This is a genomic window from Arthrobacter pasteuri (assembly GCF_054510955.1).
In genome coordinates this window covers 1-230,686 of the sequence record NZ_JBTNDO010000003.1, presented here as the reverse complement: position 1 = coordinate 230,686, position 230,686 = coordinate 1, and the positions used below count along the sequence as shown (strand labels likewise).

Sequence of the window (230,686 nt, the reverse complement as noted above, 5' to 3'; positions counted from 1 at the left end):
TCGAGGCCTACGGGAACCGGGAGGACGTCGAGCTCGTCGGGGTGGCCGGCATGGAGCCCGTACTCCTCGCCGAGCTCCGCGACGAGTACGGCATTCCGCATGCGGTCGCGCGGTGGGAGGACCTCATCGCGCTCGAAGGGCTCGACGCCGTCAGCGTCGCCGTCCCCACGTTCCTCCACGCACCGATTACGATCGCCGCGCTCGACCGCGGCCTCCATGTACTCAGCGAGAAGCCGCTCGCGCGCAACGGTGACGAGGGCTGGCTCATGGTCGACGCGGCACGCAGGGCCGGTCGCGTGCTCGACGTCGCGTTCAACCACCGCCGGCGGGGCGGCATCACTGCCCTCAAGCGCATCATCGACGACGGCGGACTCGGCCGTCCCTACTATGCCAGGGCGTCCTGGCTCCGCCGCTCCGGCATCCCGTCGCTGGGGAGCTGGTTCACCAATCGGGAGATGGCAGGCGGCGGGCCCCTCGCGGACATCGGCGTCCACGTGCTCGACTACGCGCTGTACCTGCTGGGCGAGCCGACGGTCCTCTCCGTCTCGGCGTCGACCTACGCGGAACTGGGACCCCGGGGCCGGGGCGGGGGAACCTACGGTGCACAGGCAGCAGGCTCGGCGTTCGAGGTGGAGGATTTCGCCTCGGCCTTTCTCCGGCTCGACGGCGGCGCGACCCTCCTCGTCGAGGCCGGCTGGGCCGCCTATCGCGATGCGGACGACCTCATGGATTTCCGGGTCTACGGGACCGACGGCGGCGCCGAGATGACCAGGATTGGTGCGCCGAGCGACGCCGTGGAAACCCTTCACGTGTTCACCGAGGACGGCGACTACGATCCGGAGATCGGTCCGCCCCTGGGCCACCGGGGTGTGGTCGACGACTTCCTCGCCGCCATCCGTGCGGGCGAGTCCGAGTGGGGCAGGCACGACGGCTCACTCGCGCTCGCCCGGGCCCGCATCATCGACGCCTGCTACGCATCCGCAGCCCAGCACCGGGAGGTCCAGCTCTGATGGCACACGAAGAGGCACACGACATGGGGAACGGCAGGGAGAACGGCAGGGAGAACGGCAGGGAGAACGACAGGGAGAACGACAGGACGTTCGACAGCAAGCCCGCCATCATCGTGTGGAACGAGGGCGTCCACGAGGCCCGCAACGAGCCCGCGACCATCGGCGCCATGTACCCGCGGGGCATCCATGGAGCCATCGCCGATTCCCTCGCCCGCTACTTCCCGGGCTCGGACATCACGACGGCGACCCTGGCGGACCCGGAACACGGACTCACCGAGGAGCGGCTCGCGGGCACCGATGTGCTGCTTTGGTGGGGGCACATCGCCCACGGCGAGGTGTCGGACGACGTCGTCGACCGCGTGCACCGGCACGTCCTCGGCGGCATGGGCCTCGTGGTGCTGCATTCCGGCCACTTCTCGAAGATCCTCACGCGGCTCCTCGGCACCACGTGCTCGCTGAAGTGGCGGAACGACGGTGAGCGCGAGCTCGTGTGGACCGTCAAGCCGTCCCACCCCATCGCCGCGGGTATCGAGAGTCCGATCGTCATCCCGGAGCAGGAGATGTACGGTGAGCTCTTCGACATCCCGGAACCCGACGACCTGATCTTCATCAGCTCCTTCGAGGGCGGAGAGGTGTTCCGGTCCGGCGTGACCTTCTCGCGGGGCAAGGGCCGGATCTTCTACTTCAGCCCGGGCGACCAGGAGTACCCCGTCTACCACCATCCCCAGGTCCAGCGCGTGATCGCCAACGGCGTCGACTGGGTGGCACAGCCCGGCGGCGACCGCGCCGTACCCGGCGTCGGGAATCCTGCGCGCGGCTGGTTCCTGGAGGGCTAGGGGGTTTCTCCTAGTGGTTGGAGCCAGAGAGTGCGATGGCTCTGAGGACGGCTGCGCCGCGGTAGGTGAGGGCGAGCTTGTCGTAGCGGGTAGCAAGTCCACGCCATTACTTGCCGAGGTTGAAGGAACGTTCTACGACGTTGCGTCTCTTGTAGTCCTCGACGTCGTAGCCCACAGGCCTGCCGCCGTTGCTGCCGCGGCGTTTGTGGTGTCCTTGCTGGTCAGAGGGCTCCGGAATGACCGCGATGATCCCGCGGGAGCGCAGATGCTGCCGAATCGCGCGGAACGAGTAGGCTTTGTCACCACGGACGCTCCGGTCGGGAGCGTGGCGTCCATGGCTCGGCCGGGCGACGCGGAGGTGGTCCATCAGGATCTTCGAACATCGGCGCGTCGCCAGCCTGGCCCGGTTTGATGAGGACCACCAGGGGCAGTCCTCGCCGGTCGACGAGGTGATGGATCTTCGTGCTCAGCCCGCCCCTCGACCGGCCGATGCCGTAATCAGCGGGTTCTTCCCGGAGTTTCTTGTAACTCGACAGGGCCCCCTGGGTCACCTGCAACCCGGGGCAGGTTCGTTGCGTGCTGATGAGCGCGGTTGACCGTGGAATTTACGCTCACGCTCCAGTCGATCTGCCCGGTCGCCTCCGCGTCGGCCAGCAGCTCGGCGTGCAGTCGGTCCCAGGTGACACCACCGCAAGTAGCGGCGGTGTCGTTTCCACAACGTCTGCCACGACCCGAGGTCCCTTACTGGTCTCGGCGGGTCAGTTTGTTCCACCGGGCGCTGAGCCCCCACCGCGTGACGCTGGCGATCGCCTCGAACACGATGTTGCCGCTCATCTTCGACGCTCCGAGCTCCCGCTCCACGAACGTGATGGGGACCTCCACGATGGTGAGGCCGAGACGGGCGACGCGGAACGTCATGTCCACCTGGAAGCCGTAGCCGACGGAGTCCACGGCCGAGAGGTCGAGTGCTTCGAGGGTGGAGCGGCGGAACGCCCGGTAACCGGCGGTGATGTCCCGGACCCGCAGCCCGAGCATCAGGCGCGAATAGGTGCTGCCCCCGCGCGAGAGGAGCTTGCGGTGGGCAGGCCAGTTCACCACGCTGCCGCCGGGAACCCAGCGACTGCCGATCACCAGGTCCGCGCGGTCCACCGCGTCGAGCAGGCCCTGCAGCTGTTCGGGCTTGTGCGACCCGTCGGCGTCCATCTCCACGAGCACGTCGTAGTCGCGCGCCAGCGCCCAGCGGAAGCCGGCGATGTAGGCGGCCCCGAGGCCTTCCTTGCCGGTCCGGTGCAGCACGTGGACCTGGTCGTCAGCCGCCGCAGCCCGGTCAGCGAGATCCCCGGTACCGTCCGGGCTGTTGTCGTCCACGATGAGGACGTCCGAGTCCGGCACTGCCGCGCGCAGGCGGGCGAGGGTCAGCGGAAGTGACTCAATCTCGTTGTAGGTGGGAATGATCGTGACGACTCGCACGCAGGTAGGCCTTTCCATCGGGGGTGCGCATAGCGCAGGGACCGGCCCCGGACGGGGAGCCGATCTGCAAGCATAGGTTATTCTGCTGGCGCCAAAATTTTCTCAGCGCGGACTGCTGAGAAAGTAGCAGCAAAAATAATCTGCACCTGAGGGCACTGCCGGACGTGCAGCACATCGCTGCTTACGTGCACACCGGCTAATCCGTTGTCATCATTCCTGAAAGAAGCCACCCGAACCACAGTCGAATGGCCCACTGTCGAGATCATTGGCCCCAGAACGAGGATGCGCGTGCCTCTGGTTCCTTAGTAGCTATTCGCCAAGCATTAAAACTGTGAAGACATCAAGGTGTCTGGTCTGTTTCTAGCACCGGCCCCGCTCGCTCAGGACTGTCACGAGATGAACGCCAGGAACCGCCCCGGCAGGGTCTGCTCTCGCATCGTCAGGGCCATGACCGACTACTCGGGAAAAACCTCATCAAGCGAGTAGTTCGCGGCAGATATTAGGTACCGAATACTCGTGTTTAAGCCATGGGGCTTTACTACGGTCAAAGCATGGGTCGCATGTCCGAGGTCCAATAATCCTCGTTGACTACCGATCGGGCCGTCATGAAGCACCACTCTCGTGGGTGCATGGACGTGTACCGACTCTCAGCGCTGATCGCCCGCAACTTCGAGTCGTGGTCATCGCGTCCTTCCTTTTACTCGTGAGCTACGCCCACGAGTAAAAGGCATGTGGTCACGCCTATGTCAGTGAACGTGGATAAGGACAGGGCGTTCAGATCCACCAGCTATAGGGGAGTCTCATTGGCCTTGGTCAACAATGAAGGAACGGTTCGGTCGGCCGTCACGGCGGAAGAACAAGCCGAAACCGACGGTGTCATCAACCCGAGTCAGTCGAGCTTCGCGTGGCTGATGCCGCCCGGTGACGAGGAAAAATACTCCTACCTGCGCACGCCGCAGCACCGCTGGGTGTTCTGGGTCTCCGCCCTGGCCATGGCCGGGGTGGTTGTCAGCTTCGTGGGCCTGGCTACGCAGTCCTACTGGACCCTGATCTTCCTTCTGCCCCTGATCCTGCTTGTCACCGAACAGGTCCTGAGCCTGTGGACCTCGACCTTCCGTCGACGCGTGTCGATGACCGACCACGCGGCCACCGTCGAGCTGTGGAACCCCGACCGGGTGCCGAGCGTCGACGTCTTCATCCCTACCTACGGCGAGGACCTGGAGGTGCTGGCGAACACAGCTCACCACGTCCAGAATCTGATGTGGCCGGGCGACCTGACGGTCCATGTGCTCGATGACGCCGGGCGCGCCGAGGTCCGCGATCTCGCTGCTCGCAGCGGCTTCGAGTACCTGGCCCGCGATGGCAGCGCCTACAAGAAGGCAGGGAATCTCCAGCACGCCTACGAGCACACGTCCGGCGACCACGTCGTGATCTTCGATGCGGACTTCGTGCCCCGGCCCGATTTCCTGGTGGAGCTCGTGCCGTACATGGACGATCCCACGGTCGGCATCGTGCAGAGCCCGCAGCACTTCTACACCGACCGTTCCATGTCCTGGTTGGAGCGGTGCGCCGGCGCCACCCAGGAACTGTTCTACCGGTTCATCCAGCCCTCGCGTGATGCGGTGGGCGGGGCGATCTGCGTCGGCACGTCGGCCGTTTACCGTCGTGAGGCGCTGGACGCGATCGGCGGCTTCCCGCTGATCGGTCACAGCGAGGACGTCTATACCGGCCTGCACATGCAGGAGCAGGGCTACCAGCTCAAGTACGTGCCGACGCTGGTCTCCCGGGGTCAGTCTCCGACAGACGTTGATTCCTTCATCGCCCAGCAGTACCGGTGGTGCGAGGGCTCGATGTCGCTCGTAGCAGCGAACTCATTCCACGACACCCCCGCGCTGACCCTGCGCCAGCGGGTGAGCTTCTGGTCGGGATTCCTGTACTACATGAGCACCGCGATGATCGCGCTGCTCGCGCCCATTCCCTTGCTGGTCATGGTGTTCCTGTTCGCGCAGAACGTCACCCCGCTCAACTCCCTGCCCCTGTTGGGCGCGGTAGCCCTGTGGCTAATCGTGCTGCCGTCCGTCTCCCTGGGCCGCTGGCGGCTGGACGTGCTGCGGGTGCAGACCATCTACGGCTTCGCCCACCTTTTCTGCATCGCCGACATGTTCCGGGGCCTCGTTGCGGAGTGGGTGCCGACCGGCAGCACATCGATGCAGGTACCCATCGGTCAGCGCGTGCGCTCCTTCATGGGGCCGTACATACTCATCACCCAGGCGCTGACCCTCGTCGGCCTCGGTCTGGGCGTTTACCGGTTCGGCATCGACCAGTTCTGGGCCAGCATCGTCCTCTTCGCGCTCTCGGCCTACGTGTTCATCCCGGTCGGGACACTCGCGATGGGCTGGGGCCGCACCACCGCCGCTGACACGGCCACTGAGACGACCGCGACGACGATGGAGGAGGCACGATGAGCACGGCCATCGACACTCGTTCGACGTGGCGGGCAGCGGCAGAGTCCTTCTTGCCGCCGGACAAACGGGCCGGAGCAGGCCGGTACATCCGCCAGATTCCGATCGCCCTGATCCTGCTGGTGCAAGCGATCTCGGCATTGCGACTGAGCAATACGGCGTTCCAGGACGAGGCCCTCTACCTCTACACCGGTGACTGGATCATGCAGTCCTGGGCAAACCCAACCGTCGAGGTGTACACCGACCCCGAGACGTTCTTCTCCGGCGCACCAATGCTCTACCCGGTGCTGGGGGCGTTCCTGGACCAGCTCGGCGGCTTGACCCTCGCCCGGCTGTTCTCCACGGCCTGCATGCTCAGCGCAACGGTGGCGGTCTACTGGGCCGCAAACGTTCTCTTCGAGCACCATGCCCGGCCGCGCACGGCGGGCATTTTCTCCGCATTCGTCTTCGCCCTGTCCGCGCCGGTCATCTTCCTGTCCAACTTCGCCACCTTCGACGCCCCCAGCTTCGCCCTCATCGCCTGGGCAGCGGCTCTGAGCATCTGGTCGAGCAAGCGCAACCGCTCGGTCCTGTGGGGCGTGGCGATCGGGGCCCTGTGCTCCCTGGCCGTACTGCTGAAGTACTCCTCGGCCGTGGACGTCCCCTTCGTCCTGCTGCTGACGCTGGTCGTCGGCTGGGCGGTGCGTGCCACCCGGAAGCGGGCGGTGGCGCGCGGAGTAGTCGCCGGCCTCACCACACTGGCGCTACTGATCGGCTCCGTGCTGACCTGGGCTTCGGAGCTTGTGGTCGGCCTCCAAATGACCACAACGGACCGGACCGCAATGAGCGAGACACCCGTCTGGGATCTAGTCAGCGACGTCGGGGTCTGGGCCGGAGTCACCTTCGTCCTGATGATCAGCGGTGGAATCTACCTCATGCGCCGCCAACCGATCCTCGCGGTAGTGCTGCTGGCAGGCACGGTGGCGGCCCCCGGCTACCAGATCTTCACAGGCGAGGCAGTATCCCTGCACAAGCACCTGGTGCTGGGCATGATCTTCGGCGCACCACTGGCCGGAGTTCTGCTCTCAGCCTTGGTGCGGGCCGCCCGGCGGATCACCGTCCTGCTCGTCGTGGGAATTTGCTACGCCGCGCTCATGACCGGGCTCATCCAGTCCGAGAAGCTCTACAGCGCCTGGCCGGACACCACCCCCCTCCATGACACTGTCGAGTACGCGGTGGACTCCATGCCGTGGATCCGTGCGATGACCGAGGTCCCCGAGCCCTTGACCTACTCACTGGGAGACAAGACCGACCCGTGGCAGTGGACGGCGACCTACCAAAACTCGTTCTCCTACGACGATCCCGACGAGAACGGCCAGGAGTTTCAAGGATTGGAGGCCTACCAGCACGCACTGGAGGACAACTACTTCCAACTCGTCGTCCTGGACGGCAGCACGGAAACGGGGCAGCAGCTGCAGCCGGAAACGTTCGGGTTCGCCCTGACCGACACGGTCACTGACCCCGACACTGACCACACCTGGCGGATCTACCAGAGGTTTGACGGTATCCAGCAGTAAATTCGCGCTGACGCCGAAGGGCTCGCTCCAACTGGAGCGGGCCCTTTCCACTGCCGCGGAAGGGGAAGCAGTTCAGGCACACCACGGAGGACATCCCGCTTCGATGCAGCACTTCCTGCCGGCTATAAGCGGGCCTTATCGATCAGTTCCTGGGCGCGTTCCGGGAAGAACGCACCGGCGGGAGGACCTCCGTTGCAGGTGCCGTCCGACTCGCCGGGAGTCTTGATCCAAAGGAGAGCATCGACGTTCGGGATTCCGGGGTTGAGGGTCGGTAATTTCCCGAGTCCCTGCCCGGTCGGGTTGCACCATGTGGTGGCTGTAGCGACACCGTTCCGGCTCGTATCCACGATCATCTTCCACGGGAGCTTGGAAGCCGCGATGACCCTGTTTCCGTAGTCGATGATGGAGGCGTTCGAGTTGTGAGCGGCGACGTTCACGCTGACGCCGTCGACGGTGCCACCAGCCGGGATGATCGTCTTGATGCGCCGCTGCATTTCGGTGGGGTCGATCCAGTTGGAAGCGTCAACGTAGACCTTCGCGTTCGGGTTCTCCTTAAGCTTCTGCACGGCGTACTTCATGGCGTCGGATCGTTCAACCTGGCGGGCGGCCGTCAGGTCGCTGTAAAGCGCGAGGGCATCCGGCTCCAGAGAAATAATGACCGGCGCGGTGCCGAGTCCCGCCGCGAGCTTGTCGACCCACAGCTTGTAGGCCGCGACGCTACTGGCCCCACCAGCCGAAAAGTTGTTACCGTCGCGCCCGGGAATGTTGTAAACGACCAGCGGGATTGTCTTCCCTCCTGCGTCCTTGCGAAGCTGCGCGGCGCGAGCCTGAATGTCAGCCTCCCAGTCGCCTACCCATATACCCGTCGGCGTGGTTTTCAGCACGTCGAATCCGGCAAACTGGTCGACCTGCCCTGGACCGTCGTACAGGACCCCCGTGGTCGTGGAAGCCGGGGCTGTTGCAGCAGGGACAGTGAGGTTCTGTTCCACCGACTTAAGAAGCACGGCCCCCCAGGTGTAGGAACCCGCGGGAGGTCCATCGAACACCATCAATCGAAGTTCGTAGACGCCCGCAGGGAGTGCCGGGAGGCTGAGGTTCTGGGTCGTCGTCCCGGTGAGGTCCCGGCCCTCCACGAACACGTCCGCTTTCCGGACGTTGTTCTGCCACGCTTCGACGTAGACGACCTTGTTTCCCTGGGTTCCCGACGGGGAGGTGATGGTCACGGCGAGAGGCGTCGGCTTCCCGGCAGCCGCAGATCCGTAGCGGATCGACCCGTCCCAGGTGGCGGCGGCCGTGGTGGGTGATGGAGCGGGGGTGGGGCTGGTGCTGGGGGCGGGCGCGTCCGTGTCGTTTGCCTCGATCCACGCTTCGACGGCCGTGAGCCGCTGGGCCAGGCAGGCCGTTTCTGCCGTGGTACAGGGGGCGGTGAAGTCGGTGGCCGCCGCAGCACTCGAGGCAGCGATCATCATCCCGATTACTGCCAGAGCAAGAACCTTCATGGGTCTGAGACGCATCGTGCTTCCTTACGTGAGCCGCGGGTTCGACGCTCGAGGTTGCTTCGAACCCAGCAGAATCCGGGCCTGAGCCAGCCGGATGAATTCCCAGAAAGACTACCTATCTGTGACTCCTGTTACAGATGATTTAGGTGTGAAAGCGGAATCTTGGGCAAAACCTGCGGCTGTCTGATGAACCACCTTCACGTTGCCCGGCCAGGCCAGGACGCCCACGTTCCCGCCCGGACCGAGTCCCCGGCGACAAGACCTACTCGTTTAGGGTGATCCGGCAGCACCTGCGCTCACACGGGATTGTCGCGGTCATTCTGGAGCCCTCGGACCAGCAAGGGCGGCGGACCGGCGGGATATGACGTAGAGGACTATAAGGGGCGCAACGTTGTCAGGCGTTCCTCCAACCTCGGCAACCAATGGAGCGGACTTGCTACCCGCTGCGACAAGCTCGCGCTGCAGCCGTCCTCAGAGCCACCACACTTTGCTTCAAGCATTAGGAGGCACGCCCTAGCCGATCTGCCAGCCCGAGACGTCGAGGACACGGTCGGCAGCGCCCCTGGTGGCCTCGACGACGCCGGCATTTGGTTCGTCCACGCGCCGGACCCATTCCTCGGCGTCCCCCGGTGACTTTCCAAAGCGGACATGCCGGTCGATCAGCCGGCGGCGGCGGACGTCCGCGTCGAGGTCCACGAACCACACCTCGTCGAGCTGCCGGCGCGCCTCGCGCCAGCCCGGGCGGTCCAGCAGCAGGTAGTTCCCCTCCGTCACTACGAGCGAGACCGAGGGAGCCACCGCGAGTGCATTGGCCAGGGGTTGCTCGAGGGTGCGCTCGAAGGCCGGCGCATAGACCGGGTGGTCCGGGCGGCTCCGCAGCCTCGCGAGCAGGGCGGCGTAGCCGTGGGCGTCGAAGGTCTCCGGGGCACCCTTGCGGTCCAGCAGCCCCTGCCGTGCGAGTTCGGCATCCGCCAGGTGGAAGCCATCCATGGGGACCTGCGCCCGGGCTCGCGGGTCGAGCGCGGCGAGGGCGCCCGCCACCGTCGACTTCCCTGCCCCCGGCGGACCGACGATCCCGATCAGCACACGCCTGCCGTCCGTCGGGACAGGGGCGAGCGGCACGAGGTCCTGCGGTCCGGTGACGACGAGGGCTGGACCCACGTGTCCTCCTCTCGGATCGGTCCCGACGCCGAAGGTACCGGCGGAGGGCTTCTACTCCATCTTGCCCTCCTCGGCCACCGCGGCAAGCGGTGGTGGCCGCGGCGCGCTGGAGCGACGATGGAGGGACCGACCAACCAGGAGGCCGCATGGGACACGTGGTGCTGCTAGGAGATTCCATCTTCGACAACGGGCGGTACGTCGATGGCGGGCCTGACGTCGTCGAGCAGGTGCGCGACGCCCTGCCGCAGGACTGGACGGCGACGCTCCTGGCGGTCGACGGGGACGTCACCTCGGGCGTCGCACGCCAGCTGCGCGCACTGCCGCCCGACGCCACGCACCTCGTGGTCAGCGTCGGCGGGAACGATGCGCTGAGTTACCAGCACCTGCTGCAGCGGCCCGTGCGCGGCGTCGCCGACGCGCTGCTCGCCTTCTCCTCCGCCCAGCGGGACTTCGCGCGGGACTACGACACCATGGTCGACGCCGTCACTGCGGTGGGGCTGCCCACGGCGGTCTGCACGATCTACGACACACCATCCTCCGAACCGGGCTATGCCGTGATCCGCACGGCGCTCGCGTTCTTCAACGACTGCATCACGCGGGCGGCGTTCTCACGCGGCGTGTCCGTCGTCGACCTCCGCCTGGTGTGCGACGACGACGGCGACTACGCGAATCCCATCGAGCCCTCGGTGCAGGGCGGCAGGAAGATCGCCGCAGCCATTTCCGCATTCCTCCTGCCGGCGGCACGGCATTCGATAGTGATCGCCCGTTGACCGTTCAGTTCCGGGCGGGATCGCGGGGCGGAATCGCCGGCAGAACAGGCGGCAGAACGGCTAACCGGCCGGCCGCAGCGACGTGATCATCGCCCTGATGTCCTGGTACTCCTCCGTCTCCATGTAGGCCTGCGGGGTGTCGATGTGCTCGGGCTTTCCCGGGTAGATCTCGAAGGGGTCATAGGTCCCGCCGAAGGCGGCCCCCGACGGCGGCCACGTGAAGAAGTGGGCGATGGGGCACGCCGTCGGCCCCGTCGGCTCGGGCCCGGAGGTGATCCCGTACGCGAGCGTGGTAGCGGCCACCGGGTCGGCCACGGAGGGGTCCGTCCGTCCCTCGAACACGAAGCGCGGCGTTCCGGAGCCCTGGGTGAGGGCGGGAAGCACCTCCGAATCGAGGAGCGAGTAGGGGAGTTCCTCCGGGCAGACGGCGCCGGTCACGAGGTTCGTGCGCAGGGTTGCAAGTCGTCGCCCGGTGCCATCGTCGACGACGACCAGCACCCCCTCGGGGGGAGCTTCCGGCGCGTCGGAGACGTCCCAGTCCGCGGGGTGGTCGAAGGACAGGCTCCCGTCCGACGTCGTGTAGGTAGCCCAGTCACCGTCCACGGCGGGGTCCGACGCCTGGCCTGAGGGCTGGTCGGAGGGCTGCCCGGACGGTTCCCCGGACTGCACCGGTTCCGCGGGTGACGGTGTCGGTTCTCCGGACCCGGTCGGCTGCCCGGTCGGCTGGCCGGACGGCGTCGGTTCCCCGGAGGAGGTGGCCGTTGCGGGTTGGGCTTCGTCCGAGGCCTCGGGAGTGCCGGCGCCGGCCTCCGGGGAGCCGCAGGCGGAGAGGATCAAAACGAGGCACAGTGCCCCCGATGACAGCAGTGCTGGTGTTGCTGGGCGACCCATGGTTACTCCTTCGTAGCGCGGGTGGATCGCTCCATGGTGAGCCCGGATGGGTGCAGGCGACAGAGCCGCAATGGAATTGTTGCCGGCGTCGTCGAACCGTTGTGTGTTCGTTGATGGTTCGTGATGCTGTGCCGGTCGTGCCTGCTGCCGGTCGGGTCCTCCAGCCGCTCAAGTGCACGGGGGCGAGGAGTGGGCGGAACCCGCGCGAGCATCGAAGAGTCTCCTGCTCCTCCGCTCAGGGGTGGTCTTCTTCACGGTTGGGGCGCGTGTGCAATATGTCACTTCGAGGGACTGACGGTCGCCGACCTCTCCCCGGCCTACGCCGACGCCTGCGCGGCCACGGCACACACGCTCCTGAGCACCGACGCGCAGCGCGGAACCACCAACGCCGCGCCGGCCCGGTTCGACGGCATCTTCCTCGACGACGCGTCGATGTCCCCCTCGCACGGCCAGGACATGGTCGACGTCGGGCAGTGGGGCCCGTGGCCCGATGACGACGCCTACGGCCGCGCCCTGATCGCCGCCGTCCAGCGCTTCGACACGACGCTCACGCGCACCATGGGCCGGGACGTACCCGTCGCCGTGAACCTCGGCGTCTACCCGGCGTGGAGCAACCAGGTGAACCTCGCCAGGACGCTGGCAGCCACGCGCTCCGTCGATTTCGCGCTCCGCGAGCACGTCGTCGCGACCGGCACGGGCCGACCGCTGCCGGCGATCGACCTGGACCAGGCGAGCGCGGCGTACCAGGCCATCACCGCGGCGGGGATGCCCGTGGTGGAGCACGACTACTCGGTGCCGCTGCGCGAACTGCCGACGACCTCCTACCGCCAGGGGAACGACATCGGGACCTCAGCGCCGTGCCTGCGCGACGGGTTCGGCACGCGGGCGTCCGTCGTGGCGGCGGCGAAGACCCGACGTACCCTCGACCACCGCATGACGCTGGGCCATCTGCTGCAGACGCGCACGAGCAGCGCCCTCCGGATGACGGCGACCCTCTCGCAGGCGGAGCCCACCTGCCAGGACAACGCCTGGGACGACGACGCGAACTTCGAGACGGTTACCACGCCGTCGGTCGACGTCGGCGATGCCCAGGTCACCGCGCTCACGAGGGCGGTGACGTCGGGCGCCTACGCCACGGCGGCGCCGCTCAGGTTCGCCGGGGTCAACGTGGTGCGGCTGTCGAACGGGAGTGTCGTGGCGGTCAACACCACGACCATCACGCGCTCCGTCACTGCGTACGGCAGGACACTCAGCGTCCCGGCGCGGTCGGCGACGATCGGCTGAGACTTCCCGCGGCGTCCGAAGCCTCCGGCCGGAGATGGGTGGGCAGGATGCTTCCGGGCGCCCGGCTGCGGATGAGCAGCAGGTCGCGCGCGTGCTCGTGGAGGCGCCGGTCCTCGTCCGAGCGCGGCACCCAGGGCGGGACCGGGACAGCCGTGCCCTCGTCGTCGCGCGCGACCATGACCGTGAGGCAGGTGGTGGTCAGTGCCATCTCCCGGGACCGCGGGCTGCCGGAGCGGACGTGGACCGCGACGTGCATGCCTTTGTGCCCGGTGTATACCAGGCGAGCTTCCACCTCGACGACATCGCCGATATGCAGCGGCTTCAGGAACCGCACGCCGCCCGAGAAGACCGCGACGGTGTCCAGCCCGCAGTAGCGCGTGGAGCAGACGTAGGCGGCCTCGTCTATCCAGTCCATGACCGTGCCGCCATGGACCTTGCCACCCCAGTTGACGTCGGTCGGCGCGGCGAGGAACCGGAGGACGGTGCGTTCGGCGGTGCCGGCGTCGGTGTATTCCTGGCGGCTCATTTCCTCCACGATCTCCCTGCGGACGCCGATGCGTGCCACGGCGTGGTCGCTGTCCAGGCGCTCGGCGTCGGTCCGGGGCTCGAAGGCGGGGACGGGTACGGGTTTGCCATCGGGCCCCACCGCCACGAAGATCACGAGGCATTCGCTGCGCCGCCCGCCATCGTTACCCGAGACGGACCCGGACGAGACGACGGTCCGGATATGCATCGAGGACGTACCGGTGTGGACGATCGTGGCCTCGACCTCGACGAGGTCGCCCACCACCACGGGGTCCGCGAAGTGGATGTTGCCCACGTAGGCGGTGACGCAGTAGGTCTTCGCCCAGCCGACGGCGGCGGCGTAGGCGGCCTTGTCCACCCACTCGAGCACCGTGCCGGCGTCGACCGATCCGCTGTGTCCCAGGTCGGTGGGGGAGGCGAGGAACCTCAGGGTGACGGAGTGCGCTGCCTCCGCGGTTGGCGAGAAAGCATTCATGCCCCAGTATCACCACCCGGGAGACGCAAGCGGTAATGCAGTCTCCGCGCGGGTGTCACAACCGGAGGTCGATGACGGTGACCCCGCCCGCCGACCGGTCGCCCGCCATGGCCACCAGGGCGTCCGGCACGTCCGCGAGGGAGATGGTCCGTTCGATGAGGTCCTGCGGGCGCAGGCGGTCCGCCGCCACCAGGTCGAGCAGCCCGGGATAGTCCCGCGCCGGCATGCCGTGGCTGCCGAGGATGGAGAGCTCCTTGCCGATGACCGCGCCCATGGGGAGAACCGGGTCCGAGGGGAAGAGGCCGATCTGCACGTGGCGGCCGCGCGGCCGCAGCGAGAGGATCCCGACGGCGGCCGTCTCCTCGCGTCCGAGGGCGTCCACGGAGACGTCGAAGCCCGACGGCGCCGTCGCGCGCACGGCCTCGAGCACGGCGTCGCGTGACAGGCCGGAGGAATCGACGGTCCCGGCGGCACCGAACCTCCTGGCCCGCTCCAGCGCGGCGGCGTCGATATCGACGGCGACCACCTCCGCGCCCAGGGCCGCGCCGATCATCACGGCGCTCAGGCCCACACCGCCGCAGCCGATAACCACGAGGGTCTCGCCGGCTTCGAGGCGCGCCTGGTGCACGAGGCCGCGGTACGACGTCGCGAACCGGCAGCCGAGCAGCGCGGCGGCGCCGCTGTCGAGGGAACCGGGCACGGCGATCAGGTTGGTGTCGGCGTCATGCAGGGCCACGAGGTCGGCGAAGGAGCCCCAGTGCGTGAAACCCGGCTGCGTCTGGTTGCGGCACACCTGCCCGTTCCCGGACAGGCACTCCGGGCAGCGCCCGCAGGCGCAGACGAACGGCGTGGTGACGCGGTCGCCCACGGCGAAGAGCCGGACGTCGTCGCCGACCGCGGTGATGGTGCCCACGAGCTCGTGGCCGGGGACGTGCGGGAGGGTGATGCCGTCATCGTGTCCTAGCCACCCGTGCACGTCGCTGCGGCACAGGCCCGTGGCCTCGACGCGGACGACGACGCCCCTCGGCGACGGGACAGGCTCGGGGACGTCCCGGAGGACAGGGCGGGCGGAGAACCCGTCGAAGCAGACAGCGCGCATCGCACTATTCTGCCCCGCGGATTCCCCGCCCCGCGCAATCGCCCCCCGGGGACGTCAGGGCTTCGCCGGGGGAACCTTCCGGACGGCACGGGATCCGGCACGCGATCCGGTGCGCAGGCCGATCTGCAGTCCGGTGCGCGATCGGGTGCCTGATCCCGTGCGCAGTCCGGTCTGCAGCCCGGTGCGCGATCCGGTACGCCGTGCCCCGGTGATGAGCGGATCCTTCGAGAGATCCATCATGAGCGCCACGCACAGTCCAATCATCACGAGCAGGAACGGGGCCGCGGCGATGATGGTCAGCGTCTGCAACGCTTCGAGGCTTCCCACCGAGAGCAGGACGGCGGCCACTCCGCCCGTCAGGGTTCCCCACAGGATGGTGAGCCACTTGCGCGGAACCGCAGCGCCGAAGGAGGACAGCGAGCCCAGCACGATCGAGGACGCATCCGCGCCCGAGATGAAGAAGACCGCGACGAGGACGACCACCAGGATCGAGGTGACGGACGCCAGCGGGTACTCGGACAGGAGGGCGAACATCGCCGATTCCTGGCTCTCCGCGTTCGCGGCCGCGATGTCGACCCCGTTGTTCTGCAGGGTGAGGGCCGACCCGCCCCAGACACTGAACCAGATGAGGCTGATGACGCTGGGCACGGCCACGACGCCGAGGACGAACTCGCGGATGGTGCGTCCGCGGGAGATCTTCGCGAGGAACGAACCCACGAAGGGCGTCCAGGAGACCCACCAGGCCCAGTAGAAGATGGTCCACGCCGCGAGCCATTCGTGGCCGCCGAAGGCGCCCGTGCGGGACGCCATCTGCGGGAGGCCGATGAGGTAGCTGCCGGCCGAGGCCGGGATGAGCTCGAGGATGAAGACCGTGGGTCCCACCACGAACAGGAAGAACAGCAGGGCGAGGGCGAGGATCATGTTGCCGTTGGAGAGCCACTTGATACCGCGGCTGACGCCGCTGACCGCCGACAGGACGAAGCAGACGGTGAGGACGGCGATCAGCGTGATCTGCAGCCCCAGGCTGCTGCCCACGCCGAAGACCTTCGAGAGTCCGCCGTTGATCTGCAGGACGCCGAGGCCGAGGGACGTGGCGGAGCCGAAGAGGGTCGCGAAGATCGCGAAGACGTCGATGGCGCGCAGGGCCTTCGGCGCGGGACGGCCGCGGAACAGGGCCGTGAAGGCACCGCTGAAGCCGGCACCACGGCCCTTGCGGAAGGCCGAATAGGCGAGCGCCAGGCCGACGACGGCGTAGATGGCCCAGGGGTGGATGGCCCAGTGGAACAGCGTGTAGTTCATGGCCTGGCGGGCCGCTTCCGGCGTCGCAGGCGAGATCCCGTCGAGGGGCGGGGTGAGGTAGTGGGAGATGGGTTCGGTGACGCCGTAGAACATGAGCCCGATGCCCATGCCGGCGCTGAACATCATGGCGATCCAGGAAACCCTCGAGTACTCGGGCTTCTCGCCGTCCTTGCCAAGGGGGATGCGGCCGTACTTGCTGAAGGCGAGGAAGAGGGCGAAGACCACGAATCCGGTGGCCGTGGCGACGAAGGCCCAGCCGAAGGTGGCCACGAGGCCCGTCAGCATCGACGAGGTCACGTCCGAGAACGCCCCGGGGAAGAGGACCGCCGCCAGCATCAGGAGGATGACGATGGAGAGCGAGACGAAGAGGACCGGCCGGTCCAGCACGGCCTTCGCGGGGGCCTTCCCGGGAGGGGCCTCGAAGGGCGTCTCCTCGCCGGGCGGTGATCCTTGAATGGGCTCGGTGGAATTAGACATAGGGCTTAGGCTACGCTCGGCCCGGCACCTGGTCCGGGCGGACTCCTACCCGAAATCCCGCTTGCCCGGGCCTTCCTCGACGGGACCGGCCCCTTGTCGCGGGATCACGGCCGGGGCCGCCGGCGGCTACCCCTGATCCGCCTGCTTCCCCGCAACGGCGGCGATTCCAGGGCGCCGCGGCCAGTTCCGACGCCGAGGCCGGTGACGCTCCCCGACGCCGGAGGTGCGGTGCCCGCTCGTCCCTCCGGTGCCGGCGCCCGGATGTGACGAAGTTCCCATCGGAGCAGGGCGAACGGCGTGCTGGATCCGCATGCGGGGCGGCCCGCGGCGGGTCAACCGGTGCGGAGGCGGTGCCGCTCCCTGCGGTCCTTGGCGGTGTCGGTGGCGAGGCTGAGCGAGAGGCCGGCGGCGACGAGCAGGATCATGACGAACGGGAGGACCTCGAGGCCGATGCCGTCCAGCAGCAGTCCGCCGAGGAGGGCGCCCCCGCCGATGCCGACGTTGAACGCCGTCGTCTGCAGGGCCGCGGAGAGGTCGCGTGTCCGGAAGGACGCCGTCCGGAGCATGCGGGTCTGCAGCAGGGCGGGGATGCCGCCGAACGCGGCGCCCCAGACGATGACGGCGATGAGGACCACCACGGTGTTGGCGGTGGCCAGCGCGAGGGTAAGGACCGCCGCCATGACCACCAGGACGACGCCCGCGAACGCCTTGCGGGGGAAGCGGTCCGCCGCGTACCCGGCTCCCACGAGACCGATGATGCCTGCGCCGCCGTAGAGGAACAGGACGAGGGCGACCGACCCCGGCTCGAAGGTGGAGACATCCGTCAGCCAGGGGGCGATGTACGTGTAGAAGGTGTTCTGCCCGGTCAGCAGGATCAGGATGACGGTGCACAGCAGGATCACGGCCCTGAAGCTGGGATCCCGGCGCAGCGGGACGCGCTCCTCGCCGGCCTTCCGCTCTCCGTGGTGGTTCACCGGGGGCAGGAACTTCACGATGACCAGGGCCAGGGCGGCGACGGCCACTCCGATGAGGGTGAAGGCCGTACGCCAGCCGAGAGCGTTGCCGATCGCGGTCCCGACCGGGACGCCGAGGACGAATGCCGCCGTTCCACCGCCGGCGGTGATGGCGATGGCCTTGCCGAGCTGGTGGGCCGGGACGAGGTGCGCTGCGTAGGCGGCGACGACGGCCCAGAAGAGCCCGTGCGCCAGCCCGCCGAGGATACGCGCAGCGACCAGGACGCCGTAGGTCGGGGCGATCGCCGCGATGATATTCGCCACGGCGATCACGAGGAGCACGACGACGATCAGCGACTTGCGTGAGTACCTCTGGGTCAGGGCGGCCAGGGGCGTGGTGGCGACGACGACGGTCCCCGCGAAGATCGTCACGAGGTAGCCGGCCGTCGAGAGGCCCACGTTCAGGTCGCGGGCCATCTCCGGCAGGAGTCCGGTGGGCAGGAACTCGCTGGTCACGGAGACGAAGATCGCCCCCGCCAGGGACAGCAACCCGATGTAGGGGAAGGGCACGGCGGTCTTCACCGGCACGGAGGAAACAGACAAGGGACACCAATCAGAGGTCTTACGGCGGTCAGAGCCCCGGCTGCTCCGTTGAAAACCGAAGGGCATACTCCAGTCAAGCCGAGAGACGGCCTTGACTCATGCAACAACACCGCAGGAACGCAGGGCATTCCTGCTGCCTCGGACGAAAACCCGACGGCCCCTGTCCTACGCGCCGCCCGTCCCGCCACGTGCGGGGTCCCGCTCAGCGGCGAGGACCCTCGTCGCGCGCCCGGCGCCGTCGCGCTCCCTGTCGTCCTGCCCGTCGTCCTGCCTGTCGTCCTGCCTGTCGTCCTGCCTGTCGTCCTGCCTGTCGTCCTGCCCGTCGTCCTGCCCGTCGTCCTGCCCGTCGTCCTGCCGGGGCACGAGCGTCAGGCGCGGCCCCGCGTCGCGGTCGTCGAGCTCATCGGTGATCTCGTCCTTGCGGGACGCCGTCTCGGGATCGACTTCGCCGTCCTCCGCCCACTCGTGCTCGATCTCCCGGTGGACCTTGCTGTTCAGGACCTCGACCTCCTGGTCCCGCAGCCTGCCGAGGTCGGCGGGGAACGGGTCGTCCGGGGAGATCCTGCTGCTCATGCCTGTCCAATCTGCTGGCCGTGGGTGCACGGCGACCGGAGAAAGAGTAGATGGCGTCGGCGACCGCGACAAGCAGGCCCCTTAGTTCTTTCTCCCCTGTCACCGGGGGAACCGGGGCGACCACTCAGGCGAGGAGTGCGGCGACGACGATGAGCGCGGGGATCGCGAGCACGGAGGACAGCAGCACCGTGTCGCGGGCCAGCGGGATGCCGCGGCCGTACCGGCTGGCGAACATGAAGACGTTCTGTGCGGTGGGCAACGCCGACACGACGACGGCGGCGAGCAGCTTGTGGCCGTCGAGCCCGAAGAGGTGGTGCGCGGTCAGGTAGGCGGCCACCGGCATGAGGGCGCTCTTGAGGGCCGTGGCCGTGAGGACCTGCAGGCGGTCCGGGCTGCGCCGAAGTGGCCGGCTTCCCGGCAGGGACATCCCGAAGGACAGGAGGACCATGGGCACGGCGGCGCCGCCGAGGAGCACCAGGGAATCCCACACCGGGTCCGGCGGGCGGAATCCCGTGGCGGCCACCGCGACGCCCAGCAGGGACGCGATGATCATCGGATTCCGGAAGGGCTGGGTCAGGAAGGCCCGGAACGAGGGTTTGCGGCTCGAGGTGAGGTCGAGGACCGTCAGGTAGAGGGGAGCGAGCAGCAGGAGCTGCACGAGCAGCACGGGGGCGACCGGCGTGACGTCGCCGAGGGCGTAGAGCGCGATGGGGATGCCGATGTTGTTGGCATTGACGTAGGAACTCGCCATCGCGCCGATCGCCGTCTCGGCCGCCGGCCTGCGGAAGAGGAACCTGCTGATGAGGACGTAAAGGACGGCGATGGCCAGGGAGGAGATCAGTGCGATCGGCATGTACTCGGAGAACACCGACGCGAGGTCCGCGTCGGCCAGGACGGTGAAGAGCAGCGCCGGATTGGTCACGAAGAACGCCATCTGGTTCAGTGCGAAACCGGCCTGTGGTCCGCCGATGACCAGGCGCCCAGCGATGTAGCCAATGACGATCACCGCGCCGACGACGGCGAATCCCCCCAGTACTCCCAGCATGTTCTCTCCCTACGCGTCGGGCGGTCCCGCCCGGGTGCCCCCTTACGAACCTAGTGCGTCCTCCGGCGGGCGGGGGACGCACCAGGTCCTGCGGGTCGGAGGATTACCGCGTGCGACGCGCACGGGATCCGGGGCGTACTCGGCGAGGGCCGGCAGCGCTCGGCCGTCGAAGTCGAACATCGCCTGGTTCTCCCAGGCATTGCCGCTCGCGGGGTTGGCGGGATCCCAGCCGTTGCCCCCGACGGCCGTCCAGGCCGGTTCCCAGCTCACGACGCCGATGCCACGCCCGCTGGGAGCGGATACGGCGACGTCCTGCACTGCGCGGAAGTTCGCGGCCTGGCCTTCGGGTGTGGCCGGGTAGCCCGGCACCAGCTCGGTACTGTTCGATGGCCGCCGTGGGGCGCGGATGCTCCTGCCATGACGAACGCCCGGGTCGGGCCGCCGCGCCGGGTGCCCGGACCCGTTGGTTCTCCCCGCCGGGTCCGGCCCTCCGCCGCGGGTCTGCCGCAACCGAGCCTCCCGCGACGGACGCCCGCGTGCCAGACTGGGAGCATGCTCGTAGCCTTCAGTGTCGCCCCGTCCGGATCCTCCGACCTCTCCCGCGAGAACCCCGACGGGTCGGTGCACGACGCCATCGCCGCCGCGGTCGCGATCGTGCGTGAATCCGGCCTGCCGAACTCCACCGACTCCATGTTCACCACGATCGAGGGGGAGTGGGACGAGGTGATGGCCGTGATCAAGAATGCCACCGAGGCCGTGGGCCGCTACGGCAGCCGCGTCTCCCTCGTGCTCAAGGCCGACATCCGGCCCGGGCGGACCGGTGAGCTGAGCGGCAAGGTGGAGCGGCTGGAGGCGGCGCTCGCGGAGCAGCAGCAGTTCGAGGGCCATTCCTGACCTCCGGATCGCCCGCCACTCGGTAGCCCCGGGACACTAAACTGGAGCGGTGACACAGCCCCTGCTGACGCTGCCCTACCTGATCCGTCCGGCCACCGTCGACGACGCCGAGGCGTACGCCCGCACCCACGTCGCCGGGCTCCACGAGACGTACGAGCACATCATGCCGCCGGAGTACCACGAGTTCTACGACGCCGAGCTGCCGGGGATGATCGAGCGCCGGCGGGTGGCGTTCGAGGAAGCGGAACGGACGCCCGGAAGCGCGCGGAGCTGGCTGGCGTTCGACGAGGACGGCGAGCCGGTGGCGGTCGCGACATCGGGGCCGGGACGCGACGAGGACCGGCCGGACTTCGAACTGCACCACATCTACACGCTGAGTTCGACGCACGGCACGGGCCTCGGGCAGCAACTGCTCGACACCGCCATCGGCTCACGCGCGGCCTACCTCTGGATCCTGAACGGCAACCCGCGGGCCGAGCGGTTCTACGTCCGGAACGGCTTCGCGCCGGACGGCACATCCCTGCTCTGCGGACCGACCTGGCACTACAAGCCCATGTTCCGCATGCACCGGCCCGACCAGCCGGCTCCCGCACGCGGCTAGCATGGAACCCATGCCTTCCGCCCGTCCCGCCCAGCCCGATCACCCGCCGGCGGCCCGGTCCTGATGGCGAAGACCGCGGGCCCGCGGCCGGAGATCGGGGAGTTCCCCATCGACACCGGGACGTGCGAACTCGAACCCGATCCGTACAACCCGAACGGCTGGGTGCTGCGCATCAACGACGTCCCCAGTTCGCACATCGACCTGGCCGATCCGCTGCAGCTCGACTTCGAATACATGCGGTGGATCGCCTCGCTCGTCGATTCCCGGTGGGCGGCGTCGGACCGGCTCCGCGCGCTCCACCTCGGTGGAGGAGCGTGCTCGCTCGCCCGCCGCTTCGCCGCGTCCCACCCGCAGGCACGCCAGGTCGTCGTCGAACTCGACGGGCGGCTGGCCGGCCTGGTGCGGGAGTGGTTCGACCTCCCGCGGGCACCGCTCGTGCGTATCCGCGTCGGTGAGGCGCGCGCCGTGACGGAGTCCCTGAGCGAGGGCAGCCGCGACCTCATCATCCGTGACGTCTTCGCCGGAGCCGTGACGCCGGTCCCGCTCACGACCCGGGAGTTCACGCGCGCCGCGAAGCGCGTGCTCGGGGCCGACGGCGTCTATGTGGTCAACTGCGGCGACAGCCCGAACCTGGCGATGGCCAAGCGGGAAGCCGCGACCATCGGAGCGGAGTTCGCCTACACCGCGATCATCGCCGACCCGGCGATGCTGAAGGGCAGACGCTACGGCAACGTGATCATCGCAGGCAGCGACACCCCCCTCGGCGAGGACCCGGGGCTGGCCCGCGAACTGCTGGGCGGGGGAGTGCCCGCGCAGATCTGGCAGGACGCGAGGGTACGGGCGTTCGCCGCGGGCGCGCAGGTCCTCGAGGACTGACAGCGAGGACACTAGCGCCCTGGCGGTCCCCCGGAAAGGGCTGCGCCCCTAGCCGCGCGGAGCCACGGGATGGTCGACGACCACTAGGCTTGCACGGTGGAACTGGGACTGCTGGGCATCATCGGGATCGCCGTCCTCGTGGCGGTCGCCGTCCTGTCGAAGCGCATCGGCGTGGCGGCCCCGCTCATCCTCGTCGTCGTCGGCATCGTCCTCTCCTTCGTCCCGGGGGTGCCGAGCTTCCGCATCCCGGACGAGTGGATCCTGGCCGGCGTCCTGCCGCCCCTGCTCTATGCCGCGGCGATCAAGACGCCCGTCACGGATTTCCGCCGCAACCTCACGCCGATCGCGAGCCTGTCCGTGGCGCTCGTCGTCGTCTCGGCCTTCGCCACGGGGCTGCTCCTCCACGCCCTGCTGCCCGGCCTCGGCCTCGCTGCGGCGATCGCACTCGGTGCCGTCATCAGCCCGCCCGACGCCGTCGCCGCCACGTCGATCGGGAGGCGGCTCGGACTGCCGCCCCGCCTGTTGACTGTGCTGGAGGGCGAAGGGCTGGTCAACGACGCCACGGCGCTCGTCCTCCTGCGCAGCGCCATCGCCGCCTCGGTAGGAGCCCTGACGGGCTTCGGTTCCGCGGTGGGCGACTTCGCCTTCGCCGTCACCGTGGCAGCCGTGGCGGACCTCGAACTCGAACGGCGCGAAGGGTTCGGGTGGAAGGGCGCCACGGTGCTCGGCTGGTCGGGCATGCGCGGGGTGGTGACGCTCGCCGCGGCGCAGTCCCTGCCGTCGTCGTTCGCCTACCGCGAGCAGCTCGTGCTGATCGCATTCATCGTCGCCGTCACTACGCTCCTGGTGCAGGGCAGCACGCTGCCGGCGCTCATCCGGGTGCTCAGGATCGAGGGCATCGACGTCGACGCCGACCGCGAGGAGGCGGCCACGCTGTTCGACGAGCTGCGCACCGAGGGGCTGCGCGTGCTGGAGGACCCGCAGGCCGTCGTGGGGGAGGACGTCCCTGTGGACGACGACGTGCTGGACCGCGTGCGGACGGACACGGGCATGCGCAGCGAGTTCGAGTGGGAGAAGGCCCGGCTGCCGGAGCAGAAGCTCGTGCGCTCGCCGCACCGCCAGTACCGGGATCTCCGGCTCGCCGTGCTCGCGGCAGAACGGGAGGCACTTCTCGCGGCGCGGTCCCGCGGGACTTATTCGTCACGGGTGCTGGCGAAGGCCCAGGGCATCCTGGACGTCGAGGAGACGCGCCTCCGCCCCCGGGGCGGTTCGTCCTAGCCGTCCGCGCGGTACGCGTCAGGTGACAGATGTCAGTGGTGCGGCTGTCCGGTGGGACCGGACCGGCCCAGGAGCTGCGGTTCCAGCGCCCGGGTCCCCTCCTGCAGCGCCCCGACAACGGCGGCGACCGCGGGTTGGCGCAGCGAGTCGGGCCGGACGACGAGCCAGTAGTCCAGCTGCTCGGCGACCAGGTCCGGGAGGATGCGCACGAGGTCCGGATGGCGGTTCGCCATGAAGCACGGGAGGAGGCCGAGCCCCGCGCCGGCCCGCGTGGCCTCGACGTGGACGAACACGTTCGTGGAGCTCAGGGCATCGCGCATGGAGGGCAGCAGGCGGCGTGGTGCGTCCAGGCTGTCGACCTGCAGCATCGAGTCGATGAAGTAGACGAGCGGGTGGGTCACCACCTCGGCCAGGTCGGACGGCGAGCCATGCGCCTCGAGGTAGTCCCGTGACGCGTAGAGGCCGAGCACGTAGGCGCCGAGCCGCGTCGCCTCGGCACGGTGCACCTGCGGTTCCCCGACCACCACCTCGAAGTCGAGTCCCGTGCGCGTCTGGGAGGCCCTGCGCGTGGCGGCGACGATCTCGATGCTGAGCCGCGGATTGGCGGCCCGCAGGCGTGCGAAGGCCGGGGCGGCGATGAAGGCGCTGAAACCGTCCGTGGCACTCATGCGGACGACGCCGGTGAGCGCCCCGGCGTCGTCGTCCGCCAGTTGGGCGACCGCCGCCGCCACACCTGCCGCCGCGTCGACGGCACGACGGCCGAGGTCCGTCAGCTCCCATCCGCCGGCGCTGCGGGCGAGGACATGCCCGCCCAGTGCCTTCTCGAGGGCCGCGATCCTGCGGGAGACGGTGGTGTGGTTCAGGCCCAAGGTGTCCGCCGCGGTGGTGAACCGTCCGTTCTGGGCGACGGCGCGCAGAACGAGGAGGTCCTGGGCGTTGGGGGCAGCCATTTGTGCAGTATCGCAGACGAGGGGTGCCGAAGTGGTCATTGGTCCGGTCCCGCCCTGCAGGAATACTCAGGAGGAGTGCGGGGAGCTGCCCCGCCACCCATCTACGGGAAGGAAAGCCATGAGCCTCGATGAAGCGGCTGCGGCGCGCCCCGGTCCTGCAGCGCACAACCGTTCCGAGTCCCTCCAGCAGCAGGCGGGCAGCCTTGCCGGCCGGCGGGCGGTGATCACCGGAGGGGCGAGCGGCATCGGCGCGGCCTGCGCGCGGGCCCTCGCTGCCCGCGGGGCCCATGTGGTCGTCGCCGATCGCGATGGGCGGGGCGCTTCGGCCCTCGCGGAGGAGCTGGAGGGGGAGTCCTGGGCGGTCGACCTGCTCGACACGGCAGCCCTCGAGGACCTCACGCTCGATGCGGACATCCTCGTGAACAACGCCGGCATCCAGACGGTCAGTCCCATCCAGGACTTTCGCCGGATCCAGAAGCTCATGGTCGAGGTGCCGTTCCTGCTGATCCGCGCCGCGCTGCCGGGGATGTACGCGCAGGGCTTCGGGCGGATCATCAACATCTCCTCCGTCCACGGACTGCGTGCCTCGCCCTTTAAGTCGGCCTACGTCACGGCGAAGCACGCACTCGAAGGGCTCTCGAAGGTCACCGCCCTCGAGGGCGGGGAGCACGGCGTCACGAGCAACTGCGTGAACCCGGGCTACGTGCGCACGCCCCTGGTCGAGAACCAGCTCGCGGACCAGGCGCGCCTGCACGGCATCAGCGAGGACGAGGTGCTGTCGAAGATTCTGCTCACCGAGTCCGCCATCAAACGCCTCGTGGAGCCCGAGGAGGTCGCCTCCCTGGTCTTGTGGCTCGCGGGCGACGACGCCGGCATGGTCACGGGCTCGTCCTATGTCATGGACGGCGGCTGGTCGGCCCGCTGACCATCAGCCGGCGACGACGGCGGTCCCCCATCCGCCGTCGTCGCTTCTGCCACGGCGCAGCGATCAGATCCCGAGGAGCTCCTCGATGGGTCCGATGCCGAAGAAGACCACGAAGGCCGCGGCCACGGCCCACATCAGCGGGTGCACCTCGCGCGCGCGGCCCTGGATCGCGCGGATCAGGACGAAGGCAATGAAGCCGGCGCCGAGGCCGTTCGCGATCGAGTAGGTGAACGGCATGAGCGTGAAGGTGAGGAAGGCCGGAAGGGCGACGCCCCAGTCCTCGAAGTCGATGCGGCTGACCTGCGACACCATCATGAACCCGACAACCACGAGGGCGGGCGCCACGGCCTCGAACGGCACGAGGCTGATGAGCGGGGTGAAGAACATCGCGAGGAGGAACAGCAGGCCGGTCACCACATTGGCGAGGCCCGTACGGGCACCCTCCCCGATGCCGGCACCGGACTCGACGTAGATCTGGTTGGACGACACCGAACCGGCACCACCGGCGACCGCGCCCAGCGCATCGACCACGAGGACCCGGTTGACGCCCGGGATGTTCCCCTTGGCGTCGACGAGCTTCGCCTCGTTGGCGAGACCGACCATCGTGCCCATTGCGTCGAAGAAGATGCTGAGGAGGATCGTGAAGGTCAGCAGGACCGCGGCGGTCCCGCCGAGGTGCCCGAAGGCGCCGAAGGGGCTCACGTTGCCGAGCAGGCTCAGGTCCGGCACGCCGACCCATGAACCGGTGGGAAGCTCGGGAACCACGAGGGACCAGCCCGCGGGGTTGGGCTCCTGGCCCGGCGCGACGCTCGGGCCGACGTTGACGACGGCTTCGATGACGACGGCGAGTACCGTTGCGGCCAGCACGCCGATGAGGATCGCTCCGCGCACCTTGCGGACCACGAGCGCAATGGTCAGGATGAGGCCGAAGACGAAGACCAGGGTCGGCCAGCCGATGAGGACCCCACCGAAGCCGAGGCCCACGGGGACGGTGGTGTTGGCGACGTCGGGCACGCGGCGCACGAAGCCGGCGTTGACCAGGCCGATCAGGGCGATAAACAGGCCGATACCCACGACGATCGCCGTCTTGAGGCTCTCGGGGACGGCATTGAAGACCGCCGTGCGGAACCCGGTCAGCACCAGGACGAGCATGGTGACGCCCGCGAGCATGACGAGGCCCATGATGTCGGGCCAGGTGAGACCCGGGTTCGTCGCGACCGTGATCGCCACGAACGCGTTGACGCCGAGTCCCGTGGCGAGCGCGAACGGGTACCTGGCCCACGCGCCCATGACGATGGTCAGGATGCCGGCCACCAGCGCGGTCACGGCGGCGACGCGTTCGAACCCGAGTTCGGCCCCTGAGGAGTCCGCGCCGGCGAGGATGAGCGGGTTGAGCACCACGATGTAACTCATGGCGAAGAAGGTGGCGAGGCCGCCGCGGATCTCGCGGGAGAACGTCGACCCCCGCTGCGTGATGTCGAAGTAGCGATCCAGCACGGAACCAGTTTTGAGCATGGGGGATCCTAGGGCGGAAGGGGCGAGGAGCAGTCGCGACAGATTCTATCCCGGGAGGGCGGCGGTGAACCGGCCTATGACGGGCGTCCCACCCCGTCCGCCCGACGACGAAGGGTCCAGCGGCCCATCAGGGTCTCCGCGTAGGGTGGGGTTCATGGCTGCCTTTCCTCTCCCGCCCGTCCAGCATCCGGTGACCGCACACGGTGGACGCGGTCGTCCCGCCGTCTCGGCAGTCACCCTCGTCTCGGCCGTCCTGTTGGCTCTCGTCCTCCTCCTCGGAGCGGGCGGCGTGGCGAACGCGCATGACGAACTGGCCGGGAGCAATCCGGCATCGGGTGCCACCATCGAGGTGCTGCCGCCCAGCCTGGAGCTCAGCTTCACGAATGTGCCGTCGGGGATCGGCGCCCAGGTGCAGGTCCTCGACGCGTCCGGTACGGACTGGGCCGACGGCCCCGTGCAGATCGTCGACCGGACGGCCACCCAGCCCCTGCGCCCGGGCGCGCAGGCCGGTGAGTACACCGTCAACTGGCGCGTCGTGTCCTCGGATTCGCACCCCATCGAGGGCACCTTCGTCTTCACCACCCAGCAGGGCTCGACGACGGTTCCCGACGCCGCGACCACCCAGGGCCCGCTGGATGCGGAGGACGCCCCGGCCGCCGAGACGCAGACGGCCGGAGTGAGCGACTTTTCCTGGAGCATCCTGCTGATGATCGCGGCACTGGTCGCGATCACCGTGGCGCTCGCCGTGACGGCCCGGAAGCGGCTCGCCGCCGGCAAGTAGGGCCCGGCAAGGCCCGGCACGGCCCGGAAAGTAGGACCGGAAAGCAGGAGCGGTGGGTCAGGCTCCGAGCGGCGAGAGGGCCGCCCGCGGCGGGGCGATGCGGTTGAGGGCGGCCGGCCCCTGCTCGACGATCGCGTCGCTCACGAGCTTGGCCTGCCGCACGATCTCCCGGGTGGTGGGCGTCAGCAGTTCGCCGACACCGACGAGGTGCAGGCCGATCGCGTGGAGGGCCGTCTTGAAGTCCCGGCCGATCGCGATGCCCATGGAGCGCAGGAACTTCCGCAACTCGTTCTGCGGGTATTTGGTGAGCACGACGTGGTCGGCGAGGAGGACGCCGTCGGCCGTCTGTACCGCCCACATCTTGCGGCCCACAGGGCCGGTGATCAGCTTCGGGTGCCCGATGATGCTGAGGTGTTCCGCGACCGTGGTCTGCCGGACATCGAGATGGTGGGCGGCGGCATAGCCGCGGAGGAGCCGCATGAGTTCCGTGCGCTCCGAGAGGGAGACGGAATCCGTCATGACCGTACGCATCGCCCCGGAGTCGAAGCACTCGAGGCTTTCCACGACGATCGAGTCGATGCCACGGCGGCTGAGCTCGCTCGCGACGGCGAGCCCGGACAGCCCCGAACCGATGACGACCGTGCTCGTATGCTCCGTGGCCGCGGACATCGCGGACGCAGAGCGGACAGGGTCGAGCGGCAAGGAATCCACCGAGTTACCTCCACACGAAGCAGAATCCCGTACGGCCCGGCGCCTCTTCCGGGCCGTACGGACTCTTGGCTGCGAACGGGTCAGTCAAGAGCACTACGCGCAGGGGTGTCCCGGCTCTTGAGGGCCGGCCCCCGCTACGGGTCACTGAAGCCTATATAACTTTTCAAACCGTGGATAGACCGGCGAACCCCAGTGCGCTACAAATGGGGGACCGGCCGCTTGGGGCGGCCGGAACACGCGACCGAGGGAGGCCCGCCGTGGGCAGAGGGCACGCAGACGAATCGTCGCAGGGGCTGGCGCAGCACGGGATCGTGGTCGGCGTGGACGGCTCCGACCAGAGCACCTGCGCCCTGCTCTGGGCCGCACGCGAGGCCGAGAGGCGCAAGGCTCCGCTCTACGTCGTGACCGCCTACACCGTGCCGGTGTTCGCGGCGTCGAGCATGGATGCGGGCTACGCGACGGTGGACGACGAGGTCATCCGTGAGAGCGCGCAGACCGTGCTGAACGAAGCGGTCAGCCACCTCGAGGGCATCACCGTGGACGTACACCCGCGGATCGAGACCGGTGACGCCGCCGGGGTGCTGCTGGACCTCTCCGAGGAAGCCGAACTGATGGTCGTGGGCTCCCGCGGCCGCGGCGGTTTCGTGGGCCGCCTGCTGGGTTCCGTCAGCAGCGCCCTGCCCGCGCACGCCAAGTGCCCGACGGCGGTCATCCCGGTGTGCACGGGAGCACGCCTGGGGCATCCGGAGCTCGGCCGGAAACCGGGGAAGGACAAGCCGCCCGCCGCCGTGGAACCGATCGTGGTGGTGGGCGTGGACGGTTCGGAGCAGGCCCGCATGGCATCGCTCGCCGCCGCGGAGGAGGCGCGGTCGAGGGACCTGTCCCTGCGCGTGATCTGCTCGGTCGCACCCTTCAACGGGTCGCTCGCCTGGGTGCCCGCGCCCGTGGACCGGGAGGCGCTCCATGCGGACCTTGCCGTGCAGCTCGCAGCCGGCCGCGACTGGCTCAAGAGCCACTACCCCGACGTGGACATCCGAGTGGACCTGATGGACGGGCCACCCGCGGAGGTGCTCATCGAGGCATCGGCTACCTCGGAGCTGCTGGTGGTGGGCACGCGGGGCCGCGGCGGCTTCGCGGGCATGCTCATGGGGTCGACGAGCCAGGGAGTGCTGCATCACGCGCGTGGACCCGTGCTGGTGGTTCCGGACAGGCCGGACCCGCGGCTCGAGGACCGGAGCTCGTTCGGTCCGATGATCGCACCGGTCCGCTGATCGGGCCCGCCGGGCAGCCCAGCTGGATGACGCCCGGCCGCCCGTGCTGAGGAGCGTGCCGGGTCAGCTCCACCCCAGCTCGTGGAGCCGGTCGTCGTCGATGCCGAAGTGGTGGGCGACCTCGTGCACCACGGTCACGAGGATCTCCTCCACCAGTTCCTCGCGCGTCGAACACAGCCGCATGAGGGGCCCGCGGAAGATGCTGATGCGGTCCGGCAGCGACCCCGCGTCCCACCACGAGTCCCGCTCCGTGAGGGGCGTCCCTTCGTACAGTCCCAGCAGTTCCGTGTCGGCGGGCTCGTCCGGCCCGGGCTCGTACTCCTCGACGACGAAGATGGCCACGTTGTCCATCGCACGCGCGAGGTCGTCGGGGATCCTGTCGATGGCGTCATCGACGGCGTCGTCAAACTCTTCCCGCGGGATCTCGAATGGCACGAGAAGATCGTACAGACCGCTCGGCCGGCCGGCCTGCGGCAGGAGGCTCCCGTCGACCACGGGACCGCGTCCCACGCGCCTGTTCCCGCCGATTTTGTGGAATCGAGAATCTGCCCCTATAGTTTTATAGGTCCACGACAGGGAATGATCCGCCGGAAATGCTTGCTCTCCGGAAGGTCGCAGGAACCCGAACTGTGGTCCAGGCCCCCATCGTCTAGCGGCCTAGGACACCGCCCTTTCACGGCGGCGGCACGGGTTCGAATCCCGTTGGGGGTACGCAGGAGACGCCTTCACGGGCGGTCAACCGGAACGAAAAGTGCTGGTAGGCTGGAACTCTTGCAAAACAGCAAGGAAGTTAGCAAGGCCCTGTAGCGCAGTTGGTTAGCGCGCCGCCCTGTCACGGCGGAGGTCGCGGGTTCAAGTCCCGTCAGGGTCGCTCAGGCGGCTGGATCCCCTCGGGGAGTCCGGCCGGGCTGGATACGGTGATCATCGGAAGATGGTCGCAAGGCTCTGTAGCTCAGTTGGTAGAGCGTTCGACTGAAAATCGAAAGGTCACCGGATCGACGCCGGTCGGAGCCACTGCTGAAAACCCCGCAGTTCCCCACGGAACGCGGGGTTTTTTCGTGCGCCCGCTCCCAGCGAATGCCGGGGTTGGGGTCGTAGCATCGCGCGGACGGGTCGTAGTGGCGCGGAGGGCCGGGCCGGCGGCGCCCGGCGCCGCGCGGGATAGTAGTCGGGGTTCCGCGCGTTGAACCTCCGGCCCCGCACCGAGACGAAAGGGCATTCGTGAGACTCCTGCACACCGCTGCCTGCCTGGGCGCTCTCGCCCTCGCCCTCGCCGGGTGCAGCCAGGGTGCGCCGGTGCCGGCCCAGACGATGCTCACCATGCCCGCCAGCCCGTCCCCGGAGCCGAACGGTCTCTCCGAGCCGCCGCAGGAGTCCGCGCCCGCCCGGCCGGGGGAGGGCGCGGCGACAGGTGGGGAGACAGGGGCAGCGCTCGGCCCGGATCCCTCCGACTCCTGTGTTCTCGTGGCGGGCGGAGTCACCACAGCCATGCTCGCCCCCCTGAGTCTCCGCTCCACATCGGATCCGGAGGAACTCCTCGCCCTCCAGCAGCAGATCCTCGACCTGCGGGACAAGGTGCCGGCCGAGCTGCACGACGATTTCACCACTCTCGCCCACTCGGTGGAGGCGCCGCCCAAGGGGTCCGGCACGTTCGACGAGAAGGCTTTCCGCCATGCCATGGTGCCCGTGCAGGACTGGCTCGCCCGGCACTGTACCCGCTCCTGACCACCCGGTGGTCGGCAGGAGCGCCGCTCCGCGCTGCCACGTCCGGGCCCGGTGCCGTGGCTTAGGCTGGGCACAAGCGAAAGGGGCCTTCTTCGATGATCGAGCAACCCACGGGGCGTCCGTTGCCTGTCCTGCAGGACACGGCTGTCGGAAGGACCGTCATCGGCGACCAGGCCGCGGTCAAGATCGCCGCCATCGCGGCGCGGGCGGTGCCAGGTGTCCATTCGCTCGGGCTCGGAGCCGGTCGCGCGCTCGGCGCCATCCGTGATGCCGTCGGTGCCAACGACCTCTCGCAGGGGGTGAAGGTCGAAGTCGGCCAGACACAGCTCGCCGTCGACGTCAGCCTCATCGCGGAGTACGGCTATGCACTCCATGCTCTTGCCGATGCCGTCCGTGCTGCCGTGTACGACGCCCTCACGCAACTGGTCGGGCTCGAGGTCATCGAGGTCAACGTGGAGGTCCTCGACGTGCATCTTCCGCCCCCCGCAGAACCCAGGACGGTCGAACGCGTCCGTCCGACGGGCTCCTCCCAGGTCCAGCACCGAGCCGAGTGAGGTATTCATGACTCCCACCACCATCGGTATGGCAGCAGGAGCGGTGCTCGCCTTCGCAGCCCTGATCTTCGGATTCTGGGGCTTCGTGCTGACCCTCGTCCTGGTGCTCTTCGGAGCGCTCGTGGGGCGCACACTCGAGGGCAAGCTCGACCTGCGCGGCGTCGTCGACGCCCTGTCCGGCCGACGCTCGTCCTCGTGACCGCCGAGTCCCTCCCTCCTGCCCGCGCATGACGGCCGTCCACCTGCCCCCGAGCGCCATGTCCGGGCACAACCGCATCACCACCCAGGCCCTCACCAGCACGGCGCAGGCTGCCGCCGCGGAAGTGCTCGGGGTGCAGCCTGCCCAGATCCGGGCGTCGTTCTCCGACGACCGGGGGCTCCTTGCACTCCTGCTCGCCCTGCCGCTGCCCGTGCCTCCGCTCACCCGCGTCCTCGACGATGCCGGCATCGTCGATTCGTTCGGAGGGCCGCTCTGGGCGCGCGCCGATGCCGCCCGGGCGCCGATCCTCGAGCGCGTCCAGGAGCTCACGGGAGCGCGCCTGAGCCGGGTGGACATCCGCATCGTCGGCAGCACCGTCGCCAAGGGGGTGAGGGTGCAGTGAGTCCCGATCCGCTCGACCGGTCGACGCCGGCATCCACAGCCCGTCTCGTGCGCCGGGAACTGTATTCGTCGCGGGCCGTCGCGTCGGTGGTGACGGGTGCCCTCCTGATCGTGGCCTGCCTGGTCCTGCTGTTCGAGGCCATCCTCAAGGGCGTGGGGGACAAGCCGTTCCTGCTCGACGTCGAAGCCGCGGCCGCCCGGATCGGCGCCCTGCCCGGCGCGGTGCCCGCCTCCCTCCTCGGAACCGGATCCGTTCTCCTGCTCGTCCTCGGCGCCCTGCTTCTCCTCCTCGCGGTCCTGCCCGGCAGGCGGGCCCGCTACACCATTCCGGACGCTCGGGCCGCCGTCGTCGTGGATGCCGAGGTCGTGGCGTCGTCGCTGGCGCGCAGGGCGCGGGTTGCGGCAGGAGTGGCACCGGAACAGGTCCTGGTGACGATCAGCCGCGCCTCGGTGCAGGTACAGGTCCGGCCGACGTCGGGCGTCCCCGTCGACGCCGATGCCGTTCGCACCGCCGTCGCGGACGATCTGCGGCTCTCGAGCATCGAGCCGGCACCGAGGATCACTGTCGTCGTGGCGGAATCGGGGGTGATCGGGCAGTGAACACGACGCCGCGGTTGCTCAACCGACTCGTCCTCGCCGTCGTCGGCCTCCTGCTGCTTGCCGCAGGGGCCGCAGGCCTCGCCGTCCTCACGCTGCCTGCCGTCGCCTCGTGGTGGGGGTCCACCGCCCCCCGCGTGGGCGGATGGATCGACCGGCTCCGGCGGGGGACAACGCTCGAGGGCCAGTCGGACACGTGGCTGTGGCTCGCGCTCGCGGCCGCACTCCTGCTCCTGATCGTGCTGCTCGCGCTGTGGATCGCTGCGCAGGGGAGAGGCCGGACAGGACTCTTCGCGTCCGTCGACGGGCGCACGGGCGGTTCTTCCGGCGGTCCGGATACTCGCGGTCGGGATAAACGCGGTCGGGATACTCGCGGTCGGGATACCGGAGGCGGCGACACGGGCGACGGCGGGACGGCGGGATCGGTCGTCATCACGGCCGCGGCCGTGGAGCAGGCCCTGAAGGCCGCGCTGCTCGAGCGCACCGACCTCGCAGGCGCCTCCGTCAGCACGTGGGAGGTCCGAGGTGTCCCGGGACTACGCGTGCGGGTCTTCCCGAGGAAGGGCGTACCGCCCTACGTGACCGCCGCCGAGGTCTCCCGGCTCGTCGAGGCGCTGGATGAGGTCACGGGGTACCGCACGCCGGTCCTCATCAGCATTCGATCCGGTGCACGGGTGCGCTTCACGAGGGCCGAGCGCGTCACCTGACACCGGCGTCGTGTCACGTTTCGGTATCGAATGCCGGAAGGAGGATGGAGACGTTGTGAGAGTACATGTAAGCGCTTACTGTTGCGGTACCCATACAGTGAGGCGGCACAATCCTGGTTCGCGGCGACGTCCGCCGTGCATTCGAAGCATTGGGGGCCGCTGGACAAAGGAGTCTTTTCAATGGTGAAAACTCGCTCACGGAAGTTGGTGCTGCCCGCTGCAGCCCTCAGTGTTTCCCTCCTCGCGCTCGCCGGGTGCGGATCCGGCGGCTCGGACAGTGCGGGCGGATCGGGGGATGCGGACTGCGCCGCCTACGAGTCGTACGGGACCTTCGAGGACGCCGAGGTCAGCGTCTATTCCACCATCGTGGACATCGAGGCCGAGAACCTCGAGACGACCTGGGCGGACTTCTCCGAGTGCACCGGCATCGAGGTCGCGTACGAGGGGTCGAAAGAGTTCGAGACGCAGATCGGCGTCCGTGCACAGGGCGGCACCGCACCGGATCTCGCCATCTTCCCGCAGCCGGGTCTCCTGGCAGCCCAGGCAGGCAACCTGAAGCCCGCCCCGCAGGCGGTCTCGGACCTCGTGGACGAGGGCTGGTCCCCGGACTGGAAGAAGTACGGCACGGTCGACGGCACCTTCTATGCGGCACCGATGCTCGCGAACATCAAGGGCTACGTCTGGTACGTCCCGGCCACCTTCGAGGAGAAGGGCTGGGAAGTGCCCACCACCTGGGACGAGATGACCGAGCTGACGGAGAAGATCGCCAGCGAGGAAGAAGACATCAAGCCCTGGTGCGCCGGTTTCGAGTCCGGCGAGGCGACCGGTTGGCCCGGCACCGACTGGGTCGAGGATGCGGTGCTCCGCGACCACGGCCCCGAGGTGTACGACCAGTGGGTGGCCCACGAGATCCCCTTCGATGATCCCCGGATCGTCGAGTCGTTCGACCGCGTCGGCGAGATCCTCAAGAACGACGACTACGTCAACGGCGGCTTCGGGGACTCCCGCTCCATCCTGTCGACGGCCTTCTCAGAAGCCGGCCAGCCCGTCCTCGACGGCCAGTGTGCCATGCACCACCAGGCATCCTTCCAGGCGGCCAACTGGCCCGAGGGGACCGATGTCGCCGAAGACGGTGACGTCTGGGCCTTCATGACCCCTCCTGTCGATCCTGCTGCCGGCCCTGCTGTCACCGGCGGCGGCGAGTTCGTCGGTGCCTACACGGACCGTCCAGAGGTCCAGGCCCTCCAGGCCTTCATGGCAAGTGCTGATTTCGCCAACATCCGCGTTGCTCTGGGTGGAAACATCAGCGCCAACAAGGGACTCGACCCCGAGGTGGCGACATCGGACCTCGACCGCCAGTCGATCGAGCTGCTGCAGGACCCGGAGACGGTCTTCCGCTTCGATGGCTCCGACCTGATGCCAGGCGCCGTCGGTGCCAACTCCTTCTGGAGCGGCATCGTGAACTGGATCAACGGTTCCTCCACGGAGGAAGTCACGCAGACGGTCGAGGACAGCTGGCCCGCATCCTGATGAACTGACGGCTGGTGCCATCGCCCGGACGGGTGGTGGCACCAGCCGTTGTCGGTACTGCAGGCCGCACCCCTTCGAGGCCGTGCAGTTCCGCGCTTCCCCGAGATCACTTTCATCACGCGCACCAAGGAGGCTGGGCTGTGGAAGATTTTGCTGACAAAGGTTTACAGGTGGTGGTGGGGCTCGCCATCTTTGCGGCCATCATCGGCCTCATCATGCTGGTCGTGGATCGGGCGCCGAAATCCGGACGCGAGAAGGTCCAGGTCGCAGCCTTCCTGGCGCCGGCCCTGATCCTGCTGCTGGCCGGGCTCGTGTTCCCGGCGCTCCAGACGTCGTACCTCTCCCTGACCAACTCCAAGGGGGAGTTCGTCGGCCTGGACAACTTCGTCTGGATGTTTACGCAGCCGGAGGCGCTGGTGACCCTGAGGAACACCCTGATCTGGGTGGTCCTCGTTCCCCTGCTCGCGTCCTCGATCGGACTCGCCTACGCCGTGTTCATCGACCGCGCCCGCGGTGAGAAGGCGCTGAAGGCGCTGGTCTTCATGCCCATGGCCATCTCGTTCGTCGGCGCCGGCGTGATCTGGCGCTTCGTCTACGCCTACAAGGGCGCCGAGCAGGAGCAGATCGGGCTCCTCAACCAGATCCTGGTCTGGGCGGGCCAGGAGCCCAAGCAGTTCCTGCTCGATGCCCCGGAGAACACCTTCTTCCTCATCGCCGTCATGATCTGGATCCAGACAGGTTTCGCCATGGTGGTGCTGTCGGCGGCGATCAAGGGCATTCCCACGGAGATCGTCGAGGCCGCACGGCTCGATGGCGCCAGCGCCTGGCAGCAGTTCCGGAACGTCACCATCCCCACGATCCGCGGTTCACTGATCGTCGTCATCACGACCATCACGATCGGGACCCTCAAGGTCTTCGACATCGTCCGGACCATGACCGCGGGCCAGTACGAGACGTCGGTGGTCGCCAACGAGATGTACACCCAGGCGTTTCGGGCGGGTGAGCCCGGCAGGGGCGCCGCGCTGGCACTGGTCCTGTTCCTGATGGTGCTGCCCGTGGTCGTCTACAACGCCCGGCTGCTCCGCAAGCAGAAGGAGATCCGATGAGCACTGTGCCGCTGGACAACACGAACGAGCTCCTGCCGGACGTCAAGGATGACGCCACCCAGGGGCGACCGGCCATGCAGAAACGGGTCAAGCAGCGGCTGACGTCACGGAGGGCCACCACCGCCGCGATCCTCATCGCCGTGATCTGGACCGTCCCGACGTTCGGGCTGCTGATCTCGTCCTTCCGCCCCGAGGACAACATCAAGGGCAACGGCTGGTGGAACGTCCTCATCGACCGCCAGTTCACGCTCGAGAACTACGCCGACGTCCTCAGCCCCGGAGGAAGCCAGTCGCCCAACCTGCTCTCCTACTTCGTGAACTCGCTGGCGATCGTCATTCCCGGGACCGTCTTCACACTGGTCCTCGGCGCCATGGCGGCGTACATGTTCGCGTGGGGCAGGTTCAGGGGGAAGGACGGCCTGTTCATCTTCGTCTTCGCCCTGCAGATCGTCCCCCTCCAGATGGCCCTGATCCCGCTCCTCCAACTGTTCACGAAGGTGCTCAAGTTCGGCGACTTCCAGGTACTGCCGAGCGGTACCTATGCGCAGCTCTGGGTCGCGCACACGATCTTCGGACTGCCGCTGGCCATCTTCCTCCTGCACAACTTCATCGCGGAGATCCCGGGCGAGGTCATCGAGGCAGCCCGCGTGGACGGGGCCGGACACAGCACCATCTTCTGGCGCATCATCATCCCGCTCGCCACACCCGCACTGGCTTCGTTCGGGATCTTCCAGTTCCTCTGGCTGTGGAACGACCTCCTCGTGGCGCTCGTGTTCTCCGGCGGCGGGGCCGACGTCGCGCCGATCACGCAGCGCCTGGCCGAGATCCAGGGCTCCCGCGGCGGAGAATGGCAGCGGCTGACCGCGGGGGCCTTCGTGTCCATTCTCGTTCCGCTGGCCGTGTTCTTCGGGCTGCAGCGGTACTTCGTGCGGGGTCTGCTGGCCGGCGGCCTGAAGGGCTGAGAGCATGACCAGCATCGACGACGTCGCTGCGTACCTCGGCGTCTCGACGGCCACGGTGTCCCGCGCCCTGCGCGGGCTGCCGGGGGTGGCCGAGGACACGCGCGCGCGGGTCAACGCGACCGCGAAGGAGCTGGGGTACGTGCCGTCGTCGTCCGCCTCCGGGCTCGCCTCCGGGCGCACCCTGGCGATGGGCGTCCTCGTCCCGGTGATCGACCGCTGGTACTTCTCCGCCGTCCTCGAGGGCGTCGACCGCCAGCTGCGTGCCGCCGGGTACGACCTGATCCTGTTCAGCCTCGGCGGCGACGGCGTGAACCGGGACCGGGTGTTCCACCGCTCCATCCTCCGCAAGCGCATCGACGCCCTGCTGGTGATGTCCATGCACCTGACGGAGGAGGAGCGGAGGGCCGTCCAGCAGCTCGAGTACCCCAACATCGTGGTCGGCGGCGCTGTGGAGGGTGTCCGGCACGTGGGCATCGACGACGCGAAGGCGGCCCGCGACGCCGTGGAGCACCTGATCGGTCTCGGCCACACGAGGATCGCGCACATGCGGGGCGGCGGATCCGCCGACATCGACTTCCAGGTGCCGAGGATCCGGCAGCAGGCCTTCCACCAGGTGATGGCGGACCACGGACTCCCGGTGCGCGAGGACTGGTCGGCCTTCGGCGACTTCCGGTTCGCCACGTCGCGGGTGTCCGCGCTCGCGCTGCTCGCCGACCCGGCGGACCGGCCGACGGCGGTGTTCTGCTCGTCCGACGAGATGGCGTTCGGTGTGCTGAAGGCCGCGGCGGAGCTCGGCATCGACGTTCCCGGTGACCTGTCGGTCATCGGCATCGACGACCACGAATTCTCCGAGCCCATGGGCCTGACCACCATCCGGCAGGACCCCGAGGACCAGGGAGCGTACGCGGCCGACCTCCTGCTCGGTGAACTGCTGCGCAACGAGCCCGCCGACTACCCGCCCCCGCGGCCGCACCTGCTCGTCGAGCGGCACTCGACGGGACCGGCCAGGAGCTGACCGGCCCGGTTCAAGCGATCCGGTACGCCTGCTCAGGAGGAGGGGCCTCGTGCCTCAGGAGGCGCGCGCGAGCTGGCGGATCGGGATCCACCGTGACGCGAGGCGGCGGTAGGACGCCGCCGCGCCCATCATGTCCGCTTCGGCGAGGCTCTCGATGCCCAGCCGGACGTCCATCGGCGAATCGTCCGGGAAGACCCTGTCCGCTACCGGGCCGTAGTCCACCTCCACTACGGCGTCGCGTCGGAAGACCTCCAGCCACTCGACGATCTCCGTGAGCTCATCGAGCAGGTCCATCTCCGGTGCGCCGATGGCGAGCTGGGCGACCGAGCGCCGCCCGCGGTCGATGCAGTCGCCGATCCTCGCCGTGATCCGCACGGTGGTGACCCGGCCGTCGTCCTCGACGACCTCCGTGAGGTCGTCCTCGTGGATCAGCGCGAACCAGGCGAACGGCACACCCCAGGTCGCAGAACGCGTGTGCAGCTTCGCGACGGAATCGGCGAACGTATCGGGGTCCAGCCTCGCCTGGTGGGCCTCGCGGGCCACATCGGGAACGAGGACGTCGATCAGGGGTCCGCGCAGGCTCTGGTCGAGGGACTCGGCGGCGAGGGTGGTGCGGACGGCGAGCTGGTTGGGGCAGTAGTACGGCGCCGTCGTGCCGTTCAGGCTGGGGAAGTGCGTCACCCGGACGAGCTCCGGTTCATGGTGCGGGAACGGATCCGACACCGTGCGCAGGATGCGTCGCAGGGACTGCTCGTGCTCGATCGCCTCGGTCAGTTCGCGCTCCCGCCCGCGCTGCTCCAGGATGGCGAGCTGCTGCGAGTCGGAGAAGGCGTCGAGGGGCTCGTAGACGCGGAGATAGGAGACGTAGGGAAACGGCCGGGCTGCACCGCCCATCCGGCTCACGGCTCGCTGAGTTCCACGACGACGGGGGCGTGGTCCGAGGCACCCTTGCCCTTGCGCTCCTCGCGATCCACGAAGGCGTTGACGGCACGGGCGGCCAAGGCGGGCGAACCGAGGACGAAGTCGATCCGCATACCCTCCTTCTTGGGGAACCGCAGCTGCTTGTAGTCCCAGTAGGTGTAGGAGCCGGGCCCCGGCGTGAACGGACGCGCGAGGTCGGCGAACCCGGAATCGAGGAAGGCCTGGAACGCGGCGCGCTCGGGCGGGCTGACATGGGTGTAACCGCCGTCGACAAAAAGGTCGATGTCCCAGACGTCCTCGTCCTGCGGGGCGATGTTCCAGTCGCCCATCAAGGCGATCTGCGCCTGGGGGTCCTCGGTGATCCACTGCCGGGCGTGGCCCCGGAGCGTGTCGAGCCACTCGATCTTGTACGGCATGTGCGGGTCGTCGAGGGCACGTCCGTTGGGGACGTACAGGCTCCAGACGCGGACACCCCCGCAGGTGGCGGCGATGGCCCGTGCTTCCTGCACCGCCTCGGTACCGGGCTTGCCGAAGGTGGGCTGGTCGGGAAAGGTGCGCTCGACGTCATCGAGCCCCACACGGGAGGCGATCGCGACGCCGTTCCACTGGCTGAGGCCGAAGTGCGCCACCTCGAAGCCGCTGTTCTCGAACAACTCCCAGGGGAAGTTGTCGTCCTTGCACTTCGTCTCCTGGATGGCCAGGACATCGACGTCGGACCTGTTCAGCCAGGCTTCGACACGGTCGGCACGGGCGCGGAGGGAATTGACGTTCCAGGTGGCGATCTTCACGGACCCTACGTTACCAACGGCGGTGTTTACTCCCGCCACCACGAATCGAACAGGGTCACCGGCACGGTCCGCTTGTGCCGTGTGATCCAGTAGCGGTGTTCGATCGACTTCGCGGCGTCGGGATCGACCTCGCGCCCCTCGAGGTAGTCGTCGATCTGCTCGTAGGTGAGCCCGAGCTCGTGCTCGTCGGCCCGGCCGGGGAGGTCGTCCAGGAGGTCCGCCGTCGGGATCTTGTTGTAGAGGGCCGGCGGCGCTCCCAGTTCCTGGAGCAGGGCACGGTTCTGGCGCTTGTTGAGTCCGAAGAGGGGCAGGATGTCGGCTCCGCCGTCACCGAACTTCGTGAAGAAGCCCGTGACGGACTCGGCGCCGTGGTCCGTCCCGATCACGAGGAGGTTGTGCTGCCCCGCGACGGCGTACTGCGCCACCATGCGGGCGCGGGCCTTCGTGTTGCCCTTGGTGAAGTCCGAGATGGGCTCACCGGTGGTGTCCGCGTACTCCTGCTGGATCCCGTCGACGGCGGGTGCCACGTTGAACACCTTCGACGTGCGGGGCTGGATGAAGGCGAGGGCGGCCTGTGCGTCCTCCTCGTCCTTCTGGATGTTGTAGGGGAGGCGCATCGCGATGAAGTCGGCGTCCATGCCCTCGGACCGCAGTTCGTCGACCGCGAGTTGGGCGAGCTTGCCGGCCAGGGTGGAGTCCAGTCCGCCGCTGATGCCGAGGACGAACCCGCGGGTACCCGAGGACCGGACATAGTCCTTCAGGAATCCGACCCTGCGGCGGATCTCCGCAGCAGGGTCGATGGTGGGCTGGACGCCCATTTCCGCAATGATCTGTGCCTGGAGTTCACGCATCCACCTAGGCTACTCCGGTCGCGTTTCGGCGGGGTTACGTCGGGGAGCCCCGGCCGCCGCGCCGGGTGTTCCCGGAACCGGGCCTCAGGCCTGCACGGCAATGGCTGCATCGCTCGGGTAGCGCAGGCCGATCTGGCGGCGTGCCTCGTCGAGTACCTCCATCATCCGCACGGACTCGGCGGGCGTCATGAACGGGCTCTCGGTCAGGTCCGACTGCAGGCAGCGCGTCACCTCGCGCAGTTCGTGGCTGAAGCCGTTGCCGAAGACCTCGAAGCGCTCCGTCCGGAGCGTGCCCCGGCGGGGCTGGACGACGAGCTCTCCCGGGTTGAACAGGGGAGCCGATGAGCGCAGCCAGCCTTCGGTCCCGCTGATCGTGACGACGCTCGGGCACTCGGCCCCGATCGACGTGGTCAGCTGGGCGTGCGCACCCTCGTCGTACGTCAGGGTCAGCGCATTCTGCAGGTCCACGCCCTGTGGAGTGAAGGTGCCGCGGGCGGTGACGTCAGCGGGTTCCCCCAGTACGCCGAGTGCCCAGGTGAGCGGATACACGGCGAGGTCGAGCAGGGCACCCCCACCGGCGGCCGGGTCCTGGAGCCGGGACGTCGAATCGACCGGTGCGGGGAAGCCGAGGTCCGCCTGGACCCAGCGCACCATGCCGATCTCGCCGGACCGCACGATCTGCAGGGCGCGACGGAAGCTGGGCAGGAACCGGGTCCAGACCGCCTCCATGAGGAACAGGCCGCGCTCCCGCGCGAAGCCGGCCAGTTCGCGTGCCTGCGGCGCGTCCATGGCGATCGGCTTCTCGCACAGCACGTGCTTGCCGGCGCGGAGCGCGGCCAGCGCGACGGCGTGGTGCTGGGCGTGCGGTGTGGCGATGTAGACGACATCGACGGCCGGATCCGCGAGGAGCCGATCGTAGCCGGCGGTGCCGTCGACGTCCCAGTAGGAGGTGGTGAAGCCGAAGCGGAGTGCGAAGGCCCGGGCGGAGGCCTCGCTGCGGGAACTCACGGCCTGCAGGACGGCGTCGTCGAGCAGGGCGAGGTCCTGCACCACGCGGGCAGCGATGGAACCGGTGGCGACGACGCCCCAACGGATCGGGCGGCCGGTCGCGGTGGACGGAGCGACGGAACTGACGGGAGCTGGGAGCATCAGGAAGGCCTTTCGGGGACAGGGCGACGGCATGCGGGAGGGCGAACGGACGCGGGGGTGAGCCGCGCGGGCGGGACGGGACACGACCGTCCGGGAGGAGGGGTCAGACGGACTCGCGGAGAACGAGCGAGGTGGGCATCCTCGTCACGCGCTCCGTCGGTTTCCCCTCGATGAGGTTCACCAGGGTCTCGGCCATCTTCTTGCCGAGTTCGATGATCGGGTGGTGCACGGTGGTCAGCGCCGGCGTCACCGAGGTGGCGAAGGAGTCGTCGTCGAACCCGACGACGGCGATGTCCTCCGGGATCCTCAGTCCCCGGCCCTGGATGGCCGTGTAGGCGCCGGCCGCCATCTGGTCGTTGCCGACGAAGACGGCGTCGATGGGCGAGCCGCGGTCCAGGAGGCGGTGCATGGCGCGGGCCCCGGAGGCGAGGGTGAAGTCTCCCACCTCCACGAGCCCCTCGGGCAGGCCCGCCTCCCGGACCGCCATCCGCCATCCTGCCAGGCGGTCGATGCCCGGGGGCATGTCCTGCGGTCCGGCGATCGTGGCCACGTGCTGCCGTCCGCTGTCGGTCAGCTGCCGTGTGGCACTGTAGGCCGCCTGCTCGTTGTCGACCTCGACGTAGTAGCTGTCCCTGCCGCCCACCAGGGGACGGCCTGCGAAGACCATGGGCAGCGAACCGGAGAGGTGCGTCCAGGAGTGGTCCCCGCTGTGGTGCGAGACCACGAGGACGCCGTCCACGTTCCCGCCGAGGAGGAAGCTGCGCGTCTTCTCCGGCTTCGACTCCGAGGAGATCACCATGTTGAGCGTGTACTCCGTGTCCGTGAGATACACCGCGATGCCCTGCACCACGGAGGCGAAGAAGGGATCCGCGAAGACCTTCGACGTCGACTCCGGGACGATCAGCGTGACGGCGTTAGCTCGGCGCTTGGCCAGTGAACGTGCCGCGCGGTTCGGCGTGTAGTCGAGCGCGAGGATGGCCTTCTTCACGGACTGCGCGAGCTCCGGATCGACGCTCGGCGAATCATTGACGACGCGGGACACCGTCGCCCGCGACACCCCGGCCAGGGCAGCCACCATCTCCAGGGTGGGGACCGGCCGTGGCCCACCAGTGTCCTGCGTCATCGTCATCTCCGAAGCCTCGAAAGTATGGCTGAAGCCTACTTCAGGCGCTCGCCGGAGCGAGGGCGGACTCGTTCGCGGCAGCGATGACCCGTGCATACGCGAGGCCGCTGTCCTTGACGGTCCGCTCGAACGAGTCGTAGTCCACCCGGACGATACCGAAGCGCTTGCCGTAGCCCCACGACCACTCGAAGTTGTCGAGGAGGGACCAGACGAAGTAGCCGCGCACGTCCGCCCCCTGGTCGATGGCCTGCCCCACCGACGCGATGTGGTCGAGGATGAACTTCGTGCGTTCCGCGTCGGGCACCGCGCCGTCCGGATCCACGACGTCGTCGTACGCCGCGCCGTTCTCCGTGATGTACAGCGGGGGCAGCGTCGCGTACTCCTCTCCGAGGCGCACCAGGAGCTTCCGCAGGCCGTCCGGGTTGACCTCCCAGTTCATGGCGGTGCGCGGCAGGCCGCGGCTCGGGAAGGCGATGTCCTCGGAGCCGATCCAGCACGACGACGTCGGGCGGGTGGCGCCACCCGAGTGGCCGTCGCCGCCCTCGGCGTCCCGGTGTCCACTGATGAGGTCGTCGTGGTAGTGGTTCACGCCGAGGAAGTCGATCGGGGCACCGATGATCTCGAGGTCCCCGGCGTGGATGACGTCCCGGATGCCGAACTGCTCGAGGTCGGCGAGCGTGTCCTCGGGGTACGCCCCGCGGAGGATCGGATCGAGGAAGACCCGGTTCTGCAGTGAGTCGAACCGGCGCGCGGCGTCGAGGTCGATCGGATCGGCCGGGTCCCGCGGAATCGAATTGCTGAGGTTGAGCGTGATCCCGAGGTGCTGGGCACCTCGGGCGCGGAGTTCGCCGACCACCAGCCCGTGGGCGAGATGCTGGTGGTGGATCGCGGCGACGGCCGCCGTCGGGTCCTGCCGGCCGGGGGCGTGGACGCCCGCGGCGTAGCCCAGCAGCGACGAGCAGAACGGCTCGTTGAACGTCGTCCAGTGCTCCACGCGGTCTCCGAGGGCGGAGTAGACGTCGTCGGCGTAGTCCACGAAGCGGTAGGCGGTGTCGCGGTTCGCCCAGCCGCCCTTCTCCTCGAGTGCCTGCGGCAGGTCCCAGTGGTAGAGCGTCAGCCAGGGCAGGATCCCGGCTTCGAGGAGTTCGTCCACGAGGCGGGAGTAGAAGTCCAGGCCCTCCGCATTGGGGCCGCGGTCGCCGGGCCGGACCCGGGACCAGCTCGTCGAGAAACGGTAGGAGCCGAGGCCGAGCTCCTTCATGATCCGGACGTCCTCGGGCATGCGGTGGTAGTGCTGCACCGCGTCCTCGAGCGTGTCGCCGTGGGCGATGGCGCCGGGGATGCGCGCGAAGGCATCCCAGACGGAGTCCTCCTTGCCGCCCTCGTGGGCGGCGCCCTCGACCTGAGCCGCCGCGGTGGCGGAGCCCCAGAGGAAGCCCTGGGGCCAGGTCCTGGTGGCGGCAGGACCGGAGGACGGGTGGGATGGGGTTGTTGCGTCGAGTGGCATTAGCCCTTCACTGCTCCTTGCATGATTCCGGAAATGAGTTGACGTCCCGCGACGACGAAGAGCACCAGCAGCGGGAGGGTGGCCAGGACGGCACCGGCGAGGACGATCGAGTAGTCCACGTAGCGGGCCGACTGCAGTTGGCTCAGGGCCGTCTGCAGGGTGGGATTGCCGGCATCGAGCACCAGCAGCGGCCAGAGGAAATCGGTCCACGCGGTCATGAACGTGAACAGGCCCAGGATCGCCATCGCCGGCCGGGCGGCTGGAAGTGCCACGTGCCAGAAGGTGGAGATCATGGACGCCCCGTCCATGCGTGCGGATTCGATGAGTTCGTCGGGGATGACGTCCACCAGGTACTGGCGCATGAAGAAGACACCGAAGGCGGTAACGAGCGTGGGGATGACCACGGCGCCGATCTCACCGGTCCACCCGAACGTACGCATGAGCATGAACAGCGGGATGATGCCGAGCTGTGTCGGGATGGCCATTGTCGCGATCACGGAGACCATGAGGCCGTTGCGGCCGCGGAAGCGGAGCTTGGCGAACGAGTACCCGGCGAGGGTGGAGAAGCCCACCACGGACACCGTGATGATGCCCGAGATGAGCACGCTGTTGCCGAGGGCGAGCCAGAACGGGATGGTGTCGAAGACCTCGCCGACGTTGGTCCAGAAGTTGCCACCGGGAAACAGGGGCGGCCAGGTCTGGCCGAGTGCCTCGTTGGAGCGGCTGCCGATGATCACCGACCACCAGAGGGGATAGGCGGAGGCGAGGAAGAAGGCGAAGAGCAGTCCGTAGGTCAGGAAGCCGGGTCGCCGGCCGTTGCCGAGGAGGCTCCTGCGCAGGTTGCGGCTCCGGACGCCGGGAGCGGGTGCCTGCGGGGGCCTCGTGTCGATGGCGGTCATTGCCCACTCCTCGGTGTCGTATCTGCTGGGGTGCCTGCCCGTCCCGCGGCCAGGTCGGGTGCCGGCTCGGCAGCGGGCGCCGGCGGCTGCGGTCCCACTGCAGGGAGCACGACGGCGGGGGCCGTCGAGCGCTTGCGTCGGCGGTTGCCGGCACCCCTGCCCGGTCCACGCCCGTCACCGGTGGTGGCGATCCGGCGTGAGATCAGGTAGTTCACGAGGCCGAACAGGATGATGATGAGGAACAGCAGCCAGGCGATGGTGGAAGCTTTGCCGAAGTTCTGCCGCTGGAAGGCCATGTCCCACAGGTAGAGCACGGTGGTCTGGAACTGCCGGGCGGTTCCGCCGGCCGTCCTCGGATCGAAGAGCTTCGGTTCGGTGAAGATCTGCAGCCCGCCGATGGTGGCGGTGATCACGACGAAGATCATGGTGGGCCGGATGCTCGGCAACGTGATGCTGAAGAAGCGGCGGAAGGCTCCGGCTCCGTCGATCGCGGCGGATTCGTAGATGTCGCGGGGCACCGCCTGCATCGCTGCGAGCAGGATCAGGGCGTTGTAGCCCGTCCAGCGCCAGTTCACCATGGTGGCGATCGCGATGTGGCTCGGCAGCGTCTCGTTCGTCCACAGGATCCGGTCGATCCCGAAGCTCTCCAGGATGTTGTTGATCAGCCCGTACTGCTCGCCGAACATGTTCGCGAAGATCAGGGCGACCGCGACCGGGGTCACGATGTAGGGGAGCAGGATGCTCATGCGCCAGAAGGTCTTGGCGCGGAGGTTCTGGTCCAGTACGGCCGCGATGGCAGTGGCGACGACCAGCTGCGGGATGCTCGAGAGCAGGAAGATGCTCATCGTGTTGAACAGGGAGTTCCAGAAGAAGCGGTCCTGGAGGACCTCCTGGAAGTTCCGCAGGCCCACGAACTCGCCCTGTCCCTTGAGCAGGTGCCAGTCGAACAGCGAGACGAAGAAGGTGTAGCCGAGGGGGAACAGGCCCACCAGGGCGAAGAGGACGAAGAACGGGGCGATGTAGAGGTAGGGCGAGGCCTTCATATCGAAGACGTTCAGGCGCTGGCGGAACGTAGGGGCGGGTTTGGAGGCGGCGGACTTGCTGGCTGCCGGGCGGTTCAGTGTCGTGGTCATGACGGTTCCAGACTCCATGAGGGGGCCTCCGGTGGTGCCGGAGGCCCCACGGCCGGTGCTGCTAGTTGTTCACGACGAGGTCGTTGAGGAGGGTGACGGCTTCATCCCAGGCCTCATCGGCCGTGCCCGTGCCGTTGTCGAGGATCTTCAGCGCCGGTGCGAAGACGTTCTCCTGGATCACCGAGTCCTGCGGGCCCTTGAACTGGGCCACGACCCCTTCGGCGCGCGATGCGAAGATGGCGCCGTACGGAGCGTCATTGAACAGCTCGTTCGGGACGGCTGCCTCGACGATCTCCGCCTGCGCATCCAGGGTGCTGGGGAAGTTGTTCGCGGCAGCGGACTGCTTGACCATCTGCTCGGGGTCCGTCAGCCATGCGGCCAGCTCAGCAGCCTCGGCGGGGTGTTCGGAGCTCTCGGGGACGGAGAGGAAGGCGCCGCCCCAGTTGGAGGCACCGCCCGGGAAGACGTCTGCGACGTCCCACCCGGTCTCCGGTCCGCCACCGGCGGACTCCAGCTGTTCCTTGATGGTGCCGAGCATCCAGGCGGGGCACACGTGGACGGCGAAGGAGCCGTCGACGAAGGCCTTGCCCTTGCCCCAGTCGAACTGCTTCTGGTTGGCGGACAGGCCGTCGGCGGTCCCAGCGGCGAGGAGGTCGAACTGGGCGCGCATCTTCTCGTTGCCCTCGATGTTCAGCTCGCCGTCCGCCGTGTAGTACCCCTCGTCCATCTGGTTCACCATCGAGTTCCAGACGAACGCGGACTGGTCGTACCAGGCCTTGCCGGTGGCCTCTTTGTACTGGCGTCCCAGGTCGAAGTAGGTCTCCCAGGTGGCGTCGTCGCCGCCGAAGAGTGCGGCGACCTCCTCGCGGTCGGTGGGCAGCCCCGCTGCCTCGAAGAGCTCCTGGTTGAAGCACAGTGCCTGGGGCCCGATATCCGTGCCGTACCCGATGACACGACCCTCCGGGTCCGTGCCCTGCTCGAACTTCCAGTCCACCCAGTTGTCCTTGATGTCCTCGGCGCCGTACTCGTTGAGGTCCACGAACTGGTCGGACACCTCCATGATCGAGCCGAGCCAACCCTCTTCGACGGCTACGACGTCGCTCAGGCCCGAACCGGCCGCGAGTTTGGTGAACGCGTCGGTGCGGGCGTTGGCGCTGCCGTCGATGTTGGTCGCCTCGATCGTCACGCCGGGGTTCTGCTCTTCGTACTCGGCGTACAGGTCGTCGTAGCCGAACTGTCCGAAGGTGGTGACGGTCAAGGTGATGGGGTTGTCTGCACTGGCCGGCTCGTCACTCCCGCCTCCGCTGCAGCCTGAGGCCACCATGGCCAGGGAGGCGACGCCGGCGAGGGCTGTGATTTTCCTGAGTCGCGAGAATTCCACGATCACTCCTTTGTGTGTGTGCGAGCGACGGACGCCGACGGGCGAGAGAGCGCTCTCTGGGATGTGGAACCACTGTATGTGCGGGATGTCACATCGTCAAGAGAGCGCTCTCTCGCGTCTCACGCCCTGAGACTTACCGAGGATGACAAGGTTTCCGGGGTGCGGCGCCCGCCCGGAACGACTCTGCCCACCCCGGTATGCATCGGGGTGGGCAGAGGTGGGGGAACTGCGGCTGAGGGCGAAGGGCCCCTACTGGCTGAAGGCGGCGTCGAAGGAGGTCTCCGACGGGGCGAAGTCGAAGCGTTTGAGGAAGGCGAGGGCCTCGGGGGCTCCCTGCAGGCGGTCCATGCCGGCGTCCTCCCATTCCACCGAGATGGGCCCGGTGTAGCCGATGGCCGTCAGCGCCCGGAAGCTGTCTTCCCAGGGCACGTCGCCGCGGCCGGTCGAGACGAAGTCCCAGCCACGCCGCGGATCGCCCCAGGGCAGGTGCGAGGAGAGGATGCCGTTGCGGCCTCCGCCCATGCGCATCTTCGTGTCCTTGCAGTCCACGTGGTAGATCCGGTCCTTGAAGTCCGAGATGAACGCGACGGGGTCGATCTGCTGCCACAGAAAATGGCTCGGGTCCCAGTTCAGGCCGAAGGCGGGGCGGTGCCCGATGGCCTCGAGTGTGCGCTGGGTGGACCAGTAGTCGTAGGCGATCTCGGAGGGGTGGACCTCGTGGGCGAAGCGGACGCCGCACTCGTCGAAGACGTCGAGGATCGGGTTCCACCGATCCGCGAAGTCCTGGTAGCCGGCCTCGACCACGTCCGCGGACACCGGTGGGAACATGGCCACGTACTGCCAGATCGAGGATCCGGTGAAGCCGATGACCGTGTCGACGCCGAGCTTCTGCGCGAGGCGCGCGGTCAGCTTCATCTCCTCCGCGGCCCGCTGGCGCACGCCTTCGGGGTCGCCGTCGCCCCAGACCTTCGCACCGACGATCCCCTTGTGGCGGAAGTCGATCGGGTCGTCGCAGACGGCTTGGCCCTTCAGGTGGTTGGAGATGGCCCAGACCTTGAGCCCGTTGCGCTCCAGGATGTCCAGCCGGTCCTGGATGTAGGCGTCGTCGTCCCAGCGCCAGGCGTCGAGGTGGTCGCCGGAGACCGCGATCTCCAGGCCGTCGTAGCCCCACTGGCCGGCCAGCTCGGCGACCTTCTCGAAGGGCAGATCGGCCCACTGGCCGGTGAACAGGGTGAAGTTGCGTGCCATGGAATGTCTCCTTGTAGGGAAGGGGCGGGAGGCTCCGCTGTCTGGTCGCCGTCGCCGGGGAGCGGCTTCGGCTCGGTTCGCACCCCGTTCTAGACGGTCTTGGTCCAGACGCTCTCGGCGCCCGCGCTGTGCTCCACGCCGTCGAGTACCTTCTGCACCTGCAGGCCATCGGCGAACGACGGTTCTGGCTGGCGGCCTTCGGCGATCGCTTCGACGAAGTCCTTCGCCTGGTGGGCGAAGCCATGCTCGTAGCCCAGGAGATGTCCTGTGGGCCACCACGCGGACATGTAGGGGTGGGCGGGTTCGGTCACCATGATGTTGGTGAATCCCTGTCGCGTGTCAGGGGCCGTCGCATCGTAGAAGCCGAGGGAGTTCATGTTCTCCAGGTCGAAGGAGATGGCGCCGGTGGAGCCGGCAACCTCCATGCGGAGCGCGTTCTTGCGACCCGTGGACATCCGGGTGGCCTCGAACGAACCGATCGCGCCACCGTCGAAACGGCCGGTGAACAGTGCAAGATCGTCCACGGTGACGCTCCCGCGCTCGGCTGCGGCGGTACCTGCGAGCCCTGATGCCTCACTGAGCAGCGGGCGTTCGTGGACGAAGGTGTTCAGGATCCCGCTGACACCGGTGATTCTCTGGCCGGTGATGAACTGTGCCAGGTCGACGGCGTGCGCACCAAGATCCCCTAGTGCGCCGGAACCGGCGTGATCCTTCTGGAGGCGCCATGTCAGGGGTGCTTCGGGGTCGACCAGCCAATCCTGCAGGTAGTTGGCGCGCACCTGGCGGACTTCGCCGATTGCCCCGGACCGGACGAGGTCCCTTGCGAAGGTTGCTGCGGGAACACGGCGATAGGTGAAGCCGACCATCGCGAAGACATCCTTGCCGGCGCGGTCCGCGGCGGCGGCCATCGCTTCGGCTTCTGCGAGGGTATTCGCAAGCGGCTTTTCGCACAGGACGTGTTTGCCCGCCTCGAGCGCAGCAATGGCGATCTCGGCATGCGAGCCACCGGGAGTGACGATGTCGACGACGTCGATGTCGTCACGGGCGATGGCAGACCGCCAATCGGTAGCGGTCTCACTCCAACCCCACTTGGACGCGGCTGCTTCCACGCCGCGCGCGTTCCGGCCGACGAGTAGTGTCATTTCCGGCTGGGCCGGCAGGTCGTAGAAGCGGGGGGTGACCCGCCATCCCTGCGAGTGGGCGGCTCCCATGAAGCCGTGTCCGATCAGGGCGACCCTCAGGGGTGCTGCGTCGTTGTGCATGTTTCCTCTTATCCGGCGGCAGTTGTCCAAGCTGATGACCCGAGGCGGGGGTCCCTGTCAGCAACAGGGACCCCCGCCCGTCACTGTCCTACGACTCGAAGGCCGTCGGCAGGTACTGCTCGACGTTCTCGCTGGTGACGACCGGTGCGTTCAGGACGACGCGCTTCGGGACTTCGACTTCCACGAGGTCGCTCATCGCCTTGCCCTGGGCGATCAGGCGAGCCATACGGACGCCGTCCGCTGCCTGGGTGGAGGGGTAGATGACGGTGGCCTGCAGGACGCTCTCGCCGGACTGGATCTCGCGCATGGCGTTGGCCGAACCGGCGCCGCCGACCATGAAGAACTCGTCACGGCCTGCGTTGTCGATGGCGGCCAGGACGCCTACGCCCTGATCGTCGTCGTGGTTCCAGATGGCGTCGATCTTCGGGGCTGCTGACAGGAGTTGCGACGTCGTTGCTTCGCCACCCTGGACGGTGAAGTCGGCGGCGACGCGGTTGTCGACGTCGAGCCCGCAGGAGTCCAGGGCGTCCTTGAAGCCCCGGCTGCGGTCCTGGGTGAGGGGCAGGGAGTCGATGCCTGCGATCTCGGCGACGATCGCATCATCCTTGCCCTCGAGCTGCTCGCAGATGTAGGTGCCGGCGCTGACGCCCATTCCGTAGTTGTCGCCCAGGACGGTGGCGCGAGCCGCGAACGGGCTCGAGAATTCCCGGTCGACATTGATGACGGGAATCCCGGCCTCCATGGCCTGGATGGCAACCGGGGTCAGCGCAGCACCGTCGGTGGGCAGCAGGACGATCGCATCGACGCGGTCGTTGATGAACTGCTCCACCTGGCTGATCTGCAGGTTCGCGTCGTTCGTTCCTTCGGCGACGCGCAGATCGATGTCCGGGAACTCCTCAGCGGCTGCGGTGGCGGCGCTGTTGATGGCACCCAGCCAGCCGTGGTCCGCAGCTGGTCCGGAGAAGCCGATGACCACGGTGTCCCCCTCGGCCTGGTTGCCTTCGACGGAGGCGTTGGTGGGCTGCGTGTTGGTGTCTTCCGACCCCGCAGTGCACCCGGTGACCAGGGTGCCCACTGCAAGAAAGGCACCGGTGGTGACGAGCATCTTCCGACCCGTACGAACTGCAAGCATGTGTCTCTCCTCTTTGAGTAAGTGGTCCTCGCCCAAGCTGCAATCCCGGAACGAACAGTGCAACCCGCGTGACTACGATCACAATAACAGAAGTTACACAGAAATCGACGCCTTTCTACCGAGGATCGACGTATTGTGTTAGGTTCGTCGCATGTTCGATGAAGATCAGCCCCGGCCGTTGCTCGAAGTCCGCGGAATCACCAAGCAGTTTGCTGGTGTGCAGGCGCTCAAGGGAGTGGATTTGCAGGTGCTTCCAGGGGAAGTGCACTGCGTCATGGGGCAGAACGGGGCGGGGAAATCCACCCTCATCAAGACTCTGTCCGGGGTCCATCAGCCCGACAGTGGCGAGATCTACTGGGAGGGAGAGGAAGTCTTTCTCCCTCGCCCGACCGCGGCACTCGATCTCGGCATCGCCACCATGTACCAGGAACTCGACGTCGTCGACGGCCTGTCCGTCGCCGAGAACATCTTCCTCGGACACGAGATGGCACGGGGCGGCGTGCTTCAGGTGAGGAAGGTCAATGCCCTCACGCGTACGCTGCTCAGCCGACTCGGCCACGGCAGTCTGTCGCCCTCCACAGAAGTGGGGACCCTGTCAGCGGCCAACAAACAGATCGTCAGCATGGCTCGGGCGCTGTCCCGCGACACCAAGCTGATCATCATGGACGAGCCGAGCGCCATCCTGGACTCGGGTGAAGTCGCCAATCTCTTCCGCGTGGTCCGTGAGCTCACCGGCCAGGGGATCGCGGTGGTCTACATCTCCCACAGGCTCGAGGAGATCCGGCAGATCGGGGACCGGATCTCGGTCATCAAGGACGGCCGGAGCACGGCGAACGGATTGAGTGTCGCGGACACCCCGAGGGCTGAACTGATCCGGCTCATGACCGGCAGGGACGTCGAGAACGTCTTCCCGGCCCGCAAGCCCCTTCCCGCCGATGCGCCGGTGGTCCTCGAGGTGAAGGACCTCGAACTCGACGGCCACTTCGAGAAGGTGAGCCTCTCCGTCCGTGCGGGGGAGGTCCTCGGCTTCGCCGGACTCGTAGGCTCCAAGAGGTCCGAGATCCTCGAGACCATCTATGGGGCGCGGAAGGCATCCTCGGGAACGGTCTCGGTCAAGGGTAGGACCCTCAGGGCCAATTCCGTCAGGTCTGCCGTGGATGCCGGGATCGGTCTCTCCCCGGAGGAGCGGAAAAGCCAGGGGCTCATCCTTGATGAACCGTTGTTCAAGAACGTGACGCTCTCGACCTTCGAACGGTTCGCCCGTGCCGGCTACCTGAACGAGGGCGCGGAGCGGCAGGCGGCACGCGAACAGATCGCAGCGCTCGAGTTGCGCCCGGCCGATCCCGACCGGCCTGCGCGAACGCTGTCCGGCGGGAATCAGCAGAAGATCCTCCTCGGCCGCTGGCTCGTCCACGGAACGTCAGTACTCCTGCTCGATGAACCTACCCGCGGCGTCGACGTCGGAGCCCGGGCCGAGATCTATGCCCTCATCCGCGCACTAGCCGAAGCCGGAACGGCAATCATCGTCATCTCGAGCGAGATCGAGGAAGTCCTGGGACTCTCGGACAAGGTCCTCGTCATCGACGACGGCAGAGTCCTCACCCACACCAATGCCAGCGACCTGGACGAGCACGGCGTGCTCGACCTCATCATGAAGGGAAGTGCCGCGTGAGCGAGCAGAACACCAAGGTGCCCGAATCACGCCTCAGCGCACGAGACGATCACGGCACACCGCGGGGCAACCCGTTGCAGAACCTACTGAAGGGCTCAGCAGGACGCAGCCTCGGGCTGGTCATCGCCCTCGCACTGCTCTTCGTGGTGGGAGCAGCCACCAGTGGGGACAGATTCCTCAACCTCGAGAACATGCTCACGATCCTGCGCTATGCCTCGATCATCGGGGTGGTGAGCATCGGGGTCACCTTCGTCATCACCGCAGGCGGTATCGACCTGTCGGTAGGGTCGGTCATCGGCCTGGCGACAGTGGTCGCCAGTCTCAGCGCCGTACAACTTGCGGCGACCCAGTCGTCCTGGATCCTCATGGTGCTCGTAGCACTGGGGGTCGGCGCCGGTGCAGGTCTCATCAATGGACTGTTGATCGCCTATGGGAAGGTGGTCGCCTTCATCGCGACGCTGGCGATGCTCGTCGGTGCGCGTGGTCTCGCGGAACTCATCTCCGGCCGCAGGACCCAGGTCGTCAGCAACCGGGACTTCCTGCAGGTCATGCGCGCTGACCTGCTCGGCGTTCCCATTCTCATCTGGATCTTCGCCGTCGTCGCTGCTGCCGGATGGTTCCTGCTCAACCGCACCACGTTCGGACGTCGGACCATCGCCATCGGCGGCAACCTCGAAGCATCGAGGCTGGCCGGTATCAAGGTCAAGCGCCACCTGGTCTACCTCTACGTCCTTGCCGGCCTCACAGCGGGCATCGGCGGTGTCATGTTCCTGGGCCGCACCACGGCCGGCACGTCCACCCATGGTCTGCTCCTCGAACTCGACGTCATCGCCGCCGTCGTCGTCGGCGGAACACTACTCGTCGGTGGGCGCGGCACGATCATGGGCACGGTTCTCGGTGTGCTCATCTTCAGCACGCTCACCAATGTCTTCACGCAAAACAACCTCGACACCTCCATCCAGGCTCTGGCCCGAGCCCTCATCCTCGTGGGCGCAGTTCTCCTGCAGCAGCGGTTCGCATCACAGGGACCACGCAAGCGGATGGTCAATGCGGTGAGGACCGACGCAGCTCAGACCAGCTGATTCAGGCCGTCCTCCGGGTGGGTGGCTTGTATGCACCCACCCGGAGGTCCGGCGCACCACGGCATGCATGGCACGAGCTACTCGGAGCCAGGAGGCTCGGCGAGTGAGGCGATGGACGGGCAACTCCCGGCATCGCCCAGCGGTGGTTGCCGGACATGGGAAGGGTCCCCCGCGGGTTGCGGGGGACCCTTGTCGGATCCCGGCACGGGGACTGCAGTTGAAAAGGCTCGGCCCGACCGGCGGTTCAGCAGGGAGCCGCCGGTCGGGCCGTCGTTCGTTCTAGGTGGTGCCGGTCTCAGTAGGCGTAGCAGGTGAGGAACTCGAAGCTGTCACGGGCGAATTCGGCCGTGGCCGGGGCGTTGTCCCGCTCGATGACGTAGTACTTCACCTTGCCCTGGGCGGCATCGAGGATGGGTCCCCAGTCGATATCTCCCTCGCCCACATCGGTCAGCAGGGGGAAGCTCGCGAAGCCGATCGTGTCGGCGGGAAGTGCGCCGTCCTTGATGTGGAGCAGCTCGATGCGGTCGCCGTGCCGGTTGAGCAGATCGACGACGTCGACTCCCGCGTCCGATGCCCAGTAGACGTCGAGCTGGAAGGCGACGTAGCGGGGGTCCGTGTTCGCCAGGAGTACCTCGTAGGCGGTCGTCCGCTGGCCGGTCCGGGGGTCGGTGACGAGCGTCGTGAACTCCCACCAGTGGTTGTGGCCGAAGTGCTTCCCCGTCCCGGCCTTCACGGAACGTTCGCCCAGCTCGTTCATCGCCTCGGCGGTGGCCACGATGTCGTCATAGGTGCTGGTTGCGTCCCTGTTCACGCCGGGCGCCGCCCAACCGCCTGATCCGGTGTACTTCTGCCCGATCGTCTTGGCGTAGGCGAGGGTCTGGTCGAATGTCGCTTCTGCGGTGCTGCCGTGCGAGGTCGGGGCTTTGAGCTTGTACTCCTTGAGCAGTGCGTCGAATTCCTCGGCGCTGCGTCCCTCGTAGGAGCCGCCGAACGGCTCCACGTTCCTGTACCCGATCTCCGCCAGCTCGGCGAGGATCCCCTCCGTACCGATGTCCCTCTGCCAACCGGCGTAGCTGTACAGCTGGAAGGAGATCTTGCTGGCGGGCACACTCCTGCCGGCACATTCGGACCCCGTACCTGCCTTCGGGGCGGCTACGGCAGGACTGGCCAGAACAGTCGTCGCTGCGATCGCGAGCGCGGCTGCTGCCGCCACTCGACGGGCTGCTCCTCGGCGCGGGCGGTGAACGGTGGTGTAGTCGTTCTTCATCAAAGCTTCCTCCTTGAAGTGGTGATGCAGGTGAATCCCGTCGACCGGATGAGTCGGCCTAAGCCTGGTTCTGTGACGGAAGTCTCAGCGAACCTAACACGGCTAATGGCGAGAAACAACGAATGTTGCGTGTTCGTCGATGTATTTAAGGAGGTCCGCCTACTTCTAAAGTCGATGGCGGGCAGTACTAAGGGCGACCGATTGGCCCAAAGTGCCGGTGCAGGCGCTGCTTTCCCCCGGGCCATCACCGCCGGGCTTCCCTGCCCTCATGTTTCGTCGGTTTCTATGCTGTAATGAGTCGATGCGTGACATAAGTAGCTTCAACGGACTCGGCTCCTCTGGAGCCAGCGAACTCTTCCAGATCCTTCGGGACGGGCGTCCCCGCACGCGGTCGGAACTGGCCGAGCAGATGGGTCTGGCCCGGTCCACCGTCACCCTGCGGATCGAATCACTGATGGAACTGGGGCTGGTTGGCTTCGTCGACGACGCTGTCTCGACCGGGGGGCGGCCGTCCTCGCGCGTCGCGCTGAAAGCGGGGAGCAAGGTCGTCCTGGGAGTGGACATCGGGGCGTCGCATCTCCGCGTGGCGCTGACGGACCTGACAGGTCATCAGCTCGATGAAGCGGCACGCACCATCGAGGTGGCAGCGGGCCCCACCTCCGTGCTCCAGGCGGTCGTCGAGTTGTCCGGCGAGCTCCTCGCGACATCGGGCCGTGAGCTCTCGGACCTGCTGGCCATCGGGGTCGGTGTCCCCGGGCCGGTCGAACACAGCACCGGCATGCCCATCAACCCGCCGATCATGCCCGGCTGGAACCGCTTCGACGTTCCCGGCTACCTGCAGAACCACTTCCACGTCCCGGTCCTCGTGGACAACGACGTGAACATCATGGCCGTGGGTGAGCGGAACGCCGCCTGGTCCGATGTGGATGACCTGATCTACGTGAAGGTGGCCACCGGCATCGGTTCCGGCATCGTCTCGAGCGGCATGCTCCAACGCGGCGCGAATGGCGTCGCCGGGGACATCGGCCATATCCGCGTGCAGAACGGCGGTGGCGTCCCCTGCCACTGTGGGAACCAGGACTGCCTCGAAGCCGTCGCATCAGGGCCGGCCGTCGCAGCGAAGCTGAGAGCCCTCGGGCTGGAAGCCCACAACAGTGAGGACGTCGTCCGCCTCGTGGGGAGCGGGAACAAGGAGGCCGTGCACGCGGTGCGCCAGGCCGGTCGGGACGTAGGAGAAGTGCTCTCGGCCTGCGTCAGTCTGATGAATCCGTCGGTGATCGTCATCGGCGGGTCGATGGCGCTCACCGGCGAACACTTCATCGCGGGCATCCGCGAAGTCGTCTACTCGCGCACGATCCCGCTCGCCACCCACCACCTCCAGATCGTCCAGTCCTCCTCCGGCCTGGACGCGGGTGTTCTCGGTGCGAGCATGCTCGCCATCCATGACGCGATGTCACCCCAGCGAATCGACGACATGGTCCTCGGCCTCAACGACACGATCGCCGGCTGACCAGCCACGTCGAACGGGGCTGCCCCGTCGTCGGGCACCGCCGCAGAGCATCGATGCGATGGTGCCCGGTCTCGCCGTGGCGCCGACCGGCCGCGGGCCGGTGACGGTGCGTCCCGTGCCTCTCGATAGACTGGCCGCATGACCGCCGAGACCTCCGCGCAGACCACCGACCGTACCCGGCTCCTCGAGCTCATCAAGGAACTCGCCGTGGTGCATGAGCGCGTCACGCTCTCCAGCGGTGTCGAGGCCGACTACTACATCGACCTGCGCCGCATCACCCTGCACCACGAGGCATCCGTCCTCGTGGGCCGCGTGATGCTCCAGCTGCTCGACGACGCCGGCATCGCCTTCGAGGCCGCCGGTGGCCTCACGATGGGCGCCGATCCCGTCGGAACCGCCGTGATGCACGCAGCAGCACAGGCGGGCCGGCCGATCGACGCGTTCGTGGTGCGCAAGACCCAGAAGACACACGGCATGGGCCGGCAGGTCGAGGGACCGGACGTGTCCGGACGCCCCGTCGTCGTGCTCGAGGACACCTCGACCACGGGCGGCTCCGCGCTCACCGCCGTCGAGGGCGTGCGCCGGGCCGGTGGTGACGTGCAGGCCGTCGCCGTCATCGTGGACCGGAGCACGGGCTCCAAGGAACGCATCGAATCCGAGGCCGGGGTGCCCTACCTCTTCGCTTTCGGCAAGGACGAGCTGGGCCTCGCCTGACGGTCGCTCCCGGCGGGCTGCGGGAGGGAGGCGCGTGAGGCACGACGACGCCCGGGCCCTGCAGGGCGCCCGCGAGTTCCGTGAGTCCTCCCGCCGGTCCTTCCTGATCGGCTCGGCAGCAGCCGCGGTACTGACCGCGGACCTCGCGTTCACCCGCGTCATCCAGTCCCAGCGCGACCAGAACCGCATTCTGCCGCTCGACGACGACCGCGCGGCCGCCCGGTTTCCGAACGACCGGTGGGTCCTCTTCCCGGGGTACAAGACCAGCTGGGAGGAGGGGCTCTGGATCCTCAACTCACTGCGGCCGGTCCTGTCCCGGCGGGCGCAGATGGCGGTCCTCGGGTACTCCAACCGGGGGCTGGACATCAACAACATCGTGGCCACGATGAACCGCTACGTGGACAACTTCCGCCTCGAGAGGCTCTACTTCTACGGCCACAGTTTCGGAGGGATGGTGGCGGTCGAAGTGGCTGCGCGTCTGCGTGACCGCGGCATCCCGGTGGAGCTGGTCCTGCTCGACTCCTCGCCGTCCAGCCGCTTCGACGTCCAGGACCAGCGCATGTTCGACGGCGTGGTCCTGCTCTACGAAGCCGGGGTGCGCGTGCCGATCAGCGTGCGGGGGACGTACGAGCTCGGTGAGCGGATCGTCCACAAGAACGAGCGCACGTGGAGCCAGATCGTGGACCAGACCCTCGAGCAGCTCTCGCCCCTGGCGCCCAGCAGCGAGCTGATCCAGTCCGAGTCCTCGTACATCTACCACTTCGACGCCACACGGTTCAGGCTCTCCCTCGGCGACACGAAGGTGGTGTTCGCCGGGAACCCGGGCGACGGCGTCGTCGATTATGCGAGGGCCCGCACGAGTTGGGCACGCGATCTGCCCGACAACGTGATGTCCGCGGACTACGTCACGAACGGTGCGCTGCCCGCGCACGCCAGCCCGCAGTGGAACCCCGGCGTGTACCAGGGCATCGTGTCCGCGGTGCAGCGGGAGTACGTCCCGATGCCGCGCGGCGGCGGCTGGAAGAGCGCCTTCTGAAGCCTGGGCTGCCGATCAGACCTGGTCGATCAGGTCCGCCACCGAGTCGCAGATCTGCGCCGGGCGGAACGGGTAGGCGTTGATGTCCTCCGGCTGCGTGATGCCGCTGAGCACCAGGACGGTGTGCAGGCCCGCTTCCATGCCCGCGATGATGTCGGTGTCCATGCGGTCGCCGATCATCGCCGTCGTCTCGGAATGGGCGTCGATCTGGTTCATGGCCGAGCGGAACATCATCGGGTTCGGCTTGCCCACGATGTACGGGTCGCGGCTCGTCGCAGCCGTGATCATGGCCGCTATGGCGCCGGTCGCAGGGAGGGGGCCCTCCTTCGAGGGGCCGGTGACGTCAGGATTCGTCGCGATGAAACGGGCCCCGTCGAGGATCAGGCGCACGGCGGTGGTGATCGCCTCGAACGAGTACGTGCGCGTCTCGCCGAGCACCACGTAGTCGGGGTTGGTGTCGGTGAGGACGAAACCGGCCTCGTGCAGCGCCGTCGTCAGCCCGGCCTCGCCGATCACGTACGCACGGCCGCCGGGCAGCTGGTCGCGCAGGAACTGCGCGGTGGCCAGAGCGGAGGTCCAGAGGTTCTCCTCGGGGATCTCGAGTCCCGAGGCCTTCAGGCGCGCGGCGAGGTCGCGGGGGGTGTAGATCGAGTTGTTGGTCAGGACGAGGAACCGCTTCGAGGTGGCCACCCAGCGTTCGATCAGTTCGGCCGCACCGGGGATGGCGTGGTTCTCGTGCACCAGCACGCCGTCCATGTCGGTGAGCCAGCACTCGATGTGTTCGTTCTCGCGCATGGGGGGCTTCCTTCCAGGGGGCGGACGCACGGGGAACTGCCTGTGCCAGTCTTCCACCTTTGCCGCCGATTACGCTTGGACGGTGAAAGAACCCCTGCTAGAGCCGACCGACACCACCGAGGCCACGGACGGAGCCCCGGGAGGCCCCGCCGTCGGCGTCGGGCCCTGGGAAGGGGAATGGCCCGACGGCGATCACTGGGACCGCGACCTCCTGGCGGACGGGGATACCCGGAACGTCGTCGACGGCTACCGGTACTGGACGCATGAGGCGATCGTCGCGGACCTGGACGAGCGGCGCCACGGCTTCCACGTCGCGATCGAGAACTGGCAGCACGACCTCAACATCGGTTCGGTGGTGCGTACCGCCAACGCGTTCCTCGCGAAGGAGGTCCACATCATCGGGCGACGGCGGTGGAACCGGCGCGGCGCCATGGTCACCGACCGCTACCAGCACGTCCGCCACCACCCCACGGTGGCCGACTTCACCGCCTGGGCGGCAGCCGAGGGACTGGCCGTGATCGGGATCGACAACTTCCCGGACTCGGTGCCGCTCGAGACCTACGACCTCCCCGAGAACTGCGTGCTCGTGTTCGGCCAGGAGGGCCCCGGCCTCACCCCGGAGGTGCACGAGGCCGCGGAGGCGACGCTCTCCATCGCCCAGTTCGGATCCACGCGCTCGATCAACGCCTCGGCGGCTGCCGCGATCGCGATGCACGGCTGGGTGCGGCGGCACGTCTTCGGCCAGCACGTCTGATCGGCCGGCACGTCTGATCGGCCGGCACCTCCGATCGGCACAGGGCTGCGTGGGCGCGTCCGCCCCGGCCCGTCGCCGGTCGGGTCGTCATGGAGCCCTGCGCCCGGCAGGTGCGCTCGCTAGGATGAAGCAAGCACTTCCCACCACTAAGGAGTCCTCAGCATGCCTATTGCCACCCCTGATGTTTACGCCGAGATGATCGACCGCGCGAAGGCGGGCGGATTCGCTTTCCCGGCTGTGAACGTGACCTCCTCCCAGACCCTGAACGCTGCGATGCGTGGTTTCGCCGAAGCGGGCTCGGACGGCATCGTGCAGGTCTCCACGGGCGGAGCTGCCTACTGGTCCGGCGCGAGCGTGAAGGACATGGTCGCCGGTTCGCTCGGCTTCGCGGCGTTCGCGAAGGAAGTGGCGAAGAAGTACGACGTCAACATCGCCCTGCACACGGACCACTGCCCCAAGGACAAGCTGGACGACTTCGTGCTGCCGCTGCTGGCCGCGTCCGAGGACGCCGTGAAGAACGGCCGCGACCCGCTCTTCAACTCCCACATGTGGGACGGCTCCGCCGAGACCCTCGAGGAGAACCTGCGGATCGCCCGCGAGATCCTGCCTCGCGCCGCTGCCGCGAAGATCATCCTCGAAGTGGAGATCGGCACCGTCGGCGGTGAGGAGGACGGCGTGGAGAACGCCATCAACGACAAGCTGTACACCACGGTCGAGGACGCCCTGGCGACCGTGGATGCCCTCGGTGCCGGCGAGAACGGTCGCTACATCACCGCGCTGACCTTCGGCAACGTCCACGGCGTCTACAAGCCCGGCGGTGTGAAGCTGCGCCCGGAGATCCTCAAGGACATCCAGGACCAGGTGGGCCAGAAGATCGGCAAGGACAAACCCTTCGACCTCGTGTTCCACGGCGGTTCGGGCTCCTCCGACCAGGAGATCGCCGACGCCGTCTCCTACGGCGTCATCAAGATGAACATCGACACCGACACCCAGTACGCGTTCACGCGTCCCATCGCCGATCACATGTTCCGCAACTACGACGGCGTGCTGAAGGTCGACGGCGAGGTCGGCAACAAGAAGACCTACGACCCCCGCGTCTGGGGCGCCTCCGCCGAGGCGGGCCTCTCGGCCCGTATCGTCGAGGCTGCCGCGTCCCTCGGATCCGCCGGAAAGAAGCTCTAGCCCGTGTCCGACGAGTTCCGGAAGAACCTCCTGGGACCCGAGCCCACCCTCCTGCCCGAGGAACCCGACGTCGTCGAGCGCCTCGCGGCCGGTGACGAGGCCGTCGACCTGGCAGCCCAGCACCCGACGTCGTCGCTCGTGTGGGCGATCCTCGCGGATGAGGCCTACGCCGAGGGCCGGACGATCGAGTCCTACGCGTACGCCCGTACCGGCTACCACCGCGGCCTCGACGCGCTCCGGCGCAGCGGCTGGCGCGGTGCCGGTCCGATTCCCTACTCCCACGAGCCCAACCGGGGCTTCCTCCGGGCGCTCTTCGCGTTGGGTCGGGCTGCGGCCTCCATCGGTGAGATCGAGGAGGCGGAGCGCATCGCGGTCTTCCTCCGGGAGTCCGATCCGGAGGCGAGCGCCCAGCTGGCGGGCTGACATCACGGGAAGCAGCTGCATCGGCTGGAGGAATGGCGGGGCGATCGTTCGCCCCGCCATTCCTCTGTCCGGGCCGGTGCATGCGGGCGGTGGTCGAGGCGCCCGGAGTGTCGCTGATGAGGCACCTGGTACTTGCTGTGGCAGGTGATAAACGAGTAGTCGGGTTTCTTGTGCTGCCGTTACTCCCGGGATCAGAGTTAATAGCTCCACAGCACGTGGTGAGGCGGATGGAAGTGGTGCTGCAATGTCCACAAAGGTAAGCACGGGACAGCTGTACACGGTGGCCGAGGTGGCCGCGATGATGCGGGTCTCGAAGATGACGGTCTACCGGCTGGTGCAATCGGGAACCATCCGCAGCATCCGGTTCGGGCGGTCCTACCGCGTGCCGCAGAGCGCGGTCCGGGAGTATCTCGATGCAGCGAACCCGGGGTCGGACTTCTCCATCTGACTCCTGCGGCTCCCGACGTCCACGGGCTGTTGGCGGCGAAGGGTGCGGGGTGACGCTTCACAGTGCCGCCCCTGCCCCGGGAACCCTTGCCTCGACTATCGATTAACGATAGCTTTATGTCGTAACTCGGCATAAAAGGAGCTGTCATGGGACGAATCGCCGTCATCGCGCTACGGGTAGTGCTGTGCATGATGTTCGCGGGTGCTGTCTTCATCCAGGTGGTGATGCTCTCGCTCCTCGGTATCGACCTCGACCGCGCCGATCCTGACGTCGCCCTGATCAGGACGCCGCTCGTCGTCCTGACGGTGCTCGGAATACTCGCCCTCCAGGCAGCCGTGGTCTGCGTCTGGGGCCTGCTGACCATGGTGCGGCGCGGGACCGTCTTCTCGACGGACGCCTTCCGGCTGGTCAACACGGTCATCGCCGCGTTCGCCGCTGCGAGCCTGTTCGCCTTCGGCCTCGGAGTCGCCCTCGCGCCCGGGGAGGCCGTCGCTCCCGGCGTGGTGCTGCTGATCGGGGGAGTGGCCGTCATGATCGCGGCCGTGGCGCTGATCGTGCTGGTGCTGAGGGCGCTGCTCGTCCAGGCGGTGGACCGGGATGCAGAGGCGCGCCAGCTGCGCACGGAGCTGGACGAGGTCATCTGATGCCGATCGTGGTGCGGATCGACGTCGAGCTGGCGCGGCGGAAGATGAGCGTGGGGGAGTTCGCGGACCGCGTGGGCCTCACGCCGGCCAACGTGGCGGTCCTGAAGAACGGGCGCGCCAAGGCCGTCCGGTTCAGCACGCTCGAGGCGATGTGCAGAGTGCTGGGCTGCCAGCCCGGGGACCTGCTGGAGTGGGTCGACGACGGGAGCGACGGCCAGGACGACGGGGACGACGGCCGGGACACCGGCCTGAACCCCGGCCTGAATGCCGGCACCGTGGGAACCCGCGCGGCGGGCGGCGGCTCCGCTGCGGTATACGGGGAGGGTGGTGCGTGAAGGGGCTCGGGCGGTTCTTCCCTCAGGCTCCTGCACCCGGCAGGACGGGTGATCCGGGGATCTTCGGGCCGGGCTCGGCTGCATGGCGGATCGCACGCGAGCGCGCCATCTTCGCCGGGGGCCCCGCCGCGCTCCTGCTGCAGCTGGCACATCCGCTCGTGGCCGAGGGCGTGCGGGCCCACAGCGGGTTCGCCACGGATCCCCTGCAACGCCTGCGCGGCACGCTCGACGCCGTCCTCACCGTCTCCTTCGGGGACCAGGCCCAGGTCCGTTCCGCTGCGGACCATGTGGCCCGGAAGCACCGCCCCGTGCGGGGCGCCCTGCCCGAGCCGACCGCCTCGCTGCCGGCGGGCACGCCCTACAGCGCGGATCATCCCGAGCTCGCCCTGTGGGTGTTCTCGACCCTCGTCTGGACCGCTGTCGAGGTCACGGATGCCTTCCTCCGTCCGGTTCCCGCAGACGAGCGGGATGCGTACTACCAGGACATGAAGCGGATGGCACACCTGTTCGCCGTCCCGGACGCACACCTGCCGGAGGACTACAGCGCGCTCGAGCGCTACGTGGAGCACCAGGTCGGAGCCACACTCGAGGTCGGCAGGACCGCACGGATGATCGCGCGGCAGATCCTCACGCCTGATCCGCCGCTCCTCCCGTCGCCGCTCCGTCCGGTGCCCTCCGTGCTGGCCGCGGGAGTCCTCCCTCCCGCCCTGCGCGAGGCCTACGGACTTCCGTGGCGCCGCCGGGAGCAGGCGTCCTTCGCCGCCTTCCGTCGGACCGCACGGCTGGCCGCGCCGCTGCTGCCTGCGCCCGTGCGGTACTGGCCGCACTACGCCGTCGCCCTCGATCGCGTGCGGGCCGCATCCGACGGGTAGCGCTGCAGGCTCCATGTCTCTTGTCGGGTCACTCCTGGAGGTGTATGCCAGGGCCGGTCCCGCCAGTATGCTCGGCTCAACACCCCGTCCGCTCGAAAGGCCCCGACCCATGAGGCTCCTTCGCCGCGCCCTCGCCGCAACAGTCGTGCTCGTCCTGCTGGCGGCAAACGCATCACCCGCCACAGCGGTCACCGGTGGGGAGCCCGACGGCGACGATCACCCCGGCGTCGCGCTGGTCTTCACCTACGGCGGCACCGGAGCCCTGCAGCGTTGTTCCGCGACACTCATCAGCCCCACGGTCCTCCTCACGGCGGCCCACTGCGTCTCGGGGACGGTGGGGAAGTCCTTCGTGACGTTCGATCCGGTGATCGGGAATGCCCCGCCCGTCGCGATCCCCCGTGCCGCCGACCCTGCCGTCGGCTACACGGGCGCCGACCTCGCCGCCGCCGGTGCACTGTCCGGCAGTTCCACGGCGCACCCCGACTACTCCGGTGCGGCTCCCGCCACCGACCGGGCGGACGTCGGCGTGATCGTGCTCGACACCCCCGCAACCGGCATCGCGCCCGCCGAGCTCGCGCCCGTAGGGTACCTCGACCAGTACCGGGCACCGCTGCTCAACAGGACGATCTTCGAGGTCGTGGGGTACGGCACCGAGGTCCGGAGGCCTGACGCCGGACCGCAGAAGCCCGAGCCCATGACCTTCCCCCTGCTCCGCCGGAGCACGACGTCGCCCGGGCAGAAGCTCGGGGAGCAGGTCCTGCAGTTGCAGGGCAATCCGAACGATCCGCGCGGCGGCGGGGGTACCTGTTCCGGGGATTCCGGCGGCCCGGTGTTCCTCGACGGCTACCTCGTCGCCGTCAGCTCCTACGGGTTCAACACCATCTGCCGGTACATCGACGGCTACCAGCGGACGGACATCGCCGTCGTCCAGGACTGGCTCGCCCTGACGACGGGCTGAGCCGCCGGCCTCCTCAGTGCTCCGGGCGGCGGATCGTCGTGGTCAAGGACACCAGTTGCGGCCGCGCAGGGGCGGAGCTGAAGCCGAACCGCACGGGCGGACTCACGGGGCCGAGCGCGCCCAGGTCGGAGCCGCGCCAGGTTGCCGCCACCCGGGGGATCGTCCACGCCGAGGTGACGCCGTAGTACTCCGTGCGGCCCTGTCCGGCGGAGCCGGCGGTCGCGACCCCCTTCACCAGGAGCGACGCCACCGGGTTGATCAGCGCCAGCCAGCGCGGGTGCGTGGCCAGGCGCGGCGGGACGAGGCGGAGGAGCCGCCCGAGCAGCGTGACGGGCCCGATCTCGGCGACGACCCGGAGGTCCCCGGCCTCCACGGCGAGGCGGTCGCGCGTCAGCGTCGAGGTGATCGGCGAGAGCACGACCTCGTCGAACGCGTAGGTCGCGCCGACGTAGTCCGCCACGTCCCGGGTCGGAGCGAGCAGCGTGCGGTGGCCCGCTGCATCCTCCATCATGACGTCGGTGAATGCGCCGAACGGGGACGTGTCCCAGCGGCCGATCACCAGCCTGGTGCCCGAGGCGGTGCCGATGCCGGCGATGTGTCCTTCGAAGCGGTCCATGCCCCATTGTGCACGGGGCCGGAGCTTCGGCGCGTGCAGCCGCGGTGGCACTTCCTCCGTCATGCGCCGCGTTTTTCGGCGGCCCCGGAGTGGCTCGGCTAAACTCGGATGGTAAGAGCCCCAGTGTCCGCGCGGACGGTTGGGGCGTTCTGATGCACGGCGTACTTCTCCGCGGCGCGGGAAGGGCCGTACCGAATGGGGGAGGATCCCATGCCAGCAATCGTCATTGTCGGAGCCCAGTGGGGCGACGAGGGTAAGGGCAAGGCCACTGACCTGCTGGGCGGCCGCGTCGACTACGTCGTGAAGCCGAACGGCGGCAACAACGCCGGGCACACCGTCGTCGTCGGCGGTGAGAAGTACGAGCTGAAGCTCCTTCCCGCCGGTATCCTCAGCCCCAACGCGATCCCGATCATCGGCAACGGCTGCGTCATCAACCTCGAGGCCCTCTTCGAGGAGATCGAGGGGCTCGAGGCCCGGGGCGCGGACACCTCGAGGCTGCGCGTGTCCGCCAACGCCCACCTGGTGGCCCCGTACCACCAGGTGCTGGACAAGGTCACCGAACGCTTCCTCGGCAAGCGTGCCATCGGCACCACGGGCCGCGGCATCGGCCCCGCGTACATGGACAAGGTGGCGCGGCTCGGCCTGCGCGTGCAGGACGTCTTCGACGAGTCGATCCTGCGCCAGAAGGTGGAGGGCTCCCTCAAGCAGAAGAACGAACTGCTGGTGAAGGTCTACAACCGGCGCAACGTCGAGGTCGAGGAGGTCGTGGAGTACTTCCTGTCCTTCGCCGAGCGGCTCAAGCCCCTCGTCATCGACTCCACGTTCGTGCTCAACGAGGCGCTCGACGCCGGCAAGGTGGTCCTCATGGAGGGCGGTCAGGCGACGTTCCTCGACGTCGACCACGGCACCTACCCGTTCGTGACGTCGTCGAACCCGACGGCCGGCGGCGCGTCCGTCGGTTCGGGCATCGGGCCCACGCGCATCTCACGGTCCATCGGCATCATCAAGGCCTACACGACGCGTGTCGGCGCAGGCCCGTTCCCCACGGAGCTCTTCGATGAGATGGGTCTGTACCTGCAGAAGACCGGCGGCGAATTCGGCGTGAACACCGGCCGCCCCCGCCGGTGCGGCTGGTACGACGCCGTGCTGGCGCGCCATGCCTCGCGCGTCAACGGCTTCACCGACTACTTCGTCACCAAGCTCGATGTCCTCACCGGCATCGAGACCATCCCGGTGTGCGTGGCGTACGACGTCGACGGCGTGCGCCACGACGAGATGCCCATGACCCAGACCGAGTTCCACCACGCGAAGCCGATCTTCGAGTACTTCGACGGCTGGACCGAGGACATCACGGGAGCCCGGACCATCGAGGACCTGCCGGACAACGCGCAGACCTACGTCCGGGCGCTCGAGAAGCTGTCCGGCACCAGGTTCTCCGCTATCGGCGTCGGACCCGACCGCGACCAGACCATCGTGGTCAACGACCTGATCGGCGGCTGACCTCCGGACACAGGAACGGCCCCTACGTCTGGCGTGGGAGCCGTTCCTGCATCCGGCGCAGGTCCAGGGACGTCCTAGAGGTTCACGGTAATGTCCGCGCCCTCGCGCAGCTCCGCGATCAGGGCCTGTGTTGCAGTGGACAGCTTCTCGCCCGAGAGCTGTTCCTCGACCTGGTCACGCACGTCCTCGAGCGGCGGGATCGGCGTGGCGGTTTCGCCGGATTCCGCCTGCTGGGCGACCGCGGCGTCGTAGGTGTCCTGGATCTCCTGGTCGGTGGGCGCCGTGTCTCCGGCTTCCTCCGCGATCAGTGCATCGAGCTTCACCTGGTCCGAGAGCTGCCTGTCGAAGGCGGCGTCATCAATGCCCTGCTCGGCGAAGGCTGCACGCAGTTCCGCCTCGGAACCGAGCCCGCTGCTCTCCAGCAGCGTGTCGATCGCTGCGGTGAGGGCTTCGGGGCTCGCCTCGATACCCCGCTGCTCCGCCTCCTGCCGGAGCAGTTCCGTGCTGACGAGGTTGTCCGCGACGGCCGTCTTCAGCTGGGCCTGGTCGAGGTCCTGCCCGCCGGCCGAGGCGGCGGCCTGCTGGAACTGGCCCTCGTAGGTGGTGGTGAAGATGTCACGGCCGATCTCCGTACCGTTGACGACTGCGACGACCTCCGGGATGTCTGCGAGGTCCGGCTCCGGCAGGGCTGCTGCGGATTCCGAGGCTTCTGCTGCCGGCTCACCGGCGGCGCTGGAGGCCGGGGCGCTGTCCGCGGACCCTTCTCCGCCGCTGCAGGCACTCAGTAGGGCTGCGGATCCGATGAATGCGGCGGCGAGTAGCCGTCTCTTCCGTGCTATGGCTGCGGGAGCCATGGGTGCTGTCCTCACGTTGTGGGCATGATCAGCCTGCCACTGTAGCAACCGCCCATGGCAGCCGGCCGGGTATCCGCTGGGCGTCCCCTGGACACGTCCGGTCGGCGTCACCAGCCCCAGGTTCCCGCGCCGCCCTTGAACGGTCCCACGACGGCGGCCGTGATCCAGCCGCCGTAGAAGTCGCCCTCCTGGGACAGGACCTTCTCGCCGTCGACCGTGCACTCGTCCATCCGGGACGGGTAAACGGCGGCGCGGCCGGCAAGGTCCTCGTATCCCGCGACGGGCGTGGCGTACGTCCACGCGCCGCACGGACTGCGCGCATGGCCGGTGACGACGTCGAAGTAGCCGGCGGTGCCCTTGAACTCGCAGTGCGACGAGCCCTCGACGGCTACCAGCACGCCGGGTGCGAAGTCTGCGATCGGGAGGTAGTAGACGGGCGGGTGGCTGGTCTCGAGCACCCGCACCGCGTCGCTCGTGCGGACGATCAGCCGTCCGCCGAAGCGCACCTCGATGACCGCGGGCGTCCGCTCCACCCGGGGAGGCCTCGGGTAGTCCCACACGGACTCCTGCCCGGGGCCGGGTTCCACGCGCCTGTTCGTTCTCGGGTTCCTCATGGGGAGAAGGCTACTCCGCCGCGCAGGGCGCGAGTCTGTACGCTGGAGAGAAGGCACGGCACACGGATGAGGGCGGCATCATGAAGGTCAGCGTTGGTCAGTTCAGGCCGGGTGGGGACGTCCAGGCGAATCTCGCCGTGATGCGGGAGCTCGCCGCGGAGGCGAGTGCCGCGGGTTCGGGGCTGATCGTCTTCCCCGAGGAATCGATGTTCTCGATGGGTGAGGTGAAGGGTTCGCTGCGGGAGGCAGTCGACGCCGAATGGAGCTCCTTCGTCCAGCAACTGTCCTTTCTCGCCGCCGAGCACGGCATCGCCGTCGTTGCCGGAGGGTACGAGCCGAGCGGCGAGGACCGGCCCTTCAACACGCTCGTCCTGCTCGACGCGACGGGCCGCATCGTGGACACCTATCGCAAGCTCCACCTCTTCGACGCCTTCAGCTACTCCGAGTCCACGCGCATCAAGCCGGGCGACGGCGGCATCAAGATCGCCGATCTCGGTGACGTGCGGGTGGGTCTCATGACCTGCTACGACCTCCGGTTCCCCGAGCTCGCGCGCGCCCTCGCCGACGCCGGAGCAGACCTGATCTGCGTTCCGGCGGCCTGGTTCAAGGGCGAGCACAAGATCGAGCACTGGGAGACGCTGCTGAAGGCGCGCGCCATCGAGAACACCCTGTGGGTGGCCGCGGCCGGCACGTCCAGTGGCCACACGATCGGACACTCGGCCATCATCGATCCCATGGGCGTCCCGCAGGTGCACCTCGAGGACGAGGAGCGCGGCCTGGCCACCGCGGAGGTCACCCGCCGCAGGGTCGACGACGTCCGCGTGTTCCTGCCGGTGCTGCGGAACCGGCGTTTCGCCCGGAACGACAGCATTGTCGACTCCCACTGACGCAGCCGGCCGTCCGGAGGCAGTGCCCGCCGAGGAGCGGGCGCGACCGGCGGACACCGGTCGCGCCGCGAACATCAGGGACGTGGCCCGCCGCGCCGGCGTCTCGCACCAGACCGTGTCGCGGGTCCTCAACGGACACCCGAGCCTGCGGGCCGAGACACGGGACCGCGTCCTGGCCGCCATGGACGAGCTCAGCTTCCGCCCGAACCGGGCCGCCCGTGCCCTCGTGACCAGCCGCTCCACGACCATCGGCGTGCTGGTGGGGAAGGGCTTCGAGTACGGGCCGGCCGCCAGCCTGCAGGCCATCGACAGTGCGGCGCGCGAGGCCGGCTACGCCGTCGACGTCGCGCACCTCGAAGACATGGACGCCGGATCGATCCGCTCCGCACTGGACCGCCTGCTCGCCCACGGGGTCGACGGGCTCGTCATCCTGGCACCGCAGATGCAGGCCCTCGGCGAGATCGGGCGCCTGTCCATCACCCTCCCGTTCGTGACCGTGCACTCCCCGAATGCCCAGGACGACCACCGGCTCTCGATGGACCAGTCGGGCGGCGCCGCCCTCGCGACGCGCCACCTGCTCGACCTGGGACACCGACGGATCGTGCATGTCGCAGGCCCGGACGGCTGGTTCGAGACGGAAGCGCGCGTGCGCGGGTACTGCGGCGAGATGGAGGCCTGGGGATGCGAACCGGAGCTCCAGTTGTCAGGGGACTGGACCGCGGAGTCGGGCTACCGGGCAGGGCTGGTCCTCGCGGAGGACAGGGGGATCACCGCGGTCTTCTCGTCCAACGACCAGATGGCGCTCGGGCTGCTCCACGCCTTCCGGGAGGCCGGGCGCCGCGTCCCGGAGGACGTGAGCGTCGTGGGCTTCGATGACGTCCCCGAGGCCGCGCACTACTGGCCCCCGCTCACCACCGTCCGGCAGGACTTCCCCGAGCTCGGCAGGCGCTGCGTCGCGAGGCTGCTCGCGCTCATCGGGGAGGCGGGTGCCGGTACGGACAGGGACCCCGCCGGAACCCCGCAGGACGTGGTCCCGGAACTCGTCATCCGGGCGTCGACGGCGAGCGCGCCGGCGGCTTCTCCCGCCCCCTGAAGATGCTCCAGCGGCAGCGCCGGTCGCCGGCGGCTGCTCCCGATCCCGGGCGTCGTCGCCGCAAGCCATTGACACACCCCACCGGCCCTCCCCTACACTGATGAGCGCGGATGTGAACGGTCACATCCTGATCCACCAGAGCACCGCAGCGCGGTCTCGAGAAGAACAAAGAGGTCCTTCCCTTGAGTGACTCCACCACGGGCACCCCCACTGCGGCCGCCAGGCCCACGTACGTCATCGGCGTCGACTACGGAACCCTGTCCGGGCGCGCCGTCGTCGTCCGCGTCTCCGACGGTGCCGAACTCGGTGCCTCGACGCTCGAATACCCGCATGCCGTCATGGATTCGGTCCTCGCGGCGACCGGCGAACAGCTCCCGCCCGAATGGGCACTCCAGGTACCGTCCGACTACGTCGACGTGCTCCGCACGGCCGTGCCGGCCGCGGTCCGGGAGGCAGGTATCGATCCGCAGGACGTGATCGGCATCGCCACGGACTTCACCGCCTGCACCATGGTGCCGACCCTCGCCGACGGCACGCCCCTGAACGAGGTGCCCGGCTACGAGGGCCGGCCGCATGCCTACGTGAAGCTGTGGAAGCACCACGCGGCGCAGGGCCAGGCCAACCGCATCAACGAGCTCGCGGCCGAGCGCGGCGAGGCTTGGTTGCCACGTTACGGCGGACTGATCTCCAGCGAATGGGAGTTCGCGAAGGGGCTCCAGCTGCTCGAGGAGGACCGTGAGCTGTACGACCTCATGGACCACTGGGTGGAGGCGGCCGACTGGATCGTCTGGCAGCTCACGGGGGAGTATGTGCGCAACGCATGCACCGCCGGCTACAAGGGGATCTACCAGGACGGCGCCTACCCGTCCGACGACTTCCTCGCAGCGCTCAACCCGGAGTTCGCGGGATTCGCCCGCGAGAAGGTGGAGCACACCATCGGCGCACTCGCCTCGAAAGCGGGCTCTCTCTCCGAGGAGGCCGCCGGCTGGACAGGCCTGCCGGCAGGGATCGCGGTGGCCGTCGGGAACGTCGACGCCCACGTCACGGCCCCCGCGGCCCAGGCCACGGACCCCGGCCAGATGGTGGCCATCATGGGGACCTCGACCTGCCACGTGATGAACTCGGACCGCCTGAGCGAGGTCCCCGGGATGTGCGGCGTCGTCGACGGCGGCATCGTCGAGGGCTTCTACGGCTACGAGGCCGGCCAGTCCGGCGTCGGCGACATCTTCGCCTGGTTCGTCGCGAACCAGGTGCCCGGCGAGATCCGGGACGCCGCCACCGCCCAGGGCCAGAGCGTGCACGAGTACCTGACGGAGCAGGCCGAGGCCGAGCCCGTGGGCGCGCACGGCCTCGTCGCCCTCGACTGGCACTCCGGCAACCGCTCCGTCCTCGTGGACCACGAACTCTCGGGCACCATCGTGGGCCTGACCCTCGCCACGAAGCCCCACGAGGTCTACCGCGCGCTCCTGGAATCGACGGCCTTCGGGACACGCAAGATCGTCGAGACGTTCAACGCCTCCGGCGTGCCCGTCACCGAGTTCGTGGCCGCCGGCGGCCTCATCCGCAACCCGTTCCTCATGCAGGTCTACGCCGACGTGCTGAACATGCCGCTCTCCGTGATCGGCAGTTCCCAGGGGCCCGCCCTCGGCTCCGCGATCCATGCCGCAGTGGCTGCCGGCGCCTACGAGGACATCCACGCGGCGGCCGCTGCGATGGGCCGCCTGAACCGCGCCGCCTACACCCCCGACGCAGACCGCGCCGCCGCCTACGACGCCCTGTACCGCGAGTACACCGAACTGCACGACTACTTCGGCCGCGGCACCAACGATGTCATGCACCGGCTCAAGGCCCTGCGCCGCTCCGCCCGCTCCCCCCAGGCGGTGTCGGCATGAGCCGCGTCGAACAGTCCGGCACCTTCACCCCCGAGGTCGAGGCCGCCATTCTGGACGTCCGGAAGGACGTCGCCGCCCTGCACGCCGAACTCGTGCGCTACGGACTGGTGGTCTGGACGGGCGGCAACGTCTCGGGTCGCGTTCCGGGAGCGGACCTGTTCGTCATCAAGCCCTCCGGCGTCAGTTACGACGAGCTGACGCCGGAGAACCAGATCCTGTGCGACCTCGACGGCAACGTCATCGAGGGAACGCCCGGGTCCGAGCGCTCGCCGTCGAGCGACACCGCCGCGCACGCGTACGTCTACCGCAACATGCCCGACGTCGGCGGTGTGGTGCACACGCACTCCACCTATGCCGTGGCGTGGGCCGCGCGCGGCGAGCCGATCCCGTGCGTCATCACCGCCATGGCCGACGAGTTCGGCGGCGAGATCCCGGTGGGTCCGTTCGCGATCATCGGTGACGACTCGATCGGCCGCGGCATCGTCGAGACGCTGACCAACCACCGGTCCCGCGGCGTGCTGATGAAGAGCCACGGTCCCTTCACGATCGGCAAGGACGCGAAGGACGCCGTCAAGGCAGCCGTCATGCTCGAGGACGTCGCCCGCACCGTCCACATCTCCCGCCAGCTCGGCGCCCCGGCCGGCATCCAGCCCGAGCACATCGACTCACTCTTCGACCGTTACCAGAACGTGTACGGTCAGCCCTCGACTCCAGGAGCCCCCGCATGAGCGCCCTCAGTACGACCCTCGACGCCTACGAAGTCTGGTTCCTGACCGGCAGCCAGGACCTCTACGGCGAGGAGACGCTCCAGCAGGTCGCCGAGCAGTCCCAGGAGATCGTCCGCATCCTCGGGGAGGCCGGCCTGCCCGTGAAGGTGGTCTGGAAGCCGACGCTCAAGGACTCCACCTCGATCCGGCGGATGGCCCTCGAGGTCAATGCCGCCGACAACGCCATCGGCGTCATCGCCTGGATGCACACCTTCAGCCCCGCGAAGATGTGGATCGCAGGCCTCGACGCCCTCCGCAAGCCCCTGCTGCACCTGCACACCCAGATCAACGTCGCGCTGCCCTGGGGCGAGATCGACTTCGACTTCATGAACCTCAACCAGGCCGCCCACGGCGACCGCGAGTTCGGGTACATCCAGTCACGCCTCGGCGTGCCGCGGAAGACCGTCGTCGGACACGTGTCGGACGCGTCCGTGTGCGCCAAGGTCTCCTCCTGGCAGCGGGCGGCCGCGGGCTGGGCCGCGGTCCACGAACTCAAGGTCGCCCGCTTCGGTGACAACATGCGCAACGTCGCCGTCACGGAGGGCGACAAGACGGAGGCCGAGCTGCGCTTCGGCGTCTCCATCAACACGTGGGGGGTCAACGAGCTCGTCGCGGCCGTCGAGGCCCAGTCCGATGCCGACGTCGACGCGCTCGTGGCCGAGTACGAGGAGACGTACGACGTCGTGCCGGAGCTGCGCCGCGGCGGCGCACGGCACGAGTCGCTGCGCTACGGCGCACGCCAGGAACTCGGCCTGCTGTCCTTCCTCGAGGAGGGCGGCTTCGGTGCCTTCACCACCAACTTCGAGGACCTCGGTGCACTCCGGCAACTGCCCGGACTCGCCGTCCAGCGGCTCATGGCACGCGGCTACGGCTTCGGCGCCGAGGGCGACTGGAAGACCGCCGTCCTCGTCCGGGCCGCCAAGGTCATGGGGGCGGGCCTGCCCGGCGGTGCGTCCCTCATGGAGGACTACACCTACCACCTGGTGCCGGGTGAGGAGAAGATCCTCGGAGCGCACATGCTCGAGATCTGCCCCACCCTGACCACGTCGAAGCCCACCCTCGAAGTGCACCCGCTCGGTATCGGCGGCAAGGAGGATCCCGTACGCCTCGTGTTCGACACGGACGCCGGCCCCGGCGTAGTCGTCGCGATGTCCGACATGCGGGACCGCTTCCGGCTGACGGCCAACGCGGTCGAGGTCGTCCCGCCCGATGCCCCGCTCCCCAACCTGCCGGTCGCGCGCGCAGTGTGGAAGCCGGAGCCGAGCCTCGAAACCTCCGCAGCGGCATGGCTCAGTGCCGGCGCCGCACACCACACCGTCCTCACCACCGCCGTGGGCCTCGACGTCTTCGAGGACTTCGCGGACATCGCCGAGGTCGAACTGCTGCGGATCGACGCCGATACCAGGCTGCGCGAGTTCCAGCGCGAACTGCGCTGGAACGCGGCCTACTACCGGCTGGCGCAGAAGCTGTAAAGCTCCTCCCCGAAAGCCGGCACTGTCGCCGGAAACTCCACTCAAGAAAGTTGCACCATGAATCGGAAATACCTGGCCGGCATCGCGGCCGCCAGCATCCTGACCCTCAGCCTCACCGCCTGCGGTGGAAGCCGGGGCGGCGGTGACGACGCCGCTGCCGAGGGCGGGTCCAACGAGGGCGCGAAGATCGGCGTGGCCATGCCCACGCAGCAGTCCGAGCGCTGGATCGCCGACGGCGAGAATGTCAAGAGCCAGCTCGAGGAGCTCGGCTACGAGGTGGACCTCCAGTACGCGAACGACGACATCCCCACCCAGGTCTCGCAGATCGAGAACATGATCAACGGCGGCGTGAAGGCCCTCGTGATCGCCTCGATCGACGGCACCACCCTCACGAGCGTCCTCGACCAGGCCGAATCGCAGGACATCCCGGTCATCGCCTACGACCGCCTGATCAACGGCTCGGACACCGTGGACTACTACACGACCTTCGACAACAAGGAGGTCGGCGTGCAGCAGGCCACCTCGCTGCTGACCGGTCTCGGCATCCTCGACGCCGAGGGCAAGGAGACCGGCGAGAAGGGCCCCTTCGACGTGGAGCTCTTCGCCGGCAGCCCCGATGACAACAACGCGACGTTCTTCTGGGACGGCGCTATCGAGACCCTGCAGCCGTACCTCGACAGCGGCGTACTGCGCGTCCCCAGCGGCCAGACCGACTTCGAGCAGGCGGCGATCCTCCGCTGGCTGCCCGACACCGCGCAGGACCGCATGGAGGACCTGCTCACCGTCGGCGGCGGCGAGCAGCTGGAGGGCGTCCTCTCCCCGTACGACGGCCTCTCCATCGGCATCATCTCGGCGCTGACCTCCGGCGGCTATGCCGCGGACGACCTCCCCGTCGTCACGGGCCAGGACGCCGAAGTAGGGTCCGTGAAGTCCATCATCGCGGGCGAGCAGTACTCCACGATCTTCAAGGACGTCCGCAACCTCGGCAAGCAGGCCGTCACCATGGTCGACGCCCTCATGAAGGGCGAGGAGCCCGAGGTCAACGACACCGAGACGTACGACAACGGCGAGAAGATCGTCCCGTCCTACCTGCTCGAGTCGGAGATCGTCACCGTCGACAACTACGAGACCGCGCTCGTGGAGACCGGCTACTACACCGAGGACGACCTCAAGTAGCCGTCCCGCAACACCCGTAGCACCCCTCCTGCCTGTGGCTCCGTACCGTTCCGGTCCGGAGCCACAGGTGCTGTACCTCGCCCGGCCCCTGCCGGGACTTCCACTCAAGTAAGCGAGGCCTGACCATGGCGGAAAACATCCTGCGAATGCGCCGCATCACCAAGACCTTCCCAGGCGTGAAGGCACTGCAGGACGTCCACCTCGACGTCGCGCGCGGCGAAGTCCACGCGATCTGCGGAGAGAACGGGGCCGGGAAATCGACCCTCATGAAGGTGCTGTCGGGTGTGTACCCGCACGGCACGTATGACGGCGACATCGAGTTCGAGGGCACGGTCACGGAGTTCAAGGACATCCGCGACAGCGAGCGTGACGGCATCGTCATCATCCACCAGGAGCTCGCCCTCTCACCCTTCCTGTCCGTTGCGGAGAACATCTTCCTCGGGAACGAGCGCGAGAAGCGCGGATTCATCAACTGGAACGACACCAACATGGAGGCGGCGAAGCTCCTCCGGCGCGTGGGGCTTGACCTCAACCCGGTGGTGCGGGCCGGCGACATCGGCGTGGGCAAGCAGCAACTCGTCGAGATCGCCAAGGCGCTGTCGAAGAACGTGAAGCTCCTGATCCTCGACGAGCCCACCGCGGCCCTCAACGACGAGGACTCCGCGCACCTCCTGGGGCTCGTGAAGGGGCTCCGCGCGGAGGGCATCACGTGCATCATCATCAGCCACAAGCTCAACGAGATCCGGGAGATCGCGGATTCGGTGACCATCCTGCGGGACGGGCGGACCATCGAGACGCTCAGCCTCCACGACGGCTCCGTCACCGAGGAGCGCATCATCAAGGGCATGGTGGGCCGGGACATGGAGAGCCGCTATCCCGAGCGCACGCCCGTGATCGGTGAGGAAGTGCTCCGCGTCGAGGACTGGACCGTGCACCACCCGCAGGAGAACACCCGCGTGATCGTCGACTCGGCGAACCTGACGGTGCGCGCCGGCGAGGTGGTCGGCATCGCCGGACTCATGGGCGCCGGGCGGACCGAACTCGCCATGAGCATCTTCGGCCGGAGCTACGGCTCCCGCATCACCGGCACCCTCTACAAGAACGGGACGCCGATCACGGCGCGGACCGTCGGGGAGGCCATCCGGCACGGCATCGCCTACGCCACGGAGGACCGCAAGCGGTACGGCCTCAACCTGATCGACGACATCAAGCGCAACGTCTCCGGGGCCGCCCTCGGCAAGCTGGCGAAGCGCGGCTGGGTGGACAGCGGTCGCGAGGCCGTCGTCGCCGGCGACTACCGCCGATCGATGAACATCAAGGCGCCTACCGTCACTGCCATCACCGGCAAGCTCTCCGGCGGCAACCAGCAGAAGGTGGTGCTCTCGAAGTGGATGTTCTCGGACCCCGATGTCCTGATCCTCGACGAGCCCACACGCGGTATCGACGTCGGTGCGAAGTACGAGATCTACACGATCATCAACCGGCTCGCTGCCGAGGGGAAGGCTGTCATCGTCATCTCCTCGGAGCTTCCCGAGCTCCTCGGCATCTGTGACCGCATCTACACCCTCGCCGAAGGCCGCATCACCGCGGAAGTGCCCATCGGGCAGGCGACCCCTGAACTCCTCATGCAGTACATGACCAAGGAAAAGGACTGATTCCATGGCAACCTCCGTCAAGGACCCTGTCGTCGCGACGACGCCTCCCACCGTCAAGGAAGGGTTCTCCTTCCTGACCAGCAGGCTGCGGCAGATCGGTATCTTCGTCGCACTCCTCGTGATCGTCACGCTGTTCCAGGTGCTGACCGGCGGCGCACTGTTGCAGCCGGACAACGTCTCGAACATCATCGTGCAGAACAGCTACATCCTGCTCCTGGCCATCGGGATGGTCATGATCATCGTGGCCGGGCATATCGACCTGTCGGTCGGGTCGGTCGCGGCCTTCGTCGGAGCGATGTCCGGCATCATGATCCAGGACTTCAACTTCCCCTGGTGGGTGGCCTTTCTCGCATCGCTGATCATCGGTGGGCTCGTCGGTGCATGGCAGGGCTTCTGGGTCGCCTACGTGGGCATCCCGGCCTTCATCGTCACCCTCGCGGGCATGCTCGTGTTCCGTGGGCTCACGCAGATCGTCCTGGAGAACCAGCGCATCACCGGATTCCCCGAGGAGTACCGCCAGCTCGGCGGCGGCTTCCTGTTCCCCGGGCTGTTCCCGCCGGAGACCAACATCCTCGACTGGACCACCGTAGGACTCGGCCTCATCGCCGTCGCGCTGCTCGTCTTCACACAGCTCCGGGGACGCGCCACCCGCGCCCGCCTCAAGCTCGAGGACGAACCCGGTGCCTGGTTCTTCACGAAGCTCGCCTTCATCGTGGCGATCATCCTCGGCGTGACGTACCTGCTCGCCGGCTCCCGCAGCGGAACGCCGATCGTGCTCGTGGTCCTCGGCGTGCTGATCGTCGCCTACAGCGCCGTCATGGGCAACAGCGTCTTCGGCCGCCACATCTACGCGGTCGGCGGCAACCTCCAGGCGGCACAGCTGTCCGGCATCAACACCAAGCGCATCGACTTCATGCTCTTCGTCAACATGGGCGTGCTGGCCGCCCTTGCCGGACTCATCTTCACCGGACGCCTCAACTCGGCCGGTCCGGGCGCAGGCAACCTCTTCGAGCTCGACGCCATCGCGGCGGCGTTCATCGGTGGCGCGGCCGTGACCGGCGGCGTGGGAACCGTGATCGGGGCCATCACCGGTGGCCTCATCATGGGCGTGCTCAACAACGGCATGTCGCTCCTCGGCGTCGGCATCGACGTCCAGCAGTTCATCAAGGGAATGGTGCTCCTGCTGGCCGTCGGGTTCGACGTCTTCAACAAGCGCCGCGCCTCCAACGCCCTCAAGTAGGACAGCGCCTCACGTAGGACAGCGCCCTCAGGTAGGACGGAGAACGGAAGAAGCCGGAACGGGCGTGATGTCCCGTTCCGGCTTCTTCCGTCTGTGTGTGGTCTTGTTCCTGCTCCGGCGGGCCGGTACGTCCTACGAGGTGATCTGCCGCTTCGACGAGATGATGCCGGTGTTGAAACCTGCCAGGTTCAGGCCGCCGTGGAAGCGCGCGTGCTCGATCTTGATGCAGCGGTCCATCACGACGTTCAGGCCGGCCGCCTCGGCGTCGCGTGCGACGTCCTCGTGCCACGAGCCCAGCTGCAGCCACAGGGTCTTCGCGCCGACGTCGAGCGTCTCCTGCAGGACGGACGGCAGGTCGTCGTGCTTGCGGAACACGTCGACGACGTCGGGTACCTCGGGGAGGTCCTTGAGGGACCCGTAGGCCGGCTGCCCGAGGATCTCCTTCGCCACAGGGTTCACGAAGTACAGGCGGTAGGGCGAGGACGACTGGAGGTAGGTCGCGACGAAGTAGGAGGCCCGTGAGGGCTTGTCCGATGCTCCGACGATCGCCACGGACCGCGCGTTCCTCAGCAGGTTCAGCCGTTCGGGGGCCGACGGCCCTTCCCAGGTGCGTTCCGGTGCGGTGTTGCTCATGCTCCCACTCCTACTGCCCGTGTCGTCGAAGGGTCGCCCTCGTTTCCTCCGGCCGCCTCCTGCGGGAGCGTGTCGAATTCGTCGTCGGAAGCGTTCACCGCGATGTCGAGCGCCTGGTCGAGGTCCCACAGGATGTCGTCGAGATCCTCCAGTCCCACCGAGATGCGGACGAGGTCCTCGGGGACGCCCGCGGCGACGAGCTGCTCCGCGGAGAGCTGCTGGTGCGTCGTCGAGCCCGGGTGGATCACGAGGGTGCGGGAATCGCCTACGTTCGCGAGGTGCGAGGCGAGCTGCAGCGACTCGATGAACTTCTGGCCCGCCTTGCGCCCGCCCTTGATGCCGAAGCTGAACACGGATCCGGGGCCCTGCGGCAGGTACGTCTTGGCGCGCTCGTGGTGGGCGTGCGTGGGAAGCCCCGCGTAGTTGACGTACTCGACACGGGGGTCGGCCTGCAGCCACTCGGCCACGGCCTGCGCGTTCTCGAGGTGCTCGTCGAGGCGCTGGGCGAGGGTCTCCACGCCCTGCAGGAGCTGGAAGGCCGACATCGGCGACAGCGAGGGCCCGATATCGCGGAGCTGTTCGGTGCGCAGCTTGGTCAGGAACCCGTACTCGCCGAAGTTCCCCCACCACTGGATGTTCCCGTAGGAGGGGACGGGCTCGGTCATCATGGGGAACTTGCCGTTGCCCCAGTCGAAACGGCCGCTCTCCACGATCACGCCGCCGAGGGTGGTGCCGTGCCCGCCGATGAACTTGGTGGCGGAGTGGATCACGATGTCCGCGCCGTGCTCGATGGGTCGTACCAGGTAGGGCGTGCTGAGGGTGGAGTCGACGATGAACGGCACGCCGGCGTCATGCGCCACCTTGGCCAGGCCCGCGAGGTCCGCGATCTCGCCCGAGGGGTTCGCGATGACCTCCGCGTAGACGGCCTTGGTGTTCTCGCGGATCGCCGCCGCGTAGTCCGCCGGATCCGTTCCCGGGACGAAGGTGGTCTCGATGCCGAAACGGCGCAGCGTGACGTCCAGCTGGGTGACCGTCCCGCCGTACAGCTGCGAGGCGGCGACGATGTGGTCGCCTGCCTGGCAGAGCGCCGCGAAGGTGATGAACTCCGCACTCATGCCCGACGCCGTCGCCACCGCGCCGATGCCGCCCTCGAGGGACGCGATGCGCTCCTCGAACGCCGCGACGGTGGGGTTGCCGATGCGCGAGTAGATGTTGCCGTACTTCTGCAGGGCGAAGAGGTTGGCGGCGTCGTTCGTGTCCTTGAAGACGAACGACGTCGTCTGGTAGATCGGGACGGCCCGGGCGCCGTGGGTGGCGTCCGGGGTGCCGCCGGCGTGGAGCGCCCGCGTGCGGAAACCGAAGGAACGTTCTGCCATCAGACACCTGCCTTGCTGGGGACGGCGAGCGTACCGTCGGGGTCGAAGTCCACTCCCGCGCTGCGGGCCGCATCCGCCTCGAGTTCCCGCACGATCGGCAGGATGTCGGTGCCGAAGGCGGCCACTTCCTCCTGGAAGTGCAGGTAGCAGGTGAGGAAGAGGTTCACGCCGATTTTCTTGTACTCCACGATGCGCTCGGCGATCTGCTCGGGCGTTCCGATGAGTTGAGTCTTGAAGCCGTCGTTGTACTGCACGAGGTCCTCGAAGGTGGAGTCGGCCCACATGCCCTTGCCGTCCTTCGTCGAGGGGCCGGCTTCCTGCACGGCGTCGCGGAAGCCCTCCACCGCGGGGCGGTGCGCCTTCTCGACGATCTCGCGCAGGGTGTCGCGCGCCTCCTTCTCGGAGTCGCGTGCGATGACGAACCCGTTGAGGCCGTACCGCGGACGCCGCCCGGCCTGCTCGGCGGACGCCTGGACGCCGGCGATGTTGTCCTTGAATCCCTCGAGGTCCTTGCCGTTGGAGAAGTACCAGTCGGCCACGCGGCCCGCGGTGGCCTGGGCCGCCGTCGAGTTCCCGCCGAAGAAGACCTCGGGGTGGGGGCGCCCCGGAACGTCCACGGGAGCCGGACTCAGGGTGAAGTCGTTGATGTTGTAGTACTTGCCCGCCTGGCTGTAGCCCTCCTCCGTCCAGAGCCCGCGCAGCACACGGATGAACTCCTCGGTGCGGACGTAGCGCTCGTCGTGCTCGAGCCATTCGAGGCCGAAGTTGGTGAACTCGTCCTTCAGCCAGCCGGAGACGATGTTGACGGCGGCGCGGCCGTTCGAGATGTGGTCGGCGGTGATGATGTACTTCGCGAGCACACCGGGGTGCCACATGCCCGGGTGGACGGCGGCGATCACCTTCAGCTTCTCGGTGGCCGCCAGCAGGGCGAGGGAGAACGACGTCGCCTCGTGCTGCTTGTCCGCGCCGTAGGACGCGGCGTAGCGGGTCTGGGAGAGGGCGTACTCGAAGCCGGCGTCCTCGGCGATGCGAGCGAGCTTCTTGTTGTAGTCGAAGTCCCAGCTGGTGCGCTGCTCGATGGTCGAGACCACCAGGCCACCGCTGACGTTGGGGACCCAGTAGGCGAACTTGAGGGGCGTGGAAAGGTCGGCGATGCTCATGGTTTCCTCCATCGGTCTGGCAGTAGCACCCTAATGTCGCCGCGATGGTGCGGGGCCAGGGTTGCTGCGGCGTCAGTGAGCCAGATCTCTCAGCCGCTCGGGATGGTCACGTCGAGTGTGACACCGGGGCGCCGCAGATCCAAACAATATGTCGCCCAGTGGCAGGGATGCATCACCGGGTGTGAGCTCTCCTGCCTAGGGTGGAGGAATGGATAGCTGGAAGTCCGCGGGACGCACGCAGGAACGCAAGCTCTGGAACACGCTCTTCTGCGTCGGTGTCGTGCTGACCGTCACCCTGGGGAGCAGCATCCTGCTGGTCGCGGGCAGTGCCGGGTCGGCGGCCTCCGCCTGGTTCTATGTGCAGCAGTGGGTGCTGCTGGCTCTCAGTGCGGGCGGTACGGTCCTCGCCTTCCGTCGCTGGCGGTCCCTCCGCGCGTAGGGCACGGGCCGTCATGCCGCGCATAGGGTACGGGCCGTTATGCAAATGTGACAAACGCGGGGAGCGCTGGGTATCGTCGTCGCGTGCCTCCGTTCATAGGAGGCCCTCCCGGATGGATTGCCGAGCCCTGCCGCCGAACGGGATACGCACATCACCGAGGCGGGGACGGGGGAACCACAGTTCCACCGGGCGCGCAGGACCACCTGTCAGCGTCCTCGGGGTTAAGTCGTATCGCATCACCAACCGTTGATGCCCACGGCCGGGTGACTCCCATCCGAACCCGACAGCTCACCCCGCAGGCATGGGAGAGGTATACATCCATGTCACGAAAGACTTCCCCGGCGCGCCACCGTGCCGACATCGACGGCAACATCGCGCTGACGGGCCTGTCCCGCGCAGCGAAGGCCCACGCCACCGCCGTCGGCCGTCCGATCGCCATCGTCGCCGTCACCTCGGGCCTCGCGCTCGGCGCGGTGGGCACCGCCCACGCCGGTGAATACTCCGACCAGCGCACGGCCTCGGTTCCCGCTGCTGCCGCTGCGTCGGTCGTACCGACCCCTGCACCGGCTCCGGCACCCGCCGCTTCACCTGCCGTATCGGGCGCCATCCACACCGTCGTCGGCGGCGACACCCTCGGCGCGATCTCGGCCGCCTACGGGGTGGACCTGACTGCGGTCCTCGCAGCCAACGGCCTCTTGCTCACATCGGTGATCTTCCCGGGCGACAGCATCGCCATCCCGACCGGAGGCGGAGCGCAGGCCCCGGCGCAGACCGTGTCTGTTCCCGTCGTGTCCGTTCCCGTGGCCAACGCTGCGGCAGCGGTCACCCAGCAGGCACCCGCTATCGCCCCGGCAGCGCCGGTCCAGCAGGCCGCAGCCGTTGCGCCGGCCTCGGTCGCCGCTGCCCCCGCATCGAGCGTGTACCTCGCCTCGGCGGACATCACCCCGATCGCTTCCTCCAGCGGCGTCGCCGGCACCCTTGTGGCGTCGGCCCAGGCGCAGCTCTCAGCGGGCGCGATCCAGGACTGCACCGTGCTGGTCGAGAAGGCGCTGCGTGCCGCCGGCATCTCCGTGGGCGACCTCGGCCCGTCGCAGTTCTTCCAGTTCGGCTCCACCGTGGCGACCCCGGCCCCCGGCGACATCGTCATCACGGCCGGGCACGTGGCCATCTATGTCGGCGGTGGCCAGGTCATCAGCAGCGGCATGAACGGCTCGAACCTCACCATGCAGCACCCCCTCTCGGACCTCCCGGGGGCATCCTTCGTTCGGGTAGCGGGCTAGTACCGGAACGGACCATACGCGGGAAGCGGCAGGTGCTTGGACGGGGCGCCTGCCGCTTCCTCTTTTAACGCGGGCCGGTCTTCGACGCGGGTCAGCGCCTGCCGGCCAGGACGTCCTGGATGCCGGGAATGCAGCCCTCGTTCTGCAGCGAGGTGGTGTCCCCGAGCGGGGTGCCCTCGTACAGCTGCGTCAGCAGGCGACGCATGATCTTCCCCGACCTCGTCTTGGGCACGTCCGGCACGACGACGACGGCCGAGGGCCGCGCGATCGGTCCGATGGCCTCCGCGACATGCGCGCGCAGCGTGGCCGACACGTCCGTGTCCGGATCCGCGCCCGGCGCCAGCACCACGAAGGCCGCGATGGCGTGGCCCGTCAGCGGGTCGGGGACCGGACAGGCTCCGGCTTCGGTCACGAGCGGGTGCGCCACGAGCGCCGACTCGATCTCGATCGTGGAGAGGCGGTGGCCGGAGACGTTGATGACGTCGTCCACGCGCCCCAGGATCCAGGTGTCGCCGTCGTCGTCGTACCGCGCGCCGTCGCCGGCGAGGAACCAGCCCTGCGCGGCGAATTTCCGCCAGTAGGAGTCGAGGTAGCGCTGCGGGTTGCCCCAGACGGTGCGCGCCATGGCCGGGCCGTGGCGGTCCACGACGATCAGGCCCTGTACCCCGGGACGCACCTGCCGGCCTTCCTCGTCGACGATCCGGGTGCTGACCCCCGGGAGGGGGCGCGCGGCGCAGCCGGGCTTGAAGTCGGTGTCCGTGGGGCTGGGTGAGAGGACCGTGGCCCCGGTCTCGGACTGCCACCACGTGTCGACGACGGGAACCTCGTCGCGGCCGAGGTTCCTCCGGAACCAGCGCCACGCCTCGGGGTTCACCGCCTCACCGACCGTCCCCAGGACGCGGATGCTGGAGAGGTCGTAGGAGGACGGGACGCCGTCGGGGAACCAGCCCATCAGTGACCGGACCAGGGTGGGCGCCGTGTAGTAGCTGGTGACGCCGTAGCGTTCGATGATCTCGAAGTGGCGGCCGGGATGCGGTGTGTTCGGGGTGCCCTCGAAGATGACCTGCGTGGCGCCGTTGGACAGCGGCCCGTACAGCTCGTACGTGTGCGCCGTGACCCACGCGAGGTCGGCGGTGCACCAGTGGACGTCCCGGTCCCGCAGCGACGGATCGGGATTGCTGAAGAGGTGCTCGAAGCTCCACGACGCCTGGGTGAGGTAGCCCCCCGAGGTGTGCACCAGCCCCTTCGGCTTCCCGGTCGTACCGGAGGTGTACATGATGAACAGCGGCGTCTCGGCGTCGAAAGCTTCCGGCTCGTGGTGCGCGGGAGCGGTGTCGACGACGTCGTGCCACCACACGTCGCGCCCCTCGGTCCAGCTGACGTCGGAGCCGGTACGGCGCACCACGAGGACGTACTCGATGCTGTTCGTACCCGCCACCGCGGCGTCGGCATTGGCCTTCACCGGGACGGCGGCGCCGCGGCGGAATTGCCCGTCCGTGGTGACGAGCAGCTTGGCCCCGGTGTCCTCCACCCGGAAACGGAGGGCCTCTGCGGAGAAGCCGCCGAACACGAGGGAGTGCACGGCTCCGATGCGCGCGCAGGCGAGGGTGATCACGACCGTCTCGACGAGGACGGGGAGGTAGATGACCACGCGGTCGCCCTTGCCGATGCCGAGGGCGAGCAGGGCGTTGGCCGCGCGCGACACCTCGTCCTGCAGCTGCGCGTAGGTGACCGTGCGGCGGTCCCCGGGTTCGCCCTCGAAGTGGAGCGCGACCCGGTCGCCGCGACCGGCCCGGACGTGCCGGTCGACGCAGTTCGCCGCGACGTTGAGAGTGCCCCCGGCGAACCACTCGATGACGGGGACGCTGAGCGATCCGTCCTCCTGCGGGACTGCCCGGTCGAAGGTGTGGAGGGTGTGCCACGGGGCGTCCCACTCGAGCCGGCCTGCCTGCTCCGCCCAGAAGGCGAGTCGGTCAGCTTCCACTGCAGCGTCCCTTTCCGTCGTGGTCGTGCCTATGCCCACCGCCGCACCGCCCAGCGCTCCGCGATTCCCAGCAGGGCGTCGGTGGTCTTGCCGATGACGGCCAGCAGGATGATCGCTAGGATGATCCGGTCGACGCGGCCGTTCTGCTGGGAATCCGTCAGCAGGAAGCCGAGGCCCATCGAGGAGGCGATGAGCTCCGCCGCCACGAGGAACAGCCAGGACTGCGCGAGGGCGAGCCTCAGGCCCGAGAACAGGGCGGGGACGACGGCGGGAAGCTGCACGGTGGTCAGCAGGCGGACGCCGTTCAGCCCGAAGGCACGCGCAGCCTCGACGAGGTTGCGGTCCACGTGGCGCAGCCCGAGGTAGAGCGTGGTGAAGACGGGGAAGAACGCGCCGATGGTGATCAGCGTGACCTTGGAGTCCTCGTTGATGCCGATCCAGAGCACCAGCAGCGGGACCCAGGCGAGGGACGGAACCGCGCGGAGGGCTCCGACGGTGGGCGTCAGGAGGATGTCGGCGATGCGGGAGAGTCCCAGCAGGGCGCCGGCCAGCACCCCGAGCAGGGAGCCGATGAGGAACCCGAGCAGCACGCGCTGGGTGGAGATCAGGATGTGGTTGGCGAGCTGTCCGCGCTGCACCAGGTCGACGGCGGCCGCGAGGACCGATGCCGGGGAGGGCAGCTGCGACGCCCGGAAGTACCCCGAGGCGGTGCTGAGATGCCATGCGAGCAGGATGAGCGCCGGGACGATGAGCCCGAGCAGGACCACGCCGGCGCGGCGCCCCCCTCGCAGGCGCGTCCGTCCGCCGTCGCCCTTGGCCGCGGACCCGGTTCCCGGGAAGCCGGTGGCCTCGAGGCCCTCCTTGCTGAGAGGAGTCGCGCTGCTGCCCGTCAGGTATTCCGCACTCATGAGCCGGAACCGATGGCGGCCGGGTCCGCCTTCTCCACGAGCGAGGCATCGAGGAGGGAGTCGAGGGCGTCGTCGATCTGGTCCTGGCTCTGCACGTCACCGGTCTCCACGAAGACGGGGCCGATCTTCTCGAGGACGCTGCGCTGGGCATCGCCGGGGGCGGGATCGACATCGAGGTTGGTGCGGTCGATGATCACCGAGTTCGCCACGGCCTGGTCGATGCCGGCGACCTCCGCGAGGATCGAGGCCGTTTCCTCGGGGTTCTCCTTGGCCCACTCCCGGGCCTTCTCGTAGGCGTTCACCACGGTCTGCGCGACGTCGGGCTTCTCCGAGAGAAAGTCCTCCGTCGCGTTGAGGAAGCCGTAGGTGTTGTAGTCGATGTCCCGGAAGAACAGCTGCGCGCCGTCCTGCTCCGCGGCGGCCATGATCGGATCCAGCCCGGACCAGGCGTCGACGGCGCCGCTCGCCAGCGCGGCGCGCCCGTCGGCGTGCTGCAGGTTCTCGATGGTGACGTCGGACTGCTCCACGCCCGCGGCCTCGAGTGCCTGTAGCAGGAAGAAGTACGGGTCGGTGCCGCGGGTGGCGGCGACGGCCTTGCCGCGCAGGTCCTCGACGCTGGTGATGCCGGAGTCCGGCAGCGTCACGAGGGCCGCCCACTCGGGCTGGGAGTAGATGTCGATGGCCTTGATGGGGGAGCCGTTCGAGCGCGCGAGCAGGGCGGCGGAACCGGCCGTGGAACCGACATCGATCGCTCCGGCACGCAGGGCCTCATTCGCCTTGTTGGATCCCGCGGACTGTACCCAGTTGACGGTGATGTCCTGGTCCGCTAGTTCGTCCTCGAGCCAGCCCTGCTCCTTGATGATGAGGCTGAGGGGGTTGTAGGTGGCGAAGTCGATGTTGAGGGTCCCGCCCTGGGTCGCTTCACCGGCGGCAGCGGTCTCGGTGTCGGCTGCGTTCTCGCCGGCCAGGCAGCCAGTGAGGCCGAGCGAGAGTGCCGTGGCGAGTGCGAGGGTGGGCAGGAAGGCGCGGCGGTTCATGGTGGTCCTTTGAGTGGGTGGTGCGAAAGGGCAGGAAGGCGCCGCGGTCCGGCAGCGCCGGGCGCGGCGGGAACCGGGCTAGTGTCCGGTGACGCCGAGCAGGGAGAGCAGCGAGCTTCGGAGCGCCCCGAGGTCGGCGGAGTTGCGGTCCCGCGGGCGTGCACCGGGCACGGTCACGAGTTCCGCAATGGTGGAACCGGGCTGGTCGGCGTCGCCGCGTCCGAGGACGAGAATCCGGTCGGCGAGCTGCAGGGCTTCGTCGACGTCGTGCGTGACGAGCAGCACCGTGGTGGGCTGCGCGCGGTGGATGTCCAGCAGGAGGTCCTGCATCCTGATGCGCGTCAGCGCGTCGAGGGCTCCGAAGGGCTCATCGAGCAGCAGCACGCCGGGGTTGCGGGCGAGGGCGCGGGCCAGCGATGTGCGCTGGGCCATGCCACCGGAGACCTCGCGCGGCCGGTGCTTCGCGAAGGTGTCGAGGCCCACGAGCTTCAGCAGCTCGAGGACCTTCGCCTTGCCGGCGCTCGCGCTGGAGGACTTGGGCAGCCCGATCGCGACGTTGGCCTGCAGGGTGTGCCAGGGCAGCAGCCGGGGTTCCTGGAACGCGACCGCGCACCGCTCATCGATGCCGGTCACGGGCGTTCCATCGATGATGACCTCCCCGCTGTCGGGGATGTCGAGTCCAGCGGCGGCACGCAGAAGGGTGGACTTACCGCATCCGCTGGTGCCGAGGATGGCGAGGATCTCGCCCGGCTTCACTTCCACGGTGACGTCCCTGAGCACGACCCGCCGGTCGCCGGACGAGCCGAAACTGCGCCCGAGGCCGGAGAACCTGACGCCGAGGGCCTGCTTGTGGTGGGGCTTGGTGCTGCCCGGTGCCAGAACTGCGGTCATGGTGTCTCCATCGGTCCTGGCGGTAGCACCCTACGGTACGAGCCTTCGCCACCGTTCGCGGTGGTGCCCGTGGCTCGGGCCTCGATATTGCCCGGCATCAGGGGGATGCGGACAACCAGGGTTGCTGCGGCTTCATCGATCCAGGTCTCTCGGCCGCTCGGGATGGTCCCTCCTATGAAACGCCCGCAGTGGGGGAGGAGCAAAATAGGGCGTGTAACAAAGGCTGTAACAAACCGGAAGTCGAGGGAGGCGCCGTGGCACACCAGAACGATCCGCAGGTGATTCGGAGGCTCCTGAGGGAGCACGGCCGCTGGGCGGTGGTGGGTCTGTCCAACAACCCGCGCCGCGTCGCCGTCGGTGTCTCACGGTTCCTGATGGACGGGCTCGGGATGGAGGTCATCCCGGTGAGCCTCAAGGGCGACGACGTCCACGGGCAGAAGGGCTATACACGGCTCGCCGACATCCCGGGAACCATCGACGTCGTCGACTGCTTCGTCAACTCGTCCCGGGTGGGCGCCGTCGTCGACCAGGCGATCGCCGTCGGTGCCAGGGCGGTGTGGCTGCAGCTCGGCGTCATCGATGAGGACGCTGCCCGGCGCGCGGCCGACGCCGGGCTCGATGTCGTCATGGACACGTGCCCCGCGATGGAGGCACCGGCACTCGGCCTCTAGCTACATGCGCTGGTACTTCGATCTCACCACCATGAAGACTCCGTAGGCCATGAGGCCTACTGCGACGGCGCCGAGGAGCCAGGGACCGAACGGCTGGTCGCGCAGCGCCTTGAGGGCGCCGTCGAGCCCTGTCGACTTCTCGGGGTCGTTCGTCACCGTGGCGCCGATGACGAGGATCCCGAGGACTCCGAGGGCGAATCCCTTGGCGATGTAGCCCGCGGTCCCGAGCCCGACGACGGCGCTGCCGGTACTTCCGGAAGGGAGGCCCGAGAGTTTCCTGAGGAACCGCCGGGTGCCGCCGCTGTAGACGTAGTAGCCGGCGACCGCGAGGATGCCGACGCCGATCGCGAGGAGGAGGGCCGTACCCGCGGGGTTCGACATCAGCGACGCGGTCAGCCCCTTCGTGCTGCTGCTGCTGTTGCTCGAGCCGCCGAGCGCATACCTGCCGAAGGTCACACCGATTGCTGCATAGACGACGGCCTGGCCCCCGCTCTTGAGCCGGAACTTGAGCTTGTCCCTGTCGCTCCCACCCCTGGCGCCGAGGAACACCTCGCTGAGCTGGAACAGGGCGAGGGCGATGCACCCGATGAAGCAGAACCACAGGAGGAAGGTCCCGCCCGGACTGCCCGCAAGCTGCCCGATAGCACCGCTCTGGTCCGCGCTCCCCGAGCGGCCGGTCGCCAGCCCGAGGGCAATCAGGCCGATCAGGAAGTGGAGGATACCTGCCGCCACATAGCCGGCCCGGGCAGCGAGTTCGAAGCCCTTCGAGTTGACGACCTCCCCGGCGGCGTCGGATGCCCTGTCCGCGGCATCCCTTCCGGCATTCTTCCGGGCGTTCTTCCCGGCCGATGGATGGCCCAGCTTCTTCGATGACCTGTTGGACGCCGTCTTCGGTGCCATGGTGCTCCCGCCTCCTTGCCGGATCGGCGGACGCGTACGCCGCAGGTGCGGGCCCGGTCCGGTCTGGACACCATCCTGCCACTGCTCCGGCCACCCCGGTACGTTTCCTGTCCACTAGGTTGGGACGGAGGCCCCTGGGGCAGCACGTCGGCGGGCATCGGAAGGGGAGCAGCATGGAGCAGTTCACGTACGAGGAGCAGGGCGCTACAGACAGGCCCTTCCCCGAGCCGTTCGAGGGGGGCTGGCCCGCCGGCTATACCGTGATGGTCGAGTCCCACGAGATTCCGACCGACGACCCGTCCGGGGCGTTCGCCGCCCTCACCGAGGGGATCCTCGGGTGGGAACTGCATCGCCGTGCAGGCCTCACCATGGAGCCGGATGCAGAACGGGCGGCGCCCGGCCTCCGTGTCGTCTCCGGTTTCGGTGTGGGTCCCGCCCGGATCAAGGCTCCCTGCAGGGTCATCTGGGCGAAGGCGGCCCAGCTGGACGGCGCGGGCAGGGCCGTCCCGGGACAGCGCGGCGGATTCGGATACGGGACACTGCCCGGGCATCCCGTGCGGGGCGAGGAGGGCTTCTATGCGGAGCTGACCGCGGACAGCCGCCTGCTGTTCATCTGCTCGGCCTACAGCATGCCCGCAAGCCTCCTGTTCCGGCTCGCCGCGCCCGTCACCCGGCTGACCCAGCGGTACGTCCTGTCGCGCTATGTGAGGGCGGCGCGTGAGCTGGCGGCGGGCGCCTGACCCTGCGGATCCCGCCGGCATCATCCGGGGCCCAGTCCGGGCGACTGGATCTCCGATCCTCCGATGTGCGCTGTTACCGAACCGTTATACGCCTGGTCGACCGACTCATTGCTTCAGACACCGAACGGCCCTAGGTTGAGGAACACAGTGATCGCCCAGGGAAGTCCCAGCATTTCGGGATCAGCGCCCTGGAACAGCGATCGGCGGATTCCGATTTCTTGTCTCGCGGCGCCCTCCAAGGGAGGACGCCGCTTGCGTGTGGCGCCGCAGGCTGCGCCGTCGGGAACGGCCCGGGGGAAACTACGTGTTGTCAGGAGACGCGCACACATGATCGTTACCAAAAAATGGATCGCTGCAGGATCGACCGCCACCCTTCTCGCCGGTGGACTGTTCCTCGGGGCCCCGATGGCTTCAGCCGCACCGGGTGACGCAGCCTGCCTGCAGGCATCCGTCCAGTTCAACGCAGCACTCGGTGCCGCCGGGATCGACGTCGCCTTCGTCAGCCAGCTCGAGCTCGCCACGGCGGCCGTCGTCGCCGCTGCGGAGAATTACGAGGTGGTCAGCGAGGCCGCAGTGACCTCCCAGGCTGCGGTGGATGCGGAGGCGGTCCTGGCGCAGGCTGACGAGGACTACCAGGCCGCCCTCGCGCTGGCAGCAGCCGAGCAGGCCGAGTACGACGCCGCCCTGCTAGCAGCCGGAGGGGACGTGACCGTCCCAGCCGTCGTCACGGCGCAGGGCGAGCTCACCGTCGCACTCGCTGCGCAGGCAGCGGCACTCAACGCCGCCGAAGCCGCAGCCGCCGCCTATGAGGTGGCTATCTACACCCCCGCGGTCCAGGCCGCGGAGGACGCCCTCGAGAGCGCATCGGTCACCGCCGACGCGCTCATCACCCAGCTCAGCGGGGATGAAGCAGCTGCAGCAGAGCTCATCGCCCTGTTCAAGGCGTTCCTTGCCGCCTGTGACGCCGGCGCCATCGGCGTCGACCCCGTTACGCCCGTCGTGGTTCCTGTTCCGGTGGCGCCGGTCGCCCCGGTTGTACCCGTGACGGTCGCCCCGGTCACCCCGGTTGTGCCCGTGACAGTCGCCCCGGTCACCCCGGTCACCCCTGTCGCTCCTGTCGCGACCAACAAGGGCCTGAACGTGCAGACCGCCGTCGCCACCGAGGACGACAGCCCGGCAGTTGCCCTCCTCGCCGCACTGCTGGCAGTCGGTGTCGCTGTGCCCGTGGCCACCGCCGCCCGCATGCGACGCCTCGCGCGCGCACAGCGCTAGCACAGGGCCGTCCCGGCCCGGCGATCTGGTCCACAACCCTTCGCCGGGCCGGGACGGTGCACCATCCCTCACCACCCCAGGACAGCGCAACGCATGGAACAGCACGGAGTCGACGAACCGTCCGGCCAGCAGCTCGGCACCCCTGCGCGCAGCGGGGCCCCCGAGCGGTCCCGGAAGCGGTGGATGGCGCTTCCGCTCGTCGCGGCGGCCGGCCTCGCGATCGCCGTATCTGTCCTGCCGCCGGACTCCTCCGGAGCGCCATCAGCCGCGCCGTCGAGCACTCTGTCCGCCGTCGCGACGCCTTCGGCAGCCCCTTCAGCGGCTCCCGCGGCGACGCCGCCCGCTGTGGATCCAGGGCCGGCCGCCTCCCAACCCGTTGCGCTGTCCTTCGCCGCCGCCGACATCGACATGGCCGTACTCCCGCTGACCCCCAGCGACGCGGACCTGGCAGCGCAGTCGCTGGTGCCGCCGCTCACCCTCGATGCGTACTGGCTCACGCCGTACGGGGTTCCTGGCGCAGGTTCTAACAACACCACCTACATCGCCGGGCACAGCTGGGACGGCCAGGACGCACCCTTCAACCGGCTGAGCGACGAATCGCTCGTGGGAAGCGAGTTCACGCTCACCACGCAGACCGGGGACATCACGTACGTCGTCGATTCGGTCCTCACGCACGACAAGGACACCCTGAAGGACAGCGACATCTGGAACATCGTCCCGAACCGGGTGGTCCTCATCAGTTGCTACACCGAGGACCCCTGGGGCAAGAACGTCGTCGTCACGGCGATGCCCAAGACTGCCTGAGCCGGCCCGCCCTTCTCTTCAGCCCGCCCTTCGCTTCGGCCTCACGGCGCTTCGGTGTCACGGTGGAGGCTGCCACCCGCGTGGGATGACGGCCTCGGCACTGGGCCTACCTGCCGCCCTTGCCCGGTTTCGTAACCGTCGTCGTCGGGCTGCGAACCCGGGGCTGCGGCTCAGGTGCGGTGGAACGCCGCCACGGGTTGGGGCACCCGCCACGGCTCAGCCCGATAAGTCCTGCCCTTCGCCACCGCCGCGATACCGGCGGGAGACGGAGCAGGCAGCCGTCGTCGTCGGGCTGCAAACCCGGGGCTGCGGCTCAGGTGCGGTGGAACGCCGCCACGGGTTGGGGCACCCGGCGCGGCGGCCCGGCCCCAACAAGCAGCCCCAACAAGCAGCTCCCAACCAACACGCCCGCCGCGATGGACTCCGATCGGCCCGGAAGACGGAGGAGGCCGCCACCCCGTCGGGTGGCGGCCTCCTGCCGGTCGGGCGTGCTGCCGGTCGTGTGACTAGCCGAAGTGCTTCGGCAGGGTTTCCTCGTGTGCCTTCCGGAGCTGGTCCAGCGGCAGGTTGAAGTAGCCCTGCACGTCGAGCGCCTGGTTCTCCGTGTCCACCACGCCGATGCGGATGGTCGGGAAGTTCCGGGCCGTGCACATGTCGTTGAAGCGCACTTCCTCCGAGCGGGGGACGCTGACGACGGCGCGTGCCTGGCTCTCACTGAACAGAGCGGTGAACGCGTCGATGCCGTCGCGCTCGCACAGCTCGTCGAGCCCGATCCGCGCACCGACACCGAACCGCAGCGCCATCTCGCTCAGGCCGGCCGCCAGGCCGCCCTCGGAGAGGTCGTGCGCGGCGTCGATCATGCCGTCACGCGAGCAGTTGACGAGGATCGCCGCAAGGGTCTTCTCCGCCGCGAGATCCAGTGCGGGAGGCTGGCCGCCGAGGTGGCCGCGCAGGTTGGCCCACTCGGAACCGTCCAGCTCGTCCGCCGTCGTGCCCAGCAGGTAGACAGCCTGGCCGTCCTCGCGCCAGCCCGACGGCGTGCGCCGCGCGACGTCGTCGAACACGCCCAGGACGCCGACCACCGGGGTGGGGTGGATGGCGACGCCGCCGGTCTGGTTGTAGAGCGAGACGTTGCCGCCGGTCACGGGCACACCGAGTTCCTGGCAGGCATCCGCGAGGCCGCGCACGGTCTCGGCGAACTGCCACATGACCTCGGGGTCCTCGGGGGACCCGAAGTTCAGGCAGTCGGTGACGGCGAGGGGCTCGGCGCCCGAGGTGGCCACGTTGCGGTAGGCCTCCGCGAGGGCCAGGCGCGCGCCCTCATAGGGGTTGAGGTAGGAGTAGCGGCCGTTGGCGTCGGTCGAGATGGCGACGCCGAGGCCGGTCTCCTCGTCCACGCGCACCACTCCGGCGTCGTCGGGCATGGCGAGCGCCGTATTGCCCTGCACGTAGCGGTCGTACTGGTCCGTCACCCAGTTCTTCGCGCACATGTTGGGGGAGGCCATGAGTTCGAGCACGGCCTCGCGCAGGTCCCCGGGCTCTGGGACGAAGGAGTTTCCCTGGACGCCGTCCAGCCACTCCGGCCGGTGGTACGGGCGGTCGTAGACGGGTCCCTCGTGGGCGACGGTGCGCGGATCGACGTCGACGATCTTCTGGCCGTCCCACTCGATGATGAGGCGCCCGGTGTCGGTGACCTCGCCGAGCCAGGAGTACTCCACGGCCCACTTGTCCATGATCGCCTCGAACGCCGCGGCGTTCTCGGGCGTCACGACCGCCATCATGCGCTCCTGCGACTCCGACATGAGGATCTCGCCCGGTGTCAGGGAGGGGTCGCGCAGCAGCACGTTGGTGAGTTCGACGTGCATGCCGCCGTCGCCATTCGACGCCAGCTCCGACGTCGCGCAGGAGATGCCCGCGGCGCCGAGGTCCTGGATGCCCTCGACCACGGAGGCCTTGAACAGTTCGAGGCAGCACTCGATGAGCACCTTCTCGGCGAACGGATCGCCCACCTGGACCGCGGGGCGCTTGGAGGGCTTGGCGTCATCGAAGGACTCGGACGCGAGGACGGACGCGCCGCCGATGCCGTCGCCGCCGGTGCGGGCGCCGAAGAGGACCACCTTGTTGCCGGCGCCGGAAGCGTTGGCGAGGCGGATGTCCTCGTGGCGCAGCACGCCTACCGCGAGGGCGTTGACGAGCGGGTTGCCCTGGTAGACGGAGTCGAAGACCACTTCACCGCCGATGTTCGGCAGGCCGAGGGAGTTGCCGTAGCCGCCGATGCCCGAGACGACGCCGTGGACGAGCCGCGCAGTGTCGGGGTGGTCGATCGCACCGAAGCGCAGCGGGTCCATGACGGCGACGGGACGCGCGCCCATCGAGATGATGTCGCGGACGATGCCGCCGACGCCGGTCGCGGCACCCTGGTAGGGCTCCACGAAGGACGGGTGGTTGTGGCTCTCCACCTTGAACGTCACGGCCCAGCCGTCCCCGATGTCGACGACACCGGCGTTCTCGCCGATGCCCACGAGCAGGTGCTCCTTCATGGCCTCGGTGACCTTGTCGCCGAACTGGCGCAGGTGCACCTTGGAGGACTTGTAGGAGCAGTGCTCGCTCCACATCACCGAGTACATGGCGAGCTCCGCGCCGGTGGGCCGGCGGCCGAGGATCTCCTCGACGCGCTGGTACTCGTTCTCCTTCAGGCCGAGTTCGGCCCAGGGGAGCGCCTGGCCGGGGGTGGCCTCGGCGTTCGCGACGGTGTCGATGTTGAACTTCTTGGACGTTGCCTCTGCAGTCACCTTAACCAACCAGTTTCTTGAGTACCGATGTGAAGATGCCGAGACCGTCCGTGCCTCCACGGACCTCGACCTCCCCGCGCGCCGAGGAGTCGGGTCCGAAGCCCGCCTCCACTGCGTGCTCGGGGTGGGGCATGAGCCCGACGACGTTGCCCGCGGCGTTCGAGATGCCGGCGATGTCGCGGCGCGAGCCGTTGGGGTTGCCGTCGACGTAGCGGAAGACCACACGGCCCTCGCCCTCGAGTTCGTCGAGCGTGTAGTTGTCCGCGACGAACTGGCCGTCCTGGTTCTTGAGCGGGATGACGAGTTCCTCACCCTGCGCGTATTCCGACGTCCAGAACGTGTCCGCGTTCTCGACCCGCAGGCGCTGGTCGCGGCAGATGAAGTGGAGATCGTTGTTCTTGATCATCGAGCCGGGCAGGAGGTGCGCCTCGGTGAGGACCTGGAAACCGTTGCAGATGCCGAGCACGGGAAGGGCGTCGGCCCCGCCGGATGCTGCTGCGGTGATCTGCTCCATGAGTGGGGCGAAGCGGGAGATGGCGCCTGCCCGGAGATAGTCCCCGTAGGAGAACCCACCGGGGATGATGACGGCGTCGACGTCCTGCAGGCTGTGGTCACCGTGCCACAGGTGGATCGCGCTGCCGCCGGCGAGGCGGACAGCGCGGACGGCGTCGCGATCGTCGAGCGAGCCGGGGAACGTGACGACGCCGACCTTCACGCCGTTGAGCGGGCTGTCCTCGTTGTTCGAGGCGACCGGCTGCGGGCCGCCGATGAGGGGCGTCCCGATATTGGAGGTGGTCACTGTGCGTCCTCCTCGAGAACCTCCACGCGCGTGACATCCTCGATGACGGGGTTGGACAGCAACGTGGCGGCGGCGTGGCGGGCCTGCTCGAGGATCTCCTCGGTGACGTCACCGTCCACGGTCAACTCGAAGCGCTTGCCCTGGCGGACACCGGCGAAGCCGGTGAGGCCGATCCGGGGGAGGGCTCCGGCGATCGCCTTACCCTGCGGGTCGAGGATCTCGGGCTTGGGCATGACGTCGACAACAATCCGGGACATCCGGCAACTCCTGTGCGTGAGCGGCAAGTGCTGGGGATTCCAGCATTAAATGCAGTAGCCCGGAAGTGCCGTCTCACGCCGCATCTGGGTTGACACCGGCGCTCCGCGAGCTTGCCCTACAAGTCTACCGGGGATTCGCCGGGTGCCCGTCCGCCCCGGACGCCTCCACGGAAGACAGAAGACGGATCTCCCACTCCCGACGGGCGGGTAGGGCCGAATCCGCCCGGACGGTGCGCGGCGCGCGGTCAGGCGCTACAGCGCCCCAGGGGCCCCGAGGATGTCCCGGACCCTGTTCCATCGTGAGATCTCGCAGCCATCCGTCAGGGCGAAGGAGGCGAGGATCGACGTTCCGTCCAGCATGCCGGTGATGCTGGCGGTCTGGGGGCCTCCGTACTGCTGGGTGCAGATGATGTCCTTGTTGGGGCGGGCCGTGAAGAACTCCGCGCCGAGCCGGGCGAGGGCGGCGCAGGCGGCCTCGGCGCCGGGGAGCGTCGAGGCGGGACCAGGCGCGCCGTTCACGCATTCGAGGACATACTGCACGGGTTCCGCGGACGCGTCCTGCTGGAGGGAGATGGTCAGCAGAGCGGTGGTGCCCGAGGCGGCGGGAGGTACCGTCGGCACCGCGCTTCCGTCCGGCATCGGCGTCGAGGCTCCGGGTGTCCCGGAGGCTTCGGGCGCCCCGGGTGTCCCGAAGGGATCGGGGGAGGACTGCACGGCGGTCTCCTGCTCTGTCGGTTCGGCTGCTGGCCCGCCGCATGCGGAGAGGGCGAGCGGCAGTGCGGCGAGGACGAACGCGAGCCGCACGGCCCCTCGGCGTGGCCGGGCTGCTCGGTTCAGGACAAGCGTCGTCATGGTGGTCCCCCTCGCCTGCCAGCGTACTGGCTGGTGAAGGCTCAACGAGGGACGACGGCGGAGCGTCCCGGTCCGGACCGTCGACGCCGCGTATCGTCACGGCCTGCCGAGGGTCGGGGATTGGGGATCGGGGATGGGGGCGGCGTCGGGGCCCGGCGAGGACCGGCGCCGTCACGGCCCGCCGAGGGCCCTCTCGAGGTGGTCCAGCAGTCGCGCCCGGAGCGCCTGTGATTCCTCGGCGAAGCCGCGCTGCAGGCGGACGTACTCGGCCTTGCCCTCGGCCGTCTCGATGGCGATGGGCGCGTACCCCCAGTCCGCGAGGTCGTACGGCGATGCCCTCATGTCCATCGTGCGGATCCGCCACGAGAGCTCGAAGCAGTCCATCACCAGTTCGCTCGGCAGGAGGGGAGTGAGCTTGTAGGCCCACTTGTAGAGATCCATGTTGGCGTGCAGGCAGCCCGGCTGTTCGAGGTCCCGCTGCGTCTCCCGCGTGGGTGCATGCTCATTGAGGGGCACGGCTTCCGGCGCGTAGAAACGGAAGGCGTCGAAGTGGGTGCACCGGATGCGGGACTGCTCGACGACGTCGTCCGTGCCCGCGGTACCCAACCGGAGCCGGAGGTATTCGTGCCGCACTCCGTGCACTGCCGACCGGTAGGCCATGGCCCACTCGTGTAGCCCGAAACAGCCGAACTGCGCCGGCCGTGCCGCTGTCCGGGCGAGGATCAGCCGGGCGAAGTCGACCGACTCGCGCCGTTCCGCCGCGAACCTGCGCACATCCACCCGGACGCCGTCGTCGTCTGCCGTGTAGTACTTCCAGGTGGCACGTCCGGCCGCCGCCGCTCCCGCCAGCACCACACCGGCTCCCGGATGCCAGCGCAGCAGCTGGCCCGGCTTCTGGTTGTAGTAGGTGAAGAGGAAGTCCTCGACGGGATGCCTGGTGCCGCGGGACCGGCGGTCGAGATAGGGGTCGGCGAAGCGGGCGGCACGTTCCTGGTGCCGCCGTTCACGATCCTGCCAGTCGACCGCCTGCAGGCGGGGCAGGAGGACGTCGGACATCCTTCCATTATCACCGCGAGTTGAATCGGTAAATACTGCGCGGAAATTGTGCCCGGCGTACACGCATTCGGGCCGACTCCATGAGTTGCCTCGGGTAAGTTTGAAGTCGCCGTGGCGTCTGTGGGCATCGTCACAGATCGGTCCCATTCGGGAGACCGCGGTATCGGGGGAACGGCCGTGGCCGGACCGCACTTCATGAAAGGTCTCACTGTCCTATGACACGACGGAGAAAAGACGGACGGGGAAGCGGCGCCGTACGCGCTGCCGCGGCAATCGTCCTGGGTCTGCCGCTACTGGTGGCCTCGACGGCAGTGGTACCTGCTGCCTTCGCAGCTCCAGCCCCGGCCGGTTCGGTGACGCCGCAGAAGGCGCCTGCCACGGAGCTGGACCCCGCGGAGTATCCGGCCGGCAAGTACATCGTGGTGCTCGCCGACAAGCCGGTGGCAACCTACGAGGGCGGCGTCCAGGGCATCGCGCCGACCAAACCCGAGCAGGGCCGCAAGCTCGACGCCGCAGCCGACAACGTGAAGAAGTACTCGGAGTTCCTCGAGACCAAGCAGCAGGAGGTCGCCGCCGAGGAGAACGTCGAGATCAAGCGCACCTACACGGCGGCGCTCAACGGTTTCGCCGCGGACCTCAGCACCGACCAGGCCGTGCAACTCGCCAAGAGCGATGAGGTCCTCCTCGTCGCACCCGACGTCGAGCACGCCCCGGACTACTCGAGCATCGACTTCCTCGGCCTGAACGGCGACCAGGGGACCTGGGAGACCCAGTTCGGCGGTCAGGCGAACGCGGGCGCCGGAACGGTCGTCGGCGTGATCGACACCGGGTACGCCCCGGACAACCCCTTCCTCGCCGGTGATCCCGTGGCGCCGCTGAGCGCCACCGCCAAGCCCGAGGTGGGCAAGCCCTACCTCAACGCCGCGGGCAGGATCGCGATGCTCAAGTCCGACGGCACCACCTTCGTGGGCGAGTGCCAGGTGGGCGAGGACTTCGACGGCACGCTCTGCAACTCGAAGGTCCTCTCGGCCCGCTACTTCGCCGACGCCTTCCTCGACAGCGTGCCCGAAGCCGACCGCGCACCCCAGGAAGTCCTCTCCCCGGTGGACATCGACAACCACGGCACGCACACCGCGAGCACCGCTGCGGGTAACCAGGGCGTGACCCAGGCGGTCGACGGCCGGGACTTCGGCGTCTCCTCCGGCGTCGCTCCTGCCGCCAAGGTCTCCGTCTACAAGGTCTGCTGGGAGGACACCGATCCCGATACGGGCGGCTGCTACAACTCCGCAGCGATCGCGGCCATCAACCAGGCTGTCCTCGACGGCGTCGACGTCCTCAACTTCTCGATCTCGGGCAGCGCGACGACGACGACGGACCCCGTGTCCCTCGCCTTCCTCTCGGCGACCTCCGCAGGCATTTTCGTCGCAGCCTCGGCCGGCAACTCGGGCCCCACCGTGAGCACCGTGAACCACGGGGCTCCCTGGATGACGACGGTGGCCGCCAGCACGTTCAGCTACGAACTGCAGGGCACCGCAGAGTTCTCCGACGGCACCAAGTACCGAGGGGCCTCGATCATGCGTACCGGTGTGCCGGCCAGTCCGGTCGTTCTCGCCGCCGACGCTGCCGCAGCAGGCGCGGTGAACCCGAACCTCTGCGGTCCCAACACGCTCGATCCCGCGAAGGTCGCCGGCAGGATCGTGGTCTGCGATCGCGGCGTCGTCGCCCGTACCGACAAGAGCGCCGAGGTCGCACGCGGCGGTGGCGTCGGCATGATCCTGGTGAACCTCGTCGATTCCTCGACGGACACGGACCAGCACGCAGTGCCCACCGTGCATGTCAACGCTCCTGAAGCCCTCGAGCTCAAGGCGAAGGTCGCCGCCAACCCGGCACTCACCGTTGCCCTGCAGCCCACGGACACCACGGGCAAGCCCCTGCCTCCTGCACCCCAGGTCGCAGGTTTCTCCTCGCGCGGCCCGCTGCTCGCGACCGGCTCCGACCTCCTGAAGCCTGACGTCACGGCTCCCGGTGTCGCAGTCCTTGCAGGCGTCTCGACGGTCGGCTCGAACGGTGCGCAGTTCGGCTTCATGTCCGGGACGTCGATGGCGTCGCCGCATGTCGCCGGTCTCGCGGCCCTTGTCCTCGGCAAGAACCCCGCCTGGTCCCCGGCAACCGTGAAGTCCGCCATGATGACCACGGCCTACCCGCTGAAGACCGCCACCGGGGGCGTCGAGACGGACGTCCTCGCCGTGGGCGCGGGCCACATCGACCCGGCCACCGTCCTCAGCCCGGGACTGGTCTACGACCAGGACGTCGACGACTACCTGCGCTTCATCGAAGGTACGGGTGTCGCTCTCGGTATCGAGGGCATCGAGCCCGTCGAGGCGAAGAACACCAACGTGCCGTCCTTCGCACTCGGCAACCTGACCGGACGCACCGAGGTGACCCGTACGGTCACCGCGATCACGCCGGGTATCTACCGCGCCACTGCGAACGTGCCCGGAGTGGCGGTCACGGTCACGCCGTCGATCCTGAATTTCAGCGCACCGGGAGAGACCCGCACCTTCAAGGTCACCTTCGAGAACCAGGGTGCTCCGTTCGGTCAGTTCGCCGCCGGCTCTCTGTCCTGGTCAGGCCAGGGCAAGAACGTCACCTCCCCGGTGGCCGTTCGCCCGCAGGCCGTCAACGCCCCCGCCGAGGTGGCCTTCGAGTCGGCGGGTCGCGATGGCAGCGGCTCCTTCGACATCACCTCGGGAACGAACAGCCCGATCCAGATGACGCTGGAGGGCCTCTCGAAGGCTGACTCGACGGCGATCAGCCTGGTGCCCGGTGGTGTGACCAACGGCAACAACGCCTCGAACGCCGTCAAGGACGTGACTGTCCGAAAAGGCACGTCCGTGGCGAGGTTCTCCGTCCTGTCGGATGATCCGACGGCAGATTTCGACATGGCCCTCATCACCCCTGCAGGTACCGTCACCCAGGTGGCGACTGCCGACGCGAGTGAGACGATCACGATCGAGGATCCGGCACCGGGCAAGTACCGCATCATCGCCAATCTCTACGCCAGCACCGACAACCGGCCTACGTCCGGCACGATCGACGCTGCCATCCTCGCCGGCGACGCGAAGAACGCGACGCTCACCCCGAACCCGCTCGTCCTGGCGAACGGCAGCACGGGGGCGGTCACCCTCAACTGGACCGGACTCAAGCCCGGGTCCTATGTGGGCCGCGTGTCCTACACAGGGTCGTCGGCCGTCACCTACGTGACGGTCGTCGTCGATGGGAAGGACAAAGCCAAGGCAAAGGCCGAGCTTCCCGCCGTCGATCCGGCGGACAAGCTCCTGACGGGTCCCCGCGAAGCGGTGACCCCGACCGGGGACAAGTAGCAGCATCCGACCGAAGAACGCGAAAGGCCGGTGGATCGATGATCCACCGGCCTTTCGCGTTCCCTGGAGGGGAGGTCAGCGCCCCGTGCCCGCGTAGACGGTCGCCGTGGTGTCGCCGTCAAGCTCGAAGGCTGCGTGCACGGCGCGGACCGCGGTGTCGAGGAGGTCGGCCCCCGTCACCACGGAGATGCGGATCTCCGAGGTCGAGATCATGTCGATGTTCACGCCGGCGTCGGACAGGGCCCGGAAGAAGCGGTAGGAGACGCCAGGGTTCGACCGCATGCCGGCGCCGATCAGGGAGAGCTTGCCGATGGTCTCGTTGTACTCGACGCTCTCGAAGCCGACACGGTCCTGCGCCTCGCCGAGCGCGGCGAGGGCCTCGGCGCCGTCGACGATCGGCAGGGTGAAGGAGATGTCCGTGCGTCCCGAACCGTGCGTCGAGACGTTCTGGACGATCATGTCGATGTTCGTGTTGGTTCCCGCGACGATGCCGAAGATCTCTGCGGCCTTCCCGGGGATGTCGGGCACGCCGACGACGGTGACCTTCGCTTCGGAGCGGTCGTGTGCGACACCGGAGATGATGGGCTGTTCCAAGGGTTCTCCCTCTTGAATCTTGATCTGGTCGTCGGGGCTGGGCAGGACCCATGTGCCCTCGTTATGGCTGAAGGAGGAGCGGACGTGGAGGGGGACCCCGAAGCGCCGCGCATACTCGACGCAGCGCAGGTGCAGGATCTTGGCACCCGATGCGGCCATCTCCAGCATCTCCTCGCTCGAGATGGTGTCGATCTTCTGCGCCGACGGGACGACCCGGGGGTCGGCCGTATAGACGCCGTCCACGTCGGTGTAGATCTCGCAGACGTCGGCGTCGAGTGCAGCCGCGAGCGCGACGGCGGTCGTGTCGGAGCCGCCCCGCCCGAGGGTCGTGATGTCGTTGCTGTCCCGGCTCATGCCCTGGAATCCGGCGACGATGGCGATGTCGCCCTTTTCAATGGCGGTCCGGATGCGGTGTGGTGAGACGTCGATGATGCGTGCCTTGCCGTGGATGGCATCGGTGATCATGCCGGCCTGGCTGCCGGTGAAGGACTGCGCCGACGCTCCGATGCCGTGGATGGCCATGGCGAGCAGGGCCATCGAGATGCGCTCGCCCGCGCTGAGGAGCATGTCCATCTCGCGGGCATCGGACGACGCCGGACTCACCTGGGCTGCGAGGTCCAGCAGTTCGTCGGTACTGTCGCCCATCGCGGAGACGACGACCACCACCTGGTGGCCGGCGGTCTGCGTGTCGACGACGCGCTGCGCCACGCGCTTGATGCCCTCGGCGTCGGCGACCGACGATCCGCCGAATTTCTGGACTATGAGGCTCATGCACTCGCTCACTGGTGAAGGACGGCGGCGGTGGGCCCGCCGTGCTGGACGTTGACGGGCGGCACGACGCCTCGGGAGCGTGGAACCGGGCCCGTGCCAGTGTAGCGGCGCGGCAATTGCCCGCCCAAAGTCTGGGTCCGAATAAGAACAGCGTCCCCTGCGCGAATACCTCGTCCTCCGCCGGGTCCAGGCGGGCTATTGTCGCATACCCTCATACCATGACCGACGAATCCGGGGGAATAGTTGTCGAGGGAGTTTCGCGCCGCTTCGGTTCCGTGCAAGCCATCCGCGGCATCGATTTCGCAGCCCCGCCCGGGGAAGTGACCGCCCTGATCGGTCCCAACGGCTCCGGCAAGACCACTCTGCTGCTGATTCTGGCGAGCCTCCTGGCTCCCGATCTCGGCACCGTGCGCGTGGCAGGATTCGACCCCGTCACCCAGCCCGGGGAGGTGAGGAGCCGGGTCGGGTGGATGCCGGACACCCTCGGCGTGTGGGAGTCCCTCACGGCGCTCGAGGTGCTGACAACGCTCGGTGCGCTGTACGGGATGGGCGCGGCCGAGCGCACGCGCCGGGCCGACGAACTGCTGGTCGCCGTCGAGCTCACCGAATTCGCCCACCAGCCGGCGCGGGTCCTCTCGCGCGGACAGCAGCAACGGCTCAGCCTGGCCCGGTCCCTGATCCACAACCCCCAGGTCCTGCTGCTGGACGAACCCGCGTCCGGGCTCGACCCCGGATCCCGCGTGGAACTGCGGTCACTCCTGCGGTCCCTCGCCGCCGGGGGTAAGACCATCGTCGTATCGAGCCACGTCCTGTCCGAACTTGACGAGATCGCGGACCGCGCCGTCTTCGTCAACCGGGGGGAGTCGGTCAAGAGCCAGACGCTCGACGAAGCGGGCACCCAGGTGCGCCGCTACTACATCCAGGCGCAGCCGATGGCGGCGCTCGCCGCCGCACTCCAGAGCTTCGGGGTGCGCTTCGAGGTGCGTGGGGACTCCCGGCGCGAGGAGTTCCTCGTCCAGCTGGGCAGCACCGCCGAGGCGGCCTGGCTGCTGCGCACCCTGGTGATGGGCGACGTCGTCGTCACCGCCTTCGCGCCCGCCGGCGGCGCGCTCGAGGAGACCTACATGAGCCTGGATACGGATCGACGATGAGCACCGCGACCGAACCGTCCACCCCGCACCCCGTCCGCGCGGCCACCACACTGCCCTTCTGGTCGGCGACCCGCACCGTCTTCTCCCTCGAGATGAGGCAGCGCCTGCGCGGGAGGGGCTGGTACTGGATGCTGGGCACCTGGTTCGTGGTGATCGGCTTCATCTTCGTGCTCGGAACGTCCCTCCTAGGAACCACCGACAACGAGGGCGGTATCCTCTTCGACCTCGTCGTCGGGTTCGTCCTGCTCTTCGGCCTCCTCGTGGCCCCGGGACTGTCGGCGAACGCCGTCAACGGCGACCGCGCCGGCGGTACGCTGGCCATCCTGCAGGTCACCCTCGTCAGTCCGTTCCAACTCCTGGCCGGCAAGTGGCTCGCGTCCTGGGTGGGCTCGCTGGCCTTCCTCCTGCTCAGTAGCCCCTTCATCTTCTGGGCCCTGGCGCTCGGTGGGGTCGACGCGCAGGAAGCCCTCGTCTCCCTCCTGATGCTCGCGGTCGAACTGGGAGTCGTCTGCGCGATCGGCGTCGGTGTTTCCGCGATCGCCAGCCGCCCCCTGTTCTCGATCGTCAGCACCTACATGCTGGTGGCACTGCTGGCCATCGGCACGGTCATCGTCTTCGGGCTGAGCACCACCCTCGTCATGGAGGAGCGGACCATGACGACCTCCTACTACACCTACTCGAAGAGCAGCATCGACGCCAAAGGCATGCCCGAGGCGGGCTCCGAGATGGAATGCGTCCGCCAGACCAGCCAGGTGGAGGTCCCGCGGACGGAATACATCGCCTGGCTGCTCGCCGCGAACCCGTTCGTGGTGGTCGCCGACGCCGTGCCCTACGGCGAGATGCCGGAGGGACCCGGTCTGGAACCGCTCGCGGGGGATGACTCCTACTACATCCCGGGCGTCATGGAGACCATCAGCCAGGGTGTGCGGGCGGCGCAGGCCGGACCCGATCTGGACCAGACCTGCGAGGAGTTCGCGCAGTCCATGCGGCGGCTGCCCCAGGAGGCGCCCATCTGGCCCCTCGGGCTCGGGATCCAGCTGGTGCTCGCGGCCGGGCTGCTGATGGTCGCCCGGCGCAGGCTCACGATGCCGGCGAAGCGCCTCGCGCAGGGGACGCGCATCGCCTAGCTCCTCCTGATCGTCCTCAGCTGCCCTTGCGATCCGTGAGACGGCGTGGGCAGGGCTCGATCAGGACATGGCGCGACGACCCTCGAAGGCCCGGCCGAGGGTCACCTCGTCGGCGTACTCGAGGTCTCCGCCCACGGGGAGGCCGGAGGCGAGTCGGGTGACCGGGATGCCGATGGTCTTGAGCATCCGTACCAGGTAGGTGGCCGTCGCTTCGCCCTCCAGGTTGGGGTCCGTGGCGATGATGATCTCCTGGATCTGCTCGTCGGAGAGCCGGGCGAGCAGTTCCCGGATGCGCAGCTGGTCCGGGCCCACTCCGGCGATCGGATTGATGGCGCCTCCGAGGACGTGGTACCTGCCGCGGAAGGATCGCGTGCGCTCGACGGCGATCACGTCCTTGGATTCCTCGACGACGCAGATCATGGTCGGGTCGCGGCGCGGGTCGCGGCAGATGGCGCACTGCTCCTGCTCCGCCACGTTCCCGCAGATGGTGCAGAACTTGACGCGTTCCTTGACCGTGGTGATGGCCGTGACAAGGCGCTTCATGTCATCCCCGTCCGCTTCCAGGATATGGAACGCGAGGCGCTGGGCCGACTTCGGTCCCACGCCGGGAAGGCGTCCGAGCTCATCGATCAGCTCCTGCACTGCGCCTTCGTACACGGTGTTTCCTCTTCTACTCTCAGGTGATGGTGCCGGCGATACCGCCGGGCGCCCTACTTCTCCGGCGCGGTGGCAGGGAGTGTCCCTTCCATTGTCCGCCCTGCCGAGCCGCGGATGAGTCGCCGCGCAGCGCCGCGCTTACGCCTTCAGCGTTGCCCGCCCGGCTGCCCGTCGGCAGGGAGGTCATTGGCCGTCGAGGCTGCGTTCCTCGATCAGGCGCCCATTGAGGATGCGCTCGATCGCCTTGCGGCCGACCAGCCCGGACTCCTCGATGGTCTCGTCATCAGCGCTGGGTTCGTCCTCGACGAAACGGAGGTCGGCGGTTCCCCTGGCGGCAGCCGCCTCCTCAGCCCTTTTCCGTTCGGCCTCATCGAGCAGCTGCTGGTAGCGGCTGACGGGCTTCTGCCGGATGTTCTCGGCCGACACGGGGCGATCCGGCGCAAGTACGCCGGGCCCGGCAGGTGCCGGGCTGCCGGAACGGGGGCCGGTTGCGCTCCCCTGACCGGCAGGAGCCACCGGCGATCCGCTCCCGCCGACGCCGACTGTCGGACCTGTCGGGGACGGAACCGTGCCGGCCTCCGGAGCCGAGGGCGCCGACTCGATGGAGGGGCTCCACACCACCGACCGGGAGGCCGCAGGCTCAGGAACCTGCGGTAGGCCCGCAGGTCCGGGAGTCCCGGGCGCGGCAGTATGTGCGGGAGGGCGTGCGGGGGCGGGTGCTGACCTCGGTGCGGACGTTCGTTCAGGCGTTCGTTCAGGCGTGACGGAGGGGCCGGCCGTTACGCCGGCGGAGGGTTCTGGCACCTGCGCACCGGAGCGCCGCGTTGCCCACGCTGTCGGAACGGCTGCACCACTCCGAGCAGGTGCCGGACCGTCGGACGGAAGGACTGCTGTCCCCTGCGCGCCCGCACTCCGGGGCTCGTAGGGATCCTCCGGGACTGCATTCCAGCCGGGCCCCGGATCGAAGGCCTCTTCCGGCGGCTCGACGAGCGCCCAGGAGTCATCCGACATGGACGGGTCCCAGGCGCTGACCGCTTCGGTGGTCGGGTCGCTGGTTGCAGGTCCTCCGCCGGCACTACGGGATTTTCCGGTGGCCGGCGCTGCAGGACGGGATTCCTGCAGTCCGCGCTCGCCGGACGGACCGCCCGAGGGGTCCGACGTCAGCGTAGGTGCTCCTGCCGGGTGGCTGCCGGTGCGCGACGGCTGTGAGGGGCTCGGCGTGCGGGCAGGGACCAGGGCATCGGACCCGAAGGAACCGGGCGTGCCGGCAGGTGCCTGGCCCTCGGGCCCGGTGGCACGTGATGCAGCGCTGACGGGCGTTCGGCCAGGCCCGGGTATGGCTGATGCCGGCAGGGCGGAGGCGTCGGTGTCCCCGGCGGGGTTGCCCACCGGCTCCCGGACGCCGCTTACGGGCGCAGCGGGGCCGGCCGGTCGGCCGGCGTCGACGCCGAGGGGTACTGCGGAACCACCGGGCTGACGGCCGGGTTGGCTCTCGGATCGGGTGTCGGATTGTGCGCGGGGCCGAGGGTCCGGTTGTGCGCCGGGGTTACTCCCGGGGGCAGCCGTAGGGCTTGGCTGACCTGCAGGACCTCGGCCTTCCGGATGCTGCAGGGAACCGGCGCCGAGGGGCACGGCGGAACCGGCGGAGGCCGTCGACGAGCCCCCTCGGAGTGCCGAGGGCGCGGAGGAATCCGGGCCCGGGGTGCTACCCGGAGCCGTCTGGCCGGCCGGTACTTTTGGGCCCGACTCACCCGCCCCGCCGGCGTCGTGGACCGCCTCGATGGAACAGGTGAGACCGAGGACCTTGTGAATAGCCTGCTTCAGGTTGTCCATGTGGGGCCCGCGCTGGAACCCGATGGCATTGCCCTGATTGGCAAAGGCCAGGACCAGCTGATTGCCCTCGAACGATCGCGGCTTCGCTGCGACGTTGACGATGAGCCAGGTGGCCCGCTTGATCCGGGCGACCTCGTCCATGATCTCCGGCCATGCACGACGAACCATCTCGACGTTGCCCCCGGAAGCAGCAGGCCGGCCTTGCTGGGCCGCGTCGGGTCGACGGACCTCCTGCTGCTGCTGCCCCTGGCCTCCCTGCAAGGGTTCCTGCTGCGGAGCGTCGTCCTGGTCCGGTCGTCGGACCGCTGCGGGCACACCGGGCTGCTGCCCCTGCGCCGCCGGCTGGTGCACCGCCGGCTGCCGCTGCTGAGGCGTGGAGGGCGGACCCGATGTGACCTGCACGGCCGGTGGCCCCTGCTCGCCGAACGGAGCCGTGGGCCCGGGACCGGACGATTCCTGCGGGCGCTCCTGCGAGCGCTCCGTCGCAGGAGCGTCCGCTACCGGCGGGGTCTGCCCGGCGGGACTCGCCGGGCCGGCTGCTGCCGGCTGGCCGGACGGTTGCCCAGACGGTTGCGCCGGCTGCGACGGCGCGGGATCGGAGAACGCCGAATCCGTGGAGACGCCCCAGCTGCCGCCCCAATCGGGGGACGAATCCCGGACCGGTGTGCCGGACGAGGGCTGGGCGCCGGAGGCGGCCGGTGCCGCGGGGGAGGGGACGCCGGGCACAGCGGCCGGAACCGCCGGGGCTTCGGTTGCTGGTTCCGCGGCGGGAAGCGACCAGCGGGCGGCGGCTTCCTCGGCGGTGCGGGGTACGCCGTCGAGCCGGGTGCGTGCCGGTGGCTTCGGTGCGTCGTCCACCTCGGCCACCGGAGCGGCCACCGGAGTGCCGGCAGCGTACTCGAGGCGTCGCTCGATGCGGTCCACCCGGGCGAGGGTGCCGCGCGCGGTGGCGTCAGCCGCGGGCAGCAGGAGCCTAGCGCACAGCAGTTCGAGGTGCAGGCGCGGCGAGGTGGCCCCCGTCATCTCGGTGAGCGCGGTGTTGGTGACGTCGGCCGCCCGGGACAGTTCGCCGGCGCCGAGCTGGTTGGCCTGGGTGCGCATGCGGTTGAGCTGGTCGTTGGGCACGCCGCGGAGGATGGACGCGGCGCCTTCCGGCACGGCGTTGATGACGATCAGGTCCCGGAACCGTTCGAGGAGGTCCTCGACGAAGCGGCGGGGATCATGGCCCGTCTGGATGACGCGGTCGACGGCGTTGAAGACGGTCGCGGCATCGCCGGCGGCCACCGAGTCGACGACGTCGTCGAGGAGCGTCGCGTGGGTGTAGCCGAGGAGTGAGACGGCGAGTTCGTAGTCCAGCCCGTTCTCGCCGGCCCCGGCCATCAGCTGGTCGAGGACCGAGAGGGAGTCGCGGACCGAGCCGCCCCCGGCCCGGATCACGAGCGAGAGTACGCCGGGCGCCACCGGTACGTTCTCCTGGTGGCAGAGCAGCTCGAGGTACGCCAGAAGCGGCTCCGGCGGGACCAGCCGGAAGGGGTAGTGGTGCGTGCGCGAGCGGATGGTGCCGATGACCTTGTCCGGCTCCGTGGTCGCGAAGATGAAGAGGATGTGCTCGGGCGGCTCCTCCACGATCTTCAGCAGCGCATTGAAGCCGGCCGACGTGACCATGTGCGCCTCGTCGATGATGAAGATCTTGAAGCGGTCACGCACCGGGGCGAAGGTCGCGCGTTCGCGGAGGTCGCGGGCGTCGTCGACACCACCGTGGCTGGCGGCGTCGATCTCGATGACGTCGAGGCTGCCCGATCCGTTGCGCGCCAGTTCGACGCAACTGTCGCAGGTGCCGCACGGCGTGGAGGTGGGGCCCTGGGCGCAGTTGAGGCACCGGGCGAGGATGCGGGCGGAGGTCGTCTTGCCGCAGCCACGCGGGCCGGAGAACAGGTAGGCGTGGTTGATGCGGTCCTTGTCGATGGCCGCCATCAGGGGTTCGGTGACATGCTCCTGGCCGATGACGTCCGCGAAGGTCTCGGGACGGTAGCGGCGGTAAAGGGCTGTACTCACGAAGAAACCTTATCGGTTGGTACTGACGGTTTGCATGCCGGTGCAGGCGCCGGAGGGAACAGGGCTGAGGGGTCCACGACCCACGGATCGCGGGGCATCCGGCCGGGATCGAACATGGCCAGGGCTGCTTCGAGCGACCCGCCGGGAAGCGCGAGGGAGGCCAGGACGACGTCCAACACCGCAGGCGGCGTCCAGCCCAGCCGGGCAAGGTCCTCCAGTGTCACAGCGCCGTCCCGTTTTGCCAAGCGGCGCCCGTCCTGCGAGACCGCGAGGGGAACGTGGGCATAGACGGGGACCGGCAGGCCGAGCAGCGAGGCGAGGTAGGCCTGCCGCGGGGCGGAATCGAGCAGGTCGTCCCCCCGCACCACCTGGTCGATGCCCTGCACGGCGTCGTCGACGACGACCGCGAGGTTGTAGGCGACGACGCCGTCGTTCCTCCGGAGCACGAAGTCGTCGACCGGTGCGGAGACGCGGCCTGCCAGCAGGTCCTGCACGGTCCATGACCCGACGCCGGACTTCAGGCGCAGTGCCGGACGTCGCTGCACGCGCAGCAGGACGCGTTCGGTCTCACTCAGGCGGCGGCAGGTGCCCGGGTAGAAGCCCGGCCGGACGTGGGGCGCGCTTGCCGCTTCGGCAACGTCCCGGCGCGTGCAGAAGCATTCGTAGACCAGGCCGCGGTGAAGGAGGTCGTCGAGGGCCTGAGCGTAGCGGTGGCCCTGCTCGCTCTGGCGGATGACGGGTGCGTCGGAGCGGATCCCCAGCGCGGCGAGTTCGGCCAGCTGGTCGGCCTCGGCTCCGGCGCGGACGCGGTCCAGGTCCTCGACGCGGACCAGGAAGTCCCGGCCCGTGGAGCGGGCGAACAGCCAGGCGAGGACGGCGGTGCGGAGGTTCCCGATATGGAGTTGCCCCGACGGGCTGGGAGCGAACCGGCCGGCGCCCTGGTGTGCCACCTTCCAACCTCCCGCTGCGCATGTCCTTAAAGTGAAGACCCCCCATGCACCTGCCAGAGCCCGCTTACCCTTGCTACCTTCCGGTCCTGGGGGAGTTCACAGGATGACACCACATGAGGGGCCGGGAAATAGTCTACACAGTCGGATGGGTCGCTTTCGAATCGGCGCGAACCGCTCCGAAAGGGCACGATTCGGCAGTATCCGGTTGTATGGGTATTCTGGTATCTGCTCCAAATGAGGAGGATTCGCCTAGCGGCCTATGGCGCACGCCTGGAACGCGTGTTGGGTTAACGCCCTCGGGGGTTCAAATCCCCCATCCTCCGCCTTGTTGCTACAAACAGCAGGACCCCGGCTCCGGCCGGGGTCCTGCTGTTTAAGCCGATGCCACCCCGGACGCGCCGCCGGCCGTCGCACTTGTCACACGGCGGATGCGGCGCTTCGCCGCCGCCTCGGCAGGGCCCTCCGGTCCGAGGCCCAGCCGGATCATCCCGAGTACAAGCCGCACCGCTGTCCGGAGGGGCAGGGCGACCGGTCCGAGCGACGGCACCCTCAGGCCGAGCATTTCGCGGTGCCTCGGCTCGAGCGTCGCCACCGCGCCGGCGAACAGCACCTGGTACCCGAGGCGCTGGGACCACGGAAGCGGCGGGCGCCGGATGTAGGTAAGTGCCTCCCGCACCTGGTCGCTGGTGGTGAGCTCTCCATCGAACGCCGCGAGCTGGGACCGCAGCTCGGCCTCGGACCGCGGGGGGTCCTCCAGCCCCATCAGCTCCCCGGCCTGCGCCCATTCGGCCACGTACTGGTCCACTCCACCCGGGATCGGTCCGCCGTACGTGGCATGGGCGGCCACGAACGCATCGGTGAACGCGAGGTGCACCCAGCGGACGAGGTCGGGGTCGGCCGCGGAATACGGTGTCTCCGCACCCCGGTTGTCGACGTAGGTGCCGTGCACCCTCGTGTGGAGCCGCTGCACGAAGGCCGAGCCCTCCTGCGCCGCGACCCTGGAGCCGTACGTCACCGTGAAGATCCAGCGGATGGTGTTGGCGAGCCGGCCGAGCGGCTCCTCCCGGAAGCTCGAGTGGGCATGCACCCCGGCCATGGCGCCGGGATGCAGGGCCTGGAGCAGCAGGGCACGGATGCCGGCGACCGTCGGCGTCATGGAGCTGTGCACCGTCCAGACGGCCGATCCGACCGGGAAGTAGCCGGCATCGTCGCCCTTCTCGAACTCGAACTGCCACTGCGGGATGGCGGGATCGCCGTCCGTGAAGGTGGTCCGGAGCTGTGTCTTCCACGTGCCGATGATTCCCATGCGTGACCCATCCTGTTCATGACCTGCGGCCGGTCAGGCGCCCTGCGCTCGCGGCCGCCGTTCCTTCCAACGCATCCCCGCGCCGATTTGCTCCGCAACGGTCCGCTCCGTCAGCATTCGCCCCGCGCTCCAGCCATCCGCGATACGGTGCGGTACGAAGCAGGAGCACACCGACCTCCCAGGAGTAGCCATGTCCTCGTCCGACCTGTACGGCATCGACCTCACCATGAACGACGGCAGCCGGAAGTCCTTCGGCGATTTTCGCGGCAGCCCGGTCCTGGTGGTGAACGTGGCGTCGAAATGCGGGTTCACCCCTCAGTACGCCGGCCTCGAGGAGTTGTACGGCAGGTTCGCCGAGGATGGGCTGGTGGTCCTCGGGATGCCCTGCAACCAGTTCCTGGGCCAGGAACCGGGGAACGACGACGAGATCGCCACCTTCTGCTCGACGACGTTCGGCGTGACGTTCCCGCTCCTGGCCAAGGGCGATGTGCGGGGCAAGGATCAGCACCCGCTGTACCGGCAGCTCACCACGTTCAAGAACGGGGCCCTGCCCGGGCTCGTGAAGTGGAACTTCGAGAAGTTCCTCGTCAGCCGCAACGGCGAGATCGTGGCGCGCTTCGCCCCGAATGTGGAGCCGGATGCGCCCGAGGTCGTCGCCGCGATCGAGTACGCCCTGGCACGCGCCGCTGCCTGAGCCTTTCAGGCGCTCCGCGTGGAGGAGCGGGACTCAGCCCAGCAAGGCGACGCAGCGCGCGAGGAAGGCGGCCCCTGCCTCCTCGTGGATGAGCGAGCCCTCCGTGAGAATCTCGTAGGGTTTCGCGGGCACGCCGTCCGCGGGTCGCACGTCGACGTGCGCGACGTCGAAGCCCTGCCCGTGCAGGTAGTCGGCCATCGCGTAGTCCGTGCGGGAGTCGCCGACGGTGTGCCAGGTGCGGGGGATGTCCAGAAGGGGTGCGACGAGCGTCAGCGCGCGCTCGGCCCCCAGGTCCTTGCCCACGCGCACGGACTCGATGTCCGTGGAGATGATGGTCGGGTCCACCCGGTAGGCGATGTCCCCGTTGCTGTCCGGCTCCTCGCGGTCCAGCCGGCGAGCACCCATGTCGTGGCTGTGCAGAATGTCGAGGGCGTCGTCATCGAACGAGCGCTGGGCCGCGAGGTAGTCGGCGTTGGTCGCATCGAGCGACTGCTCCACCGACACCATGGAGAGCTTCGTCTCGTCGAAGAACATGAGGTCCGCGTACTTCTCCTCCACGAGGTCCCGTACGTCGTCGGCGAAGCTCCTCGGAAGTGCGAGCTCACGGTCGACGAAGACCTCTCCGGCCCCGTCGGCCGTGAAGGAGAACCAGGTGGCGCCCTTCTCGCAGACCGCATGGAAGGTGATCCCGGCCGGAATGCCCGTGGCCAGCATCGGCCGCATCACCTGCTCGCGGATGAAGGAGTCGGAGCGCCCCGTGTTGAACACGACGGGCCAGCCGGCGGCGGCGAGCGTGAGCAGGTCGGCGATGATCCCGGCCGGGACCGTCCGGGTGACCGGGCTGGCCACGGGCCCGTCGACGTCGAGCAGGAGTCCCTGGACGGGATTCCCCCTTTGGGCGGCGGGAGCGGCGGGGGCGTCGGGCAACAGGTCGATGGGGGCGTCCGTAGGCATGATCCCATTATGTTCCGGAGGTGCGCCCTCCACCCATTCGAGCCGGTCAGGCGGTGGTTACTGCGCGCGTCATGTACGAGCTGTGCGGATCTTCCGTGGAGGAGCCCGATAACGCAGGCTGAGACGGTGAGCGGATGGGCTGCGGGTCACCGGGCCGGCAGGTCGCCTCTTGTTCATCAGTGCACCAGCGAGTGTTCATTAGGGCGCCAGCGCACGGCGTGGCTAGCTTGAGACCTACGCCTATCGTGGAGGCCCGCTGTGAATGAACTCCCAGAACTGCCCGATCCCCCATACCGGACTGATGTGCACCTCGCTGTGGCAGGTAGAGCCGCCGGCCGCCGCCAGGAGTGGTTTCCCACTCCGCCGCGGCCCCATCAGGGGCGCGGGGGACACGACGAGGTAGCGGAACCGGCGATGCGGCGCGCTGCGCCGGGACCCGCCATCGGCCCGAGCCAGATGAGCCCCGAAGATTTTTTCCCCTCGAGCCTGCGGATGCTCAGTGCGATCGAGCTGGCGGTCTTGCACAGCAGGGCGCAACGAGCCGTAGATGCGGCAACGGATCACGGAACACTGGACCAGGAAATCGCCTTCCGTCTCGAGGAACTCCGTGAGGAACTGGACCTGCGGGATGCTGAGCATGCGCACCAGCATTTGTGGGTGGATGCAGGCAGCGGCAGGAGCCGTGTGGCGCAATCCGGGCGCGGTCAGCTGGTCGCGGCGATACACCGTGTCGCCGCCAAGGCAATCCTTCTGGCGATCGTCTCGGTCGACCGCCCGGGAGTTCGAAAGCATCCTCCGCGGAGGCCCCGGAGGCCCCGCGGTTTCAGCACGCCCTGATGGTCGGGGAGGTCACTTCCTGGTTGCGTCGTCGGCCGAGCCGGATTTCACCAGCCGGCGAAGGCCACCCTGGGGAGGTACTGGAACCGGCACGGGCCAGCGGGGCCCCAGGTCATCACCGAGTGTCACGCCCTGGAGCTTCCTGTGGACGAGGGGTACTACCCAGTCATTGATCCAGCGCCGCTGTGCCTGCTCCCATTGCACCAGGGTTCGCGACTGAGGGGGCTGCCAGTCCAGCAGGGTCATGGAGTGCCCCACACCCAGGATGTCGAGGACCTTGGATGCCAGGTACTTGTGGCCGGCCTTGGACATGTGGAGGCGGTCCGGGGCCCACAGGCGCCGGTCCCGGTATGCCTCGAAGCTCCAATAATCCACCAGGACGGCGTCGTACTGGTGGGCAATGCGGCGGACGCCGTCGTTGTACAGATGGTTCCGTCTCCGGAAGATCCGTAGCGCTGGGGTGACGTCGACGTCGTACCCCGTGAAAAGGAGCAGCGTGGCTCCGGTCGTCGTGAGGCCGGCGACCAACTCCTCATATTGCTGGAGCACCTCGGTGATGTTCGTCCGAGCGTCGAGAATGTCGTTTCCGCCGGCATAGAGCGTGATCAGGGTGGGCTCCATGGCCAAAGCCGGGTCGAGTTGCTCGGCCACGATCTGCCGCAGGCGCTTACTGCGGACCGCGAGGTTCGCGTATTCCCATCCGGGTCGGTTCTTGGCCAGCTTCTCCGCCACACGGTCGGCCCAGCCTCGCACGCCGTTGGGGAGATGCTTGTTCGGATCTCCCACGCCTTCGGTGAAGGAATCTCCCAGCGCCACGTACCGGCCGGCCGGCAATGTCATCTTCGTATCAGACTGCAGCGTTGGCGCTTACGGTTCCTGCCACGCCGTTGTTGCCGATTCCGCGTCCGATTCCCCGGTACTGCCATCCCGCGGCTTGCCAGATGTCGGCCGGAAGAGCATTCCGCCCGTCCAGAATCGCCGTGCGGGATACTACTGACGCCGCGTCGGCGGGGCTGAGCGAACAGAACTCCGGCCATTCGGTCAGCAGAAGCGTGAGCTCGGCGCCGCGCAGCGCCTGGAGGGTGTCTGCCTCGAAGCGCAACTGCGGGTAGTTCAACCACGTGTTTCGTATGGCCTGCGGGTCGGTGATGGTCACTTCAGCGCCTGATGCTGCCAGCCGAAGCGCGATGTCGATGGACGGCGAATCCCGGGCGTCGTCGGTGTGCGGTTTGAACGCCGCGCCGAGGACGGTGATCCGGCGCGCTGACAGGTCACCACCGCACATGTGCCTTGCCAGGTCGTGAATCCGTCGTCGAGCTTCGGTATTCATGTCATCCACGAGGCCAAGCAGCGTCGCCAAGGAGTGTGCGTCGGCGTCCTGTGCCTGCGCGCGAAGTGACCGGACGTCCTTGGGGAGGCAGCCGCCGCCGAATCCGGCCCCCGCGCCCAGGTATCGTCCACCGATGCGGGGATCGAGGCCGAGCGTCTCGGCCAGTGCCGAGACGTCAGCGTCAACTCTGTCGCAGAGCTCGGCGATGCCGTTCATGTAGGAAAGCTTCAGGGCCAGGAAGGCATTCGCCGCCGATTTGGCCAGCTCCGCCGTCGTGAAGCCGGTGACCAGGCGGGGGACGCCCTGTTTGAGGAGCGGCGCGTAGACCTCGTCCAGAACCGCGGACACCCTGACCCCGGCGTCCCCGTCCGCCACCCCGTACACAAGCCGGTCCGGTTGCAGGGAATCGTCGACGGCGGTGCCTTGGCGGAGGAATTCGGGGTTCCAGGCCAGTTGGGCTCCGGTGCCGGCCAGCAGTCGGAGGAGCACCGCACTCGTGCCCGCCGGTACGGTGGATTTACCGACGACGACGGATCCCTCGTGGAGGTGTTCGGTCAACGCATCGACGGCGGAAACGACGTGGGTCAGGTCCGCATGATGGGTGGTTTTCTGCTGCGGCGTACCGACGCAGAGGAAGTGGACTTCACAGTCGGCTACGTCGGCGAAGGAGGAGGTGAATTCGAGGGTGCCAGCCTTCCGGCCGGCGTCGAGCAGCCGCGCGAGTCCGGGCTCGAAGAACGGCACGCCGCCGCGGGACAGCTGATGGATTTTTGCCTCATCCGTGTCGACAGCGGTGACGACATGGCCCAGTGAGGACAGGGCGGCCGCGTGCACGGTTCCGAGATAGCCGCAACCGATCACAGATATTTTCATGGGGTTCCTTCCGGGTCACAGGCGAAGCAGGGCATGTTCGGAGATGGTCTCTTCGTAGTGCTGGACGAGCGATTCACAGAGCACGGGCCAGGTCCGTCCCTGCACGCTGGCGAAGGCCGCCTCGGAGAACGCGGCACGCTTCGCGTCGTCACCCACGAGGTCGACCACCTGGCTTCGCAGCTGCGCCAGGTCTCCGGGGTGGTACAGCCAGCCGGTCCTTGACGAGTCCACCAGATCGAGGGGACCACCCCGTCCCGTGGCCACGACGGGAACTCCTGAGGCCATCGCCTCCTGAATGGTCTGGCAGAAGGTCTCCAGCTCACCGGGATGAATGAAGAGGTCCAGGCTGGCCACCGCGGTGGCCAGTTCCTCGCCGCCGAGGAAGCCGGTGAAATGGGCACCGGGAAGGGCGGCTTCGAGAGCCGGCCGGAGGGGGCCGTCACCGATGATCACCAGGCGGCTGTTCTCGATATCCGCAAGAACCCGCAGGTCATCGACCTGCTTCTCGGCAGCGAGCCGCCCCACGTACCCCAGAAGTCTCACTCCCTGCGGTGCGATGCTCTCCCGGAAGGGAAGGCTCCGCTTGTCCGGATGAAACCGGGAAGTGTCCACCCCGCGCCGCCACAACCGGACATTGGGAATGCCGCGCAGCTCCAGCTGGCGTATGGCCGATGTCGAGGGTGCCAGGGTGCGGGTTGCTCCGCAGTGAATGTGCTCGACCCTCTGCCAGGCCCAGCTTTCGAGGAGGGGTAGGCCGTACCGTGCCGCATACCCGGGGATGTCCGTCTGGTACACCGCGACCACAGGGATACCGAGGCCTGCGGCCGCGCGCAGCGCACGCCAGCCCAACTCGAACGGTGAGGCGAGATGGACGACGTCCGGTGCGAAATCCGCGAGGATCCGCCGAACCCTGCTGACTCCGCCGACCGCTACCCGCACACTGCTGTAGCCCGCCAGCGGAATCGACGTCAGCCGCACGACGCGGATGTTGTGCTCCAGTCCGGATTCGACCGGGTCCGCGCTGGACGGCGCGATCACCAGCACGTCATCCCCGCGGTCCGCGAAATGGTCGAGCATCCTCTCGATCGAGTGGGTGACCCCGTTGACACTGGGCAGGAAGGTCTCGGCGACGATTGCAATCCTCACCCGTCCACTGTTCCAACCGGTGTTGATCGTCCGGCGGCAGACAGGTATCGGTTCTTCGACCAGTCGGTGAACAGGAAACGCCGTGAATCTGAAGGAACTGCGGTGGGGCCGGAAGCAGCTGACACATCGTTCTCAGGTACGCGGCGGTGCCATGGTTGTCGTCCGTGGGGACGATGACGTCACCGATCACGGCGGGCCAGCGGTGGTCCTCTGCCCCTCAGAGGCAGGCACAGGCCCGAGGACGCTCCGCGGTCGGGAACTCCGCGTTTGACGACGGAAGTGATCTGTCCCATACTTGTGGAATCGATTCCATGGAATCGATTCCACAACGACGTAGGGAGCAGCGTGCGGTCAGTGACGATCAAGGACGTCGCCGAGAAGGCGGGAGTGTCCATCGCAACCGCGTCCCGCGTGCTCTCCGGCCATCCGAGTACTTCGCCCTCCGCGCGTACCGCCGTGGAGCACGCCGTCGCGGAGCTGGGCTTCCGGCCCAACGCGCAGGCACGGTCCCTGCGCAAGACCACGACGCAGACCATCGGGCTGCTCCTGCCCGACATTCGCAATCCGTTCTTCGCCGACCTCGCCCACGCCGTCGAGCAGCGGGCCCGGGACTTCGGTTACCTCACCCTGTTCGGGAACGCCAACGAGAGCGTCGAGCAGCAGGACCGCTATTTCGACGTCATGCTCTCGCAGCGCGTGGACGGCCTGATCGCGGCTCCGCAGGGAGACAGGGCGAGCCTGGCCGGCATCCTCGAGAGCGGGCTCCCCACGGTCTTCGTGGACCGCGTCATCGATGGCGCAGGTGTGCCGAGCCTCAGCCCCGACAACCGCACCGGCATCCGGGAGGCGGTTGCGCACCTGACGGGGCTGGGGCACCGGCGCATCGGGTACATCGCCGGCCCGCAGTCCACGTCCACCGGCCGCGAGCGGCTGCAGGCGTACCAGGAGGCCATCCGGGAATCGCCCGCCGACGACGCCGGGGAGCTCGTGTACATCGGCGACTTCCAGGCCGCCAGCGGTGCGTCCGGTGCGCAGGCCCTCCTGGACCTTCCTGACGCTCCGACGGCACTCCTCGCCGCGGACAGCCTCATGTCGATCGGCGCCATCGGGGTCTGCAACGAGCGCGGCCTCTCCATCGGCGCGGGCCTGGCCTTCGTCGGCTACGACGACATCGAGGCCTTCGCGCTGCTGAACCCGGCCCTGACCGTGATCGCCCACGACGTCGATGCCATGGGCCGGGGCGCGGTCGACATGCTGGTGCAGGTCATCGCCGGAGAGCCTCCGCGGTCGCGGGTCCTGCCGAGCCGGCTGATCGTGCGCGGCTCCACACCCGAACTCTCGAAAGGAACCGGCGCATGAGCACACCCATCCTGTCGCTGGACGGCGTGACCAAGTCCTTCGGCCCGGTCACCGTCATCGACGGCGTCTCCGTGGACGTCCACCCCGGCAAGGTCCAGGTCCTCCTCGGCGAGAACGGGGCGGGGAAGTCCACCCTCATCAAGATGATGGCAGGGGTCTACCAGCCCGACGGCGGCCGGATCCTCGTCGACGGCAGGCCGGTCACGCTTCCCGACACCAAGTCGTCCGAAGCGCTCGGCATCGCCACGATCCACCAGGAACTCAACCTGGTCGGGTCCATGAGCATCGCGGAGAACATCTCGCTCGGCCGCATGCCGAAGCGCTTCGGACTCGTCGACCGCCGGACGATGAAGGAGGACGCCCGCGCGGTCCTCGCACTGATCGGCCTCGAGCTCGACGTCGACCAGCACGTCGGCGAGCTGGGCATCGCCCGGCAGCAGCTCGTGGAGATCGCCAAGGCGCTGAGCCTGAACGCCCGCATGCTCATTCTCGACGAGCCCACCGCGGCCCTCACCAAGCGTGAGATCGCAGCGCTGTTCGCTGTCGTCGAGGACCTCCGTGCGCGCGGCGTCGGCATGGTCTTCATCTCGCACCACCTCGACGAGATCGCCGCCATCGGTGACTCCGTGTCCGTGCTTCGCGACGGCAGGTTCATCGCGGAGGTCCCGGCGACGACCCACGAGGACGAACTGGTCCGGCTCATGGTGGGCCGCGACATCGCCCAGCAGTTCCCGCGCCGCCGGGAGTACGGGGGATCGCCCGAGACGCTCCTGTCCGTCCGCGACCTGTCCACCAAGGGCATGGTCAACGGCGTGTCCTTCGACGTCCAGGCGGGCGAGGTCGTGGCGCTGGCCGGACTCGTCGGGGCCGGCCGGACGGAGGTGGTCCGCGCCATCGCCGGCGTAGACCCCTACCTCAGCGGCTCCGTGAGTGTGCGTGGCACGGAACTGCCCAAGCTCGACGTCGGTGCCGCCATCCGAGCCGGGGTGGGCCACGTACCCGAGGACCGCAAGGTCCAGGGGCTCGTGCTCGGGGCCAGTGTGAACGACAACATCGGCTACGCGACCCTCGCGTCGACAGCGAAGGCCGGGGTGGTCGACTTCGCGGGCCAGCGGTCCCGCGCCCAGGGCGTCGCCGAGACCCTCCGCATCCGTATGCGGGACCTCGACCAGCCCGTCGGCGCACTGTCCGGCGGCAACCAGCAGAAGGCCGTCTTCGCGCGATGGATCCTCGCGGAGTCCTCCGTCCTGCTGCTCGACGAACCCACGCGCGGCGTCGACGTCGGCGCGAAGGTCGAGATCTACGAACTGATCAATGCGATCACGGCGGCCGGCGGAGCCGTCCTCATGGTCTCGAGCGAACTCCCCGAGGTACTCGGGATGGCCGACCGCATCCTCGTGATGAGCGGTGGCCACATCTCCGGCGAACTCGACGCCACCACCGCAACCCAGGACGCCGTCATGTCCCTCGCCGTCCGCGACGTGCAGAGGGACCTTGAGGACCAGCAGATGAAGGACGAGGCATGAACGCGATAGCTGTACTGAAGCCCGCCGCCGGCGGCACGAGGAGCACGAAGTTCCTCGCGGACAACGGGGCGCTCGTGGGGCTCTTCGTCCTCGGGCTGGCACTCTTCATCGCCACGCCGGACTTCCTCACCGGGCCCAACCTGCTCAACATCGGCATCCAGGCGTCAGTCATCGCCGTCCTCGCCTTCGGCCTGACGTTCGTGATCGTCGCCGGCGGGATCGACCTGTCGGTCGGCTCCGTCGCAGCGCTCAGCGCGATGGGATCGGCCTACATGTTCAGCACGGCGGCGCTGCCGGGATGGCTCGCCCTGGTGGGAGGGCTCCTGTTCGGCACACTCGCCGGAGCGGTGAGCGGCCTCGCCGTCGCCTACGGACGCCTGCCCTCCTTCATCGCGACACTCGCGATGCTCAGCGTGGCCCGGGGCCTGACACTCGTCCTGTCCGACGGACGGCCCATCGCCACCGCTCCCGCCGTGTCCTTCCTCGGAGGCAACGTGGGACCGGTACCGATGCCGATCGTCGTCCTCGTGCTCGCCGGCATCGTCGCGGCGCTGATCCTCAACTACACCGTGATGGGCCGCTACATGTACGCGGTGGGCGGCAACACCGAGGCCGCGCGGCTCTCGGGCATCCCGGTGCGCCGTGTGCTCGTCACGGTCTTCGCCCTGTCCGGGCTCTTCGCCGCGCTCGCCGGCCTCCTGCTCTCCGGCAGGCTCGACTCCGCCCAGCCCCAGGCCGCCGCGGGCTACGAACTGGACGCCATCGCCGCCGTCGTCATCGGCGGTGCCTCCCTCGCCGGAGGAGTGGGCCGCATCAGCGGCACCCTGATCGGGGCCCTCGTCCTCGTGGTGATCCGCAACGGGCTCAACCTGCTCAACGTGTCCTCCTTCTGGCAGCAGGTGGTGATCGGCGTGGTCATCGCGCTGGCCGTGGGCATCGACTCCCTGCGCCGCAAGTCCGGCAACCACTAGCCCTCCCCGCACCAATCCAAGAAACCAGCAGAAGGAACCAACGATGAAGTTCTCCTCCACCACCCGGGCCGCGGCCGCCACCATGTCACTCGCGCTGCTGCTCGGCACCACGGCATGCAACCGCGGCGACGCAGCAAGCGGCGACGCGCAGAGCGTCACGCTCGCGGTGTCCACCCTGAACAACCCCTTCTTCGTCGAACTGCGCGACGGCGCTCAGGAAGCCGCGGAGGCCGCCGGAGTCGAGCTCGACGTCGTCGACTCGCAGAACGACTCCGCGACCCAGACCAACCAGCTGGCGACGGCGGCGACCAGCGGCACCGACGGCGTCATCATCAACCCCGTCGACTCCGACGCCGCGGCAGCCTCCGTCGCCCCGCTGGTCTCCAGCAGCACGCCGATCGTGGCCGTGGACCGCGCGGTCAACGGCGCCGAGGTGCAGTCACTCGTCTCGAGCGACAACGTGGCGGGCGGCAAGCAGGCCGCCGACGAGCTCGCGAAGGCCATGGGCGGCAAGGGCACTGTGATCGTGCTCCAGGGCGTCGCCGGGACCTCGGCGAGCCGCGATCGCGGAGCAGGGTTCGCCGAGGGCATGAAGGCCTACCCGGACATCGAGATCGTCGCCCAGCAGACGGCGAACTTCGACCGAGCGGAAGCCCTGAACGTCGCCACCAACCTCCTGCAGGCGAACCCGGGCGTCACCGGGGTGTTCGCCGAGAACGACGAGATGGCCCTCGGAGCCATCCAGGCGCTCGGCGCCCGCGCAGGGGCGGAGGTGAAGGTCGTAGGCTTCGACGGCACCACCGACGGCCTCGCCGCCATCGAGGCGGGCACCCTGACGGCGACCATCGCCCAGCAGCCCGCCGAACTGGGCAAGCGCTCGGTCGAGGTACTCGTGCAGCTGCTCAATGACGAGACGGTCGAGGAAGCCATCCCGGTCCCCGTCACCACCGTCACCACCGAGAACGTCGCGGACTTCGCGGGATGAGCACCGCGCCGGGCATCGTCGTCGTCGGGTCCATCAACGCGGACCTCGTGGTCACCCTCGAACGCCACCCCCAGCCGGGCGAGACCGTGCTGGGCCGATCGATGACGGTGCTGCCCGGCGGCAAGGGTGCCAACCAGGCCGTGGCGGCAGCCCTGCTCGGTGCCGACGTCACGATGATCGGTGCCGTGGGGACCGACGCCTATGCCGACGTCGCCCTCTCGGCCCTGACAGCAGCCGGCGCGGACCTGGCCGCGGTCCGGCGGACCGGCGGCGGCACGGGGGTCGCCGTCGTCGAGGTGTCCGACGACGGCGAGAACAGCATCGTGGTGCTGTCCGGTGCCAATGCCGAGGTGACGGGCGCCCTCGTCGAAGCCTCGGCCGGAACCATCAGGGGCGCAGCCGTCGTCGTCGTCCAGGGCGAATTGCCCGCGGACGCGACGGCGGCCGCCATCCGGGCCGCCGCCGGGCGCGTGATCGTCAACCTGGCTCCCGTCATCGACGTCGACCGCGCCACGCTCCTGCGGGCGGACCCGCTCGTGGTCAACGAGCACGAGGGGGCCCTGGTCCTCGCACAGTTCGGGGGCGCCGTGCACGCGGACCACGAGGCCGTCGTCACCGGCCTCCTCGCCTGCGGCTTCGCATCGGTCGTGATGACGCTCGGGGGAGCCGGAGCGCTGGTGTCCGACGGCGGCCCGGTCCGCCGGGTGCCGGCCCCGCGCGTCCGCGCCGTCGACACGACCGGTGCCGGTGACGCCTTCGTCGGAGCGCTCGCCGCGCAGCTCGCGGCCGGCGAGCCTCTCGACGCCGCCGTCCGGTTCGCCGTCCGGGTGGGCTCCTACGCCGTCCAGCACGCGGGGGCTCAGCCCTCCTACCCGTCGCTCGGCGACGAGCTCCCCGCCCTACCTCAGCAGGAAACGAGTACGTGAAGAAGACAGGCATCATCAACGCCCCGCTCAGTGGAGCACTGGCCACCCTCGGCCACGGTCACCTCGTGGTGATCGCCGACTGCGGCCTTCCGGTCCCGGCGTCGGCACCCGTCGTCGACCTGTCCCTCGTGCGTGGCACGCCGTCCTTCGTGCAGGTCCTCGACGCCGTGCTCGGCGAGATCGTGGTCGAGGCGAGCATGGCCGCGCAGGAAGCCGAGGGGTCCGCCGTCGGCGACTGGCTCACCGACCGCGGGCTCACGCCCCGGCAGATCCCCCACGAGGACCTGAAAGGTCTCCTGCCCGCCGCGCGCCTGATCATCCGCACAGGTGAGGCGACGCCGTACGCCAACGTCGTCCTGCGGTGCGGCGTCGACTTCTAGGCACCGCCCGCCGGCTCCTGCGTAACCATTGGGCCACGAGATGCCGGACGTCGGGTACCCGCGTTTCATTGGCAGACGGAATTACCTAGGCTGTAGCAGTGATCTTCAAAGCAGTAGGCGACGGCCGCCCATACCCCGACCACGGACACGTGACCCCCAAGGACTGGGCGGAAGTGCCTCCCCGGCAGGTGCGGCTCGACGAACTCGTGACCACCAAGACCACGCTCGACCTCGAAGCGCTGCTCGCCGAGGACTCGACGTTCTTCGGTGACCTCTTCCCGCACGTGGTGCAGTGGAACGACGTGATGTACCTCGAGGACGGCCTGCACCGCGCTGTCCGGACGGCGCTGCATCAGCGGACCATCCTGCACGCCAGAGTCCTCGTGCTCGATGACTGAGAAGGATTCGCCGCGCCTGCAGCGGGCGGAGGCGAAACGCGATCCGACCGAGTGGCACGGCCACCGGATCGTCACCGAGACCGACCTCGGCGCCGTCTTCGAGCCCGACGACGACGCGCGCCCCCGCCGCGTATCGATGCGCAGGATCCGCCACGGCATCGTGCTGGTGCTCCTACTGGGGCTCCTGGCAGCAGCGGTCTACATCGCCCTCGCACTGGCGCGCGGTGACATCAGCATCGGTGCCCTCGGCGACTCCGACGCCTCCCCGGCCCCGACGTCGGACTGCCCCGCCGGGCCGTTCGACTACCAGGACCCGAGCTCCATCACCGTGAACGTCTACAACAGCACGACCATCGACGGACTCGCCGGGACCGCGGCCGAGCAGCTGCGGGGGCGCGCCTTCGCGGTCAAGGACATCGGCAACCGGGAGGTCGGCGCCACGGGGATGACGGCGATCATCGTCTCGGGGGAGGACGGACAAGCCAACGCCTTCACGGTGCAGCGCGCCATTCCGGAGTCGATCTACGTGGCCGACGAGCGCGAGGACAGATCGGTCGACGTCATCCTCGGTTCCTCCTACAAGGACCTCGTCCCGCCGGAGGCCGTCGACATCACGCCGGCAGGGCTGACCTGCGCCCCGGAGGAGGGGGCAGCGACTCCCACGCCCACGGCACCGTAGGGCAGCCGGGTGCAGGACGGGACGGCGTCGTCAGCTCAGGTGCGGCGGCGCACCGCGCGACGGCGAACGGCGAGCGGGTAGGCGACCCACAGCAGCAGCACCGCGAGCAGCAGGACGCCGGCGGCGACGAGTCCGGCCGGACGGTTCACCACGATGTCGAAGATCAGGCCTGCGGTCCCGGCGAGGACGAGCCCCACCATCGCGATGGTGATCTGGATGATCCTGCCCGTGTGGTGCACGAGGGCATCCTTCACCCTCAGCCCGAACAGGACACGGTGGAGGTTCACGGCGGAGAGCACCATCGCCGTGATCAGCGCCGAGAGACCAACGAGGCACAGGTAGGCCAGGACCTGCACGTCGTCGAGCTCGGCGAAGCGGCTCTGGAAGGGCAGCGTCAGCAGGAACCCTGTCAGGATCTGGATGCCCGTCTGCATGACGCGCAGCTCCTGCAGCATCTCCTGCCAGTTGCGGTCGAGGCGCTGGTTGCGGCTCTCGCCGCGCCCGTCGTCGTCCGGCGCAACGCCCGGGGGATCAGCGCTCCGGGGTGCCGCGTCCGGGCCCGGGGGATCGCCATCCCCCGGCCCCGAGGCTGCCGTACCCGGGATACCCGCCGTTCCGTCGCGGGCCGCGCCCGCTGGACTGCTCACCGTCCTGTTCCGACCGTTACCTGGACGATCGCGCGCCACCCTGCCATACGGCGTCGAACGGGGCGTTGGATCCGACCCGGTTCCGGATGCCCTCGGTGACGAACTCCTTGGCGGTGCGGGCGGCGTCGAGCGGTGCCGCACCCTTCGCGAGCTCGGCCGCGATCGCCGCCGCGAGGGTGCAGCCGGCGCCGCTGACGGCCACCTCGCCCACCTTGGGAGCGGACAGGACCTCGAGCGTCTCGCCATCGAAGTAGACGTCGACGGCGTCGGGCCCCTCGATGCGCACGCCGCCCTTGGCGAGGACCACGGCGCCGCTCTGGCCGTGGATGATGCGTGCTGCTTCCTTCAGGTCCTCGAGAGACTCGATCGTGATGCCCGAGAGCGACTCCGCCTCGAAGTGGTTCGGCGTGACGAAGGTAGCCAGCGGAAGGATGTTCGCCTTGAGGGCCTGGTCCGTGTCCAGTGCGGCACCCGGCTCCTGCCCCTTGCAGATCAGCACCGGGTCGAGCACCACGTTGTCCCATTCCTGGCTCTTGAGCGCTGAGGCGACGGTGTCGATGGTAGCGGGCGTGCCGAGCATGCCGAGCTTGACCGTCCGGAGGGGGTAGCAGGACTGGATGGCCTCGAGCTGGTCGGCGATGACCTGCTGGTCCACGGGTACGAAGCGGTGCTGCCACTCGTTCTTCGGGTCGAAGGAGACGATGCAGGTCAGGGCCACGATGCCGTACACGCCCAGCTCCTGGAACGTCTTGAGATCGGCCTGGGCGCCGGCGCCGCCCGTCGCCTCCGATCCGGCAATGGTCAGGGTGGTGGCGGGGGACGCGGAAGTCTGGGTCTCGGGCATTTCCCTAGTCTGCCCGAACCGGCTCCGCGGCTGCCACCCGATCCGGTGTACGGATCCCGTGGAGCGCTGCCCCGGCGTGGGGTAGGCCGCGTCGCAGGACCGGCCGGCCGCGCGTCGACTCCGGTGACCGGTGAATCAGGCGGCTGGATGTGCGCTCCGGTGATTGCTCCGGTGGTGCTGCTCAGCGCACGCGGACCATCTTCCAGACGCTGGCGCGGGCCACCGCGCCCGCGCCACCGATGATGAGGGCGATGGGAAGGTTCTCCAGCACCACCCGGGAGGGCGACAGCAGGGTGATGATGAGAAAGGCGACGAGCGTGAAGACGCCGAAGAAGGCCCCGACGTGCACCCACTGGTTGCGGACGGGCCGGAGCAGGAACCCGAGCGCCACGCCGAGCGGCAGAGCCGTGACCGCGCCGAGCAGGCCCCCGTACGCAAGGGCCAGGACGAAGACGCCCGGCGCCATGTCCCCCGCCCACGGGAGCGAGAAGACCAGCGCGAGGACCGACAGCCCGACGAGGAATCCGACGACGACGGCGGCGGGTCCGAACGTGACGTGGTGGCGCGGCGGTGGACCGTCGTCGTCCTGGGCGTCGTCGTCCAGATCGTCGTCGTCCAGATCGTCGTTCACGTCGTCGGGGGTCACTGCCGCGTGCCCCGGATCAGCTGGACGATGTCCTCGACGATCTTCCGGACCACGGGAAGCCGGGAGAGGATCACGAGTTTCGAGATGAGCGGTGCGGCCTGGTCGATCAGCCGGCGGGTGCGGAGTTGGCCGGGCGAGGAGTCGTACACCCAGAACAGGGTGATGGCCATGGATGCGTACCAGAGGAGCTCGGGCAGGTCGTCGCGGATGGCGAGGGGTGGCTGCGGCCGCGACATGGCGACCGCCTGCCGGAACAGCGAGATGGCGCGGGCTCGGGCGACGGCGGACTCGCTGCCGAAGGGGCTCGTGGTCCTGGACGGCCGGATGGAGATGCTGACGAAGTTGGAGCCGAAGTCGTGGTACGGGTCCATGACGTCGACGTTGGTGTTCAGGACGATCCGCAGGAGTTCCCCGAGGTTCTGTCCCTCACGGAGGAGCGGCAGGGCGCGGGCGCGGTGCTCCTCCTGCAGGCTGCGGTAGAGCTCATGGACGAGGTCGTCCTTCGAGGCGAAGTAGTAGTACGCGCTCCCCGTTGAGACGCAGGCCTCGGCGGCGATGGTCCGCATGGTGGTCTTCTCGTAGCCGATCTCCCGGAACAGCCGGAGCGCGGTGGACACCAGCAGCTCCCTGGTCGCTTCGCTCTTGGCTGTGGGGGTCGGCACCGATCTTCCTTTCGAACATGTTCATTTCGAAGTGTAGTGCTGTTTTGAACATGTTCAGACCGGAGTGGCGCGGGCACGTCCTCCTCCACCTCGGTATGCCGCCGCGCCGCGCGCCCAGACCCGTTGGTTCTCCTCCCCGGGAACGGCACTCCGCCACGGGTCTGCGCGCGGCTGCCCGCGGAAGCGTCCAGTTGGATGTGGAGGAGGCGGACTGCCGCCTGGTCGCCCGCGCCCCTCGGACGGGGAATCTGCGGCTACGGCAGCGCCGTCAGGATCGTGGAGTCCGTGCAGCCCGGGTGGCGGCGCAGTGGAGGGCGGAACGGAGCCGTGCTTCCAGTTCCGTTTCGCGGAAGAGGTCGGCCCACTCGAGCCGAAGCACCGTCCAGCCGTCCTCCGTCAGCGCCTTTTCACGACGTCGTTCCTGGTACAGGACGTCGCTCGTCGGTGCGGTGCCGAAGTACTTCACCTTCCCGTCGAACTCCAGTCCCACCAGCAGGTCCGGCCAGGCGAAGTCGAGCCGATACCGGCCGAGTCGGGTCAGGACATCGACCTGCGACCGGGCAGGGGGCAGCCGGAAATGCAACAGACGGCTCCGGGTCAGTGTCTCGCCGGGTGACTCGGACAACGGATCGGACGCGGCAAGCACGGCACGCGCCCGGGCCACTCCCTTGGCGGGCCCGAGCAGTTCGAGGTGGGCGATGGCAGCCATCCGCGAGACGCCGCGAGCCAGGCCCTGGTCGGCGACGATCAGGGCCTTGTCGAACGTCAGGGTCCGCGCACAGTCGGTTGTGGTCTGGAGGAGCGACGTCACGGGCAGGCCGCGGAGGAGGACGACGTCGTCCGCGGCGAGGCGGGCGCTGTGGTTCAGCACGTCCGCGCCGTGGCTCGCGTTCGAGGTGCGCGTCGGCTGGGTGACATGGACCGCGGTGCCGGGCCTCCACAGGCTGAGGCCGTGGAGCACAGCGGCCGTCTCATGGCTGTAGACGTGCTGTGCCGTGGGAAGGCCCACGAGTGAGTGGTGATGCGCCTCGGCCTGGAGTGCGAGCCGCTGCATCGTGGTGAGCCCGGTCCACTGGAGTTCCGGGATGTAGCAGTTCTTCCGCAGCCGTCGCAGATCACCGTGGGCCACCAGTCGCTGGATCCGTTGGCGGCTCAGCCCCTCGTCGAGAAGCTCCCGGTACCGCCACAGCGTTCGGGTCGCAGTCGCATCCAGTGGTGAAGGCATGCTGTGACAGTGGCAGGGCGCGCGCCGCTGGTGGGTCCGGCGTCGTCCGATGTGGATAAACAGCTTCGGCTCGAAAGCGTTCGGCTGCGGCCAGACCCGTGGCGCGGGCCCCGTGGCGGTGGGGCGCCGCCACGGGTCCGGGCACCCGGCGCGGCGGCCCGACGGTGACACGTTGGGCGACAACAGACCCCGACGACGGCGCTAGGCGTAGTACCGCCCCAGCACCTCGTCCTTCAGCTCGTAGAAGGTGCCGTCATCGATGGCGGCGCGCGCGTCATCGACCATTCGCACCACGAAGCGCTCGTTGTGGATGGAGATCAGCGTCGCCGACACCATCTCCTTGGCCTTGAACAGGTGGTGGATGTACGCCCGGGTGTAGTGGGTGCAGGTGTAGCAGTCGCACCCGTCGACCAGCGGGGTGAAGTCCCGCTTGAAGCGCGAGTTGGAGAGGTTCCAGCGGCCGTCCGGGGTGTAGAACGCCGAGTTGCGGGCCACGCGCGTGGGGGAGACGCAGTCGAACGTGTCGGCGCCGTTCTCGATGCCCGTGAAGAGGTCGTCCGGTTCGGAGATGCCCAGCAGGTGGCGCGGCTTGTTCTCGGGCAGCTCGTCGCTGCACCAGCCGAGGATCGTCCCGAGGTTCTCCTTCTCGAGGGCCCCTCCGATCCCGAAACCGTCGAAGTTCATGGCCCCGAGGTCCGCGGAGGCCTTCCTGCGGAGGTCCTCGTACTGCGCGCCCTGGATGACGCCGAACAGGGCCTGGTAGGGGCGGTGGCTGCGCTCGCCCGTGAGCCGCTCGTGCTCGGCGATGCAGCGCAGGGCCCAGAGCCGTGTCCGCTCGAGGGACTCCTCCTGGTAGCCGCGCGAGTTCATGAGGGTGGTGAGCTCGTCGAACGCGAACATGATGTCGGCTCCGAGCTGGTGCTGTACCTGCATGGAGATCTCGGGGGTGAAGCGGTGCCGGTCGCCGTTCAGGTGCGACTTGAACCAGACGCCGTCGTCGTCGATGTGCGCCAGGCGCTCCTTGCCGACGGCGATGCGGTCGTCGGCCCCGGCCTTGTCGGCATCCACGGGCACGTCCATGGTGATGACCTTCTTGAACCCGGAGCCGAGGCTCATGACCTGGAATCCGCCGGAGTCGGTGAAGGTGGGGCCGGGCCAGTTCATGAAGGCGCCGAGGCCGCCGGCCTCGTCGAGGATGTCCGCTCCCGGCTGCAGGTAGAGGTGGTACGCGTTCGCGAGGAGCGCCTGGGCGCCGAGCTCGGCCATGGCTCCGGGGAGGACCGCCTTCACCGACGCCTTGGTGCCCACGGGGATGAAGGCCGGCGTCCGGATCTCGCCGTGCGGAGTGGCGATCGTCCCGGTGCGCCCGTGCCGGTACCCACCGTTCCCGGCCCCCGGCGTCGTGTCCTCGAGGCGGTTGTGGACGGAGAAGGAGAACGAGGACTGCTGGGACTGTGGATGCACCACCCTATTTTGCCAGCCCGCGGCAGGTCGCCGATCCGCGGAGTCAGCTCCCGGCCAGCTGGGCGTTGAGCGAGGCGACGGCGGCGAGTTCCGCGGCGATCCGGCGCTCGAGCACCTCCCGGCTCAGGGTCTCCGACCCGCCATGCGCCCGCAGGTACAGCAGGACGCCGATGCGGAGGACCCGCCAGTCGCGTTCGACGTCGATGCTGCCGGCAGCGGAGGCCCGCAGGATCTCCGGGTCGTAGACGTTGGGCTCGTTGAGCTGGCGCTGCCGGTACATCGCGGCGGTCTTGGCGCGCAACGGGTCCGTCTCGGCGTCGTCGGCCGCGCGGATGGCCGCGGAGTACCGGGCCGAGCGCTCCTCGTCGTGGCGGGTGAGGTACGCAGCGATCGCGAGTCCCCCCTCGATCCACTTCCACCGCCCGAAGTTCCCGTCGAACGGGAGTTCCGCGAGCAGGTCGGCGATGGTGAGGGCAGCGGCGGTGTCGCCCTCGTCGATGAACAGCGTGAGGGCGAGCTGCTGGAGGTCCTGGAGGTTGCTGCCGGCCTTGAGGTTGATGCCCCGCGCCAGGCGGGCGGCGATCTCCTGGATGACGCCGCTGTCCGTGTGTGCCTGCGCTATCTGGGCGACGAGCGCCTCCGGCGATCCGTGGTCCGCGGCGACGGCCGAGACACCGATCTCGGCGTCGGCCGGCTCGACGTAGACCATCGATCCGGTGGCGATGGAGATCCGGCGCCCTCCGGCCACGGTCGCGATCACGAGGGCGGGTACTCCGAAGTCGTCGTTCTCGACGGCGACGGCGGTGACCTCCGCCGCGTCGTCGCCGTCGGGGAGCGCGAGTACGTTCCCTGCCGCCAGTACCTCTGCCGGAACTGCGCGCAGCCCAGTCCTGTCCAATCTGCCCACCATCATGTACGTCGTGCCAACCTCTGCCAGTAGCCCCCCGGATGTCGCCAGCGCTCAGCGCGCCCGTTTCACGATACGGTAACGCGGCCCCCGGCGGGTGATCCTCCGGCGGGAGGTACGGCTAGCGGCCCCAGCCGGCGTGCGCGAGCGCCTGCCGCAACAGGTCCGCGCGCCCACCCGAGAACTCCGCCTGGATCGAGGGGCTGAGTGCTTCGGACGGGGTCAGCCAGGACAATTCGAGGGCGTCCTGGCGGGGACTGCACTCGCCGGTCACGGGGATGAGGTACGCGAGCGCGACGGCGTGCTGGCGGTCGTCGGTCAGCCCGGTCTCGGAGGGGGACGGGAAGTACTCCGCGATGGTGAAGGGCACCGGTGACGGGGGGAGCTGCGGGAGGGCGAGCGGGCCGAGGTCCTTCTCGAGATGCCGGAGCAGGGCCGCCCGGATCGTCTCCCGGTACATCACGCGCCCGGAGACGAAGGTCCGCACCATTTCGCCCTGCTCGTTGGCCTGCAGCAGCAGCCCCACCTGATTGACGTATCCGAGGGCGTCGCACCGAACGGGAATCGCCTCCACGTAGACCATCGGCAGGCGGCGGCGGGCCTCGTACAGGTCATCTTCGGAGAGCCAGCCCGGATTGGGGTCAGGGGTGCGTACGTTCATACCCCAGTTCTAGCAGACACCCGCCACGGCGCGGGCCGCGCGCGTCCTCCGGAGAATCGCCTGACTCGTGGAGATGGACCGCCCGGACACCGGACCATTCGGCCATGCTGCTGGATGGCCGGTCACTGCGGTTGCACCTGATGGGCCGGTCGATTACCCCATTCGGTGGATGAAGAGATCCAAGTACCTCGGGCCCTCACCGAAAGCCCGGACGAGAGAGACGATTGGGCGATGAATAACCCGTGCGCGGGTATCAGGAATACGTCCGTGATACAGGGAGTTCGGGATGCCTGGAATGAACCGGATCGCCGCCATCGTCGTCACGGCATTCGCACTCTTTCTGAGCGCCGGCGGTGTCTTCCCGCTTGCACCGCACGCATCAGCTGCACCTGCACTTGCAGGGCCCACGGTGACAGTGGCAGGTTACAGCGTCGACGGCCTGACCTACATCAAGTGGAATGCCAACCGCGCCGCGCTTGGCAACCCCATCGGCAGCAAGGGCTGCGACGCTGTCAGCTGCTCACAGCGTTTCCAGAAGGGCTACGTGCTCTGGACCCAGAAGACCGGCGCCCAGATGGTGCTCAATTACGCGATCGGTGCGCGGTATTCGGCCGCGGGGTGGACCAGGGGATTCCTGGGCCACCCGACAGGTGATGAATTCAGGCTGACAGTCCGTGGCGGAGCAGTCCAGAATTTCCAGAACGGCTATATCTACTGGTCGCCTGCGACCGGGGCCCGCGTGGTCACCGGCGCCATCAAAGGATATTACGCAGCGAACCGGTACGAGCGGGGCTTCCTGGGGTACCCCAAATCCGAGGAGATTGCCGTCCCGAACGGCGTTCGGCAGGATTACGAGGGCGGGAAGGTGTACTGGTCAGGCTCCAGCGGCCGGGTATTCACCACCACGGGCGGTTATATTCAGACCTACTACGAGAACAAGGGCGGCGCACAGTCCTACCTGGGTCTGCCGACCAGCAACAAGACCGCCTGGCAGGGCGGTTACTACCAGCGTTTCCAGGGTGCCGTGATCACCTGGGGTGCGAACGCCGGTGCCAGGAGCATCGATGCCGGCCACTTCAACACGCTGGCTGTGGACTTCGGCAGGTACGGCTGGCCGACGACGGACACCTGGAAGGATGCCACCGGTACCCACACCCAGTTCCAGACGGGCATCATCACGACGGGGGCGCCTCCGGTCGTTCCGCCTCCGGTCACCCCGCCTCCTGTCACTCCGGCGCCGGTCAGCTCCGTCTACCCGTTCACCGATGTCCAGGCCACCGCTGCGTCGGTGGTGCTCTACGGTGATTCCCAGCTCGACGGCGACTCCTGGAGCGAGCAGGGTGCCCGTGCCCTGGGCTTCACCGACCACGCTTCGCACTTGGCCTTCGGTGGAATGGGTTACTCGACCTCGAGCTCCTGGGCCGGTGGAACCGGCTGGACCGCAGTTCAGCAGGGGCTGGTTCCCTTCCCAGGAGGGACTCCGGGCTTGGTCCTGGTCACCCTGGGCGGCAACGACGCAACGACCTGGAAGACCGATGCACAGGTCATCGCTGACAGCTCAGCCCTGTGGGGCAAGCTGAAGCTCATGTACCCGCAGAGCAGGATCGTCGTCAACGGTGTCATGTCCCGCAGCGACGACTCGCACGTCCAGCGGCGTCACATCGACAATGTGCTGGCGGCCAATGCCGCGAAGGAGGGTGTCACCTTCATTTCCGTCGCCGGCCTCGCCAGTACGGCTGACGCCCAATACCTGGACAATGTCCATCTGGCACAGGCCGGTCACGATGCCGTGGCCAGGGTGTACGCACCGAAGTTGGCGGCTGCCCTGGGTCGGTGACAAGGTCACGACCACGACTGGAGGTCCTGCTGTCGTTCGCTGATCCGGAGCTCCGCGCCCCAGGGAGCGCGGACGCGCAGCGATGGTTCGTCGCTCTCTCCGGAGACCACGGGTTCGAAGCCTGCGGAGGTGAGGTCCGCGGCCAGGTCCCGCACATCGCCGTCGTACTCGAAGGCCGGCTCCGTCCCGGCGCGCTCCGCGTGGTGGACGGCGACGAGTCCGCCGTTCTTCGTGGTGAAGTCGTGCCGGGTGCCGGCGCTGTTCCGGGGCCTGGCGCCCATGTCCTTCAGGACGCGGACCGCGGAGGCGACGTCGGGCGTGTGCCAGAGGGCGACGACCGCCACGGGCGACGCCGGAGCCCCGGTCCCGCGCGGACCCGCCCCGGCGCGGAGGGAGGTCCCGTCCGGTGACGTGATCCGGGCGACGAGGCCGTGGCGCTCCTCGGAGAGATCGACGGGCGTGCCGGCTTCGGAGGTCCTCCGCGCGAATTCCCGCACGTCGCCGACCTCGAACGCGAGGGTCGTGATGCCGTCCCCGGGACTGCCGGCCGGACAGGAGCGAAGCGCCAGCCGGCCGCTCCCGGCGTCGAACACAGCGTACGCATCGTCAGGTGCCGGGTCCTGGGCCGCAGTGAGTCCGAGTGCGCGGAGGAACACGGCGCCGCCGGCGAGGTCGGAGGTGGAGACGACGGGGCGGACGCGGAGCATCAGTCCTCCTTCGGATGTGGGCAGGGAGCGCCTGCAGGGGGATACGGACGGGGAGTTGCGGTCCGCCGCCTCCTGGAATCCTCGGTCACGGCGGGAAGCGCATGCAACCCGGTTCCCTGATGGCCCGGGGCGTCCTAGGGTGATCGCATGAAGGCCGAACTTCCCGAACTCCTGCTGCCCGACGCGGCGGCCTGGCGGCGCTGGCTCGAGGAGAACCACGACGCCTCGCCCGGCGTCTGGCTGATCGAGCACAAGAAGGGTGGAACGACGACGCTGCTTACGTATGCGCAGGCGGTTGACGAGGCGCTCTGCTTCGGCTGGATCGACGGGCAGGCGCGGGCGCGGAACGACGGCAGCTACTTCCAGCGCTTCACGCCCCGCGGCCCGCGCAGCATCTGGTCCATTCGCAACCAGGGCCTTATCGAGCGGCTGCGGGCCGAAGGGCGCATGCACGCGGCGGGGGAGCGGGCGGTCGCGGCAGCGCAGGCCGACGGCCGGTGGGAGCGGGCCTACGCCGGGCCGGCGACGGCCGAGGTTCCGCCCGACCTGATGGCCGCGATCGAGGCCGACGACGCCGCGCTCGCCACGTTCCGCACCCTGTCCTCCCAGAACCGCTACGCGCTGATCTTCCGCCTCGCCCAGCTCAGAACGGACGCCGCGAAGGAGCGGAACATCGCCAAATTCGTCGCCATGCTGGCCCGCGGCGAGACCTTCTACCCGCAGGGCGGGAACCAGGGCGGGAAGCAGGACAGGGAACAGGGCAGGGAACAGGACGGCTAGCGGCACGCCCGCTCGGCCTCCAGGACCGTCCAGGCCTGGAGTTGGGACGACAGGCTCACCGGACCCTCTTGCCGCGGCGGGAAGCGGAACACATCAGGGCCCGCCTGCATCCGGCCCGTCCAGAGCCGCTCCGCCGTGGCGCCGAGCAGGGAGCGGCACGTGGCCGCGGTGCGCGCGCCGATCCCGGGCGTGGAGACCGCCAGGGCGAGGTAGCGTCCGAGGATCCCGGTGAACAGGCCGCCGTCACCGCTGGATCCCAACGGCAGTGCGCCGTCGTCGTCCGCCGTGGAGCGGGAGACCGCGTCCACCAGGTCCGCCGCATGCTCCAGGTTCTTCCGGCCGCCGACGGCGACGAGCGCGCCGAGCACGGTGCCCTGGTTGTAGGTGAACACCCTCCGGTCGACGACGCCGCTGGCGGACCCGTCCGCCTTCACCCCGTCCAGGTACAGCCCCGTCACCGGATCGTGGACGCGGGTCCGGAGCCAGTCGAGCAGTTCCTGCGCCCGGCCGGATTCACCGGCGCGGGCGAAGAAGAGGGCTGCCGGAGCCGTGGTCGCGGTGTTCTTGTAGTCCCTCGTGGTGTTCCAGAAGATGCCGCCACCGAGCTCGTCCGTATGCGCCGACCGCAGGGCATCCCCCAGGACGCGCACGCCGCACCGGGGCCGACGCCGTCCCTCCATCGCATCGAGGCGCTGGAGGGCCAGGGCGAGCCATGCCATGTCGTCGTAGTAGGAGTTGCGCCATCGGCCGCCGTTGCGCAGCCAGATACCCCGGGCCAGCTTGCGGGCCTCGGACAGGGCGTTCCCCGCCGGGTCCCGGAGGTGCTGGTCCAGCAGGCAGTCGAGGAAGTGTGCCTGCCACCAGTAGTGCCAGTGGTGCCGGCGGCCGCTCGGGGCAGGGAAGGCGATCGCTCCGAGCCTTGTTCCGGGGACCTGCAGGCTCCGTCGGGAGAACAGGTGCCGCACGCTGTGGGCGGCCGACGCGGCGGCCTCGTCGGGAATGGGCATATGACCACCCTAGTTCCAGCCCGTGACCCCCGCGTTGGGCAGGATGCGCAATCGATCGTCGTCCGGGTGCGCAGTGGTCCGCATCACAGTACGCTGGGCGCGTGGATGGACCAATGGCGGCCCTCCCGCAGTGGAAGGATCAGGCATGGATATCAGGGGAGCAGTAGCCCTCGTCACCGGAGGTGCATCCGGACTCGGCTTCGCCACCGCCCGCAGGCTGTTCGACGACGGAGCCTCGGTGGTACTGGTCGACCTTCCCCAGTCCGCCGGTGCCGATGCGGCAGCCGGCCTCGACCCCGCCGGGACACGCGTCCGCTTCGTCCCCGCCGACGTCGCCGATCCCGCCCAGGTCCAGGCCGCGGTCACCGCGGCGTCGGAGCTCGGCCCGCTGCGCATCGTAGTCAACTGCGCCGGCATCGCCACGCCGGGGAAGGTTCTCGGGCGGGACGGCGTCCTCCCGCTGGAGCAGTTCACACGCGTCATCACCGTCAACCTGGTGGGAACCTTCAACGTCCTCAGGCTCGCTGCCGAGGCCATGGCGGCGACCGGCACCGTCAACGGGCTCGGCGGGTCGGAGGAGCGCGGCGTCATCATCAACACCGCCTCCGTGGCCGCCTTCGACGGCCAGATCGGGCAGCCCGCCTACTCGGCCTCCAAAGGGGGCGTCGCAGCGATGACCCTGCCCCTCGCGCGGGAACTCGCCCGCTCCCTGATCCGCGTCGTTACCATCGCCCCGGGGATCTTCGAGACCCCGATGATGGCCGGACTGCCGCAGGAGGCCCAGGACTCGCTCGGCGCGCAGGTGCCGCATCCGTCGCGCCTCGGCAAGCCTGCCGAATACGCCACGCTGGCAGCGCACATCATCGAGAACCAGATGCTCAACGGCGAGACGATCCGCCTCGACGGTGCCATCCGAATGGCGCCGAAGTAGCCGTTCCCCGACCGCCCGGTCCCAACCGAAAGGACGGCTCGATGGAGAGCCAGTTGCCCACCGCCGATCTCCTCGGCTTCGAGTCCCTGCTGGCCGCCCATGAGCGGGAGAAGCTGCAGGACGTCCGGGATTTCCTCGCCAAGGAGGTCTCGCCGCACGCCATCGAGTGGTGGAACCGGGCCGAGTTCCCCTCCGGGATCCTGCCGAAGCTGGCCTCGCTGAACCTGAGCACGCCCGTGCAGCAGGGGTACAGCCACCTGTTCAGCGGACTCGTGATCGCAGAACTGACCCGCGCCGACACCTCGATCGCGACGTTCTTCCTGGTCCACCACGACCTCTTCGTCGAGGCCCTCCACACCTTCGGCAGCGAGGAGCAGAAGGCCCGCCTCCTGCAGGACGCGATGAACCTCAGGATCACCGGTGCGTTCGCCCTGACCGAGCCGCAGCACGGGTCCGACGTCGCCGGCGGCATGACCACGACGGCGACGCGCGACGGCGACAGCTGGGTCATCAACGGCGCGAAGCGGTGGATCGGCAACGGCACGTTCTGCGACTACATGCTGCTCTGGGCGCGGGACACCGCGACAGGGGCCATCCGGGGCTTCATCCTCGACGCCTCGCTGCCCGGGGTGACCCGGACGGCCATCGACCACAAGATCGCGCTGCGGACGGTCCAGAACGCCGACATCACCCTGACGGACGTGCGGATCCCCGAGGCGGACCGCTTCGCCGGGATCGAGTCCTTCGACGACACCCGCCAGCTCCTGCTCGGATCGCGTATCCTCGTCGGCTGGCAGGCCGTCGGACAGCAACTGGCCGCGTTCGACGTCGCCCGGCAGTACGCGGTCGAGCGCCACCAGTTCGGCAGGCCGATCGCAGGCTTCCAGCTCGTCCAGGACCAGCTCGTCACCATGATGGGCAACACGACGGCGAGCCTGGCCGTCATGGCGCGCATCGCGCAGCTGCAGGAGGGCGGGATGTCCGACATGGTGCAGGCAGCCTTCGCCAAGTCCTTCACGACCGCGCGCATGCGGGAGACGGTCGCGCTCGGGCGTGGCATCCTCGGCGGGAACGGGATCGTGACGGACTACGCCATGGCGAAGATCTTCGCGGATGCCGAGGCCGTCTACACGTACGAGGGGTCCTACGGGATCAACAGCCTGATCGTGGGCAGGGCGCTGACGGGCATCTCCGCCTTCGCCTGACGCGCCCCCCGGCTTTTCTCCCGGCGTCGCGCCGTCGTTCCCGGTTCTTGGCCTCGAGGAGCGTGCCGGGCGGCAGGATGCCGGCGTTCGAGCGCACTGCAGTCAGCAACCAGGCAACGACGGCGGAGCGGAGCGGCCGGTGCCCGAGGCCGCGGCGTCGTGCACGCGTTTCGGCGGGGAACTGCGTGTCGGGCGACGACACGCCGGTGTTCGAGCCCTTTCGCCGAGTGAAGCCATGCACGACGCCGCAGCAACCTGGTCACGCCGATCCTGGACCGCCCGCCCGCCCGCCGGTCCGGTTCACATGACGGACCGAGTGAGGCCCACGCCACATTACTGGGTAGTATCCCAACAGCAATCCGTCGTATCCAGTGCCGCATACGCCCCGTTTTCCGTGCCCTGAAAGCAGGCTGTTGTGACAGTGCCCCTCGAAGTGTCCCCCGCGCAAGCCGCCGACCAGTTCGGCGAGACCGTGGGAGATCTCAGTTCCGATCTCCGCGCCGACGTCCGCCGTGTCAGTACCCTGCTCGGCGAATCGCTCGTCCGGCAGCACGGGCAGGATCTCCTCGACCTCGTGGAGCGCGTCCGCCTGCTCACGAAGGAGTCCAAGGAGTCCGGCAACGTCAGCGACGCCGGCGAGCGCGCTGTACTCGCGGAGCAGGTCCGGGAGCTCCTCGCGGCACTTCCCATCGATCAGGCCACCGAGCTGGTCCGGGCCTTCGCCGCCTACTTCCATCTCGCCAACGCGGCCGAGCAGGTGCACCGCGTCCGCGGACTGCGGACGCGCTCCGAGGAGGACGGCTGGCTCGCGCAGACCGTGTCCCGCATCGCGGCCGACGCCGGTCCCGGAGCGCTCGCGGACGTCGTCCAGGAGCTCGACGTCCGCCCGGTCTTCACGGCCCACCCCACCGAGGCCTCGCGCCGTTCCGTGCTCGACAAGCTGCGCCGGCTTTCCGACATCCTCGCCGAGGCGACGGCGGAGGGCTCGCAGCAGCGGCGCCGCCAGGACCGCCGGCTCGCCGAGGTGATCGACCTGATCTGGCAGACGGACGAGTTGCGCCAGGTACGGCCCACGCCGATCGACGAGGCGCGTAACGCCATCTACTACCTCGGTGACATCCTGACAACATCGATGCCCGAACTGCTCGAGGACCTCTCGGACCTCCTCGCCGAGCACGGCGTCGCCCTTCCCGCCGCCGGAGCGCCCGTGAAGTTCGGCTCCTGGATCGGAGGGGACCGCGACGGCAACCCCAACGTCACCGCCGCCGTGACCCGGGAGATCCTGCAGATCCAGAACCAGCAGGCCGTACGGATCGCGATCCACTTCGTCGACCGGCTGATCTCTTCGCTGTCCTCGTCGACCGCGATCGTCGGAGCGTCCGCCGAGCTGACGGCGTCCATCGAGCGGGACCTCGCCAGCCTCCCGCGCCTGGACAAGCGGATCCTCGAGCTCAACGCCCAGGAGCCGTACCGGCTCAAGCTGACGTGTGTGAAGGCCAAGCTGCTCAACACCGCGACGCGCGTCCAGAACCAGACGGCGCACGAGCCGGGCCGCGACTACAACGACACCGCCCAGGTGCTGGCGGACCTCCAGCTCGTCGGGGACTCGCTCCGGCAGCACGCCGCGGGCCTGGCGGCCGACGGCGCCCTCGCGACGGCGTCGCGCGTCATCTCGTCCTTCGGCCTGCACCTGGCCACGCTCGACATCCGTGAGCACGCGGACATGCACCACGACGTCGTCGCGCAGCTGACCGACCGGCTGGGTGAACTGGAGGTGCCCTACCTCGAACTGGACCGGGAGGCCCGCCTGGGCGCGCTCTCCCGCGAACTGGCGTCCCGGCGCCCGCTCGCCACGGTCAACCCACCGCTCGACGACGGAGCACGGCGCACCTTCGACGTCTTCCGTGAGATCGCCTCGGCGCTGGGAACCTACGGCCCCGATGTCATCGAGACCTACATCGTGTCCATGACCCGAGGGGCGGACGACGTCCTCGCGCCCGTGGTCCTGGCGCGCGAGGCGGGACTCGTCGACGTCGTCGGCGACGGCTCCGGCGGCCCGGACTCGGGGGCCTTCGCGAAGATCGGCTTCGCGCCCCTCCTCGAGACGGTCGACGAGCTGCGCGTCTCCGCCGAGATCGTGGACACCCTGCTCTCCGACCCGACCTACCGCGAGGTGGTGCGTCTGCGCGGTGACCTGCAGGAGGTCATGCTCGGGTACTCGGACTCCAACAAGGAGTCGGGCGTGCTCACGAGCCTGTGGGAGATCCACAAGACCCAGCGCCGCCTGCGCGACGTCGCGGCCAAGCACGGCGTCCGGCTCCGCCTGTTCCACGGACGCGGCGGATCGGTGGGCCGCGGCGGCGGCCCGACGTACGACGCCATCCTCGCCCAGCCCAACGGCGTGCTCGAGGGCGAGATCAAGTTCACCGAGCAGGGCGAGGTCATCAGCGACAAGTACTCGCTGCCGGCACTGGCCCGCGAGAACCTGGAACTCTCCCTCGCCGCCGTCATGCAGGGGTCGGCCCTGCACCGCACGCCCCGTACGTCCGACGACGACCGCGACCGCTGGGCGGAGGTGATGGAGACGGTGTCCGATGCCGCCTTCACCCGGTACCGCTCCCTGATCGATCACGAGGACCTCCCGGCGTACTTCCTCGCGTCGACGCCGGTGGAACAGCTCGGTTCGCTCAACATCGGGTCGCGTCCCTCGAAGCGGCCGGACTCCGGCAGTGGCCTGGGTGGGCTCCGGGCCATCCCCTGGGTCTTCGGGTGGACCCAGTCACGGCAGATCGTCCCCGGCTGGTTCGGCGTCGGCTCCGGGTTGCGGGCCGCACGCGAGGCGGGCCACGAGGGCCTGCTCGCCGAGATGCTCGACCGCTGGCACTTCTTCCGTACCGTGGTCTCGAACGTCGAGATGACGCTCGCCAAGACCGACCTCGAGATCGCGGCGCACTATGTCGACGCCCTGGTGCCGGACGAACTGCAGCACCTCTTCGGCGTCATCCGCGAGGAGTACGAGCTGACCCTCGCGGAAATCCGCCAGCTCACGGGCGAGCATGAACTGCTCGACAACCAGCCCGTGCTGAAGCGGTCGCTGGCGGTCCGGGACCAGTACCTCGATCCCATCTCCTACCTGCAGGTCGAGTTGCTCCGCCGGATGCGGGCGGAGGCCGACGGCGGCCGGCCCGACGGGCAGCTGCAGCGGGCCATGCTGATCACCATCAACGGGGTCGCTGCGGGGATGCGCAACACCGGCTGATCCCCGCCCTCGCGTGTCCCTCCCCGGGCGAGGGACACGCGCCGCCGGAATACGTGTCGGGACGTGCCGGTTGCCGCCTCTGGAAGCTGACACCGGCCCGGCCGGACCATCTGCAAGGAGGAGCACCATGAAGGCAGTGTTTTACGAGAAGTACGGCGATCCCGGCGTCCTGCAGTACGGGGACCAGCCCGATCCGAAGGTGGGGCCGGACTCGGTCCTCGTCGAGGTGCGTGCGTCCTCGGTCAACCCGGTGGACTGGAAGGTCACCGCGGGCTACCTCGACGGTGCCCTGCCGACCTTCTTCCCTGTGATCCCGGGCTGGGACGTCGCGGGCGTCGTCGCGCAGCCCGGTCCGTCGGTGACGGAGTTCCAGGCCGGCGACGAGGTCATCGGGTACGTCCGGATGGACACCGTCGCGTTCGGAACGTTCGCTGAGCAGGTCGCCGCGCCCGTGCGGGCGCTGGCCCGGAAGCCCCGCAACGTCTCCTGGGCCGAGGCCGCCACCATGCCGCTGGTCGGGCTCACGGCGTACCAGTCGCTCCGGTCCATCGATGTGGGCGAGGGTGACACGGTCCTGGTGCACAACGGAGCGGGCGGTGTGGGGACCTACGCCATCCAGATCGCGAAGGCGTGGGGTGCGCGCGTTCTGGCGACTGCCTCCGAGAAGAACCACGACTTCCTGCGATCCCTGGGTGCGGAGCCGCTGACCTACGGCGAGGGACTCGCGGACCGCATCGCCGGCGCGGCTCCCGAGGGGCTCGACGCCGTCGTCGACTTCGTCGGCGGTGAGGACGTGACTGCCTCCCTCGAGCACCTGAAGACTCCCGGGCGGGTCGCCTCCGTGGTCGATGCAGAGGTCAAGGACAGGGGCGGGCGCTACATCTTCGTCCGGCCGAACCCGGACGATCTGCTCGCCCTGACCGAACTCGTGGAGGCCGGCAGCGTGAAGCCCGTCCTCGCCGAGACCTTCCCGCTGGAGCGCGCTGCAGACGCCTTCCGCAGCAGCATCGCGGGCCACGTGCGCGGCAAGATCGCCGTCACCGTCGGCGACCAGGGCTGACTGCGGGCAGAGACGGTGCCCCCTCGAGGGCTGACCGCGCGTCACGCCGACGGCTGAGCGCGGGTGGGAGCACTGCGCGGGGCCCGGTGGAGTGATGCATCCTCCACCAGGGGCCCCGGGCGGGAGCACGGGACGCGCGGCGCTACGCTCCCGGGCCGGCGAAGCTCAGCGGCGCGAGTCCTCGTAGCCGCCCAGCAGGTCGAGGGGTTCGCGCTTGGCGTCCTCCTCCGCCCGGAGCCAGTGGCGGTAGGCGTGGTCCACGCGGTGCCGGCGCGATCCGGCGGTGATCAGCAGCAGGAAGATGGCCAGGGCGGCCGCGAAGGCGATGTTCACCGCGAACGGTTCGCCCAGCACCCGCTCGACGGCGATCCAGAGCAGCCCCCAGGAGACTGCCGCAGCCACGGAGAGGCGCCCCCGGTCCGTGGAGCAGATGACGGCGGCGGTCAGGAGGATCGCGAGGATGCCGAGGATCGCCCACGTGCTGCCCTTCCAGCCGAAGAGGTCGGTGTTCCTGTCCGTGAGGAACGCCGCCGCATTGGCCGCGGCGGCCACGAGCACCCACCCGAGGTAGAGGCCGATCGGCGTATCCACGAGCGCACCTTCGAGGCGCGTCTCGGTCGGGTGGTCGTTCAGGGTGCGGACGGCAGACACCAGGGCGACGAGCAGCAGCAGGATGACCACGAGGCTGAGTGTCAGGCGGTCCGCCTGCGCGCTGAGGATCCATGCGAGGTTGAGGAGCATCGAGGCAGCGACCGCCCAGCCGAGCTGTCGCTGGCGCTCGCTCGTGCGCTGGGAGGGCAGCCACTGGAACACCGTGTAGGCCACGAGCCCCCCGTAGATGACGCTCCAGATCGAGAAGGCCGACGACGACGGAGCGAGCAGCGTCGCGTCCGGAGCGAAGAGGCCGCCGGCGGCGTCGCGGATGGACGGACCGCCGAAGGCCCCGACGCCTGCCGCCGACCCGAGGATGCAGGCAACCGCGCACAGGGTCACGGCGGACTGCCGTACGGTATCCGGGTGCCAGGACCCGACGTGGCGGACCGTGGCCGTGCTGCCGCGGCGGATCGCCGTACCCGTGACGCGTGCCGCAGCGCTCGCCTTCTCGCCCGCGAGGCGGAGCCGCTCGCTCCGGACGGCCGCGAGGCGAAGCTGCTCACTCCGGGCCGCCGCGGCGCGGAGAAGCCCTCCCCGGTCGGCCCCAGGGCTCGGAGCGCCCTTCCCCCGGGTGGCGCCGTCGCCCGCACCGCTTTCCCCGGAGGGGCGGCCGCCGTTCCCGGCGCCCGCGTCACCCGGCATCGCCGTCCGGACGGCTCCCGTCCCGGCGGTCGCCACCTCGGAGCGCACTCCGGCTACGTCGCCCTCGACCGCCCCGCGGGCGACGGGCTGCGCGGCCTTCAGGCGTTCGAGGACGCTCGTCGGCGGGGTGGCTGCAGGAGCTCCACCGGCGATCGTCGGCGGACCGACCGGCATGTCAGGAAGCCTGCGGCCCGGGTTCTTCGGGGTGCTCATGCGCTTTTTTGGCCTTCCGGTGTTTCTTGAGGGCGAGGACTGCCGCCGTGATGGCTCCCACCAGCGTACCCACAGCCATTCCGAGCAGGGCGCTGACTCCCGCGGGGAAGCCGGTGGACGCCCCGGCGACAAAACCGAGTCCTACCAGCCATGCGGTCCAGAGGACACCGCCGGCTGCCGCCGCGAGCATGAACGGGCGCAGCGGAAGTTCGGCGATGCCCGCGGCCGCCACGCTCGCGGTCCGGCCACCCGGAAGGAAACGGACGGCGACGACGGCGGCGTAGGTGGGCGAGGTGCCGGCCTTGGCGATGGCGCTGCGCAACCCGCGATGGATGGAGCGGCCCCACCGGAATCGGTCGAGGAAGTGCGTCAGCTTGCGGCGGAACAGCAGGAAGATGGCGACGTCGCCGATCCAGCTGCCGGCGAACACGGCGATGATCACGAACGGAAGGAGCACGATGCCGTGGGCCGACATGGTGCCGGCACCGATCACCAGGAGTTCGGAGGGCACCACGGGAATCACCACGTCGACGAAGATGACGGCGAACATGACGAGGAGGTAGAGCGGTGCTGGGATGTCCGTACCGGGCAGGTCCACCCTGCAAATCTACCGGCCGGAAACCGGAATCCCTGAGGATCGCGTGAAGTTCAGGCGAATTCGGCGAGTGTGAGGCCCGACTCGAAACTCCGGTCCGTGCCGTCCACGGGGTCGGTGAAGGCGATGCTGTGCGCCAGGAGCTGCAGGGGCCTGGCGTAATCGTCCGGCGCCTGCGGGTGGAGGACGGGGTAGAACGGGTCGTTGACGATTCCGAGCCCGAGCGACGCCATGTGCAGCCGAAGCTGGTGGGTCTTGCCCGTGTGCGGCTGGAGCCGGTACAGGCCCCGGTCGCCGCGCTGGTCGAGCAGGCTGACCGTGGTGTGCGTGTTCACGGGTCCCTCCACCTCCTGTGCCAGCAGGTAGGTCCGCGACTTGACGATCCGGCTCCGCACGTCGAGCGACGCGGCACCGAGGCCCAGGTCCGGTCGCACGGGTGCGACGGCCCGGTACTCCTTGCGGATGCGCCGGTTCTCGAAGAGGAGCTGGTACGCGCCGCGCGTCTCCGGGTCGACGGAGAACATGAGGATGCCCGCCGTCATGCGGTCCAGGCGGTGCATGGGAATGAGGTCCGGGAGATTCAGCTCCACCCGCAGCCGCACGAGGGCCGATTCCGCCACGTACATGCCACCCGGCGTGGTGGGCAGGAAGTGCGGCTTGTCGACGACGAGCAGATGGTCGTCCTGGTACAGGACGGACAGCTCGACCGGCAGGCGCTCCTCCACCGGCAGTTCCCGGTAGTACCAGACGAAGGTGTGCTCGCCGAGGGGAGTGGACCGCGTGAGGACCTCCCCGCCGAGCGCCATCACCTCGCCGCGGTCGAAGCGCTCGCCGATGCCCTCCGGATCCACGTGGTCGAAGCGGTCGAGGATGTACTCCAGGGCGGTGCCCCAGGGGCCCTCGGAGGGGAGGCGGAGGCGTGTCGCGTTGACCCCGTTGCGCACGGGCAGGGGGGACTTCATCGCCATGAGCGCATCACCGGTCCTGTTCCGTCCACTCAGTCAGGGTAGTGCCGCTCCTGCCGGGGCTTCCAATCGGGGCTGGCAGTGCGGGCAGTAGTACAGCTCCCGGAGCTCGGTGTCCTTGTCCCCGAGCTGCTCGAGCGCCACCGGCGTACCGCAGCGCAGGCAACCCCGCCGGGAGCGGCCGTAGACCCACAGGGTGTCGCCGCGCAGCCGGCCCGTGGTGGCCCGCGTGCTGCGCGCCTTGTTCGCTTCGAGGAGCTTCTTCGACAGTTCGACCATGCGCGGGAGGTTGGGCACCCTGCCGACCGGGGTGAGCGGGTGGACGCCCGCGAGGAAGCACAGTTCGCACCGGTACACGTTGCCGATCCCGGCGAGGTTCCGCTGGTCCAGCAGGGCCAGGCCGATGGGCCGGTCCGGCTGCTCGAGCAACCGGCGCAGCGCCTCGTCCGGGTCCCAGTCGGGCCCGAGGAGGTCCGGCCCCAGGTACCCCACGGCGTCCTCTTCCTCGGCGCGTGGGATCACGCGCAGGAACCCGAGTTCGAACCCCACGACGACGGCGTCGTCCGTCTCGAGGATGCAGCGGGCCTTGAACGCGGGTCTGCGCCATTTCTCCCCGTGCGCGTAGACGTGCCAGAGCCCTTCCATCTTCAGGTGGGAGTGGATGTCCCAGCCGTCGTCGCCCCCGCCCCGGATGAGCAGGTGCTTGCCGCGGGCGACGGTCTCCTGGACGGTGTCGCCGGTGAAGTCCACGGTCGCGAAACGCGGTACGCGGATGTCGCAGCGCGTGAGGACCTTCCCGGCGAGGGCGCTGTGCAGTTCGCGGGCTGCACGCCAGACGGTGTCTCCCTCAGGCACGGATCCTCAGCCCCCTCGGCGTCGTGTAGAAACCGGCGTCCGCGAGGGCGCGTCCGATGTCGGTGTCCAGGATCTCGCCGCCGTTGACCTTCTCCAACGCCATCTTGTCCGCCGCCCCCCGGCGGATGACCGTGACGAGGGCGAGCGCCGCGGCGCGCAGGACGTCGGCATCCTCCGTGAACGTCAGGAGGGTCTTCCCGCCGCGCTCCACGTACAGGGCGAGTGCCCCGTCGACGAGCACTACGAGGGCCCCCGCCTTCCGCCCGGCGCGGTGTCCGCCCTCGGCCTGCGGCCAGCTGAGCGCCGCGCCGTAGGGGTTCGCCGGGTCCGTCGCCGCCAGTGCCACGGCCTTCAGGGGCGGGGTTTCACCACCGAGGACGTCCTGAGCGGTGGGCAGCTGGTTGTCCGCGCTGAAGGAGCGCAGGCGGTCGACCGTCGCGGGCACGGCGAACTGCGCCGCGCCGAGGTGCTCGATGAAGTAGCCGCGGCGGCACCGGCCCATCTCCTCGAGCCGGGCCAGCACCTTGTACATGAGGCCGAAGCCGCCGGGGATGCCCTCGTTGCCGACGGCGCCGCGGGTGACCACGCCGTAGCGGTCGAGCAGCAGTTCCGCGGTGGCGTGGGCGTGCAGCGTCGTCTCGGCTTCCACCGCGGGCAGCATGTTCCAGCGGCCCGCGGCCAGGGGAGGCGTCGCGCGCTGGTAGCCCCCGCTCCCGGCGTCGTCCCCGGCAGCGCCCAGCCGCATCGATGCTCCGGTGAGCGACTTGCCCGGCGCGCGGCCCAGCCGTCCTGCACGCGAGGTGCGTGCGCGTGCCGGTACGGGCCGCTGCTTGTGCGCGGTCTTGCCGTTGGCGAGGAGCGAGCGCACGGGCGTGAACGTGTCATTGCTGATCCGGCCCGCCCACACCAGGTCCCAGAGGGCGGTCACGACCGCGGTGTCCGAGGACGCCTCCTGGACGTCGAGCAGGTTGGTCAGCTGGCGCAGGAAGTAGCCGCCGCCCCCGGCGAGCAGGTCGAGCAGCGCCGTGTGCAGCGAGGACGGCTCGAACGCGGGGTCGGGCCGCAACGTCAGCGGGGCGTTCTCGGCCAGGTGCAGCGCGATCCAGCCGTCGTTGCCCGCCAGCGATCCCGCGCCGGACCAGACGACCTCGCCCGTCGCCGTCAGCTCGTCGAGCATGGCCGGGGCATAGTTGGCCACGCGCTGCGCGAGGATCAGCGGCTCCCACGCGGAGGCGGGGATCGGCACACCGGACAGCTGGTCGATGACGGTGATCACCCCGTCGAGGCCGCGAAGCCCCGAGCCGATGTGCTGCCAGACCGGCAGGAACCGGCCGTAGGCCGTGGGGTCGACGGGTTCGACCTCCTGCCGCAGTGCGGCGAGGGAGCGACGGCGCAACCGGCGGAGCACCTCGACGTCGCACCATTCGCTGGAGGCGGGAGCGTGCACGGTGATGGTGCCCGGAGCCGCTCCGGACGCCGCGGAGATGTCGAGCACGGGGACCGATTCCGCAGGCCGGAACTCGCCCTCGATGACACGCCCGGCGCCTGCCAGGCGCTGCAGTGAACCCGCGACGACGGCGACCCCGAGGCCCAGGTGCGTGGCCGCTTCCGCCGCCGTGAACGGCCCGTGCGTGCGGGCGTACCGTCCCACGAGGTCCCCGAGGGGATCGGCCACGGGTTCGATGAACGCCAGGGGGATGCCCATGGGCAGCGGGACGCCCAGCGCATCGCGCAGCCGGGCCGCGTCCTCGACGGCGGAGACGCGCTCCACGCCCGCGATGTGCACCGTCAGGGCGCGGTTGGCCCGGACCAGCGCGGCGACATGCTCCCCGACGACGTCGGCGGACGCGCGCCCGGGGGCAGGACCAGCGGCGCCGACGGAAGGAGAATCGCTGGAAGGAGAATCATCGGAGGGTGAACCGTCGGGCAGCGACTCGGGGTCGTCCTCCGGGGCGGACGCCGTGGACGGAGCAGCCTGGGAGGACACCGCCGCGACCCCACCCCGCATCTCGGCAGGGGCCTCGAGCCGCCGGGAGATCTCGTCGATCGTCAGCGGTCCGAGCAGCCGCAGCAGGTCGGCGACGCCCTCGAGCCCACGCGCCAGGCGGTCCGGCTTCAGGCGCTGCAGCTCCAGCTCGGTATCGGCGATGACCTGCGCGTCCAGCAGTTCCCGCAGCTCCGCACGGCCGAGCAGCTCGTTGAGGAGGGTCGGGTCCAGTGAGAGGGCGGCGGCCCTGCGCTCGGCCAGCGGGGAATCGCCCTCGTAGAGGAACGACGCGACGTAGCCGAACAGCATGGACCGGGCGAACGGGGAGGGCTGCTGGGTGGTGACCTCGACGATGCGCAGCTCCCGGCGCTCGAGCGATGCCGCGATGTCCTTCAGTGCGGGGAGGTCGTAGACGTCCTGCAGGCATTCGCGCACCGTCTCGAGGACGATCGGGAACGTGGGGTACTTCTTGGCGACGTCGAGCAGCTGCGCCGAGCGCTGGCGCTGCTGCCAGAGCGGCGTCCGCTTGCTCGGGTTCTGGCGGGGGAGCAGCAGGGCCCGCGCCGCGCATTCGCGGAACCGGGAGGCGAAGAGTGCGGATCCGCCGACCTCGGCGGTGACGATGCCGTCGAGCTCCTCCGCCTCGAAGAGGAAGAGATCGGCGCCGGGGGGTTCGTCGTCCATGAGCGGCACCCGGAGCACGATGCCGTCGTCGGACGCCATCGCCGAGCCGTCCATCCCGTAGCGCTGCTCGAGCCGCGCCCCGACGGCGAGCGCCCAGGGTGCGTGCACCGGCATGCCGAACGGGCTGTGCAGGACCACGCGCCAGTCGCCGAGCTCGTCGTGGAAACGCTCGACGACGAGCGTCCGGTCGCTCGGAACCACTTCCGTGGCCTCGCGCTGCTCCGTCAGGTAGGTGATCAGGTTGCCGGAGGCCCAGGCGTCGAGTCCGATCCTCGCGCAGCGTTCCTGGGCCTTCTCCGGCGTGGCCCCGGACATCTCGCGGACGAAGGCGCCGAGGGCCCTGCCGAGTTCGACGGGCCGGCCGAGGGAGTCGCCCTTCCAGAACGGGAGCTTGCCCGGCTGCCCGAACGCGGGGGAGACCAGCACGCGGTCGTGCGTGATCTCCTCGATGCGCCAGCTCGTGGCCCCGAGCGCGAAGACGTCCCCCACGCGGGATTCGTACACCATCTCCTCGTCCAGTTCACCGACGCGGCGGCCGCCCGCGCGGGGTCCCTCGCCCTCGGATCCGACGAGGAACACCCCGAAGAGGCCGCGGTCGGGGATGGTGCCGCCGGAGGTGACCGCCAGCCGCTGGGCGCCGGGCCGGCCCGTGATGGTGCCCTCGACGCGGTCCCAGATGATGCGCGGCCGCAGCTCGGCGAACTCGTCCGACGGGTAGCGGCCCGCGAGGAGGTCGAGGGTCGCGTCGAAGGCGGAGCGCGGCAGGGTGGCGAACGGCGCGGACGTACGGACGACGTCGAACCATTCCTCGACGTCGATGGTGCCGAGCGCCGCGGCCGCGACGGTCTGCTGCGCCAGGATGTCGAGCGGATTGGTGGGGATGTACAGGGGTTCGATCTGCCCCGCGAGCATGCGCTCGACCGTGACGGTGGTGTTGACGAGGTCCCCGCGGTGCTTGGGGAAGAGGACGCCCTGCGACACCTCGCCCACCTGGTGCCCGGCTCGGCCGACGCGCTGCAGGCCGCTGGCCACGGAGTGCGGTGACTCGACCTGCACGACGAGGTCCACGGCACCCATGTCGATCCCGAGTTCCAGCGAGCTCGTGGCGACGACGCAGCGCAGGCGCCCCGACTTGAGGTCGTCCTCGATGAGGGCGCGCTGGTCCTTCGAGACGGAACCGTGGTGGGCCCGGGCGAGGAGCGGCTCCGCACCGGTGGTCTGCCCCGCCTGCGCCATCATCTGCGCGGGCGTCGCCGTGGTGTAGGCGAACGACGGCGCGGCCTCGGCAGGCTCGACAGCGGCCGGTTCGCCGCCTGCGGCCCACACGGCCTCGCGTTCGAGCCGTTCGGCGTGGATCTCGTTCAGTCGGGCCGTCAGGCGTTCCGCGAGCCGCCGGGAGTTGGCGAACACGATCGTCGATCTGTTCTGCTCGATGAGGTCGACGATCTTCTCCTCGACGTGCGGCCAGATGCTCGCCTGGGGGACGGCGTCGCCGTCGTCGGTGTTGGCGGCCGCCCCGCCGAGTTCCGTCATGTCCTCCACCGGCACGGTGACGGTGAGGTCCCACTGCTTCCTGGAGGGCGGGGCCACGATCTCGACCGGGGCGTTGCCCGAGAGGAACCGGGCCACCGTCTCCTTCGGCTCGACCGTCGCGGAGAGGCCGATGCGCTGCACGGGCTTCTCGAGCAGTGCATCGAGGCGCGCCAGTGACACGGCGAGGTGTGCCCCGCGCTTGGTGCCGGCGACGGCGTGGACCTCGTCGATGATGACGGTGTCCACCTCCAGGAGCGTCTCGCGTGCCTTGGAGGTGAGCATGAGGAACAGCGACTCGGGGGTCGTGATGAGGATGTCCGGCGGTCGCGTGAGCATGGCACGGCGCTCGGCTTGCGGGGTGTCCCCGGACCGCACTCCCACGGTGATGCTCGGCGCCGGGAGGCCGAGGCGCTTCGCGGTCTGGGTGATGCCGATCAGCGGAGCCCGGAGGTTCCGCTCGACGTCGACGCCCAGCGCCTTCAGGGGGGAGATGTACAGCACGCGGGTGCTGCGCTTCGGCGCAGCCGCCTTGCGCCCCTTCGCCGGCGCCGCGGGCTCCGGGCCGTCCGGGTCGTTGCCGCCCTCACCCGAGGCGATCAGCCGGTCCAGGGCCCAGAGGAAGGCTGCGAGCGTCTTGCCGGATCCGGTGGGCGCGACGACGAGCGCGTTCGAGCCCGCGGAGATGGCCCTCCAGGCGCCTTCCTGGGCAGGGGTGGGCTCGGAGAAGGCCCCCGCGAACCATTCAGAGGTTGCGGGGGTGAACCTCGTCAGCACCTGCGTCACTCCCTCATCATGCCCCAGCCCACCGACACTTGGTCCGCGTCCCGGAACCGGGAGGTGCACGGGCATGCTTCCAGGGACGCGGATGGCGGAGGCATGCGGAGGTGCACCGGGAGCAGGCAGAGGAGCAGGCGGCCCCGCGGGGGCCGGTGGGGCTAGGAGGCGGGCTGCAGCGCCCCCACGGTCATGAGGACGATCGACGCCGCCGAGCAGGCCGGGATCTCCTGCGGCAGGACGAGCGAGTCCGTGGCGCCGGGAGGGTAGATCCGGAGTCCGGTGGCCGGCGTGATACCGCAGCCGGCGCCGTAGTTCTGGGCGTTGGTCTGCCGGAGGGTCGTCGTGACGGACCCTCCAGGAGCGAGCGTCACCGGGGTTGTCGCCGAGCCGTCGCGGTCCGCGGCGGCACCGATCCGGGTGCCGGACGCATCGACGAAGGACACCCCGGGGTAGCCGTCGACCACGCACTCCTGGTCGGAGGCGTTGGTCAGCACGAGCGTCCGGTAGACGCTGCCCGCTGTACCGCCACCTGGCTGGTCCTCCACCGCGCCGGTCAGCTGCGCCGCGGAGCAGGGTCCGGCAGCCGCAGGGGCAGAGTCGGACACGCTGGGGGAGGGCGACGGCACCGCGCCCTCCGACGCGGACGCGCTCGCTGAAGCACCCGCCGGCTCGGACGCAGAGTCGGACGCACCCGCCGGCTCGGACGCAGACGCGGACGCGGACGACGAGGCAGGCGCCCGATCCGATGCCGCGGTAGCGCTCGGCACCGCCGTCGGCCCCTGGCTCGACGCCTCGCTCGACGCCTGGGTCGCCGCGGACGACGAGGCAGAGCCGGCCGGCCCGGACACCGCGCAGCTACTCAGCGCGATGACGGCTCCAGTGGCCGCAACGGCCGTGATCCAAGGTTTGCTCCTCAGCAGACTAGTCATGGCCTCACCCTATGGCCGGCGCTCTCCGCGTCCGGCAGGCGGACCGCGGCGTACCACGATCGTTATCGGCGGGGCTTCACTCGTGGTGGTACGAGCGGCCACCGGCTATCTCCTGGGCCCGGTACACCTGTTCGGCGAGGATGAGGCGCACGAGCTGGTGAGGGAACACCAGCGGTGACAGGGACCAGACGAAGTCCGCCCGCTTGTGCACCTCCTCGTCCACGCCGTAGGCGCCGCCGATGATCACCGTGACGCTGCGGGATGCTTCGAGCGGTCGCAGCAGGGTGCGGGACAGCGTCGGGGAATCGATGGCCTTGCCGCGCTCGTCGAGCAGCACCACGAAGTCGCTGCCGAGCCGGGCGAGGAGCCGTTCGGACTCCTCCCTGCGGGCGGCGTCGTGCTCCCGTGCCGAATGGGCGATCAGCTGCCAGGACAGGTCGAAGGGCTTCTTCAGCCGCTTCGCGTAGCGCTCGATCCCCTCGGATACCCAGCTCTCGTGCTTGCGGCCCACTGCGAGCACCCGGATTGCCATGTCCTCAGGTTATCGGGTGGGAAACCCGCCGAAAACGCGGTGAAAAGCCCCTGGAAGCGGGCGAGAAGCCCTTGGAAAGCGACGGACACAGGCCGGGAAGAGTGAACGGCCGCCGAACACTTGGCAAAGAACAAGCGCTTGCACAAGTACTTCGCCCCCCGAACTTAACCTGTCCAACCACCTCCCCCGTCAGTACGCTGGCTGAATTCTGGGAGAACCACGAATGGGACGAAGGGGGCGGCAATGTCGACCATCACCGGCGGAATGGGCGCAGTAAATACAGCGGGCAACGAGGCACGCTCCCGACGACGAACGGTCGGCGTGGTCCTCGCGGGCGGCGTCGGCACGCGCATGGGGCTGGAGATCCCCAAGCAGCTGGTGCCCGTCGCCGGCCGGACCAGCCTCGAGCACACCGTGGACATCTTCCAGCAGTGCTCGTTCATCGACGAGATCATCGTCATGATGGACCCCGGATCCATGGACCGCGCCGAGAAGCTGGTGACGCGTGAGCGCTTCCCGAAGCTCACCGGCCTGCTCCCCGGCGGCCGCGACCGCAACGAGACCTCCTATCTGGCCCTGCGGGAGATCGCGACCCCCGGCGCCAAGGTTGTCTTCCACGACGCCGTGCGCCCGCTGGTCGATCCGAGCATCATCCGCGCCTGCGTCGACGCACTCGACACCTACGACGCCGTCGATACCGGCATCCCCTCCGCGGACACCATCATCGAGGTGGACGAGCACGACATCATCCGCGCGGTACCGCCGCGCGCCTCCCTCCGCCGCGGCCAGACTCCGCAGGCGTTCCGGTGGGACACCCTCATGGAGGCCTACGGGCACGCCCGCACCGATGCGGACTTCGCCGCCACGGACGACTGCTCCGTCGTCCTGAAGTACTGCCCGGACGTCCCGATCATCGTGGTTCCGGGCCACGAGGCGAACATCAAGATCACGCATCCGATCGACATCCACCTGGCCGACAAGCTGTTCCAGCTCAAGCACCAGCACGTCGATCCGGTGCCGTTCCCCGCCGCGTCCCTGCGCGACGCCGTCGTCGTCGTGTTCGGCGGCAGCTCAGGCATCGGCGGCGAACTCGGACGGCAGCTCCAGGACGAGGGCGCGCACGTGGTCTCCCACAGCAGGACCGGCAGCGGCACCTTCGTGGAGGACCGCGCCTCCGTCTCGCGCGCGCTCGCGGGCGCCGCGGCGCAGTACGGACGCATCGACCACGTGGTGCTCACCGCAGGCGTCCTGACGATCGGCGACCTCGTGGACCTCTCCGACGAGCAGCTCCAGCACGACGTAGGCGTCAACCTCATGGCTGCGTTCGTCGTCGCGCAGGAAGCCCACTCCTACCTCGCCGAGTCCTCCGGATCGCTGCTGCTCTTCTCCTCCAGCTCCTACACCCGCGGCCGTGCCAAGTACACGGTGTACTCGGCGACGAAGGCTGCGCTGGTCAACCTGACGCAGGCACTGGCAGACGAATGGAGCGGCGACTCCATCCGCGTCAACTGCATCAGTCCCAGCCGCACGGCCACGCCGATGCGCGAGAAGGCGTTCGGCCACGAGGACGAGACCACCCTCGTGCAGGCCGCCGACGTCGCGCGCGTCAGCGCCCAGGTCCTCGCCTCCGACATCACGGGGCAGGTGTTCGATGTCCGCCTGCCGCAGGTCGATCCGCTACCGACACAGCTTGAAAGTGTCCGGTGACCGCCCCCGCCCTGACAGCCGACACCGATCGGCTGGTGATCACCGGTGCGCGGATTCCCTCCGGTGACGCGCTGTCCGTGCTGCTCGGCGGACGCCGCATCTGGACGGTCCGGGCGCCCCGCCCGGACGACGACGGCGTGCTCAGCGTCCCCTGGCCGCCGGCTCTCTCCGAGCGCTTCACGGGCAGTGCGCGGCTCGCGGTCGAGCATGCCGGCCGTGAGATCGCCGCGTCGACGGTCGTGTTCGAGGACGACGCCTCCGACTTCGACCTGAGCGAACCCGGCACGGGCATCCCCCTGGTGGTCAACAAGTGGGGCCGGATCGCACGGTCCTTCGAGGGCCGCGATGCCGCGCTCGTCGAGCACGTCCTGGACGAGGCCGAGCACCTCATCCAGGTGCTGCGCCGGACGGTCGGCGTCGAGCTGTTCGTCACCGGGGGCACGTTGCTCGGGCCCGTCCGCAACGGCCGCATCATGGCGCACGACGACGACGCCGACCTCGCGTACCTCAGCGCTTCCACCAATCCGTCCGACGTGATGCTCGAGAGCTTCCGGATCGAGAGGGTACTCGTCGACCAGGGGTACGAGGTGGTGCGGCATTCCAACGGCCACCTCCAGCTCATGTTCCCGGGCGGAACGGTGACCGACCGCTTCTACCTCGACATCTTCACCTACTTCGAGTGCAACGGCTGGTTCTACGGGACCTTCCACGCACGCGAACGCGCGGAGAGGATCACGATCCACCCGATCACGCCGCTTCCCGTGAACGGGCGGCTGCTGCCCGGTCCGGCGGAGCCCGCACAGCTCCTCGCGGCGATCTACGGGCCGTCCTGGGAGGTGCCCGACCCCACCTTCACGTTCGTCACCCCGCCGGCCGCGTTCCGCCGGTACTACTGGTGGCTCAACCACTTCGACGTCGACCGCGAGAACTGGGAGGACCACCACCGCGCCGAGATCGAGGCCGGTCCCGCCACGACGCCGTCGCGCCTCGCCGTCACGACCGCGGAGCAGCTGCCGCCGTCGTCGACCGTGCTGGACCTCGGCTGCGGGCTCGGCGCGGACGCGAGATACCTTGCGGACCGCGGACACCGCGTCCTCGCCGCCGACTTCAGCCGGCCGGCGCTCGTCTGGGCGCAGGAGAATTTCGGGCACGACGGCGCCGTCCTGTTCGAACGCGCCAACCTGACCATGGCCCGCTCCGCGCTGCACCTGCGGAAGCGGTGCGCGGAACTCGGCGGGACGGTCCACGTCCACGCCAACCACCTGTTCAACGCGCTCAGCCCGCTCGGCTGGGACACCACATTGCTGCTCATCAAGCACCTCCTGGCGGTGCCCGGCAGCCGTGCGTTTATCGAGGTGGGGGTGGCCGAGACGGAAGGATCGGCGAGCTGGTCCGAGTACCGGCCCGTCGACTGGACGAGATTCCAGGACCAGCTGCGCAGGTACTCGCTGAGTGCCGAGGAGCAGGACGACGGAGCAGGCGCGGCGACAGGCCGACGCGTGCTCGTGAGGAGGGAGATGACATGACGCAGACCACGGTATGGAAGGTCGGCAAGCGGTTCGCACGATGGAGCGGTGTCGCGGAGCCCTTCCTGGCGCTCCGGAACGAGGTGGAGCAGTTGCGAGCGCAGGTCGTCCGCCTGGACGCGGACCTCGTCCGCCTCGACGCGGACCTGGACGAGTCACGCCGGCTCAATCTCAGGGCGGCCGAGCTGCTCGACGTCGTCTACGAGGAATTGGGCGCACGGCGCCCCGGACGGGAGGGAACATCATGACCGCCTACGAGGAGCGGCCCCCGCTGGAGATCATCGGCGGCTTCGAGAGCACCTTCATGCCCGCGCACGACCGCGACATCTTCGAGACCACGGAACACGATGTCCGCTGGCGCGAGGATCTGGACCTGCTCGCGAGGTCGGGCATCACGAGGCTGCGTTACCCCATCCGGTGGCACCGCATCGAGGAGACCGAGGGCAGCTACGACTGGTCCTCCACCGACGAGGTAATGGGCCACCTGCGGGAGCACGGCTTCCGGCCCATCGTCGACCTCGTCCACCACACGAGCTACCCGGCCTGGCTCACCGACGGCTTCGCCGACACCCGCTTCGGTCCCGCCTACCTGCGGTACGCGGAGGCCTTCGCCCGCCGCTATCCCTGGGTGGAGGAGTACACGCTCTTCAATGAGCCGTTTTCCACGCTGTTCCTGTCCGGGCACGAGGCCATCTGGCCCCCGTACCACTCCGGGCTGCAGGGATTCGTGGACCTCATCGTTAACGTGATGCCCGCCGTCGCCGAAGCGAGCCGCTTGTACCGGGAGCTGCTGCCGGGCGCCCGCCACGTCTGGGTGGACACGTGCGAGTTCCACACGGGCTCCGACGGGTCGGGGCAGCGGTACGCGGACATGGCGAACGACCGCCGCTTCCTGGTGATCGACGCCTTCCTGGGCAGGGGGTACGACGTCGACAGCCAGCTCGGACGGGACCTCGCCCCCGTCGGCGGGGAACGGCTGCTGTCCCTGCCCGCCGGCAGCATCGACGTGCTGGGCCTCGACTACTACGCGCACTGCCAGTGGAACTTCTCGGAGGAGGGCGGAACGGCACCCACGCCCACCCCGCTGCCGTTAGCCGACCAGATCCAGCAGTACTGGGAGCGGTACTCCCTGCCGTGCATGCTCACCGAGACCAACGTCCGCGGGCACACCTCGGACCGCGCCACCTGGCTCAAGTACGTGCTCGAGCAGTGCGAGGAGGCCTCCGCACGCGGCGTGGTGATGGACGGCATCTGCTGGTTCCCCGTAGTGGACTCCACCGACTGGAACTCGCTGCTCTTCCGCTGCGAGGGTTCCGTGGATCCTGTGGGCGTGTACTGGCTCGACGAGGACCTCGAGCGGCGCGCGTCGGTCATGTCGACGTCGTACGCGCTCGCTGCCGGGGGCGCCCGCTCGGGCGACCTGCCTGCCTACGTGCTCGCTGAACCCGTGGCTACCTGGCTGCAGGGCTATCGATCCCAGATGGCCCACTGGGACTGGCAACAGCCTCCCGGAACCGATGTCGGTTCGAGTCTTCCCCGTACAACTACCCGAATGGAATTGAGGATCGTCGATGCAAAGTGAACTCATAGTTTTGTCGCACCTGCGGTGGGATTGGGTCTGGCAGCGACCTCAACAGCTCGTGTCGCGCCTGAACAAGGCGCCCGGACGGAAGACCTGGTTCGTGGAGGAACCCCTCACGCCGCAGGGCGTCGAGGTTCCGCACAACCGCCTGGGCACCGCGGAGGTGGACGGACTTACGCGGGTCTGGCTGGAGATCCCCGAGCAGGGCAGGCACGTCGGCTTCTTCGACGAGGTCATGCCCGACTACGTCGCGCAGCTGCCCGAGCTCATCGGGCCCCCTTCGGGCGACCGCGTCGTCTGGATCTACACTCCGCTGGCACTCGAAGCGGCGCTCGCACTCGAACCGACGACGCTCGTATTCGACGTCATGGACGATCTCGCCGCCTTCAAGAACGCGGCGCCCGAGCTCCTCGTGCGGCAGCGCCAGGCGCTGCGCGCCGCCGACGTCGTCTTCGCCGGCGGCCGCTCCCTCCACCGCTCCGTGGTGAAGCAGGGCAGGGAGGACGCCCACCTCGTCCCCAGTGGCGTGTCCGTGGGCCACTACGCCGCCGCCGCACGGGCAGCGGACCCCGACCGCAACAGGCCCGTGGCAGGCTACGTGGGCGTGCTGGACGAGCGTCTCGACCTCGACCTGGTCGCCGGTCTCGCGGAGCGCCTGCCCGACTGGGAGATCCGCATGGTCGGCCCCATCTGCAAGATCGAGGAGTCGGACCTGCCGCAGGCACCGAACATCACCTACCTCGGCCAGCAGGCGTACGAGGACCTCCCGGGCCACATGGCGCAGTTCGACGTCGCCCTGATGCCCTTCGCCCTCAACGAGGCCACGAAATCCATCAGCCCCACCAAGACGCTCGAGTACCTGGCGTCCCGGTTGCCGGTGGTCTCCACGCGCGTGGCCGACGTCGTCGCGGACTTCCCCGGCGTCGTCGACCTGCAGGACGACGCCGAGGGCTTCGCCGCCGCCTGCGAGGCCCTGCGGGGTCGCGCCGGTGAATTGCCGTCGCCCGAGTTGCGCAGACTGCTCCGACGGCACGACTGGACCAGGATCGCGGAGCTGATGGACAAGCTGATCTTCGATCAGGAGCGGTCGACGCCGGAGCGCGCCACGGCCGAGGCAACCGCCTAGCGCCCATGCCATCTCCCAGCAGGCGGGAGGATGCACCCCATTCCCGGGAGCATCCTCCCGCCGACCACCTCCTCCTCCACTTCAGCGACACCCACTTCGTGGCCGACGGGCTGCTCTACGGCGGGGTGGACGGCCGTGAACGGCTCGTCCAGCTCCTGGCAGAGGTCGGGAAGTCCGGGGTCCGGCCGGACGCCCTGATCTTCACGGGCGATCTTGCGAATTACGGGGAACCGGACGCGTACGCGGCATTGCGGGGCGTCGTCGAGCCCTTCGCCGAACAACTTGGCGCGCCGGTGATCTGGCTCATGGGCAACCATGACAGGCGCCCGGCCCTGCGCAGGGAACTGCTCGGGGAGCCGCCGGAGGAGGCGCCGCTGTACCGCAGCTACCAGCTCGGCGGTCTGCGGGTCATCACGCTCGACACCTCCGTGCCCGGGTACCATCACGGAGAGCTCGACGACGCGCAGCTCGCCTGGTTGGACGCCGAGCTGTCCCGGCCCGCGCCCGAGGGCAGCATCCTGGCCCTGCACCACCCACCGATCCCCATGGTGCAGGACCTCGCGGTGCTGACGGAACTGCGACGCCAGGACCGGCTGGCCGAGATCGTGGCGGGCAGGGACATTCGGCTGATCCTGGCCGGGCACGTCCACTTCCCGTCCTCGGCCCTGTTCGCAGGCGTCCCCGTCTCCGTGGCGTCGTCGACCTGCTACACCCAGGACCTCAACGTCCCGGTGGGCGGCATCCGGGGGATGGATGGTGCGCAGGGCTTCAACCTGGTGCACGTCTATCCGCACACGATCGTCACGTCCTTCGCGACCCTGGGATCCTTCGCGACGGTGGGGGAGTACGTGGCGCCGGAGGAGGTGCGACGGCGGCTTGCTGCAGCTGACGCGGGGGCGGCCCCGGGGAGTTCGGCACGCCGTTGAGCAGCCGGGAACCGCTCAGGTCATGGGGGCTGCGCGGCCGTGACGGTGAGCCGCAAACTGTGGACGGCGAGCGCCCCGCCGCAGCCGTCGGAGAACCGCACCCCAGCCTCGCCGCCTGCAACCGCGGCGAACATCTGCGACGGCTCGCTTCGTCACTGCGGTTCCCGTGAACGACGGCCGGAGTGCCCGGTGCCCGGGCGTAGGGTGGGGAGCCCACGAAAGGAGCACTCCATGAAGAAGATTCTCATGGTTCTGACCAGCGTTTCCGAGATCGGCGACACCGGGGAGAAGACCGGCTACAACGTGGCCGAGGCCGCACATCCCTGGAAGGTCTTCAAGGACTCCGGGCACTTCGTCGACTTCGCGTCGATCCAGGGCGGGCAGCCCCCGCGCGACGAGGTGGACACCTCCGACCCCGTGCAGGTCGCCTTCACGGAGGACGAGACCACACGCGCCGGCCTCTACAACACGGCCCGCGTCGACGTCGTCGATCCCGCCCAGTACGACGCCGTCTACCTCGTGGGCGGGCACGGCGCCATGTGGGACTTCCCGGACAGCGAGGGCCTGCAGAAGCTCGTGGCCGGCGTCCACAACGGAGGCGGCCTGGTCGGCGCAGTCTGCCACGGGCCCGCCGGGCTGGTGAACGTGGAACTGGACAACGGGTTCCGCCTCGTCGAGGGTCGCACGGTGGCCGCCTTCACCAATGACGAGGAGGTCGCCGCGGGCAAGGACAAGGTCATCCCCTTCTTCCTGGCGGACCGCCTCGAGGAACAGGGCGCAACCCACGTTTTCGCGGACGTCTTCGAGGAGAAAGTCGTAGTCGATGATCGGCTTGTAACCGGTCAGAACCCTGCGTCGGCAGCGGGCGTGGCCAAGGAGATGGAGAAGCTCTTCGCGGTGGTCATTCACCAGGAGAAAGCCGAGGAACAGCACGAGGCGGAGGCCCTGCGCGCCGAGAAGGATGCGGTCAAGGCTGCTTCGGCGGGTGACGAGGACTGACAGCTGGTGGACCCGTGGGGGATGCGCGGCGTCCGCTCCGCGGGTTCCCTCCCTATGCACAGCAAAAGACCCCGCTTCCCTGGATCTACAGGGAAGCGGGGTCTTTCAGGTGGCGGTGACGGTGGGATTTGAACCCACGTTGGCTTTTACACCAAACAACATTTCGAGTGTTGCACCTTCGGCCGCTCGGACACGTCACCAACGCCGCTACTTTACCGGGTGGGACGCCCGAGTCCCAAAACGGGGCCCGGCCTGCGTCGAGCACAGGGCGCTAGGGCAGCTCGATGACGTCGTTCTTGCCGGAGTCGGGCTTGCTGCCGGTCACGAGGCCCTTGACCATCTTCACGGCCGAGACGACCCGCGGGGCGTCCATGGACCAGTACTCGGCGGTGTGCGCGTCGACGTGGATGAGGGCGACGGCGGGGTCGTCGCGGCCGTTCTCGAACCACGCGGACACCGAGGGGCCCCACAGCTCGTCGATCTTCGCCTGGTCCCTGGACAGGGTGGCCGTGCCTGCGATCGAGACGTACCCCTTGCCCGTGCTCGCGGACACGTTGACCTGGGGGTTCGCGCGGATCTCGTCGGCCTTGGGGGAGGGGTCCTCGGTGAAGAACCAGAGGTCGCCGTCGAAGTCCTTGCCGTGCAGTGCGAGCGGCCGGCTCACGAGCTGCCCGTTCAGGCTCACGGTGGTGAGGATCGCGATGTCGGCCTTGTCGAGTATGTGCTGTACTTCCTTCAAACCGTCCTGCTGGTCTGCCACGTCTACTCCTTCGTGAGGTCTGCTGCGGATTTCATCAGCCTACGCAGGATCACCGGGAGCCGGAACCGGACCGCTGCGCCGAGAAGAAGTCCTTGAGCAGCAGCGCGCATTCGTCCTCGCGCACACCGGCGAAGACCTCGGTCCAGTGGTTCAGCCGGCGCTCGCGGAGCACGTCGAAGACCGACCCCGATGCTCCCGCCTTCTCGTCCCAGGCGCCGAACACCACGCGGGGGATACGGGCCAGGACGGATGCTCCGGCGCACATGGCACACGGTTCGAGGGTGACCACCAGGGTGCAGCCCTCGAGCCGCCAGGTGCCGAGGAGCGCTGCCGCCGCGCGGATGGCCTGCACCTCCGCGTGCGCCGTCGGGTCGCCGAGTTCCTCGCGCTGGTTCCAGCCCGTGCCGAGCACGCGGCCGCCGGGGCCGACGACGACGGCACCGATGGGTACGTCTGCGCTCGCGTGGGCCCGCGCGGCCGCGTCCAGCGCCAGTCCCATCCATGCCCGATGCTCGGGATCGACGGGAGGACGGAAGGGGGTCATGGGCTCAATGGTACTTTTGACCCATGCGCGTACTGGTAGTCGACCACCCCCTGGTAGCCCACAAACTCACGGTTCTCCGGGACAAGAACACGTCGTCACCGGTGTTCCGACTCCTCACGGAGGAGCTCGTCACCCTGCTGGCCTACGAGGCCACACGCGACGTCCGCGTCGAGACCGTGTCCATCGAGACCCCCGTGACCACCACCCAGGGGACGGGCCTCGTGAAGCCGACACCCCTCGTGGTCCCCATCCTCCGTGCCGGCCTCGGCATGCTCGAGGGCATGACGCGCCTCGTGCCGACCGCGGAGGTCGGGTTCCTCGGCATGGCCCGCAACGAGGAGACCCTCGAGGCCATCACCTACGCCGAGAGGCTGCCTGACGATCTGACGGGACGCCAGGTGTTCGTGCTCGATCCGATGCTGGCGACCGGAGGCACCCTCCGCGAGGCCATCAAGTTCCTGTTCGCCCGTGGTGCCGCAGACATCACCTGCATCTGCCTCCTGGCCGCGCCCGAGGGTCTCGCAACCCTGCAGGAGGAGCTGGACGGCCGCAACGTCACCATCGTCCTCGCCTCGATCGACGAGAAACTCAACGAGAAGTCGTACATCGTGCCCGGCCTCGGCGATGCGGGAGACCGTCTGTACGGCGTCGTCGGCTAGGCGGTTCTCCCCGCCTTCCGGGCGGGAGGCCTTCCTGTACCAGTCCGGACCGTTCTTGGCAGCACCTGCGCAACATTCGTCGAAAATGCGCCAGAGGGTTGTGCAACCCGGGACGACGGACTCCAATGGTGCGATGACAAAGGACATCAGCGCGGTCGAGTCGAATGCACCCACCGGACTCAAGCGGGCGATCGGCGCACCGCTGCTGTTCGCGTTCATCGTCGGTGACACGCTCGGGGCCGGCATCTACACGCTGGTTGGCACCATGGCCACCGACGTCGGGGGTGTGATCTGGCTGCCGCTGCTCATCGCGCTGGTTCTGGCGCTCCTCACCGCGGGGACCTACGCGGAGCTCATCACCAAGTATCCGCACGCCGGTGGTGCGGCGCGGTACATCGAGCGGGCCTTCAACATCCCCTACCTGTCGTTCCTCGTGGGATTCCTGATGATGGCTTCGGGCATCACGACCGCCGCCGCCCTCGCGAACGCCTTCGCCGGCGACTACCTCGCCGCGCTCATCGACGTACCCGCTGCTCCCGCCGCCGTGGTCTTCATCATCCTGCTGACGGTGATCAACCTCCGCGGCGTACGGGAGTCCCTCGCCGCGAACCTCGTCGCGTCCGTCATCGAAGTGAGCGGGCTCGTGCTCGTCATCGTGCTCGCGGCCTTCGTGCTCGGCAGCGGCAACGGGGAGCCGGCCCGGCTCCTGGAGTTCGCTCCGGACGTGGCTCCCCTGCAGGGTGCCCTCGCGGCGTCCGTCATCGCGTTCTTCTCCTTCCTGGGATTCGAGGCTGCGGCCAACATGGCCGAGGAAGTACGCAACCCGTCGAAGGCTTATCCCCGGGCCCTCTTCGGCGCCATCGGGACCGCGGCTGTCGTGTACCTCTTGATCGCGCTCGGCGCTGTCATCGTCCTGCCGCCGGCCGACCTCGCGGTGTCCACCGGGCCGCTGCTCGACGTGGTGAACGCCAGCGGCGTCGGGATACCGCCCTGGCTGTTCAGCCTGATCGCACTCGTCGCCATCGCCAACGGCGCCCTGCTGTTCATGGTGATGGCCAGCCGGGTCGGCTACGGCCTCGCGGAAGCGGAACTCCTTCCACGTCTCTTCGGCCGCGTGCTGCCCAACCGGCGTACGCCGTGGGTCTCGATCGTCGTCGTCGCCGCGTTGACCATTGTGCTGACCCTCACCGGGGAGCTTTCCACGCTGGCCGAGACCACCGTGCTCCTGCTGCTCCTGGTGTTCCTGTCAGCCAACGTGAGTGTGCTCGTCCTCAAGAAGGACAAGGTCGAGCATTCCCACTTCTCGGTACCCCGGATCGTGCCGATACTCGCGATCATCGCCAGCATCGCGATGCTGACGCAGCAGACGGGGGTCGTATGGCTGGGCGCTGTTGCGTATGTGGTCGTCGGGTCGGTGCTGTACCTCGCGGCACGCGCGGGCCGGAAGCGCGAGGAGCGCATCGCGCGCTAGCGCAGCGGAGGAAGGCTGTCCCGGTCGGACGCCCTCCCGGTCTCCCCGTCTTCCTGCACTGTCTGGTACCGCTGTTCCAGGCTGTAAAGTACGCTCCCCCGACCTGCGATATCTGGACGGGAGGCGCCCGAAGACGGCTCGTACTGGACATCGCGTAGGGGGAGCGCTGCAGTGCGGCCCGCTGTTGCCGGTCCGTCCACCACCCGACCGGTCCACATACTGGACGTCGGGCAATGTTACTTGCGCGTAGCGGATTGTTACATGCAATAATTCGACACGTGAACATGAACTCACTCGCATCTGCAGCCGCAGTTTCCTCGGGCGTCCCGTCCGTAGCGAACTTCCGCTGTTGTCGAATGCACGCGTAACGGTCATACCCAGACCTTCCTTACGCACTTTCAGCCCAACGGCGGGCAATTCTCTTCATCCCGACCGGGCACATCCCGCATTCGAGCCGCGATGACGGCACACTTCACGAGGTCGCTTCCATGTCAGTAAATCCGGGCTACGTCCATATCTCCCTCCGCTCCCCCCAGAACCGGCAGGCACGCCAGCAGTTCGCGCCGTCCTACACCGCGCACGCCCCGCAGGTTCCCCACCAGCACTCCCGCCTCCAGGCACTGCCCGGCGGGGACGCGGCACGGCCGATGAGCGAACCGGTTCCCGTCGTCGCACCCAACGGAGTGCCCGGGCCGCAGGCCGTCACCGGCGATACGACGGCGCGCGGTTTCGTGCTCTACGTCGCACTCGACGAGGCCACGGCTGCCGCCGCAGGCACCACGTTCTCCAAGCTGGCCCAGGACGTCCGCAACTACGTGCGGACCCTCGTGCCGACGGCGGAGAGCCACGCTGCGGTGGCCCTCGCCCCGGCCGACGCCCGCGGGTCCGACATCGACGTCGTCCGTGCGGCACTGGGCGACCCCACGGTCACCCGCCGCCCGCGGCCGGAAGCGGTCCCCGCCCCGTCACAGGCCCAGCCTGCCCGACCCACCGGTGTCCTCATCGACCTGTCGCGCCGCGAGGTGCACCTCGACGGCGAGACGCTGAACCTGACCTTCAAGGAGTTCGAGCTCCTGAACTACCTCGTCGAGAACGCGGCGCGGACCGTGGGCCGCGAGGAACTGCTCAGCGGGCTGTGGCGCAACGCCGACGAGGTGCCGAACGAGCGCACGATCGACGTCCACATCCGGCGGCTGCGCTCGAAGCTCGGACGCCTGGCCAACACCGTGCGGACCGTGCGCGGCCAGGGCTACCGGTTCTACGACCACCCCGAAGTGGTCGTCTGGGCGGCACCCGAGTACTCCATCTAGTCGGTCCTGGCTTAGGCTCTGAAGCATGGCCGCCCACCTGAAGAAGCTCCTGCTGCTGCGCCATGCGAAGGCCGAGTTCCAGGAGGGCGTGCCGGACCACGAGCGTTCGCTCAGCTCGAGGGGCCATGCCGACGCACCGCTGATCGGCCGCTGGATGCTCGAGCATGACGCCGTCCCCGACTTCATCCTCGTGTCCACGGCACTGCGTGCCCGCCAGACCTGTACCTGGGTCTGCAAGGAGCTCGGGGACAAGGCGCCCACGCCGAAGCTGGAGGACGACCTGTACGCGGCGCGGCCTACGGAGATGCTCACGCTCATCAACCATGTGCCGCCGACCGTGACCAGTCTGCTCGTCATCGCCCACAATCCCGGTGTGCAGGAGCTCGCGATGCGCCTCGCCTCCGTGCGGTCGAGCGAGCCGGCCGTCATGGACCTCGCCACGGACTACCCGACCGCGGGCCTCACCGTTCTGACATACGACGGCGACTGGGCTGCACTCGACGGGCGTGACGCCGACGTCACCGACTTCGTGGTGCGCCGGGCGTCGAGCCTCCGCTGACGCGACCAACACCCGTGGCCGAGGCAGCCGGGGGATGACGTAGCGCTGCATCATCTCGTTGTTCGGGACTTATGGCCCTACCCGGGCACGCCCCCGGGGCATAGCGTCTCGACCAAAGCTCGCATGTCTCCATCTGCACGAAGGGGTCGCAATGCGCCGGTCTGGATCCGCCGTCCGCGGAATGGCATTGGCCCTCGCCCTCGCCCTCGGTGGTGGCCTCGGGGGCACGGCTCTGGGACCGTCCGCGGCCGCCGTATCGGCGGGGGCTGGGCAGCGGAGCGTTCCGGCGTTGATGGCGGTCGAGCAGGCCGGCGACGACGCAATCGTCCAGCACTACGGGCAGCTCGGCGGCAGCGCATCGATTCTCGGCACGCCGGTCGGCAGCGTGTACGACATCGCTGGGGGTCGCGCGCAGGACTACACCGCCGGCACGATCTACTGGAGCCCCGGCACCGGAGCGCACGAGGTGCACGGGGCAATCCGCGGACGCTATCTCGTGCTCGGCGGGCCGGCCGGCTTCCTGGGCTTCCCGGTCACGGACGAGACCGCCACTCCGGGTGCCGCTGGTCGGTACAACGACTTCGCTGGAGGGTCGGTCTACTACAGCTCCGGCACCGGAGCGCGCGAGGTGCACGGGGCGATCCGCGGACGCTATCTCGTGCTCGGCGGACCGGCCGGCTTCCTGGGCTTCCCACTCACGAACGAGACCGCCACTCCGGGCGCCGCTGGTCAGTACAACGACTTCGCCGGAGGGTCCGTCTACTGGAGCCCCGGCACCGGAGCGCACGAGGTGCACGGGGCGATCCGCGGACGCTATCTTCTGCTCGGCGGTCCGGCCGGCGTCCTGGGCTTCCCGCTCACGGACGAGACCGCCACCCCCGACGGGATCGGCCGGTACAACCACTTCAGCGGCAAGAACGCCGGCTCGTCGATCTACTGGTCGCCTGCGACGGGAGCCCGCGAGGTGTACGGAGCCATCCGAGCCCGGTGGGTGGCCCTCGGTTGGGAGCGCAGCCGGCTCGGCTACCCGACCAGCGGCGAGTACGGCATCACGGGCGGGCGCCGCAGCGACTTCCAGCGCGGGTCGATCCTGTGGCACGCGGCCAGCGGCAGGACCGAGGTCATCTACGCCGGCGTCCCGGCGAGGCTCCTGGGCGTGGACCTCGAGCGCATTCCGACCACGCAGAAGGTTGTCGCGCTCACGTTCGACGCCGGCGCAAGTAACGCCGCACTCCGATCGGTCCTCGCAACCCTCGCAGCCAACGGCGTTCCAGGCACATTCTTTCCCACCGGGAACTGGGTCAACCAGTTCCCCTCCGATCTGGCGCTGATCTACAACGCGGGCCACCGGATCGGCAATCACTCCATGACCCACCCGGACTTCACGACCCTGACCGACGCCCAGATCGCGACCGAGATCAGCGGCGCGCAGAGGGCCATCAGGGCCGCTGGAGGCGAGTCGGTCCCGTTCTTCCGCTTCCCTCTCGGCGCCCGCGATTCCCGCACGATTGCCGACGTCAACGCCGCCGGTTACGCGGCGTTCCGGTGGACCGTTGACACCCTGGGCTGGCAAGGCACCATGAACGGAACCCGCGGCCCGAGCTTCATCGTCCAGCGCGTCATGGCTACCGCGCAGCCCGGGCAGATCGTCCTGATGCACATCGGCTCGCACCCCACCGACGGCTCGACGCTCGACGCCGCGGCCCTCCCACAGGTGATCTCCCAGCTCCGGGCGGCAGGCTACGGCTTCGTCACCCTCGACGCCGCCCTGTGATCCCTTCATCCGGTCATCCCTTCGGGGTTCGGGCTACTGCCCGCCGAGTAGGCAGATAGAACAGGGCGCGGATGCTTGACCCGCTACGCCTGGCCGGCTACTGCCCGTACTTCTCGAGCAGCCGCAGCCAGACCTCGCTGACGGTGGGGTAGGCGGGCACCGCGTGCCACAGGCGGTCGAGCGGCACCTCGCCGACGACGGCGATCGTGGCGGCGTGCAGCATCTCGGACACCTCGGGTCCCGCGAAGGTGACGCCCACGAGCACCTTCCTGTCCTCGTCGACGACCATCTGCGCCCATCCCTTGTACCCGTCGGAGTGGAGGGAGGAGCCGGCGACCGCGATCTCGAGGGAGGTCTCCGACGCGTTGACGCCGTCCTTCCGCGCCTGCTCGAGGGTGCGGCCCACCATGGCGATCTCGGGGTCCGTGAAGACCACCTGGGGGACGGCGCCCCGGTCCGCCGTCGAGGCGTAGGGGCTCCATTCCGCGGCGGAGTCCCCGAGGATGCCCTGGGCGCGGGCCGCGATGGCGTCACCGGTCATGCGCGCCTCGTACTTGCCCTGGTGTGTCAGCTGGACAATCCCGCCCACGTCGCCGACGGCGTACAGCCAGCCGCCGGCGCCGGGAACACGCCCCGTGTCGTCGCGGCTCAGCTTCTTCGGGTCCAGGCCCAGGGCCTCGAGGCCGACGTTCGACGTGTGCGGGTGGCGGCCGGTGGAGACGAGCAGCTTCTCCGCCGTGACGGTCCGGCCTCCACCGACCTCGAGCACGAATCTGCCGTCCTCCTTGCGGACCGCGTTCGTGGCCGTGTCCGTCAGGATGATGACTCCCTCGCCGCGGAGCGCGTCGAGGACGAGGTCCGAGGCCTCCTTGGGGTAGTTGCCGAGGATGCCGCTGCGGGCAATGACCGTGACCTCGGCGCCGAGCCGGGCGTAGGCCTGCGCGAGTTCGATGCCGGCCACCCCGCCGCCGAGCACCGCGAGGCTCGCGGGTACCTCCCGGGCGGAGGTGGCCTCCCGGGTGGTCCAGTAGTCCAGGTCGTGCAGTCCGTCGATGGGCGGGACGATCGGCGTCGAGCCGGTGGCGAGGACGACAGCCTGCGTAGCCATGAATACGGAGGTCGAGCCGTCGTCGTGGGAGATGGTCACCTCGCGCTCACCGGAGAGGGTCGCCCAGCCGCGCTGCAGCTCGATGCCTGCGGAGGCCACCCATTCCTCCTGGGAGGAATCGTCCCAGTCGGACGTGAACGACGTGCGGCGCTCGAGCACCTGCTGGGCATCGAGCGTGCCCGTCACTGCCTCGCGTGCGCCGGCGACACTGCGGGCCGCATTGAGGATGGTGCCGGGACGGAGGAGCGCCTTGGACGGCATGCAGGCCCAGTAGGAGCACTCGCCGCCGACGAGGTCGGACTCGACGAGCACTGCGGAGAGGCCTTTCTGGACCACCCGTCCTGCTACGTTCTCGCCGACAGCGCCGGCGCCGATCACGATGACATCGATGGTGCGGGGTTCACTCATAGGCTGAGCCTCCCACTGGACCGGCGGGCGGAGCAACAACGAGAAAAGCCCCGGCCGAAGCCGGGGCCTTTCAAGTAGGTTCATAGGAACCGTGGTGCGCGCGAAGGGATTCGAACCCCCAACCTTCTGATCCGTAGTCAGATGCTCTATCCGTTGAGCTACGCACGCATCCGTAGTCCATCGATCCGCAGTGCGGATGAGTCCTACAAGCTGGCCGTTTGGCCGTAGACAACTCTAGCCGAAATCGATCGGGACGCCTAATCGAGCCATTACATCCTGACTACCTAGACCGGTCTACGTGACCTTGGTCACAAGCAGGTGTTACGTAAGCGCTCGACATCCTTGTGATGCCGCGCTTCGTGAGGCCAGCGCTCCGAATGTTTCGAAATGGGTGCCCTTGTCCGAAATGTGCCACCCCTAGCATCGATACACCTAGCACCCAACGAAGGGAAGAGTAATGGGCGATCCTGTGCGCCAGCTTGAGGTCGACACACCAGCCACGAGCCCCCATGACGCGGCGCTGCCGGATGCTTCCGGTTCCGCGCCGACGACCCATGCGGCCCTCCTCTCCTGGGTGCGGGACGTGCAGCAACTGACGCAGCCTGCCGACGTCGTGTGGATCGATGGGTCGGCGGAGGAGAACAAGCGCCTCACGGACGCACTCGTGGAGGCCGGGACCTTCGTGCGGTTGAACCCTGAGACGTTTCCCAACTCCTTCGCGGCGTTCTCGGACCCCAAGGACGTGGCCCGGGTCGAGGAGCAGACGTTCATCTGCTCGAAGGACGAGAGGGAAGCGGGCTTCACCAACAACTGGATGGACCCCGCAGAGATGAAGGCCAAGCTCACAGGCCTGTTCTCCGGCGCCATGCGCGGGCGCACCATGTACGTCATCCCCTTCGTGATGGGCCACCTCGATGCCGAGGACCCGAAGTTCGGGGTCGAGATCACCGACAGTGCCTACGTGGTGACGTCCATGCGCATCATGGCGACCATCGGCTCCGCGGTCCTGGACAGGATGACAGAGCTCGGCGCCGACTTCGTCCCGGCCCTGCACTCCCTGGGGGCGCCGCTGGCCGAGGGCGAGGCGGATGTGCCGTGGCCGTGCAACGACGACAAGTGGATCGTGCACTTCCCCGAGGAGCGTTCCATCTGGTCCTACGGCTCCGGTTACGGCGGCAACGCCCTGCTCGGCAAGAAGTGCTACGCGCTGCGCATCGCCTCCGTGATGGCACGCGAGGAGGGCTGGCTCGCCGAGCACATGCTCATTCTCAAGCTCACCTCCCCCCAGGACAAGACCTACTACCTGTCCGCGGCGTTCCCCTCCGCGTGCGGCAAGACCAACCTCGCGCTGCTCGACCCGACCATCGAGGGCTGGAAGGTCGAGACCCTCGGGGACGACATCACCTGGATGCGCTTCGGGAAGGAAGGCGAGCTGCGTGCAGTCAACCCCGAGGCGGGACTGTTCGGCGTCGCCCCCGGCACCGGCTGGCACACCAACCCGAACGCCATGCGTGCTATCGCCAAGGGCAACTCCGTGTTCACCAACGTCGCGCTCACGGACGACGGCGGCGTGTGGTGGGAAGGCATGACCGAGGAGGTGCCGGCGCACCTGACCGACTGGCAGGGACGGGACTGGACGCCGGACATGGACCACCCCGCCGCGCACCCCAACGCCCGGTTCTGCACCCCGATCGACCAGATCGACATGTTGGCGGAGGAGTTCAACCGGCCCGACGGCGTCGAACTCTCCGCGATCCTCTTCGGTGGCCGCCGCAAGACGACCATCCCTCTGGTCACGCAGTCACGCAACTGGGCCAACGGCATCTTCATGGGCTCCACCCTCTCCTCGGAGACCACGGCCGCCGCCGCCGGGGAAGTGGGCCGGGTCCGCCGGGATCCGATGGCGATGCTGCCCTTCATCGGGTACGACGCCGGGGACTACCTGCGTCACTGGCTGACCCTCAGCGCGGCGGCGGACCAGTCCCGCCTGCCCAAGATCTTCCTGGTCAACTGGTTCCGCCGCACCGCCTCCGGCGGCTTCGCCTGGCCCGGGTTCGGCGACAACTCCCGCGTCCTGAAGTGGGTCATCGAACGTCTCGAGGGCACCGCGGACGCCGTCGAGACCCCCATCGGGTACGTCCCCACCGGGGATGCCCTGGACCTCACCGGCCTGGACATGACCCCCGCCGAGGTCGAGGCCGCCGTGCATGTCGACGCCGTCGAATGGGCCCAGGAACTGGCGGGCATCGAGGAATGGTACGGCCGCTTCGGGGACTCCCTGCCCGAGGAGCTCAAGGGCCAGCTCGCCGAACTCAAGGAACGCTTCCACGTCGCCTGATCCGGCGCGCTGATCCAGCCAGGGATCCGGCTGCCGGACACGCGAAAGGCCCCTTCCGCCGGAAGGGGCCTTTCGTCGTTCTGGCACGCGCTCGGCGGTCCCGGGACGGCTACGCGCGGATGACGGCGAGGACGCGCTGGACGAGGTCCTCGAGCGTCTCCGGGTCCACGGCCTCGGCATTGAGGCGGAGGTAGGGCTCGGTGTTCGAGGGGCGGAGGTTGAACCACCAGTTGGCGTGATCGGGAGTGAAGGTGAGGCCGTCGAGGTCGTCGACCACCACGCCCTCCTGTTCGAACTCGGCGCGGGCCCGGGCGATCGAGCCCTGGAGGTCGGCCACCTTCGAGTTGACCTCGCCCGAGGAGAAGTAGGGTTCGTACTCGCGTCCGAGGTCCGACAGCGGGCCGTCCTGCTCGCCGAGGGCGGCCAGGACGTGCATGGCGGCCAGCATGCCGGTGTCGGCGTTCCAGAAGTCACGGAAGTAGTAGTGGGCCGAGTGCTCACCGCCGAACACCGCGCCCTCCTTGGCCATGACGGCCTTGATGAAGGAGTGGCCCACACGCGTGCGGACCGGACGGCCGCCGTCGTGCCGGATCAGTTCCGGGACGGCGCGGGAGGTGATGAGGTTGTGGATGATCACGGGCTCGGACTCGCCGGCGGCCTGCGCGCGCGCGATCTCCCGGCGCGCGACCATCGCGGTGATGGCGCTCGGCGAGACCGGCTCGCCCTTCTCGTCGATGATGAAGCAGCGGTCCGCGTCACCGTCGAACGCGATCCCGATGTCTGCGCCGTGCTCGACGACGGCGGCCTGCAGGTCGCGCAGGTTCTCCGGCTCCAGAGGGTTGGCCGGGTGGTTGGGGAACGTGCCGTCGAGCTCGAAGTAGAGGGGGACGATCTCGAACGGTAGGGCCGGCAGGAGGCGATCACCGAGGACGGCGGGAGTCGTCAGGCCCGCCATGCCGTTGCCGGCGTCGACCACGATCTTGAGCGGCCGGGACGAGGAGAGGTCCACCTGGGTTCGGAGGAACCGTGAATACTCTTCGAGGATGTCCCGCACACCGGTCTCGCCCCGGACCTCGACGGCGGGGATGGTGCCCTGCGCGAGGTACTGTTCGGCCCGTTCCTGGATGTCGTTGAGGCCGGTCTCGGACGAGACGGGGACCGCCCCGGGGCGCGTCATCTTCATGCCGTTGTACTGGGCGGGGTTGTGGCTGGCGGTGAACGTCACGCCGGCCGCGTTCAAGGTGCCGCTGGCGTAGTACAGCTCGTCCGTGGAGATGAGGTCGAGGAGGACGACGTTCGCACCGCGCAGGGTGGCGCCTTCCGAGAAGGCCTTCGAGAATTCGGGGGACGACGGGCGCATGTCACCGCCGACGAGGATGGTTTCCCCGGCGAGTTCCAGCGAGTCCACGAAGGCTGCTCCGACCGCGCGGACCGAGTCCACAGTGATGGTCTCGCCGACGATGCCGCGGACGTCGTACGCCTTGAAGGATGCAGAAAGATCGAGGGTTGTATTCACGTTCCGAAGTGTATCGGGTGGTGTCACGGCGCGGGCTGTGCACAGGTGCGACCCGCTCGCAGGGAGTGGGGGAGGCGGCTGGGATACTGGGGAAATGTCGCCGACCACCACGCTCAACGAGCAAGCAACCTCCCTCCTCCACACCCTCGTCGGGTCGCCGGACGCGCAGTTCCACGAGGGGCAGTTCGAGGCCATCGAGGCCCTCGTCGAGGGCGGGCGGCGGGCACTCGTCGTCCAGCGGACGGGATGGGGCAAGTCCGCCGTGTACTTCGTGGCGAGCCTGCTGCTGCGCGGGCGGGGTGCGGGTCCCACCCTGATCGTCTCGCCGCTGCTCGCGCTCATGCGGGACCAGGTCGCCGCCGCGGCACGGGCAGGCGTCCGCGCGGAAGCGATCAACTCGGCCAACCAGACCGAGTGGCAGGACATCACCGCCAAGTTGCAGGCGAACGAAGTGGATGTGCTCCTCGTCTCGCCCGAGCGCCTCAACAACCCGTCCTTCCGTGAGCTGTACCTGCCCGAACTCATGCGGCGCACCGGCTTGCTCGTCATCGACGAGGCACACTGCATCTCCGACTGGGGGCACGACTTCCGGCCGGACTACCGGCGTCTGCGCGAGCTGATCCTGGGGCTCCCGCAGGGCGTTCCCGTGCTGGCGACCACGGCGACGGCGAACTTCCGCGTGGTGAAGGACGTCGAGGAGCAGCTCGGGGCGGGCGGCACGGACGTCTTCACGCTGCGCGGCGAGCTGGCGCGCAAATCGCTGCGGCTCGGGGTGCTCCGCCTGCCGAGTCCGCGGTCGCGCCTCGCCTGGCTGCTGACGCACCTGTCCGATCTGCCGGGCAGCGGCATCATCTACGCGCTGACGGTCTCGGCCGCGGAGGACACCGCCCGCCTGCTGCGCGAGAACGGGCACGCCGTGCGCGCCTACACGGGCCGCACCGACCCGGCGGACCGCGAGGCCGCGGAGGCCGCCCTCAAGAACAACGAGGTGAAGGCACTCGTGGCCACGAGCGCCCTCGGCATGGGCTTCGACAAGCCCGACCTCGGTTTCGTGGTGCACCTCGGTGCCCCCTCCTCGCCCGTCGCCTATTACCAGCAGGTGGGACGCGCCGGCCGCGGGACGCCGAACGCCGACGTCCTCCTGCTGCCCGGCGCGGAGGACCGCGACATCTGGGAGTACTTCGCCACCGCGTCGATGCCCTCCCAGGATGCAGCGCTCCGGGTTCTCGGCGCCCTGGAACCCGGTGTCGTCCTGTCCACGCCGGCACTCGAGACGCGGGTCAACCTGAAGCGCTCGCCCCTCGAACTCCTCCTCAAGGTGCTCGATGTCGACGGTGCGGTCCGCAAGGTCACCGGCGGCTGGGAGAGCACCGGCGAACCCTGGACCTATGACGCCGAGCGGTACCGCCGCATCAGCGAGGCCCGCGTCGTGGAACAGCGGGCGATGCTGGATTACGAGAACACTCCGGGCTGCCGGATGGAATTCCTGTCGAAATCCCTCGACGATCCCGCCGCGACGCCCTGCGGCCGCTGCGACAACTGCGCGGGCCCCTGGTACTCCGACGAGGTGGCGCACGCGGCGTCCGATTCCGCGAGCCAGGCGCTCAGCAGGGTCGGTGTGGAGCTGGAGCCGCGCGGCCAGTGGCCCAGCGGCATGGACAAGCTGGGTGTGCCCCTCAAGGGGAAGCTCAAGCCCGGCGAGGTCAGCCTGTCCGGCCGGGCCCTGGCTCGCCTGACGGACCTCGGCTGGGGCAATCGGCTCCGGGAGCTGATGTCGGACGCGACGCCCGACGCACCACTGGATCCGGCGATCGTCGAGGCCGTCGTGCGGGTCCTGGCGCAATGGGGCTGGGACGAGCGGCCCGTCGCCGTGGTCAGCGTGCCCTCACGGCGGCGCCCGCAACTCATCGGGTCCCTGGCGCAGGCGCTCGCCGGGGTGGGGCGGATTCCCTACCTCGGGCAGCTGACGATGCCGAACGGCTTCCCGCAGGGCCAGCCCGGAGGCAACAGTGCGTTCCGTCTCGCCTCCGTCTGGGACCACTTCGCCGTTCCGCCCGAGGGTGCCGCCTGGTTCGCAGCGAACCCGGGACCGGTCCTGCTCGTGGACGACTTCGCCGACAGCCGGTGGACCATCACCGAGGCAGGCAGGGCCCTGCGCGCTGCAGGAGCCTCGGGCGTGCTTCCGTTCGCCCTGGCGCTGAAGGCCTAAGCGGGCCGGTTCCGGGGCAACAGGCCCGTGCACCAGGCTCCGGAACGCAAAGGACCCCCTGTTTCCAGGGGGTCCGTTCGCGGAGACGGGGGGATTTGAACCCCCGGTAGGCTTTAGGCCCACACTTCATTAGCAGTGAAGCCCATTCGGCCGCTCTGGCACGTCTCCATCGGCTATCTCTAGCCTCCCAAGGTTACCCAGAAGGGGAGGGCAAGAGCAAAACGCCCGGTCCGGTCCCGGCTGTGCCGCGAAAGCGCCCACAGGCCGGCCCAGGCAGGACGGCGCCGGCAGAACGGTCCGTCAGAGTGAGCCGGTGAGCGCACGCCACAGGAACTCGAAGCTCATGGCGTGCATCCTCGCCGCTTGCCGGTTGTCGGACGCGCCGGCATGTCCGCCCTCCAGCGCCTCGTGGAACCAGACGTTCTGGACGCCCAGGTCCTTCATCCTCGCCGCCATCTTGCGTGCCTGCACGGGGCCCACCCGGTCATCACTCGTCGCCGTCCAGATGAGGGTCTTGGGATACGCCACGTCGTCCCGGAGGAGGTGGTAGGGCGAGAACGTCCGCACGTACTCCCATTCCTCGGGCTTGTCGGGGTCGCCGTACTCGGCGATCCAGGAGAACCCGGCCGACAGCTTCGTGTAGCGGCGCATGTCCAGGAGCGGAACCCCGCACGAGATCGCGCCGAACAGGTGCGGGTACGTGGTGAGCATGTTGCCGACGAGCAGCCCTCCGTTGCTCCGGCCGGTGCAGCCCAGCAGCGCGGGCGAGGTGACACCCCGCTGCACCAGGTCGCCGGCGATGGCAGCGAAATCCTCGTAGGCGCGGTGGCGGTTGGAGTGCAGGGCGGCGGAATGCCACTGCGGTCCGTACTCTCCTCCACCCCGGATGTTCGCCAGGACGTAGACGCCGTGCCTGCCGTCCTCCGTCACGCGTTCGAGCCAGCCCCGGCCGATCACGCCGCTGTAGGCGGGGGTCAGTGAGTGCTCGAACCCGCCGTAGCCGGACAGCAGGGTGGGGTTGGCGCCGTCGAGCTGCAGGTCCTTCGACGCGATCTGGAAGTAGGGAATCCGTGTGCCGTCGCTCGACACCGCGAAGTGCTGCTCGACGCTGTACCGGTCCTCGGCGAAGTAGGACGGTGAGGACTTCACCGCGGTGGAGTTCCCGCCGATGGTGCCGCGGTACAGCGTGGACGGGGTCAGGAAGCCGGTGGCGACGAGCCAGTAGTCGTCGCCGGCGTCCTCGTCCTCGTCGTCGACCGCGTACGCGTCCACCGAGTGGAGGGGCGGGCAGGCGTCCAGGAGGTCGGCGGCCCAGTCGCTCGCCGGGTCGAGAATGCGGATCTCCGAGGACACGTCGTGGAGCAGGTTGAGCAGGAGGTGGTTCCGTGTCCAGCTCCAGGACTGGAGGGACGTCGAGGCGTCCGGGGCGAAGACCGTCACGAAGGAGCGGTCCCCGTCGAGGAAGGACGCGAGATCGATGACGAGCAGGGATCCCGCTCCGTGCGTGCTGCCCCCGGTGGTCCAGTCGGTGCGGGGCCGGACGATCAGCCACTGCCGGTGCAGGGAGATGCTGGCGTCCTCGGGGACCTCGAGGAGGCGCCACCCGCCGTCCTGGCGCAGGTAGGTCCGGCGCGTGTAGAAGTCGATGGAGTCAACGGCGAGGTCCCGCTCGAAGCCGGGCGTCGCATCGTGCAGTACGAGGGCCATCATGTGGTCCTGGTCCACGTCGAAGTACTGCTCGGCCGAGGCGAGGTCTCCGCCGCGCGGCAGGATTCGGACGGTCCGGGGGTAGGAGCTGGACGTCATGGAGCCGGGACCGAAATCCGTGCCGACGTACAGGGCATCCGGGCCGGCCCAGCTGATCCGGCTCTTCGCCGTCGGGATGTCGAAGCCACCGTCGACGAAGGCCAGCGCGCCGAGGTCGAACTCGCGGTAGCGGGTCGCGTCCCCACCGTCCGGGGAGAGGGCGACGAGGACCCGCTCGTGGGGCGCGCCCTCGGCCGGACGAAGGAAGAGGGCGCCAGCCCATACCCACTCGGTGCCTTCGGCGGCACTCAGCGCGTCCACGTCGAGCAGGACTTCCCATGCGGGGTCCTCCGACGCGTAGCTGTCCCACGTCGTGCGGCGCCAGATGCCCTGCCGGTGCTCGGCGTCGCGCCAGAAGTTGTAGTAGAAGTCGCCGTGCTTGCCCGCCATCGGGATGCGGTCGGTGGAGTCGAGCACCTCGAGGATGCTCTGCTCCCGCTGCTCGAAGTCCGGTGTCACGAGGGCGTCCTCGGTCAGCGCGTTCTCGGCGCGCACCCACTCGAGCTGTCGGTTCCCGTAGATGTCCTCGAGCCAGAGAAAGGGGTCGTCCGTGGTCGCGGTGGTGTCCGTCGCGTGCGTCATGGGCCCATCCTATGCAGGGCCCGGGACGCACAGCACCGCGGAGAGGTCCCCGACCCGGCCGGGGGTCGCGGCCGCGTTGGATAGTCTTGACGGGTGAAGAACCAGGAGGCAACGCAGGTCGCCGTCGTCGGAGGCGGACCCCGCGGCACCTCGGTGGTGGAACGACTGATCGCGAGGCACCGGGCTCTCGGTGCTGCTGCTCCGGACATCGTCATACACCTCATCGAGCCCTACGAGCCCGGTCCTGGACACATCTGGAGGGCCGGCCAGTCGCGGCTGTTCCTGATGAACACTCCGAGCCTCTATCCCACCGTGGTGCCGGTCGGCTCCGTGGCCGGGAGTGTCGCCGCAGGACCGGTGGCGGTGTCCTTCGATGAATGGCGGGTCCGTGGCAAGGAAGGCCTCGTTCCCGGCCTCGACGACGCGGACGTCGAGGAGTGCGCGAGGCTCTCCTCGAGGGACTTCCCGAGCAGGGCACTGTACGGGCGGTACCTCGCCTGGGTGTTCGGCGAGCTGGTGCGACAGGCAGGGCCCGGGGTCAGCGTGGTGCACCACCGCAAGGAAGCCGTCGGTATGGGGCCTACCGGCGACGGCGACGGCGGTGACCACAGCGGTGACCACGGCGGTGACCACGGCGGTGACAGCGCGGCTGGAGCGGATGGAACAGGGCGGAGCGGCGCTGCAGCCGGGGCTGCGCGACGCTGGCGGATCGTCCTCGATGACGGGTCGCAGCTCGAGGTCGACGACGTCGTCCTGGCTGTCGGCCACCTCGCCGCTACCCTCACCCCCGAGCAGGACAAGCTGCAGGACGCTGCAGCCCGCCACGGACTGCAGTACTGGGCGCCCGCCGTCCCGGCGGACGTCGCCTGGCACAGGCTGCCCGCCGGGAAGACGGTGCTGATCCGCGGGCTAGGGCTCAACTTCTTCGACGCCATGATCCAGTTGACGGAGGGCCGTGGGGGACGGTTCTCGCAGCGGGACGACGGTCGGCTGGACTACGAGGCATCAGGCAGGGAGCCCCGGCTCGTCGCGGCCTCGCGGCGCGGAGTGCCCTATCGGGCGAAGGCCGAGCTCGACTCCTACATCCCGCGCAGCGTCACACTGCGCTTCTGCACACCCGAGCGTGTGCTCGCGTTCCGGGAGTCGGGAGTCCAGCCGGGCTTCGATCACGACATCTGGCCCCTGCTGCACCGCGACGTGCTGTGGGCCTACTACTCGACGCTCTGCCGCACCGAGGCACGGGTGCTGCGGTCCAGCGAGGAGTTCCTCGGGGAACTGGACGGAGCCCTGCCCCTGGAGGGTCCCGGGTGGGAAGCCGCAGCCGGTGCCGTCGTCGCGCGCCGGGTGCCGGAGGACCTGCGCCTGGACGTCGAAGCCCTCGCGCACCCGTTCGCCGGGCGCCGCTTCGAGGACGGCGAGGAGTTCGCCGCGGCCGTGCTCGCCTACCTCGACGCAGATGCCGCCGGTTCGGCCCGGGGCGAGGACGACCCGCTCAAGATGGCGATCGGTGCCATGAACGCCGGCCGGTCGGTCATCAAGCAGGCCGTGGCGGACGGCGGCATCTCCGCGACGTCATGGGATACGGAACTGCGGGGATGGTTCGAACCGCTCGTCGAGGGTCTCGCGAGCGGGCCGCCACCGGTGCGCATCGCCCAGCTCGCGGCGCTCGTCCGCGCCGGGATCGTGCGCTTCGTCGGGCCGAACCCGAGTTTCGGCTTCGACCCGGACGAGGGGCTCTTCCGCGCCACGTCCCCCTGGGTCCATGGCGATTCGTTCTCGGGGCGCTACCTCGTGGAGGCGATGATGCCCGCCAACCGGGTCTCGACGAGTCTCTCCCCGCTCATGCGCAGCCTCCTGGCGACGGGCACCGTTCGGCCCAGGACCTCGATGGCCGAGGACGGAGTCCCGGTGACGTCGGCCGGGCTCGACGTCTCCGCTCCTCCCTACCGCGCCGTCGACCGCACCGGCAAGGAACAGGAATCGCTCTTCGTGATAGGTCTCCAGCTCGCATCGGTCCAGTGGGGGACGGCCATCGCGGCGGAGGCCGGAGCGCCCCTGGAGGCGGGTGGCAGGACCCTCCTCGATGCCGACGCCATTGCAGGGGCCATCCTGGCGCGGACCGCAGCCGCCTGACACGCCTCCGTCGGGAACCGGATGCGGCACGTGCTCCCGACGTCGGGTCCGATGCCGAAAAAGGGGACCTTCACCATGGTGAAGGTCCCCTTGATTCTGCGGGCCGGAGCCCGGCGATCTACTAGCCTTCGAGGCAGCGGTGGTAGTTCGCCAGGTGGGCACGGTAGCTCGCCCAGCTGCCGTTGTTCGCGCCCTCGGCAGGCAGTGCCGGCTCCGAGCAGGCGGGCTTGCCCGGCTTGATCGGCTTACCGGGCTTCTCCGGCTTGCCCGGCTTGGGCGGTTCGACCGGGGTGACCGCTTCGACCGCGACCGGAAGGGTCACCGTCGTTCCGCTCGGTGCCGCCGTCAGGACGATGCGTCCCTGCCCGCTCACAGTGGCCGGAACGGTGAGATCCACCGTGGCGCTGCCGCCGGTGACGGGGACGGAGCCCAGCGGCGTCGTGGTGCCGTCGGCAGCGACGAAGTCCGCAGCCAGCGTGGTGTTGACCGGGCTGCCCAGCGACGTCAGGTCCAGCTTCGACACGGTGAAGGACACGGCGGCGCCTGCCTTCACGGTGGTCGGCGCGCCCTGAACCTGGACGCTCCGGCGGTCGAAGGACGGCGACAGCGGGCTGTCGGCCCGGATGTAGTCGATCCAGGCGTCCCGGTCCACCAGTCCGGAGTCGCGGGTGTCTGTCCCTTCACGGAACACCGTGAAGTTGTCGCCACCCTGCGCCAGGAAACTGAAGGTGCCGATCCTGTAGGCCTTCGCGGGGTCGAGAGGCGCGCCGTCGATCAGGACCGAGGTGATCCTCGAGCCCCGTGCCAGTGACGGGTCGTAGGTGACGCTGACGTTGTCCGACAGTCCGAGTGCCAGGAAGGCCCTCGAGCTGCCGTCCGGCTGCCACTGCTGTTCCAGCATCGCCTTGAACTGCGCACCGGTGAGGGTGGTGGTCCAGAGGTTGTTGACGAACGGCAGCACCGCATTCGCTTCTGCGAAGGTCACGACACCGTCGGGGGCGTAGTAGAGCTCGTTGCGGAGCCCGCCCGGATTGACGACGCCGATCTGCGCTCCGCCACGTTCGGCGGGGGAGAGGCTGGCCCGCAGGGAGTCGGCCACGAGGTTGCCCAGCGTCGATTCGGAGGTACGGTCATCACGCGTGGTGCCGGTGAAGGCCGTGGTGATGTCCCCGGTGACCGATCCGACGGGCCGGCTGCCGATGACCGCCGCCTGCGCGAGGGCCGCGTCGACGATGGTCTTGACCTCGGCGACCCGGGGGAAGGCCGCCACGAGTGCGGTATCCGCCTCCGTGGTCCGGGCGACGTTGCGGGCCGTGTAGGACTCGACGTCGCCGGTTGCCGTGTCGACGGTCAGCGTGATCTGGCCGATGAACTCGCCATAGGAACCCGTCTGCAGGATCGGCCGGGCTTCCCCTGCCGCACCCGGAACGGGTGCGTCCCAGGCATACTGCTTGTGCGTGTGGCCAGTGAAGATGGCATCCACCAGGGAAGTGGTCTCCGTGACGACGCGGGCGAAGGTACCGCCCGCGGCGATCTCCTGCTCGATGGTCGCGCCCTCGACGACGCCGTCACCGGCGCCCTCGTGGTACTCGGCGACGATCACATCGGCGAGGTCCTGCTCCTCGATCTCCTGTGCGACGCGGTTGACCGCTTCCACGGGGTCGCCGAAGTCGACGTTCTCGATGCCACCGGGGCTGACGAGCGACGCCGTCTCCTCGGTGACGACGCCGATCACGGCGACGTCGACACCGTCGACGGTGATGATCGAGTATTCACCTAGTGCCGGCTCGGTGGTGCCCTTGGCGTAGACGTTCGCACCGAGGTAGGGGAAGTCCGCCGCGTCGGCGACGCGTCCGGTCAGGTCCCCGAAGCCCCTGTCGAACTCGTGGTTGCCCACGGCCGACGCCCGGAGGTCCAGGGCGTCGAGGACATCGAGGGTCGGCTGATCGTCCTGCAGGGCAGAGGCGAACAGTGACGCTCCGATGTTGTCTCCGGCCGAGAGGAAGGCCGTACCGTCCTCGCCGAACTCGGCGCGCAGCTTCTCGACCGTGCCCGCGAACCGGACCGTGTTGGCGTCGATCCGCCCGTGGAAATCGTTGATGTTCAGGAGGTTGACCTCGGCCGTCGCGTCAGCCGGCTCGAGGTCGAGCCCCACGATCACGGGATCGTGGTCGCTGGCGCGGTAGGGATCAGCAGCGTAGTAGTCGGTGATGTTGTTGTTGTACCGGCTGTACTCGAGGGCGACCGACTCGACGGAGTTGATGTGCCAGGTGTCGACCCCGGTCACCGTGGCATCCGCGGCGGGCGACGCCAGGACGTGGTCGAGGGAGCCGCTCAGGCCCGAGAAGACGTAGGAGTAGCTGTCGTCCTTCTCCCCCTGGTTGACGTACCCGGCGTCGTAGAGGACCTGCATCGGGTCCTCCTTCGTGTACGAGTTGAAGTCGCCGGTCAGGAAGACCTTGTCGGTCCTGGCCGACTCCTTCATCGAGTCGGCGAACGCGACGAGGGCCTTGGCCTGGGTCACGCGCGCGGCGTTCCAGGCACCCTGCCCGTCACCCGTGTCGGCGTCGGCTCCGGAGCTCGGCCCCGAACCCTTGGACTTGAAGTGGTTGACGACGGCGAGGAACGTCTCGTCCTCGGTACCGCCGGCCGGCTTGAAGGCCTGCGCGAGGGGCTTGCGTGCGTTGGAGAAGGCGACATCGTCATTGAGGATGACGGACTCACCCACGGGCTCCACGACCGCCTTCTTGTAGATCAGTGCGGTGCGGATGAAGTCCTCGTCGGCGAGGGCGGGGACGGCCGCGGGGGAGCGGACGTAGTCCCAGGTGCCGGGAGCCTTCTCGTTCAGCGCTTCGACGAGGGTGGCGAGGGCGAAGTCGCGGTCCTTGCCGAACTTGGCGGAGTTCTCGACCTCCATGAGAGTGACGACGTCGGCGCCCAGGCCATCGATCGCGGCGACGATCTTCGCTTCCTGGCGCTCGAGGTTCTCCTTGTTCGCGGCGCCGCGGGAGTCGCAGCCGCCGTCGACGGTGATCGGGTTGCCGGCGCGGTCCGTGAAGTACCTGCACCCGGCGAGCTCCTCACCGGTGGTGGGGAAGTAGTTCAGCACGTTGAAGGACGCGATCTTCACGGTGCCACCGACCGGCTGGGGCGCGGCCGGGCGCTCGCCGGCGAACTGCACGGGCTGCACTCCGTCCGGGGCTGCTCCGTCGAGCTCCGCGAGCGGCTGGAACTTCCAGGCGCTGTTGCGGTAGTCCAGGACGACGGGGGAGGTGAACCGTGCACTGTAGCCGACGCGCACGGGCTGCGCCGGGGTGAGGTACGGAAGGACCTTGCCCCGGTTGGCCTGCGCGAGGAAGTTGGTCGATGCACCGTCGTCGAGGCGGATGCCCCGGGCCGCGTTGTCGGCCACGACGGCCGCATTCTCGGGAGTGCCCGGACGCGCGACGTCGGTCGGCTGGAGGAGCCGCTCGGTGCCGGCGGCCAGGGTGACCTCGCCGTACTGGTTCAGCGTGTAGTTGTCGGCCACTGTGAAGTCGCCCGAGGGCTGGAAGAGCATGCCCTCGACCGCCTCGCGGGAGGCCTCCGTCGCGGGCAGGGCGATGGCGGAGGCTTTCGGCTCCTCTGCAGGCTCGGTGACCTTGACCGTGCCGCCCGCCGGAACGGTGAGTTGCGTCAGGTTGAAGAACTCACCGGCCGTGCCGGTGACCTCCACGTAGTCACCCACCGTGACGGATCCGACCGTCGCAGGGGAGTAGACGAAGATCGCGTCGGACGCCGTCTGGTCCGCCGTCGCCGAGCTGCCCGCGGTCTGGAGGTAGAAGCCGGCGAACCCGCCCGTGGGGTAGGCCGCGGTGACCTTGCCGCGCGTGGTGACCGTCTGGCCGGAGAGCGGCGTGGCGGTCCCGGTGCCCTGGATGTCACGGATGGGGACGACCGCGCCCGGCGTGGGAGGAACCGTCGGAGTAGGCGTCGGCGTCGGTGTGGAGCCGGCGGTCGATGCGCTGTTCATGGGCGTCGTGTCCTGCAGCGCGAAGTCGGCACCGTTGTTGTCCGTGTCGGCGAAGCCGGTGCGGTTGGCGGACTTCGTGCTTCCGGCGCCGGGTGTCGGTGCGGCCGTGCCTTCGAATACGTTGGCCGTGCCATAGCCCAGGGCATCGACGACGCCGGGCGTGCCGACGATGCTGCCGATACGGAGGGCACCGACGGTCGCGGCCTGATCGGACAGCACGAGGACGCCGCCCGCGGCGCCGGGGTTCAGGCCCGTCGCGAGGTCAGGGACGGGCAGGGCGGACCCGGCCGTGCCGTTGGATCCGCCCTGGACCAGGAAGTATCCCTTCGCAGGAATGGTGCCCCGAAGCGCGACAGGGCCCGGGGTGGCGGTCGAACCAGGGGCGCGGTACTGCAGCGACCACCCGTCAAGGCTCACCGGTGCATCGGTCGGGTTGTAGAGCTCCACGTACTTGTTGGTGAACGGCGTGCCCGCGGACCCGCCCGAGACGTAGGCCTCGTTGATGATGACGCCGTCTCCTGTGACGGACGCCGTAGCCGGGGGTGTCTCCACCGCGATGGCCGGCAGTGCGATCATCGGTGAGGCGATCAGCCACACCGACAGCGCCGCACCGAGCGCTCCCTTCCATGACGAATTACCCATTCGTTCGTTCTTCTCCTTGACGATGGCTGCGCAGCAGCCGCGAGTGAGACCTGCCCACCCTTCACGGTGGGCGCGTTGGTAGAAGCACCCTATGGAGCGCAGGTGACAATTCCGTCCCAGGGAGGAGCCAACCAGAACATCGTTAACAATGGGTTACTGAAAAGCCAGAGGGCCCGGAACACCATGAGCTATCGGCGGGAATTCGTGGACGCATAGCACTGTCTCCACCCATCCCTGGGCGTTCCGTCCACCGCTAGGTCCGCCGCGACATGCCGGCCGCGTTCTCGACGACGCACGCCTCTCCCGGCCGACGTCCGGTTCTTCTCGAAAAAAGGAGGCCCCGCCATGCGGGGCCTCCTGATGGGCGGAAGGTAAGGGATTCGAACCCTTGAGACGGGGTAACCGCCCACTGGTTTTCAAGACCAGCTCCTTCGGCCGCTCGGACAACCTTCCCGCCGCTAGTGTTTCACGAAGGGCGGTGACGCCCAAATACCGAGGGACTGGAGGATCGCATGCGCGCAGTGGTGATCGAGGGGGCAGGCGGGCCGGAGGTCCTCTCCGTGCAGGAGGTCGACGATCCGGTGCCTGGCGCCGGCGAGGTGCTCATCGACGTCGTCGCAGCCGGACTGAACCGGGCCGATGTGCAGCAGCGACGCGGCTATTATCCGCCGCCCGCGGGTGCGTCCCCGGTGCCCGGCCTCGAGGTGTCCGGCATCATCGCGGACCCGGGCGACTCGCAGTTCGCCGTGGGGGACGCCGTCGTCGCCCTGCTGGCGGGTGGGGGGTACGCGGAGAAGGTGGCGGTGCCGGCCGGACAGGTGGTCAGGGCGCCGGAGGGCGTGGACCTCGTGGAGGCCGCCGCGCTTCCCGAGACCGCCGCGACCGTGTGGTCGAACCTCGTCCTGCAGGCCGGCCTCGCACCGAACGATGACGTCCTGATCCATGGCGCGTCCGGCGGCATCGGCGTGATGGCCATCCAGGTGAGCCTCGCCCTGGGGGCGGTGCCGCACGTGACCGCCGGCTCCGCCGCGAAGCTCGATGTCGCCCGCTCCCTCGGCGTACGGACCCTCGTCAACTACCGGGAGCAGGACTTCGTTCAGGAGCTGATGGCGGCGACCGACGGCCGGGGCGCCGACGTCATCCTCGACGTCGTGGGTGCGAAATACCTGGCGCGCAACATCCAGGCCCTCGCGACCGGGGGGCGGCTCGTCGTCATCGGACTGCAGGGCGGGGCGACGGCCGAGCTCGACCTCGGAACGCTCATGGGCAGGCGGGCGAGCATCACGGGGACCACTCTGCGGGCACGGCCCGTCGCCGAGAAGGCAACCATCATGGCGGCGGTGTGCGAGGGCGTCTGGCCGCTCGTGGCGACCGGTGCCGTTCGCCCGTTCGTGAACCGGACCTTCCCCCTCGCGCAGGTGGCCGAGGCCCACACCTATTTCGATGCGGGGGAGCACACCGGCAAGATCCTGCTGCTGATGCCCTAGGAGCGCCTCCCGCGTGCAGCCACCGCGGGCGATGTGCCCGGAGGCTCGTGCCCGTGGGACGAAATGACCCGATCAGCGGATGCCGCGCCGATTAAGCTGGGGAGAGCACTCCTGGCCTCTTCCGGGGCCGGCACAACCGAGGTGGTACCGATGCTGCTGTCCGTCCTGCAGGCCCATGCCGACGTCCTGAACGTGGAGGCGAATCTCCGGACCATCGACGAGGCAGCAGGGCGAGCCTCGCAGGCAGGAGCGGGCATCCTCCTGACACCGGAGCTCTTTCCGGTCGGGTATGCACCCCAGCGGCTCGCCGCCGAACTGGATCCCGAGGTGCTGCCGGGGGTTCGGCAGCGCCTCGCCGGGATCGCGAGGCGGCACGGCATCGGCCTGGTGTACAGCCTTCCCGCCACGCCGGAGCAGCCCGCAGGCAGCTCCGACGGCAGCTCCGCAGGCAGCTCCGACGGCAGCTCCGACGGCAATGGGTGGCAGATCACGGCCACCCTCCTGGACGCCGACGGGGTTCCGGTCCTCCACTACGGGAAGGTGCACCTCTTCGGGGCTGAGGAGCGTGCAGCGTTCGTCCCCGCCCAGGACCCTCCCGGCGTCGTCGAGTTCGACGGAGTCCGGACGTCCCTGCTGATCTGCTACGACGTCGAGTTCCCCGAGGCGGTGCGGGCTGCGGCCACACGAGGCGCGGAGCTGCTGCTGGTACCGACCGCCCTGTCCGCCGGGTTCGAGTCCGTGCCGCAGGTCATCATCCGGTCCCGGGCCCTGGAGAGCCAGCTCGTCGTGGCGTACGCGAACCACAGCGGGCGCGAGGACGTGTACGACTTCGAGGGCGGAAGCGTCATCGCCGGGCCTGACGGCTCCCTGCTCGCCGCGGCCGGACAAGCCCCAACCCTCCTGTTCGCCGACATCACCGCGGACGCCGTGCGCGCCGCGCGCGACGACGTCCCCTACCTCCGGGAGCGCCGCCCCGAGGTGTACAGGGCCTGGGAGAACAGCGCCTGACGACAAGGGGCCTTCCGCGGAAGGCCCCTTGTCGTTCCTGGTCGTTATGCACCGGGCTGCCCGGGGCCGGCCGGGCTAGTCCGTCTCGGGGCCGAAGCAGTACTCGCAGCGGGGCGTGCAGGGCGCATCCGCCGGCGGCATCCGGTCGTCGGAGGACAGCGCCGGGGGGTTTGCTGGAGGAGCGGGGCGGACGGACGACAGCATGGGAAGGCCTTTCGTTCTGGGGCGGGGTGGTGCCGGCGCGCTGATGACCAGGTCAGTCGAGGCTGATCGGCCCGATCGCGTCGAGCAGGTCACCGGGACCTGGATTGCCCGGTGCGGACGACCCGCCCAGGTGGTTCACCACGCCCCACACGGCGTTCAGGCCCGTCGTCACGGCGCCTTCCGCCCAGCCGGCGGTGAAGGAGATGTCGTCTCCGGCCAGGAAGATGCCGCGCTGGCCCTCCGGGAGGGCGTCCTGCTTGAAGTGCGTGAACAGTCGCTGCTGGTAGCGGTAGTGACCCGGCAGGTTCGCCTTGAAGGCGCCCATGAAGTTCGGGTCCGCCTCCCAGGAGACGGTGATGGGCTGACCTACGATGTGGCCGGCGATGTCCACGCCCGGGTAGATCTGCTCCAGCGAGTGCAGCATGAGTTCCACGCGCTCGTCCGCGTCCAGGGCCAGCCACTTCAGCGCGTCGTCGTTCCAGGTGTAGGACAGCAGGATGACGGCCGGCTTGTCCGGTCCGTTGTCCAGCAGGTAGGTCGCGCGGTTCAGCCGGTCGGTCAGGGTCATGGACAGGACTTCCTGACCCGTCTCCGGATCGATGTCCTTCCAGAAGGGCCGGTCCACCATCACGAAGGTCTTCGACGACTGCATGTAATGCGACCGTTCCATTGCGGTCCAGAGTTCGGCAGGGAACAGCGCTTCCTGGGTGTGGATCCGGGTGGACAGCAACCAGGACTGGCACGTGGTCACGACGGCCGGGTAGCTGGCTTCGCGGCCCCAGCGCTCGCGGATGCGCAGGTCGCCGTCAGGGTCCCGGCTGATCCTGCCCACGGCGCCGTGGGGTGAACCCGAGTGCAGGGACGCGAGGGAGGTCCCCTCCGGCCAGTGCTTCATCCCCGACGGCGCGTGGTGCCACAGGGCCTCCGGCAGGCGCTGCGCTCCTCCGCGGATGAGGCGGTGCTGGTCGTCCGCGTCCGTGTAGACCACCCGGAGGATCTCCAGGATCGAGTTGGGGAAGTCCGTGTCCCAACCCCCGGTGCCGAAGCCCACCTGCCCGAACGCCTCCCGATGGGCGAACCCTGCCTCCTTGAACGCCTTGCTCGCGGCGATGAAGCCGTAGAAGGTCTGCTCGTCCATCAGCGGCAGCAGGTCGTTCCAGAGCTCCTTGATCCGGCCCGTGTCCCGCGAGCGGATGGCAGCCTGCATCTCGGCGAACCTGGCGCCGTCGTTGATCGCTGCCTTCCAGGCGGCGGCCACCTCCTGGAAGAAAGGGGGAAGGTCCTCCGGTGTGGTGGCGTAGTGCTTCTTGCCGGCCAGTTCGATCACCGTGCTGGAGGACGCCGACGAGAGCGGGTTGGGGAAGTCCTCGGTCTCCACTCCCAGCAGATCCACGTAGTGGTAGAAGGCCCTGCCGGACACGGGGAAGCGCATGCCGCCCAGGTCCGCCACGACGCCGGGTGCCGCGGGGAAGGCCGCGGTCCGGAGGCGTCCACCGATCTGGTCCGCCTCGTAGACCACCGGCCGCAGCCCCAGCTTCATCAGCTCGTAGGCCGTGACCAGGCCGGAGAGTCCGGCCCCGATGACCGCGACCTCGGTCCCGAGCAGTTCCTCCGGGACCGACCCGAGGCCGTCGGGATGGGCGAGGTAGTGGTCGTAGCTGAACGGGAAGTCCGGGTTCAGCATGGTGATCGGGGAAGCTGCCTGGCGGGCAGCCGCGAGATCGTCGGCCGGGAGTTCGGTGGCGGTGGTCACGAGTGCGTCTCCTTGCTGGTCGAGGGGTTGGCGGTCAGTGTGCGGTAGTCCAGTTCGCTGAGGGCCGCGACCTTGGAGTTCCGGCGTCCGTAGCCCATGTAGATGGCGATGCCCACGAGCATCCACACACCGAAGACGATCCACGTGGCGGCGCCGAGGTTGGCCATCAGGTAGGCGCACATCAGCGTTCCCAGCACGGGTGTGACGGGATAGAACGGGACGCGGAAGCTGCGCGGGAGGTCCGGCCGGTTGCGGCGCAGGTAGACCACCGCGACGTTGACCAGCGCGAACGCGAAGAGCGTTCCGATGCTGGTCGCGTCGGCGAGCTCTCCCAGCGGAACCAGTCCTGCGGTCACGGCGACGACGGTGCCGACGATGAGCGTTCCGGCGACGGGGGTCCCCGTCCGGCGTGAGACCCGTCCGAAGACGGGGGGAACGAGGCCGTCGCGGGACATGGACAGGAGGATGCGTGTCTGGCCGTACAGGACGGTCAGCACGATGCTCGCGATGGCGAGCACGGCACCGGCGGAGAAGACGAGGGCGATCCAGGGCCGGCCCGTGAGCTCCTGCAGGATCTGCACCAGGGCCGCTTCCGTTCCATCGAACCAGCCCCACGGGCGCGCCCCGATGGCGGCGACGGCGACGAGGACGTACACGCTGGTCACGATGAGCATGGACAGCAGGATGGCACGGGGGAGATCGCGTGTGGGGTTCCGGGCTTCCTCGCCCGCCGTGGAGGCGGCATCGAAGCCGATGTAGGAGAAGAACACGCGGGACGCCGCGGCCGAGACACCGGCCGCACCCATGGGCAGGAGCGGCTCGAAATTGCCGGCGTCGAAGGCGGTGAAGGCCACCGCGCAGAAGAACAGCAGGATGCACACCTTGATGACGACGATGGCCGTGTTGATCCGGGCGCTTTCACGCGCGCCCCGGACCAGGAGGACCATGGAGAGCAGCACGATCGCCATCGCGGGGATGTTCACGACGCCGCCGTCGCCCGGGGGCTGGGACAGTGCAGCGGGCAGGAACTGGCCGAACCCGGCCAGCGTCTCGTTGACGTACTGGCCTGCGCCGACCGCGACAGCGGCGACGGATACCGCGTATTCGAGCACCAGGCACCAGCCGCAGATCCAGGCCATCCCTTCACCCATGGTCGCGTAGGAGTACGAGTAGCTGGAGCCGGCAACGGGAACCAGCCCGGCCATCTCGGCATAGGAGGCGGCGGAGAACAACGCGGCCAGGCCGGCGAGGACGAAGGAGATCCAGATCGCCGGACCTGCCAGCGGAACCGACTCCCCCAGGATCACGAGGATGCCCGTGCCCAGCGTCGCACCGACGCTGATCATGGTCAGCTGGAGGACCCCGAAGCTGCGCACGAGTGGCGTACCCCCGCCATCACTTCCGGCTTCGCGGACCATCTGGTCGATCGGTTTCCGCCGGAGCAGCTGGGCGCCCAGGCCCGGCCGGCCGGTGCCCGGAATGATGGTCTTCTCAGCGTTCATAGGCACAGTCACCTGTGGACGTCCCTTCACAGTAGTTTCTTTCCGGGAACCACCATGGCATGTGAGCCGAGTCTCACCCTGGTGCGAAATGACCTAGAGTGGTCACCCATGGGACGTATTACACCGGACGAGCAGGTTCCCGCCCCGGCTCGTCCGGGTTTCGTCACGCTCGAGCAGTTCGTCGAGCAGCTGCAGCCCGAGTTGAGGCTGCTCCACGACGGCGGCAGCGGCTCCGAGCTGCTCCGATGGGTCGAGCCGAGCGAACTCGAGGATCCGACGCCGTACCTTCCCGAGGGCGAGTTCCTGCTGACCTGCGGGTTGCCTTTCCTGGGGGACGGCGGCTCGGACGCCGGCGTTGATGCCTACGTCCGGCGCCTGGTGGACGCCGGTGTTCCGGCGCTCGGCTTCGGGATCCAGCCCTACTTCGATGCGGTCCCGGACGTACTGGTGATCGCCTGCCGGCGGCTGAACCTGACCTTGTTCGAAGTCCCCTCCACACTGCCGTTCGCGGCCATCGGACTCGAATTCTCGCAGCTGCTCGAATCCGAGAACGCCCGGGCGTTCCGCCAGCTGGCGGAGACCAACCGGCAGCTCATGCGGGCGGTGCTCTCCCCGAGGCCCGAACACGAACTCCTCGGTGCGCTGGTGCAGAAGGTACCCGTGTGGGCCCTCCTGGTGGGGACCGACGGCCGGATCCGTGCACGCGGTAACACCCCGGAGATCGACGCTGCACTGCTGGCGCCGCTGGTGGAGCGGCTCTTCTCGGGTAGCGGACCCCGCGTGGAGATGGACGGCTTCGAGCAGCCGGGTTCGGCGCTGGTGTACGGCCACCCGTTGCGGAGCACCAAGGACGCCAACCTCGGTGCCCTGATCCTCGGCTGCGACGCACCCCTGACGGCCGCCCAGAACAGCGTGGTCCAGGCGGCGATCGGCCTGCTGGAGCTCCTGGTGCGGCAGAGGACCAGCGGCTCCCTGGCCCCGAGCCAGCTGGCAACGGCCGTCCTGCTGCACCCCGACAGCCTCACGAACGGTGATACCCGGCACCTGAACGTGCTGAAGGACCTGCTCGCCCAGAGCCTCTCCTCGACACGCTCCGCGCCGATGCGGGTGGTACAGGGCATCAGGGTCGATCCGGCCGGCGGTCCTGCGGGTGACGGCCCCATCCGCGAACTGCTGCAGTGGCGGCGCCTGTTCGACACCAAGCTGGTGGAGATCACGGACTACGGATTCACCGCGATCACCCGGCTTCGGGTGGACTCCTCCCTGCTGGCCGATATCGAGAGGATGGGCTGGCGCCTCGTCGTCGGCGAGGGGACGGAACTCTCCGGCCTGACTGCCGCCTACCAGCGGGTCAGCTCCCTGCGCACGCGGGTGCAGTCCAGCGGGAGGAGTGTCCGGGCGGACGACGTGACATGGTCGGTGGCAGGGCTCCTGGGCCGTGAGGCCGGAACCGCCCTGGCCGAGCGCCTCCTGCACCCGGTCCTCTCCCTGGACCCGAACCGCCGCGACCCGCTGCTCGCGGTCCTGAACGGCTGGCTCCACGAGAACGGCAGCTGGGACGGTGCCGCCAAACGCTTGCAACTGCACCGCAACAGCGTCCGGCGGCAGATCGGCGTGGTGGCAGAACTGCTCGGCATGGACCTCGGGAGGGCGCAGGTCCGGGCTGAACTGCTGATCGCCCTCCAGTACCTGGACGAGGTGAGCCCCGTCCCTGCGACGGACTAGGCGCCGCGCGCGGAAAGCTGCACGGCACGCTGCCGGAGATGCAGGGCCAGCACGAGCGCGATGCCGACCACGGCCCCGATGAGGGTCTCGACGGCACGGTCCGCGAGGAGCACCGCCGGATCGCTCGGGTGCGCCAGTTCCGTGCTGACCAGGGCGAGCGGCGTGACGAACGCCTGCGCGAGGGCGTACTGCCGCAGGATGAACATCTCGGCCGCGAACTGGGCGACGGCGATGACGAGGACGAACTGCCACGCAGCCAGCCCCGGCAGGAGGATCAGCGCCGTGAGGGCTAGCCCGGCGACCGTGCCGAGGATCCGCTGCAGCCCCCGGTTGGTGCGCGCCCGTGCCGTCTGGCCCACGAGGGGCACGGTCGCGGCGACCATCGCCCAGTAGGTGTGGCCGATCCCGAGCGCCGTGGCCGCACTGCCGGCCAGCAGGGCCGCGACGACGTACAGGGCCGACTCCCGGGCCAGGGCTGCAAGGTGCCGCACCGTGGGCCGGTCCGCAGCAGGGCGCTGCCAGCCCGTGCGGTGGCGCGGCCAGAGCGCGCCCGCCTGCCCGAGGAGCACCGCGAACACGACGGTGGCCACCGCCGTGCCGAGTCCCAGCAGCAGCGGTGGCTGCTGGGGGACGGAGGCGATCGCCGCGAAAGCGAAGATGTGGAACAGGGAGCCTCCCGGCCGGAGGCGGAACAGTCCTGCCGTGAAGGTCCCGAGTCCGGCGATCGCGCTGGTGAGCAGGACGAGTCCCCAGGGCCCGACGTCGCCGCGCGAGGCCAGTGCGGCCGCCAGGATCACGGCGAGCATGAGCCCGCCGCCACGGATCTGGGTTCCGAGGCGCTGGCGGTGCGGTTCGTTCCGCCCGTAGATGCCGGCGAAGGCCCCGAACGTGGCGAAGATGGCGAGATCGAGGCGTCCGATCAGCAGCACCACGAGCAAGGGGACGCCCACGCCGATCGCGCAGCGGAGTGCCGGGTGGTGGTCGTCGGCGGAGGGGGTGAAGCTCACCAGGTCGCGGAGGAGGTGCACGGACTGCGGGCTCTCGGTCGGAGGAATCGACGGCGCCGCTGGCATCGGATGGCGGGAAGCCACCGATCAACCCTACTCCCGTCCCGGCCCGGACGGCTGGTGGAGAGGCATCATCAGCATGCTTTCGATTACGTCGTAGCTGTGGAAAGGTTGCAGGACAGTCAACCGGAAGGAGCAGGACAGTGAGCACGCAGCACGGCCACGACGGGGACGAGGGCGGCCTGTCGCAGGCAGCCGACAGCTTCGCCGAGAACCTCGGCGACCAGGTGCCCGACGGCATCGACAATGGACCGACCGACGACGCGGACGAGCCCGCCGACAGCCGTACCAGGACACACGCGAGCATCAGCGAGGGCATGAATGCCAACGACGACGAGCCGCCCGCCGTGCTCGGCGACGACGACGGGCCCCGCAGGTCGTCCTGACTCACCGGGTGAGGGAGCGCCGGCCCACCTGCCGCAGGGGCGGGTGCGTTCGGCGCATTCCGTTGCCCAGCAGGCTTGCCATGTGACGCAGTCCTCACTACGTTGCTACCTTCGTGTGCATCACACTCTCGCACCCGAGGAGCATCATGAGTAAGAAGCAGAACGGATCCCACCGGCACGCCGACGTGCTGGTGACGGATCCGGCCCTGCCCGCGGTCGCCGTCGACCCGCAGCAGGCTGAAGCAGAAGATCGCCGGTGGACCCCGGCGAAGATCGCGCTGTGGGTAGGCGTCGCACTCCTGGGCGGTATCGCCTGGACCATGCTGGCCATCGTGCGCGGTGAGACCGTCAATGCTATCTGGTTCGTGTTCGCCGCCGTCTGTACGTACCTCATCGCATACCGGTTCTACGCGAAGTTCATCGAGCGCAACCTCCTCAAGCCCGACGACCGCAGGGCGACCCCCGCCGAGTACAAGGCCGACGGCAAGGACTACGCGGCAACGGACCGGCGCGTGCTCTACGGCCACCACTTCGCCGCCATCGCCGGAGCCGGCCCGCTCGTCGGACCGGTGCTCGCAGCGCAGATGGGCTACCTCCCCGGAACGCTCTGGATCATCATCGGCGTCATCTTCGCGGGCGCCGTCCAGGACTACCTCGTGATGTTCTTCTCGATGCGTCGCGGCGGCCGGTCCCTCGGCCAGATGGCACGCGAGGAGTTGGGCGTCATCGGTGGCACCGCCGCACTGATCGCCACCCTCGCCATCATGATCATCATCGTGGCCATCCTGGCCCTCGTCGTCGTGAACGCGCTCGGCGAGAGCCCCTGGGGCGTGTTCTCTGTCTCGATGACCATCCCGATCGCGCTGTTCATGGGCGTGTACCTGCGCTACCTGCGTCCCGGACGGGTCACCGAGGTCTCCCTCATCGGCTTCGTCCTCCTGCTGCTCGCCATCATCGGCGGCGGCTGGATCGCGGAGACGGCCTGGGGGGCCGAGCTCTTCACGCTCGATCGGATCACCATCGCCTGGGGCATCATCATCTACGGCTTCATCGCCGCCGTCCTGCCCGTCTGGCTCCTGCTCGCCCCCCGCGACTACCTCTCCACCTTCATGAAGATCGGCACGATCCTCATGCTCGCCGTCGCGATCGTCATCACGCGCCCGGAGATCAGCGTCCCCGCCGTCACCCCGTACGCGACCTCCGGCGCCGGTCCCGTCGTCGCGGGCACCCTGTTCCCGTTCCTCTTCGTCACCATCGCCTGCGGTGCGCTGTCCGGCTTCCACGCACTCATCTCCTCCGGCACCACCCCCAAGATGATCGAGAAGGAACGCCAGACACGCTTCATCGGCTACGGCGGCATGCTCATGGAGTCCTTCGTCGCGATCATGGCGCTCGTCGCCGCCCTGTCGATCGACCGGGGTATCTACTTCGCGATGAACTCCTCCGCTGCAGCGACGGGCGGGACCATCGAGGGCGCGGTGACCTTCGTGAACGGGCTCGGACTCACCGGCGTGAACCTCACCCAGGAGGCCCTGAGCACCATGGCCGCGAACGTCGGCGAGGAATCGATCGTCTCCCGTACCGGCGGGGCCCCGACGCTCGCCGTGGGTATCGCCCAGATCATGCAGGGCGTCTTCGGCGGTGCGGGCATGATGGCGTTCTGGTACCACTTCGCCATCATGTTCGAGGCGCTGTTCATCCTCACGGCGGTCGACGCCGGCACCCGCGTGGCCCGCTTCATGCTGCAGGACAGCATCGGCAACTTCGTCCCCCGCTTCCGGGACACCTCCTGGCGTGCCGGGGCGTGGATCTGCACGGCCATCATGGTCGCCGGCTGGGGGGCGATCCTCATCATGGGCGTCACCGATCCGCTCGGCGGCATCAACACGCTCTTCCCGCTCTTCGGCATCGCGAACCAGCTGCTCGCGGCGATCGCGCTCGCGGTCTGCATGGCGATCTGCGCCAAGCGCGGACTCTTCCGGTTCCTGTGGATCCCGGCGCTCCCGCTGGCCTTCGCCGCCGTCGTGACCATCACGGCGTCGTTCCAGAAGATCTTTTCGTCCACTCCCGCGATCGGCTACTGGGCGCAGCACACGGCCTTCAAGAACGCGCTGGCCGCCGGCGAGGAGAGCTTCGGGACGGCCAAGACGGTCGCCGCCATGGAGGCCGTTGTCCGCAACACGTTCATCCAGGGCACGCTGTCGATCTTCTTCGTGGCGCTCGCGATCATCGTCATCGTGACGGCGATCCTCGCGACCATCAAGGCCTACCGCAACGGCGGCGGGACGGAGACCGAGGACACCCCGACGGCGTCGCGCATCTTCGCTCCGGCGGGCCTCCTGGCGACCCCGGCGGAGAAGGAGCTGGAGGCGCAGTGGGCGGCCCTCGAACCGGGCCGACGTCCGGCGAGGGCCGGGCACTGATGAGCGTGCCGGAGGTCCTGCACCGGGCGCGGGACACCGCGCGCGAGCTGGCCTGGCTGTTCAAGGGGGTCATGGGGGAGAACGCCTACCAGGCCTACCTCGACCACCACGGGCGCACCCACCCCGGCGGGCCGCCCATGACCGAGCGTGAGTTCTGGCGGGACAAGACCGACCGCCAGGACACCAACCCGGAGGGCCGCTGCTGCTGAGCGGCTCTGCACGAAGCCCGGCGCATCCCTGGGGAGCGCCGGGCTTCGTCGCGTCCGGGCATCACCCGGGAGCAGGGACCGCATGCGGAGTGCCCGGCGTGCGGCGCGGTTGTGGGAGCATAGCGTCATGACGGAACAGCAGCCGGCCAGTCCCTTCGACCCCGCTCCCGGTACCGTGCACGACGCCCCGGGCAGTGCTCAGGCGGGCACGACGGGGCACGGACCGACGGGCGGCCAGACGGAGGGTGCTCCGGGCGGGCGCCCCACATCGCTCGCGGAGCTCGTGGACGAACCCGCGAAGGTCATGCGCATCGGTACCATGCTCAAGCAGCTGCTCGAGGAGGTCCGCACCGCACCGCTCGACGACGCCGGACGTACCCTGCTCGCCTCCATCCACGAGCGTTCGGTCAAGGAGCTAGAGGACGGCCTCGCACCCGAACTGGTCGAGGAGCTGCACCGTATCAATCTGCCCTTCGGCGACGACTCCGTACCGACCGACGCGGAGCTGCGCGTGGCGCAGGCCCAGCTCGTCGGCTGGCTGGAGGGCCTGTTCCACGGGATCCAGGCGGCGCTCGCTGCGCAGCAGATGGCCAACCAGCAACTGGCCGCGCGGCTCCAGCTTCGCCAGCTCCCTCCCGGCACCGTGATCGCCCCCGGAGTCGTCATCGGTGAGGACGGCGAACCCCGACGCACTCCACCTGCACGCCATGCCCAGGCGGCCCCGGCGGACAGCCACGGGCCCGGCCAGTACCTGTAACGCCCAGGTGGCATTCTTCGCGGCGGCGCGGCAGGGACGGAAGGACGACGCCGAGCTGGGCACCGGGGTGTGGCGGCGGGCGCACGACCGTTTCCGTCGGGGGCTCGACCGGTACCACCAGATCCTCGAAGGCATCGAGGATGACGACGTCTACAACGAACTCGTGGTCGTCGCCAACGACCTCGGCGCCATGCTGCCCCGCGTGCGAGCGATCTGCGTGAGCGCCCAGGCCTCCTCCCCGAGTGCCGGGCTCGACATCCCCGGCGCGCTCCTGCAGGTACACCGGGCGCTGTCCCGCGCGGGCAACACCCTCGCGACGACGGCCGAGGCGGCCGCGATGACGAGGCTCGACGGCGAGCGGTGGGGCATCGCATCTTCGGGGCTTGACAACGTGCGACGCCGGGCCCAGCTGGTCGCCGACGACGTCGAGGAGGCGGAGCGCTGCATGCCGGGCGCCCGGGAGGACGGCAGTCAGTAGGAGAGCCCGGTAGGACGGCTCAGTAGGACGGCTCGGTAGGACGGCTCAGTAGGACAGCAGTGTGCTCGCCGGAGCGACCGCGATGTCCCATACCCCGAATTCCCGCTCGCCGCACATGCCTCGCTCGCCGGTCGGGACAGCACGGATGAACGGCATCGGCCGGCCCTCGTCCACATAGGGGTAGCCGCGCTCGTTCAGGACGGTCAGCACGCGCCGGTCCGGCGGGTCGCCGACGCCGGTCCGGAGGGACGATGCTCGCTGGTACGCCGAGAAGCCCTCGGGCCAGCGGATGAGGACCGCGCGGTCGTTGAACTCGAACCAGACGCATGCCTCCCCGTCCCGGGCACTCGCGTGGAACGTGCCGAGCTGGTCCGCCGGCAGGTTCTGCGCGTCCCGGCTCGGCGGCGGCCGGATGCCGATGATCGCTGCCGGATCCAGGGACCCCGGCGCCTCGCCACTGGTCGCCAGCCGGAGTTCCTCGACCGGCAGGGCCCGAATGGCCTCCCGCAGTTCGTCCGGCAGGGGAGCGGGATCCCCGGTGACCGTCGTCGCCTTCGGGGACCTGCGGTCGATCAGCGTCAGCACCGAGCCGTTCCCCTCGATCGGGGCGAGGTCGCCGTCGGCGTCCCGCACGAGGAACAGGAGCTGGTTGGGCGGGAAGAAGTCCCGGGTGTGGGGGCGCTCGAGGCTGCTCCGCCCGGTCACGTCCAGCGTGAGGACGTCCCGCGCCCCCTCGCCCTTCACGATCTGCACCACGGACGCGTGCCGAAGGATCCGTATCTGGCCGTTGATCAGCGTGGGCTCCACCCGGGACTGCACCACGACGGCGACGACGTCGGCGAGGGCGAACAGGCGTGCCGTCTCCTGGGCGGGGCTGGGGGTCTGGCGCAGGCTCAGGGCCAGGGCGAGCGCGGCGAGCGTGAGGAGGCAGGAGCCGCCGACGATCGCCTGGCTCCTCCGGCTCCGCGCCGCCCGCCCGCCGCCGGGTGGGGAGGCCGGGTCCGGGTCCTCGAACGTTCCCAGCGCCGGAGGGGCATCGGCTGGGTGGCCATCGGTCGGCGCGGCAGCGAGCGGGGTGCCGAAGGCGAGATCCTCCGCCGTCACGGCACGGGCCGGGTCGGCGGCGGAGAGGACGGCGGTGAAGGCCTCCACCGATGCCGGTTCCGGGGACAGCAGCCGTGCGCAGGCGGCTTCGACGACGGGGAGCAGGCCGGCCTCCTGCTGCGAGGCACGTGCGGCCTCCCCGGCGCTGAGGCCGTCCCAGTGACGGAGCAGGAGGAGTTCACGCTCGCCGGGGGAGAGCGATGCCAGGGCGTACTGCAGGTCCGGGACGCCCTGCACGCGGGGAGGAAGCGCCGGTGGCAGGTACCGTTCGAGGGCTGCATGCGCCGTCGCCAGCACCGGAAGGCGCCCGGGGATGCCGTCGAGGGCCATGCCGCCGGTGGGATCCCGTATCGCCGGGCTTCCGGCGTCCAGCGCCTCGACCGCCTCGAGCGCCACCTCCGAGGCGAGTCGCGTGGACAGCGAGCGCCGGTAGGCGTACCGGTAGGCGTCGTCGTGGAGGGCTGCCCGCACCCTGTCTTCCGTTGCCTGCATATCCCGCCGCCAGCCGATATCCGGCCTGCGCGCTCGGTTCCTCTGGGACCGAATGCTCCGCAGGCTGATAGTTGTCAGGGGGAACAGAAATAAATGGGAGCCGCCGCTGGTTCCCGCCTGTATGACTACTTCACCAAATCTTACGCTCAACGACGGCCACGAGATCCCGCAGCTCGGGTACGGAGTGTGGCAGGTCGAGGACACCGTTGCCGAGGACGTCGTGGGCAGGGCCTTCAAGGCCGGATACCGTCACATCGACACTGCCAGGATCTACGGCAACGAAGCCGGTGTCGGCCGTGCCATCGCCGCTTCGGGCCTGAGCTCCGACGAGATGTTCATCACCACTAAGCTGTGGAACGCGGACCAGGGTTACGACAGCACCCTCAGGGCGTTCGACGAGTCGATGGAACGCCTCGGACTCGAGACCCTCGACCTCTACCTCATTCACTGGCTGCAGCCCAAGCAGGGCAAGTACCTCGACACGTGGAAGGCCTTCATCGAACTGCAGAAGCAGGGTCGCGTGAAGAGCATCGGTGTCTCCAACTTCACCATCGAGGCGCTCAACGAGATCATCGACGGGACCGGAGTGGTTCCTGTGATCAACCAGGTCGAGACCCACCCGTACCTGAACCAGTCCGAGCTCCGGGCCTTCGAGGCCGAGAAGGGCATCCTGCACGAGTCCTGGTCGCCCCTCGGCTCGGGCAAGGGACTGCTCGACGACGCCGTGCTGCAGGACATCGCCCGGAAGCGGAACGCCACTCCCGCGCAGGTCGTCCTCGCGTGGCACCTCGCGCTCGGGAATGTCGTGATCCCGAAGTCCGTCACCGAGTCACGCATCGTCGAGAACTGGGAGTCCCTCGACGTGACGCTCGAGGACGAGGACGTCGAGGCCATCAACGGACTCGACAAGGGACCCGCGGGACGCATCGGCGCCGACCCCGCGACGTCCGACTTCGCCTAGACCCGTCCCTGGCGGGTATCACCTGCCGACCCAGAGGAGCCGCCCGGCAGTGCCGGGCGGCTCCTTCGTCTCCGGGGGGCCGCGCGTCGGGTCCGGGGCTAACAGACTCTCCGCACACCGGCGAGGGATCCGGGTGCCGGAAATCCCCCGTTGCCGATCGAAATCAGCTCGACCTAGCCTCTCACCACCTGTTCACACCAAGCATGGAGGTGCCTCATGGCCACTGGAGAAACCGGGTTCGACGACGTCTCGTTCGACCTCATCTCACTGCAGTACCACTCGCTGAAGGCCGGGCACGATTACGGCCAGTACGTCCGTGATGCGCGGAACGCCGGACGTGACGACATCGCCGACTTCTTCGAGCAGGTCATGTCCGAGGACTCGGAGCGCGCCGCCCGATGCCACGCGTTCCTCGGCGAACTCACGAAGTCCTGGAGTCCGGTCCCGCGATGAGCTGACGGGGGCCGACCACGCTGCGGCGAGTACCTCCGGGTACCCGCCGCCTTCGTCGCGCCGGGGGACAGGGCAAGAAAAAGCCCCGGCGGCGTACCGTCCGGGGCTTTGGTGGAGCCTCCTGCCAGAGTCGAACTGGCGACCTTCTCATTACGAGTGAGACGCTCTACCGACTGAGCTAAGGAGGCAATGCTTCCTGGTCCGGGCGATGCCCGGGGCCGATCCACAAGCGACAACTTTATAGGAGGTTCCGGCCCGGGGTCAAAATGAGCCGATCCGAGGCCCCGGCCGGACGCGCTGGGCGGTCAGCAGCGCGCCCCGTCCTCCGGGACCGTCCCGTCGGTGAAGTAGGAGTCGACGATGTCCAGGATGCAGTCGTTGGACCGGCCGTACGCTGTGTGTCCTTCACCCTCCCACGTGACGTGCACGCCGGACTCGAGCTGCTCCGCGAGCGCTGTGGACCACTCGTAGGGGGTGGCAGGATCGCCGGTGGTGCCGATGACGAGGATGGGGTCCGCGCCCTCCGCCCGCACGGGGGCCGGTGCGAGGACCGGCGGGTACTTCCACGGTGCACAGGTGAGACCGCCGTAGGCGAGGAACCGGCCGAACGTGGGCGACGTGGCGATGAGCTCCCGCTCGTCCGTCCGCATCTGGTCCGGGTCGCTGGTCATCGGGTAGTCGAGGCAGTTCACGGCGAGGAAGGCCGCCGACGAGTTCGTCGCGTAGGTGCCGTCCGGCCCGCGCTCGGCCGAGAGGTCGGCGAGGTACAGCATGCTGGTGGCGTCGCCGTCCAGCGCCGAGCTGACCGCCTGGGTCAGGGTGGGCCAGTTCCCGTTGTCGTAGAGCGGCAGGATGAAGCCCTGGACGAAGGTGAAGACCGGCACGAGGCGGCCGTCCTTGGCCTTCATCGGTTGCCGCTCCACGGCGGCGAACAGCTCCTGGATCTGGCGTACGCCGTCGTCGACCGTTCCCGGGTAGGGGCACTCGGCGCCCTGCTGGCAATCGGCGACGTACGCCCGGACTGCCTTCTCGAAGCCGCGCGCCTGGTCGAGCGTGACATCCTCGCTGCTGAGCGACGGGTCGATGGCGCCGTCGAGGACCAGGTGTCCCACCCGTTCGGGGAACAGGTCGGCGTAGGTCGCCCCGAGCTGGGTCCCGTAGGAGAAGCCGAGGTAGTTCAGCTTCTCGTCGCTGACGACCGCGCGCAGGATGTCCATGTCGCGTGCCGCCGACTCGGTGTCCACGAAGCCGAGGAGTTCCCCCGTGCGCTGGGCACACAGGTCCGCGTACTCCTTCGCGTCCGCCGCCGTGAGCGCCAGGAGCTCGTCGTCGGTCGCGTCGGACGGGTAGCTCTCCTGCCGCGCTGCATCGGCCTCCGCGTCGGTGTAGCACTTCACGGCGCTGGACCGGTTGACCCCGCGGGGGTCGAACCCGAGGATGTCGTAGTCCTCGCGCAGCCGGTCGCTGGCGACGTAGTCCAGCGAGTTCTTCACGATGTTGACGCCGGAGCCGCCGGGCCCTCCCGGGTTGACCAGGACCGTGCCCTGGGCGTCACCGGTGGCGCCGGCCCGGATGGCCGCGATGTCGATGCTGCTGCGGGCCGGGTCGCTGTAGTCCAGCGGTACCTCGACCGTGGCGCAGGTGAAGGACCCCTCGCAGGTCTCCCACTGCACCTCCTGCGTGTAGAAGCCGCGGAGGTCCTCGTCGATCTCACCGATCGCGGAGGGTTCGGCTGTCTCCACACCGGCGACAGGGGACTCCGCCCGGTCCTCGGGGGCGAGCAGCGAGCACCCGGACAGGCCGAGCACGACGGCGGCGGCCGCCAGGGCGCTGACGGCACGACGGCGGGGGGCCCCGGCGGCAGAGGTGAGTCGGTGGAGCGGCCCGAGGGTCATCGGTCGAGGTCCTTCCGGGACAGGAGGCTCACGGCCATCGCTTCGATCGCGAGGAGCGGGGACACATTGGTGCTGACGAGCCTCGTGCGGACCTCGTTGATCGCCTCGAGCCGCAGGAGGGTGTCCTCCGCGCTCTCCCGGCGGGCGAACTCCTCGAGCTCGGGCCGCAGGGGCTCGTTGACGAGCGACTGCCCGCTGGACACCTGCAGCATGAGCACGTCCCGGTAGAAGGAGATGAGGTCGGTCAGGGCGCGGTCGAAGTAGTCGTTCTTGGAACGCTTGGCCCGCCGCGTCTGGTCCTCCTCGAGGCGCTTGATCTGCGCCCGCATGGACGGCGGCAGGGTGCCGGTCTCCGGGGCGCCCAGGGTTGCGAGCAGCGCGGCCCGCTCCTCGGCGTCGCGCTGCTCGAAGGAACTCTGCGCTTCCGCCTCGGCTAGCTTCACCAGGTCCGCCGCCGCGCGCATGGCTCCCGCCACGGAGCGCAGCGTCAGCGGCAGCCGGACGATCTGGTTGCGCCGCTCCCGCGCGCCCTCATCGGTAGCAAGTCTCTTCGCCACCCCGATGTGGCTCTGGGCTGCGCGCGCGGCCGCTTCCGCCGTCGCGGGGTCGATGCCGTCGCGGGCCACGAGCAGGTCCGCGACATCCTGGACGGGTGGCAGCCGGAGGCCCACAGACCGGCAGCGGGACCGGATGGTGACGAGCACGTCGCCCGGGCTGGGCGCGCAGAGCAGCCAGATGGTCCGCGGCGGCGGCTCCTCGATGGCCTTGAGCAGCACATTGGTGCTGCGCTCCTGCATGCGGTCGGCGTCCTCGACGATGATGATGCGCCAGCGCCCCGTCGAGGGCTTGTCCTGGGCCTTGCGGACGAGTTCCCGGGCCTCGTCGATGCTGATGGTCACCTTCTCCGTGGTGACGTTGGTGAGGTCGGCGTGCGTGCCGGAGAGGACGGTGTGGCAGGCCTTGCAGGTGCCGCAGCCCCGCTCGTCGAGCGCCTCGCGCTCGCAGAGGAGCGCGGCGGCGAAGGCACGGGCGGCGTTGGAGCGCCCGGAGCCCGGCGGGCCGGTGAAGAGCCAGGCGTGGGTGGGGGCACCGGACTGGGCGGCGCGGCGCAGCTGCTCGACGACCTGCTCCTGCCCGCGCAGTTCCGCCCACACGCCCGTCGCGGGAAGGCCGTGCGACACGACGCTCATGCAGTGACCCGGGGCAGGGCGTCGAGGATGGCGCGGTGGAGTTCTTCGGGTGGAGCGGACGCGGCCAGCACGAGGTAGCGTCCGGGCTCCTGGTGCGCGAGGTCCAAAAAGGCGGACCGGATACTGGCGTGGAAGCCGTCGGGCTCGGACTCGAGCCGGTCCTCCGGGGCGGCTCCGGCGGTGCGGCGGCTGCGGCCCTCCGCCGGGTCGACGTCGAGCAGCACGGTGAGGTCGGGGCGGAGGCCATCGGTGGCCCAGAGGTTCACGTCGAGGACGGCCTGCTGTCCGAGGCCGCGGCCCGCTCCCTGGTACGCGACGGAGGAATCGATGTAGCGGTCGCACACCACGACTTCGCCGCGCTGCAGGGCGGGGAGAATCACCTGGTGCACGTGCGCCGCCCGCGAGGCCGCGAACAGCAGGGCTTCGGTCCGGGCATCGATATCGCCGTGACCGTGCTCGAGCACGAGGGAGCGCAGCGTCTCCCCGATCGGGGTGCCGCCGGGCTCGCGCGTGCGCACCACGGTGCGGCCGGTGTCCTCGAGAGCGCGGCACAGCAGTGCCGCCTGCGTGGACTTGCCGGCACCGTCGCCGCCCTCGAGTGCGAGAAAGAGCCCGGGAAGCCCGTGCGGGAGGGGAAAGGTCACGCGCCAAGCCTACCGAGTGCGGGCGACCTTTCCCGGTAACACTTGCGGGCGCCGTCGAGCCCGGCACTAGGCTCGTGCCATGGAACTTGAGCGCTCCGCCCTCGCCCCGGACACCCTCACCGTCGCCGCAGGACGTCCTCCCCGCGAGCACGATGCGCCCGTCAACCCACCCCTCATCCTCTCGACGACCTACCACGAGACACGCGCGCCGGAGGCGGGCGACCGCATCTACGCGCGCGGCTCCAACCCCACCTGGGACCCGTTCGAGGAGGCGCTCGGGGCCCTCGAGGGCGCCGACCTGCCGGCACTCGTCTTCGGGTCGGGGCTCGGCGCCGCCGCGGCCGCGCTGTCCCTCGTGCCCACCGGCGGTGCCGTGGTCATGCCGCGCCATGCGTATGCCGGATCGATCAGCCTCGCCGCCGACCTCGCCGCACAGGGCCGCTTCGAACTGCGCACCGTGGACATCGCGGACACCCCGGCCGTCCTGGCGGAACTCGACGCGCTCGCCGCCCGGTTCGACGCCGGCCAGGTGATGCTGTGGCTCGAGAGCCCCACGAATCCGATGCTCGAGGTCGCCGAGCTGTCCGTCCTGACCGACGCCGCCCATGCGACCGGCGCCGTCGTCGTCGCGGACAACACCTTCAACACGCCCATCGTCCACCGGCCGCTCGAGTCCGGGGTCGACGTCGTGCTCCACTCGGTCACCAAGTGGCTCGCCGGTCACTCCGACGTCGTCCTCGGGGCGCTGATCACCTCGGATGCGGCGCTCCGCGACCGGCTCCTGGCGCACCGGACCCTGCACGGTGCCATCGCGGGTCCGTTCGAGGTGTGGCTCGCCCTGCGCGGGCTGCGCACCCTCGCCCTGCGCATGGAGCGGAGCCAGGGGACCGCGGCCTCGCTGGCACTCCGGCTCGCGGACCACCCCGCCGTCCGCCGCGTGCGCTACCCGGGCCTCCCCACGGATCCGGGGCACGAGCGCGCCGCCGCGCAGTTCAACGGCTTTGGCGGCATCGTCAGCATCGAGCTCGACGACGTCGCCACGGCCGATGCGCTCGTCGCCGCCGTCCGCCTGTGGCTGCCGGCCACCTCGCTCGGCGGAGTGGAATCGCTGGTCGAACGGCGACGGCGGCAGCCCGCCGAACCGGTCACGGTACCGGAGGCCCTCGTGCGCCTGTCCGTCGGCATCGAGAACCCCGAGGACCTGTGGGCGGACCTCGACTCCGCGCTCCGCGTCGCGGCCGGCCTACGCGACGGCGGGCTCTGACCCTCCGGAAGCGCGGAGAGGTCGGCGGCCGGTTCGGACAGGTTGTGCATGCAGGGTCGGAATCGGCGGTGCACCGCTGCAGGCAGGCCCGGTAAGCTGGATCCGTGGCTCTCGTCTTCGAAATCCAGCGTTACCTGTACCTCGTGCTCGGCCTGATCGCCCTGGGCATCGAGGTATGGGCCTTCTCCGACTGCCTGCGACGTCCCGGGACGGCCTTCGAAGCCGCCTTCAAGCGCACCAAGGGTTTCTGGCTCGCCCTCACCGGGGGTTCCGTCGTCGTCGGCCTGCTGTCCGCACTCGGAGGCGGCGGCTTCAACCTCTTCCAGATCGTCGCCATCGTCGCGGCATGCGTGTACCTCGCGGACGTGAAGCCGGCCGTCAGCCAGACCTCGGGCCGCGGCGGCAACTACGGCCCCTACGGACCCTGGTAGGACACTAGCCGGGCCTCACGGCCTCCCATGCCACGGTGATCTCGCCGAGGCGCCAGCGTGATGCGCCGTCCAGCAACGGCCAGCCATCCGCTTTCAGCGCGCCGCACATCGCCACCCACCGCTGCCGGTGGCCGAAGGACGCGAGGGCTGCGGCGTCGAGCCAGGCCCGGTCGAGGGCCCGAAGGTAGGCGTGGACCGGTTCGCCCTCCACGTTGCGGTGGATCAGTGCCTTGGGCAGCCGTTCCGCCACGTCGGAGGGGAGGGTGAACGCGCCGAACCGCAGCGAGATGCTCAGCGACACAGGTCCGCCGGTGTCGAGGGCAGCCCACGTGGACCGCCGCCCGATCTCGTCGCACGTCCCATCGATGAACAGCCCGTCGGGTGCGAGCCGGGAGCGGACCTCGTCCCAGTACGCCGCGTACTCGTCCTCCCCGTATTGCCGCAGCACGTTGAACGCGCGCACGAGGACCGGTAGCCGGCCATCCAGCGGAAGCTCGAAGCCGCCCTGCCGGAACGTCAGCCCGGGCCGTGCGAGGGGTTCGGCGGCCGCCACGCGCGCCGGGTCGATCTCGATCCCGACCACCTCGACGTCGGCCCGCACGGACCGCAGGCGCGTGAACAGTTCGACGGCCGTGACCGGAGCCGCGCCGTACCCGAGGTCGACCACGAGCGGATCGGCGGCCCGACGGAGCCGGTGCCCCTGGGGCCCTGCGAGCCAGCGGTCCACCCGGCGGAGCCGGTTCGGGTTCGTGGTGCCGCGGGTGATGGTCCCGAGCGGCTTCGGGGGACGGGGACGCGGGGGCACCCATCAAGGCTAGGGCACGCGACCGATCGCACTGTTGATCCGGACAGCTCAACAGCGCCGCTTAACACTGGTAACACTGGCGGAACAGGGTGGGCCGGAATGACCGGCGCAGCGCGATACGGCAGACTAGGAGCCATGACCTACACACTGATCCTGCTGCGCCACGGGCAGAGCGAATGGAACGAGAAGAACCTCTTCACCGGCTGGGTGGACGTCGCCCTCACGGAGAAGGGCCGCGAGGAAGCCACCCGCGGAGGCCATCTCCTGACCGAGGCCGGCATCCTTCCCGACATCGTCTACACGTCCCGGCAGAAGCGCGCCATCATCACCGCGAACCTCGCGCTGGAGGCCGCCGACCGCAGCTGGATCGACGTCAAGCGCAACTGGCGCCTGAACGAGCGCCACTACGGAGCGCTGCAGGGCAAGGACAAGGCCCAGACCCTCGCGGAGTACGGCGAGCAGCAGTTCATGGAATGGCGCCGGTCCTACGACACCCCGCCGCCGCCCCTCGACGACACCAGCGAGTACTCGCAGGCCGACGACCCGCGCTACGCGGACCTCGGCGACGACGTCCCGCGCACCGAGTGCCTCAAGGACGTCCTCGAGCGCTTCCTGCCGTACTGGGAGTCGGACATCACCGTGGACATCAGGGCCGGCAGGACTGTGCTGATCGCCGCCCACGGAAACTCCCTCCGTGCCCTCGTGAAGCACCTCGACGGGATCAGCGACAAGGACATCGCGGCGCTGAACATCCCCACCGGCATCCCGCTCGTGTACGAGCTCGACGAGGACCTCAAGCCCGTCAAGGCCGGCGGTACCTACCTCGATGCCGACGCGGCAGCCGCAGCCATCGAGGCCGTGGCGAACCAGGGCAAGCACTAGCATCGCCCCGACGGATCCTCGGGTATCAGACGCAACGACGGCGACCCCTCGGGGCCGCCGTCGTTGCGTTCACTGCAGGTCCGGCGAGTTCAGCTCAGCGGAGCGCTGGGCTGCCATTCGCCGGTGACGAGGTAGGCCACCTTGCGGGCCACCGAGACGCCGTGATCCGCGAAGCGCTCGTAGTAGCGGCTGGCAAGGGTGACATCGACGGTCGTCGGCGCGGTCTCGTTCCAGTCCTCCGCGGCGACGGCCTTGAAGACGCCGGCGTGCAGTTCGTTGACGCGGGCGTTCGCGGCGTTGATCTCGTTGCTCAGCTCGAGGTTCCGGGTCTCGAGGAGCTCCGTGACCTTGAGTGCGATCTGCACGTCGAGCTCGGCGAGTTCGTCGAATGTCGGCCGGATACCCTCCGGGATCACGTTCGCGGGGTACCGCAGGCGCGCGAGCTGCGCCACGTGGCGCGCCAGGTCGCCCATCCGCTCGAGCGACGCGCTCATCCTCAGCGCACCGACGATCATGCGGAGATCGGAGGCCACGGGTCCCTGGAGGGCGAGGATGTCGATCGCCCGCTCGTCGAGGGAGTTCTGCAGGAAGTCGATCCGCGCGTCGGCGGCGATGACCTCCTGGGCGAGCTCGGTGTCGGCACCCTGGAAAGCGCTGTTGGCTTTCTGGATGGCCTCGGACACCAGTTGCGAGATCTCGATCAGCTCCTCGCCGATGTGGTGTAGCTCGGCCTGAAAAACCTTGCGCACGTGGGCGTCCTTCCCTGGAAATATCGGTTCAACCGTTGTCACAGTTCTGCCGACGAGCATTCCAGCCAGCGGTGAACTGTTTCCCCGCTTTACGTGAACGTTAGTTGAACCCCTTACCTATTGCCACCGGATGGGCCGGGGCCCGAAATCGCAGCGCATAAGCTAGGTCCGTGGACCCCCTTCTCCTGACGCTCGTGGCCGGGCTGGTAGGCCTGGCCCTCGGCGTGGGCGGCATGGCAGCGTTCCGGGCGAGCGAGGCGCAGCGGCTCCGGCTCCGCTATGAGGACGAGCCTTCGCTGCCCGACGGTGCGGCCGAGGTGCTCTCGATCATCGGGCGCGCCTACGTCATCGTGGACGCGATCGACGGCGTCGTGCGGGCGAGTCCCGCCGCCTACGCCTTCGGCCTCGTCCGCGGACACACCGTGGTCCACTCCGAACTGCTCGACCTCACGGCACGTGTCCGGCGAGACGGCGTCATCGAGCAGGAGCAGCTCGAGCTTCCCCGTGGCCCCCTCGGGCAGGGGACCATCGTGGTGCAGGTCCGCGTCGCCGCCCTCGGCACCGAATACATCCTGATCCTCGCCGACGATCGCACCGAGATCACCCGGAGCGAGGAGATCCGCAACGACTTCGTCGCCAACGTGTCCCACGAGCTGAAGACGCCGGTGGGGGCTATCTCCCTCCTCGCGGAGGCCATCGACGACGCCGCCGAGGACGAGGTGGCCGTGCGCCGGTTCGCCCAGCGCATGCACAAGGAGTCCGGCCGGCTGTCCGCCCTCGTCCAGGACATCATCGAGCTCTCCCGGCTGCAGGGCGCCGACGTCGTGCGCCGCGGGAAGCCCGTGGACGTCAATTCGGTCATCGCCGAGGCCGTGGACCGCAACAAGCTGCCCGCCGAGAGCAAACAGATCGACATCGTCGTCGGCGGCTCGGTCTCCCTGCCCGTGTACGGCGACCGCGACCTCCTGATGACGGCCTTCCGCAACCTCATCGACAACGCGATCCGCTACTCGCCGGAGGGTACCCGCGTCGGCGTGGGTGTCCGGTCCCGGGACGGCCTCGTCCAGGTCTCGGTCACCGACCAGGGTCCGGGAATCACGCCCGAGGAGCAGGAACGCATCTTCGAACGCTTCTACCGCATCGACGCCGCGCGGTCCCGCCAGACCGGCGGCACCGGCCTGGGCCTCAGCATCGTCAAGCACGTCGTGTCCAACCACGGCGGCGAGGTGACGGTGTGGTCGCAGGCCGGCCAGGGAAGCACCTTCACCGTCCGCCTACCCGAGATGGAGAGCGCCCCCGATGACGGCGGAGCCGGGTCGACGGGGCAGCAGTCCGACCGGAAGACCGTCAAGAAGGGCAGCGCCGCTGTCCAGGAGCAGGGAGTCAAGGCGTGAGCCGCATTCTGATCGTTGAGGACGAGGAGTCGTTCAGCGACCCGCTGTCCTACCTCCTCGGCAAGGAAGGCTTCGAGGTGTCCGTGGTGGACAACGGCCTCGACGCCGTCACCGAGTTCGACCGCGCGGGCGCGGACCTCGTGCTGCTGGACCTCCAGCTTCCGGGACTGTCCGGCACGGAGGTCTGCCGCCAGCTGCGCCAGCGCTCCAATGTCCCGGTCATCATGCTCACGGCGAAGGACGCGGAGATCGACAAGGTGGTGGGGCTGGAGCTCGGCGCCGACGACTACGTCACGAAGCCGTACTCCTCGCGCGAGCTCGTGGCCCGCGTGCGGGCGGTGCTCAGGCGCCAGGGCGAACCCGAGGAGCTCGTCTCCAGCACGGTCCAGGCCGGGCCCGTCCGGATGGACATCGAACGCCATGTGGTGAGTGTCGACGGCGAGCAGGTGGCCCTCCCGCTCAAGGAGTTCGAGCTGCTGGAGATGCTGCTCAGGAACTCGGGCAGGGTCCTGACACGCGGCCAGCTGATCGACCGTGTCTGGGGGTCGGACTACGTGGGGGACACGAAGACCCTCGACGTGCACGTCAAGCGGCTGCGCAGCAAGCTGGAGCCTGATCCCTCGAACCCCCGCTACCTCATCACGGTCCGCGGCCTCGGTTACAAGTACGAGCCCTGAGCCGCACCCCGCGTTTCCCTCCGGCTCGGGACGACAGGAATGACCGGTCGAGGGACCCCTGGGGAGTCTTCTGCCCTTCGGCGGCCTTCACGGCAGCCTTCACGGCAGGCGGAGTGCCGCGGAGAAAGGAATGCCCGCTTCCGATCGATCGGAGGCGGGCATTTCGGCTGCTGGAGGTGCGGGCGGGGAGAGGTTCCTAGCCCCCGTGAGCTCCTTCGGCGGCTTCCTCTGTCGCGGCGGGCTCGCTCGGCCGGGGAGTGTATCCGCCGGGTACGTACTCGCGGTATTCCTCCAGCGTCCCGTCGAGCACCGGTACCTCGAAGGTCGCCTCGTCGCCCTGGACCGCGAAGTCGACGTCGATCAGCGAACCCGGGGTGTCCGGCAGTCCCTCGAGCGTGGCGTCGTCCGCCGACTCGTCCTCGAACCTGTACTCGCCCTGGCCCGCGATCGTGACGCTGGTGGCCGCGCCGCCGGCCTGGATGGAGAGGTCGACCGGCTGGTCGCTCGTGTTGAACACGGTGCCCACCAGGCGGCCTGCGGTCTCGTCGTCGCGCCCGACCACCAGGACGTTGCGCAGCAGCACCGGCCCGATGTCCTTCACGATGCCGTCCGACGCTGCGTACGGCGCCGTGGTCGACTGGTCCGTGGTGAAGCTGCAGCCGGAGACACCCAGCATCAGCAGCACGGCGCCGGCAGCAACGGCCTGCTGCGCTCGGTTCTTCGGTGCACAATTCACAGCACAAACTCCTGGGGTTCAACAGGCGGGACAAGGGTGCGATCCGGTGCGGACCTACCCAACAGACTATCGGCAATGGCGCGGAATCGTGGTGTTGGTTTCGTCCGCCGGGAGGCACCCGGATCACCAAAAGGCCCCCGCGTCAAGAGGCGAATGATAGCCAATTGAGCTTGATTCGGCCCTCTGACCTGCGAAAACGCATCGTCGGGCGTGTCGTTGCCGTGATAAACTGATTGACGGGAAAGGGGAAAGTCCACATGGTTTTTGAGGTCGGCGAAACAGTTGTTTACCCTCACCACGGCGCAGCGAAGATCGAAGAGATCAAGATGCGCGTCATCAAGGGCGAAGAGAAGATGTATCTCAAGCTCAAGGTGGCACAGGGTGATCTGACGATAGAAGTACCAGCAGAGAACGTTGACCTCGTAGGGGTTCGTGACGTAGTCGGCAAGGAGGGCCTCGAGCATGTGTTCGACGTCCTGCGGGCCGAATTCACGGAAGAGCCCACGAACTGGTCGCGCCGCTACAAGGCGAACCTCGAGAAGCTCGCCTCCGGCGACGTCATCAAGGTCGCAGAAGTAGTCCGCGACCTCTGGCGCCGCGACCACGACCGCGGCCTGTCGGCCGGTGAGAAGAGGATGCTCGCGAAAGCGCGGCAGATCCTGATCTCCGAGCTCGCCCTGGCGGAGAAGACCGATGAAGAGAAGGCCGCAAGCGTTCTCGACGAGGTCCTCGCCTCCTAGGAGACGTGCTCGACGCGAAAGAGGGACCCTCGGGTCCCTCTTTTTTGTTGCCCTGTCATAGGGTGACGGAGTGTCCGAGAAGAATCCGCAGTCCGTCCGAGCCGAGGTCGGTGTCGTCCTGGTCGCCGCCGGGTCCGGACAGCGGCTCGGGCAGGGAATCCCGAAGGCGCGCGTGCTGTGCGGTGGGCGGACCCTCCTCGAGCACTCGCTGGAGTCCGTCGTCGCGTCGGGCGTCGCGGCGTCCGTCGTCGTGGTCCTCCCCGCAGGCGACGCCGTCCTGTCCGCCGTCGTCGACCAGGCAGGGCGGCGTGCCGCAGGCGACGGGACGGTGCGGATCACGGCGGTGGCCGGCGGAGCGACACGGGCAGCCTCCGTCCGTGCGGGCCTCCATGTGCTGCCGCCGTCGACCGCCGTCGTCCTGGTCCATGACGCCGCCCGTGCGCTCACCCCGCCCGCGGTCTTCCATCGGGTCGCGGCCGCCGTCCGTGCAGGCGCGCCCGCGGTCATTCCGGTGCTGCCCGTGGTGGACACGGTGAAGGTCGTGACGGGGGATGTCGTCACGGCGACGCCCGACCGCGCCGTCCTGCGCGCCGTGCAGACCCCCCAGGGGTTCGACGCCCACGCGCTGCGGGCAGCCCATGAGAGCGTCACGGCCTCCGACCCCGGCGTGACGGACGATGCCATGCTCCTGGAGGCCCAGGGCGCCATGGTGCGCGTCGTCGAAGGGGACGCCCTCGCCTTCAAGGTCACCACGCCCCTGGACCTCGTCATCGCCGAGGCGGTCCTCGCTGCACGGCAGGCCGGGACATCGCCGGGCGCCCCGGCCGAGATGCTGCCCGGGACGCCGCCAGGGACGCCTCCAAGGACAGAGTCCGGGACCTCGGCCGGGAGGCACCGCGAAACCCTTCCCGAGACACCGCCCAGGACGCCGCCCGCGGCACCCTGACGCACCCACTCCCACCGCCGACCAGCAGGAGCAGCCGTGTACCTCAATGAACACCTCCACCTTCCCCGCACCGGGATCGGCGTGGACGTCCATGCCTACGCATCCGACGGGGACCCCGCTCCGCTGTGGCTCGCGGGCCTGCTGTGGGAGGGTGAGCGCGGGCTGTCGGGCCACTCCGACGGCGACGCCGTCGCGCACGCGGCAGCCGACGCGCTGTTCTCCGCCGCGGGCGTGGGGGACCTCGGAACGCACTTCGGCACCGCCCGACCCGAGTACGCCGGCGCCTCGGGCTCCACCCTGCTGTCGTCGGCCGCCGCGATCGTCCGGGACGCCGGATTCGACATCGGCAACATCGCCGTCCAGCTCATCGGCAACCGCCCCAAGTTCGCGCCCCGCCGCGCCGAGGCGGAGGCAGCCCTGTCCGACGCCGCGCAGGCGCCGGTCAGCATCTCGGCCACCACCACCGACGGCCTCGGGCTCACCGGCAGGGGAGAGGGCGTCGCAGCGATCGCCACCGCCGTCGTCGTGCGGTCCTCGTCCCGTGCGGCCTCCGCTCGTCCGGAAGGCTGACGGGACCCGACGGGTAATCTGGAGCGGTGAGCCTGCGATTCTATGACACCGCCCGCGCCGAGGTGCGCCCCTTCGAGCCACTGGAACCGGGCAGGGCGAGCCTCTACTACTGCGGTGCCACGGTGCAGGGCATGCCGCACGTCGGGCACGTGCGGTCCGCGATCGCCTTCGACCAGCTGACCCGGTGGCTGGAGGCGCGGGGCCTGCGCGTCACCGTCGTCCGCAACGTGACGGACATCGACGACAAGATCCTCGCCAAGTCCTCCGACTCGTTCCGCGAGGGCGCCGCCGAGCGTGACCCGTCGGTCGTGCCGGAGGAGCAGTGGTGGGCCCTGGCCTACCGGTTCGAGCAGGAATTCCAGCGCGCCTACACGACCCTCGGCGTCCGCCCGCCCACGTACGAGCCCCGGGCCACCGGCCACATCCCCGAGATGCACGCCCTCATCCAGCTCCTGATCGACCGCGGCCATGCGTATCCGGCGTTGGACGACTCGGGCGACGTCTACTTCGACGTGCGCTCCTGGCCCGCCTACGGCAGCCTGACCCGGCAGGACATCGACGACATGCAGGCCGCGCCCGACGCCGACCCGCGGGGTAAGAAGGATCCGCGCGACTTCGCGCTGTGGAAGGGCTCGAAGGACACGGACCCGGCCACGGCGTCGTGGACCAGCCCCTGGGGTGCCGGGCGTCCGGGCTGGCACCTCGAATGCTCGAGCATGGTCACCAAGTACCTCGGCACCGAGTTCGACATCCATGGCGGTGGCCTGGACCTGCGGTTCCCGCACCACGAGAACGAGATGGCCCAGTCCCAGGCCGCGGGACACGCCTTCGCGCGCTTCTGGATGCACAACGGCATGGTGACGTACGGCGGCGAGAAGATGTCGAAGTCGATCGGCAACACCGTGAGCCCGCAGGAGATGGTCGACGCCGCCGGCCCCCGGGTGGTGCGCTACTACCTCGGGCAGGCCCACTACCGGTCGGTGCTCGACTACCGGGAGACGTCGCTGCAGGAAGCGGGCGCTGCCGTGTCCCGGATCGACGGGTTCATCGCCAAGGCCTCCGCCCGCCTCGGAGGACCGTCCCCCGCACCGGGACGGGCCGGCGCAGCCGACCTGCCGCAGGCCTTCGCCGAGGCGATGGATGACGACCTCAACGTGCCGCAGGCCCTCGCCGTGCTCCACACCACGGTCCGCAGCGGCAACACGGCCCTCGCTGCGGGCGACGACGATGCCGTCCGCAGCAGCCTCGCCGCCGTCCTCGCGATGACCGGTGTCCTCGGGCTCGACGACGCCGGGGACCCGGCGGCCACGGCGATCGCGGCGGAAGCCGGGGTCACGAAGGCGCTCGACGCGCTCATCGGAGACCGGCTGGCCGAACGCAGCGAGGCCCGGGGCGCCCGGGACTGGGCGAGGGCGGATGCGATCCGCGACGCCCTGGCAGCAGCAGGGATCACCATCGAGGACTCCGCGGAGGGCGCGCGCTGGGCACTCTCCGGGGACTAGCACGCCAGGCGCCGGCCCGGGTCCGCCCGCCCGCGGCGCTCGTATTCCGGCCGGTGCCGGTATACGGCACCGGCTCCGCGTAAACTGGAGAAGATTCTTCTTCTATATAAAGGTGTTCTTCCATGGCCAGTCACGGACGTCCAGGCGCGGTTCGCAAAACGAAAAAGGGCCCCACCATCGGCACCGGCGGACACGGACGCAAGTCGCTCGAGGGCAAAGGCCCCACTCCTAAGGCGGAGGACCGCCCGTACCACAAGGCGTTCAAGAACAAGGAGCTGTCGGAGCGCTCGGCTGCCAAGCGTGCCGGCGGCAAGAGCGCCGGAACGGGACGCACCAAGGGCAAGGCCGCCGAGGAGGTCGTCACAGGTCGCAACTCCGTCGTCGAGGCCCTCCGCGCCGGCATCCCGGCCAAGGCACTCCACGTCGCCATCCGCATCGAGATGGACGACCGCGTGCGCGAGTCGCTGAAGATGGCCGCCGAGCGCGGCATCCCCGTGATGGAGACCGGCAAGCCGGAACTCGACCGCATGACGGACGGCGCCGTGCACCAGGGCCTCATGCTGCAGATCCCGCCCTACGAGTACGCCGACGCGCTGGACCTCGTCGACGAGACGATCGATCGGTACAAGCGGGGACACATCGGGAACGCGCCGCTCTTCGTGGCCCTCGACGGCATCACCGACCCCCGCAACCTCGGGGCCATCATCCGCTCGGCGTCCGCGTTCAGCAGCCACGGCGTCATCGTGCCGGAGCGCCGCTCGGTCGGAGTGACGGCGTCGGCCTGGAAGACCAGCGCCGGTGCGGCCGTCCGTGTCCCCGTCGCGCGCGTCGGCAACCTCAATTCGGCGCTGAAGTCCTTCAAGGACAAGGGGATCTTCGTCCTCGGCCTCGACGGCGACGGCGACGTCTCGCTCCCCGCGCTGTCCCTCGGGCGCGACCCGATCTGCATCGTCGTCGGCTCGGAGGGCAAGGGTCTCTCCCGGCTCGTGCGCGAGAACTGCGACCAGATCGTCTCCATCCCCATCGACTCCGCCATGGAGTCGCTCAACGCGTCGATGGCGGTGGGAATCACGCTCTACGAGGTGTCCCGCCAGCGGTCGGCGTGACCCCGGCGTGACGCAACCCGCACAGGCGCTGCCGCCCCACTCCCGCGCCGACTCCCGCGAGTTCCCGCTCGGACTCCACGCCACGAGGGGGACCTGGATCCGGGACGCGCACGCCAACGCCGCCGTCTGGGCCCCCGCCGTCGACTCTCTGGACGTCCACTGGCAGCGGGCCGACGGTTCGTGGACCTCCGAGACGCTGGTGGGGCTCGACGACGGGGTGCACCATGGCGTCGTGGGGCCGGTCGCGCCGGGCGCCCTCTACGCGTTCTGGCCGACGGGCAAGGAGCTCCCGGGCACGGTCGGAGAGGCACAACTGCTCCTGGACCCGTATGCGCGCGCAGTGGAGACCATCGACACCGCCTCCGGGACCGACGAGCCGCCGGCGCGCGCCTACTACTCCGTCTTCCTCCAGCACGTGTTCGACTGGGGGGAGAGCGAGCGCCCCTCCACGCCCTGGCGCGACACCGTCATCTACGAGGCCCACGTCAAGGGCCTGACAAAACTCCATCCCGACGTGCCGGAGGACCTCCGGGGCACCTACGCCGGCCTGGGACACCCGGTCATGATCGCGTACCTCCGGGAGCTCGGAATCACCGCCGTCGAACTCCTGCCCATTCACTTCTCCATCGACGAGCCGCACCTCGAGCCCCTTGGACTCAGCAACTACTGGGGCTACAACACCCTCGGGTTCTTCTCGGCGCAGACCTGCTACGCCACCGCGGCGGCACAGGCGGCAGGACCGGCTGCGGTGCTCGACGAGTTCAAGGGCATGGTGCGCGCGCTCCACGAAGCGGGCCTCGAGGTTCTCCTCGACGTCGTGTACAACCACACCGCCGAGGGCCCGCAGTACCGTCCCGCGCTGTGCTGGCGCGGGCTGGGGGACAGGGACTACTACCGGCACGACGACGCAGGCAGGTACATCGACACCACCGGCTGCGGCAACAGCCTGGACTTCTCGCAGCCGCGGGTCGTGGAATTCGCGCTGGATTCGCTGCGCTACTGGGTCGACGAATGCCAGATCGACGGGTTCCGCTTCGACCTCGCGGTCACCCTCGCACGGGACGAGCACAACACCTTCACGCCGGACCACCCCTTCCTCGCGGCGGTCCGCGACCTCGCCGCCGAGCACAACACCAAGCTCATCGCAGAACCCTGGGACATCGGGCCGGACGGCTGGCAGACGGGACAGTTCCCCGTCGGCTGGGCGGACTGGAACGACGGCTTCCGTGACACGGTCCGCGACTTCTGGCTCCACGACGTCGCCGCGATCACGGCCGGACACACGGCCTCCTCGCCCGGGCGCCTGGCCGGCAAGCTCGCCGGGTCGGCCGAGACGTTCGCCTCGTCCGGACGGAGCCCGCTGGCCTCGATCAACATGGTCACGGCCCACGACGGCTTCACGCTCGCCGACCTGACGGCGTACGAGCGCAAGCACAACGAAGACAACGGCGAGGGCAACCGCGACGGGCACAACGACAACCGCAGCTACAACCACGGTGCCGAGGGGCGCACGGAGGACGAGGCCATCCTCGCGGCCCGCGAGAAGAGTGCGCGGAACCTCATGGCCTCCCTGCTGATCTCGCTGGGCGTTCCCATGATCACGGCGGGCGACGAGTTCGGCCGGACACAGCACGGCAACAACAACGCGTACTGCCAGGACAACGAGCTCGGCTGGGTGCAGTGGGTGCACTGGCCCGACGACGCGCCCTCGCGGCGCATGCTGGGCGCGACCCGCGCGCTCCTGTCCATCCGCCGGGACTTCCTGGCCGCGCAGCCCCCCTCGTTCCCCACCCCCGACGATCAGTCGGCACTGCTGTGGTTCAGTGCGGCGGGACTCCCGATGACCGCCCACGAATGGGACGACCCGCGGACCCGGACCGTCCAGCTGCTGCTCGGCTCTCCGGGCGGAACCATCAACGGGCTCGTCGTGATCAACGGCTCGCCCCACGAGACGCGGATCCACCTTCCCTCTGCCTGGATCCTGCAGGGGCAGGGCGTCGACGGGGAGCAGCCGCGCTGGTTCAGCCAGACCTTCGACTCGGCCGCATGGCAGCCGTCGTCCGGCATCCCCCGGCTGCGGTCGGGCGAGGCCGACACCGTGGCAGGCGTCTCGATCCGTATCTACCGTTGCTGACCCGCCCGCCCCGTCGGGGGCGGTGATGATCAGGCGTTGACGACGAGCCCGAGCTCGGCCTTCGTCGCGAGGGTCGAATGCTTCGGGAGCACCCGCACGGTGTAGCCGAAGGACCCGGAGTGGTCGATGCGGATACCGCCTGTGAAGAGGTAGCGTCCGCTGCCGAGGTTCTCGGCGACGTCCAGGTCCTCGACCGTGACGTCGCTCAGCTCGTCGCTGTCGAGGGCCCGGCCGTAGGCCACCTCGACCGAGACGTCGTCGGGGTTCAGCCCGCCGAGCGCCACGTAGGCGTTGACCGTGAGCGAATCGCCGATCTGCGGGTCCTCCGAGACGCCCGTGGAGTCGACGTGTTCCACCTGGACGGCGGGCCAGCTGCCCTGGACGCGTGAGCGCCAGGCGGCGGTCCTCTTCGCGAGCGCGAAGGAGTCGGCCGCGGCAGCCTGGCCGGAGCGCCAGGCCGGGCGGTACAGCTTCTCGACGTAGTCCTGCAGCATACGGTCCGCCGAGACGGCAGGGCCGAGGGTCGCCATCGTGTGCTTGATCATGGCGATCCACTGGTGGGGGACGCCGTCGCGGGAGGGCTCCGAGGGGCCGGCGGCTCCTGCTCCCTCCGCGGGCACCAGCGAGTAGAAGCGAGGACCCACCTGGGTCTCGAGGAGGTCGTACAGCGCCGCCGCCTCGATGTCGTCGCGTTCGTCGGCCGAGGCGCCGTTGTTGGCGGTGGGGATCGCCCAGCCGTTGTCGCCGTCGTACATCTCGTCCCACCAGCCGTCGAGGACGGACAGGTTCAGGCCGCCGTTGATGGCGGCCTTCATCCCGGACGTGCCGCACGCCTCGAGCGGGCGCAGCGGGTTGTTCAGCCAGACGTCGCAGCCGGGGAAGAGCGTGCGGGCCATGGCGATGTCGTAGTTGGGCAGGAAGACGATGCGGTGGCGCACCTCGGGGTCGTCCGTGAAGCGGACGAGGTCCTGGATCATGCGCTTGCCCTGCTCATCGGCAGGGTGCGACTTGCCGGCGATCACGAGCTGGATCGGGTGCTCCGGGTGCAGGAGCAGCGCCTTGAGGCGTGCCGGGTTGCGCAGCATGAGCGTCAGCCGCTTGTAGGTCGGTACACGGCGGGCGAAGCCGATGGTGAGGACGTCCGGGTCCAGCACCGAGTCCGTCCAGGCCAGTTCGGCGTCGGCGGCGCCGCGCTTCTTCCAGGAGGCACGCAGTCGCTGGCGCACGTCGTCGACGAGGTTGGACCGCAGGCTGCGGCGCAGGGCCCAGATGTCCTTGTCGGGGACGTCGTAGACCTTGCTCCACTGGGGATCGAGGACCGATTCGGCGCCGAAGTTGGCGCGGGCGAAGTCGGCGATCTGCGGGTCGACCCAGCTCGGGACGTGCACCCCGTTGGTGACGGAGGTGATGGGGACCTCGCGCGTGTCGAATCCCGGCCAGAGACCGGAGAACATGCCACGCGAGACCTCGCCGTGCAGCTTCGCCACGCCGTTGGCGCGCTGCGCGAGGCGCAGGCCCATCACGGCCATGTTGAACTTCGACGGATCGCCGTCGGCGTAGTTCTCGGCACCGAGGGCCAGGACGCGGTCCGTGGGCACGGACGGCGCCAGGCCGGCGTGGAAGAAGTGCTCGATCTGGGACCGGTCAAAGCGGTCGATACCCGCCGGGACCGGCGTGTGCGTGGTGAACACCGTCGACGCGCGGCCTGCCGCCAGCGCCTCTTCCCAGCTCATCGGAGACTCGTTCGAGGGGTCCATCAGTTCGCGGATGCGCTCGATGCCGAGGAAGCCCGCGTGGCCCTCGTTGGTGTGGAACACCTCGGGAGCGGGCGTGCCGGTGAGCCGCTGGAAGATGCGGAGTGCCTTGACGCCGCCCATGCCGAGGAGGAGTTCCTGCTGCAGGCGCTGGTCCCCGCCGCCGCCGTAGAGGCGGTCGGTGACGTTGCGGGCCGCCTCGTCATTCTCGGAGACGTTGGAGTCGAGAAGCAGCAGGGGGACGCGGCCGACGTCGGCGCGCCAGATGTGAGCCGACAGCTGGCGGCCGTTCGGCAGGGGCAGCACGACCTTCGCGGCGGAGCCGTCCTCCTCGCGGAGCAGCGTCAGCGGCAGGCCGTCGGGGTCGAGGACGGGATAGGTCTCCTGCTGCCAGGCATCACGGGAGAGGGACTGTTTGAAGTAGCCGGCCTGGTAGAGCAGTCCGACGCCGATGAGGGGCACGCCGAGGTCGGAGGCGGACTTCAGGTGGTCGCCGGCCAGGATGCCCAGGCCGCCGGAGTACTGGGGCAGGACGGCGCTGATGCCGTACTCGGGAGAGAAGTAGGCGATGCTGCGGGGGGCGTCGTCACCGAGACCCTGGTACCAGCGCGGCGCCGTCAGGTAGTCGTCGAGGTCCGCGCCGAGCTCCTGGATGCGCTGCACCAGCTTCTCGTCGGCGGCGAGCTGGTGCAGTTTCTCCCGGGTGACGGAGCCGAGGAAGGCCACGGGATCGTGGCCGCTCTCCTCCCATGCGGCGCGGTCGATCTCCTCGAAGAGACGCGAGGTCGGCAGGTGCCATGACCAGCGGAGGTTTCCCGCCAGTTTGCCGAGCGGCGCGATGTTCTGGGGGAGGACGGTTCGGACGGTAAATCTGCGGATTGCCTTCACCCCGGTTACGCTAGCGCACTTGCACGGCCGCGCGGGAGGGCGCACCGTGCAACGGCGTGCGTAATACGGAGCCCTTCGCGATGTTACGCAAAGCCCCCTTAGCATTTCCGCCCATTACTCGCTAACGTCGTACGGGTGACGACCACTACCGAGCAGAACCGAAATGTCCAGTATCCCGAGGGACTCCGTTTTGGCCGTATCCCCATCACGGCCGTGACGCCTGTTATCGAGGACGGCCGCTTTCCCGCCAAGGGGATCCCCGGCTCTGACATCGCTGTGGGCGCGACCGTGTTCCGGGAAGGCCACGACCAGCTGGGCGTGTCAGCCGTCCTCTACGACCCCCGCGGCAAGGAGGTGCAGCGCGTCCGCATGACGCCAGTGGGATCCGGGCTGGACCGCTGGGCAGGCACCCTGACCCCGCGCACCAAGGGCCTGCACACCTTCACCATCGAGGGGTGGTCCGATCTCTTCGGCACCTGGGAGCACGATGCGACGATCAAGATCACGGCAGGGGTCGACGTCGAGCTGATGCTGGCGGAGGGGGCCGCCCTCTTCACCCGGGCGGCCGGGGAGCGCTCGGCGCGCGACGCCGCACTCTTCCGCCGTGCCGCCGACGCCCTCGCGGACACGTCCCAGAGTGTCGAGGCACGCCTCGCCGCCGGGTTGTCCCTGCAGATCCACGAGGCGATCGCACGCCAGCCCATCCGGTCGCTGGTCACCGCCTCACAGGCGTACCCGATCAATGTGGAGCGCGAACTGGCAGGCCGTGCCGCCTGGTACGAGTTCTTCCCCCGCTCCGAGGGCGCCACCTACGATCCCGAGACGGCCGAGTGGACGTCAGGCACCTTCCGCGAGGCCACCAAACGCCTCGACGCGGTCGCGGCCATGAACTTCGACGTCGTGTACCTCCCGCCGATCCACCCCATCGGGCGGACGCACCGGAAGGGGCCGAACAACACCCTGACCGCCGGCCCCGGCGATCCCGGATCGCCCTGGGCCATCGGCTCCGAGGCCGGAGGCCATGACGCCATCCACCCGGACCTCGGGACCTTCGAGGATTTCGACGCCTTCGTGGCCCGTGCCAACGAGCTGAACCTCGAAGTCGCCCTCGACCTCGCGCTGCAGGCCTCACCCGACCACCCCTGGGTGACCTCGCATCCCGAGTGGTTCACCACCCGTGTCGACGGGTCCATCGCCTATGCCGAGAACCCCCCGAAGAAGTACCAGGACATCTACCCGATCAACTTCGACAACGATCCGAAGGGCCTGTCGAAGGAGGTCCTCCGGATCGTCCTCATGTGGATCCAGCACGGCGTGAAGATCTTCCGGGTCGACAACCCGCACACCAAGCCGGTGCAGTTCTGGGAGTGGCTGATCGCCCGCGTGAACAAGAAGCACCCGGACGTCATCTTCCTCGCCGAGGCCTTCACCCGGCCGCCGATGATGCATGCGCTCGGCCGGGCCGGGTTCCAGCAGTCGTACTCCTACTTCACGTGGCGCAACACCAAGACGGAGCTCGAGGAGTACTTCACCGAGATCAGCCAGGTCTCGCCCGCCTACTTCCGGCCCAACTTCTTCGTCAACACCCCCGACATCCTCACCGAGTACCTCCAGTACGGCGGGCCCGCGGCCTTCAAGATCCGGGCCGTGCTCGCTTCCATGGCCAGTCCGCTGTGGGGCGTTTACTCGGGTTACGAGCTGCACGAGCACGTCGCCCGTCCGGGTGCCGAGGAGTACATCGACAACGAGAAGTTCCAGTACCGGCCGCGGGACTACGCCGCCGCCGAGGCCGAGGGACGCTCCCTGGCGCCGTTCATCACCAGACTGAACGCGATCCGCAGGGCGCACCCGGCGCTGGGGGACCTCGAGAACCTCACCGTCCACGGCAGCACGGACACCGCCACCGTGGTCTTCGCCAAGCACAAGCAGACGGCGGAGGGCAAGGACACGATCATCGTCGTCGTCAACGTGGACCCGCACAGCACGAGGGAGAGCACGGTGTCCCTGAACCTCAGCCAGCTGGGGCTGGACGCCGCCGACTTCGACGAGAACGGCACGTTCCTGGTGGACGACCTCATTACCGGCCAGACCTTCACCTGGGGCGAGCACAATTACGTCCGGCTCGATCCCCACGTGGAGCCCGCCCACATTCTCTCGATCAGGAGGCAGCGCTAGTGCCCAACCCCTTCCAGCTCAACGCACCCGGACTGGCCCACGACCCCCACTGGTACCGCAAGGCGGTCTTCTACGAGGTCCTGGTCCGCGGATTCGCCGATGCGAACGGGGACGGCTCCGGCGACCTCTCAGGCCTGATCGACAAGCTGGACTACCTCCAGTGGCTCGGCGTCGACTGCCTGTGGCTGCCACCGTTCTTCAAGTCCCCGCTGCGCGACGGCGGCTACGACATCTCGGACTACTACGACGTCCTCGACGAGTTCGGCTCCCTGGGTGACTTCAAGCGGCTCGTCGCCGAGGCCCACGCCCGCGGCGTGCGGGTCATCATCGACCTGCCCTTCAACCACACCTCGGAGCAGCACCACTGGTTCCAGGAGTCCCGCAGGGACCCCGAAGGCCCGTACGGCGACTTCTACGTCTGGAGCGACACGGACGAGAAGTACCAGGACGCTCGCATCATCTTCGTGGACACCGAGGAATCGAACTGGACGTTCGACCCTGTGCGTCGCCAGTTCTTCTGGCACCGCTTCTTCAGCCACCAGCCGGACCTCAACTTCGAGAACCCCAAGGTGCAGGAGGCCATCTTCGACGTCGTGAAGTTCTGGCTCGACCAGGGCATCGACGGCTTCCGCGCGGATGCCATCCCGTACCTGTACGAGGAGGAGGGCACCAACTGCGAGAACCTGCCGAAGACGCACGAGTTCCTCAAGCGGCTCCGCGCGATGGTGGACGAGAACTACCCGGGCCGCGTCATCATCGCCGAGGCGAACCAGATGCCGGACGAGGTCGTCGAGTACTTCGGTGACGAGGACGGCCCCGAGTGCCACATGTCCTTCCACTTCCCCATCATGCCGAGGCTCTTCTACGCGCTGCGCGACCAGAAGGCTGCGCCCATCATCGAGACGATGAAGGACACCCCGGACATCCCTGCCGGTGCCCAGTGGGGCACCTTCCTCCGGAACCACGACGAGCTCACCCTCGAGATGGTCACCAGCGAGGAGCGCGAGGCGATGCTCGGCTGGTATGCGCCTGACCCCCGCATGCGTGCGAACGTCGGCATCCGCCGGCGGCTGTCCCCGCTGCTCGACAACTCGCGGGCGGAAGTGGAACTGATCCATGCCCTGCTGCTGTCCCTGCCCGGCAGCCCGTTCCTCTACTACGGCGACGAGATCGGTATGGGCGACAACATCTGGCTCGAGGACCGTGACGCGTCCCGGACCCCGATGCAGTGGAACCCGGACCGCAACGCGGGCTTCTCCCCGGTGGACCCCGGCAAGCTGTACCTCCCGGTCGTCCAGTCGCTCGTGTACCACTACAACCACGTGAACGTCGAAGCGCAGATGGCCACGTCCAGTTCGCTCCTGCACTGGGTCCGGCAGATGCTCGCCGTGCGCAAGGCCCACCCGGCGTTCGGGCTCGGCACCTACCGCAACGTCCCCGTCGATTCGGAGCACGTCCTCGCCTTCCTCCGCGAGGTCGACGCGGACAATGCCGAAGGCGAGCCCGCAGAGTCCGTCCTGTGCATCTTCAACCTGTCGCAGCACCCCGTGGCAGTGAAGATGCGACTCCCGGAATTCGCGGGCCGCGGCCTGCGGGACCTCTTCGGTGGGGCGATCTTTCCGGCCTTCGCCGAGGACGGCGAGAACACGCTGACGCTCGGCAGCCACGACTTCTTCTGGCTGCGCGTGCGGTCCGCGAGCTCCAACACGTCGTCCCCCCACACGGAAGCGATGCCCGTCATCCCCCTCCCGGAGGCGATTCGCTCATGACGTCCCACATCCCCTTCGTCCCGGAGATCCTCACGGAATGGCTTCCGTCCCAGCGGTGGTTCCCTGCAAAGGGACCGTCGGTGGACCTGACGGTCGTCGGCGGAACGGTCCTGGAGGATCCTGCCGGTGCCGCCGGCTTCGAGGTGCATTTCCTGGCCGTCGACTCCGGACGGCGGACCGACGTCGTGAGTGTGCCGATCAGCTACCGCAGCGAGCCGCTCGACGACGCCGCGTCCGGCCTCATCGGCCAGGTCGAGCATCCTGACCTCGGTCCGCAGTGGGCCTACGACGCGACCCACGACGCCGACTTCGTGCGTCTGTGGGTCGACTTCCTCCTGCGCGGCGGCAGCACCCCCGACGGGAGGCTCGAAGGCGTCGTCATCAAGGCGCCCGACCACCAGGAGCCGGGCACGGCGCAGCCCGTCAAAGTACTCCAGGGTGAGCAGTCGAACACCTCGGTCGTCTACGGCACCGGCCCCGGATCCATGATCGTGAAGTTCTTCCGCGTCCTCGCCGCCGGTGAGAGCCCCGACGTGCACATCAGCGCCGGGCTCACCGCCGAAGGATCCACCGACACCCCGGACACCTTCGGATGGATCACGGGCACCTGGCAGGAACCGCACGGGGCGCCCGGCCACCACGTGACGGGCCACGTCAGCGTCCTGCGAGACTTCGTCGAGGGAAGCACCGATGCATGGCGTACGGCGTCCTCCGCGGCGTCGTCCGCCACGGACTTCACCAGCCAGGCACGCGGTCTCGGCCAGGCCGTCGCCCGGATCCACCGGCAGCTCGAGGGCGCGTTCGGCAGCCGCACGGCGAGTGACGCCGAGGAGAAGGAGTTCAAGGACGCGCTCGCACAGCGCATCCGCTGGGCGTGGGAGGAAGCGGGCGACGCCGTCGGGCCCCTGGGCGCCGAGGTCGACCGCATCATCAGCGACATCGAAAGCCTCGGGGGCATCCCGCCCCTGCAGCGCATCCACGCCGACCTCCACCTCGGCCAGGTCCTCCAGGCCCCCGACGGCACGTGGCTCATCATCGACTTCGAGGGGGAGCCACTCCGGCCCACCGCGGAGCGGAGCGTCCCCGACGTCCCCCTGCGCGACGTCGTCGGCATGGTCCGCTCGCTGGAGTACGCCGCTGCCTCCCGCGGGGCTGCTCCGGTCGGTTCCCGCGAGGCCGCCGAGACCGAACAGTGGTCCGACGCGGCCCGCGATGCCTTCCTCCAGGGATACGCGGAGGAGGCCGGGGTGCCCGTCGACACGACAGGTCCGCTGTTCCGCGCCCTCTGGCTCGACAAGGCCCTGTACGAAGTCGTCTACGAGATCCGCAACAGGCCGGACTGGGTCGAGATGCCCGTCCGGGATGTCCGACGCGCCCTGGGTGCACAGCCCGGAGCGGACGCTACGAAAGCAGCTGACATGAACCCCCCGAAGAACTCCGGCCCCGACGAGGGCACAGGCGAAGAGACCATCACGGGCAAGGCGGCCAAGGCCGTCGCAGGCACGGCGAAGGCCGTGGCCGGCAAGGCGAAGAGCGCAACGGCAGGACTGGCCGTCAAGGCGAAGGAGGCGGTCGCCTCCTCCGGGCAGGACGACGTCCCCGAGACCTCCACCGGGTCCGCAGCGGCGGACCTGACCCCCGTTCCGGTCGACCCGTCCGTCCTCCACCAGGTCTCGGAAGGCAGCTACTACCAGCCGCATGCCGTGCTGGGCGCACACCTCGGCAACGACGACGTCGTCACCATCCGGACACTGCGCCGCCTGGCCCGGTCCGTCGTCGTCGTCACCGCTTCCGGCCGCACGGAGCTGCACCACGAGCACAACGGCATCTGGGTCGGAGCCCTTCCGGCCGAGAACCCCGGGCACGTGCCCGACTACCGGCTCGAGGTGGCCTACGGCGGCGAACCGGACATCGTCGACGACCCGTACCGGTTCCTGCCGACGCTCGGCGAGATCGACATGCACCTGATCGGCGAGGGCCGGCACGAGACACTGTGGACCGCGCTCGGTGCGCACGTCCGCCACTACTCGTCCACCCTGGGCGACATCGATGGAGTGTCCTTCGCGGTCTGGGCCCCCAACGCGCGCGCCGTGCGTGTCATGGGCGACTTCAACGGCTGGGACGGAACCGTCAACGCCATGCGCGCGCTCGGCAGCTCCGGCATCTGGGAGATTTTCATCCCCGGGGCAGGGGCGGGCACCTGCTACAAGTTCGAGATCCTCGGCAGCGACGGCCATTGGCGCGAGAAGGCCGACCCGATGGCGCGGGGCACCGAGGTGCCACCCCTCACCGGGTCGAAGGTCGTCGAGTCGACCTACGTCTTCGGCGACGACGAGTGGATGGAGGCGCGTGCCGCCGGCGATCCCCACAACGGCCCGATGAGCGTCTACGAAGTGCACCTCGGGTCCTGGCGCCAGGGGCTGAGCTACCGGGAACTCGCCGAGCAGCTCGTGGAGTACGTGTCCTGGCAGGGCTTCACGCACGTCGAGCTCATGCCGGTGGCGGAGCATCCCTTCGGCGGCTCGTGGGGCTACCAGGTGACGTCCTACTTCGCGCCGACCTCGCGCTTCGGTTCGCCGGACGACTTCAAGTACCTGGTCGACAGGCTGCACCAGGCCGGCATCGGCGTCATCATGGACTGGGTTCCCGCGCACTTCCCCAAGGACGCGTGGGCGCTGGCCAACTTCGACGGCGGCACCCTGTACGAGCACGGGGACCCGTTCCTCGGGGAGCACCAGGACTGGGGCACGCTGATCTTCGACTTCGGCCGCCGTGAGGTCCGCAACTTCCTGGTCGCGAACGCCCTCTACTGGCTGGAGGAATTCCACATCGACGGGCTGCGCGTCGACGCCGTCGCGTCGATGCTCTACCTCGACTACTCCCGCGAGGAGGGCCAGTGGCGTCCGAACAGGTTCGGCGGCCGTGAGAACCTCGAGGCCATCTCCTTCCTGCAGGAGGTCAACGCGACCGCCTACAAGAGGGCGCCGGGCATCGTCATGGTCGCGGAGGAGTCGACGGCGTTCGACGGCGTGACCAGGCCCACCAGCTCGGGAGGCCTCGGCTTCGGCATCAAGTGGAACATGGGGTGGATGCACGACACCCTCCAGTACATCTCGGAGGACCCGATCAACCGGGTGCACCACCACGGCAAGGCGACGTTCTCCATGGTGTACGCCTACACCGAGAACTTCATGCTCCCCATCAGCCACGACGAGGTCGTGCACGGCAAGGGTTCCCTGCTGCGGAAGATGCCGGGCGACCGGTGGCAGCAGCTGGCCAACGTCCGCGCGTACCTCGCGTTCCAGTGGGCCCACCCCGGCAAGCAGCTCATCTTCATGGGATCGGAGTTCGCCCAGGAATCCGAGTGGGCCGAGCATCACAGCCTCGACTGGTGGCTCACCGACACCCCCTCGCACAAGGGTGTCCAGGAGCTCGTCCGCACGCTCAACACGATCTACAAGGAGACGCCGGCGCTGTATGCGCGGGACAACGAGCCGGCCGGCTTCCAGTGGATCGACGAGAACGACGGCGAGCACAACACGCTGTCCTTCATCCGCTGGGACCACCAGGGGAACCCGCTCGTGTGCATCGCCAACTTCGCCGGGGGCCCGCACGAGGGCTTCCGGGTCGGACTGCCCTGGGCAGGGGAGTGGACGGAGGTCCTGAACACCGACTCCGAGGACTTCGGTGGGTCGGGGGTCGGGAACCACGGCCTCGTGACCGCCCACGAGGGCGCGCACAACGGTCAGCCGGCCTACGGCGACGTGCGGGTCCCGCCCCTCGGAGTGCTCTACCTGAAGCCGGCCACCTCCTGATCGGAGGCCGGCAGGCCCGGCGGCGGACCCCCTTCCAGAAGGGGGTCCGCCGCCGTTTTACATTCCGGACCGACCGGTGCTACTGTTTATATCCGCGCTGATGAAGACATCTGGTCGGCCGACAACCACACAACCGAGGATCACCTCCTATCCGTATGGATTGGAACAGGGACCGAAGGATGCGGGAACCGGCCGATTTGGAGAAACGGAAGCAGCGGGGTAGGCTTGAAAAGTTGCTTCGGAGCGAGGACACAGCGGTTTGGTTGTGTTTGGTGCCGGTAGCTCCTGTTGTTTGAGAACTCAATAGTGTGCCAAGTTTGTTGATACCGATTGTTTTTTGATTGGTTGAATTTGCTGGTTGCCGCACCCCGTGTGGTGGCTGGTTTTTTTGGCTGGTTTCGAATTTTGTGCAGGGGTGTTGCCCGTTTTCCCGGGTGGTGTCCTTGTGTCTGTAATGCATTTACGGAGAGTTTGATCCTGGCTCAGGATGAACGCTGGCGGCGTGCTTAACACATGCAAGTCGAACGATGA

At 68.9% G+C, this 230,686-nt stretch carries 195 protein-coding genes, 9 tRNA genes, 1 rRNA gene, 1 other RNA gene, 3 pseudogenes and 2 riboswitches (1 of these 211 cut by a window edge); of the genes and pseudogenes, 113 read left to right on the top strand and 96 right to left on the bottom strand.

Annotation, left to right across the window (positions count from 1 at the left end; all coding sequences use genetic code 11):
* Together ACX80H_RS14305 and ACX80H_RS14300 are read left to right on the top strand one after the other, a co-directional pair.
* A protein-coding gene (locus tag ACX80H_RS14305) for a Gfo/Idh/MocA family protein (RefSeq protein ID WP_459314116.1) crosses the window boundary here: on the top strand, positions 1–1,010 show its 3' portion. Its footprint begins 34 nt before the window's first position; the window shows 1,010 of its 1,044 coding nt (coding positions 35–1,044); its start codon lies beyond the left edge, outside the window; its stop codon occupies positions 1,008–1,010.
* Positions 1,010–1,846, top strand: coding sequence for a ThuA domain-containing protein (locus ACX80H_RS14300; RefSeq protein WP_459314058.1), 837 nt, complete (start codon positions 1,010–1,012; stop codon positions 1,844–1,846). Before ACX80H_RS14305 ends, ACX80H_RS14300 begins: the two co-directional genes overlap by 1 nt.
* Here ACX80H_RS14300 and ACX80H_RS14295 read toward each other — a convergent pair.
* Both ACX80H_RS14295 and ACX80H_RS14290 read right to left on the bottom strand, forming a co-directional pair.
* Positions 1,843–2,594, bottom strand: a pseudogene (locus ACX80H_RS14295) (IS5 family transposase); the annotation flags it as partial. The gene ACX80H_RS14300 and the pseudogene ACX80H_RS14295 sit on opposite strands and share 4 nt — an antisense overlap.
* Positions 2,588–3,316 carry a polyprenol monophosphomannose synthase gene (locus ACX80H_RS14290; RefSeq protein WP_459314057.1) on the bottom strand — a complete coding sequence of 243 codons (729 nt, stop codon included), beginning with the start codon at positions 3,314–3,316 and terminating at the stop codon, positions 2,588–2,590. The pseudogene ACX80H_RS14295 and the gene ACX80H_RS14290, both read right to left, overlap by 7 nt.
* An 809-nt stretch (positions 3,317–4,125) precedes the next feature.
* On the opposite strand from ACX80H_RS14290, the gene ACX80H_RS14285 reads away from it, so the two are divergent.
* Positions 4,126–5,781 carry a glycosyltransferase family 2 protein gene (locus ACX80H_RS14285; protein WP_459314056.1) on the top strand — a complete coding sequence of 552 codons (1,656 nt, stop codon included), beginning with the start codon at positions 4,126–4,128 and terminating at the stop codon, positions 5,779–5,781.
* Positions 5,778–7,334: an ArnT family glycosyltransferase gene (locus ACX80H_RS14280; RefSeq protein ID WP_459314055.1), complete on the top strand. Its 1,557-nt coding sequence runs from the start codon at positions 5,778–5,780 to the stop codon at positions 7,332–7,334. The genes ACX80H_RS14285 and ACX80H_RS14280 overlap by 4 nt, the downstream gene beginning before the upstream one ends.
* A 122-nt stretch (positions 7,335–7,456) precedes the next feature.
* On the opposite strand, the gene ACX80H_RS14275 is transcribed toward ACX80H_RS14280, so the two are convergent.
* Together ACX80H_RS14275 and ACX80H_RS14270 are read right to left on the bottom strand one after the other, a co-directional pair.
* The gene (locus tag ACX80H_RS14275) at positions 7,457–8,557 is read right to left on the bottom strand and encodes a glycoside hydrolase family 6 protein (RefSeq protein WP_459314054.1); all 1,101 of its coding nucleotides are present in this window, start codon (positions 8,555–8,557) and stop codon (positions 7,457–7,459) included.
* A gap of 789 nt (positions 8,558–9,346) precedes the next feature.
* Positions 9,347–9,994: a nucleoside/nucleotide kinase family protein gene (locus ACX80H_RS14270; protein ID WP_459314053.1), complete on the bottom strand. Its 648-nt coding sequence runs from the start codon at positions 9,992–9,994 to the stop codon at positions 9,347–9,349.
* 146 nt (positions 9,995–10,140) lie between these two features.
* On the opposite strand from ACX80H_RS14270, the gene ACX80H_RS14265 reads away from it, so the two are divergent.
* On the top strand, positions 10,141–10,764 hold the full coding sequence (locus ACX80H_RS14265; protein WP_459314052.1) for an SGNH/GDSL hydrolase family protein: 624 nt from the start codon (positions 10,141–10,143) through the stop codon (positions 10,762–10,764).
* Between the two features lie 60 nt (positions 10,765–10,824).
* On the opposite strand, the gene ACX80H_RS14260 is transcribed toward ACX80H_RS14265, so the two are convergent.
* A complete protein-coding gene (locus ACX80H_RS14260; RefSeq protein WP_459314050.1) occupies positions 10,825–11,655 on the bottom strand; it encodes a hypothetical protein in 831 nt (276 codons plus the stop codon).
* Between the two features lie 189 nt (positions 11,656–11,844).
* On the opposite strand from ACX80H_RS14260, the gene ACX80H_RS14255 reads away from it, so the two are divergent.
* Positions 11,845–12,939: a hypothetical protein gene (locus ACX80H_RS14255; protein WP_459314049.1), complete on the top strand. Its 1,095-nt coding sequence runs from the start codon at positions 11,845–11,847 to the stop codon at positions 12,937–12,939.
* Here ACX80H_RS14255 and ACX80H_RS14250 read toward each other — a convergent pair.
* The 7 genes from ACX80H_RS14250 to ACX80H_RS14220 form a co-directional block, all read right to left on the bottom strand.
* Positions 12,905–13,939 carry an acyl-CoA thioesterase gene (locus ACX80H_RS14250; RefSeq protein ID WP_459314048.1) on the bottom strand — a complete coding sequence of 345 codons (1,035 nt, stop codon included), beginning with the start codon at positions 13,937–13,939 and terminating at the stop codon, positions 12,905–12,907. The two genes, ACX80H_RS14255 and ACX80H_RS14250, sit on opposite strands and share 35 nt — an antisense overlap.
* Positions 13,940–13,994: 55 nt before the next feature.
* Positions 13,995–15,038 carry a zinc-dependent alcohol dehydrogenase family protein gene (locus tag ACX80H_RS14245; protein WP_459314047.1) on the bottom strand — a complete coding sequence of 348 codons (1,044 nt, stop codon included), beginning with the start codon at positions 15,036–15,038 and terminating at the stop codon, positions 13,995–13,997.
* A gap of 54 nt (positions 15,039–15,092) precedes the next feature.
* The gene (locus ACX80H_RS14240) at positions 15,093–16,814 is read right to left on the bottom strand and encodes a BCCT family transporter (protein ID WP_459314046.1); all 1,722 of its coding nucleotides are present in this window, start codon (positions 16,812–16,814) and stop codon (positions 15,093–15,095) included.
* A 332-nt stretch (positions 16,815–17,146) separates the two neighbouring features.
* Entirely contained in the window at positions 17,147–18,370 is a 1,224-nt protein-coding gene (locus ACX80H_RS14235; RefSeq protein WP_459314045.1) for an MFS transporter, read from the bottom strand.
* A 165-nt stretch (positions 18,371–18,535) separates the two neighbouring features.
* Positions 18,536–18,943 carry a hypothetical protein gene (locus ACX80H_RS14230; protein WP_459314044.1) on the bottom strand — a complete coding sequence of 136 codons (408 nt, stop codon included), beginning with the start codon at positions 18,941–18,943 and terminating at the stop codon, positions 18,536–18,538.
* Positions 18,944–19,067: 124 nt separating this feature from the next.
* On the bottom strand, positions 19,068–19,988 hold the full coding sequence (locus ACX80H_RS14225; RefSeq protein ID WP_459314043.1) for an AEC family transporter: 921 nt from the start codon (positions 19,986–19,988) through the stop codon (positions 19,068–19,070).
* A 42-nt stretch (positions 19,989–20,030) separates the two neighbouring features.
* Positions 20,031–20,615 carry a glycosyl hydrolase 53 family protein gene (locus ACX80H_RS14220; RefSeq protein ID WP_459314042.1) on the bottom strand — a complete coding sequence of 195 codons (585 nt, stop codon included), beginning with the start codon at positions 20,613–20,615 and terminating at the stop codon, positions 20,031–20,033.
* Here ACX80H_RS14220 and ACX80H_RS14215 point away from each other — a divergent pair.
* From ACX80H_RS14215 to ACX80H_RS14200, 4 genes are all read left to right on the top strand, one after another.
* Entirely contained in the window at positions 20,541–20,882 is a 342-nt protein-coding gene (locus tag ACX80H_RS14215; RefSeq protein ID WP_459314041.1) for a thiamine-binding protein, read from the top strand. The two genes, ACX80H_RS14220 and ACX80H_RS14215, sit on opposite strands and share 75 nt — an antisense overlap.
* A 49-nt stretch (positions 20,883–20,931) precedes the next feature.
* Positions 20,932–21,483 carry a GNAT family N-acetyltransferase gene (locus tag ACX80H_RS14210; protein WP_459314040.1) on the top strand — a complete coding sequence of 184 codons (552 nt, stop codon included), beginning with the start codon at positions 20,932–20,934 and terminating at the stop codon, positions 21,481–21,483.
* Positions 21,484–21,546: 63 nt separating this feature from the next.
* Positions 21,547–22,359 carry a spermidine synthase gene (locus tag ACX80H_RS14205; protein WP_459314039.1) on the top strand — a complete coding sequence of 271 codons (813 nt, stop codon included), beginning with the start codon at positions 21,547–21,549 and terminating at the stop codon, positions 22,357–22,359.
* A gap of 96 nt (positions 22,360–22,455) precedes the next feature.
* Complete coding sequence (locus ACX80H_RS14200) at positions 22,456–23,637, top strand: cation:proton antiporter domain-containing protein (RefSeq protein WP_459314038.1); 1,182 nt, start codon at positions 22,456–22,458, stop codon at positions 23,635–23,637.
* Between the two features lie 32 nt (positions 23,638–23,669).
* On the opposite strand, the gene ACX80H_RS14195 is transcribed toward ACX80H_RS14200, so the two are convergent.
* Complete coding sequence (locus ACX80H_RS14195) at positions 23,670–24,626, bottom strand: LysR family transcriptional regulator (RefSeq protein ID WP_459314037.1); 957 nt, start codon at positions 24,624–24,626, stop codon at positions 23,670–23,672.
* 79 nt (positions 24,627–24,705) lie between these two features.
* On the opposite strand from ACX80H_RS14195, the gene ACX80H_RS14190 reads away from it, so the two are divergent.
* On the top strand, positions 24,706–25,512 hold the full coding sequence (locus tag ACX80H_RS14190) for an SDR family oxidoreductase (RefSeq protein WP_459314036.1): 807 nt from the start codon (positions 24,706–24,708) through the stop codon (positions 25,510–25,512).
* A 63-nt stretch (positions 25,513–25,575) separates the two neighbouring features.
* Here the strand turns inward: ACX80H_RS14190 and ACX80H_RS14185 are convergent, their stop codons facing one another.
* Positions 25,576–27,027: an NCS2 family permease gene (locus ACX80H_RS14185; protein ID WP_459314035.1), complete on the bottom strand. Its 1,452-nt coding sequence runs from the start codon at positions 27,025–27,027 to the stop codon at positions 25,576–25,578.
* Between the two features lie 154 nt (positions 27,028–27,181).
* On the opposite strand from ACX80H_RS14185, the gene ACX80H_RS14180 reads away from it, so the two are divergent.
* Positions 27,182–27,808, top strand: a complete 627-nt coding sequence (locus tag ACX80H_RS14180) for a copper resistance CopC family protein (protein WP_459314034.1) — start codon at positions 27,182–27,184, stop codon at positions 27,806–27,808.
* A 57-nt stretch (positions 27,809–27,865) separates the two neighbouring features.
* On the opposite strand, the gene ACX80H_RS14175 is transcribed toward ACX80H_RS14180, so the two are convergent.
* Entirely contained in the window at positions 27,866–28,519 is a 654-nt protein-coding gene (locus ACX80H_RS14175; RefSeq protein ID WP_459314033.1) for an FAD-dependent monooxygenase, read from the bottom strand.
* A gap of 257 nt (positions 28,520–28,776) precedes the next feature.
* On the opposite strand from ACX80H_RS14175, the gene ACX80H_RS14170 reads away from it, so the two are divergent.
* Positions 28,777–29,790 carry a universal stress protein gene (locus ACX80H_RS14170; protein ID WP_459314032.1) on the top strand — a complete coding sequence of 338 codons (1,014 nt, stop codon included), beginning with the start codon at positions 28,777–28,779 and terminating at the stop codon, positions 29,788–29,790.
* Positions 29,791–29,853: 63 nt separating this feature from the next.
* Here ACX80H_RS14170 and ACX80H_RS14165 read toward each other — a convergent pair whose 3' ends face one another.
* Positions 29,854–30,240, bottom strand: coding sequence for a metallopeptidase family protein (locus ACX80H_RS14165; protein WP_459314115.1), 387 nt, complete (start codon positions 30,238–30,240; stop codon positions 29,854–29,856).
* Positions 30,241–30,428: 188 nt separating this feature from the next.
* Between ACX80H_RS14165 and ACX80H_RS14160 the strand changes: the two genes are divergently transcribed.
* The 13 genes from ACX80H_RS14160 (at position 30,429) to ACX80H_RS14100 (ending at position 38,587) form a co-directional block, all read left to right on the top strand.
* Positions 30,429–30,501 (top strand) — tRNA-Glu (locus ACX80H_RS14160).
* 86 nt (positions 30,502–30,587) lie between these two features.
* Positions 30,588–30,661, top strand: a tRNA-Asp gene (locus ACX80H_RS14155).
* Positions 30,662–30,731: 70 nt separating this feature from the next.
* Positions 30,732–30,804: transfer RNA gene (locus ACX80H_RS14150), tRNA-Phe, on the top strand.
* A gap of 207 nt (positions 30,805–31,011) precedes the next feature.
* Positions 31,012–31,515: a hypothetical protein gene (locus ACX80H_RS14145; protein ID WP_459314031.1), complete on the top strand. Its 504-nt coding sequence runs from the start codon at positions 31,012–31,014 to the stop codon at positions 31,513–31,515.
* 95 nt (positions 31,516–31,610) lie between these two features.
* Positions 31,611–32,069: an Asp23/Gls24 family envelope stress response protein gene (locus ACX80H_RS14140; protein WP_459314030.1), complete on the top strand. Its 459-nt coding sequence runs from the start codon at positions 31,611–31,613 to the stop codon at positions 32,067–32,069.
* Positions 32,070–32,076: 7 nt separating this feature from the next.
* On the top strand, positions 32,077–32,268 hold the full coding sequence (locus ACX80H_RS14135) for a DUF2273 domain-containing protein (protein WP_459314029.1): 192 nt from the start codon (positions 32,077–32,079) through the stop codon (positions 32,266–32,268).
* Positions 32,269–32,296: 28 nt separating this feature from the next.
* Positions 32,297–32,671 carry a hypothetical protein gene (locus ACX80H_RS14130; protein WP_459314028.1) on the top strand — a complete coding sequence of 125 codons (375 nt, stop codon included), beginning with the start codon at positions 32,297–32,299 and terminating at the stop codon, positions 32,669–32,671.
* The gene (locus ACX80H_RS14125) at positions 32,668–33,270 is read left to right on the top strand and encodes a DUF6286 domain-containing protein (protein ID WP_459314027.1); all 603 of its coding nucleotides are present in this window, start codon (positions 32,668–32,670) and stop codon (positions 33,268–33,270) included. Before ACX80H_RS14130 ends, ACX80H_RS14125 begins: the two co-directional genes overlap by 4 nt.
* A complete protein-coding gene (locus ACX80H_RS14120) occupies positions 33,267–33,974 on the top strand; it encodes a hypothetical protein (RefSeq protein ID WP_459314026.1) in 708 nt (235 codons plus the stop codon). The genes ACX80H_RS14125 and ACX80H_RS14120 overlap by 4 nt, the downstream gene beginning before the upstream one ends.
* Positions 33,975–34,154: 180 nt before the next feature.
* The gene (locus ACX80H_RS14115; protein WP_459314025.1) at positions 34,155–35,504 is read left to right on the top strand and encodes an ABC transporter substrate-binding protein; all 1,350 of its coding nucleotides are present in this window, start codon (positions 34,155–34,157) and stop codon (positions 35,502–35,504) included.
* Positions 35,505–35,644: 140 nt separating this feature from the next.
* A complete protein-coding gene (locus ACX80H_RS14110; protein ID WP_459314024.1) occupies positions 35,645–36,610 on the top strand; it encodes a carbohydrate ABC transporter permease in 966 nt (321 codons plus the stop codon).
* Positions 36,611–36,684: 74 nt separating this feature from the next.
* Positions 36,685–37,572 carry a carbohydrate ABC transporter permease gene (locus ACX80H_RS14105; protein WP_459314114.1) on the top strand — a complete coding sequence of 296 codons (888 nt, stop codon included), beginning with the start codon at positions 36,685–36,687 and terminating at the stop codon, positions 37,570–37,572.
* 4 nt (positions 37,573–37,576) lie between these two features.
* On the top strand, positions 37,577–38,587 hold the full coding sequence (locus tag ACX80H_RS14100; RefSeq protein ID WP_459314023.1) for a LacI family DNA-binding transcriptional regulator: 1,011 nt from the start codon (positions 37,577–37,579) through the stop codon (positions 38,585–38,587).
* Positions 38,588–38,641: 54 nt separating this feature from the next.
* Here the strand turns inward: ACX80H_RS14100 and ACX80H_RS14095 are convergent, their stop codons facing one another.
* From ACX80H_RS14095 to ACX80H_RS14040, 12 genes are all read right to left on the bottom strand, one after another.
* Positions 38,642–39,481, bottom strand: a complete 840-nt coding sequence (locus ACX80H_RS14095; RefSeq protein ID WP_459314113.1) for a DUF8083 family protein — start codon at positions 39,479–39,481, stop codon at positions 38,642–38,644.
* Between the two features lie 5 nt (positions 39,482–39,486).
* Complete coding sequence (locus ACX80H_RS14090) at positions 39,487–40,296, bottom strand: exodeoxyribonuclease III (protein ID WP_459314022.1); 810 nt, start codon at positions 40,294–40,296, stop codon at positions 39,487–39,489.
* A 26-nt stretch (positions 40,297–40,322) separates the two neighbouring features.
* Positions 40,323–41,147: an NAD(+) synthase gene (gene nadE / locus ACX80H_RS14085; RefSeq protein ID WP_459314021.1), complete on the bottom strand. Its 825-nt coding sequence runs from the start codon at positions 41,145–41,147 to the stop codon at positions 40,323–40,325.
* A gap of 84 nt (positions 41,148–41,231) precedes the next feature.
* Positions 41,232–42,296, bottom strand: coding sequence for a Gfo/Idh/MocA family protein (locus ACX80H_RS14080; protein ID WP_459314020.1), 1,065 nt, complete (start codon positions 42,294–42,296; stop codon positions 41,232–41,234).
* 103 nt (positions 42,297–42,399) lie between these two features.
* Complete coding sequence (locus tag ACX80H_RS14075) at positions 42,400–43,419, bottom strand: LacI family DNA-binding transcriptional regulator (protein ID WP_459314019.1); 1,020 nt, start codon at positions 43,417–43,419, stop codon at positions 42,400–42,402.
* 40 nt (positions 43,420–43,459) lie between these two features.
* On the bottom strand, positions 43,460–44,926 hold the full coding sequence (locus ACX80H_RS14070; RefSeq protein WP_459314018.1) for a GH1 family beta-glucosidase: 1,467 nt from the start codon (positions 44,924–44,926) through the stop codon (positions 43,460–43,462).
* Positions 44,926–45,825 carry a carbohydrate ABC transporter permease gene (locus ACX80H_RS14065; protein ID WP_459314017.1) on the bottom strand — a complete coding sequence of 300 codons (900 nt, stop codon included), beginning with the start codon at positions 45,823–45,825 and terminating at the stop codon, positions 44,926–44,928. The genes ACX80H_RS14070 and ACX80H_RS14065 overlap by 1 nt, the downstream gene beginning before the upstream one ends.
* The gene (locus ACX80H_RS14060) at positions 45,822–46,958 is read right to left on the bottom strand and encodes a carbohydrate ABC transporter permease (protein WP_459314016.1); all 1,137 of its coding nucleotides are present in this window, start codon (positions 46,956–46,958) and stop codon (positions 45,822–45,824) included. The genes ACX80H_RS14065 and ACX80H_RS14060 overlap by 4 nt, the downstream gene beginning before the upstream one ends.
* A 61-nt stretch (positions 46,959–47,019) precedes the next feature.
* Positions 47,020–48,339 carry an ABC transporter substrate-binding protein gene (locus ACX80H_RS14055; protein ID WP_459314015.1) on the bottom strand — a complete coding sequence of 440 codons (1,320 nt, stop codon included), beginning with the start codon at positions 48,337–48,339 and terminating at the stop codon, positions 47,020–47,022.
* A 249-nt stretch (positions 48,340–48,588) separates the two neighbouring features.
* A complete protein-coding gene (locus ACX80H_RS14050) occupies positions 48,589–49,587 on the bottom strand; it encodes a sugar phosphate isomerase/epimerase family protein (RefSeq protein ID WP_459314014.1) in 999 nt (332 codons plus the stop codon).
* A gap of 89 nt (positions 49,588–49,676) precedes the next feature.
* A complete protein-coding gene (locus ACX80H_RS14045) occupies positions 49,677–50,849 on the bottom strand; it encodes a Gfo/Idh/MocA family protein (protein ID WP_459314013.1) in 1,173 nt (390 codons plus the stop codon).
* Between the two features lie 88 nt (positions 50,850–50,937).
* Entirely contained in the window at positions 50,938–51,981 is a 1,044-nt protein-coding gene (locus tag ACX80H_RS14040; RefSeq protein ID WP_459314012.1) for a substrate-binding domain-containing protein, read from the bottom strand.
* A 151-nt stretch (positions 51,982–52,132) separates the two neighbouring features.
* Between ACX80H_RS14040 and ACX80H_RS14035 the strand changes: the two genes are divergently transcribed.
* A complete protein-coding gene (locus ACX80H_RS14035; RefSeq protein ID WP_459314011.1) occupies positions 52,133–53,653 on the top strand; it encodes a sugar ABC transporter ATP-binding protein in 1,521 nt (506 codons plus the stop codon).
* Entirely contained in the window at positions 53,650–54,735 is a 1,086-nt protein-coding gene (locus ACX80H_RS14030) for an ABC transporter permease (RefSeq protein ID WP_459314010.1), read from the top strand. The genes ACX80H_RS14035 and ACX80H_RS14030 overlap by 4 nt, the downstream gene beginning before the upstream one ends.
* A gap of 295 nt (positions 54,736–55,030) precedes the next feature.
* Here the strand turns inward: ACX80H_RS14030 and ACX80H_RS14025 are convergent, their stop codons facing one another.
* Positions 55,031–56,002, bottom strand: a complete 972-nt coding sequence (locus ACX80H_RS14025; protein ID WP_459314009.1) for a sugar phosphate isomerase/epimerase family protein — start codon at positions 56,000–56,002, stop codon at positions 55,031–55,033.
* 301 nt (positions 56,003–56,303) lie between these two features.
* Here ACX80H_RS14025 and ACX80H_RS14020 point away from each other — a divergent pair, with 301 nt between their 5' ends.
* From ACX80H_RS14020 to ACX80H_RS14010, 3 genes are all read left to right on the top strand, one after another.
* The gene (locus ACX80H_RS14020; protein ID WP_459314008.1) at positions 56,304–57,512 is read left to right on the top strand and encodes an ROK family transcriptional regulator; all 1,209 of its coding nucleotides are present in this window, start codon (positions 56,304–56,306) and stop codon (positions 57,510–57,512) included.
* Between the two features lie 138 nt (positions 57,513–57,650).
* A complete protein-coding gene (gene pyrE / locus ACX80H_RS14015; RefSeq protein WP_459314007.1) occupies positions 57,651–58,226 on the top strand; it encodes an orotate phosphoribosyltransferase in 576 nt (191 codons plus the stop codon).
* 34 nt (positions 58,227–58,260) lie between these two features.
* Positions 58,261–59,262: a thioesterase domain-containing protein gene (locus ACX80H_RS14010; protein WP_459314006.1), complete on the top strand. Its 1,002-nt coding sequence runs from the start codon at positions 58,261–58,263 to the stop codon at positions 59,260–59,262.
* A gap of 15 nt (positions 59,263–59,277) precedes the next feature.
* On the opposite strand, the gene ACX80H_RS14005 is transcribed toward ACX80H_RS14010, so the two are convergent.
* Positions 59,278–60,057 carry an HAD-IIA family hydrolase gene (locus tag ACX80H_RS14005; protein ID WP_459314005.1) on the bottom strand — a complete coding sequence of 260 codons (780 nt, stop codon included), beginning with the start codon at positions 60,055–60,057 and terminating at the stop codon, positions 59,278–59,280.
* Positions 60,058–60,151: 94 nt separating this feature from the next.
* Between ACX80H_RS14005 and ACX80H_RS14000 the strand changes: the two genes are divergently transcribed.
* From ACX80H_RS14000 to ACX80H_RS13965, 8 genes and pseudogenes are all read left to right on the top strand, one after another.
* A complete protein-coding gene (locus tag ACX80H_RS14000; protein WP_459314112.1) occupies positions 60,152–60,811 on the top strand; it encodes a TrmH family RNA methyltransferase in 660 nt (219 codons plus the stop codon).
* A gap of 162 nt (positions 60,812–60,973) precedes the next feature.
* On the top strand, positions 60,974–61,993 hold the full coding sequence (gene fbaA / locus ACX80H_RS13995) for a class II fructose-bisphosphate aldolase (RefSeq protein WP_459314004.1): 1,020 nt from the start codon (positions 60,974–60,976) through the stop codon (positions 61,991–61,993).
* A 3-nt stretch (positions 61,994–61,996) separates the two neighbouring features.
* A complete protein-coding gene (locus ACX80H_RS13990; protein WP_459314003.1) occupies positions 61,997–62,416 on the top strand; it encodes a DUF3151 domain-containing protein in 420 nt (139 codons plus the stop codon).
* A gap of 244 nt (positions 62,417–62,660) precedes the next feature.
* Positions 62,661–62,864: a helix-turn-helix domain-containing protein gene (locus ACX80H_RS13985; RefSeq protein ID WP_459314002.1), complete on the top strand. Its 204-nt coding sequence runs from the start codon at positions 62,661–62,663 to the stop codon at positions 62,862–62,864.
* A 146-nt stretch (positions 62,865–63,010) separates the two neighbouring features.
* On the top strand, positions 63,011–63,508 hold the full coding sequence (locus ACX80H_RS13980) for a DUF2975 domain-containing protein (protein ID WP_459314001.1): 498 nt from the start codon (positions 63,011–63,013) through the stop codon (positions 63,506–63,508).
* Positions 63,508–63,744 (top strand): annotated as a pseudogene (locus ACX80H_RS13975) (helix-turn-helix domain-containing protein); the annotation flags it as partial. The gene ACX80H_RS13980 and the pseudogene ACX80H_RS13975, both read left to right, overlap by 1 nt.
* Before the next feature lie 95 nt (positions 63,745–63,839).
* Positions 63,840–64,715, top strand: coding sequence for an oxygenase MpaB family protein (locus ACX80H_RS13970; RefSeq protein ID WP_459313999.1), 876 nt, complete (start codon positions 63,840–63,842; stop codon positions 64,713–64,715).
* A 109-nt stretch (positions 64,716–64,824) separates the two neighbouring features.
* Positions 64,825–65,673 carry a S1 family peptidase gene (locus ACX80H_RS13965; protein ID WP_459313997.1) on the top strand — a complete coding sequence of 283 codons (849 nt, stop codon included), beginning with the start codon at positions 64,825–64,827 and terminating at the stop codon, positions 65,671–65,673.
* Positions 65,674–65,686: 13 nt separating this feature from the next.
* Here the strand turns inward: ACX80H_RS13965 and ACX80H_RS13960 are convergent, their stop codons facing one another.
* Entirely contained in the window at positions 65,687–66,352 is a 666-nt protein-coding gene (locus tag ACX80H_RS13960; RefSeq protein WP_459313995.1) for a hypothetical protein, read from the bottom strand.
* 147 nt (positions 66,353–66,499) lie between these two features.
* Between ACX80H_RS13960 and ACX80H_RS13955 the strand changes: the two genes are divergently transcribed.
* Complete coding sequence (locus tag ACX80H_RS13955; RefSeq protein ID WP_459313993.1) at positions 66,500–67,789, top strand: adenylosuccinate synthase; 1,290 nt, start codon at positions 66,500–66,502, stop codon at positions 67,787–67,789.
* A 74-nt stretch (positions 67,790–67,863) separates the two neighbouring features.
* Here the strand turns inward: ACX80H_RS13955 and ACX80H_RS13950 are convergent, their stop codons facing one another.
* Both ACX80H_RS13950 and ACX80H_RS13945 read right to left on the bottom strand, forming a co-directional pair.
* The gene (locus ACX80H_RS13950; protein WP_459313991.1) at positions 67,864–68,643 is read right to left on the bottom strand and encodes a SurA N-terminal domain-containing protein; all 780 of its coding nucleotides are present in this window, start codon (positions 68,641–68,643) and stop codon (positions 67,864–67,866) included.
* A gap of 107 nt (positions 68,644–68,750) precedes the next feature.
* Positions 68,751–69,230 carry a DUF427 domain-containing protein gene (locus ACX80H_RS13945; RefSeq protein ID WP_459313989.1) on the bottom strand — a complete coding sequence of 160 codons (480 nt, stop codon included), beginning with the start codon at positions 69,228–69,230 and terminating at the stop codon, positions 68,751–68,753.
* Between the two features lie 107 nt (positions 69,231–69,337).
* Here ACX80H_RS13945 and ACX80H_RS13940 point away from each other — a divergent pair, with 107 nt between their 5' ends.
* The 8 genes from ACX80H_RS13940 to mmsB all read left to right on the top strand — a co-directional run bounded on the left by ACX80H_RS13940 (position 69,338) and on the right by mmsB (position 79,439).
* A complete protein-coding gene (locus ACX80H_RS13940) occupies positions 69,338–70,144 on the top strand; it encodes a carbon-nitrogen hydrolase family protein (protein ID WP_459313987.1) in 807 nt (268 codons plus the stop codon).
* Between the two features lie 22 nt (positions 70,145–70,166).
* On the top strand, positions 70,167–71,237 hold the full coding sequence (locus ACX80H_RS13935) for a LacI family DNA-binding transcriptional regulator (RefSeq protein ID WP_459314111.1): 1,071 nt from the start codon (positions 70,167–70,169) through the stop codon (positions 71,235–71,237).
* 182 nt (positions 71,238–71,419) lie between these two features.
* The gene (gene araB, locus ACX80H_RS13930; protein ID WP_459313985.1) at positions 71,420–73,129 is read left to right on the top strand and encodes a ribulokinase; all 1,710 of its coding nucleotides are present in this window, start codon (positions 71,420–71,422) and stop codon (positions 73,127–73,129) included.
* On the top strand, positions 73,126–73,857 hold the full coding sequence (locus tag ACX80H_RS13925; RefSeq protein ID WP_459313983.1) for an L-ribulose-5-phosphate 4-epimerase: 732 nt from the start codon (positions 73,126–73,128) through the stop codon (positions 73,855–73,857). Before araB ends, ACX80H_RS13925 begins: the two co-directional genes overlap by 4 nt.
* The gene (gene araA, locus ACX80H_RS13920) at positions 73,854–75,368 is read left to right on the top strand and encodes an L-arabinose isomerase (protein ID WP_459313981.1); all 1,515 of its coding nucleotides are present in this window, start codon (positions 73,854–73,856) and stop codon (positions 75,366–75,368) included. Before ACX80H_RS13925 ends, araA begins: the two co-directional genes overlap by 4 nt.
* 57 nt (positions 75,369–75,425) lie before the next feature.
* On the top strand, positions 75,426–76,544 hold the full coding sequence (gene chvE, locus ACX80H_RS13915) for a multiple monosaccharide ABC transporter substrate-binding protein (RefSeq protein ID WP_459313979.1): 1,119 nt from the start codon (positions 75,426–75,428) through the stop codon (positions 76,542–76,544).
* Between the two features lie 125 nt (positions 76,545–76,669).
* Positions 76,670–78,199, top strand: coding sequence for a multiple monosaccharide ABC transporter ATP-binding protein (gene mmsA / locus ACX80H_RS13910; protein ID WP_459313977.1), 1,530 nt, complete (start codon positions 76,670–76,672; stop codon positions 78,197–78,199).
* A 4-nt stretch (positions 78,200–78,203) separates the two neighbouring features.
* A complete protein-coding gene (mmsB, locus tag ACX80H_RS13905; protein WP_459313975.1) occupies positions 78,204–79,439 on the top strand; it encodes a multiple monosaccharide ABC transporter permease in 1,236 nt (411 codons plus the stop codon).
* A 132-nt stretch (positions 79,440–79,571) separates the two neighbouring features.
* On the opposite strand, the gene ACX80H_RS13900 is transcribed toward mmsB, so the two are convergent.
* Genes ACX80H_RS13900 through sfnG form a run of 3 tightly spaced genes read right to left on the bottom strand, consistent with a single transcriptional unit; the run spans position 79,572 to position 82,608 of the window.
* On the bottom strand, positions 79,572–80,072 hold the full coding sequence (locus tag ACX80H_RS13900; RefSeq protein ID WP_459313973.1) for a CoA-binding protein: 501 nt from the start codon (positions 80,070–80,072) through the stop codon (positions 79,572–79,574).
* On the bottom strand, positions 80,069–81,448 hold the full coding sequence (locus tag ACX80H_RS13895) for an O-acetylhomoserine aminocarboxypropyltransferase/cysteine synthase family protein (RefSeq protein WP_459313971.1): 1,380 nt from the start codon (positions 81,446–81,448) through the stop codon (positions 80,069–80,071). Before ACX80H_RS13895 ends, ACX80H_RS13900 begins: the two co-directional genes overlap by 4 nt.
* Positions 81,448–82,608 (bottom strand): dimethylsulfone monooxygenase SfnG, encoded by a 1,161-nt coding sequence (sfnG, locus tag ACX80H_RS13890; protein ID WP_459313969.1) that lies wholly within the window; start codon positions 82,606–82,608, stop codon positions 81,448–81,450. The genes ACX80H_RS13895 and sfnG overlap by 1 nt, the downstream gene beginning before the upstream one ends.
* A 5-nt stretch (positions 82,609–82,613) precedes the next feature.
* Positions 82,614–82,717: riboswitch (SAM riboswitch) on the bottom strand.
* A gap of 99 nt (positions 82,718–82,816) precedes the next feature.
* On the opposite strand from sfnG, the gene ACX80H_RS13885 reads away from it, so the two are divergent.
* Positions 82,817–83,047 (top strand): hypothetical protein, encoded by a 231-nt coding sequence (locus tag ACX80H_RS13885; protein WP_459313967.1) that lies wholly within the window; start codon positions 82,817–82,819, stop codon positions 83,045–83,047.
* A gap of 135 nt (positions 83,048–83,182) precedes the next feature.
* Positions 83,183–83,364, top strand: a riboswitch (cyclic di-AMP (ydaO/yuaA leader).
* A 3-nt stretch (positions 83,365–83,367) separates the two neighbouring features.
* Positions 83,368–84,327: a LysM peptidoglycan-binding domain-containing protein gene (locus ACX80H_RS13880; RefSeq protein WP_459313965.1), complete on the top strand. Its 960-nt coding sequence runs from the start codon at positions 83,368–83,370 to the stop codon at positions 84,325–84,327.
* Between the two features lie 91 nt (positions 84,328–84,418).
* On the opposite strand, the gene acs is transcribed toward ACX80H_RS13880, so the two are convergent.
* The 4 genes from acs to ACX80H_RS13860 all read right to left on the bottom strand — a co-directional run bounded on the left by acs (position 84,419) and on the right by ACX80H_RS13860 (position 89,147).
* Positions 84,419–86,311: an acetate--CoA ligase gene (gene acs, locus ACX80H_RS13875; protein ID WP_459313963.1), complete on the bottom strand. Its 1,893-nt coding sequence runs from the start codon at positions 86,309–86,311 to the stop codon at positions 84,419–84,421.
* 29 nt (positions 86,312–86,340) lie between these two features.
* Positions 86,341–87,219, bottom strand: coding sequence for an ABC transporter permease (locus ACX80H_RS13870; protein WP_459313961.1), 879 nt, complete (start codon positions 87,217–87,219; stop codon positions 86,341–86,343).
* Positions 87,216–88,256, bottom strand: coding sequence for an aliphatic sulfonate ABC transporter substrate-binding protein (locus tag ACX80H_RS13865; RefSeq protein WP_459313959.1), 1,041 nt, complete (start codon positions 88,254–88,256; stop codon positions 87,216–87,218). The genes ACX80H_RS13870 and ACX80H_RS13865 overlap by 4 nt, the downstream gene beginning before the upstream one ends.
* A 78-nt stretch (positions 88,257–88,334) precedes the next feature.
* Positions 88,335–89,147 carry an ABC transporter ATP-binding protein gene (locus tag ACX80H_RS13860; protein WP_459313958.1) on the bottom strand — a complete coding sequence of 271 codons (813 nt, stop codon included), beginning with the start codon at positions 89,145–89,147 and terminating at the stop codon, positions 88,335–88,337.
* A 254-nt stretch (positions 89,148–89,401) separates the two neighbouring features.
* Here ACX80H_RS13860 and ACX80H_RS13855 point away from each other — a divergent pair, with 254 nt between their 5' ends.
* Positions 89,402–89,818, top strand: a complete 417-nt coding sequence (locus ACX80H_RS13855; protein WP_459313956.1) for a CoA-binding protein — start codon at positions 89,402–89,404, stop codon at positions 89,816–89,818.
* Here ACX80H_RS13855 and ACX80H_RS13850 read toward each other — a convergent pair whose 3' ends face one another.
* Positions 89,819–90,718, bottom strand: a complete 900-nt coding sequence (locus tag ACX80H_RS13850; protein WP_459313954.1) for a DUF1206 domain-containing protein — start codon at positions 90,716–90,718, stop codon at positions 89,819–89,821. It abuts the gene before it with no gap.
* A gap of 173 nt (positions 90,719–90,891) precedes the next feature.
* Here ACX80H_RS13850 and ACX80H_RS13845 point away from each other — a divergent pair, with 173 nt between their 5' ends.
* The 3 genes from ACX80H_RS13845 (at position 90,892) to ACX80H_RS13835 (ending at position 93,534) form a co-directional block, all read left to right on the top strand.
* Positions 90,892–91,458: a DUF1990 domain-containing protein gene (locus ACX80H_RS13845; RefSeq protein ID WP_459313952.1), complete on the top strand. Its 567-nt coding sequence runs from the start codon at positions 90,892–90,894 to the stop codon at positions 91,456–91,458.
* A gap of 327 nt (positions 91,459–91,785) precedes the next feature.
* Positions 91,786–92,730 carry a hypothetical protein gene (locus ACX80H_RS13840; RefSeq protein ID WP_459313950.1) on the top strand — a complete coding sequence of 315 codons (945 nt, stop codon included), beginning with the start codon at positions 91,786–91,788 and terminating at the stop codon, positions 92,728–92,730.
* Between the two features lie 93 nt (positions 92,731–92,823).
* Positions 92,824–93,534 carry a class F sortase gene (locus tag ACX80H_RS13835; RefSeq protein ID WP_459313948.1) on the top strand — a complete coding sequence of 237 codons (711 nt, stop codon included), beginning with the start codon at positions 92,824–92,826 and terminating at the stop codon, positions 93,532–93,534.
* Between the two features lie 506 nt (positions 93,535–94,040).
* On the opposite strand, the gene purL is transcribed toward ACX80H_RS13835, so the two are convergent.
* The 5 genes from purL to ACX80H_RS13810 form a co-directional block, all read right to left on the bottom strand.
* Positions 94,041–96,326 carry a phosphoribosylformylglycinamidine synthase subunit PurL gene (gene purL, locus ACX80H_RS13830; protein WP_459313947.1) on the bottom strand — a complete coding sequence of 762 codons (2,286 nt, stop codon included), beginning with the start codon at positions 96,324–96,326 and terminating at the stop codon, positions 94,041–94,043.
* Between the two features lies 1 nt (position 96,327).
* Positions 96,328–97,125, bottom strand: coding sequence for a phosphoribosylformylglycinamidine synthase subunit PurQ (purQ, locus tag ACX80H_RS13825; protein WP_459313945.1), 798 nt, complete (start codon positions 97,123–97,125; stop codon positions 96,328–96,330).
* Positions 97,122–97,382: a phosphoribosylformylglycinamidine synthase subunit PurS gene (gene purS, locus ACX80H_RS13820; protein ID WP_087072828.1), complete on the bottom strand. Its 261-nt coding sequence runs from the start codon at positions 97,380–97,382 to the stop codon at positions 97,122–97,124. The genes purQ and purS overlap by 4 nt, the downstream gene beginning before the upstream one ends.
* 252 nt (positions 97,383–97,634) lie before the next feature.
* Entirely contained in the window at positions 97,635–98,234 is a 600-nt protein-coding gene (locus ACX80H_RS13815) for an SSI family serine proteinase inhibitor (RefSeq protein ID WP_459313942.1), read from the bottom strand.
* 171 nt (positions 98,235–98,405) lie between these two features.
* Positions 98,406–99,290 (bottom strand): 3-methyladenine DNA glycosylase, encoded by an 885-nt coding sequence (locus ACX80H_RS13810; protein WP_459313941.1) that lies wholly within the window; start codon positions 99,288–99,290, stop codon positions 98,406–98,408.
* Positions 99,291–99,505: 215 nt separating this feature from the next.
* On the opposite strand from ACX80H_RS13810, the gene ACX80H_RS13805 reads away from it, so the two are divergent.
* Positions 99,506–102,673, top strand: a complete 3,168-nt coding sequence (locus ACX80H_RS13805; RefSeq protein WP_459313939.1) for a S8 family peptidase — start codon at positions 99,506–99,508, stop codon at positions 102,671–102,673.
* Positions 102,674–102,748: 75 nt separating this feature from the next.
* Here ACX80H_RS13805 and ACX80H_RS13800 read toward each other — a convergent pair whose 3' ends face one another.
* Complete coding sequence (locus ACX80H_RS13800; RefSeq protein WP_459313937.1) at positions 102,749–104,038, bottom strand: aspartate kinase; 1,290 nt, start codon at positions 104,036–104,038, stop codon at positions 102,749–102,751.
* Between the two features lie 218 nt (positions 104,039–104,256).
* Here ACX80H_RS13800 and ACX80H_RS13795 point away from each other — a divergent pair, with 218 nt between their 5' ends.
* Positions 104,257–105,189: an ABC transporter ATP-binding protein gene (locus tag ACX80H_RS13795; protein ID WP_459313935.1), complete on the top strand. Its 933-nt coding sequence runs from the start codon at positions 104,257–104,259 to the stop codon at positions 105,187–105,189.
* Positions 105,186–106,316 (top strand): ABC transporter permease, encoded by a 1,131-nt coding sequence (locus ACX80H_RS13790; protein ID WP_459313933.1) that lies wholly within the window; start codon positions 105,186–105,188, stop codon positions 106,314–106,316. Before ACX80H_RS13795 ends, ACX80H_RS13790 begins: the two co-directional genes overlap by 4 nt.
* A gap of 60 nt (positions 106,317–106,376) precedes the next feature.
* Here the strand turns inward: ACX80H_RS13790 and recR are convergent, their stop codons facing one another.
* The 4 genes from recR to ffs form a co-directional block, all read right to left on the bottom strand.
* Positions 106,377–106,973 (bottom strand): recombination mediator RecR, encoded by a 597-nt coding sequence (gene recR, locus ACX80H_RS13785; protein WP_301224038.1) that lies wholly within the window; start codon positions 106,971–106,973, stop codon positions 106,377–106,379.
* Between the two features lie 183 nt (positions 106,974–107,156).
* Positions 107,157–110,861, bottom strand: a complete 3,705-nt coding sequence (locus tag ACX80H_RS13780) for a DNA polymerase III subunit gamma and tau (protein WP_459313930.1) — start codon at positions 110,859–110,861, stop codon at positions 107,157–107,159.
* Positions 110,858–111,811, bottom strand: coding sequence for a tRNA glutamyl-Q(34) synthetase GluQRS (gene gluQRS / locus ACX80H_RS13775; protein WP_459313929.1), 954 nt, complete (start codon positions 111,809–111,811; stop codon positions 110,858–110,860). The genes ACX80H_RS13780 and gluQRS overlap by 4 nt, the downstream gene beginning before the upstream one ends.
* A gap of 30 nt (positions 111,812–111,841) precedes the next feature.
* An RNA gene (ffs, locus tag ACX80H_RS13770) (signal recognition particle sRNA small type) lies at positions 111,842–111,937 on the bottom strand.
* Between the two features lie 112 nt (positions 111,938–112,049).
* Between ffs and ACX80H_RS13765 the strand changes: the two genes are divergently transcribed.
* Positions 112,050–112,134, top strand: a tRNA-Ser gene (locus ACX80H_RS13765).
* Between the two features lie 50 nt (positions 112,135–112,184).
* On the opposite strand, the gene ACX80H_RS13760 is transcribed toward ACX80H_RS13765, so the two are convergent.
* Positions 112,185–113,117: an oxygenase MpaB family protein gene (locus ACX80H_RS13760; protein ID WP_459313928.1), complete on the bottom strand. Its 933-nt coding sequence runs from the start codon at positions 113,115–113,117 to the stop codon at positions 112,185–112,187.
* 190 nt (positions 113,118–113,307) lie between these two features.
* Between ACX80H_RS13760 and ACX80H_RS13755 the strand changes: the two genes are divergently transcribed.
* Positions 113,308–113,811 (top strand): glutathione peroxidase, encoded by a 504-nt coding sequence (locus ACX80H_RS13755; RefSeq protein WP_459313927.1) that lies wholly within the window; start codon positions 113,308–113,310, stop codon positions 113,809–113,811.
* Between the two features lie 33 nt (positions 113,812–113,844).
* On the opposite strand, the gene ACX80H_RS13750 is transcribed toward ACX80H_RS13755, so the two are convergent.
* The 5 genes and pseudogenes from ACX80H_RS13750 to ACX80H_RS13730 form a co-directional block, all read right to left on the bottom strand.
* Positions 113,845–114,765, bottom strand: a complete 921-nt coding sequence (locus ACX80H_RS13750) for a Cof-type HAD-IIB family hydrolase (protein ID WP_459313926.1) — start codon at positions 114,763–114,765, stop codon at positions 113,845–113,847.
* Positions 114,766–115,005: 240 nt separating this feature from the next.
* Positions 115,006–115,557 carry a hypothetical protein gene (locus ACX80H_RS13745; RefSeq protein ID WP_459313925.1) on the bottom strand — a complete coding sequence of 184 codons (552 nt, stop codon included), beginning with the start codon at positions 115,555–115,557 and terminating at the stop codon, positions 115,006–115,008.
* A 57-nt stretch (positions 115,558–115,614) separates the two neighbouring features.
* On the bottom strand, positions 115,615–116,442 hold the full coding sequence (locus ACX80H_RS13740) for an SGNH/GDSL hydrolase family protein (protein ID WP_459313924.1): 828 nt from the start codon (positions 116,440–116,442) through the stop codon (positions 115,615–115,617).
* A 7-nt stretch (positions 116,443–116,449) separates the two neighbouring features.
* Positions 116,450–117,808: pseudogene (locus ACX80H_RS13735) on the bottom strand (UDP-glucose dehydrogenase family protein); the annotation flags it as partial.
* Positions 117,809–117,820: 12 nt separating this feature from the next.
* Positions 117,821–118,951, bottom strand: coding sequence for a glycosyltransferase family 4 protein (locus ACX80H_RS13730; protein WP_459313923.1), 1,131 nt, complete (start codon positions 118,949–118,951; stop codon positions 117,821–117,823).
* Positions 118,952–119,296: 345 nt separating this feature from the next.
* Here ACX80H_RS13730 and ACX80H_RS13725 point away from each other — a divergent pair, with 345 nt between their 5' ends.
* The 8 genes from ACX80H_RS13725 to ACX80H_RS13690 all read left to right on the top strand — a co-directional run bounded on the left by ACX80H_RS13725 (position 119,297) and on the right by ACX80H_RS13690 (position 126,175).
* Complete coding sequence (locus tag ACX80H_RS13725; protein ID WP_459313922.1) at positions 119,297–120,310, top strand: LacI family DNA-binding transcriptional regulator; 1,014 nt, start codon at positions 119,297–119,299, stop codon at positions 120,308–120,310.
* On the top strand, positions 120,307–121,836 hold the full coding sequence (locus ACX80H_RS13720; RefSeq protein WP_459313921.1) for a sugar ABC transporter ATP-binding protein: 1,530 nt from the start codon (positions 120,307–120,309) through the stop codon (positions 121,834–121,836). The genes ACX80H_RS13725 and ACX80H_RS13720 overlap by 4 nt, the downstream gene beginning before the upstream one ends.
* Complete coding sequence (locus ACX80H_RS13715) at positions 121,833–122,807, top strand: ABC transporter permease (RefSeq protein ID WP_459313920.1); 975 nt, start codon at positions 121,833–121,835, stop codon at positions 122,805–122,807. Before ACX80H_RS13720 ends, ACX80H_RS13715 begins: the two co-directional genes overlap by 4 nt.
* A gap of 43 nt (positions 122,808–122,850) precedes the next feature.
* Positions 122,851–123,792 (top strand): substrate-binding domain-containing protein, encoded by a 942-nt coding sequence (locus ACX80H_RS13710; protein WP_459313919.1) that lies wholly within the window; start codon positions 122,851–122,853, stop codon positions 123,790–123,792.
* On the top strand, positions 123,789–124,718 hold the full coding sequence (locus ACX80H_RS13705) for a ribokinase (protein ID WP_459313918.1): 930 nt from the start codon (positions 123,789–123,791) through the stop codon (positions 124,716–124,718). Before ACX80H_RS13710 ends, ACX80H_RS13705 begins: the two co-directional genes overlap by 4 nt.
* Positions 124,715–125,098: a D-ribose pyranase gene (gene rbsD, locus ACX80H_RS13700; protein ID WP_459313917.1), complete on the top strand. Its 384-nt coding sequence runs from the start codon at positions 124,715–124,717 to the stop codon at positions 125,096–125,098. Before ACX80H_RS13705 ends, rbsD begins: the two co-directional genes overlap by 4 nt.
* Positions 125,099–125,196: 98 nt before the next feature.
* Positions 125,197–125,496, top strand: coding sequence for a type II toxin-antitoxin system VapB family antitoxin (locus ACX80H_RS13695; protein WP_087072852.1), 300 nt, complete (start codon positions 125,197–125,199; stop codon positions 125,494–125,496).
* Positions 125,489–126,175 carry a LytR C-terminal domain-containing protein gene (locus tag ACX80H_RS13690; RefSeq protein ID WP_459313916.1) on the top strand — a complete coding sequence of 229 codons (687 nt, stop codon included), beginning with the start codon at positions 125,489–125,491 and terminating at the stop codon, positions 126,173–126,175. The genes ACX80H_RS13695 and ACX80H_RS13690 overlap by 8 nt, the downstream gene beginning before the upstream one ends.
* 35 nt (positions 126,176–126,210) lie before the next feature.
* Here the strand turns inward: ACX80H_RS13690 and ACX80H_RS13685 are convergent, their stop codons facing one another.
* The 8 genes from ACX80H_RS13685 to ACX80H_RS13650 all read right to left on the bottom strand — a co-directional run bounded on the left by ACX80H_RS13685 (position 126,211) and on the right by ACX80H_RS13650 (position 133,231).
* Complete coding sequence (locus tag ACX80H_RS13685; protein ID WP_459313915.1) at positions 126,211–126,822, bottom strand: DUF6328 family protein; 612 nt, start codon at positions 126,820–126,822, stop codon at positions 126,211–126,213.
* 16 nt (positions 126,823–126,838) lie between these two features.
* Entirely contained in the window at positions 126,839–127,666 is an 828-nt protein-coding gene (thiD, locus tag ACX80H_RS13680) for a bifunctional hydroxymethylpyrimidine kinase/phosphomethylpyrimidine kinase (RefSeq protein WP_459313914.1), read from the bottom strand.
* Positions 127,667–127,847: 181 nt separating this feature from the next.
* Positions 127,848–128,312 (bottom strand): hypothetical protein, encoded by a 465-nt coding sequence (locus tag ACX80H_RS13675; RefSeq protein ID WP_459313913.1) that lies wholly within the window; start codon positions 128,310–128,312, stop codon positions 127,848–127,850.
* Entirely contained in the window at positions 128,309–128,974 is a 666-nt protein-coding gene (locus tag ACX80H_RS13670; RefSeq protein WP_459313912.1) for a TetR/AcrR family transcriptional regulator, read from the bottom strand. Before ACX80H_RS13670 ends, ACX80H_RS13675 begins: the two co-directional genes overlap by 4 nt.
* Before the next feature lie 268 nt (positions 128,975–129,242).
* Entirely contained in the window at positions 129,243–130,199 is a 957-nt protein-coding gene (locus ACX80H_RS13665; RefSeq protein ID WP_459313911.1) for a type IV toxin-antitoxin system AbiEi family antitoxin domain-containing protein, read from the bottom strand.
* Positions 130,200–130,400: 201 nt separating this feature from the next.
* A complete protein-coding gene (gene tgt / locus ACX80H_RS13660; protein WP_459313909.1) occupies positions 130,401–131,663 on the bottom strand; it encodes a tRNA guanosine(34) transglycosylase Tgt in 1,263 nt (420 codons plus the stop codon).
* A gap of 43 nt (positions 131,664–131,706) precedes the next feature.
* A complete protein-coding gene (locus ACX80H_RS13655; RefSeq protein WP_459314109.1) occupies positions 131,707–132,570 on the bottom strand; it encodes a DUF6707 family protein in 864 nt (287 codons plus the stop codon).
* A 121-nt stretch (positions 132,571–132,691) separates the two neighbouring features.
* On the bottom strand, positions 132,692–133,231 hold the full coding sequence (locus ACX80H_RS13650; RefSeq protein ID WP_087072867.1) for an NUDIX hydrolase family protein: 540 nt from the start codon (positions 133,229–133,231) through the stop codon (positions 132,692–132,694).
* A gap of 286 nt (positions 133,232–133,517) precedes the next feature.
* On the opposite strand from ACX80H_RS13650, the gene ACX80H_RS13645 reads away from it, so the two are divergent.
* On the top strand, positions 133,518–135,068 hold the full coding sequence (locus ACX80H_RS13645; RefSeq protein ID WP_459313908.1) for an SGNH/GDSL hydrolase family protein: 1,551 nt from the start codon (positions 133,518–133,520) through the stop codon (positions 135,066–135,068).
* Between the two features lie 5 nt (positions 135,069–135,073).
* Here ACX80H_RS13645 and ACX80H_RS13640 read toward each other — a convergent pair whose 3' ends face one another.
* On the bottom strand, positions 135,074–135,775 hold the full coding sequence (locus tag ACX80H_RS13640) for a VOC family protein (protein ID WP_459313907.1): 702 nt from the start codon (positions 135,773–135,775) through the stop codon (positions 135,074–135,076).
* Between the two features lie 147 nt (positions 135,776–135,922).
* Between ACX80H_RS13640 and ACX80H_RS13635 the strand changes: the two genes are divergently transcribed.
* Positions 135,923–136,555 (top strand): YdeI/OmpD-associated family protein, encoded by a 633-nt coding sequence (locus ACX80H_RS13635; protein ID WP_459313906.1) that lies wholly within the window; start codon positions 135,923–135,925, stop codon positions 136,553–136,555.
* On the opposite strand, the gene ACX80H_RS13630 is transcribed toward ACX80H_RS13635, so the two are convergent.
* The gene (locus ACX80H_RS13630; RefSeq protein ID WP_459313905.1) at positions 136,552–137,562 is read right to left on the bottom strand and encodes a glycoside hydrolase family 76 protein; all 1,011 of its coding nucleotides are present in this window, start codon (positions 137,560–137,562) and stop codon (positions 136,552–136,554) included. The two genes, ACX80H_RS13635 and ACX80H_RS13630, sit on opposite strands and share 4 nt — an antisense overlap.
* 145 nt (positions 137,563–137,707) lie before the next feature.
* Here ACX80H_RS13630 and ACX80H_RS13625 point away from each other — a divergent pair, with 145 nt between their 5' ends.
* From ACX80H_RS13625 to ACX80H_RS13610, 4 genes are all read left to right on the top strand, one after another.
* Complete coding sequence (locus tag ACX80H_RS13625; protein WP_459313904.1) at positions 137,708–138,493, top strand: SDR family NAD(P)-dependent oxidoreductase; 786 nt, start codon at positions 137,708–137,710, stop codon at positions 138,491–138,493.
* Between the two features lie 41 nt (positions 138,494–138,534).
* Positions 138,535–139,698 carry an acyl-CoA dehydrogenase family protein gene (locus ACX80H_RS13620; protein WP_459313903.1) on the top strand — a complete coding sequence of 388 codons (1,164 nt, stop codon included), beginning with the start codon at positions 138,535–138,537 and terminating at the stop codon, positions 139,696–139,698.
* Between the two features lie 421 nt (positions 139,699–140,119).
* Complete coding sequence (gene ppc / locus ACX80H_RS13615; RefSeq protein ID WP_459314108.1) at positions 140,120–142,957, top strand: phosphoenolpyruvate carboxylase; 2,838 nt, start codon at positions 140,120–140,122, stop codon at positions 142,955–142,957.
* A 127-nt stretch (positions 142,958–143,084) separates the two neighbouring features.
* Positions 143,085–144,017 (top strand): NADP-dependent oxidoreductase, encoded by a 933-nt coding sequence (locus tag ACX80H_RS13610; protein WP_459313902.1) that lies wholly within the window; start codon positions 143,085–143,087, stop codon positions 144,015–144,017.
* A gap of 165 nt (positions 144,018–144,182) precedes the next feature.
* On the opposite strand, the gene ACX80H_RS13605 is transcribed toward ACX80H_RS13610, so the two are convergent.
* The 7 genes from ACX80H_RS13605 to ACX80H_RS13575 all read right to left on the bottom strand — a co-directional run bounded on the left by ACX80H_RS13605 (position 144,183) and on the right by ACX80H_RS13575 (position 154,383).
* A complete protein-coding gene (locus ACX80H_RS13605) occupies positions 144,183–145,526 on the bottom strand; it encodes a TspO-related membrane protein (protein ID WP_459313901.1) in 1,344 nt (447 codons plus the stop codon).
* Positions 145,489–146,124: a DedA family protein gene (locus ACX80H_RS13600; protein WP_459313900.1), complete on the bottom strand. Its 636-nt coding sequence runs from the start codon at positions 146,122–146,124 to the stop codon at positions 145,489–145,491. The genes ACX80H_RS13605 and ACX80H_RS13600 overlap by 38 nt, the downstream gene beginning before the upstream one ends.
* Positions 146,125–146,174: 50 nt before the next feature.
* Positions 146,175–147,083 (bottom strand): RluA family pseudouridine synthase, encoded by a 909-nt coding sequence (locus tag ACX80H_RS13595; RefSeq protein WP_459314107.1) that lies wholly within the window; start codon positions 147,081–147,083, stop codon positions 146,175–146,177.
* Between the two features lie 39 nt (positions 147,084–147,122).
* Complete coding sequence (locus tag ACX80H_RS13590) at positions 147,123–147,941, bottom strand: DNA-formamidopyrimidine glycosylase family protein (protein WP_459313899.1); 819 nt, start codon at positions 147,939–147,941, stop codon at positions 147,123–147,125.
* Complete coding sequence (locus tag ACX80H_RS13585; RefSeq protein WP_459313898.1) at positions 147,934–152,928, bottom strand: Lhr family helicase; 4,995 nt, start codon at positions 152,926–152,928, stop codon at positions 147,934–147,936. Before ACX80H_RS13585 ends, ACX80H_RS13590 begins: the two co-directional genes overlap by 8 nt.
* A 152-nt stretch (positions 152,929–153,080) precedes the next feature.
* Positions 153,081–153,851 carry a DUF4232 domain-containing protein gene (locus ACX80H_RS13580; RefSeq protein WP_459313897.1) on the bottom strand — a complete coding sequence of 257 codons (771 nt, stop codon included), beginning with the start codon at positions 153,849–153,851 and terminating at the stop codon, positions 153,081–153,083.
* A gap of 76 nt (positions 153,852–153,927) precedes the next feature.
* Complete coding sequence (locus ACX80H_RS13575; protein ID WP_459313896.1) at positions 153,928–154,383, bottom strand: 23S rRNA (pseudouridine(1915)-N(3))-methyltransferase RlmH; 456 nt, start codon at positions 154,381–154,383, stop codon at positions 153,928–153,930.
* Between the two features lie 243 nt (positions 154,384–154,626).
* Between ACX80H_RS13575 and ACX80H_RS13570 the strand changes: the two genes are divergently transcribed.
* The 7 genes from ACX80H_RS13570 to ACX80H_RS13540 all read left to right on the top strand — a co-directional run bounded on the left by ACX80H_RS13570 (position 154,627) and on the right by ACX80H_RS13540 (position 162,249).
* Positions 154,627–156,090, top strand: coding sequence for an SDR family NAD(P)-dependent oxidoreductase (locus tag ACX80H_RS13570; RefSeq protein WP_459313895.1), 1,464 nt, complete (start codon positions 154,627–154,629; stop codon positions 156,088–156,090).
* On the top strand, positions 156,087–157,616 hold the full coding sequence (locus tag ACX80H_RS13565; RefSeq protein ID WP_459313894.1) for a class I SAM-dependent methyltransferase: 1,530 nt from the start codon (positions 156,087–156,089) through the stop codon (positions 157,614–157,616). The genes ACX80H_RS13570 and ACX80H_RS13565 overlap by 4 nt, the downstream gene beginning before the upstream one ends.
* On the top strand, positions 157,613–157,864 hold the full coding sequence (locus tag ACX80H_RS13560) for a hypothetical protein (RefSeq protein WP_459313893.1): 252 nt from the start codon (positions 157,613–157,615) through the stop codon (positions 157,862–157,864). Before ACX80H_RS13565 ends, ACX80H_RS13560 begins: the two co-directional genes overlap by 4 nt.
* A complete protein-coding gene (locus ACX80H_RS13555) occupies positions 157,861–159,198 on the top strand; it encodes a family 1 glycosylhydrolase (RefSeq protein ID WP_459313892.1) in 1,338 nt (445 codons plus the stop codon). Before ACX80H_RS13560 ends, ACX80H_RS13555 begins: the two co-directional genes overlap by 4 nt.
* The gene (locus tag ACX80H_RS13550; protein WP_459313891.1) at positions 159,188–160,324 is read left to right on the top strand and encodes a glycosyltransferase; all 1,137 of its coding nucleotides are present in this window, start codon (positions 159,188–159,190) and stop codon (positions 160,322–160,324) included. Before ACX80H_RS13555 ends, ACX80H_RS13550 begins: the two co-directional genes overlap by 11 nt.
* Positions 160,325–160,329: 5 nt before the next feature.
* Positions 160,330–161,250 carry a phosphodiesterase gene (locus ACX80H_RS13545; RefSeq protein WP_459313890.1) on the top strand — a complete coding sequence of 307 codons (921 nt, stop codon included), beginning with the start codon at positions 160,330–160,332 and terminating at the stop codon, positions 161,248–161,250.
* Between the two features lie 231 nt (positions 161,251–161,481).
* Entirely contained in the window at positions 161,482–162,249 is a 768-nt protein-coding gene (locus ACX80H_RS13540) for a type 1 glutamine amidotransferase domain-containing protein (protein ID WP_459313889.1), read from the top strand.
* 110 nt (positions 162,250–162,359) lie between these two features.
* On the opposite strand, the gene ACX80H_RS13535 is transcribed toward ACX80H_RS13540, so the two are convergent.
* The 3 genes from ACX80H_RS13535 to tadA form a co-directional block, all read right to left on the bottom strand.
* Positions 162,360–162,449: transfer RNA gene (locus ACX80H_RS13535), tRNA-Ser, on the bottom strand.
* A gap of 71 nt (positions 162,450–162,520) precedes the next feature.
* Positions 162,521–163,009 (bottom strand): pyridoxamine 5'-phosphate oxidase family protein, encoded by a 489-nt coding sequence (locus tag ACX80H_RS13530; RefSeq protein ID WP_459313888.1) that lies wholly within the window; start codon positions 163,007–163,009, stop codon positions 162,521–162,523.
* A 49-nt stretch (positions 163,010–163,058) separates the two neighbouring features.
* The gene (gene tadA / locus ACX80H_RS13525) at positions 163,059–163,553 is read right to left on the bottom strand and encodes a tRNA adenosine(34) deaminase TadA (protein WP_459313887.1); all 495 of its coding nucleotides are present in this window, start codon (positions 163,551–163,553) and stop codon (positions 163,059–163,061) included.
* Between the two features lie 23 nt (positions 163,554–163,576).
* Between tadA and upp the strand changes: the two genes are divergently transcribed.
* The 5 genes from upp to ACX80H_RS13500 all read left to right on the top strand — a co-directional run bounded on the left by upp (position 163,577) and on the right by ACX80H_RS13500 (position 169,326).
* A complete protein-coding gene (upp, locus tag ACX80H_RS13520; protein WP_459313886.1) occupies positions 163,577–164,212 on the top strand; it encodes a uracil phosphoribosyltransferase in 636 nt (211 codons plus the stop codon).
* A 133-nt stretch (positions 164,213–164,345) separates the two neighbouring features.
* A complete protein-coding gene (locus tag ACX80H_RS13515; protein ID WP_459313885.1) occupies positions 164,346–165,683 on the top strand; it encodes an APC family permease in 1,338 nt (445 codons plus the stop codon).
* Positions 165,684–166,171: 488 nt separating this feature from the next.
* Complete coding sequence (locus ACX80H_RS13510) at positions 166,172–166,993, top strand: winged helix-turn-helix domain-containing protein (protein WP_459313884.1); 822 nt, start codon at positions 166,172–166,174, stop codon at positions 166,991–166,993.
* Positions 166,994–167,018: 25 nt separating this feature from the next.
* A complete protein-coding gene (locus ACX80H_RS13505; RefSeq protein ID WP_459313883.1) occupies positions 167,019–167,552 on the top strand; it encodes a SixA phosphatase family protein in 534 nt (177 codons plus the stop codon).
* A 151-nt stretch (positions 167,553–167,703) separates the two neighbouring features.
* On the top strand, positions 167,704–169,326 hold the full coding sequence (locus ACX80H_RS13500; RefSeq protein ID WP_459313882.1) for a polysaccharide deacetylase family protein: 1,623 nt from the start codon (positions 167,704–167,706) through the stop codon (positions 169,324–169,326).
* A 97-nt stretch (positions 169,327–169,423) separates the two neighbouring features.
* On the opposite strand, the gene ACX80H_RS13495 is transcribed toward ACX80H_RS13500, so the two are convergent.
* Both ACX80H_RS13495 and ACX80H_RS13490 read right to left on the bottom strand, forming a co-directional pair.
* Positions 169,424–170,842 carry a dihydrolipoyl dehydrogenase family protein gene (locus ACX80H_RS13495; RefSeq protein WP_459313881.1) on the bottom strand — a complete coding sequence of 473 codons (1,419 nt, stop codon included), beginning with the start codon at positions 170,840–170,842 and terminating at the stop codon, positions 169,424–169,426.
* 92 nt (positions 170,843–170,934) lie between these two features.
* Positions 170,935–171,010, bottom strand: a tRNA-Arg gene (locus ACX80H_RS13490).
* Positions 171,011–171,299: 289 nt separating this feature from the next.
* Here ACX80H_RS13490 and ACX80H_RS13485 point away from each other — a divergent pair.
* Positions 171,300–173,180, top strand: a complete 1,881-nt coding sequence (locus ACX80H_RS13485) for a phosphoenolpyruvate carboxykinase (GTP) (protein WP_459313880.1) — start codon at positions 171,300–171,302, stop codon at positions 173,178–173,180.
* Positions 173,181–173,289: 109 nt separating this feature from the next.
* Here ACX80H_RS13485 and ACX80H_RS13480 read toward each other — a convergent pair whose 3' ends face one another.
* Positions 173,290–174,696: a phosphomannomutase/phosphoglucomutase gene (locus tag ACX80H_RS13480; RefSeq protein ID WP_459313879.1), complete on the bottom strand. Its 1,407-nt coding sequence runs from the start codon at positions 174,694–174,696 to the stop codon at positions 173,290–173,292.
* A 94-nt stretch (positions 174,697–174,790) separates the two neighbouring features.
* Here ACX80H_RS13480 and ACX80H_RS13475 point away from each other — a divergent pair, with 94 nt between their 5' ends.
* Positions 174,791–176,905, top strand: coding sequence for a RecQ family ATP-dependent DNA helicase (locus tag ACX80H_RS13475; protein ID WP_459313878.1), 2,115 nt, complete (start codon positions 174,791–174,793; stop codon positions 176,903–176,905).
* 80 nt (positions 176,906–176,985) lie between these two features.
* Here the strand turns inward: ACX80H_RS13475 and ACX80H_RS13470 are convergent.
* Both ACX80H_RS13470 and ACX80H_RS13465 read right to left on the bottom strand, forming a co-directional pair.
* Positions 176,986–177,073 (bottom strand) — tRNA-Ser (locus ACX80H_RS13470).
* 132 nt (positions 177,074–177,205) lie between these two features.
* The gene (locus ACX80H_RS13465; RefSeq protein ID WP_459313877.1) at positions 177,206–179,293 is read right to left on the bottom strand and encodes a prolyl oligopeptidase family serine peptidase; all 2,088 of its coding nucleotides are present in this window, start codon (positions 179,291–179,293) and stop codon (positions 177,206–177,208) included.
* 93 nt (positions 179,294–179,386) lie between these two features.
* Between ACX80H_RS13465 and ACX80H_RS13460 the strand changes: the two genes are divergently transcribed.
* A complete protein-coding gene (locus ACX80H_RS13460) occupies positions 179,387–181,426 on the top strand; it encodes an FAD/NAD(P)-binding protein (protein WP_459313876.1) in 2,040 nt (679 codons plus the stop codon).
* 121 nt (positions 181,427–181,547) lie between these two features.
* Here ACX80H_RS13460 and ACX80H_RS13455 read toward each other — a convergent pair whose 3' ends face one another.
* Both ACX80H_RS13455 and ACX80H_RS13450 read right to left on the bottom strand, forming a co-directional pair.
* On the bottom strand, positions 181,548–186,080 hold the full coding sequence (locus ACX80H_RS13455; protein ID WP_459313875.1) for an ExeM/NucH family extracellular endonuclease: 4,533 nt from the start codon (positions 186,078–186,080) through the stop codon (positions 181,548–181,550).
* A gap of 365 nt (positions 186,081–186,445) precedes the next feature.
* Positions 186,446–186,533: transfer RNA gene (locus ACX80H_RS13450), tRNA-Ser, on the bottom strand.
* Positions 186,534–186,592: 59 nt separating this feature from the next.
* Here ACX80H_RS13450 and ACX80H_RS13445 point away from each other — a divergent pair.
* Both ACX80H_RS13445 and ACX80H_RS13440 read left to right on the top strand, forming a co-directional pair.
* Positions 186,593–187,567: an NAD(P)H-quinone oxidoreductase gene (locus tag ACX80H_RS13445; protein ID WP_459313874.1), complete on the top strand. Its 975-nt coding sequence runs from the start codon at positions 186,593–186,595 to the stop codon at positions 187,565–187,567.
* A gap of 150 nt (positions 187,568–187,717) precedes the next feature.
* Positions 187,718–188,575, top strand: coding sequence for a carbon-nitrogen hydrolase family protein (locus ACX80H_RS13440; protein ID WP_459313873.1), 858 nt, complete (start codon positions 187,718–187,720; stop codon positions 188,573–188,575).
* Positions 188,576–188,831: 256 nt separating this feature from the next.
* On the opposite strand, the gene ACX80H_RS13435 is transcribed toward ACX80H_RS13440, so the two are convergent.
* Positions 188,832–190,532: a flavin monoamine oxidase family protein gene (locus ACX80H_RS13435; RefSeq protein ID WP_459313872.1), complete on the bottom strand. Its 1,701-nt coding sequence runs from the start codon at positions 190,530–190,532 to the stop codon at positions 188,832–188,834.
* Positions 190,529–192,034 (bottom strand): amino acid permease, encoded by a 1,506-nt coding sequence (locus ACX80H_RS13430; protein ID WP_459313871.1) that lies wholly within the window; start codon positions 192,032–192,034, stop codon positions 190,529–190,531. Before ACX80H_RS13430 ends, ACX80H_RS13435 begins: the two co-directional genes overlap by 4 nt.
* A 108-nt stretch (positions 192,035–192,142) precedes the next feature.
* On the opposite strand from ACX80H_RS13430, the gene ACX80H_RS13425 reads away from it, so the two are divergent.
* Positions 192,143–193,759: a PucR family transcriptional regulator gene (locus ACX80H_RS13425; protein ID WP_459313870.1), complete on the top strand. Its 1,617-nt coding sequence runs from the start codon at positions 192,143–192,145 to the stop codon at positions 193,757–193,759.
* On the opposite strand, the gene ACX80H_RS13420 is transcribed toward ACX80H_RS13425, so the two are convergent.
* Positions 193,756–194,850, bottom strand: a complete 1,095-nt coding sequence (locus ACX80H_RS13420) for an FUSC family protein (protein ID WP_459313869.1) — start codon at positions 194,848–194,850, stop codon at positions 193,756–193,758. The genes ACX80H_RS13425 and ACX80H_RS13420 overlap by 4 nt on opposite strands.
* 119 nt (positions 194,851–194,969) lie before the next feature.
* Between ACX80H_RS13420 and ACX80H_RS13415 the strand changes: the two genes are divergently transcribed.
* The 5 genes from ACX80H_RS13415 (at position 194,970) to ACX80H_RS13395 (ending at position 199,079) form a co-directional block, all read left to right on the top strand.
* Positions 194,970–195,212 carry a hypothetical protein gene (locus ACX80H_RS13415; RefSeq protein ID WP_459313868.1) on the top strand — a complete coding sequence of 81 codons (243 nt, stop codon included), beginning with the start codon at positions 194,970–194,972 and terminating at the stop codon, positions 195,210–195,212.
* Between the two features lie 146 nt (positions 195,213–195,358).
* Positions 195,359–197,635 carry a carbon starvation CstA family protein gene (locus ACX80H_RS13410; protein ID WP_459313867.1) on the top strand — a complete coding sequence of 759 codons (2,277 nt, stop codon included), beginning with the start codon at positions 195,359–195,361 and terminating at the stop codon, positions 197,633–197,635.
* Positions 197,635–197,844 (top strand): YbdD/YjiX family protein, encoded by a 210-nt coding sequence (locus tag ACX80H_RS13405; protein WP_459313866.1) that lies wholly within the window; start codon positions 197,635–197,637, stop codon positions 197,842–197,844. Before ACX80H_RS13410 ends, ACX80H_RS13405 begins: the two co-directional genes overlap by 1 nt.
* 127 nt (positions 197,845–197,971) lie before the next feature.
* On the top strand, positions 197,972–198,601 hold the full coding sequence (locus ACX80H_RS13400; protein ID WP_459313865.1) for a bacterial proteasome activator family protein: 630 nt from the start codon (positions 197,972–197,974) through the stop codon (positions 198,599–198,601).
* 7 nt (positions 198,602–198,608) lie between these two features.
* Positions 198,609–199,079: a hypothetical protein gene (locus ACX80H_RS13395; protein WP_459313864.1), complete on the top strand. Its 471-nt coding sequence runs from the start codon at positions 198,609–198,611 to the stop codon at positions 199,077–199,079.
* A gap of 45 nt (positions 199,080–199,124) precedes the next feature.
* Here the strand turns inward: ACX80H_RS13395 and ACX80H_RS13390 are convergent, their stop codons facing one another.
* Positions 199,125–200,675 (bottom strand): hypothetical protein, encoded by a 1,551-nt coding sequence (locus ACX80H_RS13390; RefSeq protein WP_459313863.1) that lies wholly within the window; start codon positions 200,673–200,675, stop codon positions 199,125–199,127.
* Positions 200,676–200,796: 121 nt separating this feature from the next.
* Here ACX80H_RS13390 and ACX80H_RS13385 point away from each other — a divergent pair, with 121 nt between their 5' ends.
* A complete protein-coding gene (locus ACX80H_RS13385; RefSeq protein ID WP_459313862.1) occupies positions 200,797–201,636 on the top strand; it encodes an aldo/keto reductase in 840 nt (279 codons plus the stop codon).
* A 216-nt stretch (positions 201,637–201,852) separates the two neighbouring features.
* A complete protein-coding gene (locus ACX80H_RS13380; protein ID WP_459313861.1) occupies positions 201,853–202,089 on the top strand; it encodes an acyl carrier protein in 237 nt (78 codons plus the stop codon).
* A gap of 112 nt (positions 202,090–202,201) precedes the next feature.
* Here the strand turns inward: ACX80H_RS13380 and ACX80H_RS13375 are convergent.
* The 4 genes from ACX80H_RS13375 to tmk form a co-directional block, all read right to left on the bottom strand.
* Positions 202,202–202,277: transfer RNA gene (locus ACX80H_RS13375), tRNA-Thr, on the bottom strand.
* A gap of 117 nt (positions 202,278–202,394) precedes the next feature.
* The gene (locus ACX80H_RS13370) at positions 202,395–203,984 is read right to left on the bottom strand and encodes an alpha/beta hydrolase (protein ID WP_459313860.1); all 1,590 of its coding nucleotides are present in this window, start codon (positions 203,982–203,984) and stop codon (positions 202,395–202,397) included.
* On the bottom strand, positions 203,981–205,174 hold the full coding sequence (locus tag ACX80H_RS13365; RefSeq protein ID WP_459313859.1) for a DNA polymerase III subunit delta': 1,194 nt from the start codon (positions 205,172–205,174) through the stop codon (positions 203,981–203,983). Before ACX80H_RS13365 ends, ACX80H_RS13370 begins: the two co-directional genes overlap by 4 nt.
* Positions 205,171–205,818 carry a dTMP kinase gene (gene tmk, locus ACX80H_RS13360; RefSeq protein ID WP_459313858.1) on the bottom strand — a complete coding sequence of 216 codons (648 nt, stop codon included), beginning with the start codon at positions 205,816–205,818 and terminating at the stop codon, positions 205,171–205,173. Before tmk ends, ACX80H_RS13365 begins: the two co-directional genes overlap by 4 nt.
* A gap of 79 nt (positions 205,819–205,897) precedes the next feature.
* On the opposite strand from tmk, the gene ACX80H_RS13355 reads away from it, so the two are divergent.
* A complete protein-coding gene (locus ACX80H_RS13355) occupies positions 205,898–207,082 on the top strand; it encodes a trans-sulfuration enzyme family protein (RefSeq protein ID WP_459313857.1) in 1,185 nt (394 codons plus the stop codon).
* A gap of 104 nt (positions 207,083–207,186) precedes the next feature.
* Complete coding sequence (locus ACX80H_RS13350; protein WP_459313856.1) at positions 207,187–207,513, top strand: DUF2516 family protein; 327 nt, start codon at positions 207,187–207,189, stop codon at positions 207,511–207,513.
* Positions 207,514–207,517: 4 nt separating this feature from the next.
* Here ACX80H_RS13350 and ACX80H_RS13345 read toward each other — a convergent pair whose 3' ends face one another.
* On the bottom strand, positions 207,518–208,318 hold the full coding sequence (locus ACX80H_RS13345; RefSeq protein ID WP_459313855.1) for a class I SAM-dependent methyltransferase: 801 nt from the start codon (positions 208,316–208,318) through the stop codon (positions 207,518–207,520).
* Positions 208,319–208,453: 135 nt separating this feature from the next.
* Between ACX80H_RS13345 and ACX80H_RS13340 the strand changes: the two genes are divergently transcribed.
* Positions 208,454–209,200: a phosphoglyceromutase gene (locus ACX80H_RS13340; protein WP_459313854.1), complete on the top strand. Its 747-nt coding sequence runs from the start codon at positions 208,454–208,456 to the stop codon at positions 209,198–209,200.
* A gap of 89 nt (positions 209,201–209,289) precedes the next feature.
* Here the strand turns inward: ACX80H_RS13340 and phoU are convergent, their stop codons facing one another.
* Positions 209,290–209,949, bottom strand: coding sequence for a phosphate signaling complex protein PhoU (phoU, locus tag ACX80H_RS13335; protein WP_459313853.1), 660 nt, complete (start codon positions 209,947–209,949; stop codon positions 209,290–209,292).
* A gap of 170 nt (positions 209,950–210,119) precedes the next feature.
* Between phoU and ACX80H_RS13330 the strand changes: the two genes are divergently transcribed.
* Together ACX80H_RS13330 and ACX80H_RS13325 are read left to right on the top strand one after the other, a co-directional pair.
* The gene (locus ACX80H_RS13330) at positions 210,120–211,343 is read left to right on the top strand and encodes a sensor histidine kinase (protein ID WP_459313852.1); all 1,224 of its coding nucleotides are present in this window, start codon (positions 210,120–210,122) and stop codon (positions 211,341–211,343) included.
* On the top strand, positions 211,340–212,020 hold the full coding sequence (locus ACX80H_RS13325) for a winged helix-turn-helix domain-containing protein (protein ID WP_459313851.1): 681 nt from the start codon (positions 211,340–211,342) through the stop codon (positions 212,018–212,020). The genes ACX80H_RS13330 and ACX80H_RS13325 overlap by 4 nt, the downstream gene beginning before the upstream one ends.
* A gap of 196 nt (positions 212,021–212,216) precedes the next feature.
* On the opposite strand, the gene ACX80H_RS13320 is transcribed toward ACX80H_RS13325, so the two are convergent.
* Complete coding sequence (locus ACX80H_RS13320) at positions 212,217–212,756, bottom strand: hypothetical protein (RefSeq protein ID WP_459313850.1); 540 nt, start codon at positions 212,754–212,756, stop codon at positions 212,217–212,219.
* A gap of 257 nt (positions 212,757–213,013) precedes the next feature.
* Between ACX80H_RS13320 and ACX80H_RS13315 the strand changes: the two genes are divergently transcribed.
* The 6 genes from ACX80H_RS13315 (at position 213,014) to glgX (ending at position 219,754) form a co-directional block, all read left to right on the top strand.
* Positions 213,014–213,496 (top strand): CarD family transcriptional regulator, encoded by a 483-nt coding sequence (locus ACX80H_RS13315; RefSeq protein WP_028280415.1) that lies wholly within the window; start codon positions 213,014–213,016, stop codon positions 213,494–213,496.
* Between the two features lie 70 nt (positions 213,497–213,566).
* Positions 213,567–214,442: a 2-C-methyl-D-erythritol 4-phosphate cytidylyltransferase gene (gene ispD, locus ACX80H_RS13310; RefSeq protein ID WP_459313849.1), complete on the top strand. Its 876-nt coding sequence runs from the start codon at positions 213,567–213,569 to the stop codon at positions 214,440–214,442.
* Positions 214,443–214,478: 36 nt separating this feature from the next.
* Positions 214,479–215,012: a 2-C-methyl-D-erythritol 2,4-cyclodiphosphate synthase gene (ispF, locus tag ACX80H_RS13305; RefSeq protein WP_459313848.1), complete on the top strand. Its 534-nt coding sequence runs from the start codon at positions 214,479–214,481 to the stop codon at positions 215,010–215,012.
* 26 nt (positions 215,013–215,038) lie between these two features.
* Positions 215,039–216,514, top strand: a complete 1,476-nt coding sequence (gene cysS, locus ACX80H_RS13300) for a cysteine--tRNA ligase (RefSeq protein WP_459313847.1) — start codon at positions 215,039–215,041, stop codon at positions 216,512–216,514.
* Positions 216,515–216,636: 122 nt separating this feature from the next.
* Entirely contained in the window at positions 216,637–217,620 is a 984-nt protein-coding gene (gene rlmB, locus ACX80H_RS13295) for a 23S rRNA (guanosine(2251)-2'-O)-methyltransferase RlmB (protein ID WP_301223959.1), read from the top strand.
* A 7-nt stretch (positions 217,621–217,627) separates the two neighbouring features.
* Positions 217,628–219,754: a glycogen debranching protein GlgX gene (gene glgX / locus ACX80H_RS13290; protein ID WP_459313846.1), complete on the top strand. Its 2,127-nt coding sequence runs from the start codon at positions 217,628–217,630 to the stop codon at positions 219,752–219,754.
* 29 nt (positions 219,755–219,783) lie between these two features.
* Here glgX and glgP read toward each other — a convergent pair whose 3' ends face one another.
* A complete protein-coding gene (glgP, locus tag ACX80H_RS13285; protein WP_459313845.1) occupies positions 219,784–222,396 on the bottom strand; it encodes an alpha-glucan family phosphorylase in 2,613 nt (870 codons plus the stop codon).
* Between the two features lie 135 nt (positions 222,397–222,531).
* On the opposite strand from glgP, the gene ACX80H_RS13280 reads away from it, so the two are divergent.
* From ACX80H_RS13280 to ACX80H_RS13265, 4 genes are all read left to right on the top strand, one after another.
* On the top strand, positions 222,532–224,571 hold the full coding sequence (locus ACX80H_RS13280; RefSeq protein ID WP_459313844.1) for an alpha-1,4-glucan--maltose-1-phosphate maltosyltransferase: 2,040 nt from the start codon (positions 222,532–222,534) through the stop codon (positions 224,569–224,571).
* Complete coding sequence (treS, locus tag ACX80H_RS13275; protein WP_459313843.1) at positions 224,571–226,340, top strand: maltose alpha-D-glucosyltransferase; 1,770 nt, start codon at positions 224,571–224,573, stop codon at positions 226,338–226,340. Before ACX80H_RS13280 ends, treS begins: the two co-directional genes overlap by 1 nt.
* Positions 226,337–230,155, top strand: a complete 3,819-nt coding sequence (gene glgB, locus ACX80H_RS13270) for a 1,4-alpha-glucan branching protein GlgB (RefSeq protein ID WP_459313842.1) — start codon at positions 226,337–226,339, stop codon at positions 230,153–230,155. Before treS ends, glgB begins: the two co-directional genes overlap by 4 nt.
* Positions 230,156–230,614: 459 nt before the next feature.
* Positions 230,615–230,686: ribosomal RNA gene (locus ACX80H_RS13265) — 16S ribosomal RNA — on the top strand; the annotation flags it as partial.

Excerpts from the sequence above, each read along its gene's own strand:
- ACX80H_RS13365 (WP_459313859.1), bottom strand. The coding sequence starts at position 205,174 with ATGAGCGTCGTGTCGCACGGCCTTCCCGCGACGGGCGTGTGGGCGGAA.
- ACX80H_RS14045 (WP_459314013.1), bottom strand. The coding sequence starts at position 50,849 with ATGCACAACGACGCAGCACCCCTGAGGGTCGCCCTGATCGGACACGGC.
- chvE (WP_459313979.1), top strand. The coding sequence starts at position 75,426 with ATGAATCGGAAATACCTGGCCGGCATCGCGGCCGCCAGCATCCTGACC.
- ACX80H_RS14245 (WP_459314047.1), bottom strand. The coding sequence starts at position 15,038 with ATGCGCGCTGTCTGCTTCGACGGGTTCTCCGCCCGCCCTGTCCTCCGG.
- ACX80H_RS13340 (WP_459313854.1), top strand. The coding sequence starts at position 208,454 with ATGACCTACACACTGATCCTGCTGCGCCACGGGCAGAGCGAATGGAAC.
- ACX80H_RS13405 (WP_459313866.1), top strand. The coding sequence starts at position 197,635 with ATGAGCGTGCCGGAGGTCCTGCACCGGGCGCGGGACACCGCGCGCGAG.
- ACX80H_RS13605 (WP_459313901.1), bottom strand. The coding sequence starts at position 145,526 with ATGAGCACCCCGAAGAACCCGGGCCGCAGGCTTCCTGACATGCCGGTC.
- pyrE (WP_459314007.1), top strand. The coding sequence starts at position 57,651 with ATGACCGCCGAGACCTCCGCGCAGACCACCGACCGTACCCGGCTCCTC.
- ACX80H_RS13800 (WP_459313937.1), bottom strand. The coding sequence starts at position 104,038 with ATGAGCCTCATAGTCCAGAAATTCGGCGGATCGTCGGTCGCCGACGCC.
- ACX80H_RS14265 (WP_459314052.1), top strand. The coding sequence starts at position 10,141 with ATGGGACACGTGGTGCTGCTAGGAGATTCCATCTTCGACAACGGGCGG.
- ACX80H_RS13650 (WP_087072867.1), bottom strand. The coding sequence starts at position 133,231 with ATGAACGTACGCACCCCTGACCCCAATCCGGGCTGGCTCTCCGAAGAT.
- thiD (WP_459313914.1), bottom strand. The coding sequence starts at position 127,666 with ATGCCCGAGACCCAGACTTCCGCGTCCCCCGCCACCACCCTGACCATT.
- ACX80H_RS13550 (WP_459313891.1), top strand. The coding sequence starts at position 159,188 with ATGCAAAGTGAACTCATAGTTTTGTCGCACCTGCGGTGGGATTGGGTC.
- ACX80H_RS13455 (WP_459313875.1), bottom strand. The coding sequence starts at position 186,080 with ATGGGTAATTCGTCATGGAAGGGAGCGCTCGGTGCGGCGCTGTCGGTG.
- ACX80H_RS14100 (WP_459314023.1), top strand. The coding sequence starts at position 37,577 with ATGACCAGCATCGACGACGTCGCTGCGTACCTCGGCGTCTCGACGGCC.
- ACX80H_RS14060 (WP_459314016.1), bottom strand. The coding sequence starts at position 46,958 with ATGACCACGACACTGAACCGCCCGGCAGCCAGCAAGTCCGCCGCCTCC.
- ACX80H_RS14250 (WP_459314048.1), bottom strand. The coding sequence starts at position 13,939 with ATGAATGCTTTCTCGCCAACCGCGGAGGCAGCGCACTCCGTCACCCTG.
- ACX80H_RS13500 (WP_459313882.1), top strand. The coding sequence starts at position 167,704 with ATGCGCCGGTCTGGATCCGCCGTCCGCGGAATGGCATTGGCCCTCGCC.
- ACX80H_RS13900 (WP_459313973.1), bottom strand. The coding sequence starts at position 80,072 with ATGAGCAACACCGCACCGGAACGCACCTGGGAAGGGCCGTCGGCCCCC.
- ACX80H_RS13580 (WP_459313897.1), bottom strand. The coding sequence starts at position 153,851 with ATGACTAGTCTGCTGAGGAGCAAACCTTGGATCACGGCCGTTGCGGCC.
- ACX80H_RS13610 (WP_459313902.1), top strand. The coding sequence starts at position 143,085 with ATGAAGGCAGTGTTTTACGAGAAGTACGGCGATCCCGGCGTCCTGCAG.
- ACX80H_RS13515 (WP_459313885.1), top strand. The coding sequence starts at position 164,346 with ATGACAAAGGACATCAGCGCGGTCGAGTCGAATGCACCCACCGGACTC.
- ACX80H_RS13505 (WP_459313883.1), top strand. The coding sequence starts at position 167,019 with ATGGCCGCCCACCTGAAGAAGCTCCTGCTGCTGCGCCATGCGAAGGCC.
- ACX80H_RS13425 (WP_459313870.1), top strand. The coding sequence starts at position 192,143 with ATGGGACGTATTACACCGGACGAGCAGGTTCCCGCCCCGGCTCGTCCG.
- ACX80H_RS14240 (WP_459314046.1), bottom strand. The coding sequence starts at position 16,814 with ATGTCTAATTCCACCGAGCCCATTCAAGGATCACCGCCCGGCGAGGAG.
- ACX80H_RS13625 (WP_459313904.1), top strand. The coding sequence starts at position 137,708 with ATGGATATCAGGGGAGCAGTAGCCCTCGTCACCGGAGGTGCATCCGGA.
- ACX80H_RS13575 (WP_459313896.1), bottom strand. The coding sequence starts at position 154,383 with ATGGCAATCCGGGTGCTCGCAGTGGGCCGCAAGCACGAGAGCTGGGTA.
- ACX80H_RS14035 (WP_459314011.1), top strand. The coding sequence starts at position 52,133 with ATGTTCGATGAAGATCAGCCCCGGCCGTTGCTCGAAGTCCGCGGAATC.
- ACX80H_RS13355 (WP_459313857.1), top strand. The coding sequence starts at position 205,898 with ATGGAACTTGAGCGCTCCGCCCTCGCCCCGGACACCCTCACCGTCGCC.
- ACX80H_RS14130 (WP_459314028.1), top strand. The coding sequence starts at position 32,297 with ATGACGGCCGTCCACCTGCCCCCGAGCGCCATGTCCGGGCACAACCGC.
- ACX80H_RS13555 (WP_459313892.1), top strand. The coding sequence starts at position 157,861 with ATGACCGCCTACGAGGAGCGGCCCCCGCTGGAGATCATCGGCGGCTTC.
- ACX80H_RS13440 (WP_459313873.1), top strand. The coding sequence starts at position 187,718 with ATGCTGCTGTCCGTCCTGCAGGCCCATGCCGACGTCCTGAACGTGGAG.
- ACX80H_RS13510 (WP_459313884.1), top strand. The coding sequence starts at position 166,172 with ATGTCAGTAAATCCGGGCTACGTCCATATCTCCCTCCGCTCCCCCCAG.
- ACX80H_RS13370 (WP_459313860.1), bottom strand. The coding sequence starts at position 203,984 with ATGACCCTCGGGCCGCTCCACCGACTCACCTCTGCCGCCGGGGCCCCC.
- ACX80H_RS13645 (WP_459313908.1), top strand. The coding sequence starts at position 133,518 with ATGCCTGGAATGAACCGGATCGCCGCCATCGTCGTCACGGCATTCGCA.
- ACX80H_RS14205 (WP_459314039.1), top strand. The coding sequence starts at position 21,547 with ATGGCGAAGACCGCGGGCCCGCGGCCGGAGATCGGGGAGTTCCCCATC.
- ACX80H_RS13385 (WP_459313862.1), top strand. The coding sequence starts at position 200,797 with ATGACTACTTCACCAAATCTTACGCTCAACGACGGCCACGAGATCCCG.
- ACX80H_RS14190 (WP_459314036.1), top strand. The coding sequence starts at position 24,706 with ATGAGCCTCGATGAAGCGGCTGCGGCGCGCCCCGGTCCTGCAGCGCAC.
- ACX80H_RS14115 (WP_459314025.1), top strand. The coding sequence starts at position 34,155 with ATGGTGAAAACTCGCTCACGGAAGTTGGTGCTGCCCGCTGCAGCCCTC.
- ACX80H_RS13635 (WP_459313906.1), top strand. The coding sequence starts at position 135,923 with ATGAAGGCCGAACTTCCCGAACTCCTGCTGCCCGACGCGGCGGCCTGG.
- upp (WP_459313886.1), top strand. The coding sequence starts at position 163,577 with ATGCGCGTACTGGTAGTCGACCACCCCCTGGTAGCCCACAAACTCACG.
- ACX80H_RS13885 (WP_459313967.1), top strand. The coding sequence starts at position 82,817 with ATGGATAGCTGGAAGTCCGCGGGACGCACGCAGGAACGCAAGCTCTGG.
- ACX80H_RS14020 (WP_459314008.1), top strand. The coding sequence starts at position 56,304 with ATGCGTGACATAAGTAGCTTCAACGGACTCGGCTCCTCTGGAGCCAGC.
- ACX80H_RS14070 (WP_459314018.1), bottom strand. The coding sequence starts at position 44,926 with ATGCCACTCGACGCAACAACCCCATCCCACCCGTCCTCCGGTCCTGCC.
- ACX80H_RS14230 (WP_459314044.1), bottom strand. The coding sequence starts at position 18,943 with ATGAGCAGCAGGATCTCCCCGGACGACCCGTTCCCCGCCGACCTCGGC.
- ACX80H_RS13925 (WP_459313983.1), top strand. The coding sequence starts at position 73,126 with ATGAGCCGCGTCGAACAGTCCGGCACCTTCACCCCCGAGGTCGAGGCC.
- ACX80H_RS13860 (WP_459313958.1), bottom strand. The coding sequence starts at position 89,147 with ATGACCGCAGTTCTGGCACCGGGCAGCACCAAGCCCCACCACAAGCAG.
- ACX80H_RS13805 (WP_459313939.1), top strand. The coding sequence starts at position 99,506 with ATGACACGACGGAGAAAAGACGGACGGGGAAGCGGCGCCGTACGCGCT.
- ACX80H_RS13815 (WP_459313942.1), bottom strand. The coding sequence starts at position 98,234 with ATGACGACGCTTGTCCTGAACCGAGCAGCCCGGCCACGCCGAGGGGCC.
- ACX80H_RS13705 (WP_459313918.1), top strand. The coding sequence starts at position 123,789 with ATGAGCACCGCGCCGGGCATCGTCGTCGTCGGGTCCATCAACGCGGAC.
- fbaA (WP_459314004.1), top strand. The coding sequence starts at position 60,974 with ATGCCTATTGCCACCCCTGATGTTTACGCCGAGATGATCGACCGCGCG.
- ACX80H_RS14135 (WP_459314029.1), top strand. The coding sequence starts at position 32,077 with ATGACTCCCACCACCATCGGTATGGCAGCAGGAGCGGTGCTCGCCTTC.
- ACX80H_RS13720 (WP_459313921.1), top strand. The coding sequence starts at position 120,307 with ATGAGCACACCCATCCTGTCGCTGGACGGCGTGACCAAGTCCTTCGGC.
- ACX80H_RS13710 (WP_459313919.1), top strand. The coding sequence starts at position 122,851 with ATGAAGTTCTCCTCCACCACCCGGGCCGCGGCCGCCACCATGTCACTC.
- ACX80H_RS13760 (WP_459313928.1), bottom strand. The coding sequence starts at position 113,117 with ATGGGAATCATCGGCACGTGGAAGACACAGCTCCGGACCACCTTCACG.
- ACX80H_RS13880 (WP_459313965.1), top strand. The coding sequence starts at position 83,368 with ATGTCACGAAAGACTTCCCCGGCGCGCCACCGTGCCGACATCGACGGC.
- ACX80H_RS13495 (WP_459313881.1), bottom strand. The coding sequence starts at position 170,842 with ATGAGTGAACCCCGCACCATCGATGTCATCGTGATCGGCGCCGGCGCT.
- ACX80H_RS14105 (WP_459314114.1), top strand. The coding sequence starts at position 36,685 with ATGCAGAAACGGGTCAAGCAGCGGCTGACGTCACGGAGGGCCACCACC.
- ACX80H_RS13445 (WP_459313874.1), top strand. The coding sequence starts at position 186,593 with ATGCGCGCAGTGGTGATCGAGGGGGCAGGCGGGCCGGAGGTCCTCTCC.
- ACX80H_RS13560 (WP_459313893.1), top strand. The coding sequence starts at position 157,613 with ATGACGCAGACCACGGTATGGAAGGTCGGCAAGCGGTTCGCACGATGG.
- ACX80H_RS14095 (WP_459314113.1), bottom strand. The coding sequence starts at position 39,481 with ATGGGCGGTGCAGCCCGGCCGTTTCCCTACGTCTCCTATCTCCGCGTC.
- ACX80H_RS13595 (WP_459314107.1), bottom strand. The coding sequence starts at position 147,083 with ATGAAGTCCCCCCTGCCCGTGCGCAACGGGGTCAACGCGACACGCCTC.
- ACX80H_RS14025 (WP_459314009.1), bottom strand. The coding sequence starts at position 56,002 with ATGAAGAACGACTACACCACCGTTCACCGCCCGCGCCGAGGAGCAGCC.
- ACX80H_RS14005 (WP_459314005.1), bottom strand. The coding sequence starts at position 60,057 with ATGCGCGAGAACGAACACATCGAGTGCTGGCTCACCGACATGGACGGC.
- ACX80H_RS13790 (WP_459313933.1), top strand. The coding sequence starts at position 105,186 with ATGAGCACCGCGACCGAACCGTCCACCCCGCACCCCGTCCGCGCGGCC.
- ACX80H_RS14140 (WP_459314030.1), top strand. The coding sequence starts at position 31,611 with ATGATCGAGCAACCCACGGGGCGTCCGTTGCCTGTCCTGCAGGACACG.
- ACX80H_RS13840 (WP_459313950.1), top strand. The coding sequence starts at position 91,786 with ATGATCGTTACCAAAAAATGGATCGCTGCAGGATCGACCGCCACCCTT.
- ACX80H_RS13430 (WP_459313871.1), bottom strand. The coding sequence starts at position 192,034 with ATGAACGCTGAGAAGACCATCATTCCGGGCACCGGCCGGCCGGGCCTG.
- mmsA (WP_459313977.1), top strand. The coding sequence starts at position 76,670 with ATGGCGGAAAACATCCTGCGAATGCGCCGCATCACCAAGACCTTCCCA.
- ACX80H_RS13810 (WP_459313941.1), bottom strand. The coding sequence starts at position 99,290 with ATGTCCGACGTCCTCCTGCCCCGCCTGCAGGCGGTCGACTGGCAGGAT.
- tadA (WP_459313887.1), bottom strand. The coding sequence starts at position 163,553 with ATGACCCCCTTCCGTCCTCCCGTCGATCCCGAGCATCGGGCATGGATG.
- ACX80H_RS13410 (WP_459313867.1), top strand. The coding sequence starts at position 195,359 with ATGAGTAAGAAGCAGAACGGATCCCACCGGCACGCCGACGTGCTGGTG.
- ACX80H_RS13690 (WP_459313916.1), top strand. The coding sequence starts at position 125,489 with ATGACTGAGAAGGATTCGCCGCGCCTGCAGCGGGCGGAGGCGAAACGC.
- ACX80H_RS13845 (WP_459313952.1), top strand. The coding sequence starts at position 90,892 with ATGGAGCAGTTCACGTACGAGGAGCAGGGCGCTACAGACAGGCCCTTC.
- ACX80H_RS13955 (WP_459313993.1), top strand. The coding sequence starts at position 66,500 with ATGCCAGCAATCGTCATTGTCGGAGCCCAGTGGGGCGACGAGGGTAAG.
- ACX80H_RS14080 (WP_459314020.1), bottom strand. The coding sequence starts at position 42,296 with ATGCTCCCAGCTCCCGTCAGTTCCGTCGCTCCGTCCACCGCGACCGGC.
- ACX80H_RS13865 (WP_459313959.1), bottom strand. The coding sequence starts at position 88,256 with ATGAACCGCCGCGCCTTCCTGCCCACCCTCGCACTCGCCACGGCACTC.
- ACX80H_RS13640 (WP_459313907.1), bottom strand. The coding sequence starts at position 135,775 with ATGCTCCGCGTCCGCCCCGTCGTCTCCACCTCCGACCTCGCCGGCGGC.
- ACX80H_RS14065 (WP_459314017.1), bottom strand. The coding sequence starts at position 45,825 with ATGACCGCCATCGACACGAGGCCCCCGCAGGCACCCGCTCCCGGCGTC.
- sfnG (WP_459313969.1), bottom strand. The coding sequence starts at position 82,608 with ATGAGCATCGCCGACCTTTCCACGCCCCTCAAGTTCGCCTACTGGGTC.
- ACX80H_RS14260 (WP_459314050.1), bottom strand. The coding sequence starts at position 11,655 with ATGGGTCGCCCAGCAACACCAGCACTGCTGTCATCGGGGGCACTGTGC.
- ACX80H_RS13950 (WP_459313991.1), bottom strand. The coding sequence starts at position 68,643 with ATGGCTCCCGCAGCCATAGCACGGAAGAGACGGCTACTCGCCGCCGCA.
- ACX80H_RS13895 (WP_459313971.1), bottom strand. The coding sequence starts at position 81,448 with ATGGCAGAACGTTCCTTCGGTTTCCGCACGCGGGCGCTCCACGCCGGC.
- ACX80H_RS13750 (WP_459313926.1), bottom strand. The coding sequence starts at position 114,765 with ATGCCTACGGACGCCCCCATCGACCTGTTGCCCGACGCCCCCGCCGCT.
- nadE (WP_459314021.1), bottom strand. The coding sequence starts at position 41,147 with ATGCGTGAACTCCAGGCACAGATCATTGCGGAAATGGGCGTCCAGCCC.
- ACX80H_RS14195 (WP_459314037.1), bottom strand. The coding sequence starts at position 24,626 with ATGACCACTTCGGCACCCCTCGTCTGCGATACTGCACAAATGGCTGCC.
- ACX80H_RS13665 (WP_459313911.1), bottom strand. The coding sequence starts at position 130,199 with ATGCCTTCACCACTGGATGCGACTGCGACCCGAACGCTGTGGCGGTAC.
- ACX80H_RS13965 (WP_459313997.1), top strand. The coding sequence starts at position 64,825 with ATGAGGCTCCTTCGCCGCGCCCTCGCCGCAACAGTCGTGCTCGTCCTG.
- ACX80H_RS13715 (WP_459313920.1), top strand. The coding sequence starts at position 121,833 with ATGAACGCGATAGCTGTACTGAAGCCCGCCGCCGGCGGCACGAGGAGC.
- ACX80H_RS13315 (WP_028280415.1), top strand. The coding sequence starts at position 213,014 with ATGGTTTTTGAGGTCGGCGAAACAGTTGTTTACCCTCACCACGGCGCA.
- ACX80H_RS14215 (WP_459314041.1), top strand. The coding sequence starts at position 20,541 with ATGCTCGTAGCCTTCAGTGTCGCCCCGTCCGGATCCTCCGACCTCTCC.
- glgB (WP_459313842.1), top strand. The coding sequence starts at position 226,337 with ATGACGTCCCACATCCCCTTCGTCCCGGAGATCCTCACGGAATGGCTT.
- ACX80H_RS13940 (WP_459313987.1), top strand. The coding sequence starts at position 69,338 with ATGAAGGTCAGCGTTGGTCAGTTCAGGCCGGGTGGGGACGTCCAGGCG.
- ACX80H_RS13835 (WP_459313948.1), top strand. The coding sequence starts at position 92,824 with ATGGAACAGCACGGAGTCGACGAACCGTCCGGCCAGCAGCTCGGCACC.
- ACX80H_RS13620 (WP_459313903.1), top strand. The coding sequence starts at position 138,535 with ATGGAGAGCCAGTTGCCCACCGCCGATCTCCTCGGCTTCGAGTCCCTG.
- ACX80H_RS14075 (WP_459314019.1), bottom strand. The coding sequence starts at position 43,419 with ATGACGCAGGACACTGGTGGGCCACGGCCGGTCCCCACCCTGGAGATG.
- araA (WP_459313981.1), top strand. The coding sequence starts at position 73,854 with ATGAGCGCCCTCAGTACGACCCTCGACGCCTACGAAGTCTGGTTCCTG.
- ACX80H_RS13465 (WP_459313877.1), bottom strand. The coding sequence starts at position 179,293 with ATGACGCACGCGACGGACACCACCGCGACCACGGACGACCCCTTTCTC.
- ACX80H_RS14280 (WP_459314055.1), top strand. The coding sequence starts at position 5,778 with ATGAGCACGGCCATCGACACTCGTTCGACGTGGCGGGCAGCGGCAGAG.
- ACX80H_RS13870 (WP_459313961.1), bottom strand. The coding sequence starts at position 87,219 with ATGAGTGCGGAATACCTGACGGGCAGCAGCGCGACTCCTCTCAGCAAG.
- ACX80H_RS13400 (WP_459313865.1), top strand. The coding sequence starts at position 197,972 with ATGACGGAACAGCAGCCGGCCAGTCCCTTCGACCCCGCTCCCGGTACC.
- ACX80H_RS13850 (WP_459313954.1), bottom strand. The coding sequence starts at position 90,718 with ATGGCACCGAAGACGGCGTCCAACAGGTCATCGAAGAAGCTGGGCCAT.
- ACX80H_RS13755 (WP_459313927.1), top strand. The coding sequence starts at position 113,308 with ATGTCCTCGTCCGACCTGTACGGCATCGACCTCACCATGAACGACGGC.
- ACX80H_RS13475 (WP_459313878.1), top strand. The coding sequence starts at position 174,791 with ATGTCGCCGACCACCACGCTCAACGAGCAAGCAACCTCCCTCCTCCAC.
- ACX80H_RS13795 (WP_459313935.1), top strand. The coding sequence starts at position 104,257 with ATGACCGACGAATCCGGGGGAATAGTTGTCGAGGGAGTTTCGCGCCGC.
- purS (WP_087072828.1), bottom strand. The coding sequence starts at position 97,382 with ATGTCCCGGATTGTTGTCGACGTCATGCCCAAGCCCGAGATCCTCGAC.
- ACX80H_RS13960 (WP_459313995.1), bottom strand. The coding sequence starts at position 66,352 with ATGACGGAGGAAGTGCCACCGCGGCTGCACGCGCCGAAGCTCCGGCCC.
- ACX80H_RS13980 (WP_459314001.1), top strand. The coding sequence starts at position 63,011 with ATGGGACGAATCGCCGTCATCGCGCTACGGGTAGTGCTGTGCATGATG.
- ACX80H_RS13630 (WP_459313905.1), bottom strand. The coding sequence starts at position 137,562 with ATGCCCATTCCCGACGAGGCCGCCGCGTCGGCCGCCCACAGCGTGCGG.
- ACX80H_RS13745 (WP_459313925.1), bottom strand. The coding sequence starts at position 115,557 with ATGCTTTCGAACTCCCGGGCGGTCGACCGAGACGATCGCCAGAAGGAT.
- ACX80H_RS13390 (WP_459313863.1), bottom strand. The coding sequence starts at position 200,675 with ATGCAGGCAACGGAAGACAGGGTGCGGGCAGCCCTCCACGACGACGCC.
- ACX80H_RS14185 (WP_459314035.1), bottom strand. The coding sequence starts at position 27,027 with ATGCTCAAAACTGGTTCCGTGCTGGATCGCTACTTCGACATCACGCAG.
- mmsB (WP_459313975.1), top strand. The coding sequence starts at position 78,204 with ATGGCAACCTCCGTCAAGGACCCTGTCGTCGCGACGACGCCTCCCACC.
- ACX80H_RS14180 (WP_459314034.1), top strand. The coding sequence starts at position 27,182 with ATGGCTGCCTTTCCTCTCCCGCCCGTCCAGCATCCGGTGACCGCACAC.
- ACX80H_RS14225 (WP_459314043.1), bottom strand. The coding sequence starts at position 19,988 with ATGCTGGGAGTACTGGGGGGATTCGCCGTCGTCGGCGCGGTGATCGTC.
- ACX80H_RS13985 (WP_459314002.1), top strand. The coding sequence starts at position 62,661 with ATGTCCACAAAGGTAAGCACGGGACAGCTGTACACGGTGGCCGAGGTG.
- ACX80H_RS13540 (WP_459313889.1), top strand. The coding sequence starts at position 161,482 with ATGAAGAAGATTCTCATGGTTCTGACCAGCGTTTCCGAGATCGGCGAC.
- ACX80H_RS13380 (WP_459313861.1), top strand. The coding sequence starts at position 201,853 with ATGGCCACTGGAGAAACCGGGTTCGACGACGTCTCGTTCGACCTCATC.
- ACX80H_RS13545 (WP_459313890.1), top strand. The coding sequence starts at position 160,330 with ATGCCATCTCCCAGCAGGCGGGAGGATGCACCCCATTCCCGGGAGCAT.
- ACX80H_RS13485 (WP_459313880.1), top strand. The coding sequence starts at position 171,300 with ATGGGCGATCCTGTGCGCCAGCTTGAGGTCGACACACCAGCCACGAGC.
- rlmB (WP_301223959.1), top strand. The coding sequence starts at position 216,637 with ATGGCCAGTCACGGACGTCCAGGCGCGGTTCGCAAAACGAAAAAGGGC.
- ACX80H_RS14050 (WP_459314014.1), bottom strand. The coding sequence starts at position 49,587 with ATGGCACGCAACTTCACCCTGTTCACCGGCCAGTGGGCCGATCTGCCC.
- ACX80H_RS13740 (WP_459313924.1), bottom strand. The coding sequence starts at position 116,442 with ATGACATTGCCGGCCGGCCGGTACGTGGCGCTGGGAGATTCCTTCACC.
- ACX80H_RS14300 (WP_459314058.1), top strand. The coding sequence starts at position 1,010 with ATGGCACACGAAGAGGCACACGACATGGGGAACGGCAGGGAGAACGGC.
- ACX80H_RS13570 (WP_459313895.1), top strand. The coding sequence starts at position 154,627 with ATGTCGACCATCACCGGCGGAATGGGCGCAGTAAATACAGCGGGCAAC.
- ACX80H_RS14040 (WP_459314012.1), bottom strand. The coding sequence starts at position 51,981 with ATGCTTGCAGTTCGTACGGGTCGGAAGATGCTCGTCACCACCGGTGCC.